204 protein-coding genes, 4 pseudogenes and 3 riboswitches (2 of these 211 cut by a window edge) are annotated in these 230,686 nt (G+C 34.4%); of the genes and pseudogenes, 68 read left to right on the forward strand and 140 right to left on the reverse strand.

Annotated features, from left to right (window positions below; genetic code table 11):
- The 3 genes and pseudogenes from AC5LWL_RS12985 to AC5LWL_RS12995 form a co-directional block, all read right to left on the reverse strand.
- Positions 1-849: the 5' portion of an MFS transporter gene (locus AC5LWL_RS12985; RefSeq protein WP_493434692.1), read on the reverse strand. The gene continues 372 nt to the left of window position 1, outside the view; the window shows 849 of its 1,221 coding nt (coding positions 1-849); it begins with the start codon at positions 847-849; the stop codon falls past the left edge of the window.
- A 346-nt stretch (positions 850-1,195) separates the two neighbouring features.
- Positions 1,196-2,253 (reverse strand): annotated as a pseudogene (locus AC5LWL_RS12990) (tetratricopeptide repeat-containing glycosyltransferase family 2 protein).
- 470 nt (positions 2,254-2,723) lie between these two features.
- Positions 2,724-4,040: a collagen-like domain-containing protein gene (locus tag AC5LWL_RS12995; protein WP_493436605.1), complete on the reverse strand. Its 1,317-nt coding sequence runs from the start codon at positions 4,038-4,040 to the stop codon at positions 2,724-2,726.
- A 1,065-nt stretch (positions 4,041-5,105) separates the two neighbouring features.
- On the opposite strand from AC5LWL_RS12995, the gene AC5LWL_RS13000 reads away from it, so the two are divergent.
- Positions 5,106-5,588: a ribonuclease H-like YkuK family protein gene (locus AC5LWL_RS13000; RefSeq protein ID WP_493436606.1), complete on the forward strand. Its 483-nt coding sequence runs from the start codon at positions 5,106-5,108 to the stop codon at positions 5,586-5,588.
- Positions 5,589-5,631: 43 nt separating this feature from the next.
- Here the strand turns inward: AC5LWL_RS13000 and AC5LWL_RS13005 are convergent, their stop codons facing one another.
- The 8 genes from AC5LWL_RS13005 to AC5LWL_RS13040 all read right to left on the reverse strand — a co-directional run bounded on the left by AC5LWL_RS13005 (position 5,632) and on the right by AC5LWL_RS13040 (position 13,726).
- A complete protein-coding gene (locus AC5LWL_RS13005; RefSeq protein ID WP_493434693.1) occupies positions 5,632-6,402 on the reverse strand; it encodes a TerC family protein in 771 nt (256 codons plus the stop codon).
- Between the two features lie 147 nt (positions 6,403-6,549).
- A complete protein-coding gene (locus AC5LWL_RS13010) occupies positions 6,550-7,296 on the reverse strand; it encodes a glucose 1-dehydrogenase (protein ID WP_493434694.1) in 747 nt (248 codons plus the stop codon).
- A 167-nt stretch (positions 7,297-7,463) separates the two neighbouring features.
- A complete protein-coding gene (locus tag AC5LWL_RS13015) occupies positions 7,464-7,898 on the reverse strand; it encodes a peptidylprolyl isomerase (RefSeq protein ID WP_493434695.1) in 435 nt (144 codons plus the stop codon).
- 74 nt (positions 7,899-7,972) lie between these two features.
- Positions 7,973-8,623 carry a peptidylprolyl isomerase gene (locus AC5LWL_RS13020; RefSeq protein ID WP_493434696.1) on the reverse strand — a complete coding sequence of 217 codons (651 nt, stop codon included), beginning with the start codon at positions 8,621-8,623 and terminating at the stop codon, positions 7,973-7,975.
- A 590-nt stretch (positions 8,624-9,213) separates the two neighbouring features.
- Positions 9,214-9,420 (reverse strand): hypothetical protein, encoded by a 207-nt coding sequence (locus AC5LWL_RS13025; protein ID WP_493434697.1) that lies wholly within the window; start codon positions 9,418-9,420, stop codon positions 9,214-9,216.
- A gap of 91 nt (positions 9,421-9,511) precedes the next feature.
- Entirely contained in the window at positions 9,512-11,758 is a 2,247-nt protein-coding gene (locus AC5LWL_RS13030) for an AAA domain-containing protein (RefSeq protein ID WP_493434698.1), read from the reverse strand.
- A 132-nt stretch (positions 11,759-11,890) separates the two neighbouring features.
- Positions 11,891-12,421 carry an HD domain-containing protein gene (locus tag AC5LWL_RS13035; RefSeq protein WP_493434699.1) on the reverse strand — a complete coding sequence of 177 codons (531 nt, stop codon included), beginning with the start codon at positions 12,419-12,421 and terminating at the stop codon, positions 11,891-11,893.
- Between the two features lie 633 nt (positions 12,422-13,054).
- Complete coding sequence (locus AC5LWL_RS13040) at positions 13,055-13,726, reverse strand: Type 1 glutamine amidotransferase-like domain-containing protein (protein ID WP_493434700.1); 672 nt, start codon at positions 13,724-13,726, stop codon at positions 13,055-13,057.
- Between the two features lie 233 nt (positions 13,727-13,959).
- On the opposite strand from AC5LWL_RS13040, the gene AC5LWL_RS13045 reads away from it, so the two are divergent.
- Both AC5LWL_RS13045 and bcaP read left to right on the forward strand, forming a co-directional pair.
- Positions 13,960-14,463: a GNAT family N-acetyltransferase gene (locus AC5LWL_RS13045; protein WP_493434701.1), complete on the forward strand. Its 504-nt coding sequence runs from the start codon at positions 13,960-13,962 to the stop codon at positions 14,461-14,463.
- A gap of 362 nt (positions 14,464-14,825) precedes the next feature.
- Positions 14,826-16,211, forward strand: a complete 1,386-nt coding sequence (gene bcaP / locus AC5LWL_RS13050; RefSeq protein ID WP_493434702.1) for a branched-chain amino acid transporter BcaP — start codon at positions 14,826-14,828, stop codon at positions 16,209-16,211.
- Positions 16,212-16,263: 52 nt separating this feature from the next.
- Here bcaP and gltD read toward each other — a convergent pair whose 3' ends face one another.
- Both gltD and gltB read right to left on the reverse strand, forming a co-directional pair.
- On the reverse strand, positions 16,264-17,757 hold the full coding sequence (gene gltD, locus AC5LWL_RS13055) for a glutamate synthase small subunit (protein ID WP_493434703.1): 1,494 nt from the start codon (positions 17,755-17,757) through the stop codon (positions 16,264-16,266).
- 16 nt (positions 17,758-17,773) lie between these two features.
- Positions 17,774-22,330: a glutamate synthase large subunit gene (gene gltB, locus AC5LWL_RS13060; protein ID WP_493434704.1), complete on the reverse strand. Its 4,557-nt coding sequence runs from the start codon at positions 22,328-22,330 to the stop codon at positions 17,774-17,776.
- Between the two features lie 138 nt (positions 22,331-22,468).
- On the opposite strand from gltB, the gene gltC reads away from it, so the two are divergent.
- The gene (gltC, locus tag AC5LWL_RS13065) at positions 22,469-23,371 is read left to right on the forward strand and encodes a glutamate biosynthesis transcriptional regulator GltC (RefSeq protein ID WP_493434705.1); all 903 of its coding nucleotides are present in this window, start codon (positions 22,469-22,471) and stop codon (positions 23,369-23,371) included.
- A 462-nt stretch (positions 23,372-23,833) separates the two neighbouring features.
- Here the strand turns inward: gltC and pepF are convergent, their stop codons facing one another.
- From pepF to AC5LWL_RS13080, 3 genes are all read right to left on the reverse strand, one after another.
- The gene (gene pepF, locus AC5LWL_RS13070) at positions 23,834-25,624 is read right to left on the reverse strand and encodes an oligoendopeptidase F (RefSeq protein WP_493434706.1); all 1,791 of its coding nucleotides are present in this window, start codon (positions 25,622-25,624) and stop codon (positions 23,834-23,836) included.
- 73 nt (positions 25,625-25,697) lie between these two features.
- Positions 25,698-26,312 (reverse strand): protein kinase family protein, encoded by a 615-nt coding sequence (locus tag AC5LWL_RS13075; RefSeq protein ID WP_493434707.1) that lies wholly within the window; start codon positions 26,310-26,312, stop codon positions 25,698-25,700.
- A 684-nt stretch (positions 26,313-26,996) separates the two neighbouring features.
- Positions 26,997-27,197, reverse strand: coding sequence for an IDEAL domain-containing protein (locus tag AC5LWL_RS13080; protein ID WP_493434708.1), 201 nt, complete (start codon positions 27,195-27,197; stop codon positions 26,997-26,999).
- A 192-nt stretch (positions 27,198-27,389) separates the two neighbouring features.
- Between AC5LWL_RS13080 and AC5LWL_RS13085 the strand changes: the two genes are divergently transcribed.
- Positions 27,390-28,211: a Cof-type HAD-IIB family hydrolase gene (locus AC5LWL_RS13085; RefSeq protein WP_493434709.1), complete on the forward strand. Its 822-nt coding sequence runs from the start codon at positions 27,390-27,392 to the stop codon at positions 28,209-28,211.
- 75 nt (positions 28,212-28,286) lie between these two features.
- Here the strand turns inward: AC5LWL_RS13085 and AC5LWL_RS13090 are convergent, their stop codons facing one another.
- Both AC5LWL_RS13090 and AC5LWL_RS13095 read right to left on the reverse strand, forming a co-directional pair.
- Complete coding sequence (locus tag AC5LWL_RS13090; RefSeq protein WP_493434710.1) at positions 28,287-29,357, reverse strand: branched-chain amino acid aminotransferase; 1,071 nt, start codon at positions 29,355-29,357, stop codon at positions 28,287-28,289.
- A gap of 788 nt (positions 29,358-30,145) precedes the next feature.
- A complete protein-coding gene (locus tag AC5LWL_RS13095) occupies positions 30,146-30,277 on the reverse strand; it encodes a hypothetical protein (RefSeq protein ID WP_493434711.1) in 132 nt (43 codons plus the stop codon).
- Positions 30,278-30,651: 374 nt separating this feature from the next.
- On the opposite strand from AC5LWL_RS13095, the gene AC5LWL_RS13100 reads away from it, so the two are divergent.
- Positions 30,652-31,782: a CAP domain-containing protein gene (locus AC5LWL_RS13100; RefSeq protein WP_493434712.1), complete on the forward strand. Its 1,131-nt coding sequence runs from the start codon at positions 30,652-30,654 to the stop codon at positions 31,780-31,782.
- 223 nt (positions 31,783-32,005) lie between these two features.
- On the opposite strand, the gene AC5LWL_RS13105 is transcribed toward AC5LWL_RS13100, so the two are convergent.
- From AC5LWL_RS13105 to AC5LWL_RS13170, 14 genes and pseudogenes are all read right to left on the reverse strand, one after another.
- On the reverse strand, positions 32,006-32,917 hold the full coding sequence (locus tag AC5LWL_RS13105) for an AEC family transporter (RefSeq protein WP_493434713.1): 912 nt from the start codon (positions 32,915-32,917) through the stop codon (positions 32,006-32,008).
- An 87-nt stretch (positions 32,918-33,004) separates the two neighbouring features.
- Positions 33,005-34,267 carry an L-lactate MFS transporter gene (locus AC5LWL_RS13110; protein WP_493434714.1) on the reverse strand — a complete coding sequence of 421 codons (1,263 nt, stop codon included), beginning with the start codon at positions 34,265-34,267 and terminating at the stop codon, positions 33,005-33,007.
- A 96-nt stretch (positions 34,268-34,363) separates the two neighbouring features.
- Entirely contained in the window at positions 34,364-35,542 is a 1,179-nt protein-coding gene (gene purT / locus AC5LWL_RS13115) for a formate-dependent phosphoribosylglycinamide formyltransferase (protein WP_493436607.1), read from the reverse strand.
- 214 nt (positions 35,543-35,756) lie between these two features.
- Positions 35,757-37,073, reverse strand: a pseudogene (locus AC5LWL_RS13120) (allantoinase); the annotation flags it as partial.
- Positions 37,074-37,109: 36 nt separating this feature from the next.
- The gene (gene uraH, locus AC5LWL_RS13125) at positions 37,110-37,475 is read right to left on the reverse strand and encodes a hydroxyisourate hydrolase (protein WP_493434715.1); all 366 of its coding nucleotides are present in this window, start codon (positions 37,473-37,475) and stop codon (positions 37,110-37,112) included.
- Positions 37,476-37,537: 62 nt separating this feature from the next.
- Positions 37,538-38,038 (reverse strand): 2-oxo-4-hydroxy-4-carboxy-5-ureidoimidazoline decarboxylase, encoded by a 501-nt coding sequence (uraD, locus tag AC5LWL_RS13130; RefSeq protein WP_493434716.1) that lies wholly within the window; start codon positions 38,036-38,038, stop codon positions 37,538-37,540.
- A 37-nt stretch (positions 38,039-38,075) separates the two neighbouring features.
- On the reverse strand, positions 38,076-38,531 hold the full coding sequence (locus AC5LWL_RS13135; protein WP_493436608.1) for a (2Fe-2S)-binding protein: 456 nt from the start codon (positions 38,529-38,531) through the stop codon (positions 38,076-38,078).
- 86 nt (positions 38,532-38,617) lie between these two features.
- Positions 38,618-38,962, reverse strand: a pseudogene (locus AC5LWL_RS13140) (molybdopterin cofactor-binding domain-containing protein); the annotation flags it as partial.
- Positions 38,944-39,270, reverse strand: coding sequence for an FAD binding domain-containing protein (locus AC5LWL_RS13145; RefSeq protein ID WP_493434717.1), 327 nt, complete (start codon positions 39,268-39,270; stop codon positions 38,944-38,946). The gene AC5LWL_RS13145 and the pseudogene AC5LWL_RS13140, both read right to left, overlap by 19 nt.
- Before the next feature lie 17 nt (positions 39,271-39,287).
- On the reverse strand, positions 39,288-39,410 hold the full coding sequence (locus AC5LWL_RS13150) for a hypothetical protein (RefSeq protein ID WP_493434718.1): 123 nt from the start codon (positions 39,408-39,410) through the stop codon (positions 39,288-39,290).
- Positions 39,410-39,904 (reverse strand): NTP transferase domain-containing protein, encoded by a 495-nt coding sequence (locus AC5LWL_RS13155; RefSeq protein WP_493434719.1) that lies wholly within the window; start codon positions 39,902-39,904, stop codon positions 39,410-39,412. The genes AC5LWL_RS13150 and AC5LWL_RS13155 overlap by 1 nt, the downstream gene beginning before the upstream one ends.
- Complete coding sequence (locus AC5LWL_RS13160; RefSeq protein WP_493436609.1) at positions 39,901-40,851, reverse strand: XdhC family protein; 951 nt, start codon at positions 40,849-40,851, stop codon at positions 39,901-39,903. The genes AC5LWL_RS13155 and AC5LWL_RS13160 overlap by 4 nt, the downstream gene beginning before the upstream one ends.
- Before the next feature lie 519 nt (positions 40,852-41,370).
- Complete coding sequence (locus AC5LWL_RS13165) at positions 41,371-42,984, reverse strand: aminotransferase class V-fold PLP-dependent enzyme (RefSeq protein ID WP_493434720.1); 1,614 nt, start codon at positions 42,982-42,984, stop codon at positions 41,371-41,373.
- Positions 42,985-43,065: 81 nt separating this feature from the next.
- Positions 43,066-43,638, reverse strand: coding sequence for a glycerol-3-phosphate acyltransferase (locus AC5LWL_RS13170; protein WP_493434721.1), 573 nt, complete (start codon positions 43,636-43,638; stop codon positions 43,066-43,068).
- Between the two features lie 388 nt (positions 43,639-44,026).
- On the opposite strand from AC5LWL_RS13170, the gene AC5LWL_RS13175 reads away from it, so the two are divergent.
- From AC5LWL_RS13175 to AC5LWL_RS13185, 3 genes are all read left to right on the forward strand, one after another.
- Complete coding sequence (locus AC5LWL_RS13175; RefSeq protein ID WP_493434722.1) at positions 44,027-44,263, forward strand: helix-turn-helix transcriptional regulator; 237 nt, start codon at positions 44,027-44,029, stop codon at positions 44,261-44,263.
- 414 nt (positions 44,264-44,677) lie between these two features.
- Positions 44,678-45,580, forward strand: a complete 903-nt coding sequence (locus tag AC5LWL_RS13180) for an aldo/keto reductase (RefSeq protein ID WP_493434723.1) — start codon at positions 44,678-44,680, stop codon at positions 45,578-45,580.
- A 74-nt stretch (positions 45,581-45,654) separates the two neighbouring features.
- The gene (locus AC5LWL_RS13185; RefSeq protein WP_493434724.1) at positions 45,655-46,392 is read left to right on the forward strand and encodes a hypothetical protein; all 738 of its coding nucleotides are present in this window, start codon (positions 45,655-45,657) and stop codon (positions 46,390-46,392) included.
- A 317-nt stretch (positions 46,393-46,709) separates the two neighbouring features.
- Here the strand turns inward: AC5LWL_RS13185 and AC5LWL_RS13190 are convergent, their stop codons facing one another.
- Both AC5LWL_RS13190 and AC5LWL_RS13195 read right to left on the reverse strand, forming a co-directional pair.
- Positions 46,710-47,468, reverse strand: a complete 759-nt coding sequence (locus AC5LWL_RS13190; protein WP_493434725.1) for a 3D domain-containing protein — start codon at positions 47,466-47,468, stop codon at positions 46,710-46,712.
- A 212-nt stretch (positions 47,469-47,680) separates the two neighbouring features.
- Positions 47,681-49,810 (reverse strand): PAS domain-containing protein, encoded by a 2,130-nt coding sequence (locus AC5LWL_RS13195; RefSeq protein ID WP_493434726.1) that lies wholly within the window; start codon positions 49,808-49,810, stop codon positions 47,681-47,683.
- Positions 49,811-50,211: 401 nt separating this feature from the next.
- Between AC5LWL_RS13195 and AC5LWL_RS13200 the strand changes: the two genes are divergently transcribed.
- Both AC5LWL_RS13200 and AC5LWL_RS13205 read left to right on the forward strand, forming a co-directional pair.
- On the forward strand, positions 50,212-50,358 hold the full coding sequence (locus tag AC5LWL_RS13200) for a hypothetical protein (RefSeq protein WP_493434727.1): 147 nt from the start codon (positions 50,212-50,214) through the stop codon (positions 50,356-50,358).
- 17 nt (positions 50,359-50,375) lie between these two features.
- Positions 50,376-50,630 carry a transcriptional regulator SplA domain-containing protein gene (locus tag AC5LWL_RS13205; protein WP_493434728.1) on the forward strand — a complete coding sequence of 85 codons (255 nt, stop codon included), beginning with the start codon at positions 50,376-50,378 and terminating at the stop codon, positions 50,628-50,630.
- Between the two features lie 166 nt (positions 50,631-50,796).
- Here AC5LWL_RS13205 and AC5LWL_RS13210 read toward each other — a convergent pair whose 3' ends face one another.
- Entirely contained in the window at positions 50,797-50,988 is a 192-nt protein-coding gene (locus AC5LWL_RS13210) for a cold-inducible protein YdjO-related protein (RefSeq protein WP_493436610.1), read from the reverse strand.
- Between the two features lie 175 nt (positions 50,989-51,163).
- On the opposite strand from AC5LWL_RS13210, the gene AC5LWL_RS13215 reads away from it, so the two are divergent.
- Entirely contained in the window at positions 51,164-52,342 is a 1,179-nt protein-coding gene (locus AC5LWL_RS13215; RefSeq protein ID WP_493434729.1) for an alanyl-tRNA editing protein, read from the forward strand.
- A gap of 673 nt (positions 52,343-53,015) precedes the next feature.
- Here the strand turns inward: AC5LWL_RS13215 and recQ are convergent.
- The 5 genes from recQ to AC5LWL_RS13240 form a co-directional block, all read right to left on the reverse strand.
- The gene (gene recQ, locus AC5LWL_RS13220; protein ID WP_493434730.1) at positions 53,016-55,196 is read right to left on the reverse strand and encodes a DNA helicase RecQ; all 2,181 of its coding nucleotides are present in this window, start codon (positions 55,194-55,196) and stop codon (positions 53,016-53,018) included.
- A gap of 155 nt (positions 55,197-55,351) precedes the next feature.
- The gene (locus AC5LWL_RS13225; RefSeq protein WP_493434731.1) at positions 55,352-55,513 is read right to left on the reverse strand and encodes a YjcZ family sporulation protein; all 162 of its coding nucleotides are present in this window, start codon (positions 55,511-55,513) and stop codon (positions 55,352-55,354) included.
- Positions 55,514-55,547: 34 nt separating this feature from the next.
- A complete protein-coding gene (locus AC5LWL_RS13230; RefSeq protein WP_493434732.1) occupies positions 55,548-55,655 on the reverse strand; it encodes a YjcZ family sporulation protein in 108 nt (35 codons plus the stop codon).
- 320 nt (positions 55,656-55,975) lie between these two features.
- On the reverse strand, positions 55,976-56,245 hold the full coding sequence (locus tag AC5LWL_RS13235; protein WP_493434733.1) for a hypothetical protein: 270 nt from the start codon (positions 56,243-56,245) through the stop codon (positions 55,976-55,978).
- Positions 56,246-56,423: 178 nt separating this feature from the next.
- On the reverse strand, positions 56,424-57,617 hold the full coding sequence (locus AC5LWL_RS13240) for an MFS transporter (RefSeq protein WP_493434734.1): 1,194 nt from the start codon (positions 57,615-57,617) through the stop codon (positions 56,424-56,426).
- 178 nt (positions 57,618-57,795) lie between these two features.
- Here AC5LWL_RS13240 and AC5LWL_RS13245 point away from each other — a divergent pair, with 178 nt between their 5' ends.
- A complete protein-coding gene (locus AC5LWL_RS13245; protein WP_493434735.1) occupies positions 57,796-58,521 on the forward strand; it encodes a ZIP family metal transporter in 726 nt (241 codons plus the stop codon).
- Positions 58,522-59,511: 990 nt separating this feature from the next.
- Here the strand turns inward: AC5LWL_RS13245 and AC5LWL_RS13250 are convergent.
- Together AC5LWL_RS13250 and AC5LWL_RS13255 are read right to left on the reverse strand one after the other, a co-directional pair.
- Complete coding sequence (locus AC5LWL_RS13250) at positions 59,512-60,336, reverse strand: formate/nitrite transporter family protein (RefSeq protein ID WP_493434736.1); 825 nt, start codon at positions 60,334-60,336, stop codon at positions 59,512-59,514.
- A 343-nt stretch (positions 60,337-60,679) separates the two neighbouring features.
- Complete coding sequence (locus tag AC5LWL_RS13255; protein ID WP_493434737.1) at positions 60,680-60,817, reverse strand: hypothetical protein; 138 nt, start codon at positions 60,815-60,817, stop codon at positions 60,680-60,682.
- Positions 60,818-61,124: 307 nt separating this feature from the next.
- Here AC5LWL_RS13255 and AC5LWL_RS13260 point away from each other — a divergent pair, with 307 nt between their 5' ends.
- Positions 61,125-62,744, forward strand: coding sequence for an ABC-F family ATP-binding cassette domain-containing protein (locus AC5LWL_RS13260; RefSeq protein WP_493434738.1), 1,620 nt, complete (start codon positions 61,125-61,127; stop codon positions 62,742-62,744).
- A 206-nt stretch (positions 62,745-62,950) separates the two neighbouring features.
- On the opposite strand, the gene AC5LWL_RS13265 is transcribed toward AC5LWL_RS13260, so the two are convergent.
- Both AC5LWL_RS13265 and mprF read right to left on the reverse strand, forming a co-directional pair.
- Positions 62,951-64,117, reverse strand: coding sequence for a D-alanyl-D-alanine carboxypeptidase family protein (locus AC5LWL_RS13265; protein ID WP_493434739.1), 1,167 nt, complete (start codon positions 64,115-64,117; stop codon positions 62,951-62,953).
- Between the two features lie 248 nt (positions 64,118-64,365).
- A complete protein-coding gene (gene mprF, locus AC5LWL_RS13270) occupies positions 64,366-66,894 on the reverse strand; it encodes a bifunctional lysylphosphatidylglycerol flippase/synthetase MprF (protein WP_493434740.1) in 2,529 nt (842 codons plus the stop codon).
- Positions 66,895-67,564: 670 nt separating this feature from the next.
- Between mprF and pflB the strand changes: the two genes are divergently transcribed.
- Both pflB and pflA read left to right on the forward strand, forming a co-directional pair.
- A complete protein-coding gene (gene pflB / locus AC5LWL_RS13275; RefSeq protein ID WP_493434741.1) occupies positions 67,565-69,805 on the forward strand; it encodes a formate C-acetyltransferase in 2,241 nt (746 codons plus the stop codon).
- 552 nt (positions 69,806-70,357) lie between these two features.
- Positions 70,358-71,101, forward strand: coding sequence for a pyruvate formate-lyase-activating protein (pflA, locus tag AC5LWL_RS13280; protein WP_493434742.1), 744 nt, complete (start codon positions 70,358-70,360; stop codon positions 71,099-71,101).
- A gap of 47 nt (positions 71,102-71,148) precedes the next feature.
- On the opposite strand, the gene nadE is transcribed toward pflA, so the two are convergent.
- Genes nadE through AC5LWL_RS13295 form a run of 3 tightly spaced genes read right to left on the reverse strand, consistent with a single transcriptional unit; the run spans position 71,149 to position 74,018 of the window.
- Complete coding sequence (gene nadE / locus AC5LWL_RS13285) at positions 71,149-71,970, reverse strand: NAD(+) synthase (protein WP_493434743.1); 822 nt, start codon at positions 71,968-71,970, stop codon at positions 71,149-71,151.
- Positions 71,971-71,989: 19 nt separating this feature from the next.
- On the reverse strand, positions 71,990-73,447 hold the full coding sequence (locus AC5LWL_RS13290; RefSeq protein WP_493434744.1) for a nicotinate phosphoribosyltransferase: 1,458 nt from the start codon (positions 73,445-73,447) through the stop codon (positions 71,990-71,992).
- Between the two features lie 31 nt (positions 73,448-73,478).
- Positions 73,479-74,018 carry a cysteine hydrolase family protein gene (locus AC5LWL_RS13295; protein WP_493434745.1) on the reverse strand — a complete coding sequence of 180 codons (540 nt, stop codon included), beginning with the start codon at positions 74,016-74,018 and terminating at the stop codon, positions 73,479-73,481.
- A gap of 1,048 nt (positions 74,019-75,066) precedes the next feature.
- On the opposite strand from AC5LWL_RS13295, the gene AC5LWL_RS13300 reads away from it, so the two are divergent.
- On the forward strand, positions 75,067-75,375 hold the full coding sequence (locus tag AC5LWL_RS13300) for a hypothetical protein (RefSeq protein WP_493434746.1): 309 nt from the start codon (positions 75,067-75,069) through the stop codon (positions 75,373-75,375).
- An 18-nt stretch (positions 75,376-75,393) separates the two neighbouring features.
- Positions 75,394-76,185 carry a membrane protein insertase YidC gene (gene yidC, locus AC5LWL_RS13305; RefSeq protein ID WP_493434747.1) on the forward strand — a complete coding sequence of 264 codons (792 nt, stop codon included), beginning with the start codon at positions 75,394-75,396 and terminating at the stop codon, positions 76,183-76,185.
- Positions 76,186-76,225: 40 nt separating this feature from the next.
- Here the strand turns inward: yidC and AC5LWL_RS13310 are convergent, their stop codons facing one another.
- Positions 76,226-76,429: a DUF6501 family protein gene (locus AC5LWL_RS13310; protein WP_493434748.1), complete on the reverse strand. Its 204-nt coding sequence runs from the start codon at positions 76,427-76,429 to the stop codon at positions 76,226-76,228.
- A gap of 73 nt (positions 76,430-76,502) precedes the next feature.
- The gene (locus AC5LWL_RS13315) at positions 76,503-76,703 is read right to left on the reverse strand and encodes a hypothetical protein (protein WP_493434749.1); all 201 of its coding nucleotides are present in this window, start codon (positions 76,701-76,703) and stop codon (positions 76,503-76,505) included.
- 430 nt (positions 76,704-77,133) lie between these two features.
- On the opposite strand from AC5LWL_RS13315, the gene sda reads away from it, so the two are divergent.
- Both sda and AC5LWL_RS13325 read left to right on the forward strand, forming a co-directional pair.
- Positions 77,134-77,265 carry a sporulation histidine kinase inhibitor Sda gene (gene sda / locus AC5LWL_RS13320; protein WP_493434750.1) on the forward strand — a complete coding sequence of 44 codons (132 nt, stop codon included), beginning with the start codon at positions 77,134-77,136 and terminating at the stop codon, positions 77,263-77,265.
- A 338-nt stretch (positions 77,266-77,603) separates the two neighbouring features.
- Positions 77,604-78,746, forward strand: a complete 1,143-nt coding sequence (locus tag AC5LWL_RS13325; protein ID WP_493432573.1) for an IS110 family RNA-guided transposase — start codon at positions 77,604-77,606, stop codon at positions 78,744-78,746.
- A 430-nt stretch (positions 78,747-79,176) separates the two neighbouring features.
- Here AC5LWL_RS13325 and odhB read toward each other — a convergent pair whose 3' ends face one another.
- From odhB to AC5LWL_RS13345, 4 genes are all read right to left on the reverse strand, one after another.
- Entirely contained in the window at positions 79,177-80,418 is a 1,242-nt protein-coding gene (gene odhB / locus AC5LWL_RS13330; RefSeq protein ID WP_493434751.1) for a 2-oxoglutarate dehydrogenase complex dihydrolipoyllysine-residue succinyltransferase, read from the reverse strand.
- 13 nt (positions 80,419-80,431) lie between these two features.
- On the reverse strand, positions 80,432-83,254 hold the full coding sequence (locus AC5LWL_RS13335; protein ID WP_493434752.1) for a 2-oxoglutarate dehydrogenase E1 component: 2,823 nt from the start codon (positions 83,252-83,254) through the stop codon (positions 80,432-80,434).
- A gap of 349 nt (positions 83,255-83,603) precedes the next feature.
- Positions 83,604-84,995 carry a HAMP domain-containing sensor histidine kinase gene (locus tag AC5LWL_RS13340; protein WP_493434753.1) on the reverse strand — a complete coding sequence of 464 codons (1,392 nt, stop codon included), beginning with the start codon at positions 84,993-84,995 and terminating at the stop codon, positions 83,604-83,606.
- Positions 84,992-85,672, reverse strand: coding sequence for a response regulator transcription factor (locus AC5LWL_RS13345; RefSeq protein WP_493434754.1), 681 nt, complete (start codon positions 85,670-85,672; stop codon positions 84,992-84,994). The genes AC5LWL_RS13340 and AC5LWL_RS13345 overlap by 4 nt, the downstream gene beginning before the upstream one ends.
- 543 nt (positions 85,673-86,215) lie before the next feature.
- Between AC5LWL_RS13345 and AC5LWL_RS13350 the strand changes: the two genes are divergently transcribed.
- From AC5LWL_RS13350 to AC5LWL_RS13370, 5 genes are all read left to right on the forward strand, one after another.
- Positions 86,216-86,395: an H-type small acid-soluble spore protein gene (locus tag AC5LWL_RS13350; protein WP_493434755.1), complete on the forward strand. Its 180-nt coding sequence runs from the start codon at positions 86,216-86,218 to the stop codon at positions 86,393-86,395.
- Positions 86,396-86,572: 177 nt separating this feature from the next.
- A riboswitch (SAM riboswitch) is annotated at positions 86,573-86,687 on the forward strand.
- A gap of 206 nt (positions 86,688-86,893) precedes the next feature.
- A complete protein-coding gene (locus tag AC5LWL_RS13355) occupies positions 86,894-88,012 on the forward strand; it encodes a methionine biosynthesis PLP-dependent protein (protein WP_493434756.1) in 1,119 nt (372 codons plus the stop codon).
- A gap of 182 nt (positions 88,013-88,194) precedes the next feature.
- A complete protein-coding gene (locus AC5LWL_RS13360; RefSeq protein WP_493434757.1) occupies positions 88,195-90,060 on the forward strand; it encodes a bifunctional homocysteine S-methyltransferase/methylenetetrahydrofolate reductase in 1,866 nt (621 codons plus the stop codon).
- Positions 90,035-93,496 (forward strand): methionine synthase, encoded by a 3,462-nt coding sequence (gene metH, locus AC5LWL_RS13365; protein ID WP_493434758.1) that lies wholly within the window; start codon positions 90,035-90,037, stop codon positions 93,494-93,496. Before AC5LWL_RS13360 ends, metH begins: the two co-directional genes overlap by 26 nt.
- A gap of 147 nt (positions 93,497-93,643) precedes the next feature.
- On the forward strand, positions 93,644-94,432 hold the full coding sequence (locus AC5LWL_RS13370; RefSeq protein ID WP_493434759.1) for a GNAT family N-acetyltransferase: 789 nt from the start codon (positions 93,644-93,646) through the stop codon (positions 94,430-94,432).
- Between the two features lie 147 nt (positions 94,433-94,579).
- Here AC5LWL_RS13370 and AC5LWL_RS13375 read toward each other — a convergent pair whose 3' ends face one another.
- The 4 genes from AC5LWL_RS13375 to AC5LWL_RS13390 form a co-directional block, all read right to left on the reverse strand.
- On the reverse strand, positions 94,580-95,152 hold the full coding sequence (locus AC5LWL_RS13375) for a hypothetical protein (RefSeq protein ID WP_493434760.1): 573 nt from the start codon (positions 95,150-95,152) through the stop codon (positions 94,580-94,582).
- Positions 95,153-95,368: 216 nt separating this feature from the next.
- The gene (locus tag AC5LWL_RS13380; RefSeq protein ID WP_493434761.1) at positions 95,369-96,070 is read right to left on the reverse strand and encodes an SGNH/GDSL hydrolase family protein; all 702 of its coding nucleotides are present in this window, start codon (positions 96,068-96,070) and stop codon (positions 95,369-95,371) included.
- Positions 96,071-96,172: 102 nt separating this feature from the next.
- Positions 96,173-96,667, reverse strand: a complete 495-nt coding sequence (locus tag AC5LWL_RS13385; RefSeq protein ID WP_493434762.1) for a GNAT family N-acetyltransferase — start codon at positions 96,665-96,667, stop codon at positions 96,173-96,175.
- A 14-nt stretch (positions 96,668-96,681) separates the two neighbouring features.
- Positions 96,682-96,966: a winged helix-turn-helix transcriptional regulator gene (locus tag AC5LWL_RS13390; RefSeq protein WP_493436611.1), complete on the reverse strand. Its 285-nt coding sequence runs from the start codon at positions 96,964-96,966 to the stop codon at positions 96,682-96,684.
- Positions 96,967-97,324: 358 nt separating this feature from the next.
- On the opposite strand from AC5LWL_RS13390, the gene AC5LWL_RS13395 reads away from it, so the two are divergent.
- Positions 97,325-97,486 (forward strand): hypothetical protein, encoded by a 162-nt coding sequence (locus tag AC5LWL_RS13395; protein WP_493434763.1) that lies wholly within the window; start codon positions 97,325-97,327, stop codon positions 97,484-97,486.
- An 877-nt stretch (positions 97,487-98,363) separates the two neighbouring features.
- Here AC5LWL_RS13395 and AC5LWL_RS13400 read toward each other — a convergent pair.
- From AC5LWL_RS13400 to AC5LWL_RS13415, 4 genes are all read right to left on the reverse strand, one after another.
- Positions 98,364-99,515, reverse strand: a complete 1,152-nt coding sequence (locus tag AC5LWL_RS13400; protein WP_493434764.1) for an acyl-CoA dehydrogenase family protein — start codon at positions 99,513-99,515, stop codon at positions 98,364-98,366.
- A gap of 284 nt (positions 99,516-99,799) precedes the next feature.
- Positions 99,800-100,270 (reverse strand): GNAT family N-acetyltransferase, encoded by a 471-nt coding sequence (locus tag AC5LWL_RS13405; RefSeq protein ID WP_493434765.1) that lies wholly within the window; start codon positions 100,268-100,270, stop codon positions 99,800-99,802.
- A 150-nt stretch (positions 100,271-100,420) separates the two neighbouring features.
- Positions 100,421-101,851: a phospholipase D family protein gene (locus tag AC5LWL_RS13410; RefSeq protein WP_493434766.1), complete on the reverse strand. Its 1,431-nt coding sequence runs from the start codon at positions 101,849-101,851 to the stop codon at positions 100,421-100,423.
- Between the two features lie 540 nt (positions 101,852-102,391).
- A complete protein-coding gene (locus AC5LWL_RS13415) occupies positions 102,392-102,637 on the reverse strand; it encodes a type B 50S ribosomal protein L31 (protein WP_493434767.1) in 246 nt (81 codons plus the stop codon).
- A 279-nt stretch (positions 102,638-102,916) separates the two neighbouring features.
- Here AC5LWL_RS13415 and plsY point away from each other — a divergent pair, with 279 nt between their 5' ends.
- The 4 genes from plsY (at position 102,917) to AC5LWL_RS13435 (ending at position 106,868) form a co-directional block, all read left to right on the forward strand.
- Entirely contained in the window at positions 102,917-103,504 is a 588-nt protein-coding gene (gene plsY / locus AC5LWL_RS13420; RefSeq protein WP_493434768.1) for a glycerol-3-phosphate 1-O-acyltransferase PlsY, read from the forward strand.
- Between the two features lie 358 nt (positions 103,505-103,862).
- Complete coding sequence (locus AC5LWL_RS13425) at positions 103,863-104,960, forward strand: ATP-binding protein (protein WP_493434769.1); 1,098 nt, start codon at positions 103,863-103,865, stop codon at positions 104,958-104,960.
- Positions 104,961-105,228: 268 nt separating this feature from the next.
- The gene (locus AC5LWL_RS13430) at positions 105,229-106,371 is read left to right on the forward strand and encodes a CapA family protein (RefSeq protein ID WP_493434770.1); all 1,143 of its coding nucleotides are present in this window, start codon (positions 105,229-105,231) and stop codon (positions 106,369-106,371) included.
- A gap of 200 nt (positions 106,372-106,571) precedes the next feature.
- A complete protein-coding gene (locus AC5LWL_RS13435) occupies positions 106,572-106,868 on the forward strand; it encodes a HesB/YadR/YfhF family protein (RefSeq protein WP_493434771.1) in 297 nt (98 codons plus the stop codon).
- 96 nt (positions 106,869-106,964) lie between these two features.
- Here AC5LWL_RS13435 and AC5LWL_RS13440 read toward each other — a convergent pair whose 3' ends face one another.
- From AC5LWL_RS13440 to glnA (AC5LWL_RS13495), 12 genes are all read right to left on the reverse strand, one after another.
- Positions 106,965-107,252, reverse strand: coding sequence for a hypothetical protein (locus tag AC5LWL_RS13440; protein WP_493434772.1), 288 nt, complete (start codon positions 107,250-107,252; stop codon positions 106,965-106,967).
- Between the two features lie 41 nt (positions 107,253-107,293).
- A complete protein-coding gene (locus tag AC5LWL_RS13445) occupies positions 107,294-107,722 on the reverse strand; it encodes an acyl-CoA thioesterase (protein ID WP_493434773.1) in 429 nt (142 codons plus the stop codon).
- Positions 107,723-107,774: 52 nt separating this feature from the next.
- Positions 107,775-110,105: an AAA family ATPase gene (locus AC5LWL_RS13450; RefSeq protein ID WP_493434774.1), complete on the reverse strand. Its 2,331-nt coding sequence runs from the start codon at positions 110,103-110,105 to the stop codon at positions 107,775-107,777.
- 149 nt (positions 110,106-110,254) lie between these two features.
- Complete coding sequence (locus AC5LWL_RS13455; protein ID WP_493434775.1) at positions 110,255-110,398, reverse strand: acid-soluble spore protein N; 144 nt, start codon at positions 110,396-110,398, stop codon at positions 110,255-110,257.
- A gap of 67 nt (positions 110,399-110,465) precedes the next feature.
- Complete coding sequence (locus AC5LWL_RS13460; protein WP_493436612.1) at positions 110,466-110,609, reverse strand: FbpB family small basic protein; 144 nt, start codon at positions 110,607-110,609, stop codon at positions 110,466-110,468.
- A gap of 201 nt (positions 110,610-110,810) precedes the next feature.
- Positions 110,811-111,293, reverse strand: coding sequence for a peroxiredoxin family protein (locus AC5LWL_RS13465; RefSeq protein ID WP_493434776.1), 483 nt, complete (start codon positions 111,291-111,293; stop codon positions 110,811-110,813).
- Positions 111,294-112,142: 849 nt separating this feature from the next.
- Complete coding sequence (locus tag AC5LWL_RS13470; protein ID WP_493434777.1) at positions 112,143-112,658, reverse strand: PepSY domain-containing protein; 516 nt, start codon at positions 112,656-112,658, stop codon at positions 112,143-112,145.
- Positions 112,659-112,750: 92 nt separating this feature from the next.
- On the reverse strand, positions 112,751-113,422 hold the full coding sequence (locus AC5LWL_RS13475) for a PepSY domain-containing protein (protein ID WP_493434778.1): 672 nt from the start codon (positions 113,420-113,422) through the stop codon (positions 112,751-112,753).
- Positions 113,419-114,804 carry a HAMP domain-containing sensor histidine kinase gene (locus AC5LWL_RS13480; RefSeq protein WP_493434779.1) on the reverse strand — a complete coding sequence of 462 codons (1,386 nt, stop codon included), beginning with the start codon at positions 114,802-114,804 and terminating at the stop codon, positions 113,419-113,421. The genes AC5LWL_RS13475 and AC5LWL_RS13480 overlap by 4 nt, the downstream gene beginning before the upstream one ends.
- Entirely contained in the window at positions 114,801-115,499 is a 699-nt protein-coding gene (locus AC5LWL_RS13485) for a response regulator transcription factor (protein WP_493434780.1), read from the reverse strand. Before AC5LWL_RS13485 ends, AC5LWL_RS13480 begins: the two co-directional genes overlap by 4 nt.
- Positions 115,500-115,667: 168 nt before the next feature.
- The gene (locus AC5LWL_RS13490; RefSeq protein ID WP_493434781.1) at positions 115,668-116,600 is read right to left on the reverse strand and encodes a manganese-dependent inorganic pyrophosphatase; all 933 of its coding nucleotides are present in this window, start codon (positions 116,598-116,600) and stop codon (positions 115,668-115,670) included.
- Between the two features lie 330 nt (positions 116,601-116,930).
- Positions 116,931-118,265, reverse strand: coding sequence for a type I glutamate--ammonia ligase (gene glnA, locus AC5LWL_RS13495; protein ID WP_493434782.1), 1,335 nt, complete (start codon positions 118,263-118,265; stop codon positions 116,931-116,933).
- 662 nt (positions 118,266-118,927) lie between these two features.
- On the opposite strand from glnA (AC5LWL_RS13495), the gene AC5LWL_RS13500 reads away from it, so the two are divergent.
- Together AC5LWL_RS13500 and AC5LWL_RS13505 are read left to right on the forward strand one after the other, a co-directional pair.
- Positions 118,928-120,145, forward strand: coding sequence for an aminotransferase-like domain-containing protein (locus AC5LWL_RS13500; protein WP_493434783.1), 1,218 nt, complete (start codon positions 118,928-118,930; stop codon positions 120,143-120,145).
- Positions 120,145-121,131 carry a D-2-hydroxyacid dehydrogenase gene (locus AC5LWL_RS13505; RefSeq protein WP_493434784.1) on the forward strand — a complete coding sequence of 329 codons (987 nt, stop codon included), beginning with the start codon at positions 120,145-120,147 and terminating at the stop codon, positions 121,129-121,131. Before AC5LWL_RS13500 ends, AC5LWL_RS13505 begins: the two co-directional genes overlap by 1 nt.
- A gap of 351 nt (positions 121,132-121,482) precedes the next feature.
- On the opposite strand, the gene AC5LWL_RS13510 is transcribed toward AC5LWL_RS13505, so the two are convergent.
- From AC5LWL_RS13510 to AC5LWL_RS13520, 3 genes are all read right to left on the reverse strand, one after another.
- Complete coding sequence (locus AC5LWL_RS13510; protein WP_493434785.1) at positions 121,483-121,872, reverse strand: rhodanese-like domain-containing protein; 390 nt, start codon at positions 121,870-121,872, stop codon at positions 121,483-121,485.
- Between the two features lie 384 nt (positions 121,873-122,256).
- On the reverse strand, positions 122,257-124,962 hold the full coding sequence (acnA, locus tag AC5LWL_RS13515; protein WP_493434786.1) for an aconitate hydratase AcnA: 2,706 nt from the start codon (positions 124,960-124,962) through the stop codon (positions 122,257-122,259).
- A 329-nt stretch (positions 124,963-125,291) separates the two neighbouring features.
- On the reverse strand, positions 125,292-125,549 hold the full coding sequence (locus tag AC5LWL_RS13520; protein WP_493434787.1) for a hypothetical protein: 258 nt from the start codon (positions 125,547-125,549) through the stop codon (positions 125,292-125,294).
- A 245-nt stretch (positions 125,550-125,794) separates the two neighbouring features.
- On the opposite strand from AC5LWL_RS13520, the gene AC5LWL_RS13525 reads away from it, so the two are divergent.
- Complete coding sequence (locus AC5LWL_RS13525) at positions 125,795-125,938, forward strand: small acid-soluble spore protein P (protein WP_493434788.1); 144 nt, start codon at positions 125,795-125,797, stop codon at positions 125,936-125,938.
- Between the two features lie 153 nt (positions 125,939-126,091).
- Entirely contained in the window at positions 126,092-126,478 is a 387-nt protein-coding gene (locus tag AC5LWL_RS13530) for an Hsp20/alpha crystallin family protein (RefSeq protein ID WP_493434789.1), read from the forward strand.
- Between the two features lie 5 nt (positions 126,479-126,483).
- Here the strand turns inward: AC5LWL_RS13530 and AC5LWL_RS13535 are convergent, their stop codons facing one another.
- Positions 126,484-127,110, reverse strand: coding sequence for a hypothetical protein (locus tag AC5LWL_RS13535; RefSeq protein ID WP_493434790.1), 627 nt, complete (start codon positions 127,108-127,110; stop codon positions 126,484-126,486).
- Positions 127,107-128,516, reverse strand: a complete 1,410-nt coding sequence (gene pdxR / locus AC5LWL_RS13540; protein ID WP_493434791.1) for a MocR-like pyridoxine biosynthesis transcription factor PdxR — start codon at positions 128,514-128,516, stop codon at positions 127,107-127,109. Before pdxR ends, AC5LWL_RS13535 begins: the two co-directional genes overlap by 4 nt.
- 108 nt (positions 128,517-128,624) lie before the next feature.
- On the opposite strand from pdxR, the gene AC5LWL_RS13545 reads away from it, so the two are divergent.
- The 4 genes from AC5LWL_RS13545 (at position 128,625) to srtD (ending at position 133,181) form a co-directional block, all read left to right on the forward strand.
- A complete protein-coding gene (locus tag AC5LWL_RS13545; protein WP_493434792.1) occupies positions 128,625-129,170 on the forward strand; it encodes a pyridoxamine 5'-phosphate oxidase family protein in 546 nt (181 codons plus the stop codon).
- Positions 129,171-129,575: 405 nt separating this feature from the next.
- On the forward strand, positions 129,576-131,132 hold the full coding sequence (locus AC5LWL_RS13550) for an ABC-F family ATP-binding cassette domain-containing protein (protein WP_493434793.1): 1,557 nt from the start codon (positions 129,576-129,578) through the stop codon (positions 131,130-131,132).
- A 503-nt stretch (positions 131,133-131,635) separates the two neighbouring features.
- Complete coding sequence (locus tag AC5LWL_RS13555) at positions 131,636-132,598, forward strand: processed acidic surface protein (RefSeq protein WP_493434794.1); 963 nt, start codon at positions 131,636-131,638, stop codon at positions 132,596-132,598.
- Positions 132,591-133,181: a class D sortase, LPxTATN-specific gene (srtD, locus tag AC5LWL_RS13560; RefSeq protein ID WP_493436613.1), complete on the forward strand. Its 591-nt coding sequence runs from the start codon at positions 132,591-132,593 to the stop codon at positions 133,179-133,181. The genes AC5LWL_RS13555 and srtD overlap by 8 nt, the downstream gene beginning before the upstream one ends.
- 92 nt (positions 133,182-133,273) lie before the next feature.
- Here srtD and AC5LWL_RS13565 read toward each other — a convergent pair whose 3' ends face one another.
- From AC5LWL_RS13565 to ltaS, 4 genes are all read right to left on the reverse strand, one after another.
- The gene (locus AC5LWL_RS13565) at positions 133,274-136,636 is read right to left on the reverse strand and encodes a hypothetical protein (protein WP_493434795.1); all 3,363 of its coding nucleotides are present in this window, start codon (positions 136,634-136,636) and stop codon (positions 133,274-133,276) included.
- 1,697 nt (positions 136,637-138,333) lie between these two features.
- Complete coding sequence (helD, locus tag AC5LWL_RS13570) at positions 138,334-140,661, reverse strand: RNA polymerase recycling motor HelD (protein ID WP_493434796.1); 2,328 nt, start codon at positions 140,659-140,661, stop codon at positions 138,334-138,336.
- Positions 140,662-140,842: 181 nt separating this feature from the next.
- Positions 140,843-142,093 (reverse strand): MFS transporter, encoded by a 1,251-nt coding sequence (locus AC5LWL_RS13575; RefSeq protein WP_493434797.1) that lies wholly within the window; start codon positions 142,091-142,093, stop codon positions 140,843-140,845.
- Between the two features lie 330 nt (positions 142,094-142,423).
- Positions 142,424-144,370, reverse strand: a complete 1,947-nt coding sequence (gene ltaS, locus AC5LWL_RS13580; RefSeq protein ID WP_493434798.1) for a lipoteichoic acid synthase — start codon at positions 144,368-144,370, stop codon at positions 142,424-142,426.
- 477 nt (positions 144,371-144,847) lie between these two features.
- Here ltaS and AC5LWL_RS13585 point away from each other — a divergent pair, with 477 nt between their 5' ends.
- Positions 144,848-145,918 carry a M42 family metallopeptidase gene (locus AC5LWL_RS13585; RefSeq protein WP_493434799.1) on the forward strand — a complete coding sequence of 357 codons (1,071 nt, stop codon included), beginning with the start codon at positions 144,848-144,850 and terminating at the stop codon, positions 145,916-145,918.
- 184 nt (positions 145,919-146,102) lie between these two features.
- Here the strand turns inward: AC5LWL_RS13585 and AC5LWL_RS13590 are convergent, their stop codons facing one another.
- From AC5LWL_RS13590 to AC5LWL_RS13645, 12 genes are all read right to left on the reverse strand, one after another.
- Entirely contained in the window at positions 146,103-146,648 is a 546-nt protein-coding gene (locus AC5LWL_RS13590) for a M15 family metallopeptidase (RefSeq protein WP_493434800.1), read from the reverse strand.
- A 3-nt stretch (positions 146,649-146,651) separates the two neighbouring features.
- The gene (locus tag AC5LWL_RS13595; protein WP_493434801.1) at positions 146,652-147,599 is read right to left on the reverse strand and encodes a response regulator; all 948 of its coding nucleotides are present in this window, start codon (positions 147,597-147,599) and stop codon (positions 146,652-146,654) included.
- 2 nt (positions 147,600-147,601) lie between these two features.
- Entirely contained in the window at positions 147,602-148,909 is a 1,308-nt protein-coding gene (locus AC5LWL_RS13600; RefSeq protein ID WP_493434802.1) for a sensor histidine kinase, read from the reverse strand.
- A gap of 896 nt (positions 148,910-149,805) precedes the next feature.
- The gene (locus AC5LWL_RS13605) at positions 149,806-150,918 is read right to left on the reverse strand and encodes an IS110 family RNA-guided transposase (RefSeq protein WP_493432749.1); all 1,113 of its coding nucleotides are present in this window, start codon (positions 150,916-150,918) and stop codon (positions 149,806-149,808) included.
- Positions 150,919-151,734: 816 nt separating this feature from the next.
- A complete protein-coding gene (locus AC5LWL_RS13610) occupies positions 151,735-153,009 on the reverse strand; it encodes a cation:dicarboxylate symporter family transporter (protein ID WP_493434803.1) in 1,275 nt (424 codons plus the stop codon).
- Positions 153,010-153,240: 231 nt separating this feature from the next.
- Positions 153,241-156,378 carry an SbcC/MukB-like Walker B domain-containing protein gene (locus tag AC5LWL_RS13615; protein ID WP_493434804.1) on the reverse strand — a complete coding sequence of 1,046 codons (3,138 nt, stop codon included), beginning with the start codon at positions 156,376-156,378 and terminating at the stop codon, positions 153,241-153,243.
- A complete protein-coding gene (locus AC5LWL_RS13620; RefSeq protein ID WP_493434805.1) occupies positions 156,375-157,520 on the reverse strand; it encodes an exonuclease SbcCD subunit D in 1,146 nt (381 codons plus the stop codon). Before AC5LWL_RS13620 ends, AC5LWL_RS13615 begins: the two co-directional genes overlap by 4 nt.
- A gap of 227 nt (positions 157,521-157,747) precedes the next feature.
- Positions 157,748-159,037: a group II intron reverse transcriptase/maturase gene (gene ltrA, locus AC5LWL_RS13625; RefSeq protein WP_493433353.1), complete on the reverse strand. Its 1,290-nt coding sequence runs from the start codon at positions 159,035-159,037 to the stop codon at positions 157,748-157,750.
- Between the two features lie 663 nt (positions 159,038-159,700).
- Positions 159,701-159,907, reverse strand: coding sequence for a cold-shock protein (locus AC5LWL_RS13630; RefSeq protein WP_493434806.1), 207 nt, complete (start codon positions 159,905-159,907; stop codon positions 159,701-159,703).
- Between the two features lie 306 nt (positions 159,908-160,213).
- Complete coding sequence (locus tag AC5LWL_RS13635; protein ID WP_493434807.1) at positions 160,214-160,351, reverse strand: YvrJ family protein; 138 nt, start codon at positions 160,349-160,351, stop codon at positions 160,214-160,216.
- A 72-nt stretch (positions 160,352-160,423) separates the two neighbouring features.
- On the reverse strand, positions 160,424-160,639 hold the full coding sequence (locus AC5LWL_RS13640; protein ID WP_493434808.1) for a DUF2922 domain-containing protein: 216 nt from the start codon (positions 160,637-160,639) through the stop codon (positions 160,424-160,426).
- Between the two features lie 168 nt (positions 160,640-160,807).
- Entirely contained in the window at positions 160,808-161,026 is a 219-nt protein-coding gene (locus tag AC5LWL_RS13645) for a DUF1659 domain-containing protein (RefSeq protein ID WP_493434809.1), read from the reverse strand.
- A 284-nt stretch (positions 161,027-161,310) separates the two neighbouring features.
- Between AC5LWL_RS13645 and AC5LWL_RS13650 the strand changes: the two genes are divergently transcribed.
- Positions 161,311-161,580 carry a phage holin family protein gene (locus tag AC5LWL_RS13650; RefSeq protein WP_493434810.1) on the forward strand — a complete coding sequence of 90 codons (270 nt, stop codon included), beginning with the start codon at positions 161,311-161,313 and terminating at the stop codon, positions 161,578-161,580.
- Between the two features lie 155 nt (positions 161,581-161,735).
- Here the strand turns inward: AC5LWL_RS13650 and AC5LWL_RS13655 are convergent, their stop codons facing one another.
- The 3 genes from AC5LWL_RS13655 to AC5LWL_RS13665 all read right to left on the reverse strand — a co-directional run bounded on the left by AC5LWL_RS13655 (position 161,736) and on the right by AC5LWL_RS13665 (position 163,849).
- Positions 161,736-162,200: a CcdC family protein gene (locus AC5LWL_RS13655; protein WP_493434811.1), complete on the reverse strand. Its 465-nt coding sequence runs from the start codon at positions 162,198-162,200 to the stop codon at positions 161,736-161,738.
- A 413-nt stretch (positions 162,201-162,613) separates the two neighbouring features.
- Positions 162,614-162,973: a response regulator gene (locus AC5LWL_RS13660; RefSeq protein ID WP_493434812.1), complete on the reverse strand. Its 360-nt coding sequence runs from the start codon at positions 162,971-162,973 to the stop codon at positions 162,614-162,616.
- A 168-nt stretch (positions 162,974-163,141) separates the two neighbouring features.
- On the reverse strand, positions 163,142-163,849 hold the full coding sequence (locus AC5LWL_RS13665) for a cytochrome c biogenesis CcdA family protein (RefSeq protein ID WP_493434813.1): 708 nt from the start codon (positions 163,847-163,849) through the stop codon (positions 163,142-163,144).
- A 360-nt stretch (positions 163,850-164,209) separates the two neighbouring features.
- Here AC5LWL_RS13665 and AC5LWL_RS13670 point away from each other — a divergent pair, with 360 nt between their 5' ends.
- Positions 164,210-164,422, forward strand: a complete 213-nt coding sequence (locus AC5LWL_RS13670) for a Spo0E family sporulation regulatory protein-aspartic acid phosphatase (protein WP_493434814.1) — start codon at positions 164,210-164,212, stop codon at positions 164,420-164,422.
- A gap of 673 nt (positions 164,423-165,095) precedes the next feature.
- Here AC5LWL_RS13670 and AC5LWL_RS13675 read toward each other — a convergent pair.
- From AC5LWL_RS13675 to yneA, 6 genes are all read right to left on the reverse strand, one after another.
- Complete coding sequence (locus AC5LWL_RS13675) at positions 165,096-165,314, reverse strand: YneF family protein (RefSeq protein WP_445487239.1); 219 nt, start codon at positions 165,312-165,314, stop codon at positions 165,096-165,098.
- 84 nt (positions 165,315-165,398) lie between these two features.
- Positions 165,399-165,839, reverse strand: coding sequence for a sporulation inhibitor of replication protein SirA (gene sirA, locus AC5LWL_RS13680; RefSeq protein ID WP_493434815.1), 441 nt, complete (start codon positions 165,837-165,839; stop codon positions 165,399-165,401).
- A 273-nt stretch (positions 165,840-166,112) separates the two neighbouring features.
- Positions 166,113-168,119, reverse strand: coding sequence for a transketolase (gene tkt / locus AC5LWL_RS13685; RefSeq protein ID WP_493434816.1), 2,007 nt, complete (start codon positions 168,117-168,119; stop codon positions 166,113-166,115).
- Between the two features lie 177 nt (positions 168,120-168,296).
- Positions 168,297-168,533: a DUF896 domain-containing protein gene (locus AC5LWL_RS13690; RefSeq protein WP_493434817.1), complete on the reverse strand. Its 237-nt coding sequence runs from the start codon at positions 168,531-168,533 to the stop codon at positions 168,297-168,299.
- Between the two features lie 248 nt (positions 168,534-168,781).
- Positions 168,782-169,438, reverse strand: a complete 657-nt coding sequence (locus tag AC5LWL_RS13695) for a YneB family resolvase-like protein (protein WP_493434818.1) — start codon at positions 169,436-169,438, stop codon at positions 168,782-168,784.
- Between the two features lie 81 nt (positions 169,439-169,519).
- Positions 169,520-169,834, reverse strand: coding sequence for a cell division suppressor protein YneA (gene yneA, locus AC5LWL_RS13700; RefSeq protein WP_493434819.1), 315 nt, complete (start codon positions 169,832-169,834; stop codon positions 169,520-169,522).
- Positions 169,835-169,989: 155 nt separating this feature from the next.
- Between yneA and lexA the strand changes: the two genes are divergently transcribed.
- Together lexA and AC5LWL_RS13710 are read left to right on the forward strand one after the other, a co-directional pair.
- Positions 169,990-170,610 carry a transcriptional repressor LexA gene (gene lexA / locus AC5LWL_RS13705; RefSeq protein WP_493434820.1) on the forward strand — a complete coding sequence of 207 codons (621 nt, stop codon included), beginning with the start codon at positions 169,990-169,992 and terminating at the stop codon, positions 170,608-170,610.
- Between the two features lie 935 nt (positions 170,611-171,545).
- Positions 171,546-171,929 carry an AbrB/MazE/SpoVT family DNA-binding domain-containing protein gene (locus AC5LWL_RS13710; RefSeq protein WP_493434821.1) on the forward strand — a complete coding sequence of 128 codons (384 nt, stop codon included), beginning with the start codon at positions 171,546-171,548 and terminating at the stop codon, positions 171,927-171,929.
- 878 nt (positions 171,930-172,807) lie between these two features.
- Here the strand turns inward: AC5LWL_RS13710 and AC5LWL_RS13715 are convergent.
- The 4 genes from AC5LWL_RS13715 to AC5LWL_RS13730 form a co-directional block, all read right to left on the reverse strand.
- On the reverse strand, positions 172,808-173,578 hold the full coding sequence (locus AC5LWL_RS13715) for a nucleotidyltransferase domain-containing protein (RefSeq protein WP_493434822.1): 771 nt from the start codon (positions 173,576-173,578) through the stop codon (positions 172,808-172,810).
- Positions 173,571-174,053 (reverse strand): YbaK/EbsC family protein, encoded by a 483-nt coding sequence (locus AC5LWL_RS13720; protein WP_493434823.1) that lies wholly within the window; start codon positions 174,051-174,053, stop codon positions 173,571-173,573. The genes AC5LWL_RS13715 and AC5LWL_RS13720 overlap by 8 nt, the downstream gene beginning before the upstream one ends.
- 257 nt (positions 174,054-174,310) lie before the next feature.
- On the reverse strand, positions 174,311-174,793 hold the full coding sequence (tnpA, locus tag AC5LWL_RS13725) for an IS200/IS605 family transposase (RefSeq protein WP_493434490.1): 483 nt from the start codon (positions 174,791-174,793) through the stop codon (positions 174,311-174,313).
- A gap of 186 nt (positions 174,794-174,979) precedes the next feature.
- A complete protein-coding gene (locus AC5LWL_RS13730) occupies positions 174,980-175,408 on the reverse strand; it encodes a cell wall hydrolase (protein ID WP_493434824.1) in 429 nt (142 codons plus the stop codon).
- A gap of 574 nt (positions 175,409-175,982) precedes the next feature.
- Here AC5LWL_RS13730 and AC5LWL_RS13735 point away from each other — a divergent pair.
- Both AC5LWL_RS13735 and AC5LWL_RS13740 read left to right on the forward strand, forming a co-directional pair.
- Positions 175,983-176,549, forward strand: a complete 567-nt coding sequence (locus AC5LWL_RS13735) for a CBO0543 family protein (RefSeq protein WP_493434825.1) — start codon at positions 175,983-175,985, stop codon at positions 176,547-176,549.
- Between the two features lie 212 nt (positions 176,550-176,761).
- Positions 176,762-176,905: a DUF4021 domain-containing protein gene (locus AC5LWL_RS13740; protein ID WP_493434826.1), complete on the forward strand. Its 144-nt coding sequence runs from the start codon at positions 176,762-176,764 to the stop codon at positions 176,903-176,905.
- 116 nt (positions 176,906-177,021) lie between these two features.
- On the opposite strand, the gene AC5LWL_RS13745 is transcribed toward AC5LWL_RS13740, so the two are convergent.
- Positions 177,022-177,642: an NUDIX hydrolase gene (locus AC5LWL_RS13745; protein ID WP_493434827.1), complete on the reverse strand. Its 621-nt coding sequence runs from the start codon at positions 177,640-177,642 to the stop codon at positions 177,022-177,024.
- Positions 177,643-178,406: 764 nt separating this feature from the next.
- On the opposite strand from AC5LWL_RS13745, the gene lepB reads away from it, so the two are divergent.
- From lepB to queF, 4 genes and pseudogenes are all read left to right on the forward strand, one after another.
- On the forward strand, positions 178,407-178,952 hold the full coding sequence (gene lepB / locus AC5LWL_RS13750; RefSeq protein WP_493434828.1) for a signal peptidase I: 546 nt from the start codon (positions 178,407-178,409) through the stop codon (positions 178,950-178,952).
- A 348-nt stretch (positions 178,953-179,300) separates the two neighbouring features.
- A complete protein-coding gene (locus tag AC5LWL_RS13755) occupies positions 179,301-180,290 on the forward strand; it encodes a bile acid:sodium symporter family protein (protein WP_493434829.1) in 990 nt (329 codons plus the stop codon).
- A gap of 148 nt (positions 180,291-180,438) precedes the next feature.
- Positions 180,439-180,482, forward strand: a riboswitch (PreQ1 riboswitch).
- 119 nt (positions 180,483-180,601) lie between these two features.
- Positions 180,602-180,778: a hypothetical protein gene (locus AC5LWL_RS13760; RefSeq protein WP_493434830.1), complete on the forward strand. Its 177-nt coding sequence runs from the start codon at positions 180,602-180,604 to the stop codon at positions 180,776-180,778.
- 284 nt (positions 180,779-181,062) lie between these two features.
- A pseudogene (queF, locus tag AC5LWL_RS13765) lies at positions 181,063-181,398 on the forward strand (preQ(1) synthase); the annotation flags it as partial.
- A 93-nt stretch (positions 181,399-181,491) separates the two neighbouring features.
- Here the strand turns inward: queF and AC5LWL_RS13770 are convergent.
- The 4 genes from AC5LWL_RS13770 to AC5LWL_RS13785 form a co-directional block, all read right to left on the reverse strand.
- A complete protein-coding gene (locus tag AC5LWL_RS13770; protein WP_493434831.1) occupies positions 181,492-181,998 on the reverse strand; it encodes a YfiT family bacillithiol transferase in 507 nt (168 codons plus the stop codon).
- Positions 181,999-182,116: 118 nt separating this feature from the next.
- On the reverse strand, positions 182,117-183,784 hold the full coding sequence (locus tag AC5LWL_RS13775) for an ATP-binding protein (RefSeq protein WP_493434832.1): 1,668 nt from the start codon (positions 183,782-183,784) through the stop codon (positions 182,117-182,119).
- A gap of 425 nt (positions 183,785-184,209) precedes the next feature.
- Positions 184,210-184,791 (reverse strand): LOG family protein, encoded by a 582-nt coding sequence (locus tag AC5LWL_RS13780; protein ID WP_493434833.1) that lies wholly within the window; start codon positions 184,789-184,791, stop codon positions 184,210-184,212.
- 319 nt (positions 184,792-185,110) lie between these two features.
- Positions 185,111-185,950 carry a helix-turn-helix transcriptional regulator gene (locus tag AC5LWL_RS13785; RefSeq protein ID WP_493434834.1) on the reverse strand — a complete coding sequence of 280 codons (840 nt, stop codon included), beginning with the start codon at positions 185,948-185,950 and terminating at the stop codon, positions 185,111-185,113.
- 119 nt (positions 185,951-186,069) lie between these two features.
- Between AC5LWL_RS13785 and fabF the strand changes: the two genes are divergently transcribed.
- Positions 186,070-187,311: a beta-ketoacyl-ACP synthase II gene (gene fabF, locus AC5LWL_RS13790; RefSeq protein WP_493434835.1), complete on the forward strand. Its 1,242-nt coding sequence runs from the start codon at positions 186,070-186,072 to the stop codon at positions 187,309-187,311.
- 180 nt (positions 187,312-187,491) lie between these two features.
- On the opposite strand, the gene AC5LWL_RS13795 is transcribed toward fabF, so the two are convergent.
- The gene (locus AC5LWL_RS13795; RefSeq protein WP_493434836.1) at positions 187,492-188,148 is read right to left on the reverse strand and encodes a TetR/AcrR family transcriptional regulator; all 657 of its coding nucleotides are present in this window, start codon (positions 188,146-188,148) and stop codon (positions 187,492-187,494) included.
- Positions 188,149-188,267: 119 nt separating this feature from the next.
- On the opposite strand from AC5LWL_RS13795, the gene AC5LWL_RS13800 reads away from it, so the two are divergent.
- The 5 genes from AC5LWL_RS13800 (at position 188,268) to AC5LWL_RS13820 (ending at position 192,708) form a co-directional block, all read left to right on the forward strand.
- Positions 188,268-189,758, forward strand: coding sequence for an MDR family MFS transporter (locus tag AC5LWL_RS13800; RefSeq protein WP_493434837.1), 1,491 nt, complete (start codon positions 188,268-188,270; stop codon positions 189,756-189,758).
- A gap of 170 nt (positions 189,759-189,928) precedes the next feature.
- On the forward strand, positions 189,929-190,036 hold the full coding sequence (locus AC5LWL_RS13805) for a YjcZ family sporulation protein (RefSeq protein WP_493434838.1): 108 nt from the start codon (positions 189,929-189,931) through the stop codon (positions 190,034-190,036).
- A 621-nt stretch (positions 190,037-190,657) separates the two neighbouring features.
- The gene (locus AC5LWL_RS13810; protein ID WP_493434839.1) at positions 190,658-191,512 is read left to right on the forward strand and encodes a manganese catalase family protein; all 855 of its coding nucleotides are present in this window, start codon (positions 190,658-190,660) and stop codon (positions 191,510-191,512) included.
- A gap of 95 nt (positions 191,513-191,607) precedes the next feature.
- Positions 191,608-192,150, forward strand: a complete 543-nt coding sequence (locus AC5LWL_RS13815) for a CBO0543 family protein (RefSeq protein WP_493434840.1) — start codon at positions 191,608-191,610, stop codon at positions 192,148-192,150.
- 102 nt (positions 192,151-192,252) lie between these two features.
- On the forward strand, positions 192,253-192,708 hold the full coding sequence (locus tag AC5LWL_RS13820; RefSeq protein ID WP_493434841.1) for a hypothetical protein: 456 nt from the start codon (positions 192,253-192,255) through the stop codon (positions 192,706-192,708).
- 333 nt (positions 192,709-193,041) lie between these two features.
- Here AC5LWL_RS13820 and glnA (AC5LWL_RS13825) read toward each other — a convergent pair whose 3' ends face one another.
- The 7 genes from glnA (AC5LWL_RS13825) to miaA form a co-directional block, all read right to left on the reverse strand.
- The gene (glnA, locus tag AC5LWL_RS13825; RefSeq protein ID WP_493434842.1) at positions 193,042-194,379 is read right to left on the reverse strand and encodes a type I glutamate--ammonia ligase; all 1,338 of its coding nucleotides are present in this window, start codon (positions 194,377-194,379) and stop codon (positions 193,042-193,044) included.
- A gap of 34 nt (positions 194,380-194,413) precedes the next feature.
- Positions 194,414-194,833 (reverse strand): MerR family transcriptional regulator, encoded by a 420-nt coding sequence (locus AC5LWL_RS13830; RefSeq protein WP_493434843.1) that lies wholly within the window; start codon positions 194,831-194,833, stop codon positions 194,414-194,416.
- A 121-nt stretch (positions 194,834-194,954) separates the two neighbouring features.
- Positions 194,955-196,229 carry a methionine gamma-lyase family protein gene (locus AC5LWL_RS13835; RefSeq protein WP_493434844.1) on the reverse strand — a complete coding sequence of 425 codons (1,275 nt, stop codon included), beginning with the start codon at positions 196,227-196,229 and terminating at the stop codon, positions 194,955-194,957.
- Positions 196,229-197,494 (reverse strand): GTPase HflX, encoded by a 1,266-nt coding sequence (gene hflX / locus AC5LWL_RS13840; protein ID WP_493434845.1) that lies wholly within the window; start codon positions 197,492-197,494, stop codon positions 196,229-196,231. The genes AC5LWL_RS13835 and hflX overlap by 1 nt, the downstream gene beginning before the upstream one ends.
- Before the next feature lie 918 nt (positions 197,495-198,412).
- Entirely contained in the window at positions 198,413-199,372 is a 960-nt protein-coding gene (gene spoVK, locus AC5LWL_RS13845; RefSeq protein WP_493434846.1) for a stage V sporulation protein K, read from the reverse strand.
- Between the two features lie 188 nt (positions 199,373-199,560).
- Complete coding sequence (gene hfq, locus AC5LWL_RS13850) at positions 199,561-199,806, reverse strand: RNA chaperone Hfq (protein WP_493434847.1); 246 nt, start codon at positions 199,804-199,806, stop codon at positions 199,561-199,563.
- 46 nt (positions 199,807-199,852) lie between these two features.
- A complete protein-coding gene (miaA, locus tag AC5LWL_RS13855; protein ID WP_493434848.1) occupies positions 199,853-200,797 on the reverse strand; it encodes a tRNA (adenosine(37)-N6)-dimethylallyltransferase MiaA in 945 nt (314 codons plus the stop codon).
- 649 nt (positions 200,798-201,446) lie between these two features.
- Here miaA and AC5LWL_RS13860 point away from each other — a divergent pair.
- Complete coding sequence (locus AC5LWL_RS13860) at positions 201,447-201,581, forward strand: hypothetical protein (protein ID WP_493434849.1); 135 nt, start codon at positions 201,447-201,449, stop codon at positions 201,579-201,581.
- A gap of 113 nt (positions 201,582-201,694) precedes the next feature.
- Here AC5LWL_RS13860 and AC5LWL_RS13865 read toward each other — a convergent pair whose 3' ends face one another.
- The 5 genes from AC5LWL_RS13865 to nadB form a co-directional block, all read right to left on the reverse strand.
- Entirely contained in the window at positions 201,695-203,128 is a 1,434-nt protein-coding gene (locus AC5LWL_RS13865; protein ID WP_493434850.1) for a hypothetical protein, read from the reverse strand.
- Positions 203,129-203,388: 260 nt separating this feature from the next.
- On the reverse strand, positions 203,389-203,808 hold the full coding sequence (locus AC5LWL_RS13870; protein WP_493434851.1) for a hypothetical protein: 420 nt from the start codon (positions 203,806-203,808) through the stop codon (positions 203,389-203,391).
- 191 nt (positions 203,809-203,999) lie between these two features.
- Entirely contained in the window at positions 204,000-205,106 is a 1,107-nt protein-coding gene (nadA, locus tag AC5LWL_RS13875; RefSeq protein ID WP_493434852.1) for a quinolinate synthase NadA, read from the reverse strand.
- Positions 205,107-205,130: 24 nt separating this feature from the next.
- Positions 205,131-205,967, reverse strand: coding sequence for a carboxylating nicotinate-nucleotide diphosphorylase (gene nadC / locus AC5LWL_RS13880; protein ID WP_493434853.1), 837 nt, complete (start codon positions 205,965-205,967; stop codon positions 205,131-205,133).
- Positions 205,936-207,507 (reverse strand): L-aspartate oxidase, encoded by a 1,572-nt coding sequence (gene nadB / locus AC5LWL_RS13885; RefSeq protein ID WP_493434854.1) that lies wholly within the window; start codon positions 207,505-207,507, stop codon positions 205,936-205,938. Before nadB ends, nadC begins: the two co-directional genes overlap by 32 nt.
- Before the next feature lie 323 nt (positions 207,508-207,830).
- Between nadB and AC5LWL_RS13890 the strand changes: the two genes are divergently transcribed.
- Positions 207,831-208,958: an IscS subfamily cysteine desulfurase gene (locus AC5LWL_RS13890; RefSeq protein ID WP_493434855.1), complete on the forward strand. Its 1,128-nt coding sequence runs from the start codon at positions 207,831-207,833 to the stop codon at positions 208,956-208,958.
- Between the two features lie 60 nt (positions 208,959-209,018).
- Here AC5LWL_RS13890 and AC5LWL_RS13895 read toward each other — a convergent pair whose 3' ends face one another.
- From AC5LWL_RS13895 to AC5LWL_RS13905, 3 genes are read right to left on the reverse strand one after another with little or no spacing between them, the layout of a single operon-like run.
- Positions 209,019-209,600 carry a TetR/AcrR family transcriptional regulator gene (locus tag AC5LWL_RS13895; RefSeq protein WP_493434856.1) on the reverse strand — a complete coding sequence of 194 codons (582 nt, stop codon included), beginning with the start codon at positions 209,598-209,600 and terminating at the stop codon, positions 209,019-209,021.
- A 26-nt stretch (positions 209,601-209,626) separates the two neighbouring features.
- A complete protein-coding gene (locus tag AC5LWL_RS13900; RefSeq protein ID WP_493434857.1) occupies positions 209,627-209,938 on the reverse strand; it encodes a DMT family transporter in 312 nt (103 codons plus the stop codon).
- A gap of 6 nt (positions 209,939-209,944) precedes the next feature.
- A complete protein-coding gene (locus AC5LWL_RS13905) occupies positions 209,945-210,280 on the reverse strand; it encodes a DMT family transporter (protein WP_493434858.1) in 336 nt (111 codons plus the stop codon).
- A gap of 190 nt (positions 210,281-210,470) precedes the next feature.
- On the opposite strand from AC5LWL_RS13905, the gene AC5LWL_RS13910 reads away from it, so the two are divergent.
- Positions 210,471-210,941 (forward strand): YrvL family regulatory protein, encoded by a 471-nt coding sequence (locus AC5LWL_RS13910; protein WP_493434859.1) that lies wholly within the window; start codon positions 210,471-210,473, stop codon positions 210,939-210,941.
- A 538-nt stretch (positions 210,942-211,479) separates the two neighbouring features.
- Positions 211,480-212,049, forward strand: coding sequence for a dihydrofolate reductase family protein (locus AC5LWL_RS13915; RefSeq protein WP_493434860.1), 570 nt, complete (start codon positions 211,480-211,482; stop codon positions 212,047-212,049).
- A 237-nt stretch (positions 212,050-212,286) separates the two neighbouring features.
- On the opposite strand, the gene AC5LWL_RS13920 is transcribed toward AC5LWL_RS13915, so the two are convergent.
- From AC5LWL_RS13920 to AC5LWL_RS13930, 3 genes are all read right to left on the reverse strand, one after another.
- A complete protein-coding gene (locus AC5LWL_RS13920) occupies positions 212,287-213,195 on the reverse strand; it encodes a PhzF family phenazine biosynthesis isomerase (protein WP_493434861.1) in 909 nt (302 codons plus the stop codon).
- Between the two features lie 80 nt (positions 213,196-213,275).
- Positions 213,276-213,596, reverse strand: coding sequence for an iron-sulfur cluster biosynthesis family protein (locus AC5LWL_RS13925; RefSeq protein ID WP_493434862.1), 321 nt, complete (start codon positions 213,594-213,596; stop codon positions 213,276-213,278).
- A 168-nt stretch (positions 213,597-213,764) separates the two neighbouring features.
- Positions 213,765-214,412, reverse strand: coding sequence for a YcnI family copper-binding membrane protein (locus AC5LWL_RS13930; protein WP_493434863.1), 648 nt, complete (start codon positions 214,410-214,412; stop codon positions 213,765-213,767).
- Between the two features lie 328 nt (positions 214,413-214,740).
- Here AC5LWL_RS13930 and AC5LWL_RS13935 point away from each other — a divergent pair, with 328 nt between their 5' ends.
- Positions 214,741-215,013 (forward strand): hypothetical protein, encoded by a 273-nt coding sequence (locus tag AC5LWL_RS13935; RefSeq protein ID WP_493434864.1) that lies wholly within the window; start codon positions 214,741-214,743, stop codon positions 215,011-215,013.
- 281 nt (positions 215,014-215,294) lie between these two features.
- A complete protein-coding gene (locus tag AC5LWL_RS13940) occupies positions 215,295-215,615 on the forward strand; it encodes a hypothetical protein (RefSeq protein WP_493434865.1) in 321 nt (106 codons plus the stop codon).
- A 21-nt stretch (positions 215,616-215,636) separates the two neighbouring features.
- On the opposite strand, the gene AC5LWL_RS13945 is transcribed toward AC5LWL_RS13940, so the two are convergent.
- On the reverse strand, positions 215,637-216,194 hold the full coding sequence (locus AC5LWL_RS13945) for a maltose acetyltransferase domain-containing protein (protein WP_493434866.1): 558 nt from the start codon (positions 216,192-216,194) through the stop codon (positions 215,637-215,639).
- Between the two features lie 201 nt (positions 216,195-216,395).
- Here AC5LWL_RS13945 and AC5LWL_RS13950 point away from each other — a divergent pair, with 201 nt between their 5' ends.
- On the forward strand, positions 216,396-216,893 hold the full coding sequence (locus AC5LWL_RS13950; RefSeq protein ID WP_493434867.1) for a GNAT family N-acetyltransferase: 498 nt from the start codon (positions 216,396-216,398) through the stop codon (positions 216,891-216,893).
- 131 nt (positions 216,894-217,024) lie between these two features.
- Here AC5LWL_RS13950 and AC5LWL_RS13955 read toward each other — a convergent pair whose 3' ends face one another.
- The 4 genes from AC5LWL_RS13955 to AC5LWL_RS13970 form a co-directional block, all read right to left on the reverse strand.
- On the reverse strand, positions 217,025-217,417 hold the full coding sequence (locus AC5LWL_RS13955; RefSeq protein ID WP_493434868.1) for a hypothetical protein: 393 nt from the start codon (positions 217,415-217,417) through the stop codon (positions 217,025-217,027).
- Between the two features lie 160 nt (positions 217,418-217,577).
- Positions 217,578-218,054 carry a GyrI-like domain-containing protein gene (locus AC5LWL_RS13960; protein WP_493434869.1) on the reverse strand — a complete coding sequence of 159 codons (477 nt, stop codon included), beginning with the start codon at positions 218,052-218,054 and terminating at the stop codon, positions 217,578-217,580.
- Positions 218,055-218,306: 252 nt separating this feature from the next.
- Complete coding sequence (locus AC5LWL_RS13965; RefSeq protein ID WP_493434870.1) at positions 218,307-218,531, reverse strand: hypothetical protein; 225 nt, start codon at positions 218,529-218,531, stop codon at positions 218,307-218,309.
- A gap of 143 nt (positions 218,532-218,674) precedes the next feature.
- A complete protein-coding gene (locus tag AC5LWL_RS13970) occupies positions 218,675-219,328 on the reverse strand; it encodes a TVP38/TMEM64 family protein (RefSeq protein ID WP_493434871.1) in 654 nt (217 codons plus the stop codon).
- A 340-nt stretch (positions 219,329-219,668) separates the two neighbouring features.
- Here AC5LWL_RS13970 and AC5LWL_RS13975 point away from each other — a divergent pair, with 340 nt between their 5' ends.
- Positions 219,669-219,929, forward strand: a complete 261-nt coding sequence (locus tag AC5LWL_RS13975; protein WP_493434872.1) for a YueH family protein — start codon at positions 219,669-219,671, stop codon at positions 219,927-219,929.
- A gap of 772 nt (positions 219,930-220,701) precedes the next feature.
- Here the strand turns inward: AC5LWL_RS13975 and AC5LWL_RS13980 are convergent.
- The 3 genes from AC5LWL_RS13980 to AC5LWL_RS13990 form a co-directional block, all read right to left on the reverse strand.
- Positions 220,702-221,682 carry an HD-GYP domain-containing protein gene (locus tag AC5LWL_RS13980; RefSeq protein ID WP_493434873.1) on the reverse strand — a complete coding sequence of 327 codons (981 nt, stop codon included), beginning with the start codon at positions 221,680-221,682 and terminating at the stop codon, positions 220,702-220,704.
- 178 nt (positions 221,683-221,860) lie between these two features.
- Complete coding sequence (locus AC5LWL_RS13985; RefSeq protein ID WP_493434874.1) at positions 221,861-222,781, reverse strand: ketopantoate reductase family protein; 921 nt, start codon at positions 222,779-222,781, stop codon at positions 221,861-221,863.
- A 214-nt stretch (positions 222,782-222,995) separates the two neighbouring features.
- Positions 222,996-223,976: a magnesium transporter CorA family protein gene (locus AC5LWL_RS13990; RefSeq protein ID WP_493434875.1), complete on the reverse strand. Its 981-nt coding sequence runs from the start codon at positions 223,974-223,976 to the stop codon at positions 222,996-222,998.
- A gap of 401 nt (positions 223,977-224,377) precedes the next feature.
- Positions 224,378-224,541: riboswitch (M-box (ykoK) riboswitch) on the reverse strand.
- A 384-nt stretch (positions 224,542-224,925) separates the two neighbouring features.
- On the opposite strand from AC5LWL_RS13990, the gene AC5LWL_RS13995 reads away from it, so the two are divergent.
- Positions 224,926-225,423 carry a hypothetical protein gene (locus tag AC5LWL_RS13995; RefSeq protein ID WP_493434876.1) on the forward strand — a complete coding sequence of 166 codons (498 nt, stop codon included), beginning with the start codon at positions 224,926-224,928 and terminating at the stop codon, positions 225,421-225,423.
- Between the two features lie 168 nt (positions 225,424-225,591).
- On the opposite strand, the gene AC5LWL_RS14000 is transcribed toward AC5LWL_RS13995, so the two are convergent.
- Positions 225,592-226,572, reverse strand: coding sequence for a ketoacyl-ACP synthase III (locus tag AC5LWL_RS14000; protein WP_493434877.1), 981 nt, complete (start codon positions 226,570-226,572; stop codon positions 225,592-225,594).
- A gap of 185 nt (positions 226,573-226,757) precedes the next feature.
- Between AC5LWL_RS14000 and AC5LWL_RS14005 the strand changes: the two genes are divergently transcribed.
- The 4 genes from AC5LWL_RS14005 to AC5LWL_RS14020 all read left to right on the forward strand — a co-directional run.
- Positions 226,758-227,450, forward strand: a complete 693-nt coding sequence (locus AC5LWL_RS14005; protein ID WP_493434878.1) for a response regulator transcription factor — start codon at positions 226,758-226,760, stop codon at positions 227,448-227,450.
- Positions 227,447-228,460, forward strand: coding sequence for a sensor histidine kinase (locus AC5LWL_RS14010; RefSeq protein WP_493434879.1), 1,014 nt, complete (start codon positions 227,447-227,449; stop codon positions 228,458-228,460). The genes AC5LWL_RS14005 and AC5LWL_RS14010 overlap by 4 nt, the downstream gene beginning before the upstream one ends.
- A gap of 116 nt (positions 228,461-228,576) precedes the next feature.
- A complete protein-coding gene (locus AC5LWL_RS14015) occupies positions 228,577-229,338 on the forward strand; it encodes an ABC transporter ATP-binding protein (RefSeq protein ID WP_493434880.1) in 762 nt (253 codons plus the stop codon).
- Positions 229,328-230,686: the 5' portion of an FtsX-like permease family protein gene (locus AC5LWL_RS14020; RefSeq protein WP_493434881.1), read on the forward strand. 588 nt of this gene lie beyond the right edge of the window; 1,359 of the gene's 1,947 nt are visible here — the first part of the coding sequence; it begins with the start codon at positions 229,328-229,330; its stop codon lies off the right edge, out of view. Before AC5LWL_RS14015 ends, AC5LWL_RS14020 begins: the two co-directional genes overlap by 11 nt.

The raw sequence follows: 230,686 nt of genomic DNA on the forward strand, positions 1-230,686 counted from the left end.
TCGTAAGTTTTTTTCGATAAAAGAAGCAAGTTTTATGCAAAGGAATCCACCTATAAGCAAGCCGATAAAAAAGACCGTATTCATATAACCCCACCACGCTTCTGTAACATGGAGAATTTCTTTTACGAACACATATAGAATGGCTGCTGTCCAAATAACATTAGCTATCGATTCTATTATATATACAATATGAATATTTCTGAACATTGGGTTCTTCCAAATAATCATCCAGCCTTCTTTTAATTCTTCCTTTACATTCCTTTTCATTGTTATTGGTTGAAACGGTGTATGATCAACAATGCCTATCATCATAGCGGTTGAGATGCCATATAAAACAATGGTGAACCAAATTAGGCTTTGACCATTTAATAAAGAAACAAGCATACCCCCAATTGCCCAGCCACCTAATTGGGTTGATTCATATAAAACGGAAACAAAACTATTTGCTTTTAGTAATTCATTTTTCTGAACGACCCTTGGCAAAATAGCATTTGTTGCAGGCATTGCCCAGCCATCAAATATAGCCAATAAGAAGATGAATACAAAGATGCAATTTATATTGGAAGCAGTCAGAATGCTGAGAAAACAAACAAGAAACAATAAAAACAATGTTTTAAGCGCTTGAGAGTATACTAACAAATCTTTTAATTCATATCGATTAAATAATAATGGTGAAAAAGCTCCGCTAATAAATCGTCCAATTGTATTCAAAAATGGCAGCATGGCTAAATACAATGTATACTTGGTAGCTGTATATAATAAAGAAATTAAAGCAACGATATAAAGTACATCACCAAGATTGGCAATTGTTTGTCCTATCCACAATAAACGAAAATTTTTACTTTTCATGAACTCTACCCTTTTAATCTTTTTTCATTGTTTTATTAACAGGGGTTTTTACAAAGGATGATCCCTCCTATACTATTCATTTTCACTAAATCAGATACTAGAAAAAAAGTAAGCGTTTAATAAGTTGTTAAAAATACTTAAATATTGGGGTAGTAATCATAAAAGGATATAGTTTTTTCGTTTATTTTCATAATTAACTTTATTATACCTTTATTGGGTTAATTTGTTAAACAAAAATCATCTTTCCGTTTAAAATGGAAAGATGATTTTATCATGAATAAAATATTTTTTTATTGCCGAAGGAGTAATGACTTCCGATTTTTTTTTACTTCTAAAGAAGGATTTATTAACTGTTTTTTTGTAAGGTGGATTCTAGAAAACTTTTATTATGCAAAATACTAGGATGATCCGGTTTATATTTTCTAGCAATTTCGTTGTGCTTATTAGCTAAAACATGTTCTCCTAATTGTGAATAACAAACACATAATTGTAAATGTGGAAGCCATGTCCAGCAAGCATGATTAATTAACCCTAAATTATCTGTTGGCATGTCAAGCTGTGTAGCAAGTTCATACCAAAAGATTGCCTGTTGAGTTTGATTATTATGAAGGAATCGATAACCTAATCTGCAGCAAAACTCTCCTCGAGGATTGTCATACTCAAAGGATTTTAATAGGAAGTACATTTCATTTTCTCTGTCCTCCATTTTATCAAAACAATCTGCTAGTTTTCCACATGCAGATATATAGTCTTCTACCCATCCATTTGTCGTCGCTAAGAATTGTTTGTAAAACTCGATGGCACGTTCTATTTTTTGATGCTCGAGCAATTCATTTGCAAAATAATACAAATCTCTTGGAGAAAATTGTTCTCCTTCCTTCAGACGATTTTCATAAATTTTTATATTACGGTCTGAGTCATGGTGAATGCTGCTATGAGTAACAGCAATATTACTATGATGAATATTTCCCCAAACCTCTAGATACTCATGTACTGGTCCTATCCACTGGAAGTTGTTTTGCCTTTTTACAAGGCGATTACGCCGCAAACTAGAAACGACGTTTTCATTTTCATCGAGCAAAAGATGATAATGCATCGTCACTGAATCAACAGACAAATTTAGGGTTTCCTTTAGTGTTAAGAAATTTTTGCGATCTTGTTCTTTTAAAACATCATCTGCATCTAACCAAAAAATATAACCTTCGTCGCAAAACTAAATGCAAAATTACGTGCTGCAGCAAAGTTATCTATCCAAATAAAGTCGATTATTCGATCCGTATATTGAGAAACGACTTCTTTGGTTTTATCGGTAGAACCTGTATCAACAATAATAATTTCATCAACAAGTCCTTTTACCGTTTCTAAACATCTTGCAATGGTTTCTTCTTCATTTTTTACAATCATGCAAAGGCTAACGGTAATCAATATGGTTTGCTCCTTTACCTTTAGTATATCAGTCTTATTTTAAGGTATGAAAAATGTCTATTTATGGTGTGTAGATAAATTCGTAGTTGATTACCGTGTAGTGTAACCTAATAAAGTTGCATGATCTATTGCTTGTTTCGCTTTAAAGTTCGTTGCGTTCTTTCACAGCATATACTATGTAATATTTATTTGTCTTATTAAGGATTTAGTACATGTTTAAGGTGGATAATTCCTTTTAATCTAGCTTTTTAAACAATAAAATAAATTTCACAAAAAATGTCTAAAGTAACTTTTCGAAGTAATGACTACATTATTCTAAAAATTACTTTAGTCATATTTACATTTAGTAACGCTGAAATGTGGATTGTACTTTAAGTTATAGTGATCCTTTGAACAACTAAAGTTGAATACTTTTCAATATTAATTTATAAGGATTTTTTTATAGACTACTAATCTAATTTTTTTAGTACAATTGAAGCATTGACATTTGTTTGCGTTCCTCCAGCGAGAGTTTGTAGCGTAACGGCAGAGGCTGAGGAATGATTGCGAAGAGTAAGAACATCATTAGCTGAAACGGTAAATACTACCTGACCCTTGTTTTGTTGAGTTCCAGCTCCTGAACCATGAACAGTTCCTGGAATCTCTGCTCCATTTAAAAAGAGAGCGAATTGATTTGGTTCTACACCGGAAACAAAGAAAATAGCTTCATAAATTCCTGCAGTAGTGATTACTATTTCGTCATCTCCAGGTGCATGTGTAATACCCGGTGTAAGCAAGCCGTTCGTATCAAAGGTAACATCTGCTTCTATTGGTACAGTTTGAGCTATCAGATTATAAATATAAGCAAATTCTGCTAATCCTCCTGCACCCGTGGCTCCAGTAGCTCCAGCAGGTCCAGCAACTCCTGTAGCACCCGTGGCTCCGGCAGGTCCGGCAACTCCTGTAGCACCCGTGGCTCCGGCAGGTCCGGCAACCCCTGTAGCACCCGTGGCTCCAGCAGGTCCAGCAACTCCTGTAGCACCCGTGGCTCCGGCAGGTCCGGCAACTCCTGTAGCACCCGTGGCTCCAGTAGCTCCGGCAGGTCCGGCAACCCCTGTAGCGCCAGTAGCTCCGGCAGGTCCGGCAACTCCTGTAGCACCCGTGGCTCCGGCAGGTCCGGCAACTCCTGTAGCACCCGTGGCTCCAGTAGCTCCGGCAGGTCCGGCAACCCCTGTAGCGCCAGTAGCTCCGGCAGGTCCGGCAACTCCTGTAGCACCTGTAGCTCCGGCAGGTCCAGCAACTCCTGTAGCACCCGTGGCTCCAGTAGCTCCGGCAGGTCCGGCAACCCCTGTAGCGCCAGTAGCTCCGGCAGGTCCGGCAACTCCTGTAGCACCTGTAGCTCCGGCAGGTCCAGCAACTCCTGTAGCACCCGTGGCTCCGGCAGGTCCGGCAACTCCTGTAGCACCCGTGGCTCCGGCAGGTCCGGCAACCCCTGTAGCACCCGTGGCTCCAGCAGGTCCAGCAACTCCTGTAGCACCCGTGGCTCCGGCAGGTCCGGCAACTCCTGTAGCACCCGTGGCTCCGGCAGGTCCGGCAACCCCTGTAGCGCCAGTAGCTCCGGCAGGTCCGGCAACTCCTGTAGCACCTGTAGCTCCGGCAGGTCCAGCAACTCCTGTAGCACCCGTGGCTCCAGTAGCTCCGGCAATTCCAGTAACCCCCGTGGCTCCAGCAGGACCAGCAATTCCAGTAGCCCCTGTGGCTCCAGTAGCTCCAGTAGGTACATTCACATATACCTTTACTTTGCATTGACAATTACTATGCCCACATTCAGAGCATTTTTTGTCTCTGCATTTGTTATTCTTATGTTGACATTCATTACATTTATTGTGTTTATATCCACATTTTGAGCAATGATGATTACTTAGCAATCTTTTTCAACTCCTTTTCATAAATTACTGTAGCATATGACTCAAAAACAAAAGAGTGTGGACAAACAACCATTAGACAAGCTCATTCTATAAAAAATGTAAATAAAAGGTATAGAGATTTTTAGAAAGTATTACACCCCTTATTCTTCAGCGCTTACCCATTCATCATTTTAAATAAACACCAATGTGATAAATTAATTTGTAAATCATAGAATAGTAATAAGATGATAATCAAGGAGTAAAAATGGTATCTTTACTCCATTAGAGAGGAATTTTCTGTGAATCTAGAGGGGGATTTTCATTAGGAACGGTACTAACATTGGTTTTGGTTTCTATTGGAATAACAGAATCTAACGCAGCTAGTTAGAAGAGGTAAAATTAGTTCTTTATGACTGAATAATCGTTGTCAAAGCAGAAAAAGACCATGTATTAACAAAATGGGATTGTGCAGTTGGTTATAATTATAGAATCTTAATTCCAATTTATTTCTCTAACTTTAGGTCTACAAAATAAACAAAATTTATAAGACGGAGGACTTTTAGGAAACAGTTGATAAAGTCACAATCATCCTTGTATTAAAACCAATGATTCCTTTGATATAGTAATTGGTTTTTTTGCAAAGTTTCTCAATGTATGTTTTCTGCGTTTTGCTGGCGGAATTCCATATATGCATATTGCCGTTTTTAAAGCAGGCTTTTGAAGGAATTGAAAATTTCATGTTCCTTTTAATAACTGTCACATTTTAATTCTTATAATCATATTTTATTACAAGCTTAAAAGTGTAAGATTGTGCTAAATTACTTTATAAATCATACAATAACAGTAGAAGTAAGTTTGGCAGTCCAATCTTTTTAGAGGAGGAATTGTTCTGTGTATATAAACGATTTCAATCAAATTACGTTTCAAAACTTACAAGAAAGAGAAATGCCTTTTCCAATTGTTTTTCAACGAATCATTACCTTTATGAAAAGAAACCCTATTGGCCATTATCGATTAATGATCGGAACTGATTCACAAGTGCACCCTAAATACACGACATTTATTACCGGAATTGTTATTCAAAACAAAGGAAAAGGGGCTTGGGCGTGCATTCGTAAAGTAATTGTGCCAAGAAAAATACTGCGTTTACATGAAAAAATATCGTATGAAACAACGTTAACAGAAGAAGTGGTTCATTTATTTACAGAAGAGAAAAAAAACGAGTTAATTAATATTGTGCTGCCATTTATTTATCAAGGAGCAACGTTCTCAATAGAAGGTCATATTGATATTGGAGCAGGAACTCGTAATAAAACAAGTGAGTTTGTAAATGAAATGGTGGCTAGAATTGAATCGGCTGGCATTGAACCAAAGATAAAGCCCAATTCATTTGTTGCCTCCTCGTATGCTAATAAATATACAAAATAAAAAGCCTGTCCATAAAGAAACAGGCGATATCAAATACAAGCAATTATTCTTTTGGTGAAGCAATTTCACTTGGAATATGTTTATCTTTATTTATAAAATGGATAATAAATGTGATGATAAATGCCAGAATTAAAATGGCAAAAAATACATAATGATTTAACTCGTAATGGAAAACACTAGCAAACATTTTTAACGAGATGATTCCAATTAAAACAAAAGCTGTTGTTTCCAGTTCAGGAATTTTTTCAATTAATACTAAAAATAATTTTGCTACTGTTCTCATCATTAATATTCCCAGCATTCCACCAAGTAGTAGAATCCAAACTTCTTCTGACACAGCGAACGATGCTAAAATACTATCTATCGAAAAAGCTAGATCCATTAATTCAACAGAAATAACGGTTGCCCAAAAAATGCCGAAGACTCCAACAGACCAACTGGTTTTTTTCATTCCAGAAGTCTCTTCTTCCGCTTCGCCTTTCCAGAAATGTTGAATAACAAGCCACGCAAGATACAGTGCTCCTAATACTTTTATCCAAGTAAATTTAATTAAAAATACGCCTATTCCAATAAAAAGAAAGCGAAAAAAATAAGCACCAATAAGTCCATATGTTAATGCTTTTTTTTGCTGCTTCCGTGGTAAATGCTTTACCATTATGGCAAGCACCAATGCATTATCCGCTGACAACAACCCTTCTAAAATAACGAGAGAACCGATTAATCCCCAAGAAACAGGATCTGTCAGTACCTTTTCCCACATTTGCCAATCAAAAAAGGATGCGTAAGTAGATAAAACATGATTAAAAAATTCCACTGATAAAGCCTCCATTGTTTGTTAAAATATGACTATAATTATACTCCTACCATAAAACTTTCGCAAACGAATTGCTATTATGGAAAGGGATTTTTTTACTTTCAAGTAGTCAATTTTAAACGCAATAGAATAATGATATATATTCAACTAATCCTCATAAACCATTTTGACTGTCATTCCACCATCAATTGTTAAGTTAGTACCCGTAATAAAGTCACTTTCATTGCTTGTTAAGAATAAACATGCTCTTGCAATATCTTCAGGTTTTCCCACTCTTTTAGACAGATGCTGTTGATGATCAATATCTTTAAGTGTTTGATAATCTCTCGTTTCAATCCATCCTGGTGAAATACTATTAACCGAAATTTTATCAGGTGCCAGACTATTTGCCAAAGCATGTGTAATAGCTATAATACCACCTTTACTAGCACTATAGCTTTCCGTATTTGCTTCAGACATATAAGCTCTTGTAGAAGCCATATTAACAATTGCCCCACCAGCTTTATTCTTTTTCATAAACTTTGCTGCTTCTCGAGAACACAGAAAGACACTTCTTAAATTAGTATTAATTATATCATCCCATTCTTTTATGCTTAGATCATAAAAAGATTTAAAGAATGATTTGCCTGCGTTATTCACTAAAATATCAATCTTGCCTAATTTTTCAATTGTTTTATGCATTAAAGAAACAATGTCTTTTTCTTCTCGTACATCCGTCTTAAGAAATAAAGCATTTTTAGAACAAGGAAGTGATTTCATCAATAGATGTCCACCCTTTTCATCTAAATCTGCTAAAACCACCTTTGCACCAGCCTCTAAATAGCTTTTCGCGATACTTGCGCCTATTCCATTACTAGCTCCCGTTACAATAACTACTTTATTAGTAAACTCCATTTTTACAACCCTTTCTTATTTTTTTTTTTATAAAATGGATCGTTTTTTGTATTATGGCGGTTTGCTTATTTACTTCAATTAAATATTATTTATATATATTTTGGATGCGTAAAATTTATTGAATTAGTTAAAAACAGAACGGCCTTAAAACCGTCCTGCTCTTGTCTTTATTCTGTAATTTCTACTTTTTCCATTACATCGCCATTTTTCATAGCTTTTACAGCTGGAATACCTGAAGTAACTTTACCGAATACAGTATGAACGCCATTCAAATGAGGCTGTGGATCATGTACGATAAAGAATTGGCTTCCTCCAGTATCTTTGCCTGCATGTGCCATGGAAAGAGAACCTTCCACGTGCTTATGAGGATTTCCTACTGTTTCACATTTGATTGTGTAGCCTGGTCCGCCAGTACCATTTCCGTTTGGATCTCCACCTTGGCTAACAAAACCAGGAATAACACGGTGGAACGTTAGACCATTATAGAAACCTTCTTTGATTAATTTTTCGAAGTTAGCAACCGTTCCTGGTGCTTCATTTGGATATAGTTCAAATTCGATTTTTTCACCATTTTGCATTAATATGTATCCGCTTTTTGCCATTATAAACACTCCTTTATCAAAATCAGCTTTTATCATACCATTATTTAAGGAAGAAAGAAAATGTTTCCCCTTGATTACTTAACTTTTTCCGGTTGAGGATATTTCTCCCCTTTTGTATCAATGGTTATTTTTTTCATTACAACATCTACTTTTGGTTTATCGCTTTCATTTCGGTCGACTTGAACGATTTTATCAACTGTATCCATTCCTTTTATCACTTTGCCAAATGCAGCATATTCTCCATCTAAATGTTCAGCATCTGCAACCATAATAAAAAACTGCGATCCAGCAGAATCGGGATCATTTGATCTTGCCATACTAATAATGCCTCTTTCATGTTTCACATCATTTGTTACTCCATTTGAACTAAATTCCCCTTTAATAGAGTAACCAGGATCTCCTGTTCCATTCCCATCTGGATCTCCACCTTGAATCATAAAACCTGGAATGACCCGATGAAAGGTTAAGCCATTGTAAAAACCTTTATTAGCCAATGATATAAAGTTAGCAACAGTATTTGGAGCAACTTTAGGATAAAGCTCTAATTCTATTTCTGCACCATCTGTCATTGTAATTGTAGCAATTGAGTTCTCTTTTACATCCGGATATTTTGTGTTTGATTCCTTTTCCGTACTTTTGCTTGTTCCACATGCAGTTAAAACAAACAGAAAAAGCACAATATAAACGAATGGCATTATTTTTTTCTTTTTACATGCATTTAACATTTAACGTTAACCACTCCCTGTACAATCAGATTCAACCATTTTTATTGTACAAAAAATAAGCAATATAAACAAATTTATTTGAAAGAGATAAATATTCTTTAAACCACGATTTTTAAAATTGTTTTATCAATTGTGTTTAATTTGTTTTTAAAATTATTTTGGATGCGTAAAATTTTTATAATTTACAACAAGGTCCTTTTCCCAATTGCTTAATCAAACAACAGAAAGTACCAAAACAAACGCATCATATAGAAATAGACACTACAGGGTTAAAGAAAGCGTTTATCTATAGTGTATGCAGGATCCGGACTCATTGAGAGCGCTAATACCTTTTTTCAGGGTAGACACTGATGCAACCAAATTCGCACCATGGCTCATGAAAAGAAGCAGATTTCTTAAATTTATAAGCAGAAAGCAGCCGGAATACACGAAGACTCCTATGGGATTTGCGGGACAGGCGAGACCCCCTCGGCGCTCGGCGCCCGCCCCATGGAAAGTGAAGTGTATTCCGGCTGCGGATACATTAAGAGAGAAACACTTTTTTGAGGGTAACCAAAGGCAATACATATGGCATATTAAATCAACTTAACTTACAACTCAATATATAAACGATAAACAGAATCTATAAATTGTGTATCATACACATAAAAATCATTCTCTTCTAATAGTTCTAGCAATTTTTGCTGTCTTTCTTCTGAATCTGTAGGAATATACCCCTCTGCTTCATATACTTTCATCATTTCTTCCAACTCAGATTCATTTACAATAACATTCTTAAGCGTTTCTTTTAAATTCATTTCATTTCCTCCTACTAAGTAACTATTAAACATAATAGCATGTTTTTTATAAAATCAGTAACCCTTTTTTCTTCAAATTAATGAGAGAAATTCACTCTGGTAATTGTTTAAGCATAAATTGAGCAAATGCAACGGAATGGATGCTTACAGCAATGGATGGCGGTACACTATTTTTCACATTTTCTAAAGGATGCCCTAGCCAGCAGATTTGTTGATCAATAATAATACAGGGAAAAATTATTTCCTTAGATTCTACTTGTTCATAAGCTCGTTCTAATGGAAATGGTTCTCCAAAAATTTTCAGCTTAATCGTGCTTTTTGTTATTTCTAATTGTTCTATCCACTCATAAGGCAAGCTGCTTTTTGAGGTTAATGCTATAACAATCGAGGTTTTCGCTTGTTTAATATCTTTCAACACTTTATCTAAACGCTTCGCATGCATCCAATTTAAAGATGGTATTTGATGGTTAATCCATGTTCCTATTTTCTGAGAAGTTACGAGTAAATTGTTTTTCTCCTGATGTTCTAGGAGCTGTCGAATTGTTTTTTGTTTTCCTGCTTTGTTTTTCAAAAAACTGCCATTGGCAATATGAATAAATTTTCCTCTTGTCCGCGTTACCGCTACATTTATTAAACGTTCACTGTCTTTTCCAACTAATAACATTCCTGGTCGTTCATGAGAATAACTATCAACCGAATCAAAAACAATCATATCCTTTTCACTGCCTTGAAAACGATGTACGGTTGCTGCTGTTAGTTTTCCTGAGGCAAGTTCACTTGGAAACAACTCTTCTAGCAGCCCACTCATCAGTTCTGCTTGAGCCCTGTATGGCGTTACATAGCCAATACTTGTTGCTCCACCCTTTAATCCTTCATAAATGACTTGAAGTGCTAATAATAAGTGCAAACTATTCCATCTAGATCTTGATCCTTTTTCTACGGCTCCATATGCGCCAAAATCACTTGTATCTATAAGGACATTCGCTTCCGCTTTAAAAGGATTGTTATCTGCAATGGCCGTTCTTTTTTGAAGAACTGTTCGATGATCCCCTACAAGAGAATGATAAATATATTGATTGGTAAAAGAAGAAATACTTGGGTGCATTCTTCGCTGTTCATTTAAAAGAAGTAAATGAGGATGAAGTTTATTAGAAGAAACACTTTCTGCAACATGTGCTGCATAAAAAATATCTTCTTTTAGCCATTTATTAATGTATTCATTTCTTCCAGCTGCAATCGGAGGCAATTGTTTAAAGTCTCCACAAATTATGAGTCTTTTACCGAGCGTTGCCGCAAATGCTGCCTGTGGTACATACGCCATACTCGCTTCATCTACTAGTACTAAATCAAATTCTTCTTCGTATATGGTAGCATCCATTGCTGCTTTTGCTAAAGTAGTCCCAATAATCATTGCCTTTTCAACAAACTGAAGTTCTCTTTTTCTTATTTTTTCTAATAATTGAGCAAGTTTTTCTTCTAATTTTAATAATGTTGATGAATCCCTCGTGCTGAAAGATCGAGATAAATCCATTTTCAGCTGTCTTTTTTCTTCTGTTAGTTGTTTTTTTTGAAAAGACAAATGCTCATCTTTTTCATCAAGCAATGTGCTTGTAGTCACTTTTTCATTTCCTAATAGCCCGTCCGAAGAATTAGAACCATAACGGAGAATATCCCCGATTTTAAAGCGATTTTTCTCCTTTGCAGTTTCCGTTATTTCTTTAAGAAGCACATCAACAGCCTGATTGCTGTGTGACAAGATAAGAATTCGTTTTCCCTTCCAATATCGCTGCAATGCTACTCTTGCCAAAGTGTATGTTTTGCCTGTTCCTGGCGGCCCCCATAGAAATGTAACAGGATTATACTTGCATCTTAACGCTAGTTCATGTACATGATTTTTAATTCCCTCTACTGGATGTTTGGAATCCATTGTTGGATTCATTAATCGTTTTATTCTTCCTCTTTTCCGCTTATTTTTTTTAATAGAATCAAACCTCGTCATCAGTTGTTCTAATAGCTCCCAAGGGTCATGAAATAAATAGGCTTCTGTAACGCTATCACCTAACGATTTTTCTACTATAACAAGTAAACTCTTTCCATCTGATGATAATATACGGCCATTTACTTTTAATGACCCCCATTGCATCATAATGGAGGAACCGATTGGTATCTTCGTATAAGTACTTGTTTCAAAATAATACGTATATTCTTCTTCTGTATTTAAATATTTACCATTATATAAAGCTATTTTTGTATTCGAAAAGCTTTTCAAATAATTTATTTCTGATTGAAGAGCTTTTTGCCACTCTTTAATATAGGTTGTTGTATTTGTATTTTTCATATTAAAACCTTCTACTACTTTATTTTTCAACAAAAAGACATTTTTTATTATAGCATTGTTTTATTTGAATGGAATATCGTAGAAACGATAAAAAAACAAGATGGATTTTTCCAATCTTGTTTTTTGTAATCCTTATTTTTTTTCTTCTGCTTTTCTCGTAAACTCGTCAATTTTTTCATCTAAATGCTGCAAGCTTTTTAATGCTCTTTCTTTTGAAATGCTGCGATAATGATGATGTCCACCTGGCTCTTCGTCTTTTTCATCCGCCAGTTTAACAATTTTTTGAAGTGGAGTAAGTGTAACGCTTCCTCCTGGTATAAAGCTGTCTGTATGGAATAATACTGCAAGGGCAATTTCCTTCGCCTTAATTGGATTCTCGCCTAAACGAATCAGCAGCTTATGCGCTCTTTCTGCCCCTTTTATTGGATGGATATCATTTTGTTTGTATAATTTATAATCCCATTTTCCATCTTTATACCATGTATAATGGCCCATATCATGTAGAAATCCAGCTTTTGCTGCTATATCAACATCAATATTTTTTTCTTTTGCTAATTCAAATGCATGATAAGCAACTGCTAGAGCATGAGCAAGTCCAGATCTAGTAATATATTTTTTTGCTATATGATGGTTAAAAATATCTGTTAAAGTTACATCTCTCAACTGCTACACTCCTTTTTTATTTATAAAAAAACACCTTTCTTTAGGTGTCTCTGTTTATCTGCCTGTAAATTGTTTCAACTGCTTAAAAGTTTGCCTATCTATTCTTTTTTATGAAGGAGCTGCAAACCTCTAACTTTTTGAAACAAGTTAATCATTCAGATAATGGGAAACTCCTATTTTTACATGATTTTGCTTGAAGTATAAAACGAAATCATGTGTCTTTTTAACGATGCAATGAAAGTATTTTTATTATTATATAATAAAATATCAAAATTGATAATAAAAAAGTCTTGCTTTCTCAATAAGTCCGCAGCCGGAATACACTTCGCTTTCCGCGGGGCGGGCGCCAAGCCCACAGGAGTCTGCGTGTATTCTGGCTGCTCCCTGCTTATAAATTTAAACAACCTGCTCTTGTCATGTGCTATGGTGCAAAATTTGTTGCATGGATATCTAAGTTTTATCTTCTCGATGGGTCCGTGCCTTGCTTCTACTAACAAAAACCTTGCGGAAACTGCTTTTTTTCATAGGCAATGGTGCGAATGGTTATTAGCATCTATTCTACCTCTACCCTGAAAATAGTACTGTGTCCACAGATAGTTCAGGATCTATATATAGTTTTTGTTTTCTGGTTTTCTATCTCTCTTTATACCTTTTAATGCTATTGTAACCTTCTTCCATATAGTAGACTACTCCTTCTGTTTCTGAGAGTGTATCATTTTCAAAGTATACTCCGGCGCCATCATCGATTCCAAAACCGATTGGGGCTTTCAGTTTGGATATAGCTGTCTGTAAATTACTTGCTTCATGCCATTTAGAAAAATGAACAGTAACAACACAATTCTTAAGCAGTCCTAATCCTTTCAGAAATAAGTGTTCCTTTTTCGCAGTGTCTTTTGGAGGAATAATACAGTATGTTGGACAAATTAATGCACCGGCTGAAAATCCAGCAATCGGAATGCCATTTTGATATAACTCCATTAATTTTTCTCCAACCTCAGTTTCCACAATATAGTTGCGGTAAAGCTCTGTTTTTCCTCCACATATAATGATACCTGTACAAGATTCCAGCATTTCAATTATATTTTTTAACGGGGTGTTAATTAAAGATATGTAAACAAAATGGACTAATCCATTTTGTTTCAAAATTTTAGTATATCTCATTTTATGCAGTTTCCAACTGAAACTTTTTAGATATAAAACGACTACTTTTCCTTGATTTTTCATAGCATATGCAGCAAATTTCCCGCCTAATTTTTTACTGAATGGAGGACTTCCACCAAATAAGAATAGATGTTTATTATTCATTGCAACCTCCTTAAAGCTAGCTTTTATATATCCTTTTTCTGCTGATTGTTTGTTATTATTTGCTATTGTACATTTTTAGCTTTCCGTGAACATTCACTTATGACAACTCTTCACTTGCACCTCGGATGCTCTCATGTAAATATAGGTCGTATAAAACCACCTTTTGTTGAGAAAGAACCATAAAAAAAATTATATGTTTATGCTAATATTAAAACATAGAAAGGTGGTAACTAATGCTTTTAAGAAAGATTATATCAAATGAAGCGGACACTGTTTTTCAAATGGGCTACAAAGAATGGGCAAAAGGAAGAACGTATGAACAATATGTAAAAGATAATAAAAAAGAAGATGAATATGGTGTTCGTTATGTATATGTAGATAAAAATAATAACATAATTGGTTCCATGATTGTATTATTTATCAAAATACAGTACCTTAATCAATCTCTTTTAATCCATGGACTAGGGTCTATTGTTATTCACAGAAGCCATCAAGGAAAAAACCATGGAACTAACATGCTAAATGAATTTTTTTCTACTTTTACGGCTGAACAAAAAGATGACATTTTCCTTTTATACAGTGATATAAATCCACAGTATTATCATCGTTTCCATTTTAAAGAGCTTCCGCTCAAACTCCAGCACAAAAAACAATCCATCTGTATGGTACGCTCTAATGCTGAAATGTTTATAAAATTATCACAACTGAAAAAATCACAAATTCCTTCTTATTTTTAGTCTACAAACATAACTTGCTGTTGAATGCCATTTCAACAGCAAGTTATGTTTCCATCGAAAGCACTTAATCGTAAAGATAATTAGTAACCGTTTCTAAGTGAACACAAAATTGTTTAACTTTATTTATTATATGGATAAAATTTTAATTTTTATGTAAAAATACTTGTAAATCAATATGTCATGTTAAAAAAGTGTAAAACTATCTGTTTTTTGAAATCTTTTTTGCAAATTATTGACATTGACTGATTTTATCACCTACCATATAATCGGCTGAGACTATTTTTATGACAAGACATTCTAGTAAAATTATTAGAATATTTCATAAAAAAGCTATTGTATTTCAACTTCTAGGAGGCAACAGAATGAATCAGCTTTTCAGAAAAAAATCAATTAGTTTAATGCTTGCTCAATCAAAGGATAAATCATTTGTTCGTTCTATGAGCGTAATGGACCTTATTTTTTTAGGTGTAGGATGTATAATAGGCACCGGCATTTTTGTCGTCACAGGTGTAGTTGCTGCTAGCAATGCTGGACCTGCAATTATGCTTTCATTCGTCATAGCAGGAATAGCTTGTGCACTTGCTGCATTCTGTTATGCGGAGTTCTCTTCATCCATTCCTTTATCTGGAAGCGTTTATACATACACTTACGCTACATTAGGGGAACTGTTTGCTTTTCTAATTGGCTGGGATCTCATGCTTGAATATGTTTTGGCAGTGTCAGCCGTTGCAACTGGATGGTCTGCTTATTTTCAATCATTATTAGCAGGCTTTAATATTCATATACCCTCCATTGTTTCCAGTGCACCTGGCGTTGGAAAGGGTGGAATAATTGACCTGCCAGCCATTATCATTATTCTTTTAATTACCGGTCTAGTAAGTAAAGGAATAAAAGAAAGTATTAAGTTCAATAATATTATGGTATTTGTTAAACTGACTGTTATTATCTTATTTATCGTAGTAGGAATATGGTATGTAAAACCAGATAATTGGTCACCGTTTATGCCATTCGGGTTTTCAGGAATTTTTACAGGTGCAGCTACTGTCTTCTTTGCTTATATTGGATTTGATGTCGTTGCAACCGCTTCAGAAGAAGTGAAAAACCCTTCTAAAACAATGCCAATTGGAATTATTGGTTCTTTATGTATTTGTACATTTTTATATATTATTGTATCTGCTGTATTAACTGGAATGATTCCTTTTACTGAGCTAAATGTTGGAGCTCCTGTGGCGCTAGCCTTAAATTCAGTTGGTCAAAATAGCATTGCAGGCATTATTTCAGTTGGTGCTGTACTTGGCATTACAACTGTTATATTGGCACTGATTTATGCACAAGTTCGTTTAAGTTATTCTATGAGTCGTGATGGATTATTGCCTAAAGTCCTGTCAAAAGTCAATTCGAAAACAAAAACACCATTTTATAATACATGGATAACTGGAATTATTGCTGCTGGAATTGCTGGATTTATTGATTTATCTACTTTAGCTCATTTAGTAAACATGGGAACACTTGCTGCATTTACACTTATTTCCATTTCTGTAATTGTTTTACGCAAAAAATCTCCTGAGTTAAAAGGCTCTTTCCGTGTACCTTTTGTGCCTGTTCTTCCAATTATTAGTGCCTTATTATGCCTATGTTTAGCAATAAGTTTACCTGGCATTACTTGGTTTGCCTTTCTTATATGGATTACGATCGGTACATTTATTTACTTTTTCTATTCCCAAAAGCATAGCAAACTAAACGATTAAATAGGTCAATAAATAAAAAACCAAGGAATTAGAATATTCCTTGGTTTTTTATTTAGGCATTGACAGTAGGAAGATGAGATACTCCCATTAAATACTCATCCACTTTACACGCTACTTCTCTTCCTTCATTAATAGCCCAAACGATTAAACTTTGGCCTCTTCTAGCATCTCCAGCAGCGAAAACACCATCTAGGTTTGTTTGGAATTCGCCATACTTTGCATCAATTTTTCGAGCTTTTGTTTCTACACCAAAATGTTTAAGAATTGGCTGCTCTGGCCCTTCAAATCCGATTGCAATAAATACTAATTTTGCTGGCCAAACTTTTTCTGTTCCTGGGATTTCATGAAATACAAACGTTCCATCATCCTGTTTTACTTTTTTCATCGAAATGGTATGAAGCTCTTTTAAGTTTCCATTTTCGTCTTTTACCATTTTTTTTGTTTGAATGCTGTATTGCCTTGGATCACTGCCAAATTTCTGTTCTGCTTCTTCATATGCATATTCAATGGAAAATACATGAGGAAAAGCTGGCCACATATTATCATCTAATCGTGCGATTCCTAATCTTGGATGCTTGCCGAATTGTACGACACTTTTGCATTTTTGACGAAGAGCTGTTGCCACACAATCTGCTCCAGTATCCCCGCCGCCAATAACAATAACATCTTTTCCTTCAGCATTTATATAATTGCCATCTTTCAAATTAGAATCAAGCAAGCTCTTCGTACTTAATGTTAAATAGTCCATGGCAAAGTGAACACCGTTTGCTTCTCTGCCTTCCATTACTAAATCACGCTGCTTTTGGGCACCTGTACAAAGAATAACTGCATCGAATTGTGCTCTTAATTCATCTGCTGTAATATCCTTTCCTACTTCTGTGTTTGTCACAAAATCAATGCCTTCTTGCGTTAATAAATTTATACGGCGCTGTACATCTTTTTTCTCTAATTTCATGTTAGGAATACCATACATTAATAAACCACCAGCACGATCTGAACGTTCAAAAACTGTAACAGAATGTCCTGCCTGATTTAATTGATCAGCACTTGCAAGACCTGCAGGACCTGATCCAATAATCGCTACTTTTTTTCCTGTTCTCTTTTGTGGAATTCTCGGTTGGATCCATCCATTTTCAAAGCCTTTATCAATTATTGTTCGTTCAATATTTTTAATAGAGACTGCTGGATCAGAAATAGCAACCGTACAAGATCCTTCACAAGGAGCTGGACACGCACTTCCAGTAAACTCAGGGAAATTATTTGTTTTTACTAATCTCTCTAATGCTTCTTTCCATCTGCCACGATAGACTAAATCATTCCACTCTGGAATTAAATTATGAATAGGACAGCCAGATGTCGTACCGCCAATTTCCATACCAATATGGCAAAATGGTGTAGCACAGTCCATACAGCGTGCTCCTTGTCTACTTAGTACCTCATCAGAGAAAGGAGCAGAATATTTTTTATAATCATTTATCCGGGAAAGCGGAGATCTCTCTTCCGCTTCCTCCCGTTTAAATTCCATGAAACCAGTTGCTTTTCCCATTTCACTCTCCCCTTTCTTACTGAACAGCTACTGTTAACTTAGCAGATTTTTGTTTTTTTTTGCCGTGCTTTGAATTGTTTTCAAATGCATTCATGACAGCTTCCTCTTCTGTTAAACCACTATTTAAGCCATCTTGAATATTTGTCATCATGCGTTTGTAATCTTTTGGAATTACCTTCACAAATTTGCTAACTTGTTTATCCCAGTTTTCCAATGTTTGTCTCGCTACAATACTATTTGTTTGATCCCCATGTTTTTCAATCAATTGTTTCACATTTTTTATTTCTTCTGCATCTTCTAATTCTTCAAATAAAATCATTTCTTGGTTACAAAGACTTTTAAATGTCTCTTTGTCATTTGCCAGCACATATGCTACCCCGCCAGACATACCAGCAGCAAAGTTTTTCCCTACTTCACCGAGGACGATAACTTGACCGCCAGTCATATACTCTAAACCATGATCGCCAATACCCTCTACGACTACATTTGCGCCACTATTACGAACAGCAAATCGTTCACCAGCTTTTCCATTCACAAAGGCTTCACCATCTGTCGCACCAATAAAAGCAACATTTCCTGCAATTACATTATCTTTTGCTGCATAAGAGTCTACAGCAGGTGACGTAATCACAATTTTTCCTCCAGACAATCCTTTCCCCACATAGTCATTTGCATCACCTGTTAAATAAAGACTCATGCCTTTTGGAATAAATGCACCAAAGCTTTGACCAGCAGATCCTTTAAAATGCAAGTTTATTGTATTATCTGCCAATCCTTCTTCTCCATATTTTTTGGAGATTTCACTGCCGACAATTGTACCAACAACACGATTTGTATTTTTAACCGAATAATGCAATTCTACGCTATTGCCTGTTTCAATTGCTTTTTCAACCGCTGGTAAAATCTCTTGGATATCTAAACTTTCATCAATCTTATGATTTTGTGGAGTATTGCAAGTGCGATCTCCTTCTAGTTGATATAATAATTTTGATAAATCCAGATCTTTTGCTTTCCAATGTCCAGCTGCTCGTTCACTTACTGTTAAAACATCTGTTCTTCCAACCATTTCTTCCATTGTTCTAAATCCTAATTGCGCCATTAGTTCACGAACCTCTTCAGCAACAAATCGCATGAAGTTGACAACATGATCAGGATCCCCTGCAAATTTATAACGCAATTCTGGGTTTTGTGTTGCAACACCAACTGGACAAGTATCTAAATGGCAGGCACGCATCATTACACAACCAAGTACAATTAATGGTGCTGTTGCGAAACCAAATTCCTCTGCACCAAGCAGTGCTGCGAGTACGACATCTTTTCCTGTCATTAGCTTTCCGTCAGTTTCTAAAACAACCCTGCTTCGAAGCCCGTTTAGCATTAATGTTTGATGAGCTTCAGCCAAACCAAGCTCCCATGGTAAACCAGTATGTTTGATGCTTGTTTTTGGAGATGCACCTGTTCCTCCATCATAGCCGCTGACTACAATTACATCTGCCGCACCTTTTGCTACACCTGCAGCAATTGTTCCTACTCCGCCTTTAGAAACTAGCTTAACACTGATTCTTGCGCCTCTATTTGCATTCTTCAAATCATGAATTAGCTGAGCTAAATCTTCGATAGAATAAATATCATGATGTGGCGGTGGTGAGATTAACCCAACTCCTGGTGTTGATCCGCGAACATCTGCTACCCATGGATATACTTTGTTTCCTGGCAATTGCCCACCTTCACCTGGTTTTGCTCCTTGTGCCATTTTAATCTGTAATTCATTCGCATTAATTAAATAATGACTTTTTACACCAAAACGACCCGATGCTATTTGCTTAATGGCACTGCGGCGGTTGTCTCCATTTTCATCCAATTCAAAACGCGTTGGGTCTTCTCCGCCTTCTCCACTGTTGCTGCTTCCGCCAATTCGATTCATCGCGATTGCTAAAGTTTCATGCGCTTCTTTACTTAACGAACCAAATGACATAGCACCTGTCTTAAATCGTTTTACAATACTTTCTACAGACTCTACTTCGTTAATATCAATCGCTTGATGATTGGATGTAAAAGAGAATAAGTTTCGTAAAAAGCTTAGTCTTTCATCGTTTGCTGCATGTGAATATTGTTTAAATAATTTGTAATCGCCTTTGCGACACGCCCATTGCAAAGTATGAATTGTTTTCGGATTAAAAGCATGATGTTCTCCACCTTTTCTCCATTGGAAGTCACTTCCTGAATCCAACGCATCATCTAACGAAGGGGCAAATGCTTCTTCATGGCGTTTGGTTGTTTCAGCTGCAATAGTTTCTATTCCGATTCCACCTAATTGAGAAACAGTGCCTTCGAAATATTTATTTATTACTTCTTCTCCAATTCCTACTGCTTCAAAAATTTGTGCACCACGGTAGCTTTGAATCGTTGAAATTCCCATTTTAGACATTACTTTTACAACGCCTTCTGTTACTACTGTATTAAATCGAGAAACAGCTTCTTTATAAGGTAAAGATAAAACCTCATCTTCTATTGACTTTTTGTAGGTTGCATATACAAGATATGGATTGATTGCATCAGCACCAAAACCGATTAAACTTGCAAAATGATGCACTTCTCTTATTTCTCCTGATTCAACAAGAATGCTCGCTTTCGTACGAATTCCTTTTTTAATTAAATATTGATGCAAAGCACTTACTGCTAATAATACTGGAATAGCTTTTTTATCTTTATTCATTCCTTTGTCAGATAGAATAATCAAGCTGATGCCTTTTTCAATAGCAGTTTCTGCTGTTTGCAAAACAAGCTGCAAACTTTCCTCTAAATTCTCTTCAAACAATGCATCAATTGTTTCTGTTAGAAATGCTGAATCTACTGAGCTTCTTAATTGCTCTAACTGAGCATTTGATAGCACTGGCGAATTCAATTGAATCCGATGGCAGTTCGTTTCATTTGGGTGTAGCAGATTTTTTTCTGCTCCAAGCCAAGAAAGCGTAGAGGTTACCAAATGTTCACGAATAGAATCAATTGGCGGATTCGTTACTTGAGCAAATAATTGTTTAAAATAATTAAACAAAGACTGCGGTTTATCAGATAAGACAGCAAGCGGTGTATCATTTCCCATAGAACCGATTGGGTCTTTTCCTTCTAATACCACTGGAATTAGATTTTTTTGAACATCTTCGTATGTGTAGCCAAACGCTTTTTGACGTATTAGTAGATCATCTAATCCTTCTTCTTTTTCATTTACTCCGTCTAATCTCACCACTTCTTCATCTAGCCATTTTTGATATGGCTTTTCTGAAACGATTTGTCCTTTTAATTCTTCATCGGAAATAATGCGTCCTTCTTCTAAATCAATTAACAGCATTTTTCCAGGACTTAAACGATCTTTGTATAAAATATTTTCTTCCTCTACAGGTATAACCCCAACCTCTGAAGAGAAAATAATATAATCATCTTTTGTTACATAATAACGTGCAGGTCTTAGTCCGTTACGATCTAAAATCGCACCAATCTGCTTTCCATCTGTAAAGGAAATGGCCATCGGACCATCCCACGGTTCCATTAAACTACTGTGATACTCGTAAAATGCTCTTTTTTCTTTTGAGATATGTGGATTCTCGGTCCATGGCTCCGGAATTAACATCATTGCTGCATGTGCAGGCTTCCGGCCCGATAGAACAAAAAACTCTAACGCATTATCAAAAACAGACGAATCACTTCCATTTGCATCTAATATAGGCAATACCTTTTGCAAATCTTCACCAAATGCTTCAGAGGCAAATTGCTGCTCTCTCGCTTTCATCCAATTAAGATTGCCGCGCAGTGTATTGATCTCTCCGTTATGAATAATATAACGGTTTGGATGTGCTCTTTCCCAACTCGGGAATGTATTTGTGCTAAAGCGGGAATGCACTAAAGCAAATGCCGAAATAAAGTCTGGACTTTGGACATCCAAATAGAATGTGCCAACCTGTTCTGATGTTAATAAACCTTTGTATACAATAGTTCTACTAGAAAGGCTTGCAAAATAAAAATCTTTATCTTTTGTTTTGCCCCAATTTTCGGATAATTTACGGATAATAAAAAGTTTGCGTTCAAATGCTAAATCGTCCATATTTTCTTTATTTGTTTGAATAAATACTTGACGCACGATTGGACAGCTTTCCTGTGCCACTTTTCCGATTTTTCTGAAATCTGTAGGTACAGTTCTCCAACCGAGGAGCACTTGCCCTTCAGCCTCAATAAATTCATTTATTTTTTCTTCAATTTCTTCTCTGTTTTGATCCTTTTGAGAAAAAAAGATCATTCCAACGCCGTATTGTCCTTTTTCCGGCAATGAAAAATCTGTAATTTCTTTTCGAAAGAAACGATCTGGTATTTGAACCATTAATCCTGCTCCATCACCAGTTAACGGGTCACTTCCCTGCCCGCCACGATGATCTAATTTACAAAGCATACTTAAACCCTTTGTCACGATGTCATGTGTTGCTATGCCTTTAATATGAGCGAATAAACCGATACCACATGCATCATGTTCAAATTCTGGTCTATAAAGACCTTGTGATTTTGCCATTTGGTTGTACGTCATTTCAACCACCCCTGTCAGATTTTCTAACAACTTTTTTAGTTCAGATAACCCAATTATACTATGCAAATTCATATAAACAATATATTATTTGGATAGAAACAATCTAATTATGAGATGAATGGAGGATTCGACAAAAAAATGGAATTGAGACAACTGAAATATTTTATAGAAGTGGCAGAAAGAGAACATGTATCAGAAGCAGCAGAACACTTGCATGTTGCCCAATCTGCAATAAGCAGACAAATTGCAAATCTAGAAGATGAACTTGGTGTTCATTTATTCGAAAGAGAAGGGAGAAACGTTAAATTAACTTCGATTGGAAAGATATTTTTAACGCACACATTAGCTATTATAAAGGCTGTTGATCTTGCAATTGAACAAGTGGACGCTTATCTGGATCCAAACAAAGGTTCTATCAAAATTGGATTTCCAACAAGTCTTGCAAGTCATTTACTGCCAACTGTTTTATCCGCTTTTAAAGAGAAACATCCACAGATTGCGTTTCAATTAAGACAAGGCTCTTATAGCTTTTTAATCGAAGCTGTTAAAAACCGAGACATTGATCTTGCCTTCTTAGGTCCTGTTCCGACAGATGATTTTAATATAAAAGGAAATATTCTCTTTACGGAACAAATACACGCTTTAATACCTAGTAATCATATTTTAGCAGAAAGACACAGTTTGCGCTTGCGAGATTTAAGAAATGATCCTTTTGTTTTGTTTCCAAAAGGCTATATATTACAGAAAATTGCATATGATGCTTGTAAACAAGAGGGCTTTTTACCTACAATAGATTCAGAAGGAGAGGATTTAGATGCCATAAAAGGCTTAGTGTCTGCCGGTATGGGCGTTACCTTGCTTCCCGAGAGTACATTTTATGATACAGTACCTAAATTCACTGTAAAAATCCCAATTGAAAATCCGGTCATTAACCGGACTGTCGGTGTTATTATACCAAAGAACCGGGAACTGCCTCCATCTGTGCAAACATTTTATCATTTTGTAATTGAATTCTTTTCTATATTAGAAAAGTATCAATAAGAAAAGAGCAAGTGCTCTCTTGACTCAGGGGAAATACAATCAAAAAAGGAAACAGAAAATCGAATCAACCGAGAGTTGTTCTATTTTCCGCGGGGCTACAACTGTGCTGCTATTTCGCATAGCTCCCCCTTTCCTTTCGCCTTCTCTATAAATCTAGGCAGTCATGCAAGAGAAAGATGCCTCTCCATGCCAGTAGGACGAGCGTCTTCAAACAACTGCATCCTTTTCAATTTGAATAAAAACAAGTGTTTTCCCTAATATTTATGTAATAAAATATTTTTTCATATGCCTGTTTGCTGCAAATTCCACACTAGACCTAGCAATATAGAATCCAGCAATCGTAAGAGATGTCTAATGATAGACATCTCTTACGATTGCGAAACCTTTGATTAAGCTTAAATTCTCATGTCTGTCTGAATCTATACTAAAAAAGCATTAGCTTCATTTTCAACAATATAACCTTTAATTTTCAATCACTTCTTGCACAAGTGAATGAAAAATAGATAAAGCGTGGTCAATTGTTTCCGGTGCAGTTAAATCAACACCGGTTTTTTTCAATAGCTCTAAAGGAAATTCCGAACTTCCACTTTTGAGAAATTTTAAATATGCAGCAGTATCCTTCTCGTTTCCTGCTAATAATTTATCAGCGATTGTAATGGCAGAAGCAAAACCTGTTGCGTATTTATATACATAAAAAGGTCGATAAAAATGGGGGATTCTTGCCCAGCCATATTTCACTTCTTCTTCCACCACAAGCTGCTCACCATTATATGCCTTAAATAGCTCTTCATATGTTTCATTAAATAAATCAAGTGTTAGCGCTTCTCCCGCTTCCGCTTTTTCATGAACAGTTTTTTCAAATTCACTAAACATTACTTGCGTAAAAAAGGTTCCTTTAAAACTATCGATAAAATGGTTTAATAGATGCTCTTTTTTATCGGGATCCTTTTCCACTTTTAATAAATATCGAATTAATAACACTTCATTTACCGTTGAGGCAACCTCTGCTACAAAAATACTATACCCAGCAGAAATCTGCGGCTGATGTTTGCTACTGTAATAAGAATGCATTGCATGGCCGCATTCATGTGCTAATGTAAATAAACTGTCTAAATCATCACGATGATTTAATAGAATAAATGGATGCACACCATATAAACCTAAATTATATGCACCAGAACGCTTCCCTGGTGTTTCACGCACATCTAAATAACGTTTTTCCTTAAAAGATTTTAATATTTCAATATAATCTTTTCCTAACGGTTTCAACGCTTCTAGCATTATTTCATATGCTTTATCATACGTGATTTTTTCGTCTGCTGCTCCTTTTACTAATGGAACACTTAAGTCATAAGCACGAAGCTCCTCTATTGCCAGCTTTTTTTGGCGGTATTGCATATATTCATTCATATATGGCAAATTTTTTCTTGTTGCTTCTATTAAGTTTTCATACACTTCTTTTGGAACTCTGTCAGCAAATAAACTTTTTTCTAGTGCAGATGGATAATTTCTTATTTTTGAGGTTTTGACATTATTTTTTACTGCTGAAGCAAAGGTTGTAGCAATTGTGTTTTTTAATGTAATATAAGGCTGATAATAGGCTTTATAGGCTTCCTTTCTTTTATTTCTGTCTTCATGTTCAATCAACTTAGCATACATGCCTCTTGTTAATTCTACTTCTTTTCCTTCATCATCGGTTACCGTGCCAAATTTAATATCTGCATTATTAATCATGCCAAAAACTTGACTTGGCACAGATAAAGATTCCCCTAATAATGCAAGTATTTCTTCTTTTTCTTTACTTAGAACATGCTTTTTATAAGAGAATGACTCTAATAAATCTTTTTCAAAATAACGAAGCCCTTTTTCTTCTATTATATATTGCTTTAAAACTTCTTCATCCAGACTTAACAGGAATGGCATAAAAAATGATGTAGCACTGCTCCATTTTTGTCCAAGCTGCCTCGCTTTATCCAATAGCTTTTGAGCATGTGTATTTCTAGTATCTAAGTCTAGTAAAAGCATGCTATAACAATATAATTTTTTATAGATTGTTCCGATTTCTTCTGATTTTGTTAAATAGGAAAGCAAGCAAGCAGCATCCGTGATTTTATCATTATATTTCTCGATTTCCTTTATTTTCACTTCTAGCTTCTTAAAATCCTCTTCCCACAAAGTTTCGTTTTCATATATATGCTGCAAGTTCCATTTTTCTTGATCCGCCACCTCTTGACGGCTTTTATAAATTTTCATCGATAGTTCCTCCTTTTTATGTAAAAAAAATCATTATTTCCTTTTTAATTATAAGGGAAATAATGACGTACAGCTAAACAATTGATTTTAACAATTGCTTTTTATATAGTATTCGAATAGTGTGCAAAATATATTTGCTAACTTTTTTCGGGAAGTAACGCTTTTGATAGATAGAATAAAAAGCCTTTTTTAAATCCATCCACTGAGTACATTTCTTCTCTTGTCTGAACCGTGCTAAATCAATAATTTTGATTTCATTTTCTTTCGTTAAAATGATATTTTTCAAATGAATATCAGAAGGATTTAGTCCTTTTTGATTCGATAATAAAATAGCTGCATCTGTTTCTTTTATATGATCTTCTGTAATAAGAATTCCTTCTATTAAACACTCAAACAATGTTTTTCCTTCAATAAAATCCATTACAATATAATTGTTGCCGATTTCATAAACTTGAGGAAAAAAAGAAATTCCACGTACTGTTTCATAAATTTCCCCTTCCGTTTTTGCTAAATGTTCATATTTTTTGAAAAACACCTTAATGGCTAAGGATGTATTGTTAATCTTAAATACATACGCACTTCTCCCTTTTCCAATAAGCTCCAAATCTTTATGTTTTTTGGCTTCAGAAAACTTTTTATTATAAAAATGATAATGAATACTTTTTGCAAGTTCATCATATTTTTTCAAAGGAGGTCCTCCTTAATAGCTCATTTTATCTTCTAATTCTCTCCATATCTTCATCTGCTTTCTTTATTCTATTCACTCATCCTCATGCAGGTGTTAACGTTCGATTTAGTTATCATCCGATCATTTTACTTCCCTTTTGGACTCCCTTATAGTTTCTAGCTCAATAAAGTTCTCCAGCATTCAACCTCTGTTAAATTGTACTGTCATCTTAGTGGAATCACTTTCATTAGTCAATTAATTCACCTTATTATAATAGAACTAAAAAAATGCATCCTATTTGTAAAAGAACAAGTTTTGCACCAACACTCTTCCGTTTTTCACTTTGATGGATGGGTATTATTGTTTATATCTGTTCATTTATCTGTTAACTTCAACATTATAGCTGAAAAATGATGGGTGTAAATTTCTGCTTTTTCATTACATTTTATTAAAAAGACAAGTAATCACAAAAAAATGATTGTATTCTAATAAATTTTATGTTATATTTATTTTTGCGATGAGCTCTATTGAATAAGTCAATAAACACCTATAGTGCTATGTGGAGCACTGTTTATTGCCTCAATACTTAAAAAAGACACCAATATTGGTGTCTTTTTTTATTTCACTTTACTATTTTTTTGCGGTTAGAATAGATAAATACATGTTTATTTTAAGTATAATAGTTCAGAACTAATTGTGTTTTGTTTAAGCCATTAATTCATTTAACTCATTGGTAAGGCGCATAAATTCTTTTTTATCACCTTTCATAAGTGTTGAATCAATTTGTTTCTCAATAATTGTTTTACGAAACTCATAAAGGGCCTTTTCCAATACCATTTCAGCAAATAAAGAATCTATTACATTTCCTACAGACTGTTTTGGAGCATTTAATAAATACTTTTCCATTTGAATCAACCCCTTTTCTTTTTTATAGTATAACAATAATTATCTGATAATTCAAATACTTTTTTTCGGAAATTTATTCCATATTGATTCGTATTAATTCGTAAATTTCTTTCAATAGTATTTACGTAAGATTGTATATTCTTTATAATGAGGGAGATTTCGAATAGTACGTGATGGTGAGGAGAAAAAGAAATGACTTATAAAATGATTGTGTTAGATATGGACGATACATTATTACAAGATGACCATACAATATCAGATAGAACAAAAAAAGCATTAATGGATGCGCAAGAGTTAGGTGTTAAAGTAGTATTGGCATCCGGACGGCCAACCTTTGCAATGGTTCAAAGCGCTCGTGAATTAGAATTAGCTAAATACGGAAGTTTTATTTTATCTTTTAATGGTGCAAAAATAACGAATTGTAAAACGAATGAGGAATTGTTCAGCAGTACGCTTTCTGCAGAAACAGTCCATGATCTGTTTGAAATTAGCAAACGAGAAAAGGTATGGATCCATACTTACGTTGGTGACAGTATCATTACAGAAGAGAATAATCCATTTACAGAGATTGAATCTAAATTAACAGGCCTTCCTATTACTGAAGTACCTGACTTTGTTGAAAGTGTTCAAGAGCCTGTTGTTAAAGTACTAATGGTAAAAGAAGAAGAACATTTGAAAGCAGTTGAAAGTTTGCTCCAGGTTGAGTTGCAAAACAAATTAAGTGTTATGCGCTCAAAACCATACTTTCTGGAATTTACAGAAAAAGGAGTAACAAAAGGAACGAGTCTTGAATTATTAATCAATAAATTAGGGATTACACGTGACGAAGTAATTGCCATCGGAGACAGCTATAATGACTTGGCCATGATTGAATTTGCTGGACTTGGAGTAGCTATGGGCAATGCTCCAGAAGATATTAAAAGAATTGCAGACCATACAACCGATACGAACAATAATGACGGTGTAGCAAAAGTAGTAGAACAATTTATTTTAAGTGTTAAGTCTTCAAGATAATTTTAAAAAAAGAGGCAGTCTGTTTTATAAAACAAACTGCCTCTTTTTTGTATTTTTTTCAGATAATAAATTCGCTTATACTTCTACTGTCCAGCCGAATGGATCTTCTTCTTTCCCATTTTGGATATTCGTAATAGTATCATATAATTTCTTCGCAAGTTCTCCAGTTTCACCATTGTTTAAAACAATAACTTCTTCATTCCAGAAAAATTCGCCAATTGGAGATATAACGGCTGCAGTTCCTGTTCCAAACGCTTCTTCTAACTCTCCGCTTTTTTGTGCAGCAAAAATTTCCTCAACGGTAATTTTTCTTTCTGTTACAGGTATATTCCAATGTTTTAATAATTCAATAATACTTCTTCTTGTCACACCTTCTAAGATGCTGCCATTTAATACTGGTGTGATAACTTCTCCATTTATTTTAAAGAAAACATTCATCGCTCCAACTTCTTCGATGTATTTTTTCTCCACGCCATCTAACCATAAAACTTGTGAATATCCCTTTTTCGCAGCAATTTGTTGAGCTTTTAAGCTTGCCGCATAGTTGCCAGCTGTTTTTGCTGAACCAGTACCACCAGCAACAGCACGAACAAATTCATTTTCAACAAATATTTTAACTGGTTTAACTCCTTCTTTATAATAAGAACCAACCGGAGATAAAATAATCATAAATTTATAGCTTACTGATGCAGCAACCCCTAAATAAGGCTGAGTAGAAATAATAAATGGTCGTATGTAAAGAGAAGTTCCCTCACCTGTTGGAATCCAGTCTTTATCGATATTAATTAATTGTTTAAGAGCAGTTAAAGCAAATTCTTCATCAATTTCTGGAATGCATAAACGATCATTTGATTTATTTAAACGTTCCATATTTTTGTCTGGTCTAAATAAAAGCACTTTTTCTTCTTTTGTTAAATATGCTTTTAAGCCTTCAAAAACAGTTTGTCCATAGTGGAAAATAACAGAAGCAGGATCTAATGATATAGACTGGTATGGAAGAATTTGTGCATCATGCCATCCTTTTTCTACTGAATAGTCCATCATAAACATATGATCAGTAAAGACTTTACCAAATTCTAATTTAGCGGAATCTGGTTTTGGTTTTTTTTCTGTTGCTAATGTTACTGTAATAGTTTGTTCACTCACGTTGATTTCTCCTTACATTAATATTATTTTTCTACTTATTATAACGCAACTTTTATGATGGGAAAGGAAAATTTGTTTATCTTTTGAAAAAGTTTTAATCATTTTATGATGGTCATTTTAATATGAATACAAATTCTCTCCATAATATTATGTCACAAAATCGAATTATCGATAAAAAAATGATTGGAACTTTTATATTCGAATAAATAAAGTGTTCATCATAAAAAGAATATTAAATTATATTTTTTCACAATAATAGTCATCCTAATTTTTCCATCGTGCTTATTTCGAACTATTATTATCTATCCTTTCCTTACTAGCTATTTCGACATTCGAATCAAAATCCCTTCCTTCTTTTAAAAATAGGTTGATAGAAAAGAGAAAAATTTTTCGTTTTTAATGATAAATAGCTACCTAAATGAATCTACCTACTTCTAGACTAGCCTGAAATAGGTATTCACGCTCAATTAGTCCCCAGCCTGCATACACTTCCCTTTCCTGCCGGTTCTCGTCTTTCTAGCATTCCCACTGGAGTCTTCGTGTATGCAAACTGCTCCCTGCTCCAAACTTAGACCTAAAAAAATAGAATGCTGCTTTTTTTCATGCGCCATGATGCAAATTTTGTTTGCATGGGTGGCTACCTTATGATTAAAAAAGTTAATTATTTTATTCAAAACAGCAGACTTTTAGAAAAGTCCATAAAAAAAGACTCCAAACGTAAAAGTATGGGAATGCAGTAGATTTTCATCTATCTATTTCCCCATTTTTCGGATGAAGTCTTCGGCTATTTAATTCCAGTTTTTTGTGTCTTCTAACAATTTATCTATTTCAATTATGATAATGTTCCAATTGATACGGCTTTTTCCTATCTCCGCTGTGGTTTGTAATACTTCGTCAATATCGGCTGTTACTAAATGCATATGAAGCCTCCTTTAGTGCTTTGTCATGCATAGCAATACCTCTAGAAAAGCAATACCGAGAAGTTCTGAAGTGCGTTAGACATTAGAACGCTAAATGTAGTATGGAAATTTTGTATAAAAACCAACTATAAAGCGCTTTATTTATTATAGTATACCAGCATTTTAATAAAAATGACAACCCTAACAACATTACATATTCCTAACAATTAGATTTCATCATTACAAAAGGAATAAATGATTGTCAGAACTATAAAATTTAAACAAAGTGTATGCATGATTTACCGAATCTATCATGCTATACTAAAATAGAATGAAAGAATTATCTTTCATGGAGAAATTGGTTATGCTTAGAAAGAATGGAGGAGATAAAAACCTTGAGAACCTTGTTAAAATTTTCATTATTTCTTTTAATCATGTATGGAGGTTATCAATATATACATGGTAAAATTGACGCTGCTTCTTTGCCTAAAACAATGGATATGATACATTCAGAAGTGAATCAAGATTCTATAACTTCTTTTTTTCAAAATATAGAGAATGAATGGAATAACTTAAAAACACTTTTCCAACAAACTCAGGATAAATTACCTGAATGGAATGTAGAGAAGGAGCAAAAAAGCCTCGAACAACCAGAATTAGCAACTCCTACTGAACAAACCTTTTCTATTTATAACATTCAAATTGGTGATAAAAAAGAAGAGGTGGAAAAGCATTTAGGTGAAGCGAAACGGCAAACTATAAATGAATATGGTATTCCTTGGTATGTATATCATGAGAATTATCACCATTTCGTAATGGTCGGATATGACAAAAATCAATCTGTAAAAGCGATATATACGAACCAAGACTTGATTGCTTCTAAAAATGGATTAAAAAAAGGGATAGATAAAAATACTGTTCTTAAAACATTAGGTGAACCTTTAACTGAATTAAAAAAAGGATTTGTATATTATAAACTGCCTGCAGATAAAGATTATGAAATGTTTTTATTAGATAAGGAATATGTTACGGTGTTTTTTGATAAGGAAGAGGGAAATACTGTAACGGCTATGCAAATAATTGATGGGGAACTGGAAGAAAATCGAACGGACTTTTACACAAAAAGCTCCCCAGATCTCCAAAAAGGTTTTGAGTACCAATTATTTGATTTAACTAATGCCAGCCGAGTAAACAATGGTTTATCTCCATTAAAATGGAATGATCATGTGAAAGGCACTGCTCGTAAACATAGTAATGATATGGCTGTGAATAATTATTTTGATCATACTAATTTAGAAGGAGAATCTCCTTTTGACCGCATGCTTGAAGATGGAATTCGCTATACAACAGCCGGTGAAAATCTAGCTTATGGACAATACAGCAGCATATTTGCACATGAAGGTTTGATGAATTCATCCGGCCACCGCAAAAATATTTTACAAAAAGACTTTCGGAATTTAGGCATCGGAGTAGCATTTAATGCAAAATCCCAGCCCTATTACACAGAAAATTTCTTTACACCTTAACAGAAATGCGAAAGGCGCTTGATTATCGGCGACATGCAAATGTTCTGGCTGATAAAAAGTTGCTTTTTACTTTTTATTCAGACAGGTTATTTGACTCGAGCCGATAGCGCCTGTAGCTAGACAATGAAATGCGAAAAGCACTTGATTATCGGTGACTTTTAACTAAACAAAAGCCGTGCAGAACATTTTGCACGACTTTTGTTTTTATGTTGAAATCTCGCCATTAAACAAGCATATTGCCGATCACCCATAATAAGAAAAAACTTAAGAGAATAGATAGATTTGCAGCAGTTCCAACAAAACGCTGATTGTATTTAAATTCAATGCTATATGGTAAAACGGCTGAAGCCATTGGCAAGATAAGGGCTATCAATACTGTATAACGAAACATATCTTCAACAGGCAGCAAATAAAAACCTAATATACCTAATGCTAGCCCTACGCCATACCTCAAGCCTAATACCTTTCCAATTCCCTTCCAGTGGCTTTTTTCAAAAGAGAAATTCAGATAAATACCAAGCAATAATAAGGAAAGAGGCATATTTGCTTTAGATAAAATGGTCGTAATTTCAACTGCTGTATCTGGCAAATGAATCCCACATAGATTAATAATAAAAATAATAATATAAGTCATTAAAGGAATTGATTTTGCCATTTTGTTGACAATATGTTTAAAATCTAAAACGACCCCTTCTTTCGAGTAATAGCTGCCGATTAAATAGCTTAATCCAAATGTTATAACTGCATTCCCTACATCAAACATTCCAAAGTATTTAAGGCCTGCTTGTCCCCATATTCCTTCCACTAATGGAAAAGCAAACAAGCCAATATTAAAGCCAGGAATAAGCATGCTCAGCATCCCTTTTTCCATGCGAGCTTCTTTTCTAAATAAAAATAGTCCTAAAACGGCAATGATAATGCCATATAAAAATCCTAATACTACCAACATGATTAATGAGGTTTCAATCACAATATTATGGAAAGTATAGATGATTAAGCAAGGTAATGTAATATTAAAAATCACTCTTGCAATTGCTTCTCCATCCTTCTCTTTTATGATATTCCACCTTTTGAAGAAATAGCCTAAAGCAATAATAATAACCGAATACAAAAACTGCGCATTAAAACTGTCCATCTTGCATAGCTCCCCACAAATAAGAAATAACGCTCTAACACAGAAAAAGTGCAGGAGGAAATAATCCTCCAAGCACAGTTAACAAGATTAATAACTATTATTCTCATTTAAATTTTTGTTCATTAATTTGATTTTTTTTATATCTACTCGAATGATAAAAGAGATAGCCAAGGAGAGAATAAACAAACAAGAAAATACAGTTAATGTTCCTTGATAGCTTCCGGTTGAAACTCGGATCCAAGAAACAAATATAGGTCCTGCAATACCTGCAGCAGCCCATGCAGTCAGCATATAGCCATGAATTGCACCTAATTGACGTGTGCCGAATAAGTCTCCTATATATGCAGGAATAGATGCAAACCCTCCGCCATAACAAGACATAATGATACATACTATTATAGAGAATGCAACCGGCTGCTGTAAATGAGGAAGTGCAAAAAAAGCAATAATTTGAATAGCAAAAAATAATGTATACACATTTGGTCTTCCAATAAAATCAGAAATAGCCGCCCAAACAATTCTTCCTAGTCCATTAAAAATACCCATTATGCCAACTAATGCTGCAGCAGCTCCTACTGACATCCCTGCAAGCTCTTGTCCCATAGGAGATGCAACGGCTAATACGGCAATTCCACAAGTAATATTAATAAAAAACATCATCCATAAAGCCCAGAATCGTTTCGTTTTTACTGCTTCATTTGCTGTTAATTGTGCTAAATCCGTTTTTAGCACAGATTTTCCTTTATTGATTGATTCTTGAATACGTGCAGGCATATAATTTTTTGGTGGTGCAGCTAAATATTGAGAAGAAATAAAAATAATAACAAAATAGACAACTGCCAAAATATAAAAAGTGGAAGAAATCCCAACAGAAGAAATTAACTTATTGATAATTGGACTGCTTACCATTGAAGCGAATCCAAACCCCATAATAGCTAGCCCTGTTGCCAAGCCTCTACGATCTGGAAACCACTTTATTAATGTGGAAACAGGAGTAATATAGCCTACACCAAGACCGATTCCACCTAACATACCATAACATACATATAATAACGGCAATGAAGCAATACTTGTAGCGAACCCGGCTCCTGCCATCCCAATTCCGAAAAAGAAAGCACATAATGTTCCAGAAGCTCTAGGACCGTATTTTTCCACAAAATGTCCTAAAAAAGCTGCTGATAATCCTAAAAATAAAATGGCGATGCTGAATGTCCATGAAATACTACTCAAGCTCCAGTTATAAGCGGCTTCTAAAGGTTTTGTAAATACACTCCAAGCGTATACAGAACCAATAGAAATATGTATTCCTACTGCTGATAACGCAATTAACCATCGATTTTTATTATTCATTTTACACCTCTTCAATTAATTTTTATATTTTGCTTAACGATTTACCCCATTGACTAGAACAAACTCCCCATTTTAAACTTGCCTAAAAAAGACCTTCTATTTATAAGAAAGCGACACTTTAGAAGCTGCTTTTCGAACATTTTGAATAGCCATTTCTACATTTTCATCTGTTTGGAGTACAACTCCCATCCTTCTTCCTTTTAATGAGCGTGGTTTTCCAAACATTCTAATTTGTGTATTCGGAATCGAAAGCGCTTGTTCCACTCCCTCAAATTGATACTCTTCGCTTTCTTCTGTTGCTTTGATTGTTTTACTTGCTCCTGCTGACAATAATTTTACACCTGTTATCGGCAAGCCCAATATTGCGCGTACATGTAAAGCAAATTCAGATAGATCCTGGGTTACAAGGGTAACCATTCCTGTATCGTGAGGACGAGGAGATACTTCACTGAAGTATACGCCGCTTTTTGTTAAAAACAATTCAACACCAAACAATCCATAACCACCTAAAGCATCTGTAATTTTTTTGGCAATATGTTCTGCTTCTTTGATTTGTTTTTCCTCCATAGCGTGCGGCTGCCATGATTCAATATAGTCTCCGTCTTTTTGTGTATGGCCAATTGGCGGACAAAACATTGTGCCATTAACATTACGTACAGTGAGCAGCGTAATTTCTGATTCAAAGTAAATAAACTCTTCCACTATCACTCTTGTTTTTTTGCCTCTTCCACCTTCTAATGCTTCATTCCAAGATGAATCGATATCATGTAAACTCCGACAGATGGTTTGTCCTTTTCCAGAAGAACTCATAATCGGTTTAATCACACATGGAGTACCAATCTTTGCTACTGCTTCCTTTAATTCATCCAGATTATTTGCAAATTCATACTTTGCTGTCGGAAGGTTTAATGTTTCATTTGCCAGCCTTCTAATTCCTTCTCGGTCCATTGTTAAATTGGTAGCCATTGCAGTTGGAATAATGTTAAATCCTTCTTGTTCCAAATCTATTAAAGCTTCCGTTGCGATTGCTTCGATTTCAGGCACAATAAAATCTGGCTGTTCCTTTTGAATCAATTCTTTTATTTCTTTTGATTGAAGCATATTGATAACATACGAACGATGTGCAGCTTGCATAGCAGGTGCATGTTCATATCTATCAACAGCTATTGTTTCTATCCCTAAGCGTTGGGCTTCAATGATCACTTCTTTTCCTAGTTCTCCTGAGCCGAGTATGACAATTTTTTTTGCTTTATTTGAAAATGGTGCACCAAGCATCATGCTTCCCCCTTTAGAATTTGTTCCTTTATTGAGCATAATAACGTACTAGCTATGTTTTTATCAAGGTTTTTTTGTTTTATTTACGAACATTTAATTAAAAAACATATAAATAATTCGTTTTTAAACCCTTTGTATATGAAAAGTATAAAAGACAAAAAAAGCTAGAAAATAGTCTCCTCAACGGAAATTATTTTCTAGCTCTTTTCCTTAATTAGTCTTCGTATACTTTTATACCAGATTTGAATGTTTGTTTTACTTTCCCTCTGAATGTTCTTCCGATATAAGGACTTTGTTTATGACGATAATATAAATCTTCTTTTTTTAATGTAAAAGATTCTTCTAAATCAATCAAAACAAAATCTGCATCTTTATGTAATTCGATGCTGCCTTTTTGTTGTTCCAAACCAAATCTTTTAGCAGGATTTTTGCAGACTACATTCGCTAATTGTGGGAGAGATACTTGTCTTTTCCAATAGCCTTCTTCCAGCAAAACATTCAACATAGACTGACAACCAGAAATGCCACCCCATGCTTCTAATAAATTGCCTTCTTTCATAACGGGAGGCGATGGGGAATGATCTGATCCAATCGTATCTATTTCCCCGTTTTTCACCGCTGTCCACAACGCTTCTATTTCTTGTAAATCCCGTAATGGAGGAGCACATTTAGCAATAGCGCCTAAAGCATCTATATCATCCGTTGTTAAAGATAAATAATGAGGACAAGTTTCAACGGATATGTCTATTCCTTTTTTCTTAGCAGCGATAATGGGTTCTAACACTTTCGTACTAGTAATATGTACAATATGTACTTTGCATTTTGTTGCTTCCGCATATGCAATAATTCGTTGTACAGCCTCTACCTCCGAATAAATCGGTCTCGAGTCACCATAAGCTTTTCCACTATAATTTTTTGCTTGCTTATTTATTTTCCCTAATTGTGATGTAATAATATCACTTTCCGCATGAACTGCTAAAATTCCATCTAATGCTGCAATTTTTTCCATCGCTTTAAATAAAGTTGAATCATCTGATGCTTCAAAATCCTCAATGCCACTTCCTGACATAAATGCTTTAAATCCAATAACACCGGCTTCTTTAAGTTCTTCTAAGTGTTCTGTATTGCCAGGAACTACTCCCCCCCATAAACGATAATCTACTAATGACTTTTCTTTCGCTATTCGATCCTTTAGGTCAAAGGCATATTTTGTCGTTGTCGGTGGATGACTGTTTAATGGCATATCAAAAAATAGTGTAACGCCGCCAGCTGCTAGACTTTTCGTTCCCGTTTCAAATCCTTCCCACTCTGTTCTTCCTGGTTCATTAAAATGAACATGGGAATCAATTAATCCCGGAAAGACATGCAATCCTGTTGCATCAATTATTTGTTCTGCATGAATATCTTCCGGAAGTTGTGATGCAATCTCTTTGATTTTCCCATTTAAAATTGCGATATCTGCTTTCACTACTTCCTTTTCTTTTACAACAAGTCCATTCCGTATTACTAAATCATATTGCCCCATAGTATTTCTCCTTTCTTTTTTCTGCTCATTTTTGTTAACACATTAACTTCCCCGGTATGTTTGATAACCCCAAGGAGATATGAGCAGTGGAATATGGTAATGCTTTTCTTCACTAGCTGCAAAAAATCGAATCGGAATAATTTGCAAAAAAGGTGATTCCTCCCCCTTCTTTGAATTATCTTTAAAATAGTCTTCTATAAAAAAAAGCAATTCATATTCTCCAGTTGCAATTGTTTCCAATAAAATCGAATCTACTCTGCCGTCGTCATTTGTTCTGCCGCTCGCAATAAAGTCTTTTTTGCTTTCTTTTCCTTCTGTCTGAACCCATTTCCATAGCTCCACTTTAATATTGCTTGCTGGTTTTCCATTTGCTAAATCAAGAATATGTGTTGTAATTCCTGTTTTCATTTGAAACTCCTCGTCGATTTATTTTTAGTTAAAAATCATACTTAATTTAATCGTTTATCGTTTTATTCCTCTTCTACTAAATCGTGTAAACGATATAAGACAATCTGATGAATTTCTGATAAAGCCGTTTGAAATTCTTGTTCTGTATCTTGTTGGATTCTTTTTTCCATTTCATTATAAATCGAATCCTTTGTATGTCCCTTTACTGCTAAAATAAATGGAAAACTGAATTTTTCTAAATACTTGGTATTTAATTTCGCGAATTTTTCATATTCTTCTCCTGAAAGCGCGTCTAAGCCTGCACCTTTTTGTTCTTTAACAGAGGAATCCGTCATTTTTATACGACTTCCTAAATCGGGATGCGCTCGAATTAAATCGAGTTGATCTTCTTTCGATGCATCTTTCACAACATGTACCATTGTTTCATATAGCCCATTAAAACTAGTAAATGGTTTGAAATCCCATGATTTTTTTGCAATCCATGGGCTATGTTCATAAACCCAGCCAATTTTCTGAATAAAATTCATTTGATCCATTTTGTTAATTTCCTCTACTGTATACACTCGTCCACTTCCATTCTAAAAAAATAACTGTTTCTTTTTATTTTCCTTCTAAAATATCTACTGCACGAAGAATTCCTTCATATCCAGTACATCGACATAGATTCCCTGATAAGGCTTGTAGCACTTCCTCACGATTTGGCTTGTTATTTTCGTCCATTAATGATTTCAAAGCCATTATCATACCAGGTGTACAATACCCACATTGAAGCGCACCGCCTTGTAAAAAAGCTTCTTGTACTGGATGCAAATTTTTTGATGATACACTTTCAATTGTTTCTATTTCTGCACCTTCAAGCTGATATGCCAATATTAAGCAGCTGTTCACTAATTTTCCATTCATTATAACCGAACATGCTCCACATCTGCCTACTTCACAAGAGATTTTTGTTCCGGTTAATTGTAAGTCATTCCGCAATATATCTACTAGTCTATAAGTTGGCGGAATTTGCAATTCTCTTTGAATTCCATTGATTTTAACACGCAGGTATTGCATGACATTGTTTTTTGCTTCCACCTTTTTCTCTCCATTCAGATAAGTGGAGATTCTACCAATATTTACGGTTACTATGAACGGATCGATTACTGTTTTTCAAATAGGCGACTGGAAATCATATGGAGAAGCTCTTCTGAATGAACAGGAAGCTTCTTGATCCACAATCCTGTCGCATCGTGTATTGCTGCAATAATAGCCGGAGCAACAGCGACTGTTCCTATTTCGCCAACCCCTCTTGGACCATAATCATCTTCCTCAACAAGGGTCTCAACTGCTGTCACATTTGTTTCTTTAGGGATATCTAAAATAGTTGGAACTAAATAGGTATCGAGATTTTCTGTCATATAGCGTCCATTTTCCATCACAGCATCCTCCAATAAAGCAAAACCTAAAGCCATGTTGGCACCACCCTCTATTTGTCCGAGATATCCCCCCTGCAGGCATCTGCTAACAATTTTGCATGTTTTTGCACGAGCCTGTTTGTACAGCATTCTGCCAGAGTTGTAGCTGCACCGATTTCAAGATAAGAAATACTAGCATTTGAAGTTTCTGTAATCCCTGCAAGTTCTGTGATTTTTTCCATGCTGATCATCTGAGCTGGTCGTTTTAATCCTGCTTCCCAATTTAACTGTACGAATGTTCCACCAGAAATAAGGAGGCTGTCTTTTTGGTATATTTTTTTTACCTCCACAAGCGTTTTTGGAATATGAACAACGGTTTGATAAGAATCAAATTCCATTGCAGCCACCTCTTTCACTAACCTTCTTTTTTGGTGTGAAGACGAACATATTTTTTGTACATTTCTTGTGTATCTATATCGACAAAACAGCTTTCATCAGAAAATTCAATTTTTTTACCTTGTAAAATTCCTTTTGCCATTATTTTTTTGCCCCGTAATCGCCACTTATTTTTAATAGTTCTTGAAAAGTTTTGGCAGTAAAAACAATCGGTGGTTTTATATGGCCATTATGACTGCTAGCAATATAATCATCTTTTGCTGATTTGGATTGTGTTTCCAGCACATGAATCATATCTTCTGTTATAAATGGTTGATCTGCCAAACAGATTATTACCGTTTCTTCTTTCCTTTCTATCGCTTTCTTAATACCGCATCTAAGGGAATGGCTAAGTCCTTTTTCAGCGTCCATACCGACTATTATGTCTCCTCTTCCTTGTTGCAATTGTTTCATCATCCACTTATTTATCCAGTTTAAGTTGTCTTCTTTATTTACAATAACCAGAATATATTTAATGGAAGAAGCCAAAAGCTTTTCTAAGGCGATGCTGCCAAGCGGTTTATTAAAAATCGGCAATACTAGCTTTTTTCCCCCCATTCTGCTGCTTTTTCCTGCAGCTAAATAAATGGCGATCATATACTACCTACCTGTTTGCTGTACCGCTCTTTATTTTTCTCCTGAATTAATTGTGCAACGATGCTGATTGCAATCTCATTAGGTCCTTCCGCTTCTATAGGTAACCCAACAGGAAAATGAAGCCACTCTGGTATGGGGTAACCTCCCAGAATCCGACTTGCTCGTTTTTTTGAACCTAATAAACCTAAAAATCTCAATTTTTTTGGCAATAAATAGTGTAATAATTCTTTATCTTTTATAAAATTATGAGTCATAATAAGCACATAATCTTCATCTGTCGGCTGTATTTGTTTCATCGCCTCAATTGGATTGCCAATCATGATATGGTTAACATACGGGAATTGTTTGACATTGTTTAATCCAGGACGCCAATCAGCTAATGTAATAGAAAAACCAGCTTCCTTTGCATACATTGTCAATGATTTGGCATCTGGTCCAGCTCCATAAATAATCAAATGGGGAGGTGCTTTAAATTCTTGTTTGTAAATATATCTATTAAGCTGCTTGTTATGTACCATTTTATGATTGTCATATAGTGAAAAATTTATCGATTCATTAATATTCGTTCCAAATTTTTCACCTGTTTCACTTATAAAAAAAGAAGCAGTCATCTGAAAATCAGCATCTAATATCTTTATGTGATTAACAGAAATCTTTTTATCAAGCAAAGCTTTCAGTTTTGTATAGTCGTTTTTTATTGAAGTAGAAATATTCTCTACTATTATTTGTACGCTTCCATCACAGCCTACTCCCTGTCCCCAAGAGAAATCATCCTCTGAACGCAGATCATAAACTAAATGGCAGGCAGTTATATGATTTGCTTCGATTCGAGCTAAAATATCCTGTTCAACACAACCACCACTTAACAACCCAGTTTCTTCTCCATTTTCAGCAAAAAACATCATCGTGCCTTCTTTGCGATAAGCAGAACCTTCTACATGGATAATGGTCGCAAATAACTGGACCCATGACTATTTACGATAGATTGAATAACGGAATAACCATCTGAAGACATCTATTAACCTCCCATTAGTTTCTAGATCCAATCAACAGATTTGCCCCTGATTTATCGTTAAAAACGGAAAATTCAAAAAACTGTTCGCGTTCATTCCTTATGTTACAAAACATCACGTAAAATGTTATTTAAATCATCATATATCGTATAGAACAAAATGTCATTGTATTTTTTAACTAATATATATCATATTGATTAGCTAATTTATACATTATTTTAACCATGTATAGTTAAGAGCACGTACCAAGTTCAGTCTTAAAGCGACACATACACTAAAAAATCGATTGTTTGCAACTCTAAAGATGTCCAACAAGAATAGAAGTAGAACAAAGGTACAAGAAGTTTCATCAAATTCCGGAAACATCAGAAGTAAAAACGCGGTTGCATTTATGAGATAGGGGCAGTTCAACCATCAGTGACTGCCCCTTTACAAAGAAATAAACGTATCTTTTTATTTCTGCACTAACACTTCTTGCTTATTTTTTGCATACTGTTTCAAATACTTATAAATACAAGAAAGTACGTGAATCATTTGTTCTGTTTGATTTACGGTAGCAGATCCAATCGCAGCAATTTGAATCCAATTTCGTTTTACTAAATAGCTGCTTTCATATTGGATGCCATACCCCTGATCTTTCATCATGTCCCCAAGCAACACCGATTCTATATCAGCATCAATCTCAATCGTAATAATAGGAAATGCCGCTTTTTCTCTTTCTGTAATTACCGTAAACCCTTCTTCCATTAATGTATGATAAGCACTTAAATAAATGCTTCTTACTTTTTCATATCTTTTCACAAAGTCTTCTTTAAGACTTTCTTCTAATGCAGCTAATAAATGGGAAGAATGAGAATAAGGCACACTGTTTTTCGCCATATATTCTCCTAAATCAAGATAAGAAGGAATACACCTGCTGCTTTTTATCTCATGATGATGAAATACAAAAGACAAACCTGTTATTGCACCAATTCCTTTTCCACTAACGCCTGTAGCAAAGTAAACATTGTTTAAATGAACTGGTATTGCTCCGATTGAACTGATACAATCAACCATTATTTTAACTTTATTTTTCTCACAACAGTATGCTAACTGTTCAATCGAATTTATCATTCCTGTGGAGGTCTCACAGTGTACAAACCAAACCCACTTAATATCCTCCGTAAGTGCATCCAGCAGCTCTTCCTCTGTAAATGCTCGGCCCCATTTCTTTTTTAATGCTTTAAAAGACAGTTGAAATCGTTCTGCTCTATCTATTAATCTTTCTCCAAATTCCCCGTTGCTTAAAATAAGTCCTTTTTCATTTGCTGAAGCGAGCTGGGCGGCTACGCAATCATTGGCTAATGTTCCAGATCCCAATAAGACTTGAACATATTTAGCAGATGTTAGTTGACATAGCTGTTCTTGCACTCTTTTCATTTTGTCAGAAAAAATTGGATCTCGATGTGGTATGACTTCGCTAGCAAATGCTTCCATCACATTCGAGTTCACCGCTACAGGTCCTGGAAGAAAATTAACTTGCTTCGTAAACAACCTGCTTTTTTGTTTGAATTCTTCTATTATGGCATACATTGGCTGGTATGGAGCATCTTCTGTGCCAACTAAATGAGCAAAATCGGTGAATCCCATATGTTTATATAATTTTAACTGTCTTAATGTTCCACTTATTATGGCAACATCATGTTTGTTTTCCAGACAATATTTTAATAAAACTTGCATTAAACCAACAAATACCTTCGTGTTTCTGTATTCTTTTTTTACAGATAATAACCTTACTTCACATAAACTAACTGGTTTTACTGGTAAATAATGATAAACATCCCCTAGTTTTTTATCTAATGAAAAAGGTCTTTTATTATTAATCGCAACCATGCCGACCACCGTATCATGTACTAATGCGATTAAATATGTATTTTCCTTATGATAAGCATCTATCAATGATTTGTCTTCGTTTTTTTTATGCTGGGGGATTTCCTCAACAAATGTTTCATAATTCAATTGGTGAATTTGATCAATTTCATGTTGTAAAGTTGCTTTTTTAAATAGGTATATTGGATTTTTATTCAACCTTTTCACCACCTAATATAATAGAAAAATTTCAGCTTATTTTCTTATAAAACTCTGTGAAAAAATGTATAGTACCAACCCTTAAAGCGGCTTTTGTTCGAAAAGAAATTTTCTCCAAGAAATACGATGCGAAAAATAAATCATCAGCCATGTGACAATCCCAATTACGCTGCATAGCCAATTTTCTTCCGTAAACGAAAGCGCAGTACAAACAATAAATAATGCAATAAAACCTGGAATAGTAAAACCTTTATATAGTGGATAAAAAAGGAGAAATCCACTTATTATGAAAATAATAAAAATAGGTTGTATTGCTATTAGACCACCAATAAAGGTAGATATGCCTTTACCTCCTTTAAAGCAGAATAGCACCGGCTTTATATGACCAAAACATGCAAAAAACAACCCAGCTAGTAAAATCTCACTTGAAAATCCAGCATATTTTCCGACGACTACAACGATCACTCCTTTTGCAGCATCCCCTAAAAAGGTAAATAAAAAAGCTTTCTTCCCAAATAATCTTCCCGCATTCCTTGCACCAACATTTTTACTTCCTACTAAACGTATGTCTTTTCCTGACATTATTTTACCAACAATATATCCAAATAATATATTGCCAATAAAATAGGATATTAAATAATACCAAATAATCACTATCACACCTTATAATCTATTTCTTATTCGCCAACAAACTGATTATACACGAAAAGAATAAATTTACACAAATATATCTCCCTAATCTTAGTGTAAATAAGTGTTTAATTTTACCATACTTTATTAGATGAATATTTGCACTTTTTTTGCTATTTTCATTACAAATTTTTTTATTGAATATTTATTAATCTTTTCTTATGATGTATATAGAACTTATACAATTCTTATAAAAAAGCAAGATGATTACTCCTATATTTGCACAAAGAACATACCGTTTCTCTCGGCTTATATCAGTTTGAACTAGCAGCCATTTACAATTTTTATCTTAAATGGTGATGATGGAGAGCTGTCATCATCTGTTTTTTCATGCAATGGAAGAGGTGAATAAATGGACAAAGACATTATTAAATATATTCGGAAAAACTACGAAATGACGCAAAGAGATTTCGCAAAACTAGTTAATTGCAGTTTTGCATTAATTGCATTAGTAGAAGTCGGAAAAAGAAATGTTAGTAAGAATTTAGAAAATAAAATAAAAACTGCCTTTAATTTAGATGATCAGGATATTCAATCGATTACTTCTATTATTTCGGAATTCAGCAAAGGGATTCCTCCTTTCATGTAATAAAACGGGGGAAAATTTCTTTCAAGTGGATCGAACTTATCTTTTCTTTTTTTCATCAAGTAAATCATTTATCTGTAAACGTCCTTTAAAATGAAGGATGTTTTTTATTTTAGTACTGGTTTCATTCCTTCATTTACTATTACAAAATGGAAACTACTAAATTATATATACTTTTGCTTACTTATCTATTTTCTATTCCCTAATTTGAAAATATTTGTCATACTATTAATAGTGTGTGTTCAAAAAGAGAATAAAAGGGCAAAAGAAGTTCGAGGCAGCTTCACGTTAAGCAACGTTGAAGATCCTCTAGTTAACAAGGGAGAAGCAAATGATGAGCCAACGAAGAACTGCTACGTGTCCTTTTTACAAGAAAGACTTTTTGATCAACCTCTAATAAAAAATGGAGGTATTGAAATGGAAAGAGTAGTACTAACAAAAGATTTAAGTTTTTCAAGATTTATATATGGTTTTTGGCGTCTGGCTGACTGGAAATACAGCAAAGAGAAAACGCTAGAATTGATCGAATTTTGTATAGAAAATGGCATTACAACTTTTGATCATGCAGATATATATGGCGGCTATACTTGCGAGTCATTATTTGGAAATGCTTTGAAGTTGAAACCAAGCTTGCGCGAAAAAATAGAAATAGTTACAAAATGCGGCATTGTCCTTCCTTCTAAGAATCGTTCAAACCACAAAACTCATCACTATAATACAAGTAAAGACCATATTATACGATCTGTTGATCAATCTTTATCTAGTCTACAAACAGAGTATATAGATGCTCTTTTAATTCATCGCCCCGACCCTTTTATGGACCCTGCGGAAGTCGCTGAAGCATTTTATCAAGTAAAGAAACAAGGAAAAGTCCGTAATTTCGGTGTTTCTAACTTTAAAGAACACCAATTTAACATGCTGCAGTCGTATTTAGATGAACCATTAATAACCAATCAAATCGAAGTTTCTGCTTATCAGCTTGAAAACTTTGAAGACGGAACCATTGATAATTGCTTAAAAAACCGCATAAATCCAATGATCTGGTCCCCTCTTGCTGGAGGAAAAATTTTCAATGACACCAGTAGTAAAGCGATTCGATTACGTACAGCACTCGAAAACATTGCAATAGAAATTGGAGCACCATCGATTGATATCGTACTTTACGCATGGCTATTAAAACATCCAGGAAAGTTTATGCCGATAATCGGCTCAGGAAAAATAGAAAGGATTCTACGAGCCATACATTCTTTGGATTATTCTCTTTCCCTAGATCAATGGTTTGAAATATATCAAAGTTCATTAGGCCATGATGTTCCTTAATACGTCTTGTCTTTCCACAAAGTCCCCTTTTTTCTTCTAATTACATAGAATAACAAGAAAAAAGGAGGTGCGTCATGTCAGACAAAAAGAAATCACCACTTGCTTCACCTGTTTATACACCTGAAACATCAAAAACAGACTTTCCTAATCAAAAAATGTATCATCAGAACTTTTTACAAGATCATTTGCAAAATCAGCAAATTGCTTATGATAAGTTAACAGAATTAATACTTGCCATGCAGCAAACGATTAACAAAAATCAGCATGTTCAGCAAGGAAAGTTTGAGAAAATGAATCATAAGCTGCTTACTCAAGAAAGTATTTCGAATGAATTATTAACTTCTATTGCTGATCAGCAATCAACTTCTAAATCTTACGAAAACAAATTGGAGGCACTAGAAGTGTTAGCGGCAGAAAATACGAAAGTATTAGCAAAAGAAGCAACGATCAATCAAGCTATTCTTGATCAAGTATCTTATCAAGAACAAACGGTTAGATCTCTAACATCACAAATACAAGACTTTTCTAATCTATCCAATCAAATGAATGATAAATTAGACAAAGCGGATAAAAATTATCAACATGTTGCAGAAACATTGGAACTCCAAGAAATATTCCATCAAACCTTAGTGGAAAAAATGGATGCAAACGAAGCAAATATGAATAAAATCACTAGAGAATTAGATATGTTAAAAAGTATTATTTTTGAGAGATTCCATTCTTTAACAGATAAATTAGAAACTAATTTCAAATCCATTTCTAAACCGGTTCAGCGTTTTTTTCTGCAAAAAGAAAAGGAACCAAAACAATAAATTTTTCATCTTAAATAAAAAACGCGCAAAGAGAAAATCTTCTTTGCGCGTTTTTTATAAGATGAAAATGTAGTTTAAATTTGAGAGATGCCGAACTCCGACCTAAGGGATGCGAACAAGACGCATCCGCTTTTCTGTTGTCTAGCTTCGACGTACAGGATGTACAAGTGCCGATGTTGCAAAAGGACTTTGCGCACTTAATCGGCCTGCGGCTTGCCCCTGTGAAAGATAACCTTTTGTCTCTAAAAGTAAAGTACACTTTTTGAGTCAAAAGAACATTTTTCTTCGGGGCTTAGCAAGACGCATCCGCTTTTCTATTAATCTAGGATTTTTATTTTTATGGATTTTCTTCCCCAGTCTTTTGCTTCTTGAAGGCTTGGGACAAAGACGTCAATTTTATTTCCTTTGATCGCACCGCCTGTGTCTCCAGCAATAGCTGTTCCATAGCCTTCAACGTAGACTCTTTTACCTAATGGAATAACAGATGGGTCGACTGAAATAACTTTCTCATTCGGATTATCCTTTAAGTTAATTCCTGTAGCAGTAATACCTGAACAACCTTCACAGCTTGCTGTATATGCAGTGGCTGTCACTGTTAACTCCTGCCCACCGCTTTGTTCAGCAACAGCTGGCTTCGCGTTTTCGGTTTTAGCATTACTTATGTCTTGTTTCGATTCCTTTTGTGGTACTGTATTCTTTTTCTCTGTTTCGTCGTTATTATTATTTCCTTTAGCAATAATCAACATATCACCAGCATGAATAGTATCTGATTGTAAATGATTCCACTCTTTTAACTGATCAATCGTTATATTATTTTTTATCCCAATAGCCCATAAGCTATCACCATCTACTACTTTATATGTTTTTTCTTGTTCAATTTCTAATGTATCCGCAGCTTTAATATGGTCCGTTTCTAATTGATTCCAACTTTTGATATCGTCCACCGATACTCCATAGTCTTTCGAAATACTCCAAAGAGTATCACCATCTTTTACTGTAATTTTCTCTGCATGTGCCTCTGTAGCGAAAGTAGTTGCTATTGATGCACAAGCGATAAATGATAAGATTTTTTTCAAATTATTATACCTCCTTGACTAGCTTAACTAAGCTAACGGGTATAATCATAACATGAAAAGCATCTGTGAAAAGAACAGAGAGATATTAATTCGATTACTAATGTAACAATCACTTGACAGTTAGAAGTCTAATTATCAGAAAAATACAAAATAACACCTCTTATTACCTACACAAAATAAAAGAAATGATTTTCTACAGACTTTTCACCTAATCAAGAAACGATAGGGAATACTAGTTGGAAAGATGTTCCTTTATTTTCTTCACTATCTATATATACTTTTCCATGTAAATTTTCAATTATTTTAAAACTTACCATCAGTCCTAATCCGTTACCTTCTTTTTTTGTTGTAAAGAAAGGCTCTCCAATTTTTTTCAATTGTTCTTTCGCCATTCCGATACCGGTATCTTTTATCGTAATTTCAATCTCTTCACGCACTTTTACTTGAACAAAAATATCCCCGCCATGGGGCATGGCTTCAATCGAATTTTTGATAAAATTTAAAAATACTTGCTTTAATTTATTTTCATCGCATTCAATTATCGTTTCTTCTGTGTCATATTCAAAATGGATGTTGCTGTGGCTCTTTCTTAATTGATAATCAAGGATAGAAATGACATTTTGAATGATCGGAATTAGTTTTTTTCTTTCCAATAAAGCAACTGTTGGTTTAGATAACATCATAAATTCTTCCACTATGGAGTTCACTCGTTCAATTTCATCCAGAATAATTTCAAAAAATTCCTGTCTGTTTTGATCCAATTCATCAAGACTCAAAAATTCGGCATAACCTTTAATTGAAGTTAAAGGATTGCGAATTTCGTGAGCAACACCTGCTGCTAGTTGGCCAATCGCAGCCAATTTGTCTTGGCGGTGAAGAATTTCTTCCGTTTTTTTCTTCTCTGTTATATCATTTCGAATAGCTAAATATTGATAAACCTTATTATTTTTATCTTGAAATGGAATAATCGTCGTATCCACCCAATAATAGCTGCCGTCCTTTGCTTTATTGCGGATTTCTCCCTTCCACACTTCTCCACTCGAGATCGTTTTCCATAATAATTGAAAGAATTCTTTAGAATGATATCCAGAATTAACAATTCGATGATCTTTTCCTATTAACTCCTTCTTGCTAAAACCTGAAATAATACAAAACTTATCATTTACACTAATTATTTTTCCCTGACTGTCTGTAAAAGCAATAATGCTTGACTGATCCAGTGCAAATTTGATTTCACTTACTTCCTTAATGCTTTCCTCTAATTTTCCTAAGACATTTTTTTGTTCCGTAATATTTCTTCTAATGGAAACGTATTGGTAGGGAATCCCCTTTTTATTTACAAAGGGGACAATAACTGTATCCACCCAATAGAAGGTGCCGTCTTTTGCCTTGTTTAGTATTTCCCCTTTCCAAATATCACCTTTTTTTATCGTTTTCCACAAATCCTTAAAAAACTCTGGAGGATGATATCCAGAATTAACGATTCGATGATTATGTCCTATTAACTCCGATCGTTGAAATTTCGATACTTCCACAAATTTATCATTTACATATGTAATAATTCCGTTGTTATCCGTAAAAACAACGATGGATGATTCATCAAGAGCATGTTGCATATCACGAACATTTATATCGCTTACAGCGAGCTTTTCCGTTATAAGGCTACTAGTTCCTATTAGCCCTCCTAAGATTAAAATAGTAATAAATAATACTACATATACAATAAAGCTATTATAATAATCTGGTGATATTTCAGTCCATTTAACCGGAGTTGACTTATTCAACATCAAATACTGACTAACAATGGTTACAAGCGTCATAACAAAACAACAAAAGGGTCTAATAAAGGAAGAAGGAATACGGGTTTTTTTGGTTCGATAAAATGAAAACCAAATAGAATAAGAAAAACCAAAAAATAATAAAACAAAACTAATAAATAATGAAAAAAGATTATATTGAATCGTGCTTCCTATAGAATACAATCCGATAATAAGCACCGAAAGCATGGATAAACTAAAAAAGAATGCTCCAATAAAAATGCGGTGTTTATTATGTTCTTTATCTAATAAGGAATAAAAGGCCATTCCGCTAAAACAAATGCCTATAAGCATGGATAAAATAGTGATCGGTATTTCATAAGTTGCGGTTGCATAGATGTTGTTTGCCATCATACCAATAAAACTCATAATCCAAAAACCAAACCCCATCGAAAAAGTGCTTGCCAGAAATAATAATCGACTGTTTTTTTCAGCATTTCTTACTAAATAAAATAAATCAAAGGAAGTATAGCATGCCACATATAATAATAGAATGCTTACAAAAATAAGAATGGAGCTGTACAATATTTATCCTCCTATACATAAAATGAAGATCGTTATCGTTCATAATCAAGTCTCTCTCTATGTTTAGAGGCTATCTTGATTAACATTTCTTAAACGCTATACGATTAAATTTTTATGATTTAAAAAAACTGTTTCAACTATGATTGTAATGGAAATACAATAGGGAGGAAAGTACTTTTTTCACACCAAAAGGATATCTCGATAAATAAAAGCGTATTCCTTTTTTAAAAAAGGTCATCTTACCATTTATATTTTTTCCTTTATATACAAGACTATTCATTTTTATTCCACTGGTTATCACACTTCTTTTGTCTCCTTCACCCTAAACAATATAATACAAATTTTTCAAATTATATTTTTTATAAATAAGAGAAAACTTTAATAAAGGAGTGAACAGCAAAATGAAGAAAAAGAAAGAATTGTTATTAGATAAAAAAAATTTACAGTCCGATATTCGTGGAGATTCAATCGATGATTTAGCAAATATGGAAGCAGCCAATGTAATGCTTAGTGAAAAAGAGATCGGACAGCAACGGGAAAATTTATAATAGAGAGGAAAAAAAGGATGACTACAATTGATCCAAAAAATATACAATTAGGTGATGAGGTTTATGTTATCTATCACAACCCACATACACCAACCGTATCAAATGTGAAACCAGCAGAAATAGTGCCACACCCAAAGAATCCAGAGGCTTTTGCATTATTTCTAAATGATACCTTTCATACGATTGAGGATGATGATGCATTATTCCAAACAGAAAATGATGCACAAATTGCTTATAACGAAATGTATCAAGAAGATAGTGAATATTACTAAAAACGAAAAATAAGCAGCAGCCAGAATACACGTAGACTTCTGCGGGAATGCGAGAAAGGATAGGGTGTATCCGGCGCTCCCACGAAGAGCAAAGTGTATTCAGGCTGCCAATTCCAATTCAACAATCCATTCGGAGAAGCAATCAAGTCTAACTTGCTTCTGAAAATTAATTAATAATTTGCGGTAGTTCTCTCATTTCCATTGAGGTTTCATTTCCACATAGCGGGCATTTTAAGTCCTCTGTCGCAAAATCCTTTCTCATCCATCCATGACAGGAATTGCATGCATACACTTCTAAATTAATTAATACCTCTTCTGGCTTTTCTTCTGATCCTTTTCGATTGAAAAATATTGGAATCGCCCCCTTTTTTAGTTAGTATGAACAATTTTTAAGAAATTAGTAATTTTTTTGTTTTATTCTTGTTTATCTTACAATTAAAAGCACTATTCAGTAGCATTAGCAGCCACTGTTTCTTTTTATGGTATGATAACTTTATTATCATTTCGTACTAACGAAGGAAAGGTGCTTATATATGTCAGAAAAAATATATTATAATTCCCCTTATACTAAAAAATGGTCAACAAAAATAACAGAATTGTGGGAAGATGAAGAAAAAATCTATGTGACATTAGAAAAAACCAACTTCTATCCTGAGGGCGGCGGCCAGCCTTGTGACAAGGGGACCATAGAAGGAATAAAAGTGATAGATGTGCAGCTAATCCAAACCAAAGTTGTTCATCAGCTAGAAAAACCCCCATCTAAAACGGAAGTAGATTGCATAATAGACTGGCAAGTTCGTTTTGATCATATGCAGCAACATACTGGTCAGCATTTACTTTCTGCTGTACTGTATGACCTTTATGCAATTCCAACTACCAGTTTTCATCTTGGCAAAGACCACACTACCATAGATTTAAAAATAGAAGATTTACATAAACATCAATTAGTAGAAATGGAACAAAAATGCAATGCCTTAATAAATGAAAACAAAAAAATCAGCACTTATTTTGTTACGAACAAAGAACTGAAAAATATCCCTTTAAGGAAACTTCCATCTGTATCCGAACCAATTCGTATTGTGGAAATGGAAGAGATAGATTTCTCCGCATGTGCAGGTACTCATGTAAAAAGCACTGGAGAGCTCGGACTATTAAAATTAATAAAAACAGAAAAACACCGTGGTCAAATAAGATTGTTTTTTTTAGTCGGAAACAGAGCAATGAAGGATTATCAACTTTCTCAACAAATCTTAGATCAATTAAGTGATCTATTTCAAACAAATAAACAGCTGCTAATGGATCGTATTCAAAAACAAGAAGAAGAGAAAAAACAGCTTACGAAGGAAATGGACAAATTAAAAGCAGAAAACAGCAAATTTTTATTAGATTCCATTATGTCTAATCAAAACAGCCCGCTTATTAGAAAGAGTTTTACGAATAAACCTTTAAAAGATTTGCAGCAAACAGCGAAAGAAATAGTAAAAGAACAGAAGTACATTGTATTATTTTCCTCTACGCTTGAACGAAAAGCACTGCTGATGCATAGTGGGAATTATAATTTCTCTTGCGGAGATTGTTTTAAACAATTTTTACAAGCATTTAATGGAAAAGGCGGAGGAAATAAAACCCAAGCACAAGCCATTTTCTCATCACAAGAAGATTTGAACGATTTTCTCGAAAAAGTTCAGACTGAGATCAATACTTTTATATAAGTCCGCCTCCTATATATCTCCTAAGAAGACTGTCCACCTTTAAATAAAAGAGGCTGGGACATAACTAAATAGATAATGTGTAAAGACGAACATGCTCTAATTTAGCACTTAAATGCTTACTTCCTTATACTGGTTATTTATGTTTTTTAATATTGTTAAGTAGAAAAACTATGTTGTTCCATTGCGCTACAGACACTCGCTTTCCGCGGGGAGAAAGGAAGCTGATCATCCTCGTTGCTACTTGCGGGGTCTAAAGCCTTTCCTCTACTTCCCGCAGGAGTCGAGTGTCTTCCGCTCCATTCCACTTCGTTTTTAAAGGCTACCTTCTAAAACCTAATTCTTTTACCGAGAAAAAAATGAAATAGATTGGAAAATGAAGCAGCCTGCATACACGTAGACTCCTGTGGGATTAGCGAGACAGCTGAGACCCTGCAGGCCAATGGCCGAAGCGGCTAAAGCCGAGCCCCACGGAAAGCGAAGTGTATGCAGGCTGCGGGTGATGACCACAAACCTTCTTTTTTACATAAATAAAAAACCCGAACCATGATACGAAATATTTTTACATCTTCTGTATCATGGTTCGGGTTTATCTTAGGCTGGAATACTTATGCTCCAGCTTCTTTTTTATGAAAGTAATGAAGCAAATGCCACAGTACCTACACTCTCTTTTCTCTCACTCATCCAACATACGGCTAGTTTCCTCTCCATTGCTCTTCTCCAATCCCATCACTTCCAACACAATTTTAATCATGAAATAGCTAATATGTTCTGAAACTATTTCTTTTATTGGTTTTAATTTCTCCGGGCCAACTTCTGATATCGCTGTTTGAATTTCCGTTTGATCTGTTGGGGTAACGAACATGCTCCAATCATTTATTTTTCCTTCTTTTCCACAACGAAGCAGATGATTTTCAATGGTGATACTGCTTAAATCTCGATTTTCAGCAATTTCTTTTATGCTTTGGCCAGACAGAAATAATTCATAGCTTATTAAATGAGAATTCTCCACAGCTGCTGCTTGTTTCCTTTTTCGCTTATTAGAAGGTATCGGTGGTATTGGCATTGTATGAATGTCCTCTTCCTGATGATTACTTTTAAAATGAGCAATCTCTTCTATAAATGTTTGGCCATATTTTTTCAGTTTAAGCTCTCCTACTCCTTTAATATGAGAAAACTCATTTAAAGTAGCTGGTTCATCTGCTGCTATTAAACGTAAAGTTTCATCAGAAAAAATAACAAATGGAGGGACTTTTTCTTCTGCTGCAATTTGTTTTCTAATTGCACGTAAATGTTGAAATAATGCATTATCCGCTGTCAATTGATGTGCAACAACTTTCTCTTTGCGCAGCACTGTTTTTTTTCCTAATAATACTTCTTTCCCTTTATTGGTAACCTTCAATAATGGCAAAGTGCCTGTTGTCACCTCAATATAATTATCCGAAATTAAAAACTCAATAAAATCACTTACATCTTTAGCAGACTGTTCTTTCATTAGCCCATATGTCTTAATCGTATGCAAAGAAAAGTCGAGAAGTTTTTTATTTTTCGAACCTGTTAGCACTTGAGCAACCATTGTTTTCCCAAATCGCTCTCCCATTCGAATAATGCAGGATAAGACCTTTTGTGCTTCTGTCGTAACTTCTACTGTCAAACGGCTATCTTTGCAATTGCTACATCTTCCGCATTTCTGCTCTGTTTCTTCCCCAAAATAATGAAGAATATATTCTTGTAAGCACTCTTCTGTATGACAATAGTTTATCATCGCCTGCAGCTTATCAAGGTCTTGTTTCTGCTTATCTGGATTTGTTGTGTTTTGATCAATTAAAAACCGTTGAATGCGTATATCTTGTGCAGAATATAAAACAATACATTCACTTGGCAACCCATCCCTGCCAGCACGACCGGCTTCTTGATAATAACTTTCCATATTTTTAGGCAGCTGATAATGAATACAATAGCGAATATTTGATTTATCAATCCCCATTCCAAAGGCTGTTGTTGCAACCATAATGGAGCAATCATCATTAATAAAACGCTGCTGCTCTGTCTCTCTGTCTAGATCTCGCATTCCGCCATGGTATTTTGCTACCTGTAACTTTTTCTTTTTTAAACGTTCATATAATTTCTCGACATCTTGTCTTGTAGCAGCATAGATAATACCTGACTCTTCCTTATTTTTCGATATAAACGCATCTATAAAAGATAATCGGTCCTCTCCCTTCACAACGGAGAAGGAAAGATTCTCTCTTTCAAATCCAGTTATAACAGTCTGTTGTTCATTTATTTGAAGTTGTGTACAAATATCTTTTTGTACTAACGGAGTTGCCGTTGCTGTCAAAGCTGCTATTATTGGTTTTTTATGTAGTTTACGAATCATCTCACCTAAGCGCGAGTAGCTTGGCCGAAAATCATGTCCCCATTGTGAAATACAATGAGCTTCATCGACTGCAATGAATGGAATATCTACTTCATTTAAAATATCAATAAAAAAATCTGCCTCTAACCTTTCTGGTGCTACATACAACAGTTTATACTTTCCAGCTTTTATTGCACGCACTCTTTCCTCTACTTCTGTCGATTGCAAAGAGCTGTTAATAAATGTTGCAGGAATACCAACAGATGTTAATGTATCCACTTGATCCTTCATTAAGGAAATAAGCGGGGAAATAACAACCGTTACACCATCAAAAATCATCGCTGGAACTTGATAACAGATCGACTTTCCTCCACCAGTTGGCATAATACATGCAACATTTTCTCCGCTTAATAGGTATTGAATCACTTTTGCTTGTCCATCTCTAAACTGATCATAACCAAAATAGTCTTTTAAAATGGTTAATGCATTATTAAACATATAGTTACCGATGCCCTCCTAAAACAATAAGAATAAGGTGATTATACTTATCTATTTTATCATGAAAATCTCAAAAAAAAGTCCAAAAGAAAAGCTTTTTAAAAAGGCATGTATATATGCCTAAGTATCGGCTTATATACATGCCCCTTTTTATATTATAACCAAGCTGCTCCAACAATGATTAATAGAATAAACAATACTACTATTAATACAAATCCATTACCATAACCGCACCCAGTAGAAACTGGTGCTACAGGAGCAGCATAACCACATCCACAAGAACTTCCATAACCGTATCCACCATATCCATAAGCCATTTATAAAACACTCCTTATTTTTTTATCTTATTTACTAAAAACCGATATAACTTGATCCTACAATGATTAATAAAATGAATAGCACTACAAGTAGAGCAAAACCTCCACCGAAGCCTACTCCACCTTCTGGATGACCACCCATTTAATCCACCTCCCTCATACACATTAGCATCATATGTAATGACAGCTTGTCAGGAATGGGCGATTTTCACTTTTCCTAAAAAAACATTTTAGTTTTTATTTATCTTGGAGGAATTATGTATACCCGATGGATAGAGGCATTCCGTTTTGATTTCTTCCCACAGGCGTATTTAAATTATTGCTCATACGATGAAGTTAGGCTATTTTCTCAAAGGAGTTGTATTTAACGGATAAAGGGGAGTGTTAATGTACAACCATTCCATTCAAAGACAGCCAGAAGAAATATAGAATGCCTTCTATTCCATCCAATTTATTGGACAATCAGAAAAATGGGATAAATGCTAATGCTGCAATTAAACCGAGTGAAACACCAAAAGCTGCTCCAGCCCAGCCCCAGCCCCAGCCACCACCATAACCGGGATAGCCATAGCCAAACCCGCCGTAATTTCTGCGATTGCCTCCTAGAGGTCGAATATATACTTTATTGCGTGTAACTCTGTCAATAATACCTGTGTGTACATTTCCATCATGTGTTCTAATACGAACACATTTTCCAATTCCATTTGAACATTGATTATAATAATGTGACATGTTTTCCACCTCCAACGTTTACTCTCTACTATCCTATGTACAAGTTGGAAATTCGAATGGACAACCATCACGAGATAACAGCGGAATTTACCAATCCATATCGATTCTTTTCACAAAAAAAGTGACAACCCTTTTAATGAGAGTTATCACTAATATAATTATTACCAAATATAGTTTTTCATTCAACAGAATGAAGAACTCCTCTTTTCTTCGGATATTTTTCCATTTTTTCCTGTTTTAATAAAAAAATATTTAACACAATACCTACTGCTGTTAACATGCTAAAAAATAGATATACGGAAAAGATGCTGTATTGATCAAAGATAAATCCGCCTAAAAAAGTATTAAACCAATTGCCAAGACCATTTCCAATGGCAGAATAGAATGTTATAGCGGTTGCCATCATATGGACAGGGGCAATTTTTTTTACATATTGTAATGCTGCTGGAATAAATAGACCCACTCCAAAACCTTGTAAAAATGCTGTTGTGTATATCAACATAAGATTCGGTTCAAGAAAATAGAAAATCCATCTAACCAATGAGAGAATTCCTGCTAGCAAAGTAATTTCTAACATGCCAAACTTACTAATCCATCTACCAGCAATACTCATAAAAGGTACTTCTGATAGAACCGCAATTAAAAAGGCAATTCCAATACCTGTATATGTTCCCCCACTGTTTTCTACAAATAAACCAAAAAAAGTGTTATTTGCCAAATTAGGACTGAAAATCATAAAGGTAATAGCCAAAAAAAGCATATATTTTTTATGAACAAGTAATTCTTTTATCCCTTTAAAAGGATTTTTATTGGTTGTCGCTTTTGCTTTCGGCATCTTATTAGTCGAAAATGAACAAATAAGCAGCGACATAAAAAAAGCAAAAAATATCACATTAGGCTGTATATCAGATAATTTCCCCATAATAAATACAGCAATTCCAAACCCTAATGCTCCAAACATTCTTATATGCCCATAATCCAAGTTATTTTCACTTGTATATTTAATTGTAATACTGTCAGATATAGGCACAATCGCACTTTGAAAAACAGCTAAAATTATCGCTGTCAATAAGATTAAAACAAATGTGTCAAAAAATAGATAGCCTAGGCTGAATATTCCCGCAAAAAATGTGCATAATTTAAGAATAGTTGAGGGAGAATTGGTTTTGTCAGAAAGCATCCCCCAAATTGGTTGAAAAAAAATCGTGATTACCGGTCCAATTGACATGATAATACCAATCTCAAAACCGGATAAGCCAATTGAATTTTTTAAGTAAACGCTTAACAAAGGCAATAAACTTCCACTGCCGAAAAATGCAAAAAAATAAAAACCTTGTAAAATATAAATTTTTCTGTTGCTGTTTTTCATCATTCTTATGCTCCTTTGCTTGTCTATTATAACGTAAGAGCAACAGACAATAAATGGTTTCTTTTACATAAATGCTTGTATTTATTTCACAATGAAAGAAACTGGACAATCTCATCTGTTAATAGAAAAAAGCCAAAAATTTTTATCACTCAAAAGCGCTAAGGCAAGGAGGCGACTTAACATGTTACAAGCAGCTTTTTGGGGCGCATTTGCAAGTATGTCTTTATTTATCGGTTCTATCATTGGGATTTTTTTTAATCTGCCCCAAAAAATCATTGCTTACTTAATGGCACTAGGGACAGGGGTACTAATTGGTGCCTCTTCATTTGATTTACTAATGGAATCTTTACAGACAAGTGGACTTTGGCCAACCTCCACGGCATTTCTTTTAGGCGCATTGCTCTTTACTATTATCGAAATATTTTTATATAGAAAAGGTGGAACAAACAGAAAGCGTTCCATAAAAAAAAAGGAGAATCATTCTGGACTTGCTATTTATATTGGAACATTAATGGACGCAGTACCTGAATCTTTAATTATCGGCTTAAGTATCCTTACAAATAACAAAGTGGATGCGTTATTTATTATTGCTATATTTATCAGCAACTTTCCTGAAAGCTTATCCTCCACAGTAGGATTAAAAAAAGACGGGTATTCATCTAAAAAAATTCTTTTCCTATGGTCAAGTGTCATTCTCATATCAAGTATTAGCAGTCTAGCCGGTTTTCTCTTCCTTAAGCATTTTTCTGTTACTGCAATAGCAAATATCGAAGCATTTGGTGCTGGTGGATTAATTGCTATGGTATGCTCCACTATGCTTCCAGAAGCCTTTGAAAAAGGCGGTCCAGTTGTTGGGTTTATTACTTGTTTAGGTTTAATGATCTCTTTAGCACTTACTTCTATTTAGACAGTGTGAAACATTCCGTTATTAAAGTTAATTTTCAAAAAAATTGGCGAGACTTCAGCTATACATACAATAAAAAAAACCAAAGAGAGGCTGAGACATAACGAAATAGATAATAGGTAAAGACGAACATGCTCTCATTAGCACGTAAATGGTTACTTCCCTATACTGGTTATTTATGTTTTTTCATCTAGTTAACTCAAACTTCGCACCTTCAAATTCGTTTGCAAGTCTTGATATTACTTGGCTTAAGAACAATAAAATGAGGGCTTGTTTTTTATTGTGGGGGTTGCTTTCCACTACGGGTTGCTTCGCTTTCCGCGGGGTGGGTGCTGAGCCTCCTCGGCGTTGCCTTGCGGGGTCTTTAGCCTTCCCACATTTCCCGCAGGAGTCTTCGCACCCTCCGTTACAAGCAACCTGTTTTAGAATAAGTTCTTGTCTTCGAATTTCATTGCAAGGTATTATTGTTAAACAATGGAGCGATGATTTTTTTAGAAGATAAGAAAGGATAAAATTTTTGAACTTAGATGAGTGTCTAGCTCCAGTACCTAGCCCCGGTGAGTATTGCCCCATGCCTCTAAAAGTAAAAAGCACTTTTTGAGTCATGTAAACATTTTTCTTCGGGTCTAAACAAGGCGCTTGTACTTTTCTTATTCAACGTTGTTCTCCCAAAATGTGCACTTTTAGTCTATTTTTATAAGATGGATGTTTTCACTAGTTCAACGATAGCAACTAACGAATCAAAACGGCTTGATTGGAGTGTAAGGTGCGAGACTCCTGTGGGATTAGCGAGACAGCTGAGACCCTGCAGAACGGCTAAAGCTGAGCCCCACGGAAAGCGAAGTGTATGCAGGCTGCGGGTGATTAACACAAACCTTCTTTTTTACATAAATAAAAAAACCAAACCATGATACGAAATGTTTTTTACATCTTCGTATCATGGTTCGGATTTATCTTCGGCTGGAATACTTATGTCCCAGCTTCTCTTTAACGTCATTTTGCGATTTTCTTTTGTCCTACTACTGTTTGATTAACTTTTAATTTCGTTTTTTTATCGGAGAAAATATAAACATTTAGTGCGCCAACAAAAAATGCTCCACCTACTATATTTCCTAATGATACAGGTAGCAAATTATGCAGAGCAGCAGAAATTGTAACGCTTTCAGGATGAGGAACGATTAAAGCAATGGAAAATAAAGACATGTTTGCAATGCTGTGTTCATACCCTGAAATCATAAAACCAAAAACAACTAAAATAGTAGCAAAAATTTTACCAACATCCCCTTTAATATTCATAGGAAGCCAGATTGCTAAACAAACAAGCCAATTACAAAGAATGCCTTTTACAAATAATTCTGTCGTAGTAGCACTCATTTTTGTATTTGCAACTTCCATTAGCCACGTTGATTTTTCAACATGTTGAAAAAGACCTGTAAAATGAATAAGAACAGCAAAAAATAAAGCACCAACTAAATTGCCAAAATAGGTTGTAACCCAATTATAGAGGGTATCTTTCCATGTTGTTGCACCTTTTAAAGTACTCATCGTAAAAGCCATCGTATTGCCAGTAAACAATTCCCCACCGCAATAACTAATCAATACTAAGGCAATTCCGAAAAACAGACTTGTCATCATATATGTGGCAGGTGAATGAGCATCTGAAAAGGGTTGTGCGAGCTTATAACAAATCATAATGGCGAAACCGATATAAACACCTGCTAAGATTGATTTTGTGAAATAGCGTAAAAAAGATTCATCAATGGTAGTCTTCTTTTTCAATGCATAGTTAAGCGCTTTCTCAATTGGTTGAATGTCCATATATTTTCATCCTTTCTTTGATAGTTGTATTATACTTTACAACTTTCCAAAGAAGATTGTGTAAATTTGAACAATCCTTGACATTTTTAAATTTTTTCGCTTGCCCTCTTTTCCCACATTTTTTAACAAGCTTCTGAATAATTCATTCAACAAAGTCACTAATCTTACCTATTACTAGAAAATGAACATACCACTAGGAAGACTTCCTAATTAAACACCATATTGCTGACTCCGATATAATGAGATTTAACGTTTCACTGATCCATTAAGTCAAATGCTAATACAGGAAATCTTCCTTTTTCCTAGTTTTTGTTTTCATATATTAGAAAATTACCTTTCTTATTTAATGAGACGTAGAAGAAGTCAGTTTATTATTTTGCTGAATTGGAACAATGTATTGTGATTTTGGTTTTGTAAAACTTATTTTAATACCAGATTTTTTCATTTTATTTACTAAATCGACAAGCTGTTTTTTTGCCATAATACCTACTCCTTTACGACTTGTTTTATTTATCATACTGGGTAATTATGAAAAAAGAATGAACGAATTATAAATTTTTATGTATTATTGTTTTTTTGATTCAATAATTAATAGGCATTCCTTCATTTTTAACGCTTACAATAATATATTCTATTTTTAATCTACTTTCCCTTTAAATTATTTTGATTTTTTCCTTCTCTTTTTGCATTCTTCTTATCTTTACGAATAAAAAGTGAAAAGGATTCGCTCTCAAGTATGAAAAATGATATACTTTTATAGATATTGTACCTTGGAGGAAACTAATTACATGATAACAGTAAGCAATGTAAGTCTTCGATATGGCGACAGAAAATTATTTGAAGATGTTAATATTAAATTTACCCCAGGAAATTGTTATGGCTTAATCGGTGCAAATGGTGCCGGAAAATCAACTTTTTTAAAAATTTTATCTAATGAAATTGAGTCTCAAACAGGCAATGTATCTCTTGGTCCTGGAGAAAGATTAGCGATTTTAAAACAAAATCACTTTGAATTTGAAGAATACGAAGTGTTAAAAGTAGTAATAATGGGACACTCTCGTCTTTATGAAGTAATGCAAGAAAAAGATGCCATTTATATGAAAGCAGATTTCACCGATGAAGATGGCATGAAAGCAGCTGAACTGGAAGGAGAGTTCGCTGAATTAAACGGTTGGGAAGCAGAATCTGAGGCAGCCATCCTTCTAAAAGGTCTTGGCATTGGCGAGGATCTACACTCAAAAACAATGGCTGAATTATCTGGTTCTGAAAAGGTAAAAGTTTTGCTTGCACAGGCATTGTTCGGTCAGCCTGATGTACTTTTATTAGATGAACCTACCAACCATCTCGATCTTCATGCGATTCAGTGGCTAGAAGAATTTTTAATTAACTTTGAAAATACCGTTATTGTTGTTTCACATGATAGACATTTCTTAAATAAAGTTTGTACACATATTGCAGATTTGGACTATGGAAAAATACAAGTATATGTTGGGAATTATGATTTCTGGTATGAATCAAGCCAATTAGCTTCAAAAATGGCAAATGATGCTAATAAGAAAAAGGAAGAGAAAATTAAAGAGCTTCAAAACTTTATTGCAAGATTTAGTGCAAATGCATCTAAATCCAAACAAGCAACTTCCCGTAAAAAATTATTAGATAAAATTTCATTAGATGATATTCGACCATCATCAAGAAAATACCCTTATGTTGGCTTTACTCCTGAAAGAGAAATTGGAAATGATTTATTACGTGTTGAAAATTTATCTAAAACAATTGACGGAGTTAAGGTACTGGATAATATTAGCTTTATTATGAATAAAGAAGATAAAATTGCTTTAGTCGGTAAAAATGAATTGGCAAAATCGACTTTATTTAAAATTTTAATGGGTGAAATGGAAGCAGACAGCGGTAATTTCAAATGGGGAATTACGACATCACAGAGTTACTTCCCTGCTGACAACTCAGAGTATTTTAACGAAGATGATGAAACACTTGTTGATTGGCTTCGTCAATATTCACCTAATGATCAAACAGAAAGCTTTTTGCGCGGGTTCTTAGGAAGAATGCTATTCTCTGGAGAAGAGGTATTAAAAAAACCAAGTGTCCTTTCCGGAGGGGAAAAAGTTCGCTGTATGCTATCAAAAATGATGTTAAGCGGAGCAAATGTATTGCTTTTAGATGAACCAACAAACCATTTGGATCTTGAATCAATTACAGCTTTAAACAATGGCTTAATTAGTTTCAAAGGATCTTTAATGTTTGCATCACATGACCACCAGTTTATTTCATCTATTGCCAACAGAATTTTGGAAATTACACCAAACGGCTTAGTTGATAAACAAATGAATTATGATGCATATTTAGAGGATACTGAATTACAAAAGCAAATCGTGCAAATGTACAAATAATATGAAACGCTATCTAGTAGCGTCCTTTCATTAAATAATTCTGTTAGAACAGAGTAGCAAAAAACGCTTGGATTTTATCTCCAAGCGTTTTTTTATTCTTGACACAGACTTATTCAAATAGCACATATGCCAGCTCCATCTGTTTTATAGGCTCTTTCCCCTATAAATATCTTTTGGAACGTTTATGCACCATTCTAATCGATTTATTATGAAAACAAGCGATTATATCTTTTACGCATTTTTATCCAAACGAACAAAATGGATATCCCAGCAGCAACAAAAAGAATGCTAATGGTGAATTTTGATTTATGATTATGTACATTTTCGGTTGTATCAGAATCTGTGCTCTCAGTTGTAAGCACTTGTTTTTCTAACTCTTGTAACGATATATTTTGAATGATTCGATTATCCTCTGCCTTTATCTGCAGAATTCCTTCAGAGGTAACACTCGATTTGCTATCTGTTTTTGGCGTGGTAATCATTTCATTTTTTATCGTTTGATAGGTTTTTCCATCATTAAAATATAGATGGCCTTTTTCTATTTGCTTTAATTGAAATTGAGTAAACCCATACTCCAACAGATTACTTGTATCCTCATATATCTCTTTTTTTACATTCCCTTTCAACACAATGGCAATCAAACCCATATCCTTATTTTTTGCTGCCGTTGCTAATGTTTGTTTCGACTCATTAACAAACCCTGTCTTCCCTCCTATAATATCATGGTTGGGCAATTCTCCTTTTAGCATTAAATGGTGTGTGTAAAGTGTCGTATTCCATGATTCACCATGCCATTCTAATTGTTTTGTGCCGAAAATGACCCTAAATGCATCATTTTTAAGTGCATATTGCGTTATTTTTGCCATATCGTTTGCAGTAGTATAGTGATTTTTATCAAATAAACCATGTGGATTTGTAAAATGCGTAGAAGTAAGATGGATATTTTCTTGTAAATACTTGTTGAAATTTTCTTCAAATTGTTCTTGGCTTCCATCCAAATACTCTGCAACCGCCATTGCTGCATCATTTCCTGAGTTTATAAGCATTCCGTCCAATAAATGCTTCACTGTTACCTTTTCACCTTGTTCTAAATATACCTTTGTTCCTTCTACATCCACTGCTTTTTTACTAACCGTAACGATATCATTAATATTTCCTTTTTCTATTGCATAAATACTTGTTGCAATTTTTGTTAAACTTGCTGGATACATTTTTTTATTGCCATTTTTCTCATACAAAACGGCTCCTGTGTTGCTTTCAAGTAATACCGCAGCCTTACTGTCTACTTTTACTTTTTCCTCCTCTTGCTCTGCCTGTACATGAATCGGGATAAACATCCCTAAAATCAGGCAGACAATCAACATTAACTTCATTTTCCCCCACCTATTTGTTAATTTTTATGCTTTTAAAAATATTTTAGCAAACGATTTATCTATTTTTTAGTTAAAAAGATTAATTGTTATACAATTGAAATTTTTGTGATTATATAGTAATAATTATCTATACATTTTATTCTTAATAGTTCTTTATACACAAAAAAACTGAATCTTCTCATACAATCAGCTTTTTCTCTCTAAGTTTAAAGAGATCTGCTCCATGCAAGGAAGATTTCAGCTTATTTTTAGGAACGCTTTTTTGCTACTAGCATTGTTACTTGGGCTGATGTAAAAGGTAACGAAGATTTCTTTCGATAGGCTAAATATTTCGGTTCCCATATATTACAATATTTATTTTTAAAATTTCTTAGTCCTTGAAAATGGTAAAAAGCATGGCCATGATGAAATATTTGATCAGCTATTTTTTCACTTAAGAAAGAAAATTTTGAAACACCTAGATTAGAAAGTGGGGCCATTCCCAGATTACAATAACCTACATTTCTTTCTTTAAGATACTCAAACATGTGTAAAAATAAAAAATCCATTACTCCAGGAGGTGCCTTTGGCAAACTCCTCATTAAGTCTACTGAATATATTTCTTTGTTATTAGTTGGATCTAAACTTAAAAAAGCATTTATTTTTCCCTCTTCATCCTTCACATACACAATACAAAGTGTATTTAAATAAGCTTGATCGAAAAAACCAAGAGAAAACCCCTTTTCCAATCTTCCTTGCAGCCATTCATCACTAACATACTTTAATTGATTAATGAGATGGTTATCATGCGGAGGTGTGGAAACAAGAACTTGATAGCCTTCCCTTTCAAACTTGTTTTTTAAAGCTCGTTGATTTTTCATCTTTTTTCCTGTTAAAGAAAATTGACTTATATTCACATGCCCTTCCTCACCCAGTTTAAAAAAGTCATATCCATTTCCATGTAAAAATGGGAGCATCGATTTGCTTGTTTGATAAAAAACTGGTGTATATCCATACGTATCTGCTTTTTCATACAATTCCTCAATAGCTTTTAAAAAGTAAGCTTCCTCACCAATCGGATCTCCTAACACAATCAATTTATCAGCATATGTTTGATAGGAAAATAAAACCTTTTTATTCTTACTCCAAATTACATATTTATCATGTAAAAAGATTAAGTGAGACACTGTTGTGCCTTTATACGTATTTAGATGATCAATAATCTCATTTTCCACAGTTTTAGAATGGACTTTCACCCAATTTTTCGGCTTTTTAATAAAATATCCTAGCATTATAATCATAAAGGCAATAAAGAGTCCAATAGCAGCACTAGCAAATAAACTTTCTGCATTTAATAATACATATGGTGCAATAAATGATGGAACTTTATGATGGCTTGAAGGTAAGCTTAAGTACCCTAACCAAAGGTATCCAAATGTAAATAGAGCTATGACACAAATGTCAAAAATAATTTTCCCCCATGTTAAAACAAAACTCTCTCGATAAAATCTCCCCTTCGATAAAACGAGCAAAATAATAACACTGACAAGGACTAATGCCTCTTCGTAATCCAAACCTTTTAAAAAGGTCGATATCGCAGCAATTCCAAGAACGAATAATGTAAGGTGATATGTTCTTTTTTCTCTATACTCTATTCCTCTGGCAAGACCTAAAAGAACAAACCCAGTACCAACGGAAACATGGTGGGTAAAATTCATCACCTCCATACTTAATAATTCTTGCGAAATTTGCAGTCTTGTCAAAATGCCAGGCAATGCAGCTGAAACTAGAAGGATTATTCCTGAAGCAAATACTAAAATAGTTAGAAAAAAATGACTGATATTCTCCGTAATTGTTTTTGGAATATCATTCCAATAAGTATTCCATTTTTTCCACAAGTCTCGAAAAAACAAAAGAATTCCTGCTAAGAATGGCACAAAATAATATCCTATCCGATATAAAAGAAGTACGACAATTAACTTTTCAGTAGAAACTCCTAAATAATCGAATCCCCATAAAAATACTAAATCAAAGCTTCCAATCCCACCTGGAATCATGCTAACAATTCCTGCACTAACAGCTATTAAGAAAATTTTCAAAAAATCCCATGTTGAAACAGGTAATTGCATCAAACAAGCCAATGAATATAAATATAGAAAAACGAACAGCCATTCTGCCAAAGAGGCTGCAATTAACTGAACTGCAAGCTTTGGCGAATTAATCAACGTATGTAATTTCGTCTTTTTAATAAAAAAACCAGCAATTATCATTGGGAATATTAAACTGACAATCACAACTGAAATAAATAAGAAATGATGGTTTTTAATTAAAGGCATGTCCCAGCCGTCAAAATAAACAAGCCACGCAAAAATGCTGATCCCTGATAAATAAAACAAGGTTACAGATGCAATTCCTTTAAGGAGTACTCTTTTATCAGCTTCGTACTTTTTATAAAAAAAGCTTCTTAAAGCAACCCCAATTAAGCCTCCAAAACCAAGTAAATTGGAAAATGAATTACTTATTAAGGAATACTTGCTTAAACTTTTTATCGGGATACTTACTTGTAACTGTTTCCTTAAAATAACATCATAAAATAACATAGGAGATATCGCTATAAATCCACCAACCACTATATATAGGATGGAAACAGGACTTAGCTTGTCTAAATACTTCATTAATAAGTTCGTATCTATTGATAAAAACATTTCTCGCAGTTCTAATGAAACCAATAACAATAAAGTAATTGGAAATAACAGTTTAACTAATAAAAATAACCGATCTTTAGAAAAGAACGACATCTTTTTCACCTCTCATATTGCTTATATCTTCAGTAGTTTTGAAAGAACAGACCTCCCCTATCATAACGTAAAATAGCTATATCGCAAACCCAAAAGGTAAAATTTACAACAGATTTTAAGAATCAACACCAAAACTTATGTTTTAAAAGCACAAAATAGCACTTTTTAAGCATAAGTTTATTTGCTTTTCCGAAACTTTCTGTATGGGAAGCCGATTCAACATTCCCCAGTTATCGGTCACACCATCTGAGCAGAGATCGTAATAGACACCTCTCAAAAGAGCATCCTGTTTGTTTGGAGGTTCATTTGTATTCGAGGATATACACACTTTTTACTCCTTATTATTGCTTAAAATCTTTTAAACTATTCAAATTAAAATAGAGAAAAAACCAAATTAAGTAAACCGCTTACAAATTATTATATAACAGTTATCATTTTTTTCATGAAATTTATATAACAGTTTTCGAAATAACTATTTTTTGTTATAAATACATTTTTATCCATGTCCCGCAAACGCTGTAACAATGGGCAGTTCACATTTCAGACACAGAATATTCGCAAGATGTACATATTTTTGTGAATAATATCACATTAATTCTGTTATAGTTATTTTAGAAAGAAATTAACACTCTGTTATATAGTTTTCTTATAAAATGATGAGGTGATTATAATGGAAAAAGTGGAAGCTAACTACTGGAAAGGTTTTAAAAATGGAGCATGGAATAAAGAAGTAAATGTTCGTGATTTCATCTTAAAAAACTTTAAACCTTATTATGGAGATTCAACTTTTTTATCTGGCCCTACTTTAGAAACTACTGAACTATGGGAACAAGTATTAGCGCTTTCAAAAGAAGAACGCGACAAAGGTGGAGTTTACGACCTAGATACTGATATTGTTTCAACGATTGTTTCACATGGACCTGGATATTTAGATAAAGCAAAAGAAAAAATTGTTGGTGTACAAACGGACGTTCCTTTCAAACGTTCCTTCCAGCCAAATGGCGGAATTAGAATGGCCGTATCAGCTTGTGAATCATACGGTTATAAAGCAAGTGAAGAACTAGAACAATTTTTTTCCGAACATCGCAAAACTCATAATGCTGGAGTATTTGATGCTTATACAGATGAGATGAGACTTGCAAGAAAAGCAGCAATCATCACCGGCCTTCCTGATGCATATGGACGCGGAAGAATTATTGGTGACTACAGACGAGTTGCGCTTTATGGAGTTGACTTCTTAATCCAAGAAAAACAAAACGATAAAAAAGCAACAAGTTCCGTAATGTCTGAGGATAATATCCGTTTAAGAGAAGAAATTTCAGAACAACTTCGTGCTTTAAACGAATTAAAACAATTAGGTGCTAGCTATGGCTTTGATCTTTCTCGTCCTGCGGCGAACACTTTGGAAGCGTTTCAATGGTTATACCTTGGTTACCTTGCTGCAATTAAAGAACAGAATGGCGCTGCAATGAGTTTAGGCCGTGTGTCTACTTTCTTAGATATTTATATTGAAAGAGATTTAGAGAATGGCGTATTAACAGAAAAAGAAGTTCAAGAAATTGTAGATCATTTTATTATGAAACTACGTTTAGTAAAATTTGCACGTACACCTGATTATAATGACTTATTCAGTGGTGACCCTACTTGGGTAACAGAATCTATTGGCGGCATGGCGAATGATGGAAGACCTTTAGTAACAAAGAATTCATTCCGCTTCCTTCATACACTTGATAACCTTGGTCCAGCGCCAGAACCAAACTTAACTGTTTTATGGTCTACACAGCTTCCTGAGGATTTTAAAAAATTCTGTGCGCAAATGTCTATTCAAACTAGTTCTATTCAATACGAAAATGATGATATCATGAAACCTCAATGGGGCGATGATTATGGTATTGCCTGCTGCGTGTCTGCAATGGAAATCGGAAAACAAATGCAGTTCTTCGGAGCACGTGCAAATTTAGCGAAATGTCTATTATATGCTATTAATGGTGGTAAAGATGAAAAATTAAAAATCCAAGTAGGTCCTACCTTTGCTCCTATTACATCTGAATATCTTGAGTACGATGAAGTAATGGAAAAATTCAACAATATGATGGAATGGTTAGCAGGACTTTATATCAACACTTTGAATGTTATTCATTACATGCATGATAAATATAGCTATGAAAGAATTGAAATGGCATTACATGACACAGAAATACTTCGTACAATGGCAACAGGTATTGCTGGTTTAAGCGTTGTTGCTGATTCCTTGAGTGCTATCAAACACGCTAAAGTCAAAGTAATCAGAGATGAAAATGGCATTGCTGTTGACTTTGAAACAGAAGGTGAATACCCTAAATACGGAAACAACGATGATAGAGTAGACGACATTGCTATTGGTCTTGTAGAAAACTTTATGAAAAAATTGCGTAAACATGGAACATATCGTAATTCTCTTCATACAATGTCAATCTTAACCATCACATCCAATGTGGTTTATGGGAAGAAAACAGGTAATACACCGGACGGCCGTCGTGCTGGAGAACCATTTGCACCAGGAGCTAACCCTATGCATGGCCGTGATACAAAAGGTACACTTGCATCTCTTTCTTCTGTTGCTAAGCTGCCATATGAATCTTCATTAGATGGTATTTCTAACACATTCTCTATCGTTCCAAAAGCACTTGGAAAAGAAGAAGATGCTCGTTCAAGCAATTTAGTATCCATTTTAGATGGTTATGCTGCAAAATCAGGACATCATTTAAACGTAAACGTGTTTAATAGAGAAACACTTTTAGATGCAATGGAACACCCAGAATTATATCCACAATTAACCATTCGTGTTTCTGGATATGCAGTTAACTTTATTAAATTAACACGTGAGCAACAAACAGATGTTATTAACCGTACATTCCATGAATCTATGTAATTAATACAAAAAAAGGGAAAAGTGGCACCCTCCCCTCTTCCCTTTTTTTCATCCAAACGGAGTTTCAATTGACCCAATTGAAACTCCGTTAATTAGAAATCCGCACCACCTGTAGCAAACTGCTGCTTTTCCTTTCTATAAACAAAAAGCAGCCAGACACACACAACGCAGGAGCATGCTCCGAGGGGGCTCCTGCGTATCCCAGCTGAAAGAAAAGTATATTCTGACTGCGGACTTACGGAGAGAACCAAAGCTGTTTTCAGGTAGCCACTCATGCAATAAATTTTGCACCATGGCACATGAAAAGAAGCAAATTTCTTAAATTTACAAGCAGGGAGCAGTCAGAATACACGAAGACTCCTATGGGATTTGCGAGACAGGTGAGACCCCGCAGGAGTTTACTCCGAGGAGGCTCACCGCTCGCTCCATGGAAAGCGAAGTGTATTCTGACTGCGGATTATTCGAGAGAGCCAAAGCTGTTTTCAGAGTAGCCACTTTAAAATAATCTAGTAATACCCGCTAGTTGCTTTACAATAAAGGAGGAAATCAATCATGAACGGCAATATTCATTCAATCGAAACTTTCGGCACGGTTGACGGACCCGGTATACGCTATGTTGTTTTTACACAAGGATGCTTACTTCGCTGTCAATTTTGCCATAATGCGGATACATGGGAAATCGGGACAGGAAAGCAAATGTCCGTGAAAGAAATTATGGATGATCTACAATCATACCTTCCTTTTATTGAAGCTTCTGGCGGTGGTATTACGGTTAGCGGCGGCGAACCACTGCTTCAAATACCATTTTTAATTGAATTATTTAAAGAGTGCAAGAAAGTTGGAATTCATACTACAATAGACTCATCCGGCGGCTGCTATTCAACAGCTCCACAGTTTCAACAATCATTGCAGGAATTATTACAATATACCGATTTAATATTATTGGATTTAAAACATATTAATCGAAAAAAACATATCTCGTTAACAGGCATGGGCAATAAACATATTTTATCTTTCGCTAAACTTTTATCAGATAAAAAAATACCCGTATGGATAAGACATGTACTTGTTCCAACGATTAATGACAATGAAGAAGATTTACGCAATCTCGGGGAGTTTATATCTACTCTATCTAATGTGGAAAAAATTGATATTCTTCCATACCATAAACTTGGCGTTTATAAATGGGAAGCACTAGGCTTTGAATACCCATTAAAAAATATTGATCCACCAAGTGAAGCTTCTGTAGATTTTGCTTATACAATGCTGACAAAAAACTCTACACAAAAGCAATAAAAACACAAGAGGTATAATACCTCTTGTGTTTTTATTGCTTTGTCTTATTATTTCCACCAATTATCAAACATAGAAACAGGAACTTGACGTTTATGTTCTGTAATTAAATAACGCGCTTCAATTTTTTCTGAAACTTCAACTGGTACTTCTTTACCTTCTAAATAGTCATCTAATTGATCATATGTAATTCCCAACTCTGTTTCATCAGCTTGTCCTGGATTGCCGTCTAATAAATCTGCAGTTGGAACTTTCATATAAATTCTTTCTTCTGCATTTAATTCTTTTAACAACTGTTTGCCTTGACGTTTGCTTAAACCTGTTAATGGCAAAATGTCTGCTCCACCATCACCATATTTTGTGAAGAATCCTGTTACCGCTTCTGCAGCATGGTCTGTTCCAACTACCAGTAGATTTTCTTGTCCACCAATAGAATATTGAGCAATCATGCGCATTCTAGCTTTTACATTCCCTTTGTGATAATCCGCTAGTGGTTCTCCTGTTGTCATTTTGTCATACACTTCTTTTAACTCATCTACTGGTTCTTTTACATTAAACACATATTCCTTATCAGCTTGAATAAACTGAAGAGCACGTTTTGCATCTTCTTCATCTGCCTGTATACCATATGGCAAGCGAACTGCAATAAAAGTTGCCTCATATCCTTCTTCACGAAGCTGTTCAACAGCTAATTGTGCTAATCTTCCTGCAAGTGAGGAATCTTGTCCACCACTTATTCCAAGTACAAAACCCTTTGCTTTTGCTTTTTTTACATATTCCTTTAAAAAAGTGACACGTTTATTTATTTCCTCTTTTGGATTAATTTCTGCTTGTACATTTAATGCTTCCATTATTTCCTTTTGTACACTCATGTCAAATTCCTCCTTAAATTCACTTGTTTTTTAATGTTTTTTTCACTTTATCCAAATGCTTCATTTTATTTTCCCAGCATAATGGACTTAAATCAACTGGGTATTCTTCCGGATTTAAGGAACGCTTATACTCATCCCATAATATAGCAAGATTTTTTTCTGCGTATTTTTGAATCGTAAATATATCCGGCGTTTCATATACTAATTTACCATTTTTCACTATGTCTTCATGAATGTCTTTTGCTATAAAATTAGTAACAAATTTACTAATATACGTATGGGTGGGATGAAACATTTTTAAACGTTCTTGTTTTTCTGGCTGTTCGGATTCTAAACAAATATAATCCCCTTCTGACTTTTGATTTATACTATTAATAATTCGGTACACTTTTTTCAAACCAGGGGTTGTAACCTTTTCAGGATTCCCACTAATTTTAATCGTATCCTGCATCACTCCAGCTTCATCTTCAATGGATACTAATTTATATACACCACCTAAAGCTGGCTGGTCAAAAGCAGTAATTAACTTTGTTCCTATTCCCCAAACATCAATTCTAGCCCCTTGTGCCTTTAAATTCATAATGGTATATTCATCTAAATCATTGCTTGCCACAATTTTTGTATCATAAAACCCTGCTTCATCCAGCATTTTCCTTGCTTCTTTTGATAAATAAGCAAGATCACCGCTATCAAGTCTTATCCCGATAAAGTTTATGCTGTCTCCTAGTTCCTTTGCTACTTTTATAGCCGTTGGGACCCCAGACCTTAACGTATCGTATGTATCTACTAAAAAGACACAGTCTTTGTGCCGTCTTGCATATTTGTGAAACGCTGTATATTCATCTCGGTAAGCCTGAATCATAGAATGAGCATGTGTACCTGAAATAGGCATACCAAAAAGTTTTCCTGCTCTAACATTGGAAGTAGATCCAAAACCACCTATAAATGCGGCTCTTGTTCCCCAAAGTGCTGCATCCAACTCATGCGCCCTTCTGCTACCGAATTCCATCACTACGCCATCACCGATAACATTTTTTATTCTTGACGCCTTCGTAGCAATCAATGTTTGATAATTCACAATGTTAAGGATAGCTGTTTCAATGATCTGCGCTTGAGCAAGTGGTGCTTCTACTCTAATTAATGGTTCATTGGCAAAAACTATTTCTCCTTCAGCAACAGATCGTAAATTTCCAGTGAAGCGAAGATCCTTTAAGTATTCTAGAAAATCATCTTTAAATCCTTCTTTTTTTAAATAGTGCAGATCGCTTTCTGTAAAACGTAAATTTTGTAAATATTCGATGATTCTTTCTAATCCAGCAAAAACAGCATAGCCATTATTAAATGGCAACTTGCGAAAGTAAGCTTCAAACACAGCATTTTTCTCTGCTATTCCATCTTCCCAATATGTCTCTGCCATATTAATTTGGTACAGATCTGTATGTAACATTAAACTATCATCTTCATATTTGTAACTCATGTTTGTCCTCCCAAAACTCCAATTACATCCTTTATAAAATTGTCGCACCTAAAACATCTTTAAAATGCTGCAATGCCCACTTATGGCCACTCTCATTAAAAGAAGCCACTGCTTTTTCGAAAACATATATCTGATAGCCATTATTAAAAGCATCTATAGCCGTATGAAGCAGACAAATATCTGTACAAACTCCAACCATATATAATTCCGTGATATTTCTCTCCCTCAGCTTTATATGAAGATCTGTACCAGCAAATGCACTATATCTTGTTTTATTCATCCAATAAACGTTGGGCAGCATGCATGCTTCTGTATAAACCTTTTGTAGTGATCCGTATAAATCCCTTCCACTTGTCCCCCTAATATTATGAGGAGGAAATAGTTTAGACTCAGGATGATATGGATCTTCTTCTGTATGTATATCGATGGCAAAGACCGTGAAATCTCCTTGATTGATAAATCTTTTTGTGATGGCAGAAATTTCTTGCTCTATTCTAATGGCAGGTTCTCCACAAGGTAATTTCCCTTCAACAAAATCATATGTGTAATCAATATTAATTAACGCCTTCACCTATTTGCCTCCCGCTGTTTTCATGTTAATAATGCGTTTCAAAAAGGAATAAACTTTTTTAATTCTAGTTGCATAATACATAGAATCTATCATTCCTATCTTATCATACATATTTAGCAAGCAGCTTTGCGGCATCCCTCATTCTGCTTTATAAAAAAACGTTTATCGACAGCCTGATGGAAGTAATTATATCGAAATTTCTTTTATTTTTCCATTCTTTTCATCATTATTCAATCACAATCTATTTCAATAATTAAGTTTCTTTATTTTTCAACTAATTATCTCAAACTTCGCAGTTATAAATTCCTCTTCATGTATTAGCATAACTTGGTTTAGAGCAATAAGAAAAGGATGATTGATTCGTTTTTTTAGGTGTTTTTTGCAAAGATTATCCCTTATAAATTGGGGCTTGCTTTCCGTGGGGCGTGTGATGAGCCCACAGGAGTCTCGCACCTTACACTTCAATCAAGCCGTTTTGATTCATTAGTTGCTGTCGTTGAACTAGTGAAAACATCCATCTTATAGATAGATATAGTCTAAAAGTGCACATTTTGGGAGAACAACGTTGAATAATAAACATAAAAAATTAACGCTACTAGTGTTTAGTCATCATACCTTGTAATGAAATTCGAAGACAAGAACGTATTCTAAAACAAGTTGCTTGTAACGGAGGGTGCGAAGACTCCTGCGGGAAATGTGGGAAGGCTGAGACCCCGCAAGGCAACGCCGAGGAGGCTCAGATCCCACCCCGCGGAAAGCGAAGCAACCCGTAGTGGAAAGCAACCCCCACAATAAAAAACAAACCTCCCATTTTATTGTTCTTAAAAGAGTCCTATCAAGATTTGCAAACGAATTCGAAGGTGCGAAGTTTGAGTAATTATAATTAGTTTAAACAAAACGAATCAAACTATCATGAATTAACTATATGATAACCGTCACAATATTGCCTTGTTTTATAAAATCATCCTTTTATTGTCCACCATGTTCATTGCTTTTCATCGTTTTTTTCGATATAATTTTAATGCTGAATACTAATTGAGGTGTATAAATGTTTGAATTTATAATAGATATAACAAACATACCAAGTTATCAAACCATTTACTTTACTATATTGGTTGGTTTAATGGTTAAATATTTTTGGGATTGGAATTTACAAAATACTGTAAATGATAAATTTTTAGCATCTGAAAGCAGCATCAACTTTCAAGCTAATATTGCAACTATTAATATTAATGTACAAAAATACAACACGCCAATTTTACATTGGATTTGTAAAAATATAAGAAAAAGAATGCAAAGCTCAGTAGATGACCCTGAGAAACCTAATTCCTCCATTTTACCCAATTTAAACTTTTAACAAAACGGAGGAATTTTTATGAAAAAGTCATCTAAACAACTATTTTTAATCTTGCTTGTTACCATTACTACTCTATTATTATCGGCTTGTTCTTCAACTGCACAAACTGGAAAAGGCGATGGTTTTTTTCATAATGTTGTAGTGGAACCATTTGCTTCTTTAATTCATAATACTGCTATGTTATTTAACGGAAGCTTTGGATTAGCGATTATTTTAATCACTTTAATAATCCGATTAATCTTAATGCCGCTTATGTTAAAGCAATATAAAAAGCAGCAAACAATGAAAGAAAAAATGGCTAAATTGAAACCAGAAATGGATAAAATTCAAAAAAAATTAAAAACAACAAAAGATCCAAAAGAACAACAGCAATTACAGCGAGAAACAATGGATCTTTATAAAACACATGGCGTAAATCCGTTAAATATGGGTTGCTTGCCAATGCTTATTCAAATGCCAATACTGATGGGATTTTATTATGCAATACGCGGTTCTGCTGAAATTGCTTCCCATTCATTCCTTTGGTTTAATCTAGGACATTCTGATCTTGTATTAACTGCACTCGCAGGAATTGTTTATTATTTTCAGTTTAAAGTTTCTCAAAATACACTGCCTGAAGAACAGCAGAAACAAATGAAATTTATGGGACTGCTTTCACCTATCATGATTGTAATGGTGTCATTAAATGCCCCGGCAGCTTTGCCACTTTATTGGACAGTCGGAGGAAGTTTTTTAATCCTTCAATCTATGTTAGGCAGAAAATTATATCCACCAACAACAGCTACAAATAAAGTCAGTACAGAAAAATAAAAGAAAAAAGGAGAAAACATGAAAAGTTTTCTCCTTTTTTTTAGATATCCTGAAAATAATCTTTATAGAATCCACCGACTTTGCCAGAATTATCTACAATGAAATAAAATTCCTCTGTTTCATTTTTTACTTCGTATGTTTTGCCTTCTGTTAAGACTCTGTTAACGATATATTTTTTTGCATCTGTATGTATACATTTTACAGTTTTTACGGTTTGTTTATGTTCCCAGTTCAGATGTATCATGATTATTAGAACCCCTTTCCTTTATCTTCTATAGTATAAAGGGAATAGGATAAGCTATGCAACATACTTCTGTTTAAGAAACTAAATTTATCTCTTTTCCAGAAGATAAATAGATTTTATTTTGTTCAAATGTAAACCATTCACTACTTATCGATTGCTGAAAAGTAATATAGCAGACACCATCAATCCAATCCAATCTTCTAAATTGTAAATTCGTATATACCTTATTTTCATGGTAAACATCATAAAATTTATTTTCTAGTTGAATCTTCATTTCTTTCCCTACTTTCTAAGATGCTCGTTCATTCTATACCCTGGATAATAAATGACGTAAACATATTAGAAAGATTTTTATTTTATTACTCAAACTTCGCAGTTATACATTCTTCTTCATGTATTGCCGTAACTTGGTTTAGAGCAATGAGAAAAGGATGATTGATTAATCTTTTGGGTGTTTTTTTTCCTTATAAATAGGGGCTTGCTAAACACTCATCTAAGTTCAAAATTTTATCCTTTCTTCTAAGAAAATCAACGCTCCATTGATTAGCAATAATTTGTTGCATGGGTGTCTACACCATTTAATAATATTCTATTACAAACTACCTATTTTTCTATCATTTTAGGTTATTACTTTTCATAGAGTGAAAAATAGGTTATGATGTAATTGTTAGAAAATTCAATCCATTTTATAGGAGGAATGCAAAATGAAAATTATGAGTAATGAACAGTTAATCTTCTCTTATCGTGATGCATTAAAGGCCGGAAATGAAAAGGACTGGGTTTCTATACTAAAAGATGAAATCAATCGTCGTGGACTAAGACCTCATAAAAGATAAAATGTTTTTCACAAAAAGCTGACTTTTTCAAGTCAGCTTTTTATATCTTTTAGATAAGAAACACACATGATTTCACACTCACACCCCGGCATGAAAATTTTTTCTAAGCCGGGGTTTTACTTTTTTGTCCATTTTTCCATACTGATTAATGCTATGGGAAGTAATCTTTACGTGCGCTTTTGTGGTGGTTCGACCCTGTATAAGAAACTGTTTGGAATTTGCCTTGTGTACACCCCTTTGTTGACTCTTCAATTTTTGAGGATGATCACGTACAGAAAAATGCTGTTTGACCAAGCTTATTCCACTTTCCATAGACACTACTTTGGAGGTTGTTTTATTTGGACATTTTATTAACCCATTGTGCCGGAATGGATGTTCATCAAAAAGAGATTGTAGTTTGTGCCCTAACTGGCACTAATAATGAATCCATTCAAAAAGAAACCAAGACTTTTTCCACTTTAACCAAAAGTTTATTTGATTTATTAAAGTGGTTAGAAGAAAAACAAATTACACACATTGCTCTGGAAAGTACCGGAATCTATTGGAAGCCGGTATACAACATCCTTGAAGGATATTTCGATATTACTGTGGCCAATGCCCAACGTATTAAAAACGTTCCTGGTCGTAAGACCGATGTTTCAGATGCAGAATGGATTGCCAAGCTTCTTCGTCATGGATTGATTGAAAAAAGCTTTGTCCCTTCCCAAGATCTTCGGGAATTAAGAGATTTGAACCGTTTACGCAAGAAATGGGTTGGTAACTTAACAGCTGAAAAAAATAGAATTTCAAAGGTCCTCGAATGTTCAAACATAAAGCTTGGTTCAGTTATTTCTGATATCTTTGGGGTTTCTGGACGTAAACTTTTGAAACAGTTAGTCGATAATGGATACCTTGATAAGGCTGATGTTGATGCCAATATCCATCATTCTCTCCGCAAGAAGGCTGATACCATTTCCGATTCTCTTTTCGGAACATTAAATGAACATCAAATGTTTATGATTAAAAGCTCTTGGAATCATATCATGTATTTGGAAACTTCCATTCAAGAACTTGAAAATAGGATAGATACCCTGCTTCATTCCTATCAAGAAGAAAAAGAAATACTTTTATCTATCCCAGGTATAAAGGAACACACAGCTGCTGTTATTATTGCGGAAATCGGAACAGATATGAGCCAATTCCCTTCATCAAGACATTTAGCTTCTTGGGCTGGTGTATCACCTGGCAATAATGAAAGTGCTGGTAAAAAGAAAAGTTCCAAAAGCGTTCAAGGAAACCCACATATAAAAGCTGCTCTTTGTGAGGTTGCTTGGGCTATATCAAGGTCGAAAAATACCTCAATGTCAAATGTTTTTTGGTCTCTATCTGCAAGAAGAGGAAAGAAAAAAGCTTTACAGGCTATTGCACATAAAGTTTTAAGAATTATATATACCCTATTTATTAATAAGCAACACTTCTCTGAACCACGTCTAGCTGGTTAGACGACCTTCCATTACAATACTCTATTAAGGTTGTGATTTTTTTAAAAAATTGAGGTCACACCCTTTCTTTACTATTGTCTTTTTTCTAGAAGTCCACGCTTCAAGATTTTCTTTACACCAAAATCCTGTACCCGCCCTATCAAATAGAACACGTTACTGTATTATACAGATACCCAGAATAGCCACTCGCCCGTTTTATTTTCACAGAAAAAGCGCAAGCGCCTTGGTAAGCCCCGAAGAAAAATGTTCTCCTGACTCAAAAAGTGCTTTTTACTTTTAGAGTCAGGAGGTTATCTTTCACAGGGGCTAGGCGCTGGAGCTAGACACTCAACTAAGTTGAAAAATTTTATACTTTCTGATCTTAAAATAAAAAAATGCAGTGGTGTAAAACCAATCTGCATTTCCCTAAAAAGATCTGGATTTATACTTTTTAAGCTTCAAACAATAATGATTCAGGATCTTCCAACAAGGTTTTGATTCTTGCTAAAAAGGTTACAGCCTCTTTCCCATCAATAATTCGATGATCATAGGATAAGGCTAAATACATCATCGGCCGGTTTTCCATCTTTTCCTCATCTATTGCAACAGGACGAAGTTGGATTTTATGCATTCCTAAAATACCTACTTGCGGTCCATTTAAGATAGGTGTTGACAAAAGGGAGCCAAATACACCGCCATTTGTAATCGTAAATGTCCCTCCTTGCAGATCATTCAATGATAATTTATTGTTTCTTGCCTTATTGGCAAAATCCATTATATTATTTTCTATCTCTGCAAAGTTTTTGCGATCTGCATCTCTAAGTACAGGAACAACTAACCCTTCGTCCGTTGATACTGCTATGCCGATATCATAGTATTTTTTTAACAGGATCTGATCTCCTTGTATCTCAGCATTTAATAGGGGAGCTTTTTTTAAACAGGCAACAACCGCTTTTGTAAAAAAGGACATAAAACCTAATTTCACATCATTTTCTTTTAGAAATTGATCCTTTCTACGTCCTCTTAATTGCATTATATTTGTCATATCCACTTCATTAAATGTGGTTAGCATCGCAGTGTTTTGCTGCACTTCTAATAGCCTGTTTGCTATTGTTTGTCTTCTTCTTGTCATCCGTATTCGTTCCACTCGTTTGTCTTCTGCTGCTACTGGAGGAACAGTATTTTTAGGATGCTGCAGTTCTGCAGTTGATTTTTTTGCTTCTTTTTCCACTTGTTCATGTTTCACTATATCATGTGCTCTAAGTCTTCCAAGTGGGTCACTAGCAGTTATCTCCGTTAAATCAATCCCTTTGCTTCTAGCCATTTTTCTTGCTGCTGGTGAAGCAATCGGTTTATTTAGTGGAGAAACAACATCAGAAACAACTTCTTGCTTTTTCGCCACTTCTTCTTTATGTAAAGCTTCAGATGATGTTGCAGTCTTTTCTTCTTGCCCATTTGCAGCATCCGAAACGATTGCAATCGTCTCGCCAACCAATACCGTATCGCCTTCTTTTGCCTTTAATTCTTGTAAAATTCCGCTTTCCTCTGAAATAATTTCTACATTTACTTTATCTGTTTCTAACTCTACAAGATATTCCCCTTTTTCCACATACTCGCCTGTTTTTTTTAGCCATTGTGCAATCGTACCTTCTGTAATCGATTCAGCCAGTTCTGGTACTTTAATTTCAGCCATTTAACATCCCCCTCTATTCATTCCATGTTAATGCTTCTTTAATAATCCTTGCTTGGTCTTTACGATGCACATTTGGATCTCCTTCAGCTGGACTAGACCTTCTTCGTCTGCCAATATAATTTATGGAAATAGAATCAGGTACAATTTTTTTTATTCGTGGCTCCAGAAAACTCCATGCTCCCATATTCATCGGTTCTTCCTGCACCCAAGCAACTTCTTTTGCATTCGGATACCGAGAAAAAATAGCTCTTAAATTATTCTCCGGAAAAGGATATATTTCCTCTACCCTTACAATATGAATTTCTTCCATAATAGGCTGCTCTTTTATTGCTTGATGCAAATCAATCGCCATTTTACCTGTCGCTAATAGGATTCGTTTCACAGCATTCACGTTTTTACCCAAGTTTTTTTCTTCGATAACAGATTGGAAGATGCCTTCACTTAATTCTAACCCATTTGATGCTACCTCTGCATTTCTGAGAAGGCTTTTTGGTGTCATAATAATAAGTGGTCTAACTTCTTCTTTGTTTAAAATGGCAGCTTGGCGGCGCAATATATGAAAATATTGTGCAGAGCTCGATAGATTAGCTACTGTCCAGTTATTTTCCGAAGCTAATATTAAAAACCTCTCCAAACGGCCGCTGGAATGCTCTGGACCTTGCCCTTCATACCCATGTGGCAGCAGTATTACTAATCCTGATTTTTGTCCCCATTTTGCTCTTCCTGCTGCAATAAACTGATCAAATATTACTTGTGCAGCATTGGCAAAATCTCCATATTGAGCTTCCCATAAAACTAATGTTTCAGGAGCAAATACATTATAACCATATTCAAACCCTAATACAGACCCTTCTGAAAGCGGACTGTTATGTACAGCAAAGGATGCTTTCGCTGATGATAAAGTGTGCAGGGGCGAATAAGAAGTTCCTGTAACATGATCATGCAAAATAATATTTCGCTGTGCAAAAGTACCTCTTTGTGAATCTTGACCCGATAAACGGATTGGCGTGCCATCTTGTAAAATACTAGCAAACGCTAATGTTTCAGCTAACCCCCAGTCAATCTTCCCGTTTCCTTCTAGTGCATCTTCTCTTCTGTTTAGAATTTTTCCCAGCTTTTCAAAAATTTGAAATGGTGCCGGAAAATGCAGCAATTCCTTGTTTATTTGTTTTAATTTTTCTAAAGGCACTGCCGTTTGTATGATTGGGAGCACTTTCTCTACCGAATTAGGCGGATTCGTAATCGTCGCTTCCTCTTTTTTCTTTGGTACTAATTCATAAGCCTTTTGAAGTTTTGCTAGTACTTCCTCTTTTATCGTCTTTGCTTCTTGTTCTGTTAAAACTGCTTCCATTTGCAGCTTCTGCTGGTATCTTTTTGTTACGGTTGGATGCGCTTGGATCAATTTATACATTAAAGGATTAGTCGTCATCGGCTCATCCATTTCATTATGACCATATCGTCTATAGCCAACCAAATCAATTAAAAAATCCTTTTTAAATGTTGCTCGATATTCACAAGCTAATAATGCAGCTTTTAAACACGCTTCAGGGTCATCTGCATTCACATGTATAATTGGAATTTCAAAGCCTTTTGCTAGATCACTTGCATATCTTGTAGAACGGGAATCCATTGATTCAGTAGTAAAACCAATTGTATTATTTGCAATAATATGAATGGTTCCGCCAGTCCGATATCCTTTTAATCCTGTTAAATTCAATGTTTCTGCTACAATTCCCTGTCCAGGAAATGCAGCATCTCCATGTATCAATATTGCTTGTGAAGAATTGGAATTTTCAACTGGAAAGCCAACAGAACTACGATCATCTTGGGAAGCTCTTGTAAAACCTTCCACAACAGCACCTACAAATTCTAAATGACTCGGATTATTCGCAAGAGACAAGCGAACTTTTGATGTACTGCTGCTTTTTATTTGGCGATTTAAGCCTAAATGATATTTAACATCTCCTGTCCATCCAAAGCTAATCCCTATGGAGCCTTCTGATGGGACAAGCTTTTTGTTCGGTGCGTGCTGAAATTCAGAAAAAATCATTTCATACGGTTTTTCTAGAACATGCGCTAATACATTTAACCTCCCGCGATGAGCCATTCCAATATTGATGCTTTTGGCTCCATTAACAACAGACTGCGAAATGATTTCATCTAGCATTGGCACCATTGTATCTAGACCTTCAATGGAGAAACGCTTTTGTCCAACATATGTCTTATGTAAGAAATTCTCAAATTCTTCTACTTCTATTAGTCTTTTAAATAATTTTTTCTTTAAATGTGTACCACAATCGGATTGAAGACTGCCAGATTCTACTTTTTTCTGCAGCCAGTTTTTCTCATTAAGATCATTGACATGATAAAATTCAAATGCAATCGTATTAGAGTAAACTTCTTTTAAATAATTTATGGCTTCATAGCCAGTTTTTATATTAGGTGGTGCGTCGGGACATATTAATGTGGCAGAAATATTGTCTAAATCTGCTTTTGATAACTGATAACGTGAAAGCTCAAAGATCTCATACTCTCTTTCATGATCCTTTAATGGATAAATATCTGCTGCTAAGTGACCATAAGCTCTTATTTTATTAACTAATGTTACTGCAGCAATAATTTTCTCCATTTGAAGGTGATTAACCAGATTGCTTGATGAAGTCGATGACTCTTGCGTTTCAGAAGGAGCACCCCACTGATCAAAATGAAGACGCATCTCCTCATCCACAGAATCAGGGTTTTCTACATACATTTCGTATAGTTCTATTGCAAGCGCAAGGTTTGGCCCGTAAAATTTGGGTTGGCTTAAGTCCATACCATTATTTTGCTTTCCCATGAAATTCCCTCCACCACTATTAGATTCATTTCTTATTCCCTAATACCCTCTAATTTACACTAACTTTGTGGTAATTCCAAAAATAAAACGTTTACATTTTTTATTTTATCATGCATATTTACACGCTACAAAAGTTTTATACTTATTAATAGTAAAAAAAGTGTTTAATTCATATGAGTAGATATTTTTATCCACACTGTTATGTACTAAATGAATATGCAGCACCCCCTAAATGAATGTCCAATTACGAGAAATAAAGAATCACCTATTTATTCACCTACAGAATGTTAAATAAGAAGCACTCTAGCTGAGTCACCAGAGTGTTTCTTATCTTTTGAAAAAATAGTCGTCAAACTGGGAATAGTACACTTACTTTTGTACCGATTCCTTCTTTGCTTTCAATTCCTATTTCTCCATCATAGTATTCAACTATTTTCTTCGCTATAGCAAGTCCCAGCCCAGAACCACCCTGCTCTCTGCTTCTTGCTTTATCGACCCGATAAAATCGATCAAACACTTTGGTTAATTCTTGTTTCGGTATTCCTATACCATTATCTGAAATCATTAATACAAACTGTTTATCACGCTCTACTGTTTCAATCGTTATTTCTTTATTAACTGTCGAGTATTTTATGGCATTATCCAATAGTATTGTAAGAATTTGTTGAAAATGCTGCTCTGTCACTCCAAATAAATTATTCGATTCTATCTTTTCAATAAACCTAAAGTCTTCATGCAGCATATGAAAATCTTTCACGGTATGGCAAATCATCTCTTCTACTTTTTCAGGTAAAATCATGCTGCCTGTCCGATTATGATCAAGTTTTGATAAATTCAACAAGGAAAGTACTAACTTTTTCAACTTGGCTACCTCTTCTACAGACGCTTGCAAAGACTCTTCTAAAATTTCAGGATTATTTTTTCCCCAACGATTTAGCATCGATAAATGTCCTTCTAATATAGAGATAGGAGTGCGCAGCTCATGTGAAGCATCTTCAATAAATTGCTTTTGCTGGTGAAATGAACCATCAATTCGATCCATCATTTCATTAAATATCGTCGAAAGCTCAGATATTTCATCTTTTTGTGCATATACAGGAATTCTTTCTTTAAAACCAGCGCTTTTAATCTTATTCATTGTTTTTGTAATAATATTTAATGGCTTTAATAGTTTAGAAGCTAGAAAATAACCGATAGCTGCACTAATAAGAATCGTTGCTACAGCAAATAACATCATAGCAAAAGCTAAATGTTTTCTTACTAAATCATACGAATCCAGCAATCGGATAATTTCTACTTTTCCCGAAAAATTTTCACCTTTGATGTTTTGGCTATATACCAATGATTTTTGTTTTCCTATTGTGACATAACTGATTTCCTTATTACCTAGCATTATATTCGGTTCTGTTATAGGAAACTCTCCATTTTGTTGAGCGATAACTACATTACCTTTTTGATCGATAACACGAATAAGCTGATTTTTTGTGTTTATTTTCTCAACAAACAGAAAACCAGAACGAATCTTTTCTTTAGAAAGTGATCCAGAAGCTGAATGAAAGTTCTTTAATACCTCATTCATCGTTTGCTTTACCGAAATTTCTTCTTGTTTCATTAACCAGGAAGAGACAGTATGGTATTCAAAAAATGTAAAAACGCTATATGTTAAAAAAATACTTGTTGACAACCATACTGTCAATTTCCATTTCCATGGCAAATGGGATATTTTTTTAAACAGATTCATCTCATCACATACCCTATTCCGCGAACTGTTTCTATATATATTTCATTTCCTGTCGAATCTAGTTTATTACGTAAATAACGAACATAAACATCAATAACATTTGTTTCTACTTCTGTTTCATATCCCCAAATTTTATTCAACAATACTTCTCTTGTAAGCACAATATTTATATTACTCATAAACATACTCAATAAATCATATTCCCGTTTCGTAAGAGCAAGAATCTGATCTCCTTTTTTGGCAATATGCGACTCCACTTCTAAAGTGATATCCTTATAAACAAGGACAGTCATTTTTGGAGGTTCAGAGCTTATTGTATCTACTCTCCTAAACAAAGCCCTTAGGCGTGCCAACAATTCTTCAATCGCAAATGGCTTTACTAAATAATCATCTGCTCCACTATCAAGACCAGAAACTTTATCCAATACACTATCTCTTGCTGTAATCATAAGAATTGGCGTTTCCTTCACTTGTCTAATTCTTCTGCATACTTCTATACCGTTTAATTCAGGAAGCATTAAATCTAACAGGATAACATCCCAACTTTCTGTCATCGCTTTATTTAAACCAGTTCTTCCATCTGAACAAACGCTTGCTTCATACCCTTCATATACTAGTTCTAATTCAATAAATCTTGCTAAATTTTTTTCGTCTTCAATTATTAAAATTCGTTTCATTTTTCACACTCACATCTTAAAATATAAGATTATTTACTGTCATTTTTTTAAACATATATTCATTATAGCATGGGTAATCGCAACCATTTGATACCCTATTAAAGAAACTGCTGTTATAGAGAAAAAACTAATGACAACAGAACGTAAAATCATCAACATTTTCTACCATCCCCTTTGTTCACCTAAATTTCCTGACACCAGTACCATCCCCTAATAGTACTTTGCATTTTAAGGCATTCCGTTTTATTCTCTTTTTGCTGTACAACACCAATTACTAAATACTACCCCTAGTATTTAAGAAATTGTTCAAAAAGTCCGGTAAAAAAGAGTTGCACTATAAACAAAAAATGTTTAGATTGCATTGTCTTTCTTTAAGCTACTCCCTTTACGGGAAAAACAAATGAAAAGAAGATTAAAAAAAAATGAGAACCTTTTTTGCATGGATAAAATCTTTCCTTTTTACGGATTATATAGGTATAGGAAGATTTGTTATTTCTAAAACTCTTTTTAAAAAACACAATACTACTTTATAAGGAGAAAAAAATGAACACTGGAAGAGCGATTGAGATTATGAACTCCGGAGATATGATAGAAGTCAGCTTTCAAGGGGAGAGTATAATTATTCAAAATGTTGATGAAAAATCAAAAACAGCGACAATCTATACAAAAATAAATCCAGATCAGGAAATGGATGTAGATGTTTACCAATTAATTGAGGAATAATAGTTGTACTAGTTTTATTTTATAGTTAGCCGCCATTCTACTTTTCTATAGATAGAACTTTTAGCTTAAATTATTCTTTAACTGGTGTATTAATAGAACAGAATACAAAGTTATATAAAAATAATATTGCTATTTTTAAAAATATATAGTAAATTTATAGAAAATTACATAGATAATTTCTTATCAAGAGAGGTAGAGGGAATGGCCCGTAGACACCTCAGCAACCTTCAGTTATACGAACTGAAAAGGTGCTAATTCCATCAAGTTTTATAAAAAACTTGAGAGATAAGGAGAATGGCCTTTTAAAACACAAGTCTTCTTCTTAACTTAAGGAAGAGGACTTTTTTATTTAAAAAAATGCGATTTCGAGCCATTTTTGAATGCAGGTATATCTTTTCCTTTCCTCTCTATGATCAGAATTATAATTGTAATCAATAAAAAATGAAATCAAATGTTGAGAATAAGAAAACGAGCAGCATTGATGAAGGAGTGTTTTTCATGTACGGAATAGAAACAAAATTAGCTCAAATTGGAAATAGAAGCGAGAATATTACAGGAACAGTAAACCCACCAGTTTACTTTTCAACAGCATTCCGCCATACTGGCATTGGAGAATCTACCGGCTATGACTATACTCGAACTGGCAACCCGACAAGAGAGATATTAGAAAATGCGATAGCCGAGCTGGAAGAAGGAGATCGGGGATTTGCTTGCAGTTCTGGTATGGCAGCAATTCAAACCATTCTTGCTCTATTTCAAAGCGGGGATGAATGGATTATCTCCAAGGACTTATATGGTGGCACTTATCGTTTATTAGAACAAGGCTTTAAAAAGTGGGGTCTTCGATGTTCGTACGTAGATACTTCTGATATAGATGAAATCCAAACAAAGATAACTGCTAATACAAAAGCATTGTTTATTGAAACACCAACAAATCCTTTAATGCAAACAGCTGATATATCAGCCGCAGCAGCTTTGGCAAAGGAAAATAATATTTTATTGATTGTTGATAATACTTTTTATACACCACTTATTCAACAGCCTATTGTCTTAGGAGCTGATATTGTCATTCATAGTGCAACAAAGTATTTAGGCGGCCATAATGATGTGCTTGCTGGATTAATTGTCGCAAAAGGCACAGAACTGTGTGATGAACTTGCCATGCACCATAATTCAGCTGGAGCAGTCCTAAGTCCCTTTGATTCATGGCTGTTAATGCGCGGTATGAAAACACTCTCCCTAAGAATGGCAAAACACGAGGAGAATGCAAAAACACTTGTTTCTTATTTAAAAGAGCATGATACCGTTCTTGATGTGCTTTATCCTGGCAGAGGCGGGATGCTTTCCTTCCGAATTAGTGAGGAGGAATTAGTTAATCCTTTCCTGCAAAATTTAAAGTTAATTTCATTTGCAGAAAGTTTAGGAGGAATTGAAAGCTTCATCACGTACCCTGCTACACAAACACACGCAGATATTCCAGAAGATATCCGTATTGCTACAGGTGTCTGTAATAAGTTATTACGTTTTTCAGTAGGAATTGAAAATGCAGAAGATTTAATAAAGGATTTAGACAAAGCATTCGCTTTAGCTAAGGGAGTTAAAGTAAGCAGCAATTAACAAAACTGCTACTCCTATGTTCGAACTTGCTGGCTTTTTATAAGCTTGATAAAACACTTCTGTTCTTCCTGAAGCATTTTAGTGAAGATGCAATGATGGCTTCTTCACTAAAATGCAGAAAATTTTGAAGAAGCATAAAAAAAGAAACATTACATTATATATAGATTTTGAGGTGTAAAAGAATGACCTTTCTAAAAAAAATGAAAAACGAAATATTAATTGCTGATGGAGCAATGGGCACCCTTCTATATTCTTACGGCAAAGACAGCTGTCAAGAAGAGCTAAACCTTTCCCACAGTGATAAAATAGAAGAAATTCACCGAGCATATATCGATGCTGGTGCAAATCTAATTCAAACAAACACATATGCAGCCAACTATTTAAAGCTGCAGCGCTACGGATTAGAAGAGTCTGTAAAAGAAATAAATAGTGCAGCAGTACGCATTGCTAAAAAGGCAGCAAATGAAGATACTTCTATTCTTGGAACAATTGGTGGAAACAGAGGAATTAAACCACAAGCCATCACGATGGAAGAAATAAAAAGAAGTTTTCGCGAGCAGCTTTATTGCCTTTTATTAGAAGGAGTTGACGGGATTCTTCTTGAAACTTTTTATGATTTAGAAGAGTTGCAAACAGTTCTTTCTATCGCAAAAAAGGAAACGGATATCCCGATTATCTCTCAAGTTTCTGTTCATGAAATTGGTATTTTGCAAAATCAGCTGTCCATTGCAGACGCATTCCACCAACTGGAAGAATTGGGTTCTGATATTGTTGGTTTAAACTGTCGACTTGGACCGCATCATATGATTGCATCATTAGAAAATGTGCCGTTATTAAAACATGCTTATTTATCCGCCTATCCTAATGCCAGTCTACCGGCTTATAATGACGGAAAATTCGAATACAAAGAAAACGCAGAATACTTTCAAAAATCTGCGCTTGAGTTTCGTAAACAAGGTGTTCGCTTATTAGGCGGATGCTGTGGTACAACACCAGAACATATTCGCGCCTTTTCTAATGCATTAAAAGACTCTCAGCCTATTGCTGAAAAAGTGATAAATACGAAAAAAGCAACCAACCGAATTATCACAGAATCACAAACAAGAGAAACAAAACCGTTAGAACAAATTGTAAAAGAAAGACCTTCTGTTATAGTAGAACTTGATCCACCAAGAAAATTAGATACAGAACGTTTCTTTACTGGTGCACAAAAGTTAAAAGATGCAGGCATTGATGCCCTGACTTTAGCAGACAATAGTTTAGCTTCTCCAAGAATTTGCAATACCGCACTTGGTTCTTTAGTAAAAAACAAAACCGGTGTTCGTCCTTTAGTGCATATTGCATGCCGTGACCGAAATCTAATTGGACTTCAATCCCATTTAATGGGGCTTCATACCCTTGGTCTACAGGATGTTTTAGCTATCACTGGCGACCCAGCGAGAGTTGGCGATTTTCCTGGTGCATCATCAGTATACGACATGTCTTCCTTTGATTTAATTTCGATGATTAAACAATTAAACGAAGGAATGTCACTATCCGGGAAAAATTTAGGGGAGAAAACAAACTTTTCTGTGGCAGCTGCTTTTAACCCGAATGTTCGCCAAGTTGACAAAGCAGTAAAACGTTTAGAAAAGAAAATAGATGCTGGAGCTGATTATTTTATTACACAGCCTGTTTATTCAGAGGAGAAAATAATCGAACTTTATGAAGCGACTAAACATATTAAAGCACCTATTTATGTCGGGCTGATGCCATTAATCAGCAGCAATAATGCAGAATTCTTGCATAATGAAGTACCAGGCATCAAAATCGCTGATTCTATTCGACAAACGATGAATACGTATAAAGACAACCCTATTCAAGCATGCAAGGAAGGGATAAAAATAACCAAATCTTTAATAGATGTTGCCTCACAATATTTTAATGGCATTTATTTGATAACACCTTTTTTACGATATGAATTATCAGTTGAACTCGCACTATACACACATGAATTAACTGCACACTTAAGGAGGACAACAGATGAGAAAAGCATCATTAAAGGATGAGTTAAAAAAACGAATCCTGATCATGGACGGTGCAATGGGGACCATGCTACAGCAAGCAGATTTAACCGCTGAAGATTTTGGTGGAGAGGATTTAGATGGCTGTAATGAAAATTTAAACTTCACTCGCCCTGATGTTATTGCAAGAATACATGAAGAATACTTAGCTGCAGGAGCCGATATTATTGAAACAAATACATTTGGCGCAACGAGCATTGTTCTAGATGAATACAAGCTTGCCGATACTGCATATGAAAATAACGTGGCGGCAGCTAAAATTGCAAAAGAAGCAGTCGACAAATTCTCAACAGCTGAGTGGCCAAGATATGTTGCTGGCTCTATGGGACCAACAACGAAAACACTAAGTGTAACTGGCGGAACTACTTTTGAGGAGCTTATCTCTTCCTATGAAGAACAAGCAAGAGGATTGATTGACGGGGGAGTAGATTTGCTATTGCTTGAGACAAGCCAAGACATGCTGAATGTAAAGGCTGGTTTTATTGGCATAAAAAATGCTTTTGCAAAAACAAATATAGAAATCCCTTTAATGATATCAGGAACCATTGAACCAATGGGAACAACACTTGCTGGCCAGCCGATTGAAGCATTTTATATCTCGGTAGAACATATGAATCCTATTGCAATTGGCTTAAACTGTGCTACCGGCCCAGAATTTATGCAAGATCATATTCGTTCTTTATCCAACTTATCCCAGTTCGCTGTCAGCTGTTACCCAAATGCTGGTTTGCCGGATGAAGAAGGTCAATACCATGAAACCCCTCTCTCCCTTGCTGAGAAATTAGCTGGTTTTGCGAAGGAAGGATGGCTTAATATTGTAGGCGGATGCTGCGGAACTACTCCTGACCATATAAAAGCAATGGCAGATAAAATGAAAGAGTATGCGCCAAGGCAGTCATCTACATTAGACGTTCATATGGTTTCAGGAATTGAACCATTTATTTACGATGATCCTACCCTTCGTCCGATAATGGTCGGCGAAAGAACAAATGTTATTGGATCAAGAAAGTTTAAGCGCCTTATTAGTGAAGGAAAATATGAAGAAGCATCCGAAGTTGCTCGTGCACAAGTTAAAGGCGGAGCGCATGTTATTGATATTTGTTTAGCAGATCCGGACAGAGACGAAATTCAAGATATGGAATCATTTATGAATGAAGTTGGAAAAAAAATAAAAGTTCCTCTTGTTATTGACTCAACCGATGAAAAAGTTATTGAAAAAGCCCTCTCCTATTCTCAAGGGAAAGCTATCATTAACAGTATTAACTTAGAAGACGGTGAAGAACGATTTGAAGCAATCCTGCCGATTGTCCACCAATATGGAGCAGCAGTAGTAGTCGGGACGATTGATGAAAAAGGAATGGGTGTTACCGCCGAGAAAAAACTAGAAATTGCTAAACGTTCTTATGATTTATTAACCAAAAAATATAATCTAAAAGGCAGTGACATCATTTTTGACCCTCTTGTTTTCCCTGTGGGTACTGGTGATGAACAATATATTGGTTCAGCTAAAGCTACGGTTGAAGGAATTAAGTTAATTAAGGAAGCTTGCCCAGATGTTCAAACAATACTCGGTATAAGCAATGTATCCTTTGGACTGCCTCCTGTCGGCAGAGAAGTGCTAAACAGTGTCTTTTTGTATCATTGTACACAAGCAGGTTTGGATTATGCGATCGTAAATACAGAAAAGCTTGAAAGATTCGCTTCTATTAACAAAGACGAAGTACAGCTTGCCGAAACATTATTATTTGAAACAACGGATAAATCTCTAGCAGAATTTACTAACTTTTATCGCGGAAAGAAAAAAGAACAAAAAAACACCTTGCCTGATATGACATTAGATGAAAGATTGGCATATTATATCGTGGAAGGCACAAAAGAAGGTCTTGCAGCTGATTTAGAACTTGCTTTAATTAATTACAGCGCGCCCCTCGATATTATAAACGGTCCTCTAATGGACGGTATGAAAGAAGTAGGCAAACTATTTAATGATAACCAATTAATTGTAGCGGAAGTGTTGCAAAGTGCTGAAGTCATGAAAGCAGCCGTTTCCCACTTAGAACCACATATGGAAAAAAACGAGACAAGTTCAACGAAAGGAAAAATCATCTTAGCTACCGTTAAGGGAGACGTACATGATATCGGCAAAAATTTAGTAGATATCATATTAAGCAATAATGGTTTTGACGTAGTCGACCTTGGGATTAAAGTCCCTCCTGCTGAACTTGTTGCTGCAATCAAAAAAGAAAAACCAGACATGGTCGGACTATCAGGTTTATTAGTTAAATCTGCACAGCAGATGGTCATTACAGCATCTGATATGAAGCAGGCAGGAATCGACATTCCTATTTTAGTAGGCGGTGCTGCTTTATCAAGAAAGTTTACTGATACAAAAATTTCAAATGAATACAACGGAATTGTCCTTTATGCAAAAGATGCGATGAATGGTTTGTCTATTGCCAATCAATTATCAGATCCTGCTGAACATGGTCAGCTAAAAAAAGAGCATGAAGAGAGATTGGAAAAAATCAAGGCGAATGCAGCAAGTGTCGCTGTAAAAACAATTAAAAAGCCAACTAAAATCACCAAAACTGTTGACCAAAACGTTCCTGTTCTCATTCCACAGGATACAAAAAGACATATATTAACAAGTTATTCTTTAGCACATATAAAACCATATATTAATAAACAAATGCTTTTAGGCCATCATTTAGGCGTAAAAGGAAAAATAGACAGACTTCTTGCAGAAAAAGATGAAAAAATCGTCAAACTTAATGAAACGGTAGAAAATCTCCTGCTGCAAGCAGAAAAAAATGATTGGATAAATCCACAAGGTGTTTATCAGTTCTTCCCTGCTCAGTCTGAAGGGAATAAAGTCCTTATCTATCATCCAGAAAATCAAAAAGATGTACTGCAAGTTTTTGATTTTCCTAGACAAGAAAAGGCACCATTCTTATGTCTTGCTGATTATGTTAAACCGGTAGAAAGTGGAATAATGGATTATGTGGCATTTTTTGCTGTAACATCAGGCAATAAAATTAGAGCTGCTTCCGAATTACTAAAAGCTGACGGCAAGTTTTTAGAATCTCATGCTCTTCAATCACTTGGGTTAGAGGTTGCAGAGGGATTTGCAGAATTAATTCACCGTCAAATAAGAGATCGCTGGGGATTCCCTGATCCAACTGATTTTACGATGAAGGATCGTTTTTCTGCTAAATACCAAGGACAACGCTATTCCTTTGGCTACCCTGCTTGCCCTGAGTTGGAGGATCAAAGAAAATTATTTGATTTGATTGCCCCAGACAATATTGGCATTCATTTAACTGAAGAATGTATGATGGAACCAGAAGCATCTGTTTCTGCGATGGTGTTTTCACATCCAGAAGCTAGATACTTTAATGTTCTGACAAGCCCATTATTATAATGTCGCAGGAAAAAATCCTATTAGTCCGCAAATAAAGAAGTTTATTTTTTATTTTGCGACATAGGATTTTTTCCTTATTTTTATGTCTAATACTGTTTTTTATGGTATGATATATTCCAAAAATTACATCTTTAAAGAGGGATAAACATGATTAATCAATTAACAGCAAAAGATCATTCTATTGTTCTGTCTTTTTTACAAAAGGAACCGTCTATCAATCTTTTTATTCTTGGTGATATTGAGGCATTTGGATATGAGACATCTTTTCAAAAACTTTGGGGAGAATGGAAAAACAACAACCTAAAAGCTGTCCTTCTTCAATATTATGACAGCTTTATTTTTTATGCAGAGGAAGCAAGCAGTTTTGATGTACACGGGTTTGCTCGTATCTTACAATCTACTACAATGCCTGTTAAATTATCAGGAAGGTCAGAGCTAGTAGAACAATTTGAACATATCCCTGGTTTGATTCTTTCTAGCAAATCTGTCACTTTTTTTTCAGAATGCAGCAGTATGGATTCTCTGCCTTCTTCCGATAAAACCATTAAGGAAGCAGCCATTCAAGATGTTGATCGTATCATCTCCTTACGAAAAACCATTAAAGAATTTAAGTTAAGTCCCAATAGTCATGACATGTTAAAAAAAGCTATACAAACTAAAACCGGAAGAACGTATTATATCGAAAATCAACAGCAAGAAATCATAGCCTGTGTATCTACTACTGCTGAAACTAGCCTTTCCGCTATGATTGTAGGTGTGTGCACTCGACCTGATTCCCGCAACCATGGATTGGCCAGCAGTCTTCTCACATTATTAGTTGATACACTACTACAGGAAAAACAAACAGTTTGCTTGTTTTATGATAATCCCATAGCAGGAAAATTATATAAAAAACTTGGGTTTATTGATATAGGAAACTGGACAATGTACCGTTAATAAAAACATTTGGAAGCCTAATGTAATGATCCTCTAGCAAAAATAAGCCAAACACGGCAGGCTTTGCTTCCTGCCATGTTTGGCTTATTACTTATAACTACTGTTTGCACAAAAAGGAAATCCTCTAATTGAAGATTAGCAGAAAACTTAACGAATAATGGAGGTAATATCCATAAAAGGCGATATCACCTTCTCTATTCTCTTCCAATTCTTTTCTTTTTCGTCAATCCCTATTATTTTATATTCTTTTTCGACTGTTTTTAATGTAACTGTCCACTTATTTAACGGTTCATCTAGCTCATTTGAAGTTAAATCCCATATTTTTAATTTATAGATTTCTTTTTTTAAGGATAAAAAATCGTTCCCTATCACTATATTTCCACCAGATGAAGATTTTTGTTTTGGAGCACGATGCCATTCCTGAAAAATATACGTCTCTTGTATAAAATCAATAATAAATTTATACCAGTTATTTGTCTGCTCTTGAAACTCAATTACTAATTGTGTTATTTGTTTTTCAGGAAGAATGGAAACTACATTGTTTTCTACAAGGAATAAATCTTTTTTTCTTGATATGGCTGATTTAATGGATGAAAGCTGTACATATGCATTTTCGTTAAAACCATCACTACAATCGTTGTTTAATTCATCATAAATAGAAGAAATAGTTGCTGGCCCTTTTCTTTCTAATATGTCTAATATCTTTTCATACATGCTCATCAGAGAACCCCCGTCATCGTCAATCTTTTCTAGCTTCATCTATTTATACCTTATACATTAATATATCAAAATAATCCTATATTTCATAGAATAATAGGATTGGGAAAGTTCTTTATCCATTTTCACAAAAACTCCATAAAAAGGGAAGATGGAACTCCTTTTTTTATGGAGTTGCTCTTTTCTTCAGTAATGATTTGTTTTCTCAAAAATGGTGCTTTACTGCTGTGCTTTTATATTGGTTAGTAACAGTAATTCTTGATAAATAATCTTACTCATTTCTTGATAGCCATTGGAATTTAAATGAATTCCATCATCACTTATAAAATCTGTCCATTCACCAGCCTTTTTCAGTGCTGATCGAACATCAATCGACGGAATATTTAATTGCTGAATTAACTTTTTTAATTGTAGATTATACAAACCATGCCAGTGTTCAATCCCACCGCAACTGCTGACCCAATGACCTATCGTATTCCCATATCTGCTTGCGATAAATTGATAATATCGAACAGGATCTAATGGCGGCAGAGTCAATAAAATGGGCTTGATATTCGATTCTTTCACTTGTAATATAATGTTCTTTATATTATCAATATAATCAGCAATTGGTACAATTGGTTCATGATTTTCCTCAGGGAACTTGGCAACCTCGTCCCATTTAAAGTTACAATCATTCCCACCAATTCCGATTAGTACATAATTTGGTTTTTCAGAAATAACATCTTTATTTAATCGTTCCACTAATAAAGCAGAATTGTCATTAAATACGCCTCTATTAATAATTTCCATTTCCTCTATTTTATTTGCGGAAAAAAACTTTTGTAAAAAGGCTGGATAATTATCCTTTAGAATTCTTACCCTTCCCTTCATAAAGGAAACTCCCCGTGTTAAACTATCTCCAAAACAAACAATTTTCATTTTACCCCTTCTTTTTAAAAATCTCGTTTTTTATAATTTAACTATTTATTCCTTTTATTATACCAGTATTATGCAGTAAACAGAACAAATCTGATTTCCCTTCTATTTATTGACAATTTCCTTCCATTCTAATGTTGTTTCTTGAAAACCAAACTTCTTATATACATAATGTGCAGCATAATTATCATTTGTGACAACTAAATAGAGTTCTTTATAGCCCTTTTTATAAAGTGAGTGCATACTATGAGCAAGAAGCTGAGAGAATATACCTTGTCGTTTATATTCCGGCAATGTAACCGCATAAATTAATAGAGGAATATTTTGATACAATGTAATTAAGGAAGCAGACAGCATTTTCTTTTTATCCAAATAAACATACGAACTGTCAAATAAAAAAGGACCATATAGTCCTCTTAATAGCGCTTTTATTTCCTTACGATACATACATAATGTTTCATCCCGATAATCCACACTATCTTTATAGCCATGATAAAAAAGAGTGCTTAGCGGTGTAAGATCATTTTCTCTAACTTTTCTAATTTTCACAGATTCCTTTAATGAGGGATAATAACTAAGTGGACGTAATCTAATCTTCATTTTTGTTCTACTCATTATATTCCTTTCTTGCTATCTCCCCATTTATCTGCCCATACTGCAATAGAATGTATTACTTTTTCCAGCTCTTGTCCCTTTTGGGTTAAAATATATTCAATTCTTACAGGAACCTCTGGATAAACCTTTCTTTCTACAATCTCTAATTCCTCTAATTCTTTTAATCTTTCGGAAAGCAGCCGGCCACTAATCGGTAAAGAATTCTCTATATCTGTAAATCTTTTTTTCCCAGACAGCAATTGTGTAATAACCAAACCAACCCATCTTTTCCCTAACAGGTTCATTGCAGCTTCAAATTTAGGACACAGATTTTTTGCTGTTTTGTCCTTTTTTTGCTGTGTATTTTCCACGAAAACACCTCTTCACTAAATAGTCTTGCCATTATTTTAATATGTGATGATTATACATAAATGATTATTTAATATCAATGAAAATCTGCGTTTATTCATTGCTGCTAGTAAATTTATCATCACAAAAATACTTTGCTTCCTGCATGAAGTTGTTCTCTTCATCAACTGATAAACTAAATAGGTTCTGATCAATTTTTTTTTTACATATATTACATTATTCGTTTTAAATAAATTAAAAAGTGGAATAAAAGGAAATACCATCAAGAGTAAAAGAAGAAGGGGGTAAAGGAAAATGATCGTAGTATACGGATTTTTACTTCTACTATTAATAGAAGAATTAGTAGTATTAACAATCAACCGCATTATTAATGGCCCATTTAAATGGGAAACCACCATAAAAAAACTATTTATCTATTACAAAAACAAATTCAAAAAAGAGACAAAAGCTGCTTAGTATAATGATAAGAGGCTAAAGACATAACGAAATAGATAATAGGTAAAGACGAACATGCTCTAATTTAGCACGTAAATGGTTACTTCTCTATACTGGTTATTTATGTTTTTTAATAGAGTTAACTCAAACTTCGCAGTTATAAATTCTTCTTCATGTATTGCTATAACTTGGTTTAGAGCAATTAGAAAAGGATGATTGATTAATCTTTTGGGTGTTTTTGTGCAAACATTTTTCCTTATAAATAGGGGCAATATTCTCGTTTCAGGATGCTCGCTTTCCGTGGGGCTCGCGCTGATCCCACAGGAGTCTCGCATATCCGCTCCAACCAAGCCGTTTTGCTCCATTAGTTGCTGTCGTTGAACTGGTGAAAACAACCATCTTATAGAAATAGACTAAAAGTGCACATTTCGGGAGAACAATGTTGAATAATAACAAAAAAAACACTCCTATGGTTTAGCAATCCTACCTTGTAATAAAATTCGAAGACCAGAACTTATTCTAAAACAGGTTGCTTGTAACGAAGGGTGCGAAGACTCCTGCGGGAAATGTGGGAAGGCTGAGACCCCGCAAGGCAACGCCGAGGAGGCTCAGATCCCACCCCGCGGAAAGCGAAGTGTATTCAAGCTGCGGATAATTATGAATAAAAAACCCAAAACATGATACGGAATAATTTTTACATCTTCGTATCATGGTTCGGGTTTATCTTCGGCTGGTATACTTATGTCCCAGTTACTTTAAAAAGATTATTTAAAAGTTCGGTAAAAATAACACATCGAATTTCATCGTTTGCCTATCTTTCGCTTCGCACGTATCTAACTAGAGGAAACTCAACTAAAAACATTCACATCCTGTGGAGGCAATACTCAAAATGAAGCAATCAATCAAAACTATTTAATGAATGAACAGCTAATAGTTGTATGGTCATATCATCCATGGGGGGATTATGTAAACCTGCACGCACATCACGATATAATCGTTGGAGCGGATTTTTAGCAGACAAGCTTTGAGCTCCAACAATCCTCATTGCAAGATCTACTACTTCTATTGCCGTATTGGTTATTGATAATTTTACTGCATTTAATTCTGGCAGCATAAACTCTTTTTCCTCTTCGTCTGCATCATCAGATTTTTTGCTTACAGAATATAAGAAATGTTTTGCTTGCTGCATTTTCAACTCCATTTCACCAATTTTCGTGCGGACATTTGGCAAATCACTAATGGTTCCTGTAATACTATTAGGTGAATATTTTTTTGCAAATAATACAGCTTCTTTTTGAGCTGCCCCTGCAATGCCAAGATAGCATGCTGGAATATGTAATAACCATGGATTTATTTTCTTATTTTTCTTGATATCTTCTACATAAAAGGATTCTTCTATTATTACGTTTTCAAAATAAACATGGTTGCTGCCAGTTCCTTTAAGTGCGATGCTATCCCATGTTTCTTCTACTCTTATGCCTTTCGTTTCTTTTGGTATTAAAAAGTTTCCAATCTCTTCTGTATTTTTTATAGATGCTGACACAATAAAATAGTCTAACACAGGCGACATAGTAGTAAATGATTTAAGCCCATTAATAACCCAATTTTCGCCTTTTTTTTCAGCCGTTGTTTGTGGTTTTCCTCCTCTTGTTGGGCTGCCTGTTTGTGGTTCAGATGCTGCTGCATTTATTAACGCACCATTAGTAAGGCGATCATATAATGATTTTAATAAATTAGGATCCCAATGACGCTCCTCCATATTTCTAGCAGTCCCCATATGCCAACCGATCGATAAGGCTGTAGCACCATCATATTGAGCGATTTTTTCTTGCAATCTTACTAGTTCATAAACAGAAATTTCCTGTCCACCATATTTTTTAGGAATCGTTAAGGCAGTATAACCAGTATTTTGCAAATCTGCTATATTGTCGTAAACAAATAGCCCTTTTTCGTCTATTTCAGCAGCTCTTTCTTTAAATGGTGCTGCTACGGTCGCTATTGCTTCTAAACGTTCATCTAATGATGACAATTCTACTAAATTTACATTCATTCTTTCCTCTACCTTTCTTAATTAAAAATAGCTGTTTTTGTACAAGTAAGTTGATTTCCGTACCAGCATGCTCGCTTTCCGCAGGGCTTTTCTCGTAGCTTCCTCGGCCAAAAGACTTGCGGAACCTCAACAGCTGCCCAGATGCTTTAAGCAGATGTCCCGCATCTTTGACTCCAATCAACTAGGTTTTACAATGATTTTTACTAAACAAACTATTAAAAAAGAACAATTATCCATAAAATAGATTTATAAATCTAGGTTACTTTTTCTGTTAGCTGTAATTTTTATTGTGATTCGATGGAATAGTCAAAGTAAACCATATCTTTAGCAAGTATGCCATTCTCAACAATGCTATTTGGATACTGTAAAAAATAATTTCTCACTATTTTGTAAAACCGAAATTGACATTTTTGATAAAATAATATATTTTCCAGACTGGAATTTGCTGTTCCTACAATTACTTTTTGCATCCCTTCTTCTTTTGCTTTTTTTAAAATTTGTTCAATACTTAGTTTTCCATACCCTTTATGCCTGTACGATTCCTGGATAGCAAAATTTTTTATTTCTAAACAGCTGCCATCCATAAGAAGCACTTGCATAATTCCAATTGTATCATTTTTTTCATTCAAAATTGTAAACAAGCTCCCCTTATGTATATATTGCAATACTATTTCTTCGCATTCATCAGCCATTAAAAAGAATGGCATATACTTTAATCTATTTTCTTCTGCTACTTCTAGTAGTTGAACAATCATGTATTTCTCCTCCAAACATAAATGCGCGTTATACCCTATAAATAGATATAATACAAGTATCTGTATCTCTTACTGTAAATAGTTCGTTATACAAGCCATACTTCCCTCTAATATTTCCAATTAAATCTGCTTTTGATCATAATTCAATAATCAATACGTTGTAAACCAAAAAATACGTTGCAATCGGTAAATTATATATCGTAAAACAGGAAGCTTATCCTCCGTATCGTAATCTTTTGTAAACTGACCTCCGTTATTTTCCCATAAATCGGTAAAATACCGCTTAACATCTTTTATAACTGGCGATTGCTGTGACCCAATAATTTTAATATCTGTTTCCAAATTAAGATCATATAAATTTCTTCTTGTGAAATTTGCTGACCCACTTATTATACTTGTTTCTTTCTCTCCTTCTATCATTATCATTTTTGTATGAAATTGTTCTTTTCCGGTGTTATACCATTTGATTTGTAAATGTGGATTACCCTGCCTCATGAGTTCAGCAGCTACCGGTACATTAGGTAATCCCGCTTTTTTGTTGCCAAATGCGTTTTGATTAGGATCTAAAATTATCCGAATATTCACATTTCGTTCCGCTGCTTCTTTTAAGGCATTCACCACTTTTCTATCAGCTAAATACAGCATAGCAATCCAAATAGTATCATTTTCCTTTGTGTTTTTTATATCTGTTAATAGATGCTGAGCTATCTTTCCTTCTGTGAGTAATTGAACACGCTCTTCTTTCTTATTCTCTTGTTTATCCGTATAGGAAGGAAAAGCGACAACATTGCCAGAAAATTTGTTTACACTGTTTTCACTTTTCAAAAGGTCGCCAATAATCTTTCCTTCCACTAAAAAAGCGGTATTCGAATGATAGCCACTGGCATCATGAATATTGCCAGAGGATATAATCGCTGCATTATCTGTAATGACTACTTTGCGATGGTTTGCTTTCACATTTAATAATTCTAAATAGGAACGAACCGTCACATCTGGAGCACTTCCTGCCAGCATATTTGGCAATGTTCCTTTCCCTGTTTGACCAAACCATTGGATTAGCATCCGCCATAAACTTGAATACAATGGATTAGAATCCCGTAGAACATCCAGTTCAGTAATAATGATATCGATTCCACTGTCTTTCATTTTTTTAAATTCAGGAGGAAAATAAGAACTGTAGGCGGTATTCACTTTATCTGTAATAAAGATAATTTTAATGGAAGGATTTTGTTCTTTCTTTTTTAACAAGGCTTTAGTTATTGTTTCCGTAATTGCAGGATACGGTTGATCTTTATCATTATCTTTATTAAATAAAAACATGTCCATCACGATAAATTCTTCTGCACGTTCAATTTCTGCCAATATACTAGTTACTATTTCCTGATGAAGTACTCTGTCTCCATTTTTATTTTTATACGTTAAATCTTGTAAAAATTCAACTCTTTCCACTTTTCTAATGTCCCCTTCAAAAGAAAGTCCTTTCGGAAGTGGTTTCATTGTATGATAAATAATAGTGCTCGTATAAATAGAGACAAACAAAATAAAAATGATTCCTGCTATTTTTTTTCTTTTTTTTGACATGTATGTTCCCCCAAATACTTCTTTCAAACTTCAAATCTTTTACCAATACCCTTATTCTTTTTCAACCAAACAGACAAAATGAAACATCGTTCAGAAGAATGTTATTTTCTTCTTTCTTATAGAAATAACTCTCTCTACCCATATATCCTTTTACTTCTTTTTGCTATTTTATTACTATTCCCCGTTTATATCATTGCATGAGCACGTATAGATTTATTAGATAATTCAAACTTGGCAGTTATAAATTTTTCTTCTTGTATTGTCATAGCTTGGTTTAAAGCAATTAGAAAAGAGTGGTTGATTCGTCTTTTAGGGTGTTTATTTGCAAAGATTGTCTTTCTAAATAGCGGCTCGCTTTCCGTGGCTCAAGCGTAGCCTCACGGAAAGCGAAGTGTATTCAGGCTGCGGGTGATTGCCACAAACCTTCTTTTTTACATAATAAAAAACCCAAATCATGATACGAAATAATTTTTCATCTTCGTATCATGGTTCGGGCTTATCTTCGGCTGGAATACTTATGTCCAGCTGCTTTTTTTCTATTTATTTCATTTTATATTTTTTCATAAACTTCTCTGCACGTCCGCCTGTTTCGCCGAATTTTTGACGACCAGTGTAAAATGGATGTGTATCTGAGCTTACTTCCATTTTAATAACTGGATATTCCTTCCCATCATTCCACTTCATTGTTTCTGATGATTTTTTTGTTGATCCACTTAAAAAAGAGAAGCCACTGACCGTATCTAAAAATATTACTTTATGGTAGCCAGGATGGATATTTGCTTTCATTTTTTATCACCTCATAACCATTTTAAACGTAATGATTACGTTTTTCAACAATTTTGTTTTATTTCAGAAAAAAATGAGGAGATTTTCTAAATACATGGTACAATAAGGTGAAACTAACCGTTACGGTGGCATTCTTTTATTCCCACTAATCGTTAGTCCCACTAGTCGTACCTTTACGGGAGTTTTCTCCATTTTCTCGACATTTTTTAAGAGAGTGCTTATTGTTCTTAAGTTTTTTGGGGAAACTAGCATAATACATAGAATGAAGGAGAGTTTGTTTTGACTATTGCATTATTATTTATTTTAGCCTATTTGATTGGGTCGATTCCTTCTGGCTTAATAATAGGAAAAGTTTTCTATGGCATCGACATACGAGAACATGGAAGTGGAAATTTAGGGGGGACAAATACCTTTCGAACACTTGGAAAAAAAGCAGGTTTTGCTGTTACTATTTCCGATATTTTAAAAGGGACATTGGCAACTTTACTTCCTTTTATGTTTCATGATATTTCCGTTAATCCTTTGATTTTTGGAGTCTTTGCTGTAATTGGACATATGTACCCGATTTTTGCAAGCTTTAAAGGTGGAAAAGCTGTCGCCACGTCTGCTGGTATTTTATTAGGTCATGAGCCGTTGCTGTTTGTATTTATTATGTTGGTATTTTTTATAACATTATATCTTTCTAAATATGTGTCTTTATCTTCTATGATGGCAGGAGCTTTTGGATTCATTTATTCTATTTTCTTATGGGATGATAAGCTGCTAATTATCATATTAGCTATTCTAACTATATTTGTTGTCTATAGACACAGAGCCAATATTAAACGCATATTGAACAAAACAGAACCGAAAATAACATGGCTGTAGAACTTATATTTTTTTTAAGGGTTGTCTCAAAAATGATTGGGACAACCCTTTTTTCATCCACTGACTAACTCTATTCCTTTTTAAGCCACTGTAAAAATAAGAAATTTTTGCGAAATATAAGGAAAAGATTGAAATAATAGAGGAATATTTTGTATGATAAATTTATTAATAACAATACGAGCTTTCTCATTATCACTTTCTTGGAAAATGATTGTACCGTAATGATCCGCAAATTTTTTATAAAAATGACATATCCTGATTTTTTTCGTCATAGAATCTATAAAAAACAATCACTTGATGACAAAGCAATCCTAATAGAAAGAAAAAAATCTTATATTTTTAAAGGATGGTATCATTTATGAACTTATTAACGAATACCGTAGGAAAGCTTCCTTTTCCATACTTTTTAATAAATCATGAGCTTAAAATTATCAACACATCAATTTCTAATTCCTTTCCTATGCAAACTTCGTCTTTTTCTGAGTACCTTCATTCAGAAGTAGATGAATTCTATTTTTTTCTAGAAAGCGATCTTACTGAGATGGAATTAGCCGTTCATTTACCTATTGAAAATACTTCATTATATCGCATTTATAAAGTGAAAGAAGATCATTTATTCCATTTATTTTGTTTTCCATTAAAAAGACAGGATCATGAAGTAGAAAGATTATCAGAACAAATAAAAAGTCAATTATTTGAATTTCATCACCATATGAATGAACAAAAAAATTTTTTCCGTCATACAATTAATACATTTAGAGAACTGGCGCTTTCTAATGACTACAGCAAAAATATTGGGAAGCTGGCTGCAGGTATTGCACATGAAATTCGCAACCCTTTAACAACTGTCAAAGGATTTATCCAACTGATTAAACCACATTTAAAAGAAATAAAAAAAGAACGTTATGCTGAAATTGCTTTAGAAGAAATTGACCGCGCAAATGACATTATTTTTGACTTTTTAAATGCTTCTAAACCAAAAGAAAATAATTGGGAAGATATTTCTATTAATAGACTCATTTCAGATATTTGCACATTATTTGAAAGTGAATCCGCAATGAAAAATATTTCTATTAAAATAGAATTGACTAATCATTTTCCTTTTGTTTATTTTAATGAAAAACAATTAAAACAAGTTTTAGTCAATATTATCAAAAATGCATTTGAAGCGATTGAAGAAAGTGCCAATAAAAATGCTGGTATTATTAAAATCCGCACATTGCTAGATCAAACTAACGTACTTATTACTGTATCCGACAACGGCTGCGGCATAAGCAAGGAAGGAATCGAAAAATTATTTAATCCTTTCTATACTACAAAGGGAGAAGGAACCGGTATAGGTTTAAGCGTCTGCAAAAAAATTATCGAAGATTTTGGCGGAAAATTATTTGCGAAAAGCAAAGTAAACAGAGGCACTACATTTTATGTAGAACTGCCGCATTCAATGAAATTTTAAAAGGTAAGAATCAACCAACATAGATAATATAAGATATTGCTTTTAATACCTCACCTATTTCCTCGTTTATGAACCTACTCGTCATAAGTGAGGAAACCTCTTTGAAGCCAGAAGTAATTTTTTGGCTCCTAGCCTGTTTTATTCTCATCCATATGTACATTGTGCAAATAAAGTCGAATTAACAACTAATTTTTGTTATGCTATAAAGAAGCGTTTCCCTTTTATTGTACTGGAAGCTCTTCTTTATTATTTTCACAAGGAGTAAAAAATGAAAAAACGTCTATTTATATTTATCAGCTTTGTTTTTATCTTATTATTATATTTTGTTTTAAAAAGTACTTTATTGCAAAATGAAATAAATACAGAAGAATCTACTATCCATCAACCGACGAAATCTATTAGCCTCTCTGCCAAAAAATATGAGAAGAGTATTTCTATTGCTGCCGTTGGGGATATCCTTATCCATGATCGTGTATATAATGATGCTGTTAACAATCAACATGAATATGATTTTAAACCAATGTTAGCAAAAGTCAAAAAACAAATGCAGGAACCAGATTTCTTGCTTGCAAATCAAGAAACAATTGTTGCAGGCAAAAGCATTGGTTTATCAGGCTATCCCTCTTTTAATAGTCCCCATGAAATTGCTGATTCATTAGTCGATGCAGGGGTGGATATAGTAACAACAGCAAATAACCATGCTTTGGATCGGGGAACGAATGCACAAATGAAATCTTTGGCTTATTTAAGAAAAATCAAATTGCCTTATGTAGGTACCTATACAAGTCAAAAAGATCAGCAAACGATCAGAATACTGGAAAAAAACCAAATAAAAGTTGCTTTTTTATCCTATACATACGGAACTAATGGGATAACGGTTCCAAAAGACAAACAATATATGATAAATCTTATTGATAAACAAAAAATGAAAAAGGAAATTGCTACTGCCAAAAAGAGAGCAGATGTGATTGTAATGGGGATTCATTGGGGCATTGAATATGAAAGGTTTCCAAATGAAGAACAAAAAGAATTGGCTCAGTTTTTAGTAGATCAAGGAGTTAATATTGTCTTTGGAGGACATCCCCATGTGCTTCAGCCAATGGAATGGCTAAAAAATAAACAAGGAGATAAAGCCCTCGTTGTCTATTCCTTAGGGAATTTTTTATCAGGGCAAGATGAAGCATATCGTAATATTGGTGGTATTGCCACGGTTAAGGTGAAAAAAACAAAGAGCAATGGAGAAACAACGATCCATTTAGAAAAACCAAGTTTTTTCCCTACTTATGCTTACAGTCATCAGGAAAAGGATTATCAGCTGCTGCCTCTAAATGAAGCAAATCAATATGGTCTTTCAAACGCATCTAGTGTGTATAAAGTAACAATGGATCATATGATGCATAAACTGGATTAACTAAGGTAATACATTTTTCTATTGTGGTTACCCTCTTTATTAGTCGCAAAAAATAAAGCTTTGTTTTATAATAGGCGTATGGCTAATTTTAATTGAATTCATGATTACGAAATAAAAATGAAGTGTTTTCATTTTTCGTTTCGACTGTATATTCCTATAACTAGGCCAAATATTAAGAAGAAACTGAGGTGTATCACTTTATGAAGATTTTTATTAGTGATAAAGCAGCATCCTGGTATAAAGATGAAATGTTGTTAAAAAGCGGAGACTATGTTCGATTTTTTGCTCGTTATGGTGGATGCAGCACCGTTCAACAAGGTTTTTCTCTTGGAATCTCCAACGAAGAGCCGATAAACATTGGTGTAAGCACACAGAAAAACGGAATTAACTATTATATTGAAGACAAAGATCTATGGTACTTTGATGGAAATGATTTACTTGCAGAATTTAATGCAGATGCCAATGAACCGGAATATCACTACGCAGAAAAACATTGATAAAATTAAATACAATCCCCCTTATGTACTTATTACGATATTGATTCACTAATAAGTACAAAAGGGGGATTTTCCTCTTATTCTATTCCCGTTTACTTAAAGAAGGACAGTGATTTTTTCTTTTTTTAAAATTTCTTTTTGAGTATCTCCTACTAAATCGAAATGAGAATAACCATCTTTTCTTTGATGAATCCATTCTTTTTTTAATCCATATTTTTTTCCCCAATTTATTAATTTTTCCAAGTCCGAACATCCTACCTTTGTCACCGTTTTACTTTTCGGAAAACGATTGTCCAACCAATAATGGGTTAAAAATGAGATTTCCCCTTTGTCTACTTGCTTTTTCCATCTCAATAACTCTTTCCTATTGATACCGAATGCCATTTAAAACGCTCCTTTCTATTCTTTCCTTCATCGTCTTCTTCCTAGTAAATTGCACCCTTCTTTATTTCTTCATATTTAGAAAACCATTTAGGAAAGCTTTTTTTAAAGGATCTTGGCTTAAACGTATCTTTACTTACAATAATATGTGTAGAGGAACCAATCACACATACCTCTCCATTTCCATTTTCGACTTTATAACCATATGTTGTTTTTAAGCCATCGTTTGTTTCCACCCATGTGTTTACAAATGCTTTATCTCCATACCGCAAAGGTTTTTTATACGTCGCTTGAATATCATAAACTGGCGCAAAAAAACCTTGTTTTTCCATCTCCACATAACTAAATCCTATATCTTCAATTAAGCCTCCACGACCTAATTCAAAGAACTTCAAATAATTGGCATGATAAATAACACCCATCATATCGGTGTCTGCGTAGTACAATTGTATTTCCCGTGTTGAAATAAACATAGGTCATCATAACCTCCGTTTCTTAAAAATTAATAATTTATTCTTTTATATTTTAATGCTTATTTGAGAAGATGGAGAGTGCATTATATATATCTAATTTTGAAAGAACATTATACGCCTCTTTCGCTTGTTCCTTATCTTCTAAAATACGCAGAGCCTGCAATTGAACTGTTTCGTCTATTAGATTAGTCGCAAAACGTCCATTTCCTGTTGTTGCAATTACATTTAACTCCTGATTTAAATAGACAATTGCTTCATCTGCTAAAATATAATCGTAGTTAGAAGCATATACTTTCATTATCTCTATTAGCTGCTGAGCGTTATAATCTTCAAAATGGATAAATTTCTTAAATCTTGATTTTAAACCAGGATTGCTTAGTAGTAATTTTTCTGTTTCATTTGGATAACCAGCTAAAATCACCACTACATTTTCATTATGTTTTGTCATTTCCATTACTAATGTATCTATTACTTCTTTCCCAAAATCATGATTAGAACCATTTAATAAGGCATATGCTTCATCAATAAATAAAACACCACCAAGGGCTTCTTTTATTTTCCTTTTTGTCTTGATAGCAGACTGGCCAACATATCCTGCTACAAGGTCCGCTCTACTTGCTACGATTAAATGCCCTCTTTTTAGCATGCCGCAATCCTTTAGAAATTGCGCATAAAGCTTAGCTACTGTAGTTTTCCCAGTACCAGGATCTCCTGTAAAAACAGCATGGACTTGAATAGGAAGCATCATTTGTCCCTTTGCACTTCTTAATTGCTGCATTTTCACAAAAGCAATAATTTTTTTTATTTCTGCTTTCACTTCTTCTAAACCAATTAGTGCCTCAAATTCTTCAGCAGGATTTTCAGAAGCATTTTCATCATCCATTGCAAAATCAATCGCTTCTAAGAGAGTATAACTTAAAATATGCTTGTCATTTGATGATTGCGAGCCTTTTTTAAATATAGCATCAAGTACGATATTTTTTACAGCTCTAGCATTTCCAAACGTTTCATCTACTTCTTCTTTCTCCAGCCTTTTTAATAATTCATTTTTTCCGCTGTCCGTTATAACATAATCATTATCTCTTGCTATTTTTGCACCAATTTGTAAAAGTTCTTTTTTTGCGTAATTAGGAATATGGATAAAATTAGAAGATGGGAAACGACTTCTTAGTCCGTGGTTGCTATCTAAAAATTGTCTCATTTCTTCAGGGTAACCTGCTAAAATCACAGCAAATTTCCCGCCAAATTCAGCACTTGTCATTAAAGAAACTAATGTATCAATTGCAGCTTGTCCATAATCATTACCAGATTGCCCTTCCCTTTTTAAGCTATATGCTTCATCAATAAAAAGCACTCCTCCTAAAGCCTTCTGTACAACAGACCGTACATTTTCTTCTGTTTGTCCCATAAAGCCGCCAATTAATTGAGAACGGTCGACCTCTACCACTTCCTCACTTGGAAGAACGCCTAACTCATGATAAATACCAGCTAATAAGCGCGCCAATGTTGTTTTTCCAGTACCTGGATTACCAGTAAAAATCATATTTAAGCTTAATTCATCTTGAATGGTAAAACCTAAACTTTTACGTGACTTTTGATATTTTAAAAACCGATAATAATCTTGGACTCTTTTTTTTACGTTATCTAATCCGATCATTTGCTGTAATTTATCTAAAGAAGAAAGCGAACTTGTCTTATTTTCGTCAACTAAAAATAACTGATCCCATTCTTGCTTTAATTCATTTAGCTCTTCCATTCTTTGTTTTACACCTTCATAATAAATAGATGTATGAAATACACCGCTAATAGATTCTTCATAATCTTCTGCTGATTTTAGTAATTGCGAGGCTTTTATGATGATTTGTTGTAAAAGATTAATAATTTCTTTATATTTTGTCATAGAAAAATTATTATTAAAGCTTTTTGCTGCAGTTAAATGGGATTCTAACTTCTCTTGCTCATCTTCCATATCACTTAGAAATTTTCTGCATATATGAATATATTGATCAGCAGCTTTTTGTTTTGCTGTTCGATTATCCGTTTCTCTAATAGAGGGGAAAACTAATTCTTGCAAAAGATTGCGATAATTTTGCCATTCGTTTTGAGATAAAAAGTTTACCGCCTTTTGATTTGTTGGATCTAACTGCTGCGCCTTGTTTAACCAGGCTATCGCAATCGTATCTTGATCATTCTCCTGAACTCGTGACAACGCGGCTATCGTTAATAAAGTGGATATTGCTTTGCCATCATCCTTTTCATCTAACGTTTGTATATGCTGCAGCACTTCTTCTTCTTCTATCTTTATTCCTTTTTCAAAATAATTTTGTTCTATTGTTCTAATTTTTGAATATATCCCAGTATCTTTTCGATTTTCTATGTTCATTCTTTTCACATCACTCTATAAAATATTCTTGTGCAAATCTCATCACCTTATACTATCATATTCCTATTCTTTCGTTAATTAATAAGAGGGTATCGGTGTTTTGTTCACAAAAAAACAGCTCTCATCACTTGTAATGAGAGCTGTTTTTATTATTCCCCTTTTGTTTGAATTACTTGTGGATGTTGACCAGACTTATCTTGCATTTGCTTCCCTTTATTCCCACCAAAACTTTTTGACTGTGTTCCAATATGATTTGGCACAAAATGTTTACTGTCTTTTTTCGGATTACCCATTTTATCATCTCCTTCATCTTTATTGTGCACAAGATGAGAGAGGTTAATAATTGGTAATAACTGTTGTCTATCGAACTTCTTTTAAATGTCGTTTCCCTAACCGTTCTTCTAAGCGGACTTCTAATTTTTCAATTGCTTCCCTATCTCTTAATAACTGTAGTTTATTTTCAGCAACTAATTCTTGAAATGAACGTTTTCTCGGTTTTCTCATCATTTTAACTCCTTCATTAATAGATTTGTTTATCTTTTCCAATAATAAGCTTAATTATTACAAAGTTTAGAAAATTTATTTACTAAATATTTTTCGAACTATAAGTTTTTTCTGAAAATTAAAATAAGTAATCGGATACATTATTCTTTCTTTTTTATTATAACTTATTCATTACCTAATAGCAAACGCTTTCATATTTGTTTATTTTGTAAATTCCTCCATAATTGCAAGTGGCATTGCTGAATAAAATTTATGCTGGATAATTCCATTTTCATCAATAAAAAAAGTAGTAGGTATCGTTATAATTTGATAAAGTTCATTCACTTTATCTTTTTCATCTAATAATATTGGAAACGTTATGTTCATACTATGAACATAATCAAAAACATCTTCTTGTCCATCAATATTTACTGCCAGAATAACAACCTTGTCTTTATTTTCCTCATAAAATTTTTGAATGGTTGGCATTTCTTTTTTACAAGGTGGACACCATGTTGCCCAAAAATTCAACATTACTTTTTTACCACGATAATCGGATAACTTAATGGTCTCACCAGCAAGGTTTTTTAATACAAAATTTGGTGCTGCTTTCCCTATTTCTATTTCTTCGTTTGGTGCTGCTATTGCATTATTGCTGAATACCAACATGAAGAAAGTGAATAAATAAATTATTTTCTTTTCCATTTTATTGCTCCTTCCCTTTGTCTTTACTAGTAGAATAACCAAAATGTATTATTTTCACTTGTTCTTAAAGATACTGGTTATTTTTACATATTTTTGGATGCGTAAAATTTTTTTAGAAAAAGAGGGCTGAGACATAACTAAATAAATAATAGATAAAGACGAACATGCTTTAATTTAGCACGTAAATCGTTACTTCCCTGTACTGGTTTTTTATTTTTTTTCATCTAGTTAACTTAAACTTCGCAGTTATAAATTCTTCTTCATGTATTGCTATAACTTGGTTTAGAGAAATGAGAAAGGATGATTGATTCATCTTGCTTATAAACAGGGGCAAGATTCTCGTTTCAGGATGCTCGCTTTCCGTGGGGCTCGCGCTGAGCCCACAGGAGTCTCGCACCTTCCACTCCAATCAAGCAGTTTTTGCTCCATTAGTTGCTGTTGTTGAACTGGTAAAAACATCCATCTTATAGAAATAGACTAACAGTGAACATTTCGGGAGAACAACGTTGAATAATAACATAAAAAAACAACGCTACTATGGTTTAGCAATACTACCTTGTAATGAAATTCGAAGACAAGAACTTATTCTAAAACAGGTTGCTTGTAACGGAGGGTGCGAAGACTCCTGCGGGAAATGTGGGAAGGCTAAAGACCCCGCAAGGCAACGCCGAGGAGGCTCAGAGCTCCCACCCCACGGAAAGCGAAGTGTATTAAGGCTGCGGGTGATTACCACAAACCTTCTTTTTTACATAAATAAAAAACCCAAACCATGATACGAAATATTTTTCACCTCTTCGTATCATGGTTCGGGTTTATCTTAGGCTAAAATACTTATGTCTCAGCCTCTTTTTACTCATTATCCACTTTTATAATTTTTCCTGTTTCTGCAGAAATTTCTATATCTACTTCTTTACCATCTTTTTGTAAAACTTCCATATCATAATAATATATCCCAGCTTCATCATCCAGCTCGATTTCCTTCAGTGTTCCAGGTATTGTTTTTAAAGCTGCTTCTTTAGCTTGGTCTGCTGTTATTTTAATGTTTTTTTCCATAATTTTTCCTGTTTGAGCATTAATATATACATCTTCTTCTTCCTGTATCAAGTTATTATCCTGCAGTTCCACTTGATACACTTTTTCACCATTAGCATTTATTTCTAATTCCACTTCTTTTACTGCTTTATTTGTTTGTTCTGCTGCTAGCTTTTTTGCTTGTGCTTCTGAAATATTCGATTGTTCTGCTGCTTTTACGTTAAGATTTAATGCTGCAGTAGTTGTATGATCTTTTACCATATAATAAGCAGCTATACTGATCGTAATAGCAATTGCCATTCCAATGCTGATTTTTTTAATTTTTTGTTTCATATTTAATTCCTCCTTTTTTGCTATAATCCTATCTTACCTTGATAAAATGATAAGACAGAACAAGAAAAATGAGAAATTGCTGAGAACTGTTGTTAATCTTCGTCCCAATTAATTGAAGTAATATCTCCACTGTATGCATTAATATAAATCGTTACTTCTTTCTTCTGAGGAGTTATCATGTTAATTTCGTAAACCAGTTGATTGTCCTCTTCCTCTACATCAATATCATCTATCGTACCTTCTACTTGTTCTCTTGCTATTTCTTCGGCAGTTTCTTCTTCTATCATCCCAGTCTTATGTTGATTTATTACGCTGATTTCTCCCGATTGACGATTCACAAAAAAGCTGTTTACTTCTTTATTTTCTTCTAATTCAACCTGAAAGTAACGAACTCCGTTTTCCACTACCTCTTTAACAGACTTCAATTCCCCTTTGTATGCTGATTGCACATATTTAACAGCCGCTTCTTCTGTTACTGGATGTTGTCTTTCATTTTTCGATAAAATTTTTATATCCAAGATTTTTCCTGTCATTGCTTGAACGGAAATAAGATAGTTTCCTTTATTATTTTCAAGGTTTGCTTTAAACACATCTTTCCCTTCTTGGATGCTAGTCACTTCACCATCATATTTACTTGTTACGATTTTTTTTACTTCCTCTTCTGATAAATATTCTTTTTTCATAAAAAAAGAAATGGACATAAAAAGAATCGCAGCAGCCAACAGGATTAGAAATAATATATACACCCATTTTCGCTTCTTCATTGATTATCTATCTCCCTTTTTGCTGCTGCCGGTTCTCCCACTAGTGGAAATTGACATACAAACGTAGTTCCTTCCCCAACAGTACTTTTTACTTCAATTATCCCTTTATGTGCTTCTACTATTTTTTTTGCAATGGATAAACCTAAGCCAGTGCCGCCACTATCACGGTTTCTTGATTTATCAACTCGATAAAAGCGCTCAAAAATAAAGGCTTGTTCCTCTTCTGAAATACCAAGGCCTCTATCAACTACTTCTATTATGATAAATGTTTTTTTCTTTTTCACGACAATAAATATAGCATTCGTGCTATATTTAACCGCATTATCTAATAAGATAAATAATAATTGTTTCAACTGCTTTCGATCACCATACAACAGAACTTCATTCCAATCACTTTTCACATAAATTTTTCTATGATGGGCTATCTCCATATTTCTCGCACTTTCTTCACAAATCTTTAGAAGATCTAGGGTATCCAGCTCAAGCTTCCAATGTCCATCAACATCTGCTAATTCCAGCATTTGATTGGTCATTTCCTTCATACGTATCGCCTCTGAATGGATTGCCTCTATTGCTTCTTGCAGTACATTCTCCCTTTTCATTCCCCATCGTTTTAACATATTGGCATAACTTTCGATCACAGTTAAAGGCGTTTTAAGTTCATGGGATGCATCAGAGACAAACTGTTTTTGTTGGTCAAACTGTTTTTTCAATAACGTAATCATGTTATTAAAAGTTGCTCCAAGTTGATATAATTCATCTTTTTTTTCTTCTGTTAATGTAATTTTTTTAAAATCCTTATTAGATTGAATTTCTTCCATTGTCATAATCATGGATTGAATCGGGTTTAATATAATATTCGATAATATTTTCCCTCCTAAAAAGGTGGGAATAATAACAATAATAGATGCAATAATTAAAATAATTCGCAATAGATGCAAGATGGTTAAGGTGCTTTGAATATTTTCTGTCAGTTCTAATGTTACAATGTCTCCATTGTTCCAAATAACTGGCAGGGTAGTTACAGCGAACGCTTTGTTTTTATGTTCAACTATTTTCTCTGTTTGTTTTCCTATAAAACGTGGGGATACTTCTGTATAATTTGTATCCTTTGTGGAAGTAAATAGAACAGCATTTTTATTATTTATTATGCGAATCATCCCATCTGATGGAACATAAGCTCGCAGTAAACTTTCTGTAGTAACAGAATCAGAAAGAGGACGTAAACTTTCTGTGATTTGTTCCAACTGTGACGTTGTTTTATTCAAATTATCTGTTAAAATTAATTTTTGAAATAAAAAATAAATAAGACTATTCACTACAAGTATGATAAGAAATAGAAAAATAGTGGAAAATAATTGGATTTTTGATCTAACTTTCATGATTTTATATCCTTTATAATATAACCGACGCCACGAATGGTATGGATAATTGGATTGGTAAAATCATAATCGATTTTTTTCCTCACATAACGTATATAAACATCCACTACATTCGTGTCCCCCATATATTCATATCCCCATACATTGTTCAGAATCTGTTCTCTAGTTAGTACGATATTTTTATTTTCCAACAAATAGACTAATAACTCAAATTCACGAGGAGTTAAGTCTATTTCTTTTTTTGCTCGTATAACACGATAGGATTTTACAAATACTTGTAAATCATCTACTTCTAACACTTTTTCCTGTTCTTGTTTAATTTGATATCGGCTTATTCGAAGAGATGCTCGAATTCTTGCTAATAGCTCTTCGATTTGAAAAGGTTTTGTCACATAATCATTTGCTCCTAAATCAAGTCCAGTCACTTTATCAGGAATAGATCCTCTTGCTGTTAAAAGAATAACAGGGACAGCATTCCCACTATTTCTAATTCTTCTTAATACTTCTAATCCACTTAATTCCGGTAGCATTACATCCAGCAAAATTAGATTCCATTCTTCTTGCCTTACTCTTTCTAAACCAGTAGTGCCATTGTGCTCAATTGCAGTATCGTATCCTTCAAATTCTAATTCCATCGAAATAACTCTTGCAATTTTTTTTTCATCTTCAATAATAAGAATTTTATCTTTTTTCAACAATAATCACCCTGTCTTTTTCAAACAATAATTTCGTTATCTACTTCAGAAAACTTTTACTTTAAAAAAGACTACAGAAAATAACTTTATTTTGCAAATAAAAATACCCTAAAAGCAAGCACTCTTAGGGTATTTTTATACAGATTATTCAATTAAGTCATAATAAAATTAAAGTTTGTTAAAAGACTCTGTTAAAACTGGTACAATCTGCTTTTTACGTGATACGACTCCTTTTAATAGAGCTTTATTATCTTCTAATTTAACATCAAAAGCTTCTTCAACAATATTGGCCTTATTTCCTAATGCTAATGCTACGGAATCATTGTTTAAAATATCTGTCACTACTAATAAAAATAAATCAAGATTTTTATTTGTAATTGTATTATTTAAAGCTGCTTCTAATTCAGCCTGTTTTGCTAACACATCATTCGTATCAACAGCATTAACTTGTGCTACTTCAACTTTATATGTACCCATTGGAAATTCTTTTGCATCAAGTGATATTAATTGTTCTACTGTTTTATCACTTAAATCAGCCCCAGCTTTTAACATTTCAAGACCATAGACATCAGCATCTACACCAGCAATTTCAGCTAACTCTCGTGCTGCTGCCACATCCTGCTCCGTGCATGTAGGTGATTTAAATAATAAAGAATCAGAAATAATCGCAGAAAGCATTAATCCTGCTATTTCTTTTTTGATTGTTACTCCGTTTTCTTTGTAGAGCTTATTTAAAATGGTTGCAGTACAACCTACTGGCTCACAACGGTAGAATAATGGATCACTTGTTTCAAAATTGGCAATTCTATGATGATCGATAACTTCTAGAATATGAACTTCTTTAATATCTTCCACACTTTGCTGAAACTCATTGTGATCGACTAAAATAACTGATTCTGCTTCAGTAGCTGCTTTTTCAATATATCTTGGTGCCTCCGTTTTAAAATAAGCTAATGCAAATTCAGTTTCCCCATTCACTTCCCCTAACCGAACAGGCTCAGCGTCCATTCCTAAGCTCTTTTTTAAATCTGCATAGGCGATTGCTGAACAAACTGTATCCGTATCTGGATTTTTATGACCGAATATTAATACTTTTCCCATATTATAAATTCTCCTTGTGACAATAATAATGATGGTTAATAAGTAACTTCAATAAACTAGTATTTATTAATCCACCTATAACTATTTTAACATATCCCACTAAAATTAAAAGAATAGAACAAAAAAATCTACTAATCATATGCAGTAACTTTTATTTAATTCTAGCTAAAAGAGTGTAAGTTTTTCTATCACTTTATAGAAAGCGTATTCTTATAAAAAAACAACCACCAAGTTCTTTCTAACGGAATAGGTTAATGCTGACTTAGTGATGTTTCCAAAAAAAAAGGAGAAGAGCAATTTAAATCGCTCTTCCCCTTTTTAATCTAACAATTAGAATTTGAATTTATAGTTTTCAATTTCCCAAGCATGAATAGAAGTACGGTAATTATCCCACTCTTCTTTTTTAGCAGCTAAATATTCATTGAATACATGCTCTCCAAGTGTTTTAAGACCAATTTCACCAGCTTCTAACTCTGCAACTGCAGCTTCTAATCCTCCTGGTAAACTATCAATACCAAGCTCTTCACGACGAGCATCAGTCATATGGAAAATATCCTCATTGATTGGTGCAGGTGCTTTCAATCCTTTTTCTACTCCATCTAAACCTGCAGTAGCAATTACTGCGAATGTTAAGTATGGGTTAGCTGATGGATCTGGACAACGAAGTTCAACACGAGTAGCCATTCCACGTTTAGCTGGAATACGAATTAAAGCTGAACGGTTTGATGCAGACCAAGCAAGGTAGCAAGGTGCTTCATAACCAGGTACTAAACGTTTATATGAGTTTACTAGAGGGTTTGTTACCGCAACAAAACTCTTCACGTTTTCTAATACTCCAGCAATAAATGAATATGCTTCTGATGAAAGTTGTAATTCATCAGACTCTTCAAAGAAAATATTCTCTCCATCTTTAAAGAAAGACATGTTTACGTGCATACCTGAACCATTGATTCCAAATACTGGTTTCGGCATAAATGTCGCATGTAATCCATATTGAGCTGCAATTGTTTTTACAACCCATTTATATGTAGTAGATAAATCTGCTGCACCTAGTGCATCAGCATATTTAAAGTTAATTTCATGTTGACCTTCTGCCACTTCATGGTGAAGTGCTTCAATTGTAAAGCCCATTGCTTTTAACGTTTTGAAAATTTCAACGCGGACTTTTTCACCTAAATCTTTTGGTGATGGCTCAAAATATCCACCTAAATCTCCTAATTCTTCTGTAGGAAATCCTTTACTATCTGTCTCGAATAAGAAAAACTCTAATTCTGGACCTACTGAGATTGTGTAGCCTTTTTCAGCCGCACGAGCAACAGTTTTCTTCAGAACGTTACGAGTATCACCTTCAAATAAAGTTCCATCTGGATTTGTAACAGAACATAGGAAACGTGCTTCTGAATATCCTTCTGTTTCAGTCCAAGGCAATACTACAAACGTGTTTAAATCTGGTGCTAAGTATGAATCTGATTTATTAATAGGTGAAAAACCTTTAATAGATGAACCATCAATCATGATTTTACCTTCTACAGCGTCATCTAATTGAGCTGCTGTAATAGTAATGTTTTTTAAGATTCCTTCAATGTCAACAAATTGTAAATGTAATAATTCTACGCTTTTTTCTTTAATTGTACTTTGAATTTGTTCTAATGTAATCTGTGCCATGTCAATTTACCTCACAATTCATGTTCTATTATCTAACTTGAATCCATTATAAGTAATCTTTTATTTTTACACAATGCTTTTTTTAAAAGTTTTTTTGTATTTTTCTAAAATTTTAAAAGATAACGCTTCCATCATTGTAATAACGCTTTTTTAAAATTTCGACAATTTTTTTAAAAAATTCATTAAAATCGCAAAAGTTAACAATACCAATGCTTTTTCTCCTACTAACTAGCAATCTATCGATATTAATTAATAGGATATTTCCCATATTTTTAATTAAATAGATTTCATTTTAGAAAGGATCGATTTTTCAGCGTAAAAGCTTATTACAGGCTCTCTTGAAGATAGACGCTTTTAATTAATCCGCCGCCGGAAAAGCTTCTCTTTTCAAAGTAGACGCCCTTCCTAATAGAGATAAATCGCACAATAGCTCTTGGAAAGAATTAATTTTCTCCAATTATAAGCAGGGAGCAGCCACTTTTTAAAAAGAAACAAAACAATCCTCCTTTTTCATCCTTTTATTAATAATTTTAGCCAACATCATAATATTTTTTCGAAATAACACTAATTTTCAAACAATTATGATGGAAAAAATTTTAGAATAATGTTAAGTTTTCAAATAAGTATTATTTTATCTAAGTTATAGGAAGGTGTGTTACATAATGAAAGCTTTAAAACAATTTACATTCAGCAAAAGATTCCCTGATATGCAAATAATAGGTTCTTCCTTTGCCGGCAGTTTCGATCATGTCATACCATTATCATATGGTTTTCCCGCTCCAGAATCGTTTCCGATTGAAACAATCATATCAGCAACGGAAACGGCAATGAAAACACAAGGAACTAGCGCCTTATCCTACACTGGCGGCACTGGACCAAGCAATATTGTCAAATGGATTAAATCTCGTTCAAAGTTACGTAATGTTTATGCGGAGGATAACGAAATACTAGTTACCTCTGGGAGTATGCAAGCAATTGATCTAGTTACAAGAACACTAACTGACCCAGGAGATGATTTATGGATTGAGGCTCCCTGTTTTTTTGGCGCAATCCGTACATTTAATCTAGCAGAAGTAAAACTAACCTCTTTTCCGATAGATGAAAATGGAATACAAGTGGATTTGGTCGAACAAGCATTAATAGAAGCAAAAGCAAATAATAAACCACTTCCTAAAATTCTTTATGTTATGCCAAATTATCATAACCCAGGTGGTGTTAATCTTTCATTAGAAAGAAGAAAAAAACTGGCTAAGCTTGCTTATGAGTATAATTTCTTTATTTTAGAAGATGATGCATATGTTGAACTTTCTTTTGATGGACATTATGTACCTTCCATTCATTCCTTTGGACCAGAAAGAGTAATTTATTTAAGTACTTTTTCCAAAGTCATTGCACCAGGTATTCGTATGGGCTGGGCTATCGGAAATAAGCAAGTAATGGATAAAATGAGGATTTTAAAAACGGATGGTTTAACTAGTGTTTACGTACAGGAAGTGATATATAATGTCCTGCAGCAGCTAGATATAGAAAAACATATTCAGTATTTAAGCACGATCTATAAGTCTAGAAAAGAAGCAATGGTCGATGCTATAAAAGAGTATTTTGGTGAAGACGTCTCATTCGTTTCACCTGAGGGCGGTTTTTTTCTTTGGTTAACCTTTCCGCTCGGTGTGAATACAAGTGTATTTGTTGAAGATGCAATGCAAGCAGGTGTCTCCTACTTAGATGGACAGCATTTCTTTTTAAATGATGATGGATTTAATACAATGAGATTATGTTTTACTTATTGTGATGAGCAAAAAATTAAACAAGCAATTAAGCGCCTAGCTGAAACATATTATGCTTATGTAAAAAGATTATCAGTAAAGGAAGCATATTAATGAACGGTACGGAGCAAAAAGAATTAATAATCTATATTCGAAATAATATACCAGAAAAATATATAAATAAATTAACCGAGTTAGGTGCTACCGTTTTATTAGAACCTTGGACATACGGAGAAAACGAACCCTCTGTAAAACATGATTTATCAGCATGTACTATTGTATTAACATTAGGATTAAATGATCCACTAACTATTATGAAAGTTGCTCCAAACATTCAATGGGTACAATCCATTAGTGTCGGCACAGATAGTCTTCTTAATGAGAATACAATTAATAGTAATATTGTTATTACAAATACAAAAGGCTGTACATCTATTCCTATTGCTGAGCATACCATTGCGATGATGTCTAGTTTTGCTAGATGCATCCCTACCTTGTTACATAATCAGCAATCTAGACGTTGGGAAAATACTTCTATTACTGATTTAGAAGGTTCAACGGTTGGTATTATCGGTTATGGAGAGATTGGGAAAGAAATTGCTAAGCGCTGCAAAGCATTTGATATGACTGTTATCGGCTGCAGAAAAAGACCAAATCGAACAGGAGAAGATGATCCTGCCGATAAAGTTGTTGGTCTAGAAGAAATGGATATGGTAATAAAAGCATCCGATTTTCTTGTTTTGGCGCTACCCTCTACCTCTGAGACCTATCATTCTATTAATAAAGACAAATTAAGTTTAATGAAATCAACAAGCTTCCTAATTAATATTGGCCGTGGAAATACAATTGCAGAGCAAGATTTATTGAAGGTATTACAAGCGAAAAAAATTGCAGGAGCAGCTTTGGATGTTTTTGATATAGAGCCATTGCGAAAGAACCATCCTTTTTGGGAATTGGATAATGTGATTATTTCTCCACATAATGCCTATTTTTCACCAAAGAGCATGGAACGTTATATGAATATATTTTTTAAAAATATTCAACGCTTCCAAAATGACCAGCCTCTTATTAATATAGTAGATAAAAATTTAGGATATTAAGAAAGAATGAGCGTCTTAAACAAACTACGCCTTCTGAAACTATCACTTGCAAAAATTTCAAACTTGAAGAATCCAAATCAATCGACGTTGGACACAGGCTCGAAAGATGCGAGTCAATCGACGTTGACACAGGACGTGGCGTACTTAGTCGATTTTCCTTAATCACATAAGTAGTCGATTTTCCTTAATCAGGTACTACTTAGCAGATTTCCCTTGATATCGCACTTAGTCCTCTCTTTAAATGCTGTTGGTTAATGAACTCCACCAAAATGGAGGGATAAAGAGAGGGAACGTAACGTTTTTAGGGGATCTTTAGGGATATTCCATAACAGGAATATCCCTTTTTTCACCTTATACGGTTTCAAAACCTGAATCCTTCCAAGCTGTTGTACCACCTTCAATAAAAGCAACATCAGTAAAACCCATTTGCTTTAGTAAATAAGCACCTAGAGCTGCTTGACCGCCTAAACCGCAAGTAACAAGTATAGGACGATTTCGATTTGCTAACTCAGGATTTCGAAAATCTTCCGGCAATTCTAAATCTGCTCGAATTGGGAGCATACCTAGTGATATATTTACACTACTTGGAATTAAGCCGCATGCACCAGCATCTTCTGCATCCTGTACGTCAATTACATATGTATTTGGATTATCTTCTAGCTTTTTTTTCGCTTCAATAGAAGATAGACTTGCAACATTCTTACGAGCTTCTTCTACTAATTTACCGAAAGTTAATGTCATTTTTCTTCCTCCTTTTTATTGGATACATTCCTATCGTAGCAAATTATTCCAAGAATTCCTATAATAATGCTTCTATTGGCAGAATAAGCAAATAGGGCTAGTCAGCTAGGCTGACTGCCCTTGTTTTTTTGTATGAGTGAACAATTCTTATTAGATCAGCTCCCCTGAAAAAAAGCTGTTGCTCTCTCGATAGGTCCGCAGCCAGAATAACTTCGCTTTCCATGAGGCTCATCTACGAGCCTCCTCAGAGCTTTGCTCCTACAGGTCTACTTGTCCCGCTAATCCCATAGGAGTCTTCGTATATTCCAGCTGCTTTCTGCTTATTAATTTAAGAAAGCAGCTTCTTTTCACCGTGGTGCAAATCTGGCTGTATAGGTGTCTAATTTATTTTTTTAGTTTGTCTCTTAATACCATTGGTAATATGCCACCATGGCGATAGTAGTCAATTTCTACTTCTGAATCAAAACGAACTAATACCTCGAACGTTGTTTTCTTGCCGTCTTCAGAAGTTGCTGTTACTTCTACAAAATCTCTCGGCTTTACTGTTTCATCGATATAAACATTAAAAGTCTCTTTCCCTGTTAAACCTAATGAATCTGCATTTTCACCATCTTTAAACTGTAATGGTAAAACACCCATTAAGACAAGGTTGGATCGATGAATACGTTCAAAGCTTTCTGCAATAACTGTTTTTATTCCTAATAAATTGGTACCTTTTGCAGCCCAGTCACGTGAAGATCCCATTCCGTAATCTTTTCCTGCAACAACCATTAAACCAGTACCGTCTTGTTTATACTTCATACATGCATCATAAATAGAAATAACTTCTCCAGTTGGCCAGTATGTTGTATACCCTCCTTCTGTTCCAGGTGCAATTTTATTGCGAATACGGATATTGGCAAATGTACCTCTCATCATCACTTCATGGTTTCCTCGACGAGAACCATAAGAGTTAAAGTCACGAGGCTCAACTCCATTTTCTTTCAAATATTTTCCTGCAGGTGTATTAATACCAATAGCTCCAGCTGGAGAAATATGATCAGTTGTTACAGAATCGCTAAATTTTCCAACCATTTTTAACCCTTTTAACGGAAGAACCTGTTCTGGGTCTGGTTTTAGTCCTTCAAAGAATGGCGGATTTTGAATATAGGTGGATGTTTCATCAAATGTATATAATGGATCACTATTTGTTTGAATATCGTTCCATCGTTTATTATCATCAAATACTCGCTCATATTCTTTATTAAATAATTCAGGAGTAACCGTACGGTGAACAACTTTATTCACTTCTTCGGTTGATGGCCAAATATCTTGGAAGAATACATCCTTTCCATCTTTATCTTTCCCTATTGCTTCTTTTTGCAAGTCAATGTTTACTGTTCCTGCAAGAGCATATGCCACAACTAAAGGTGGTGAAGCAAGGTAATTTGCTTTGACAAGCGGATGAATACGCCCTTCAAAATTACGATTACCTGATAATACACTTGTTACAAGCAAATCTGAATCTGCTACTGCCTTTTCAATTTCCTCACGTAGCGGTCCAGAATTCCCAATACATGTTGTACAGCCATAACCAACAAGATTAAAGCCGATTTGTTCTAGATAAGGCAAAAGGCCGGAATCTCGTAAATATCCAGTTACTACTTTTGAACCTGGAGCTAACGATGTTTTTACAAATTTCGGTACTTCCATTCCTAATTCTACAGCTTTTTTTGCAACTAACCCAGCTCCAACAAGTACATATGGATTGGATGTGTTTGTACAACTCGTAATTGCCGCTATTGCTACGGATCCAGTTTTCATCGTAGTAGAATCCCCGTTCGCAAAATCAACAACCACTTGTTTATTGAATTCATCCTTTTTCAAACCAAAACCTTGATTTCCTTCTGGAGCAGTTACTGAATGAACAAAAGTATCTTGCATATTGGATAATGGAATCAGATCCTGTGGTCTTTTTGGTCCAGAAAGATTCGCTTCAATTTCAGAAAGATTTATCTCCACTACATCTGTGTAGACTGGCTCTACTTGAGGATCGAAAAACAATCCGTTTTCTTTACAATATGTTTCGACGATTTTTATTTGATCTTCTGAACGTCCTGTTAAGCGCATATACGCAATAGATTCGTCGTCGATCGGGAAAAATCCGCAAGTTGCTCCATATTCCGGTGCCATATTTGCAATCGTTGCACGATCTGCTAGCGGCAATTGAGTAACACCAGATCCAAAGAATTCAACAAATTTGCCTACTACTCCTTTGCTTCTTAACACTTGTGTTACTTTTAAAGCAAGATCCGTTGCTGTAGTACCATTTGGCATATCCCCAACAAGTTTAACTCCAACTACTTCTGGCACTGGAAAATAAGAAGGCTGCCCTAACATTCCGGCTTCTGCTTCAATTCCCCCAACTCCCCATCCTAGTACACCAATTCCATTAATCATCGTTGTATGTGAATCCGTTCCAACTAATGTATCTGGGAATGTTTCAAATTCACCATTTTCATTTTCATTAACATGAACCACACTTGCTAAATATTCTAAATTCACTTGATGAACGATACCTGTTGCAGGCGGAACTGCACGATAATTATCAAATGCTTTTCTAGCCCAGCTTAAAAATTGATAACGTTCAGCATTTCGTTCAAATTCTAAATCCATATTCGCTTTTAATGCATCAGGTGTACCAAATTTATCAACTTGTACACTGTGGTCAATAACTAAATCTACTGGTTTTTCTGGATTGATTTTATCCGGATCTCCACCCAAATCTGCCATTGCTTTACGCAAAGAAGCTAAGTCTACTACTGCTGGAACTCCAGTAAAGTCTTGCAGAATTACCCTAGATGGTTTAAATGGAACATCTATCTCTTCTACTTCGTCTGTTCCCCATTTTGCTAGGTTTTCAACATGCTCTTGTTTAATTACAAAACCATCCATTTGTCTTAACACAGATTCTAATAAAACTTTAATAGAATACGGTAACTTGGAAACTTTACCGATTCCAGCTTTTTCTAAAGCAGCTAATTGATAGTAATGATAACGCTTTCCATCTAATTCAAATGATTTGCGTGCATTAAAAATATCTTTTGCCATATGTATTACCCCCTCTTTGTAATCATATACCAAAAATAGAATAATAGTCGAATAATTCACACTTTCCATCCGCTCTATTCCCTATTTACCGCTTTTAATATTAATACAATTATATTCATAAGTAAATAATAAGAAAGTTATCAATTATCATAAGATAAACTTATGACACTGATAACTTTCTAAATAACTGCTAGCAAATTGTTCATGATCAAGGGTTTAAATTTATTGATAATATAAAGAAAAAACACCGACGATAAAATGTTCTAAAAATAGCATCCTTCAGGCTGTGGTGATCTTAGTAGGTCAGTGCTTCTCCACATTTCAGTAGCTTATATTTCATTCACTTCATCAACAATTGTTTTTAAATCGTGTTGAAAAGTCGCCAATTGCTCTCTTTGATGCTCTGAAGCAACTTCTAATGCATTTTCTATTTGTTCATATGTCTCGTTAATTTCTTGTTTTAAATGTTTTAATTGATGCCCATAACTTGCTGAATCTTTTACGATGTCTTCATATAAAGTTTGTGTTTCGATCAAACCGCGTTGAGCGGCTTGAAAAGCTTCTTGTTTATTTTTATGATATAACATAAAATTACCTCCTATTTAAGCTAACTATTTGTCAAACATCTAAAGAGTTTCTTAATTATAAAGCTGTTTTTGCAAAATTTATTGCCCAGGGAACTTTGGGCTTTTCCCTCTACATTCCTAAAAGCGGGAGTCATCTATCTGGAAATGCTAAAAAAACTCTACCGTTAAAATGTGCAACAGTTCATGAAAATATTCGGTATAATCTTTTGCTATTTCTCAAATTCTAAGACAAGGAGGGATGTTAAATGAATAAGAATGACGGGAAAGACATGCGCAAAAATGCTCCTAAAGGTCATCAAACAGGACAACCAGAACCATTAAGCGGCAGTAAAAAAGTGAAAAATAAAAATCACAGTCGACAAAAGCACAATAGCAGTCATGATATGTAAACAATTAACGGAGAAGAAGGTTTCACTTCTTCTCCGCTACATGATATAATTTCATCTTCATTTTTTACCAACTTTTCATTTTCTGCTACTCCTATTATGTTTCACATCTTAAAAATAATGGAATAAGATGTATAATATTAAGGAGGATAAATCATGAAAAATGACAAGAAGTCTTTAAAATGGAATGGTGAAATGGAGGAGTGGTTAAAAGATTTTTTTCTTGACCCGCTCACTACCTACCTAGATGAAACGGAATTTCGCATGGACGTTTTTGAAACCGAAAATGACTATATTGTGGAAGCTTTATTGCCAAATTTTCATAAAAAAAATATTTCTGTCATTGCTGAACATGATTATATAACGATACATGCTTCTACAACTATTAATTCGTTAGTAGAGAAAAAACAACGTACAATCTTTTTTCCATTTTTTATTGATATAAAAGAAATTACGGCTGCATTCAATAATGATATTCTTGAAATATTTGTTAGCAAGCATAGCCTAAGTACAAGAAAAACGAATACTATTTCTATTCAATAAATGCCTTATAACTTATATTTTCTTGCATAATACTTTTTTAATAAATAATACCGATATCCTCTTGATGCAAGCAGCGCCTGCTTTGCATATGTTCTAGCTTGATTCCTATTCCCTTGTATTTCTGCTTGTTCAGCTAAAATGACTGCCTTCATCCATTTCCTTTTTATATTGATTAGCTGATTATCGCAAAAAAATGATTGGTCTTGTTTCATTCTATATAAAACTTGATAGTACAAACGAACGTTAAATGAGTGTATTTTATTTATTTCCTGTGCAATTCCTTTTGTATGATTAAAATAAAAGGAAAATACAACGGTAAAATAAGGATAAAATTGTTTGTTGATTTTTTTGGTTACAAGCTTACGATAGGATTTGATAACTCCTCGGTCATCACAATTAGCAATCGAGTATACAAAACAATAATATGGATTACTTTTTCTTTTCCTAAAAAAAATATCAATCGCCTGGTCATTTTTACTAAAAAATACATTTATTACGGTATTTCTCAGCATTATAGAAAAAAACAAAGCACATAAAATAAAAACTAACCCTGTAAAATGGAAATACCTTGTCCATTCTACGAAAGAAAAACGAAAAAAATTGCTAAGGAATGGGTCTAAAAATGACATCATTCTATCTCCTCCGTTTGTTCGAACCATATATGTGCCAATAAAGAGATCCCTTCTTTTATTTCTTCAATCGTTAATCCACCGAACCCAAGGATAATTGGATAAGTTTCTCCTTTTGTTTCTTTCCAATAATACTTTTCAGCTGAATACACATTTATTTTGTTTCTCTTTGCTATTTCGCATAATTTATCCGTATTTCCCCCTTTTATTACGATCAATAAATGCAAACCAGCATTTTCTCCGATAATCTCTACTTTTCTGCCCATCCGTTTTTGAATACTTTGTACCAATATTGTTCGTTTTTCTTCATATAGTTTACGCATTTTACGAAGATGGCGCTCAAACTCTCCTTTTCCAATAAATAAAGAAAGTGCTTTTTGCATGATGGGTGAAGCTGCTTGGGATTCAAGCTGTTCCTTGTTCGTATTTCTTACTAAACGTTCTGGCATAACCATATAACTCACTCTTACAGAAGGCAGAAATGCTTTTGAAAAAGTTCCTAAATAAATAACACGATCATTTAGATCTAATCCTTTTAAGCTCGGAATCGGTGCTCCTTCGTATCGAAATTCACTATCATAATCATCTTCTATAATATAGGTTTGGTTAGCGTCTGCCCATTGCAGCAATTGCATGCGTTTGACAATAGGCATAATTTTTCCTAATGGGAATTGGTGGGAAGGAGTGACATAGGCTAAATCACTGTTACTCTTTTTTAGGCTTTCCATACTATACCCCGCTTCTACAGTAACTGGTATATCAACTAAAGTGCATCCTTCTTTCTCAAATATTCTTCTCACACCATCATATCCAGGATTCTCCATCGCAATCTTTTTAGCAGATGCACCTAATAACGGAAGAATTTGTTTTATCGCGTATTGTGTCCCAGCCTTAATCACTATTTGATAAGGGCTGCAATTAATGCCTCTTGCTTCGTATAAATACTTGCTAATTTCTGCTCGTAACGGAAAATAGCCCATTTTATCTCCATATAACATGACTTCTTTTTCTAAAGAATCTATGCTATCTGTCATATTTTTCTTCCAAGCCTTTAATGGAAAATGGCATAAATCAATATCACCATACTGAAAATCAATCACCTTTTCCTCATTCTTCTCCGCTATTACTGGATAATGAAATGACAGCTTTTTTTTATCCGGGAAAATGATTTTCTCTTCTAGTTTTACTACCCAATACCCCTTTTTCTGTTTACTTTCTATATAGCCTTCTGCCAACAATTGCTGATATGCCTCGTTAACCGTATTTTTACTAACGTTTAACCTATTTGTCAGCTCTCTTATGGAAGGAAGCTTCGTTCCCTGTTCTATATTTCCAGTTCCTATTTCATGACGGTAATATTCATATATCTGCATGTATAGCGGCAATTTCGTGTCCTTTTGTAAAAACATTTGCTATCCTCCCATCTGTACCTGTTAAAAAATTGAGTTCTGTCTCTTTTTTATAGGACATCCATTTTTTACAATAAGTGTAACACATTTAGAAAGGAAGAAGAATAGATGAATAAGATGAGACTATCTAGCAGGGAAATAACAGATCAAGCAATAATGGAGGATTTTTTAGAGGCTATGCATGTCGGCTATTTAGGATTAACTGATGGTCTGGAACCATATGTTATTCCATTAAACTATGTTTGGCATCAAAAGAATATCTATTTCCATGGAGCAAGCTCTGGCAGAAAAATAGAAATTCTTGAAAAAAATAATCAAGCTTGTTTTACAGTAAGTGAAGAATTAGGAACAATGAGCAATCCTATTCCTGCCAAAACAGATACTGCTTATAAAAGTGTCATCCTTTTCGGGAAGGTAGAAAGAGTCGAAAAAATAACGGAATGTACAGCTGTTATGCAAAGCTTGCTGAATAAATATGTACCAGGTTATTATGATAAGCCATTAGCTTCTTCTCATTTAGAAAGATATGTCTCCTCCTTAGGAAGCAAAACGGTCGTCTTTAAATTAACCCCTGAAAAAATAACAGGCAAAGAAAATAATTTGATCGAGAAAATGAAATTTACACCTGGCAGAACGATTCATATGGACCTTTAGAACCTATTTACATAGAGCAACTGTAAAAAATGCATGTTAGAAAATATAAATAGTGATGCTCGAAGCAACAGGGAGTTCGTTCACTTGTCCGACGCTTAACTGTTTGCTTCGATGTTACGTTCTCACACATCTTGCATGTCTTGCAAATCTGCAGACGCCTCTTTCCCTCCACTTTTTATCGGGTTTATTAAGCACTCCATATCCTTTTTTTATTCTGCAAGATTCAAGTATTCTATTTATCCTTTTTTATCGCTCTCGCTAGTGAGAAGTGTATGAATACTACACCCTGTATCTCTGTATGGAAAGAACAATGAAAAAAACAGAAACGAGTCTAGTTTTCTTCGTCCACTTCTAGTATGATGAAAATGATGAATTACTTTTTAAATAAAGCGAGGATAACAATAAATGAGTTTATTAAATGTTGAAAATTTAAGTCATACATTTGGCGATCGAACATTATTTAAAGATGTTTCTTTTCGCCTTTTAGCAGAAGATCATATTGGTTTAGTAGGAGCAAATGGTGTCGGAAAATCGACTCTAATGAATATTATTACAGGACAGCTTATCCATGATACTGGTAAAGTGGAATGGATTCCAAGTGTGCATTATGGATATTTAGATCAGCATACTGTCTTAACACCAGGAAAAACAATTAGAGACGCTTTAAAAGATGCCTTTTTACCCCTTTTTAAAGAAGAAGAAAAATTAAATGAAGTAACCGCTAAAATGGGGGATGCCACTCCAGAAGAATTAGAAGCTTTATTAGAAGAAATGGGAAAAATCCAAGATAAATTGGATGCTGGCGGATTTTATACACTTGATATCAAAATCGAAGAAGCAGCACGTGGTCTAGGCTTAGACGCCATTGGATTAGATCGTGACGTTTCTGCGCTAAGTGGTGGACAAAGAACAAAAGTATTGCTTGCTAAACTTTTATTAGAACAGCCAGAAGTATTATTATTGGATGAACCTACCAACTATTTAGATGTTGAACATATCAAATGGCTAGCTTCTTATTTAAAAGAATATCCATATGCTTTTTTGCTTATCTCCCATGATACTGAATTTATGAATCAAGTATCCAATGTTATTTTTCACCTGGAATTTTCTAAACTATCCAGATATACAGCAAGTTACGATAAGTTTTTAGAGCTTGCAGAAATCAATAAAAATCAACATATTAATGCATATGAAAAACAACAGGATTTTATAAAAAAACAAGAAGATTTTATTAGTAAAAATAAAGCGCGCTATTCAACCACTGGCCGTGCTAAAAGTAGACAAAAACAATTAGATCGTATGGAACGCATTGATCGTCCGGAAACTGCTGTGAAGCCTACTTTTGAATTTAAAGAATCAAGAGGAAGCAGCCGTTATGTTTTTGAAGGGAATGACTTTGAGATTGGCTACACTCATGCTCTTTTGCCGAAAATGTCGATTACAATTGAACGAGGCGAAAAGATTGCTGTGGTCGGCTGCAATGGTGTTGGGAAATCTACCTTGTTAAAAACGATGCTCGGAAAAATTGAACCAATCAACGGAAAAATTGAGCGTGGCGATTTTCTTTACCCTTCTTACTTTGAACAAGAAGTAAAAGCAGGAAACATTACGCCAATTGACGATGTTTGGAATGCTTTCCCAATCATGGATCAGCATCAAGTTCGTGCTGCACTTGCTCGCTGCGGCCTAAAAAATGAACATATTTCAAGACCATTAAATCAATTAAGCGGTGGCGAGCAAGCAAAAGTCCGCTTATGCAAGCTCTTAATGGAAGAAAGCAACTGGTTATTATTTGATGAGCCAACAAATCATTTAGATGTTGTTGCTAAGGAAGAATTAAAAAGAGCATTAAAAGCATACAAAGGAACGATTGTTCTAGTATGTCACGAACCTGATTTTTATGAAGATTGGGTAACAAAAGTGTGGGATGTAGAATCTTGGTCTAATCAAGATGTTGAATAAACAACGATTAAAAGAAGCTGGGACATAAGTATTCCAGCTGAAGATAAACCCGAACAATGATACGAAGATGTATTATTGTTTGGGTTTTTTATTTATGTAAAAAAGAAGATTTGCGGTAATCACCCGCAGCCTGAATACACTTCGGCGTGCGATGATCCTCCTCGGCGATTGTGTTCATCTAACCCGCAAATCCCACAGGAGTCTCGCATATCCGCTTCAATCAAGCCGTCAAGACTTGCAAACGAATTTGAAGGTGCGAAGTTTGAGTTAACTCTATTAAAAAAACATAAATAACCCGTATAGGGAAGTAAGCATTTAAGTGCTAAGTTAGAAAATGTTCGTCTTTACCCATTATCTATCTAGTTATGTCTCAGCCTCTTTTTTGTATCTCCCCCTTGCTTTTAACCAGAAGCCGCTTCTCTAAAAATGTTATTTTTTTCGTATTTTTTTCATGCATTAGCAAACACTACCAATAATGATATTTCTTTTTGGGGGTTTGTTTGATGAATAAAAAATTGATTATGTCAATCTTACTTGTTCTTTTGTCTTTTTCCTCTTCTATTCCTGTTTTCGCTGCTCCATCAAAAGCAGAAATAGAACAGCTTTCCAATTCATTAGGCTGGACAGAGCATGATTTAGAAAACTACTTGTCTTTTAAAGAAATGAAGCTGACAGATTTTGATAATATAAAGGAACTAAAAGAGTGTTTAGGAACTCCGATTACGCCGAACTCTCTTGAACATCTCTTACATTCTTATCATATGACAAGAGAAGAGCTGGATATTTTGTTAGCCGGTTTTAATGAAAAAGTACAGGATTTCTGGTTTATAGAAGATTTAGATGTTGCCATTGATTTTTATCAAAATCATGAAACCATCATGACAAATCTAGAACAGTTTCTTATTAGTGTTGGCATAAATGAAACGGAAAAAAAACAATTATACAATCATTTTAAACAGCTTGATCAAGAAGTATTAAACAATAAAGTTTATGAATGGAAAAAAGCATTAGGAAATTTTGATACACTTGATCAAGACGAAACATTAACAAAAATACAGCAGAAAAACTTAGTTTCCCTTTGGAAAGATGTAATTAATACACTTGCATTACAACCTATCTTTTATACAGTAGACGATAATGGAAAACGGACCGAATTATCGATACAAACCTTCTTAAAAGATAAATCCTATGATACTTTGACGTTGGAACTGCAAGACAAGCAGAATAATGTATTAATCGATACGGTTATTTCACCAGAGAAATTATCTAGTCGTTTTGCTGTGGATGCTGCGGACAAAGTAATTCAACTTTCCGAGCTCAGCGGAGAATTATCAACACTCTACCAATCACAACTGCCAAACACGGCCACTTTTCATCCTTTATTTCTTTTTCTTGGATATATGTTGATTTTATTAGGAATTCTATTTGTATTCCGAAAGAGAAAAAAAAATATTCATGATGAATAAACGATTTTTTTCTAAAAGCTGGATAGGGTGCTTCTGTCTGTGTATTGGATTTTTACTCGTTTTTTATCATGGGAGCTATCTTGTAAAAACTCATATTCAAACAAGTTTTCCAAATGAAAGACTACGCAAAATAGAAACGAACAAACCTCTGAAGATACGGAGATTGTATCAAAATGGGGATCTCATTGGCTCTATCTATTTACCATCTGTTCAGAAATCGATGAATATCTATGAAGGAACAGATCATGATATTTTAGAAAAAGGAATTGGACATTTTTCACAAAGCGCTTTGCCTGGACAACAAAATAACAGTATTTTATCTGGACATAGAGATACCTTTTTCCGAGTTTTAAAAGATATCCAACAAAATGATTCTATTTATATTCAATTAGATAATCGAGAATTCCAATACAAAGTCAGAAAAATGGAGATTGTATCGGCAGAAAATCAAACAGTTTTAACAGCAAAGTCAAGACCCATATTAACATTAACTACATGCTACCCTTTTTATTTTTTAGGAAATGCTCCACAGCGTTATATTGTTACAGCAGATCTAATCAAAACAATCACTCTTTCATCATAAATAAAAAAAGAAGAGGTAAAAAAGCAGACAAACTCCTGCTTTTCTACCTCCCGAAATTTTTTTCTTTCAAGCTAATATTTTTCACAGCTGAATTATTGCCATTTTGCTAAAGTATTTTTTATATGATTTTTCCATTTCACTATTTTTAAAACCATTTTTTTATCGCTTTTTTGTTTTTGCATCTCATAGAAGCTCGCTACTAAAATGAGAATACTTCCAGCGATAAGAAGATATGCCCACCACGGAAAGCTTCCCCAATATGACTTTGTTTGCAGCATAACATTTAGCAAAAGAACAGTAACTCCAACAAAAAAATATGATTTATATTTAAAGTAAAATCCACTAATAACGGATAGTACAGACAAGCTGCCGATGATCAATGCATCCATAATCGTAGATGTTTGCAGTGCATCCATTATTAATAAGGAAGCAACAAGTATTAATACCCCCCACTCTATCCGATTTATAATTGGCATATATGTTTTGGCTACGATCTTTTTACTGATAATAACAAGTAGTAACCAAGGTAAAACGATACTTTCTTTTGAGAAATACAAAGGAATCGGCAACTGATCTATTACGGAATAGTATGGCTGCAGCAAATAAATGACTGCTCCCAGAACAGGTAACCATGCTATTTTTTGCGGTACTCTTCTTTTTTGAATAAATAAAGTGACTGCTATAAAGATACCTGGCAGAACCTTTGCCCATACACTATCTAAATGAATTGCATATAAATAGGCAAAAACAAGAATTCCTGTCAAACTATAAAAATCAAGATAACTTCCTTCTATTTTTCCAGCAAAATAATAAATAGTGTTATATGCAAAGGAACCGATAAACACAAGAAGAACACCTATCACACTATATAATAAGAACTGATCGATCTCCATTATATTCGTTGAATAAATGAATAGCTCTGTGCTTGCTACTAATTGAATAAGACCAGCTATGCTAAAGTAGTGCATTTTAGATACATAAGTAAAGATGAAATAGATAGCAAGATAAATCAACAACACGATATACGTACTCGTAGAAAAAACAGAAGTGATCATCCAACAGCTAATGCCTATTAGAGAAAAAGGGATAAAGAAATAGATTATCGCTTTTTTAGCCACTTTGTGAAGCAGAATATAAACAAGAAATAAAAGGATACTTGTGAATAAAAACGCTTGAGAAAATGAATCACCACCTGCAAACTCTGCTGATAACGTATTGGCAATAAATAAAAAGAAGCTACTATAACTAGCATATTGAAAAACAATAATTCCCCATTTATTTTTCACAATAATTACACTAATGATATACATACAGAGTGCATATAAGAAATGAAGATGCATCTCTCTCCCATTTACCGTATAATCAATGGAAATGGAAAGTAATAAATAAAGATGCCCTAGAATAAAAAATGTACGTTTAAAATCATGTTCTTTCAACACCCATTGCAATGCGAATAAAACTAACCAGCCATATAGGTGAAATTTCCATTGAATGATTGAAGAATAAGCAAATAAGTCTGAAATCAAGGCTAAATATGTCATAACAGCTACTATACTGATTAACCAAACAATCAGCTCTTTCTTCCTAACCTTGTAAAATTGGATAAAGACAAAGAGTCCTACCGCATAAATTCCTGTTCTCGTCCATTCACCAAACAATGGAAAGATTATAGAAAGAAAAATAGCTAAAATATATATACCTTGACCAATATAAAAACTAGTTTGCTTTAATACAACGTCCTTTTTAAAAAAGAATGTAGATGCAAGCAATAGAACACTTGAAATAGCCAGATTAAAGGAAATCCCTTTACTTTCAAAGAAAATAATAGATTGACTGAAAGCCAAATAAGCAGCTGCCAAACAGAATGGAATCAAATATCGCAATGCTGCTAAATAAAATACTGGCCATCTTGCTTTTTTCACTAGTATAAAGCTAGCTGTTAATAAGAGAAATAAGCAGCCTACAAACCAATCACCAAAATAGAATATTCCCGAATAATAAGCAACAACCATCATTATTGCCAAGCCAAATGTCGCAGAACTATATTTTATTTTTTTTAATACAGGGAGTTGATTACAGAATCCTAAAAGAAACAGCAGTATGATTCCAATACTATAAATGGTGATAAGCGCTAATTTTATTGAATCCACAATATTCATTTTTAAAGCAAACTGCCAAAAAGAAAGCCCAATAAATACTGCTGGCAAGTATGTATAAATACGATACGTTGATCTATTCGCTAAATAGATAAATTGACAGGCAATCAACAGATAGGTGATAGGCAGCATAACAGAACCTTTAAAAATCAATTCCGTATTATATAGCTGGCTGTAAAGGAATGTTAAAGCAATAACGACTATACTTGTAATCTCCCAAACCCGCCCCCATTCTATCACTTTCGAAATAACTGAACCAAAGACCATTATACATAGTGCTACCACCGCCAAAAGAACCGGGCTCCAATTATAAAAAAGGTCTGTTGTAAAAATTCGATAACTTCCTATAACAACCATTAATGTTACAAAAACATGATACTGCTTGTATTTCGTTTCAAATAAGATGCCAATATATAATGCACTCAACAATAAAAAATTTATGCCTTGAAATACAGCTCCATTATAAAAAAATAGTAAACAGATAGTAGTAAGAATAAGATGAATCTGCGTATATATTGGCATTTCCTTGTTAAATTTCTTTACTAAATACTTTTCTTTCCATTTAGACAAAATAAGAAGGAGACAACAATTATAAGCAATAAAGCAGAAGAAAAATAGATCCTTCGTGAAATGGAAGCTTAATAATAAGAAGGCAGTCATACAAGAAATCGTTACTAATGTGACTACACGAAAAAAACGGGAATGCAATAAATTTGCCAAGTAGTAGTAAATCGGTATTAAAAGGAGTGAACCTAACACACCTAGGAGAAAATTTCCTTCTCCTCTAAAAGATAAAAAGTGACCTAATAATTCAAACCAACTTACAGATAAGATACCAATTGGCAAAAAGAAGCTTCCTAGAACAAAAAATGCAAATGCTGTTTTTTCTATTTTCACTATTCTTTTAGCAAAAACAGCAAATCCATAAAAAAGAAAGGAAACAAAAAAGGTTGAACATGCTTTCATCCACCCTGCCATGGTATCCCAATTGCTTGTAGCAACAAACAATCCACCTATCAGCAGGAGCAATACTCCTATATATAATAAAAAACCAATATTTCTTTCTCGCAGCTGTTCTGCAGTGTGGATTTTTTTTGGCTTTGTTTGCTTTTGGAGTATTTCTTTCCACTCTGCATGTTTTTTTCTTTCTATTGTTTTTTTGTATATTTTCTTCTCTTCATAAAACCGATCATATGCTTTTAATATATGATTATATTCTCCTGTTGTTATGTATTCATTTACTTGTAGTTGTTCTAATTCTGATTGAAAGATATCTTTTTTACTTTGATGAACAGACATTATATTCCCCTCTTTTCTATTAAGGATTTTGAATTACTTTTCCACTTTAAGTGTAATATTACAACATTTGATTCTATTAATCAAATAGTTTTTTTATGACAAAGGAAATCAATGATTGGTTTTTCTTATGTAGACTGTGTAATTGCAACTCAAATGTTAAGAGCCCTAAATGTGCATTTAGGGCTTTTCTGCGGTTCTATAAGTAAATTTTGATTACTGCACTTATACCTAGCTTGTGACATGGTGCAAAATTTGTTACTTGGATTGGATGTCTAACCTAAAAAGTGGATTACACGCTCAACTAGTCCGCAGCCGGAATACACTTCGCTTTCCATGGGGCTGGCGCCGAGCCTCCTCGTTGCACTGCGGGGTCTCGCCTGTCCCGCAATTCCCATAGGAGTCTTCGTGTATTTCGGCTGCTCCCTGCTTCAATATAACAACAAACTTAATCATGCTCTAATTTAGCACGTAAATGGTTATTTCCCTATACTGGTTATTTATGTTTTTTCATAGAGTTAACTCAAACTTCGCAGTTATAAATCCTTCTTCATGTATTGACTTAACCTGATTTAGAGCAATTAGAAAAGGATGATTGATTCGTCTTTTTGAGTGTTTGTTTGCAAACATTATTCCTTATAAATAGGGGCAAGATTCTCGTTTCAGGATGCTCGCTTTCCGTGGGGCGTGCGATGAGCCTCCTCGGCGCAAGCGCCTGAGCTACTTAGGTCTATCTAACCCGCTAATCCCACAGGATTCTCGCATCTTCCACTCCAATCAAGCCGTTTGATCAATTAGTTGCTGTCGTTGAACGGGTAAAAACACCCACCTTATAGAAATAGACTAAAAGTGGAATATTTCGGTAAAACATCGTTGGATAATAACATAAAAATCAACGCTACTAGTGTTTAGCAATCATTCCTTGTCATGATATTCGAAGACAAGAACTTATTCTAAAACAGGTTGCTTGTAACGGAGGGTGCGAAGACTCCTGCGGGAATGTGGGAAGGCTAAAGACCCCGCAAGGCAACGCCGAGGAGGCTCAGAGCTCCCACTCCGCGGAAAGCGAAGCAACCCGTAGTGGAAAGCAACCCCATAGAAAAACGCAAGCGCCTTGTTTAGCCCCGAAGAAAAATGTTCTCCAGACTCAAAAAGTGTTTTTTACTTTTAGAGGCTGGAGGTTATACTCACTGGGGATAGGGCACTGACCGGCTAAATACGCCACGTCCTTATGTCTTGGCCGGCACTTGTACATCCTGTACGGCGAAGCTAGACAGCCTTCACATTTCAAAAAATATATACTTTCTCACCTTTTAAAAAACAAGCCTCCCATTTTATTGTTCTAAACCGAGTAATATCAAGACTTCCAAACGAATTTGATGATGCGAAGTCTGAGTAGTTAAGTATAAAAACTATGTTGTTCCATTACGCTACAAACACTCGCTTTCCGCTGGGAGGAAGCCGAGACCCTGCGAAGCGGCTAAAGTCGAGCCCCACGGAAAGCGAAGCGTATGCAGGCTGCGGCTGATTACCAAAAACCTTCTTTTTTACATAAATAAAAAACCCAAACCATGATACGAGATATTTTTCATCTTCGTATCATGGTTCGGATTTATCTTCGGCTGGAATACTTATGTCCCAGCTTCTTTTTTTATTTAATCCTAAAGTAAACCCTTTAAAATTTAACTGAGCTTTTTAAATTAAAGGGGAATACTTTCGTTTTCTTTCATTAATTGATATGCTGCTTGATTGATTGTTTTCAAAAAAGTATTTAGGCGGTTTTTTTCCGTAAAAAGAATTAGTTCATGCATCGCTCTTGTGCATGCCGTATAGAAGAGTTCTTTCTCCAATTCGTTATTATATACCGAACTATTATAAATAATGACTCCATCAAATTCTATTCCTTTTGCTAAATAGGCTGGAATAACAGAAATCCCTTTTTCATAAACGATGGTGCCTTTTTCGATTAATCGGACTGCTATTTTCCCTTTCAGCCATTCATACACTTTTTCGCTTTCTTTTTTTGTTTTACAAATGACAGCTATCGTTTCATGGCCTTTATTTTTTAATTGCTGCAATGCAGTCAACACTTCACTTAAAAGCATCTCCTGATTTGCTACTTCTTTTAGGCATGGCTTTGCTCCATGACGATTAAATGGTTCGATCATTTCGCCATTTTTAGCTATTTCTTTTGTAAACTCCACAATTTCTTGAGTGGATCGATAACTCTTTGTTAATACAATTCGTTCTACTTCTTTTGTGGCATCTGTTTCCATTAACTCATTATTACTATGAGCATAGATGGCTTGGTTAATATCTCCTAATAAAGTTAATTTGCTGTGTGGATACAGCTCCTTTATATATTCCATTTGAAAGGGAGAATAATCCTGTGCCTCATCAATAAACACATGCTTCATGCTTATAACGGATTTTTTTCCTTCTATCTTATCTTTTAAATAAGCAAAGGGTGTAGCATCTTCATTCCATAACTGCTTCTTTTTTAGCGTTTGCTTTATATGAAGTTGCATAAGCTGCCAATCTTTTTCCGTTAGTGAACCTGGACATTCTTCTTGAAATACTGCTTGATATATACCTGCATAATTAATAAACCGCAAATTTTTGATGGCCATGTATATTCGTTTGAACCTCTTATTTACGATTTGTTTCCGCAATAATTGTTCTTCCTTGTCATAATAAGAAAACTCATCTACCTTTTTCTGTGTCTCCTTATATGCTTCTAAATATTCTTCTTTATCTAGGAGCTGTATCTCTTCTTCAACCCACCTTTGCTTTCTTTCTTGTTTTGCATGAAGTTTCATTTCTTTTTGAGCCCATTCCTTTAATAATTGCAGTCTATTTGCCACAGTAAAAGAAGCATCCAATTCATAAAATTTCCGTGTCATCTCTTCTTTCGAAAGTAGCACTTTATCTTGAAAAGTAATATTTTTAAACATCATTCCCTCTGTAGACAGTTTTTCCAACTTCTTATCTACTATATCTTTAAATTCCATGCTGCTCTTGAATTGAATACTTTTTAACCTCATTGCATGTGATTCCTGATTATCCTCTGTTAAAAGAACTTCTAGCTGAGAGAATGGATCTTCCACCTCCCAATCAGCTCCGATTCTATTCACTAAATATTCCTGAAAGGTTGACTGCTGCATATTTTCTTCTCCAAGTTCAGGAAGTACAGTAGAAACATAACTATTAAATAATGGATTTGGTGAAAACAGCATAATATTATCAGAATTTAAGGTTTTTCTATGACGATACAATAAATAAGCAACTCTTTGCAGCGCAGCAGATGTCTTCCCGCTTCCTGCTACCCCTTGAACAATTAATACCTTGCTTGAATCATTACGGATGATTTTATTCTGTTCTGTCTGTATGGTTGCAACAATACTTTTCATTAATGTGTTAGCATTATTGCCTAACACCTCTAATAATAGAGCATCCCCTATCGTGACACCTGTATCAAATAAACTGGTTATTTTGCCATCTCGAATGATAAACTGTCTCTTTAGCAATAACTCCCCATCTATTCTTCCTTCTGGGGTATCATAACTTGCCTTTCCTTTGGAATAATCATAATAAATACTAGATATTGGCGCTCTCCAATCGTAAATATAAAAATTTTGTTCTTCTTTATCCATAAAAGATGCGATGCCAATATAGATTTCTTCAATTCCTTCTTGACCGGCTTCTTTAAAATCAATTCTGCCAAAATAAGGGGAAGACTTTAACTTTGTTAATGTCTTCAACTGTTTATGTAACTGTCCATAGCTTCTTTCCCTTTCTCCTAATAGCTCAGCTTGCTGCTTAATGCTAGTATGAGTTTCTAAAACATCATCAGGTTCATCTAAATTGACTGTAACATCCTGCCAAAAAGTTTTGCGAATTTGACCTACATCTCCACCGATTTTCATGCTAGCTTTTTCAAATTGATCGATCTTTCCCTCTATTTCTTTAATGACATTTTCTGCCCTTTTTTGCTCTATAATCATGTCTTTGTCTTTTGATTCTGTCATATAAGCACTCCTCTAATCTTTCTATTTGACAAGCAAGTTATTTCGTGGTATTATTATAATAGATAAAAGTATATATAAATATATACATCGATACTGCATCTTTTTATTTTAACATGCATTCGCCAATAATTCTACTCTTATATTATAAATCCCATGCCCTACAAAAGAGCATGGGATTTTCTTATGCTTTTGCCGTTTTTCGAATAATAAAAAGTTGTTTTCTTTTTAAGTATACGTAAAAGAAAAAGAAACATGCACCACTTGACGCTCGAATGATCGATGAAACAAACATTGCAGTTACTATATCCGTTACTTCCAACAGATAGACACCAAACTGCGGTGCCACGAAAGCAACTAAGGCTAATAAGATATTATAATTAGCAATACTTTGACTGCGGTTTTTCTCTTCTATCGTCTCCAAAAGCTGGTTAAATAGCAATAAAACCGTCCCTGACACAAATAAACCAGCAAATATATTCACTAACACGAGATAAACTAAATTTGTAGATAAAACAGTTAAAAACGGCGCACTTCCCATACCAATCGATACATAGATTAGCATTTTAGCAGTTGAATGTTTATCCGCCATCTTCCCCCACCATTTAAAACTGATTACTTGACCAACTGAATTTGCAACTGCAAATAAGCTAATCCATAAACCAGTTGCATCCGCATATTTAATTTGATAAATACTAAAAAGGGACCAGCACATTTGCCAACCAAAATTAAAAAATAGACTGCATAATAAAAAATAAAAAAATGGTTTATGTTTAAAAACAGCAAAACCAAACAGTGCTTTTTTTTCTGATTTTTGCAGCATTACCTTTTTCTTTTCCTTATGTTTCTTTAAATAGTATATCTCTATCAATCCACAGATAAATGCTGCCAAATAAAGCAGTTGGTATGGAATTGCATTATCTTTATCAAATAACTGTAGGAAAAAACCAATAGTAAATGTTGAAATCATGCCAACTAGAGTCATGATTCGGTTCCGACTACTAAAAAAAGTATTTCGGCGCTGTTCAGGAATGATTTCTGCAATAAACGACTGCCACCCCAATGTTGCAAATGAAAAGGGAAAATTCATACAACCAACTAATAAGATGAAAACAAAGCATTGATATTGCTTTGGCAAATAAACAACAAAAGCCATACCAATTAAAAATACTCTGGAGAAGAAAAAAGAATAAACAGTAAACATTTTTTTCTCCTGCAGCCTATTCAGAATAATAGAACCAATAATCATCGCAAACATTCCAATAAATGGAGGCAATGAACTAATTAATCCTACTTGGTAATTGCTTGCTCCTAACACACTAATGGCAAAAAGAGGAAAATAGTTATTAGAAATATTCAAAACTAAAGTAGTGTAAATACCATTTTGCATACTCCATTTTTCATTCCCGCTATTTTTGGGGCTACACTCTTTCATTTAAAAATCATCCTTCTTTATCAACATATACCACGCATTTTTCCGTTGATTTTGGTTATTAATCTATAAAGTATTTCGTGAATTGAATTATTCCATTGCTTATCATACTCCCGAATCCTTCTACCTGCAAGACCTTTTCAGCAAATATTTTTTATTATTTTCCCTTTTGAAAACTTTCTGATTTCGAGGTAATTCCTCTATTGTAACCACCCTATTTTAAAGGCTATTTTCATCTATATATTGCTTCGTTTGAGCTCACCGCTTACTTTTTGCTAAATACAAAAAACCTCTTATCTAGTCAATTAGATAAGAGGTTTTTCTCCTGCTTTTTTATTTAGTTGATGTAGTATCCGTCTCTTTTACATAGTTGTAGTCTTCACGGTTAATAGGTGTAAAACCTTCTGGAGTATAAAAGCGTAATAAATCTTTACTAACAATGCTGTCAGAAGTCTTTAATTCTGCCGCAGCACTTTCTGCTTGTTTTTCACTGTCTTTTCCAGTTAACAATTCACCAGTTTTGGTATCGTACGTATTATCCCCAATTTTAGTAACGGTTGGTGATACAAAATCACCATTTCTAAAAGGAATTGTTTCACGATGCTGTTTGGATAATAAATCGGAACCAACCTGTAAATAGTCTTTCGTATTAACCCCTAATAAGTGTAAAACAGTTGGCATAACATCTACATCGCCGCCATAGTTACTTACTTGTTTTCCTTGTACTCCAGGTACATGGATAAATAGTGGCACACGTTGCAATTGAGCATTCTCTAACGGCGTTATTTCATCTACGCCCATCACTTTCGCCATCGCGGTATTATGATTTTCTGAAATACCATAATGATCTCCATACATGACGATCATTGTGTTGTCATAAAGACCTGATTCTTTCAGCATATCGAAGAACTCTTTAATCGATTCATCCAAATAATGTGCTGATTGAAAATAATCATTTACAACGCTATCTCCAAAATCTCCTGGAGGAAAATCCGTATCTCCTTCATCCATTTCAAAAGGATGATGATTAGACAAAGTAATAAATTTTGTATAAAAAGGTTCTTTTAACCCTTTTAATAACGGCATGCTCTCTTTAAAGAAAGGAATATCTTTCATTCCATAGTTTTTCGTATTTTCTTCGGACATATCATAATACTCTGCATCAAAAAATTGATCATATCCAATCGATTTATACATTTCATTTCTGTTCCAAAATGTTTTATAGTTTCCATGGAATGCTGCTGAAGTATATCCTTTTGTTTTTAAAATAGCTGGAGCTGACTGCAAAGTATTTTGTGCTTTATTAACAAAAACAGAACCTTGAGACATTCCGTATAACGAATTATCCATCATAAATTCAGCATCAGATGTTTTACCTTGACCAGTTTGATGGTAAAAGTTTTTGAAATAAAACGTATTCGAATCTTTTGTTAAAGAATTTAAGAATGGTGTTACTTCCTGTCCATCTAATTTGTAGTCAATAATAAAGGATTGTAATGATTCTAATGAAATATAGACAACATTCATTCCTTCTGCTTTTTTAAAATAAACAGAGTTAGGTGCAGCAAAATTTGCATTAATATAATTTTGAACCTCCGTTATATCACTGCTGTCCGCTAAAGCTCTTTGGCTTTCAGAACGTGCATTTTGCACAATATCATAGATGGTGAAATTATAAGCACCTAAATATTTCACTAAATAATTACGGTCAAATGATCGACTTAAAAGCTCAGGACGATCCACTTCCGCTAAACCAAGATTAATAATAAAGGTTAAAATAGCTAATGCAAAAATTGATTTTGCTTTTCTTCTATTTTTTTGCACAACAGGTTTATATACCTTCGTAGCAAGCAATACTATCAGTATGATTACATCCAAAAAATAAAGAATATCGTATCCGTTAATTAAGGAGAAAATACTATCGCTCAATTGCCCGCCATTCACTTTCACCTGCATCATAACGGGAACCGTAATGAAATCAGTAAAGAAACGGTAGTAAACAATATTGGCATAAAGCAATGCTGACATTACCCCTGTTATGACCGTAATCATAATAGGCTGTGCCTTTCCCTTAATAAAAAGTGCAAGTCCTATAAAAAATAATGCAGAGCTGATTGGGTTTATCAATAAAAGGAATTGTTGAAAAGCTCCTGTAACCCCTAAACTAAACTCAATTTTATAGGCAGCGTATGTTTTAATCCAAAATAAAATAATGGCGATTAAAAAGAAAGAAGAATGTTTAGCAATAAACTTATTAAATAATTCTACTGTACCTTTCAATCATGTTCACCTCAATTCAAAATATAATAAAAAAGATCCTAACTGTTTCTTTTTTATTGTAATTAACGACATGCTCTCAAATCTTTTCGTTTTTAACTTTTTTATAAGAAGTACTTCGTCTCTTACCAATTTACCTTTAATTTTCAATTATCAAGAAAAATTTACATGATATTTACAAAACAACGTAGTCCATTATAACATATGCTTTATAAAATCAAAATAATTAATTTTACCCGTTTTTCCAATTTATTCTAAAAATATTCTTCCCATCTTTCCTGCCATCGGTGAGGAATCAAATTAAAATTATCTTACATGAATTTTTTATAAATTTCTAGTAAAAACCTTTTCGTATTAATTAATAATAATATTCAGTAAAGTTAATTATGTTATTTTTTTAAATTTCCACTTCGCTTTCAGGTACTCTCCACTATTTGATCCACATTTACTGCTCGCAATATCTTTTTCAAGTATAATAAAATGGAATCAATAAAGGAGGAATTTTCATTGGTGCAATTGGAGCAAAAAGAATACATAACATTATTAGAAAAACTATTAACTACAAGCAGCCCTTCTGGAAACACAGGGAAAATCATTGATTTTATCGAGTCATATCTTCGAGACCTGCAAATCGAAACCAAAAGAAATAATAAAGGTGGAATAATTGCAACACTAGAAGGCGAGTCCCATCTTAAACAAAGAATGCTAACAGCACATGTTGATACACTTGGAGCAATGGTGAAGGAAATAAAGGAAAATGGCAGACTCCGTCTCGATTTAATCGGAGGCTTTACTTATAACAGTATTGAGGGTGAAAACTGTTTAATTGAAACAGTAAGCGGCAAAACGTATAGCGGCACTATATTACTGCATCAAGCATCTGTTCATGTATATAAAGATGCTGCCAAGCAAGAACGCAGTCAAACCAATATGGAAGTTCGAATAGATGAAAAAGTTCAAACAAAAAAAGATGTCGAAAATTTAGGTATTTCAGTCGGTGACTTTGTCTCTTTCTATCCCAGGGTTGAAATAACTCCGTCCGGTTTTATAAAATCAAGACATCTTGATGATAAAGCAAGTGTCGCTATTCTGTTATTACTTCTTAAACAATTCAAAACAGCAAATATTACACTTCCATACACAACTAATTTCTTAATCTCTAATAATGAAGAAATTGGGTATGGAGGAAACTCGAATATTCCAGCAGAAACAGTTGAATACTTAGCGGTGGATATGGGGGCGATGGGTGATGGTCAGTCAACGGATGAATATTCCGTTTCCATTTGTGTAAAAGATGCGAGCGGTCCTTATCATTATGCTCTAAGGAAAAAACTCGCACAACTAGCGGTGAGTCATCAAATACCTTACCAATTGGACATTTATCCATATTATGGTTCAGATGCATCTGCAGCCATTCGTTCAGGACATGATATCGTACATGGATTAATTGGTCCTGGCATCGATTCTTCTCATGCATATGAACGTACGCATTTCTCTTCAGTGGAAGCAACAAGTCAACTGATTTATTATTATTTGTTATCTACTATGTAATGACAAGAAAATCACGAGCATAACCGGCTAATTGCACAGCAAAAAACGACGAAATTCGCAGCAACTACGTTAGCAGACATTGATTGACCCAACATCCTGTCTGTCAAAAGCTTGGCATGTCTCTAATTTGAATAAATAAATTTTGATACGACAAAAGGACAGCTCCTTCAGTCGAATAACGACTTTAAGGATCTGTCCTTTTCCCTTTTTGAAGGTCTCCAATAGAAAGTCCGAAGTTCATTTGTAAATGAGGATAATCTTTAAAACTTTTCCAATCTCCTCCCCATTCAAATCCTAAGGACTTTGCAATGCCTACTACTTCCATCCAATCACTTTTTCCGTTTCCATTCCCATCATATTTCATATCCCAAATAACTTGGCCATTTACATCTAATAGGGCAAAATCAATCGCTAATCCATAATTATGATAGGATTCTCCCCCTTGTGCATTGGTGACAATGGTTCCTTCTTCCGTTCTTCCTTTAGCATATAATTTATTTTGTTCAGAGAAGCTTCGAAAATCCGCTGTAATCACAATCAGAATACCTTTATCTGCTGCTTTATCAACTAAAATATCTCGATTTTGTGCAACAGTTTCGTTTAATTTTGTCGGCAGAGGTGTCTTTTCGAGGTTTTTCTCGTACCTAGCTTTCCATTGATAGAGAGAAGCAAAACTGATAATCAAGATAAGCAGAAAGAAAAAAAAGCATCCCATCCTTTTTTTCTTCATGCTCTACCCATTTTCATGTCTATTTGTTTGAACAAGTTTTTTCGCTTCGAAGTATAATACTTGAATAAATTTCTTCGTATGAATTTTCACTTGTTTCGAATGAGCTGCTTTTTCACTTTTCAACTCCGTCATCTTGCTTCTTACAATCGAAAAATCAAAAAACTTTAATGCATAATTTTCAAATTTAGGGTTGGAAAAATCAGTTAAGCCAATACTTGCCAAGTGAGTGATCGATTGATTGATTGCTCTTCTAACACGTTGTTCACTTGCTTTTGTTTCTCTCAACACATCAAGGGTCGGAGCATTATCACCAACACGCTGTCTTGCGATTCCTTCAAATAATTCTTTCAAAGAAGGAAAATTCATTTCAAATGTATCGTTTACTTCATGCTGATATAAAAATTGAATAATTTCTAGTAAATCTTTGCTGCCATTCTCCCCGATTATTCCTAACTCAGATAAAAGAAATTCTCCTGCTTCAATTAGGGTATAATCTTTAATAAAAGGCTTTTTTTTATGATCATTATTTGTAATTTCCAATACTCCATTCAATGTACGTCTAATGTCCCCTACGGTCTTCTCTAAAAGAATTTTTTGAATGACCTTTTTTGTAACAGATAAAAACTCATTGCTGTTAATTGGTTTTGTTACGTAATATTCAATTCCAAGTGAATAGGCTTCACCGATCAGTTCCTTTGATTCAACTTGTGAAAGCATAATCGTTTTTCCTTTATATTCTTCGTTCCATGAGCGAATTGTTTCAATGCCATCTCGGACCGGCATCAATAAATCGACAATTACGATATCTACTTTTTTAAAATTTAATAATTGACTTGTTACCGTTTCTCCGTTATCTGCTTCACCTACAACCTCGCCAATATCTTCATCTTCAATAATATGTGTTAGCAATGAGCGAATTACTTCGTCATCATCAACTAAAAAAAATCGCATAATTAGTTCTCCTTTATTAATCTTGCCTTTGGTAATTCTACCATAAATTTAGTTCCCGTTCCGGGAATAGCCACATGTGTAATATTTCCTCCATAATTAGTAATAATTTCTTTACTGTATGAAAGACCTATTCCAGTAGACGACATCCCTACACCGTCAAATTTAAGGGAAAAACCAGGTTTATATATTAGCTTATCATATTTTTTTTCGATGCCTATGCCAGTATCAGAAACTTCAATAAATAATCTGTCTTCCTTTTCATATGCATAAATAGCAATAGAGCCTGTTTTCTTAATTGCTTCAATACTATTAGAGACAAGATTATTAATGATAGACAATAATAAATATACTTCAAATTGATCCTGAGAAACATCTAATTCAGTTGAAAAATGAATTTTTTTTCCTATCGACTGAGCATACTTGTCATTACTTTTCACGATTATTTGCAGCAATTCATTTAGCTGCATGTATTCTGAAAAATTCTCAGTTGCAATTAATTTTGATATTCCAGCATATATTCGTTGATTATCTTTCTTAATATCATGTATATTACCAGCAATTTTTAAGGCTTGTTGACTTAATTGCTGTGTTTCTGCTCTTGTTAAACTATTATTTTTTAAAGAACGGTACAATTCATAAGACTCTTTTGTTATTATTTCTACATTTTTTAATGTTTTTTTCACATGAATATTTTCTTCATAAAGGCTTGATAACAGCAATAATAAGTGTTCATTTTTACTTGTTATCTCCTCTTCTCTTATTTTAGCCTCATAAATTACAATCATACTATAGAAAGAAACAACAAAAAAACTTCTGAAAATGGCAATCGTTCCTATCTGCAAAATATCATTCATACTATGTATGTCTACCATTCCACCTAAAATAGAAGATTGAATGGTCAATTCAATAATTTGCGAAATCCATTCTAGGGCAATACCAAAAATACCGATCTTCCAAACTTGATTTTGAATTTTTTTCACTCTTAACACAGCAAAAAAGAAGGCATAGCTTATGTAGTAAAAACAAGCAGGCAATCGCATATATAAAGAGTGTTCAAACGTATAAGAATCTACTAACAAAAAATCGACGATCATACGGAAAATACCAACAGCCACTCCTGTTATAATACCTGCCGATATAATTTTTTTTTGCGGCAAAAACAGAAGCAGAAAAAAGAAAACTGTCGGTGCAAAGCTTACTCTAAACTGATCATTCAAAGGAAAAAACTTAAATTCTCCCGCTATAGGTACCATAAAAATCATCATAAATAAAATGGAAGAATTAGATTTAAGCAATTGATGTATTTTCATTTTTCTCCTCCACTGCAATCATTCGTATTGCAAATAAGTATATCTTTAGTTGTCCAGTATTTCAATTTCTTCTTATTTTTCAAATAAAGTGAGGCTGAGACATAACTAAATAGATAATAGGTAAAGACGGACATTCTCTAATTTAGCACGTAAATGGTTACTTCCCTATACTGGTTATTTATGTTTTTCATCTAGTTAACTCAAACTTCGCAGTTATAAATTCTTCTTCATGTATTGCTATAATTTGGTTTAGAGCAATAAGAAAAGGGGGATTGATTAATCTTGCAAACATTATTCCTTATAAATAGGGGCAAGATTCTCGTTTCAGGATGCTCGCTTTCCGTGGGGCGTGCGATGAGCCTCCTGATATGAACGAAACTGTCAAGTCTCCCACTCTCCACTACTAGATAGGTTATTTTTGGGTAACTTTAAGAAGAGAAGCGATTTTAGGCTTCTTGACTGTTCGTGTATCGATGAGCCTTAGTGGCTACAAGTTTCCTTTTTTAGCTTACCAACCGAACTTCCTATCTTAGAATGGCTGTCAAGTGCTTTCCTTGACTGCCATTCTAAGATAGGAGATACTTTTTTAAGCTAAAGAAGAAATCGTGATATACTTATACTTCCTCCTTTCTGATTGATTAGAATAGATAGTAAGGACACGGCACGAAGGCAAAAATTTCATCCTGCGGTTAGCATTCTGATATTCGTGGGTTTTCACATTTTATCTTTCCGTATAAAGGTCTTTCCACTAACTCGGGACGTGCGTTAATCAACGAATGATATAGCACAGAGGAGGCACGTGGGTTATCCTTTCCGGTATTTCTCTTTGCCTTCGAGCCCTATTCTCATGTATCTATTTTTCTTTCTCTTCCTCTACTTTCTTTCGTTTGGTAACATTAATGTTTTGGAATTTCTTCTACTTCTTGCGTAATAGCCCAGATAAAGCCAGCTAATTCTCTAGCAACGGCAACAATTGCTTTATTACTTTCTTTTCCTCTAGATACTAATCGATAATATTTTTTATGCAGACGATTTTGCGCTTTCCAGGATATTGCTTGAATAGACGGTGATAAAGGTTCTAGTCGTTTTTTTAAATTTCCTTTTACGGCCGGCTGACGAAGATAACTCCAAGCCGACTCGATTAACAATCGGCGAACGTGACGATTTCCTGATTTGGTAATAGCTCCTTGTCGACGTCTTTCTCCACTTGAGAATTCACTTGGAATCAATCCTACATAAGCCATCATTTGCTTAGGATTTGGGAAACGTTTAAACGATCCAATTTCCGCCGCAAGACTTGTCGCTGTAACCAGTGCAACGCCTCTTAGTCCTTGTAAAGTTTGAATAATAGGGGCATGAACTCCTTCCAATGCCTGTATTTGCATTTCCTCTTCGAATCTTTTTACCCGCTGTTCCAACTCCTTTAATTGATGATAATATTCTTGAAAAACTAATTGTAAATTGGAATTGGAAAACTTTAACGTATCTAGCCAATCTCGATATTTTCTTGTCCATTTATTCACTCCAACAGGTGGATAAATATTATTCCGTAATAAAAACTTACTTAAACGATGCTTGGTTCTCAGCTCGTCTTCTTTCGCATCTTCTCGTGCTCGCACTAGATCTCGAAGTGCTTCATCTTCTGGAGTCGGAACATAAACAGAAGTTAATTCTCCTGCACGATATAACTGGGCAAGACGAATAGAGTCTCTACGGTCTGTTTTAATACGTTCTCCCGGTCTTTGTGGTATTAAAGATGGAGCAATCACTTCACAATGAATACCTAAAGCAGTTAGTAATCGATATAATGGATATCCCGTTGGACCCGCTTCATAACAAACTCTTAAAGTACTTGGCTCTCCTAGTTTTTTCATTAACTTTTTAATCGCTTCAGGTGTATGAACAATCATTCCATAATATCTTGGTTCTTCTCTACCTTCTTCTGCAATAGCAACGGCAATTTTTTCTTTTGATACGTCTAAACCTACAAATTTTGTGGTATCCTTCATAATAGAACTAGCTCCTTCCGTAATGTAGCACTGATTTGGTTTTTTTGTTTTTAGTTCATAAACATTATTGCCAAATTAACCTACGAAATTACGAGTATGGGGCTAGTTTCGTTCATTATAACTCGGCGCTTCGCCTGCTTAGGTCTCATCTAACCCGCTAATCCCACAGGAGTCTCGCACCTTACACTCCAATCAAGCCGTTTTGATTCGTTAGTTGCTATCGTTGAACTAGTGAAAACATCCATCTTATAAAAATAGACTAAAAGTGCACATTTTGGGAGAACAACGTTGAATAAGAAAAGTACAAGCGCCTTGTTTAGTCCCGAAGAAAAATGTTCACATGACTCAAAAAGTGCTTTTTACTTTTAGAGGCATGGGGCAATACTCACCGGGGCTAGGCACTGGAGCTAGACACTCATCTAAGTTCAAAAATTTTATCCTTTCTTATCTTCTAAAAAAATCATCGCTCCATTGTTTAACAATAATACCTTGCAATGAAATTCGAAGACAAGAACTTATTCTAAAACAGGTTGCTTGTAACGGAGAGTGCGAAGACTCCTGCGGGAAATGTGGGAAGGCTAAAGACCCAGCAAGGCAACACCGAGGAGGCTCAAGCCTAGCCCCACGGAAAGCGAAGTGTATGCAGGCTGCGGGTGATTCCCACCAACCTTCTTTTTTTCATAAATAAAAAACCCAAACAATGATACGAAATATTTTTTACATTTTCGTATCATTATTCGGGTTTATCTTCGGCTGGGATACTTATGTCCCAGCTTCTTGTATAGAATACGAAAGAACTATTTGGAATTATCCATTTTACGCAGCATCTGATTGTTTTACGCTAGAAATATACTCATTTGATTTTTGTTCATCAAACTCGCCTTCCCATTTACTCATTACAATCGTCGCAAGTGCATTCCCGACTACATTAACAACTGTGCGCAACATATCCATAATACGATCTACTCCTAAAATTACAGCAATTCCTGCTACCGGAATATTCATCGAACTTAATGTTGAGACGATAACAACAAAAGATGCACCAGGTATCCCTGCGATTCCTTTTGAAGTTAACATCAACACAACTACTAATGTAAACTGTTGAGCGATAGAAAGGTCTATCCCTGCCATTTGAGCAATGAATAAACACGCAATACTTTGATAAATCGTTGAACCATCAAGGTTAAATGTATACCCTGTCGGAATAACAAATGATGTAATAGATTTTGGACAACCGAATTTTTCCATTTTATCCATTAATCTTGGCAGAACTGCTTCTGAACTAGCTGTACTGTAAGCTAAAATTAATTCATCTTTTAATATTTTAAGAAGGGTGAAAATATTAACTTTCGCAAATTTTGCAACAATTCCTAAAACAACAACCACAAAAACCACCATAGTTGCATAAACTAATAGGACAAGCTTTGCTAGTGGGTACAATGTTTCTAATCCGAATTTTGATACGGTGATTCCAATCATTGCAAATACTCCAAATGGAGCAAATTTCATAACCAAGTTCGTTACCCAGAACATACTCTCTAGAATACCTTCGGATACAGCTAACACTGGTTTTCCTTTTTCTCCAATTGCAGCTACCCCTAATCCAAATAAAACACAGAAGAAAATAATTGGTAATAAATCACCATTTGCCATACTGCCAATCACATTTGTTGGTACCATATGGACAAGTATTGATCCTATCCCTTGACTATCTTTTGTTGCTTCAGAGGATTTTTCATATTGAGAAATATCTGTCTGTGTTAGTCCTTCTTGGTTTACACCAACTCCTGGTTGGAAGATATTCGCTACGAGCAATCCGAATAGAATGGCAATCGTCGTGATCACTTCAAAATAAAGAATTGTTTTCCCACCAAGTTTACCTAGCTTCTTTATATCTCCGACTCCAGCAATGGAAACAACGAGAGCTGCAACTACAATTGGCACAACAATCATTTTTATTAGATGTAGGAAAATATCCCCTATCGGTGTTAAAATACTAATTAGTACATCATTTCCATGAAATATTGCTCCAACGGCTATTCCTAAAACAAGTGCTATTAAAATTTGAATTGCTAATCCATATTTTTTCATTCATTTTCCTCCTTTTATAAAATACCTGTGCTTCAGTAAATACACTTAGGTGTACTATATATCAACCCCTACTAAAAACGACAAAAGACGACAAGAACTTATTTTTTCATCGAATTCTCTTATATGAGCACGAATGACTCATGCAAAAAAAGCATACTTAATTCAGTATGCCTAAAAAATTAAACCACCTTATTTAGTTGTTAATATGGCGCAAAATTTATTGCAATCCTACTAATGAAGAGAGTGAAATTCTGTCGTACTTCCTGTTTGACCAGCAATTACCTCTAATCGAATTTCCATTCTTTCTTTAATTTCAGGTACATGCGATATTATTCCTACTAATCTTCCAGAACTTTGAATTTCCATCAATGTTTCGATTGCTTGATCTAAAGACTCTGGATCCAATGTTCCAAATCCCTCATCTATAAACATCGTTTCAAGCGATACTCCTCCAGCATATTGTTGAACAACATCGGCTAGACCAAGTGCTAATGATAATGCAGCTTTAAAACTTTCGCCTCCAGATAATGTTTTAACATGTCTTTCTTGTCCAGTATATTGATCAAATACTAATAGCTCTAGTCCACTTTGAACATTTCCTTTAGAGCGATCCGACTTTCTTAATAATTGATAGCGTCCACTAGTCATTTTTATTAAGCGTTTATTTGCTTCTTCTAAAATTTCATCTAAAAAAGCGGCGAGAACATATCTTTCAAATGTAATCCGATATGTATTTTGACCTCTAGATATATCATACAAATGACCTAATAATTTATATTCTTCTTCTAACTGTTTTATTTCCATATTGATTGCTAAGACTTTGTTGTATGCTTCTTCATTATCCCGCTTTTTTACGATTAAATTGGTTTGTTTCTGCTGGATATGCTCAATTTCCAACTCTATTTCTGCTAAGTTTGCTTTAAGCAAGGAAATATCAGGTTCCTGAATGTCTTGTAAACTATCTACCAAATCTTGATAACGATCCTGAACTGAACGGTATTCTTCTCGGTATTTCTGAATGTTTAACTGTCTTTCTTTCATTTCATCTTCTGTTTGCTTGGCTTGCATATAAGAAGAATAGTTCGAAAAGCCTTGTTCTTTCATATTTTCAAGAAAAATCGTCCGTTCCTCTTTCATCGTTTCATTTAATTCTGTTATTCTTTTTTCGATGTCTTCTTTTTTTATAGTAACTGTATGTAAAGAATCTTTTGATTCTTGTAAATTAGTCTGTGCTCTGTTATAAGCTTCTTCTAATTTTTGCAACTGGAAACTAGCAGTTTCACATGCCTGTTTATACAACGCTTCATCCCTTAATTCTTCAGGGATTAGAGTCTTTATACTGTTTAACGTGGTTGTTTGCTCGGCTAATTGTATCGACATAGATTGAATATCCGCTGAAATAGATTCCCCTTTTACTTGTAAATCTTGTAGCTGCTGTTCTATTATAACAATTTCCTCATTCGTTTTTGTTCGTTGTTTTTCTGCTTCTACTAAATAAACTTGATGCTTTTTTAATTCTTCCACTTCCATTAATTTTATTCTATTCATTTCTTCCGCATTTTCTGCTGTATAATCAGGAACAAATTTTTTTATTTCCACAAGCAATGCATTTTGATTATCTTGTAAAAAACTTTGTTTTGTTTGCAATTGCATCAAAATCGATTCTTCTTCTATCTTTTCCTTTTCTATTTTCACTAAATCTTCCCTGGCACTTTTTACATCTTCTTCATTCATACTATGCACCGCTTTATTATTAGCCAGATGTGGATGCTCCGTGCTGCCGCAAACGGGACACGCCTCCCCTTGCCGGAGCGTTTCAGCGAGTATATATGATTGTGATGATAACCAATCACTTTCCATTTTTTCTATCAGTTTTACTGCATCTTTATAACGTTCTATTATGTTTGTCTTTCTTTTAAGTCTGTCCGCTATTTGAGTATTCAATTGCACTATTTTTTTATTTTCTTCTTTGTATTTCGTTGTTTTTTCTACCATATATTGTAAAGTGATTAATTTTTCTTTGTTTTCTAAATAGGTTATCTTGGCTGTCTCTAGTTGTTGTTTTTCTGCTTTTCGTTTTTGCAATATTTCTTCCGTTTCACCTTTTTTAGAAAATAACCCCTTTTTTTGCGCTTCAGCACAAGTTAATGATCGTTGTGTTTCTGCAGCAATTCTTTCTTTTTTAGAAAAAAGCTTTACATCTTTTTCTATACTTTTTAAAAATGAGAGATGTTCTGATATTTTTTTTCTTTCTGCTTCTTTATTTTCTTCTTTTTTAAAACATTCTTCTGCTTCTTTCCATCTTGCTGATTCCTTCTTCTTCCATTCGTTTAAAGCCGTTTTTTCTTTCTCGCCATTATCTATCTGTTTTTTTAAATGATGGCATATTTCCTCCTGTTGTGTCAGCAATACGGCTTTTTGTGCAAGTTGAACAGCCTGTTCTTGTTGTTTATAATATTCCTGCTTAGCAGATAATGCTTGTTTTTTAGCACCTAATGAATCGCGAAGCTGCATTTGTTTTAAAATCGCTTCTGATTCGAATAGCTGCTGTCTTACTTTATCTCTATTTTTGCTTTTTTCATCCATTGTTCGTTTTAGATTTCCGAGTTCTTTTTCCATTTCCGCTATTTCTTTTTCTAATAATGGCAAGATGACAACATCATTATCACTTTTTTCTTCCATATAAGATTGTAATTCTTCTATATATACACTTTTTATATTCTGCAACGCCGTATGACGCATATATAATTGTTGTTCTACTGACTTTTTCAGTCCTGAAGCATGTACTTTTAATTTCTCTTCAATCCGCTTGTACATCTCTGTATGAAAAAGCCTCTGTAGGATGCTCTCTTTTTCCTTACTGTCTGAAGTTAATAATTTCCGAAACTCTCCCTGTGGAATCATTAATATTTGTCTAAATTGATTACTGTCAATCTGCATGATCTCTTTAATTTTTTCATCTACATCTCGAATGGAAGAAGCAATCACTTTCTTTTCCCCATTTTCATCAAAAGCAAATAACTCCGCTTTTGCGCCGATCGTTGTAAAACCATCTCCTCTTTCTTTCTTTTTTTCTTGTTGAGGAGAACGAATAATTAAGTATCGTTGGTTTCTTAATTTGAACTCAAGCTGCACTTCCGTAAGAAGCGAATTGGAAGCGAATTGACTTCTTAATTCAGGGCCATTGCGATCTTCCCCACTCGCTTTTCCATAAATAGCATAACTTATCCCGTCAAAAATAGTTGTTTTGCCTGAACCTGTTTTTCCTGATATAACAAACATCGTCCGATTTCCTAATATAGTAAAATCAATCATTTCTTTTCCTGCATAAGGACCAAAACCTTGCATCGTTAATTTTAACGGTCTCATTTAACTGACTCCTCCTTTATGCAGTCATCTATTATTTTTCCCATTAATTCACGTTTTTCTAGTGAAAAGGAAGAAGTAGTCATTTCTTCATAAAAAGAAGTAAATAAATCTAACTCTGTTTTTCGTTTTTCTTTATTAACCTTAAATGATGTTTTTTTCTTTAAATCAATATTTTCAATTTTCCTTTCTAGATGAAGTACGTTTGGATAAACTTGTCGTAATTTATTTATAGGGTCTAAAATAGCCCCTTCATCCAAAAGTGTTATTTTTAGATAGTCATCTAGTTTTTGATTTTTATAGAAAGCAGGCTGCAATAACTCCTCCATATATCCTTCCAACTCTCTCATGTCTCTTTTTGGAGTAAATGAATGAAACCGTTCAGTCCATTTTCCGTCTTGCAGTATCTCAATTATAGAAACAGATTTTTTTTGCTTTGCTTCGGAAAAGGAATATTTCATTAAAGAACCAGCATATTTGACAGAATCATGTACCAAAGCATCGGGACTATGCAAATGGCCTAATGCAGTGTAAGTAAAGGAAGAAAATAATTCTGCACCAACACATCCACTTCCTCCAACCGAAAGAACTCGCTCTGAATCCGTTGTTTTTCCACCAAGTACAAAACTATGACCTACTAATATATTAGGTTCTTGAGGATTTAACTGCTCTTCTATTTTTTTAACAATGGCTTCCATCGCATGATGATGATTGACAATAGCATCATCATTAAAAAATTGTCTTACAATAACTGGTTCGCAATACGGCACCAAATAAAAATTCACACCATTTACATGTACTGGTGTAAAACTATTTTCGATTTTTCCATTTAAATAGAATTTATTTCTCTGATACCAGGAACTCCCAAAAGATAATCTTTCCGCACTGTCGTGGTTTCCAGAAATAGCAATAATTGGTGTATCAAGTTCTACATTAATCGTATATAATATTTCATCTAATAAATTTACTGCTTCCGTCGGGGGAATAGAGCGATCATAAAGATCTCCAGCAATAACAACAGCATCTGGTTGTTCTTCTTTTATTAAATCAATAAATTGATTTAAAATATATCTTTGCTCCTCTGTCATATAAAGACCGTGTACAAGCTTCCCTAAATGCCAATCAGCAGTATGAATAAACTTCACAATTGTCACCCTATCTATTTTAATAATAATTAATTATATGTATGGTATTATTATAGCAAACTAATGATCCATATGAAGAAGGAAATATTGGGTAAACCACAAAGATCACTATTAATACATTTTTTGATAGTTTATCATTTACTAGTCAAAATCGAGTAGGAGGCACATTTCCGTGCCGACCTCTCACACCACCGTACGTACCGTTCGGTATACGGCGGTTCGAAAGTTTATGAAATCACCTTCGATAAGGATTTTAAACCTTGATCTTGCCAATATTGATTATTTAATGCAAGATGTAATATAGGGTTGTTTGATAGGCGCCAATATCCCTTACGGGAGTTGGCGTTCTTTTTAGCTTCTTCCTTATATATCCCAAGTTTTACAAGGTTCTTATATTTCGTTTTAACCTTCTTCCACTCTTTCCACCTACACGCTCTTAACCTACGTCTCGTATGACTATCGATTTTATGTGCGTATTGCTTGATATCCGCGATTTTAAAGTAATTTCCCCAACCTTGTATCAGTTGGTTTATTTTCTTCACACGGAATTCCATGCTTACTCCCCAATTTCGGTTGGTCCATTTCTTTAATTTTTCTTCGAACCTTTTCTTCCGCTCTTTTGGCACAAATACTCTAGTTTTCCTTCCTCTTTGGTAGAAGCTTACTCCTAAGAATATCCGTGCTATCGGCTTTCCCACCGCACTTTTCTCCTGATTCACCTTCAACTTCAATTTTCTCTCGATAAATTGAGTGATGCTTTCTTTTATTCGTTCTCCTGCTTTCCTGCTTTTAACGAAAATATTACAATCATCTGCATACCTCACAAATTTGTGCCCACGCTTCTCTAATTCTTTATCTAATTCGTGAAGCATGATGTTGCTCAGTAACGGACTTAATGGGCCACCCTGTGGTGTTCCTTCTGTATTCGGTTTAATTAACCCATTGTCCATCACTCCTGCTTGGAGATATCTTCTGATTAGTTTCAAGGTTGGTTTATCAGTGATCGTTTTCGCGATAAGCGACATGAGTTTGTCATGGTTAACACGGTCGAAGAATTTCTCTAGGTCTATGTCTACGACAAAATTGTAGCCATCTTCGATATATTGTCTTGCTTGTTCTATCGCTTGATGTGCGCTTCTATTTGGTCTAAATCCATAACTATACGAACTAAATTGTTTTTCAAAGATGGGGGTAAGTTTCTGCACAATTGCTTGTTGAATGACTCTGTCTGTCACGGTAGGGATTCCAAGTTTCCTTGTTCCCCCGTTCGGTTTGGGGATATCCACCCTTCTTACTGCTTTTGGTTTATACTTTCCTTCTCTAATAAGTTCTCTAATTTGTTGACCTTCTTCTTTCAAATAAAGGCGAGTAGCTTCTATATCTTTCGCATCGACTCCTGCTGCTCCTTTATTCCTTTCCACCTTCTTGAAAGCATGGTTCAAATTATCTAGTTCTGTTATCTTTATAATTAGACTTACCGTTGATTTCATATTGTTCCCATGCTGTTGAGGTTGCATAAGGCTAACTCCACTCTATCCGAGAAACTCCGGTTTTCCGAACCTTCTTTTCTCGTATAGTCATTTTGTTTCTGTTTCCTCGTTTCCTTATCAATAACTCTAGCACGGTCGCTCCTTTCGTTCCGTCCTTCTCAAATCCTAGATTTGATACTATGACTTCGGCTGACTTCTCTTGATTCAGCTATCTATCACTAGATAGGTTCCCAATAGGATATTCAAGAGACCTCCCGGGGTAAGTTCACTCGCTTTCTCCTCATCTATCTGCCACATTTATTCTCATTTCATCCGGGGATATTTAGGACTTCATTTTGTTTAGCAAACTCGTCCTGAAATGAAAACCTCTAATGTGATTCGTATACCTCAGACCAAGGATTTGTCTAGGGCTTCCTTCAGATTCCGCGTCACCACGGACACCCTTGCCTTCGACTAATGGTTCGCATATCCCAACGCCCATAGCGGACTTGCACCGCCTAGCTAGTGAACATGCCCGGCACACTAAAAAGCTGCCATTCCAAGGAATGACAGCCAAGATTGCACATTTGCCGATACTTCATATAAGTACGTGTTCAAAAAATGGGTAAAAACAACCGAGAAGTTCGAGGCTGCTTAACATGGAGCTCGGAACGTTTCATTTTCAACGTATTTTTTGAACAACTCTATTAGTTAAATTGCTTGTTTAGTTACATTAGCAGCTTGTGGCCCACGAGCACCTTCAATTACTTCAAAAGATACTTCTTGCCCCTCTTCTAATGATTTAAAGCCCTCGACTTGAATTGCTGAATAATGAACAAATACATCGTTTCCATCTTCTGCTTCAATAAATCCAAAACCTTTTTCTGCATTAAACCATTTTACTTTACCGTTTTTCATGTAAAAAAATCCTCCTAAACAAGCCATGTAAGCTTTGTATATAATTTACCATTTTCAGCGCATAAAGCATTTTCTATCATTCTTTCAAATAAATAATATTCGAAAAGTTGACTTAATAAACGCTTAATACGTTTTCATAACGGCAATATAAATTTAACATTTTTAACTATTAATGTCAATAGTAAACCCTTTCATTTATCAGATAATTCCTACGAAACAGACTTTCCTTTAGCTTCTTTCCTACGCTATTTTCAATCTGATCGTTGCTTCTGACATGGAAAAACAGCAATCGTTTAAATAGATTCTTTACCCTCCGTGATCATGAGATAAGCTCTGAATGGATTGGATCATTATATCAAGTTTTGCTTCTATTCGATTTAATAAGTAAAAGCTTACTACAATCGGAAAACCAACTTGACTTATAAATGATATGATTTCATTCACTATTGCCACTCTCCTTTTAATAGGATGGTAGATTATCACAATAGAGACGTCTACCATCCTATTATATTCTAATTAAATTCCAAACTCCGTTACATTGTGTTCTACTAATCGAATGCTTTTAGCCCCAATAAGCTCGCCATTTTCATTAGCAAATATATTAGCGGTAATAATACTCTGCATGGCTGCTAAAACTTGCCCTTGGTTAACAGGTTCAACTGGGCTTTCCAACGAAAGTTTACTCGTTTTTCCATTACTAGTTAAAAAAGTGAGTTCTAATGTTTTAGCCATTTATACTTCCTCCTTCTCGTTCCTCCATGATTTTAATATCTTTCGTAAAAGTGTTGTCATTAGCCGCAGCCTGACAGCGGGCGAAAGTTATGTTTATCTAGGCTGCGGCGTGCTTCCAAAATTGTTTATTACTTTTCTTCCAAAACAATAAACGATTAAAACAAACTCTTATTTAGTTAGATCAAAGCTCGCATTTTTAATAATAGAATGAATTGGCCACTCTACAATGGAAGCAATCGCATCTCCAACTTGCATAATCTCTTCTGGAGTTGCAGTTTCTTTCACATTGCGTAAAGACTTGGAAACAAAATTCGCTTCACCATTTTCCTTCACACCGTTTTGGAATACTAATTTAATCAACGAATTATTAAAAGTCGCTTGCGCCATCCTTTCACCTCCTCCCCTCTCACTCTCTATATAGAACAAAATACCAGAAAAGGATAGGTAAAAATAATAAATATACTTGCTTCAGCATGTTGAGAAATATTTAGTCCACTTGAATCATTCCCTATTTCTTTTTTGCCGACTACCTATTTCTCCTTCCATGTATCCGATTACATTTTAAGCAAAAAGAAAGATTTTTAATATTATATTAAAATTGGTTATCTGAACAAACTTTCTACTTCCGTTTCCATAGTATAAACAAAACAGAAGGAAGGAGGGACATGCAGATGGATTTATTAAAAAGTTATTTAAATGAAAACTATTATGGATTAATACCCGTTTTATGGGTGATTGGTTACGCACTGAAGCAAACACCAAAAATCCCAGACTGGCTCATTATTTGGATATTGCTTGCTATTTCGATTCTTTTAGGAACCTTTGCGTACGGATTTACTTTTGATGCCATTACAAATGGAATTATAGCAGTTGGTGTTGCAGTGTTAGGTCATCAAATGCTCAAACAAAACCCGTTTAATCAGTCACCGAACAAAAAATAAAATAGGGTTTTTTAGCATTATAAATAGAAGAAGAAGTATTGCCCAAGATGATAATGAGATGAACCAAGGAGTTGTGAAAATACATTTTAAAGATGATAAGTTTATTAAAATGCGGGACTTCTTAGAGAAATCCCGCATTTATTGTTGAAACCTTATTAATTTAGCTGTTTTGAAAGTTTCCGATAATGGAAATACATAGAAATACGCCATGGTACAATCATGCTAAAAGCTAAAATCCAAAACATACCACTTAATTGACCAATATCTATCGTACTGCTCAAAATAAATTTTGCTATTATTCTAACTGCTAATAACCCAAATAATATAAATACGAAAGCACGTGATCTTTTTAAATAAACATTATTGTCCTTTATTTCAAAATTAGATGTTTTAATTAATAAAATAGAAAACAACATCCCTACGATAGCCGCTTCTAAAATTTCTTTTCCTGTAACAGTAAACTCTGGAAAGAAAAACATAAAAGCTCCCGTGCTCATAAATATTGGCGGTAATATTATTTTTTTTGCTGATACCGGTTTTTTAGCTGCTTTCATCCGAACAAACATTACAAATACTCCCATAAAAACAGCTATTATTGATGAAAGAATGACTGGTGTCATTTCCATTTCTCCTTTGTTTAACTATAATTTTGATAGAATTATATTCGTCCATATATTCATTAACTAAGAAGATATTATATCACGGATTATTATATAAAAAAATAGGATCAGTTAAACGACAAATTGAAATTAATTCGAAACCTTAAAGTGTGCAGAAAACCGATTAAAAATGCCTTGATTGTTTGGGTTAGTACCATTTTTATTTCATAAGATTTACCTCTTTTAGTGGTCTTCCTTTTCACACCAAAGGTATTTTGGCTACTGCTATTTAAATAACATATTAAAATAGAATAGAAACAAAATGAATAAAAGCTAACGGCGCCAAGTTACCCATCATCCCACTTCGATTATCATTTCCTTGTGAACAATAAAAAAGAATATGATAGATTACTATCATATTCTTAAACTGCTAATTACTTTAAAACTCTATTAATTGCATCTAAGACTCTATTTTCATCAAATGGTTTGACAATAAAATCCTTAGCTCCGGCTTCTATCGCTTCAACAACCATTTTTTGCTGCCCCATTGCAGAACACATAATTACTATCGCATCTGAAAACTCTTTCCGAATTTCCTTAACTGCTTCTAATCCACTCAGTTCAGGCATTGTAATATCCATTGTGACTATATCCGGATCCAACTCACGATACAAACGTATTGCTTCTTTCCCATTCTCTCCTTCTCCAACTACTTCATGGTTAGCTTTTGTTAAAATATTGGAGAGAGTTAATCTCATAAATTTTGCATCATCCACAATTAATATTCTTGCCATCGTTGTTTCCTCCTCAATACATAACAGAAGTTCAAACTAATTCCTTTTTACTATATAAATTATACTCATTCACTATAACGGAACTTTCCATTCATTTCAATTACTAATTTAATTCTATAATTCTTTTATTTGAAATACAATCAATAATTTTTACAGAACTATCAACATTTAAAAGCCATTAAATCCTTTAAATATAGGATTTAGGATAGAAATAAGCCACTTCATACCGTCAAAAAATAAAATGAATCCCATTCCAATCATCAATACTCCACCTAATTTCATAAAAGTTAGACTATGTTTTTGTATAGACTTTATACTTCCAATAAAAAAGGACAGCAGTAAGAATGGCAGGGAAAATCCTACTATATAGGCTCCCATATATAGTAAACTTGCACTAGGATTCATTCCTGCTAATGATAAAACCGCTCCGAATATTGGACCAGTACACGGTGTCCAGGCTGCTGCAAAGCTCATTCCAATAAAGATAGAACCAATTAGCCCAGCTGGACGATTTTTTAAAACAAAACGATGCTCTTTCATAAAAAAGGCTGGATTCAAAACTCCAATAATAATCAAACCAAAAACTACAATTATTATTGCTCCAATTCTTCTTATTAAATCTCGATTTTCATAAAAGAGATGCCCAATAATGGAAGATCCATATCCAAGTGCTATAAATATGATAGAAAATCCTAATAGAAATAATAGAGTGTGAAGCAAGCTTCTCTTTTGCAATAATATTTTTTCGTGTTTAACCGTTCCTAATGACATTCCGGTAATATACGATAGGAAAGCAGGATAAAGTGGCAGGCAGCAAGGCGAAATAAAACTTAAAAAACCAGCTCCCAATGCTAAAAACACATTGATATCAGTCATTATATCCCCCTTTTATTATTCTTGTTTATACAATATATGTTTGCCATGTTATAAAATATGTAGACAACTTATTTTTTGCATTTACTTCCAAATATAGTTATAATTAAATACATCGAAATTATCATCTTAACAAAGTTACCATCATACAAAAACTCTTCAAAAATTCCTAATCACACAGAAACAAATATTCTTGCAAATATGATTAATAAGCAAAAGGAAAATTGCCCGTCAAAACATCACAAACGATAGCGCAAATCCTCCTTTCATTTGTTAATCTTCAAATGAAGTTGTCCATTAGGCTTAAAACATTAAGAGAAACTCTTATTAAATTCTTGCACAGGCTGGAAAGGACTATCAACCATGTCAAAACAGCAGTTACTTTACCTGATTGAAAGAAAAAGGGACGAGCTAGTAGAAGTTGTGAGAAAGCATGGTTTCTCATCGCCTAATGCTATCACGTGTAGCCAAGAGCTTGATCAGCTTTTAAATAAATATAATGATAAAACCAAATTAATTACAGGTTCATTAAACCATACTAAAAGTCATCTGCCTTCTATTAAAAAAATAAAATAAATCCATAGCGTAAATTTTTATTGCTTCTATTAAAGAAAAAACCAAAACCGGATTTTGGCAGTTTACACCGACTTTTGGATTTTTTTCTTTTATTGTTTTTTATCACCCAGTCTTGATTAACCTTTCATGTAATAAACAGTTAATTCAAACCTTCTTTTAGCCGCTACTGCTATCTCTCCAACGTCTTTCAACGAATTTGTAAAAACCTGTATAATACTTGATAAACTGTTTTCTTATCTACTCCTATAACATTTATTTATCCATACTATTTAAAAAAGAGCATGTGATAATAAGATATTGGCCGATTATGGATGTTGTTTTGAACTCGTCTAAGATTGCAACAGACCGTCCTTCCAGCCAGTGTAATACTGATTAAGTTACTTCCTTTCCATATCCTGTGTAAGCCTTTTCTGTTACCACATACTCCTTGCACCCCACCATTCTTTAGCTAGGAAGTGCTGCCAAACCTCTAAGTCACATCAATTGCTTGGACATTAAAAAGCCACTACTTTTGTACGTATGTACAAAATAATAGTGGCCACTTCAAATATTCATTACATTATTACTTACAAAAATCAAATCTATAGATGGATGTACCACAATATTAATAAGTAATAGAAATAATTGCAGTTCATGCAAACACCATCAATAAAACATAAGTGCTTGTCCTATATTATTTAGTTTGTTTGTTCATCGCTGACATCATTTGATTAATTTTCTTTTGGGAAGGTTTCATTCCCATTTGCATCATCATCATTTTTAACATTTGCTCATTGATTGGTGGATTTTTCTTTAAATAACTCATCATGTATTTACGAGCGATAAAAAATCCAATAGCAATACCAGCGAGTAGCGCTACGACAATTAGCACAATAGAAAGCCAAGTAGTCATATTTATTCCTCCTTCTTGTTGTCTACCACTTAGTGTACTAGACCAGATAATATTATACAATATTTGCACTCTAATTTCTCTTTTTCAAACAAAATTTCTTTCTTTTATGGGCTTTAACCATCCATAACGTACATTTTCCATGTCCACAGCTAAAAAAGAAGGTTCATTTTTACGAATAATCTCAAAAAAAATGGACTCAGCATCATAATAGCCTTCTGCTTTTATACTTAAACTATTTTTATTCATAGATAATTCAGCCTTACTTAAATTCCCATTTTCTATATAAAACTTATTATTTTTATGCTGAAAATATTTTTTTGTTTGTAATTCACTATATAACAACTGTTGCAATTTCCATACTGGAATCGGAAGAGTTATGTAATCAATCTGCTTTTGTAGTATTTCTTTTATTTCCTTATCCTTTGCATTAGTATGCTCAAAAAATAAATTGTAAAACATTCTTTCTTTTCCATTATAATGTAAGGCAATAGTATCTTCTATTAAGTACAATTTATATTTTCTCATACTAGCTCCACCTACCTGTATTTTACTCTTTCTATTATTATAAAAAGATACTTGCACAGGTTGTGTCTCAAGGTGTAAAAAAAATGAACTAGTTTTGTCGAATCGCTTAAAATTTTCTAATTTTCTCGATTTTTTCTTTAAAATAATGACAAATCAGCTTTATATCGAACTTTCTAGTATGCAAAAATTTCAGCGCATTTCTTTTCTACACTCAAAAAGAGCGGAATAGTTAATCCCACTCTTTTTGCATTTATAGAGTTGTACGAATACTACTTAATTTTCTAACACTGTTTTTAATCTAGCTACAACGTTCTTTACAGAAAATCCATACTCTTCCATAATTTTATTTCCTGGTGCAGATGCGCCAAATGTATCAATACTTAATACTTCGCCTTCATCTCCAGCGTATCTGTGCCATCCTAATGAGCTTCCCATTTCAAGTGCTAAACGTTTTTTCACTGTTTTAGGAATAACACTGTTTTTATATTCAGCAGATTGTTTTTCGAAACGATCCCATGAAGGCATGCTAACTACAGAAGCATGGATTCCTTCAGATTCTAATTCTTTTTGTGCTTGCACTGCTAAGCCGACTTCTGATCCGGCTGCAATTAACAGAGCATCTGGTGTTTCTTTTGAAGAAGGAGAAATTACGTATGCTCCTTTTGAGACACCATCATATGCATTTTTATCTGTATCTTTAATTGTAGGCAAGTTTTGTCTGGTTAGTACTAACGCAGTTGGGTTATTAGTCGATTCAATCGCTAATTTCCATGCTGCTGCCGTTTCATTTCCATCTGCTGGACGAATGACAGATAAGTTTGGCAATGCACGTAAAGCAGCCAATTGTTCTACAGGCTCATGTGTTGGACCATCTTCACCAACAGCAATACTATCATGCGTAAATACATATGTTACAGGCAAGCCCATAATTGCTGCTAGTCGAATAGCAGGTTTTAAGTAATCAGAGAAAACAAAAAAAGTTCCTCCAAAGATTTTTAAACCGCCATGAAGAGCTATACCATTTAATGCAGCTCCCATTGCAAATTCCCGTACACCAAACCAAATGTTACGTCCTTCATAATCTTCAGGAATTAAATCTTTTTCTTCTTTGATCATCGTATTGTTACTTCCTGCTAAATCTGCAGAACCACCAATTAGAGAAGGAAGATTTTTTGCAATTCCATTCAATACTTGTCCAGATGAAGCACGACTTGCTAAACTACTTCCTTCTTCGTAAACAGGAATATCTTGATCCCATCCTTCTGGAAGAGTATCTGAAATAGCAACTTTAAATTGTTCTGCCAATACTGGGAATTCCGTCTCATATTTAGCAAACAATTCTTCCCATTCTTGTTCTTTTTGTGCACCGCTATCAGCAATTTTTTGTTTAAAATGTGCATATACTTCTTTTGGAACATAGAAATCTTCTTCAAACGTCCATTTATATGCTTCTTTTGTTAATTTCAGTTCATCTGCACCTAATGGAGAACCATGAGACGCTGATTTTCCAGATTTATTTGGAGAGCCATATCCAATAACGGTTTTTACTTCAATTAATGTTGGTCTATTTTCATCTTGTTTAGCTTCTTCTAACGCACTAGTTAAAGCAGCAATATCATTGCCATCTTCTACACGGATATATTGCCATCCATAAGACTTAAATCTTTGTTCTACACTTTCAGAGAAAGATTTATCTAAATCTCCATCTAATGAAATATCATTAGAATCATACATTACAACAAGTCTGCCAAGTTTTAAATGCCCCGCAAATGAAGCTGCTTCTGCAGAAACGCCTTCCATTAAATCTCCATCTCCACAGATACCATATGTATAATGATCTACTACATTATAAGAATCTCTGTTATAAACAGCAGCTAAATGGCGTTCTGCAAGAGCCATTCCAACAGCCATCGCAATTCCTTGTCCAAGTGGACCAGTTGTCGCATCAACACCTGCAGTATGTCCAAATTCAGGATGACCAGGAGTTTTACTGCCCCACTGGCGAAATTGTTTTAAATCATCGATGGATAAGTCGTAGCCTGATAAATGAAGCAAGCTGTATAATAAAGCAGATCCATGTCCTGCTGATAAAACAAAACGATCACGATTAAACCATTTAGGATTTTTTGGATTATGGTTCATAAATGAAGTCCATAATGTATAAGCCATCGGAGCCGCTCCCATCGGCATTCCTGGATGACCAGAATTCGCTTTTTCGATACTGTCAATAGACAAAGTACGAATCGAATTTATTGATAAATTATCAATGTTTACTGTCATGTAAAACATCCTCTCATAAATATTCATTACAGTATTATATTAAATGCCAATGCATGATAAAACAACTAATACAGTTAAGAAAATTGAAATTCCTGATTATTTAATTAAATTTATCTATAAAAAACCCTTCGAAATATTTCAAGGGGCTAAACAAGATAAAACATAGTTATAGCTATATTAATGTAGTTTTTTTCTGTTTTTTTGTTGATTTTTTAGTTTTTGCGGTGTTACATCATCCCCATTTGGATCATAAATCGTTACATTTTCTAAAGTGTTTAACATAGTCGAGCGAAACCCTTTTAAATATTCAGCTCTTAATTTCGTTTGCTCCTTTGATTCTTCTGCTGTTAAACCACTTTCTTTTTTCTTTTTAGCCAGTTCATTTATTCTAGCCAACTTATGATTAGAAATCATACCATTCTCCCTCCATTCATGTTACCTATAATCCTGAGTAAAATCTCAGGATAACAGGAGGCTATCGCCATGCAATATTACTTTATCACTTGGTACATTTAACTTCCATACAGTGTTCCTTTTAAACAACAGAGCATAACATCCATTTAATTATTTAAGAATAAAATTTTCCTCTTAAATCCTACCGCTTTATCAAAGCGATATTATATCATATATAATCTACAAAATAAACGAAATAAAGCTTACTATTATTTTGTCTCTTTTTCCGCTTTTTCACAAAATTCTTGATATCTTCTATGAACCGTTGCCTTTGAAACACTATATCCGAACCCTCGCAATGTTGAGGCAATTTCAGCAAAAGTTAGCCCATTCTCTTTTAATTTAACAATTTCCATTACAGGGACTTCTACTCTGCTTCGTCCCGAGTGCTCTCCAACATTTTTTAAGTTTTTATGTGGTTTATAACCATTTTCAACTGCTTTTTTCATTCCTCTTTTAATTTTAATATTATGAATTTTTCTTTGGTACTCTTCTACTAAGCTAACAATTTGTAGAACCATTGAATCAGCATCTGATAAAATTAACTCTCCTGAATGTGAAATACTATACAGTTTTACATTTTCTCTTAAAATACAATGTAAAATAGCTATTTTTGCATTTCCTCTTCCTAATCTTGTTTCATCCTGAATTAAAATAGCAGAAATATCTTTATCTTTTATATAGGTTAATAAATTTAAGATGCCATCACGTTCTAAATCATAACCACTTGCCTGTTCTCTAATAATATGTGCAATCGTAAAATTATTATCATGAGCAAGCTGTATTAATTCTTCCTCCTGTCTTTTTAGAGAAGATGCTTGTTCTTTTTTATCCGTACTTACTCTGCAATAAATAATCGCATTCATTTTTTACCACCATTATCATGTATTGTCTTTTTATCTTACATTATATTTATATTTAATTTCTCTTCTATTCATTTATAACCATTACTCTGATGCTAACTGGATGTTTACATCTTCTAACCGAACAGGTATTTTAATTTTTTCACCAGCTGCAAGCTGATTTGCTGAAAGGTTATTTTGCTTTTCTACCCAATGAATAAAATCCTTTTTAGACATTTGATATGTCCCTTCATATTTCTCTGAAAGCCGCCAAATAGAATCCCCTTTTTCCACTGTAACACTTATATATTGATCTTTATCATAATAGTCCTGACTTAATAGCACAACTAAACATGTAATAAAACTACAAACAATTAGAATAATAGAGTAAGAATAATTTGTCCATATTTTTTTCAACATTTAATATCACCCTTTTTTAGAATATATGTTCGTCTCTGTATTTACATGTTATACGAACAAATGTTTCGTGTCAACCAAAAATCAGAACTTATGTTTGTATCGTTTGGTAATACATGCTATAATTAGCAAAAGAAAATAAACTTGAGGTGCATAATATGCAAAAATTATCTAAAAGACAACTAGATATATTAGATTATATAAAGGATGAAGTCCGCTCAAAAGGCTATCCTCCTTCTGTAAGAGAAATTGCCGAAGCTGTAGGACTTGCTTCAAGCTCTACTGTACATGGCCATTTAGCTAGATTAGAAAGCAAAGGATTAATTCGAAGAGATCCTACTAAACCTCGTGCTATTGAAATACTTGATTTGGAAGAAAGCTCCGTTCCTAAATATAATATTATTAATGTGCCTGTAGTCGGGAAAGTGACAGCCGGCCTGCCAATAACTGCAATTGAAAATGTTGAAGAATACTTTCCTTTGCCAGAAAGGCTTGCTCCAAGTGATGAACAGATTTTTATGCTTGAAATTATGGGAGAAAGCATGATTGAAGCAGGGATTCTAGATGGAGATTATGTGATCGTTAGGCAACAAAGTGCTGCGAACAATGGTGACATCGTAGTTGCGATGACAGAAGATGATGAAGCGACCGTCAAACGATTTTTCAAAGAAAAAGATTCTATTAGACTACAACCAGAAAACAGTTCAATGGAGCCAATCATTTTACGCAATGTTATTATCCTTGGAAAAGTTATAGGTGTTTATCGCCACATTCAATAATTCTATCTAACTAGAAAATAATCATCTTTTGTTAATTGCTGGTTAAAACCGAAAAGACGTTTTTACAGTTGCCAGCCAAGCAACAAAATTTACTCCAAGACACATAAAAAGAAGTAGGTTTCTTAAATTTATTAGCAGCTAGCAGCCGGAATACACGAAGACTCCCGCGGGAAAGCGAGACAGGCGAGACCCCACAGCGCAGCGAGGAGGCTCGTCGCTCGCCCGCAGGAAAGCGAAGTGCATGTAGGCTGCGGACTTATTGAGAGGGACAAACCCTATTTCTGGTAAGACACCCCTTCAACAAAATTTGCACTAAAACACATGAAAAGAAGCAATACCCTAAGTTTTTTTCGTCGAAGCAGGGAGCAGCCGGAATACACGAAGACTCCCGCGGGAAAGCGAGACAGGCGAGACCCCACAGCGCAGCGAGGAGGCTCGACGCTCGCCCGCAGGAAAGCGAAGTGCATGTAGGCTGCGGACTTATCGAAAGAGCCAAAGACTTTTTACAGGGTAGCCTAAGCTAACGCCTACTAAACAGTAGGCGTTAGCTTCTTTTTATGAGAAGACATATTAAGCAAGAATATATTTTAATTGATTCCTGCTTAATATGTTTAAATAAATCTGCACCTGGGAAAAGAAAACTATAACTAAAAGACATAAGGTGATGACATGCAGAATGAATTAGAATACAAATTATTTAACATTGAATTACAAAGATTAAAGGATGACTATAATAGATGCAAAAATAAGTGTTTAAGACATTTAATCTTACTAGATATATTTTTGTTAATTGCTGCAATGCAAGCTCTTTCCTTCCCTTCTTGATTTTACTTTCCAAAAATCTTTTCATTAATTCTGATTTCTTATCCAGTGCTAATTCCTATTTTTAGAATTTTTTGTTATTATTAAGATTAAATAGAAGGAACTATCAACTGTTGAATAAAGAATATGTTCTTTCCCTTCATGCATATTCTTTAACTACTTCCATCTTTTTATCTTTTCCTACTATTATTTATTTAAGAGAAAGGAAGAAAATAATGAAAAGTACTGGAATTGTAAGAAAAACAGATAGGCTGGGCAGAATTGTCGTACCGAAAGAATTGCGAAAAACACTTAATATTAATTATGATGATCCTTTAGAGATTTTTACAGACGAAGATAAAATTATCTTGCAGAAATACAAAAGAGAAGCACATTGTATAATAACTGGTGAGCTTGTAGATAAACCATTAGCATTGGCAGATGGCAAAGTCGAAGTCAGTGAAAAAGGATTACAGCTTTTGTATGATGAATTAGTCCATATAATAGATCAAAAATAACCTCTTTTTCCTACAAATGAAGAAGCTGGGACATAAGTATTCCAGCCGAAAATAAACCCGAACCATGATACGAAGACGTAAATAATATTTCGTATCATGATTTGGGTTTTTTATTCATGTAAAAAAAAGGTTTGTGGTAATTATCCGTAGCTTGAATACACTTCGCTTTCCGTAGGGCTCGGCTTTAGCCGCTTCGGCCCTTGGTCTGCAGGGTCTAATCCCACAGGAGTTTCGCACCTTACACTCCAATCAAGCCGTTTTGATTCATTAGTTGCTGTCGTTGAACTGGTAAAAAAATCCATATTATAGAAATAGACTAAAAGTGCACATTTTGGGAGAACAACGTTGAATAATAACATAAAAAATCAACGCTACTAGTGTTTACTCATCATACCTTGTCATGAAATTCGAAGACAAGAACTTATTCTAAAACAGGTTGCTTGTAACGGAGGGTGCGAAGACTCCTGCGGGAAATGTGGGAAGGCTGAGACCCCGCAAGGCAACGCCGAGGAGGCTCAAGCATAACCCCGCGGAAAGCGAAGCAACCCGTAGTGGAAAGCAACCCCCACACTAAAAAACAAGCCTCCCATTTTGTTGTTCTTAAACCGAGTAATATCAAGACTTGCAAGCGAATTTAACGGTGCGAAGTTTGAGTTAACTATATGAAAAAACATAAATAACCAGTATAGGGAAGTAACCATTTACGTGCTAAATTAGAGCAAGTTCGTCTTTACCTATTATCTATTTAGTTATGTCTTTAGCCTCTTTCTCATTAGCAAAAAGGTCCTACGTTATTCTGACGAAGAATAACGTAGGACCTTTTGCTTTTTTAACAAGAAGCTTCTATTGGTAAAAACAGAACTTCTTTTGTCATAATCTTATGGAATTAATAATTCTCTAAAAAGATCATCCAAAAATAACGTAAGCTCTCTTTCATTTACTTGGCCGCCTTGAATAATTGGTAAGACATTCTCTAACTCTTCTAACTCTCTCTCTATGTAATCATGGATAATTGGGATTTTCGATAACAACTTCCCTCCATCTCCGCTTCGCTTTTCTTGCAAAAGTTGTCCGATTTCACTTTTTAATCTTCCTGCCGAAAGAAGTTCGTCCATTAAAAAAGCGAAATCATTAGGAGGCATTGTCTGATACTTTTTAATCCAACAGCATGCAAAAATTGGTCTCAAAACATAAAAGTATTTTTTGAGTGTAAATTTATCTTTTTGTAGACTATTTTGGAAATTTTTTTTTGCCGTATTTAGGTAATAATAAAAACATGCTCTTGGATTAAACGCTATTTGGTTTATTTCATGGAGTTTCTTTATAAAATAATCTGATTGGATATAAATTGTGTTTGATTGTAGCCATTCAAATATGGAAGGATTGGATTTCCGAAATAATCGTAATGCCTTCGTTAACTCCCAACCGCTGCAATCAATATTTATCTCTAATGGCATTTCCATACTATCTTTATTTTTATCTAGCGTTAGATACCACTCTTTTTTATGCATATAGATAAAACGAATATCAAAGTCACTGTCTGCTGATGCCCCACCCCAAGATCGGCTTCCTGCTTCACAAGCATATAAAATATTAACTTGATGCTCTTTTTCTATCTTATTTAATTGTTCCTTGATTATTTCATTCATTACTCTCCCAACCTTTACAAATATCTACCCAGTCTTTTCCATTCCCTATTTGAAACAGCTCATCATTTGTCAATTCAATGGCTGAATTGCTGCTTCCACATGCAGGAAATACAGTTGAAAAACGCTTAAGAGAAATATCTAAATAGACATCTAAATCTTCTATTAATCCAAATGGACAAACTCCACCTACTGCATGACCGGTTTTCTCTAACACTTCTTCTGCGGACAACATTCTTGGCTTTTCTCCAAATGTTGTTTTGAATTTTTTATTATCAATCTTTGCGTCTCCAGCAGCAACAATCAATAAAGCATTCTCTCCACCATGTCGAAAGGAAAGCGTTTTTGCAATCCGTTCAGGCTTAACACCTAATGTATTAGCTGCTTCTAATACTGTTGCACTTGAACTCGTGAATTCTTTAATTTCTTGATCCTTCTTCCACTGTTTTAAATGAATTTTCGCATTTGCTAATGACATTTATTAAACTCCTCTAAATATTTTTACTATTTAATAGTTTAAAATATACCATTAGCTTTCTTTTATCTCAAATCGTTTAGCACGAAATTCCTGATTGAAACCGTTTTGTTTCTCGATTTTCACAATCAAAACCACCCGTGATAACGGGTGGTTTGCTCTACGGCTGAAAGCCTTTGTTACTGACCAAACCCTAAAGGGCTACTGAATGGTTCGCCAAGTGTACTACTTCTACTGGCCAGACCTCAAAGGCCTTCTGCTTACTTTCGTCTCTTTTTCTTTACCTCTTCGCCTGTGAATGGATCCATGTATTCCATCATCGTTAATTGTTCTGCGACTATATCATCTTGAATTTGATTTCGTATATATTCTTCTATTACCTTTTTGTTTCTTCCAACTGTATCCACATAATATCCCGTACACCAAAATTTTCGGTTTCCATATTTGTATTTCAAATTTGCGTGACGATCGAATATCATCAAACTACTTTTTCCTTTTAAATATCCTACAAATGCTGACACACTTAACTTCGGTGGAATACTTACTAACATATGCACATGATCTTTACATGCTGTTGCTTCGATAATCTCTACACCTTTTCTTTCACATAACCTACGCAATATTTCCCCGATATCCTTTTTGATTTTCCCATAAATTACTTGTCTTCTATATTTCGGGGCAAACACTATGTGGTACTTACAATTCCATGTTGTGTGTGCTAAACTATTATTGTCTTTTGACATAAAAACTCCTCCGTATGCTGATATTTTGGTTGGCGAACCAAAAATATTTTAGCATCTCGGAAGAGTTTTTTTAATACCACGCTATAAGCTTTTTAGAACCCTAGGCCTAGCCTAGGGTTTTCTTTTCCATAAAAACAAAAAAGACAGATGTTACATCCGTCTTAAAAGTTAGAACTGTTTGGACAATCAAAAAGTATTGTATACATTTTCGCAGGTTTCTGAAGTTGGTTCATAAAAACAATGCAGTTTATATCTCCCAACATGTGGCTGGTTATACCATGTAGGAGGACAGTCCCCCGGTGGTCGAAAATACCATAAACTATACTTAGATGGCCATAGTCTCTCTCCATTCACCGCACGTCTTGCTAACCTTTTCTCACTTTCTCTCGCCCTTTGGTAAAAATAACCTTTTGTAGTTGCTTCAAACGCATGCGGCTGATAAATCATATCCGGTATACTGCGAATCCCTTTAAAATCAGAACAATTTGCTCTCATTCGATTGATCCCTACATTTCCAATCATCAGCATGCCTTGTTCTCCTTCACCTTCTCCCTCTGCCCGAAGAAGTCTTGCTAATAAATCAATATCCGCATTTGTTGCTTTTACCACTGCCATCACATCACCCCCTATTTGTTATCATATTAGAAGAAAACTTATCCCATGACTATTTATTATTCCTCCTAAATAAATCAAAACAAACAGCTTTTCCCATATGAAGGTGGATTCTTTTACACATATTAAAATAAACTGATTATATCCTCCTCTTTGTTATATCCATTTCTAACAGCAATCTTTAAGAAAAAAACCTTTATAATTCAATTATTTTTTTAAACTCTGACCAGCCAATATAATAACTTAGAAAAATCAAGGTACTAATAAATGCCATATAAAATATTCCAACGATGTATACCTTCATATCTTTACTCCTACCTTTTTCAGTATCCTTATTCATATTCCTTACTATTCCATTCAAACCACTTAAAAATTCATATTTATTTCATTTTTGCTCATACTAAGCATGATGTTTTACTACTAGTTCATTTGCTTTTTTGATTTATAGATATTTATCTAAAAGAATAACGACCTTCTTTTCCAAGATAAACTGTTCTAACCATTTTTCCTTTAGGTTAAGGAATATGCCCGCTTTGTCAATGCAATGTTCTTATAAAACACGAAATGGTGAGATAATATGAAATTTGTTCTTCTGCATGAACCTACCTATTTAGAAATTAATCAAGAGAAATCAAAGTTATTAAAACTAATATATTCTCATTGGATCAATCATGATTTATTTTCATTAAATTGGTGGATACTTATTTGCGCAACTATTTTTCCTTATTTTATATGGTGGAGATTTGTGAAAAAAGATCGCTTTTTCGAGATTTTTTGTTATGGGTTATTATGCTCATGTTTTTCCATAATTTTAGACGTAATAGGAACAGAAATGATGTTATGGGGATATCCAGATAAATTAGTTCCTTGGATTCCTCCACTACTCCCTGCAGATTTTGTTATTATTCCTATTACAGCTATGATCGTTTATCAACGTTTTGAAACGTGGAAGTCCTTCTTGTTAGCTAATTTTTGTTGGGCTATTTTATTTTCGTATATTATCGAACCATTTTTTGTTAAATTAGGAATGTTTGCATTAGGGAATCATTGGTGCCATACATATTCTTTCTTCGGCTTTTTTTTACTCGGAATCGTATTGAAGCTATTTATAACACGGCTTAAAAAGAAAGTGGGAATCCCGTAATAGTTGCTGAATCGCTAGACATCCATGCAATAAAGATTCGCCACATCATACAGGAAAGAAGCAGCAGACATTATCTGTAATTATTATTTTAGACAATCGTTTAGTTTGGTTTGTCTTCTATATACAACCCGCGGAACCTTTTTTTGGGTAGATAATTTATTATTTGAATAATATCGATCATGAAATAACATGATAAGAAAGAGGTGATTACTGTGAAAAAAGATTCAATGGAAAAAGAAAATTTTGAGCAAAAAAAAAATGATATCGGGCTAGACCAAGATGAGCAAGAAATGAACGGTTTATATGGAATGGCAGAAACACAAGAAGAAGATGATGCACATAATACTGATCAATAAAATCGTACAGCTAAGTATATTCAAATTGCTTGACTGATATTTTAAAAACAAAAAACATTAAAACCCCGGAAATGTCTTGTTACTTTTCGGGGTTCTTCTTCTTTAGAAAACGTTGTTTAATTTTTCCTTTCTAGTTCTTTTTTTATTAAGTCAGCTACAGCCTTAAAATACGTCTCCTCATGGGGAACAAAATCATTCTTACTTACCATATGTTCAAGTTGTTTATTATCCTCACCTTGAATCACTTGTACGATCATTTCTGTTTGTCTGTCCATACAAAGATTATAAAAATGATCAAATTCTGCTTTTACGATACCTGCCACTTCTTCCTCTTGAAGAGTAAATGATGCTTTTGGCTGCAAATAATGCAAATAGACATAACTAAATTCTTGATCCACCATCTTTTCAGAAAGAATGCAATTTTGCACCATACCTAAACAAACTAATTCTTTATAAGCTACATCTATCCCGATTTCTTCTTTGACTTCTCTTATCCCATCCTCAATAGTCTCTGTAGCTAACAGATGACCCGCAGCAGTTATATCCAGCTTATTAGGATAATCTTTTTTTCTATTGCTTCTTAATTGAAAATAAATGTAGTTGCCATCCTCTTCTTTAGCGACAACCCAACAATGGAACGTTTTATGCCATAATCCCCTTTTATGAACTTCTTGTCTACTAGCCGTTCCAATATGATTCAGATTCTGATCATAAATATTTAGCATCTCCAGTTCCATTTATCCACCTCCTTTCATCCTGTTTGCTTATACTATCTTACCATGCAAGCAAATTTACACCACGGCACATGAAAAGAAGCAGATATCTTAAGTTTATAAGCAGGGAGCAGCCTGTATACACGAAGACTCCCGCGGGATTGCGAGAATGACGAGACCCCGCAGTGTAAACGAGGAGGCTCGACGCTCGCCCGCAGGAAAGCGAAGTGTATGCAGGATGCGGACTATTTGAGAGTCCACTCCTATTTTCGGAGTAGCCAACCATGCAACCAAATCTGCACCACGGCACATGAAAAGAAGCAGATATCTTAAGTTTATAAGCAGGGAGCAGCCTGCATACACGAAGACTCCCGCGGGATTGCGAGAATGACGAGACCCCGCAGTGTAAACGAGGAGGCTCGGCGCTCGCCCGCAGGAAAGCGAAGTGTATGCAGGCTGCGGACTATTTGAGAGTCCACTCCTATTTTCGGAGTAGCCAACCATGCAACCAAATCTGCACCACGGCACATGAAAAGAAGCAGATATCTTAAGTTTATAAGCAGGGAGCAGCCTGCATACACGAAGACTCCCGCGGGATTGCGAGAATGACGAGACCCCGCAGTGTAAAACGAGGAGGCTCGACGCTCGCCCGCAGGAAAGCGAAGTGTATGCAGGCTGCGGACTATTTGAGAGTCCACTCCTATTTTCGGAGTAGCCTTATGTTTTATTTGTATTTTTATAATGATTACTATAAGATTTAAAGTAATCAATCGAATGGAGAGTCAGAAATGAAACATTCTACGAAAAAAGAAATTTATAGCTGGATAAAATCCTTTTTTTTCGCATTCATAATTGTCGTGATATGCAGACATTTCTTCTTTAGTCCGAGCGTTGTCTTAGGACAATCTATGTACCCCACCTTTGAAAATGGCAATAAAATAATTGTAAATAGAACTAGTACAATCAATCATTTTGATATGATCGTATTTCATGCACCTTACGAAAACGAAAACTATATCAAAAGAGTAATCGGTCTTCCTGGTGACCGTATTGTGGTACAAGACGATGTGTTATATATTAATGGGAAATCCTACACAGAACCTTATTTAAAAAAGAATAAACAAATCGCACCTATTAGCAAAATTACCGGTGACTTTACATTAACAGAATTAACTGGTGAAGAAAAAGTTCCAAAAGGACACTTATTCGTACTAGGCGATAATCGTTTATATAGTAAAGACAGCAGAGATTTCGGCTTTATTAAAGAGGATTCTGTAATTGGAAAAGCAGTATTTCGGTTTTACCCGGTTAAGGAAATGAAATTTTTTCAATAGAAGCTGAACGCCAATAAAACTTAAAGTTTATTGGCGCTCAGCTTTTATTATTTTCCTCTCATCTACCTCACTCAGTATATAAGATATCCTCACAAACAACTTTTTCACTATAGCCATAAAAAGAATCGGCTCGTCGCTCGCCCGCAGAAAAGCAAAGTGTATGCTGAATGCGAACTTACTTGATGTAGAAGCAATTACACAGGAAAAAATCTTCTTCATTTTTCTCAAAATAATATAATATTAGAAACATATTGATTTTTTTAAATAATTCCTCTACTATATACAAATAGATTAACTTGTCAGATAATTTGACAAACAAATGGGAAAGTATTATTTGGAGGTTTTTAAATGGGAGTCATCGAAAAAGTCAGCAGCTTTGCTGGGAAAACATTTACGTTATGGGTTTTAATTTTTGCTATTATTTCTTATTTTTCACCAGATCATTTTAAGTGGCTAGGAAATTATATTGTCCCATTATTAGGGATCGTTATGTTTGGAATGGGTCTGACACTCGAATTGTCGGATTTTAAAGAAGTGTTAAAACGACCAAAGGATGTTGCTCTTGGAGTCATCGGACACTTTATTATTATGCCATTGCTTGCCTTTTTATTAGCTATTGGATTGGATTTACCAAATGAAGTAGCAGTTGGCGTAATTTTAGTAGGATGCTGCCCAAGTGGCACAGCTTCTAATGTAATGGTGTTTTTAGCAAAAGGAAATGTTGCATTGGCTGTTGCGATTGCCTCTGTTTCTACAATTCTTGCACCCATTGTAACACCTCTTCTCATCCTTCTTTTTGCAAGTAAATGGGTTGATATTAGTGTTGCATCATTATTCCTTTCTATCGTCCAAGTTGTGATTGTACCATTAGTGCTCGGTGCAATTATTAAAAAATTCTTTAATAAACAAGCAAAAGCTGGTGCTAAAGCAATGCCGCTTGTTTCTGTTCTTGCGATTGTATTAATCGTTTCCGCAGTTGTTGCAGGCAGTGCAGCCAAACTTGCTCAAACTGGTTTACTTATTTTTGGAGTCGTAATTCTTCATAATTTACTTGGCTTTTTGATTGGTTTTTTCTTTGCTCGTTTATGCGGGATGGACCTAGCAAAACAAAAGGCTGTCGCAATGGAAGTCGGCATGCAGAACTCTGGCTTGGGAGTAGCCATTGCTACTGCACATTTTTCTCCGTTAGCAGCAGTTCCAAGTGCTATTTTCAGTGTATGGCATAATTTATCAGGATCTCTTCTTGCTAATATATTCAGCAGAATGAAAGAAAAAAAACAAACAGAACAAATCAGTAACCAAGATACACAAGCTGCAAAACAAGCAAACATACGATAAGTGCATGTTCAAAAAGGACCAAAAAGTGAAGCCAACGAAGAAATTCAGCATGTCATTTTTACCGGACTTTTTGAACAGCCTCTAAAAGGAATTTTATTGACGTTCTAAAGAAATTCCTATATCATTTCTTTTAGTATGATCTTGTGTATAAAAAGAGGTTCATAGCGACCCTCTATAAAAAACTATGGAAACATGACAGAAAAAAGCCATGTCCATAATGGAGCTGGCTTTTTTCTTTGTTCCATGTCACCTTTTTTATTGCTATGAATTCATCTCGATTTTGTACCGATACAATGATGGGAGGTTTTATTATGTCTGGCAGAAAAACAGAAGAAGGCTTAGAGGATTTAACTTTATTAGGGAATCAAGGAACAAACTATCTATATGAATACGATCCAAATATATTAGAATCCGTTGATAACTTGCATGTGAATCGCGATTATTTTGTCAAATTTAATTGTCCGGAGTTTACCAGTCTGTGTCAATAAGGGCACACTTCAGTGGCAACACTGTCGCTTAAACCTCGTGAATTCAGGGAAGGAAAGCATTTTCTAATCCTGAGCCAAGCTCCTATTAGGAGAAGGTGCAGAGACTATCGAAATCATGCAAATAAGAAGCGTTTGACGTATTATTTGTAGAAGAAAGTAGAGTACATCCATTTGGATGGAAGCGCGAGGATTCTTATTTTTTATCGCAAAAAAGTAAGAATATGATATAGTCCACCTACAGATAAAAAAGCAAGTACACTTGTATGATTGCTTACCTTATCCAAGTAGCGCCAATCACTGGTCAACCTGATTTTGCAACAATGTATATTAGTTATATTCCTAATGAAAAAATTGTAGAAAGCAAGTCATTAAAATTGTATTTATTTAGTTTTCGCAATCATGGTGATTTCCATGAAGACTGCGTTAATATTATTATGAATGACTTAATTAAACTATTAGATCCACGTTATATTGAGGTTTGGGGGAAGTTCACACCTCGAGGAGGGTTATCCATTGATCCATACTGCAATTATGGAAAAACTGGAACGAAGTTTGAAGAAGTGGCAACACATCGTTTAATGAATCATGATCTTTATCCTGAAAAAGTAGATAATCGTTAGCTATTAAAAGATGCAGAAAATAGATTTCTGCATCTTTTTAGTTGGTTATCGTTTTTAATCTGCCTGCGTGTCATTAGCAATCTACTATGCTCGTCATTTGCATACAGAACTTATATGGGCAAGATGATGTTTTCCATGCCAAGCATAAATGCCGATATTCTCTTTCAACACCACTGTTCCTGATTCTGGATGAATAAAGGTTTTATTTAATTGCTCCTTAGTCAAATGGCGCAGCAGATTTCCTAAACGAATATGCAATGTCTTTATAAGTGTCAAAGATACATCAATTGGCAGCTGATAATCAGACAATTCCGCCCATTTTGATTCTTCATATGGTTTTATAACGGGAGTTTCTTCTGTTAACGCTAACTTAAATCGCATATACGCATTTAAATGACTATCTGCAATATGATGGACTACTTGTCGTACAGTCCATCCACCTTCACGATAAGGCATGTCTAATTGCGTCTCATTCAAGTTTTTTATAACAGCTTGAAGCAAGGCAGGCAGCTTTTCTATTTCTTCTATCCACCGTTCTACTATTTCTTCTGTTATCTCATTCTCGTATGTAAATTTGCCAATCGGATATTTTTTGTCCATAAAATCCCCCTCTTCCTAATGGTTTGTAAGTATTGTTCATATGCTCTTTGCAATAAGTAGTATGTAAAATAATTTTAACTTGACTTAGAGCATACACTTTATCCTACACAAATAAAAATTATAAAGGAATTCTAACTTCAATTGTTGTTCCGATATTTTCTTTGCTAATAACGGAAACTTCTCCATGATGATTTTCAATAATTTTTTTACTCACCATAAACCCTAAACCGGTTCCCTTTTCTTTCGTTGTGTAAAATGGTTGACCTAATTTAGCTAGAACTTGGCTTGAGATCCCGCATCCTTCATCAATAAATCGGATGATAACCTGTTTACTTTGGTGATTTTTTATTTGAATTATCAACTTTCCTCCATTTCCCATTGCTTCAATTGCATTTTTTATAAAATTTATCGATACTTGTTTTAACTGATTCTTTTCACAATTAATAAAAATATCTTCTGATTCAAAATCCATTTCGATTTGCACATTATTCATTATTGCTTCTGCTTCCAATAACAGGACAACATCTTTGATTAATACATGGATATTCGTAGATTCGACATGAACTGCCTGCGGCTTGGATAGCATTAACAGCTCACTTAAAATTAATTCAATTCTTTCTATTTCCGCTTCCATTATTTCATAATAAACTTTATTATTTTGTTCTTCATGTTCCATAAGCTGCAAAAAACCTTTAATAGCTGTCACAGGGTTTCGAATTTCATGTGCAATTCCGGCTGCCAATTCACCGGCAATCGATAATTTTTCTGTTTTTATTAAAAATTCTTGAGCTTGTTTTTTTTCAGTCATATCTCTAATTATCGCAGCTCTCCCTGTTATTTTATTGTACTCATCTATAAGAGGAAAACTGGATAACATCACGTGGAGTTGAACTCCTTCTTTTGTTATTCTAATGGATTCATATTCTTCTACATTTTCTCCCAAGAGAGTTTTGCATTGATCTTGGTAGACTTTTTCTTTTTCTGATTCTGGGATATGAGGTAATTGTGAAGAATATTTTCCAATAATATCTTGGCTTTTCCAACCGAAAATTTTTTCAAACGCTTTGTTAACTGTTAATATGACATCCTCATTATTAATAATAAATACAGAATCTAAATTATGCATAATAAAGGACTGTAATTGGTGAGTCGTAGCTTTGATAATACTTTCTAATTCTTTTCTTTCTTTATAAACTGTAAAATCTGGGTTATTACCTGGCATATACAATAAAGATTCTATTATTTGGAAATCATTCATGAAGTAGGGATATGTAGTTATTAATTTATTTTGATAGGAGGCCGTTATTTGATCACCGTTTATTGCGACAAGTAAATTATTTTCCAACTTATATTCATCTGTTAAAATTTTGCCAACTTCATGGATATTAATTTTTTCATTGATATCTTCCTTGACCGGAAGATGAATCCAGCAGTTTACTTGCATTTTATGACAATTAATTTTAACAAATATTTCAGTAAAATATTGATAAAGTGAAGAATAACTTGCTTCTGCACTCAATTTTATAAAGCTTTCATCATTCATATAGAAAATACTTGACAGTTCGCTTGGAGATAAAATAGTTTGGAGTTTATCGTTTACATTTTGATAATTTTCTTCTTTTTCGATAATTAATAATTGATAGCCTTGTTTAAGCGAATGCTCAATAAACTGAATCATATTTTCTAGATATATTTTTTTATTTTCATAAACATAGAGAATATGTCCCTTTCGATTTTCGTAATCTATTTTACGGACATATCTATCTTGTATGGTATTTTTATTCATAGAAACCCCCTGAATTAAACTCCTAATATATAGAACAATTATACATGAAATGGATTTTATAATCTTATTTTCACCTAATATTTTATTTTTTTTTTGTAATAAATAGACAAAAAAAAGAAGCTGGAGCATAAGTATTCCAGCCGAAGATAAACCCGAACTATGATACAAAGATGAAAAATATTTCGTATCATGGTTTGGGTTTTTTTATTCATGTAAAAAAGAAGGTTTGTGGTAATCACCCGCAGCCTGCATACACTTCGCTTTCCGTGGGGCTCAGCTGTCTCGCTAATCCCACCGGGGTCTACGTATATGCAGGCTGCTCCATTTTCCAATCTATTCCAATTTTTTCTTGGTAAAAGAATTAGGTCTTAGAAAATATCCTTTAAAAACGACGAGCAATGGAACAACCTAGTTTTTCAATTATCTCATATCTGCTTTTCTGTTAAAAATATTTTAACGGTCGGTGGTGTATATGTATAAAATTGCTCTAGTAAGGACTCAGGATTAGCATCCACTAATGCCATGTCACGAAATTTTTCTTGTAGAAACTCTGCATCAGCCATATGGTGAATTAAACGAATAAGCGGATCATAATAATGATTAATATTAAGAATGCCACATGGTTTTTGATGAAGCCCTAATTGTGCCCAAGTATATATTTCAAAAAACTCCTCTAATGTCCCTGCACCACCAGGAAGCGTAATAAAACCATCTGCCAATTCAGCCATTTTTGCTTTTCGTTCATGCATGGAATCTACTACAATTAAATCTGTTAAATTTTTATGTGCTATTTCTTTTTCTGCTAAAAAATTGGGAAGAACACCTGTTGCCTTTCCACCCTCTTGAAGAATCGTATCCGCTACTGCACCCATCAATCCAATACTTGATCCTCCATATATAAGCTCTATTTCTCTTTTTGCCAATTCCTTCCCTAAAGCTTTAGCTCCTTCTAAATAAATAGGGGATGCTCCATTGCTTGATCCACAAAATACAGCTATTTTTTTCATCCAGTTTTCCTCCTATAATTATTCTATTTGCGTTATTCATTTCCTTTCCTATCCATTCTTTCTATATACTTCTATCCTATGACCACTTGTTCCTTTTCATAACTTTTTTAAATAGACAACCATGCAAACAAAATTGTAGCATTGCGCATGAAAAAAAACAGGTTTTATTAGCAGGGAGCATACAGGAAGACTCCTTCGGGAATTGCGGGACAGGCAAGAACCTCAGTAGCATGCTCCGAGGAGGATCGGCGCCCGCCCGCAGGAAAGAGAAGTATATGCTGCCTACGGACTAATCGATAAAGCAAAATCATGATCCATGTTATTTCTGCTTAACCAACCTCTTTAGCTTACTTTCCGTTGTAGTACCTTCTACAGGGGTATACACACTGCATCTTAAATCGTGATTACCCTGCACTTGAAATGAAGTAAGATCAAACAGCAATTTCCCGAGTTTGGCATGGCGGAACTCAATTAATACCTCAGGTGCAGAACTCACTTCACTCTCATTCCACAATTTACTGAAGTCTTGATAGTCTGCTTCCATTCTTTCAATAAAGCTTGTATACCATTCATCAGCAACATACTGCCCATAGTACGTTCGAAAAATGGCAATAAACCCTTTCACAAAATGCTCCCAGTTTACAGCAAGCGTTCTAAATTCTTTTCTTGAAAAAAGTAATTCAAGAATGTTTCTTTTTTCTAATGGAATTTCCTTAAAATCTACAAAAATATGTGCCGCTGCCTCATTCCATCCAACTATATAGCAACGCCTATCAGAAATAATGGTTGGACAGTATTGAAGCTCTTCCATTATTTTTTTTAAAGAAGGAGTAATGACAGGAGGCTCTTCTTCACTATAAACAGATTTATCTCCTTCTTCTATTGCTAATCCATGTAAATATTTTCGTTCATCTTTGTTTAATTGTAAAGCCTCTGCGATTGCTTCCAGTACCGAAACGGAAACTTGAATATCCCTGCCTTGTTCAAGCCATGTATACCATGTTGTGCTTACACCTGCAAGTTGTGCTACCTCTTCTCTTCTTAAGCCTGGCGTTCTTCTTCTTATGCCAGCAGGAAGACCGACCATTTGCGGCGTAATTTTAGCACGTTTTGTTTTTAGAAATTCGGAAAGAGCATATAATCTTCCTTCTAGATTCATCTTTTTTCTCCTTTAATCACCTATTCTGTTACTCATTATACTAGGATAAACTACAACTTGTAATAGGATAAATAATAGTTAAAAATAAAAGTAATAACAAGTAATGGAGGTAAACGTATATGAAGAGAGTGGTAATTACAGGAATGGGCATTATTTCTCCTTTAGGAAAGAATGTGGAAGATTTTTGGGAGGCATTACGAAAAGGTACATCTGGCATAAAAGAAATCAGCGCATTTGATACATCACAGCTGAAAACAAAAATAGCTGGAATAGTAGAAGATTTTGATGCAACAGCAATATTCGGCTCAAAGGAAGCAAAAAAATTAGACCGATTTACACAATTTGCTTTAGCTGCTGCAGAACAAGCTTTACAAGATTCCCAACTACAACTAGAACAAATAGATCCAGAGCGTATAGGAGTGTATGTCGGGTCAGGCATTGGGGGATTAAATACTTTAATTGATAATGTACAAACCCTAAATCAAAGAGGCCCTAATCGAGTCAGTCCAAATTTAGTACCAATGATGATAACAAATGCTGCTGCGGCACAAATCAGCATTCGCTTAGGTGCACAAGGACCATCGATGTCCCCTGTAACAGCTTGTTCTATCGGTAATACTTCAATTGGAGAAGCATTTCGAGCAATAGGCAACGGGGATGCAGATATTATTTTTAGCGGTGGGGCAGAAGCAGCGATTTCTCCATTAGCGTTAGCAAGCTTTGGAAACGCAAAAGCATTATCTACCAATAACGATACTCCATCACAAGCAAGCCGCCCTTTTGATCAAAAAAGAGATGGGTTTATCATGAGTGAAGGTGCTGGAATTCTTGTATTAGAATCTTACGAACATGCCAAAAGAAGAAATGCACCAATTTATGGAGAAGTGATTGGTTATGGTGCCAGTTCAGATGCTTATCATATGGTAGCCACCCATCCAGAAGGAAGAGGTGCCTACTTAGCAATGAAACAGGCGATTAAAAACGCTAAATTAACAATCAATCAGATTGATATGATTAGTGCTCATGCAACAAGTACTCCAGTTGGCGACCATTCTGAAACATTGGCAATTAAACAATTATTCAAAGAAAAAGCTTATGAAATTCCAGTAACTGCTAATAAATCGATGCTTGGTCATATGCTTGGAGCAGCAGGTAGTGTAGAAGCCATCGCATTAGTAAAGAGCTTACAAAGTGGGCTTATTCCTCCAACCATCAATTTAAAGACACCTGACACTGCATGCGATTTAGACTATGTATCAGAAGGAGCACGTCCACTAACTAATTTAACGATTGGACTTTCCAACTCCTTTGGTTTTGGCGGACATAATTCCGCCATCGTTATAAAAAAATTTAACCATTAGGAAAAAGATTCCCATGTTCACAAATAATAAAGGCACGTTGATTGCGATAGTATCGCAAATCAACGTGCTTTTTCGATTCCTCTAGTTTTCTCCCATCTTTTTATTTTTGTTTCATTACTATATTTACAAAATTATATAACTTTGTGAAACCTTTGTTTCAATTCTTTTATATAAAGATAATCAATCTCTTCTTTCTATCTCCGCTTTTATGCCTTGCAATAAAATACGCAAGCCAACGATAAAATTCTCTTCATTATTAATTATTCCTTTTTGTGATAACATATACTGATACACAAACGGCACTTCTTCTCTTGCTATTCCACTAATAGATTCACTAAACTGCCTCTGAATACTTTCCTCTCCTATTTCATCAAGCATTTTTAATTGTTTTTGCTCGTCTAACACATATGCAGTAACATAATTATTAAAAGAAATGGCACTTTGAAATATAATATCTTCCGGAAAATTTGCTCGATGAAATAATGCTAATGTTTGATTAATAATAACCAATCTTTTTTTGGTAATCGGCAATGTATCCATCATAATCTCCGCTCCATCTGGAATGGATAATAATACTCTTCTCGTTTCTAGAGCTAATAATGTTACTTCTTCTATCCAATCTTTTGACGGATCCGGAAAGGTCATTTGACTAGAAAGATACTCTGCTATCAATTGAAGCAATTCCTGTTTATTTTTTATATACCAATATAATGCTGGTGCTTGTATCTTTAGTTTTGCAGCAACATTTCTCATCGATAAATAGGCAAGCCCTTTTTCCTGTAAAATTTCTAATGCTGCTTCTGTGATTGTTTCCTTATTTATCTTCTTTTTTGCCACTACTGTCACCTCGATATTTACATTGTATATTAGTTGATGCAAAATTGCTTTACTTACTAATTTAACAGTGTTAAACTCAGATTATTATTTCACAAAGCGAAAGAAAAGAGGTACTTTTTATGAAAAATGAAACAAAATTAGTACCCGTAATGTGTGCCCTTATGTTAGGTATTTTTGTTGCTTCTTTAGACAATACAATTGTTGCAACAAGCATGGGTTCCATTATCGGAGATTTAGGTGGCATGGATAAATATGTGTGGGTAACTTCCGCTTATTTAGTAGCTGAAATGGCCGGTATGCCTATTTTCGGCAAATTATCCGATATGTATGGAAGAAAAAAGTTTTTTATGTTCGGAATCATCTTATTTCTTTTTGGTTCTATCCTTTGTGGAACGGCCCAAACAATGATTCAACTTTGCATATTTAGAGCCATTCAAGGAATTGGCGGCAGTGCATTGATGCCAATCGCCTTCACCATTATTTGGGATGTTGTTCCAAGAGAAGTTCGTGGAAAAATGAGTGGAATCTTTGGAGCAGTGTTTGGTTTGTCTAGTATTGCTGGACCATTATTAGGTTCCTTTATAACAGATCATTTTCATTGGAGATGGATATTTTTTATTAATATTCCCCTTGGATTAATTGCATTAGCACTTATTCTCTTTTTCTACAAAGAGTCCAAGTTTCATACCCGTCAAAATATCGACTGGGCTGGTTCCATTTTCCTTATTAGCTTTTCCATTTCGCTTATGTTTGCATTAGAGTTAGGTGGACATACATACAGTTGGGATTCTTGGCAGATTATTTCTTTATTTATGTTGTCCCTTGTATGTTTTATTGTTTTTCTGCTAATTGAAAAAAAGGTCAAAGATCCAATCTTGCCATTCAATTTGTTTAAAGAGCGTTTATATACAACAAGTGTTTTAACAGGAATGTTTTATGGCGCCGTATTTATGGTATCAACTATTTATATTCCTCTCTATATTCAAGGAGTAGAAGGAGGAACCGCAACAAATTCTGGATTATTATTATTGCCAATGATGGTTACATCAAGCGTCGCTGCTGCTTTAGGAGGCGGGCTGGCAAATAAGTTTCCTTATAAAATCATTATGATTTTGTCAGGCATTCTGATGGGGATTGGCACATTTTTATTAACTACCCTGGATCCATCAACCCCTAGATGGTTGGTTACTATCTATATGATGATTATCGGATTAGGAGTAGGTCCTTCCTTCTCTGTTCTTGGCATGGCATCACTGCAAAAAGCAAAGCCTCAAGAAAGAGGAATCGCAAGTTCTACAAGCAATTTCTTACGTTCATTAGGGATGACGTTAGGCATAACAATCTTTGGGATTATTCAACGTAATAGTTTTACTTCTGGTCTCCCAGAAATGGTTAATCAAGGGGATAATGCAAATAGCGGCAGTATTTTATCGCCAGAAGCTCGTGAGAAAATTCCTGCAGAGATATTAAAGCAGATAACGGAAGTATTATCAAACTCGATTACTACAACTTTTATATGGACATTTGTACCGCTTGTAATTTCATTAATCTGCATTATGTTTATGACAAAGGATAAACTTAGTGACTCACAGATTCAACAAAAAAATTGAGAAATTCTAAAAAAACAGCTATTCCCTCAACTTGGAATAGCTGTTTTCCTTTTTTCTTCTTTAGTAAAATCCACCTATTTTAAAAAATTTTTGACAGCTGTATACTTGTCCATTTCATAAGCAGAAATAATTCATACCATATAAAGAAAGTGTTAGAGGGAGGTGTGGTTATGTCTGAATGTCACGATGGCGGTAGCTCAAATAATAACTTTGCATTACTTGTCGTTTTATTTATTCTGCTTGTAATTATTGGCGCTTCTTATTGGGGCGGCAATTAATTCCCTTGTTTTCTTTATGATCCCGAATAATGTTTTCTGTTAACGTTCAGTTTTATAGACTGTCCCTTCAGAGAACCCTAATTCGGGATTTCTTTAATAGTAATCCATTTTTTATCACGAGCCTTTTTCAATTTAACACCAATTTATTCTATATGATAAAAACGGCTTTCCATCATTCTCCATCCATTACATATAAAAGTGGAATATTTTATCCATTGAAAGGGAATAGAATAAATGTATGGAAGTGAATCCTTCTATACACCTTCCGCATTATTTTTATCCGGCAAATGCCGGATATTTTTTTGTTTGCAGTATTATGCTTCTTTTGCTTATTTGTTACAGCTTCATCCTTGTTATACTTCCCTTGCAAGGAGAAGAGCCGAAACTTGCAAAATCAATCCTCTTCAAATCTACACTATGCAGTCTTATTTATTTGTATTTTATTCCTTTTTCTTCTTATTTGAAAATAAATGACTCGAAAGAAGGAAAATACTCCCTCAAAAATTATCGATATCTATTCATTTCTCTCCCTTGACCATTGACTTATTATGAATAAAAAAACCTTTTTTGCAAAAAATGAACCATGTTAAGATTTCATTAACATGCATTGGAGGAAATTACTTGTATTTTTATAAAGAAGACTTAATCAATTTGATTGTGCCAGATAAACCAGATCCAGCAGCTGCAAAAGTTTTACAGGAGGCTTTAGGCGGTCAATTTGGTGAAATGCGCACAATGATGCAATACTCTTTTCAAAGTGCTAATTTCCGCGGCAAATTAAAGCAGTACAAAGATTTAATTAGAGGCGTTTTTCTTGAAGAGTTAAGTCATGTGGAATTAGTTCAAACTACCATTAACCAATTATTAACTGACTCTGGAGAAAACGGTATAGGAAACACTGGAGAGGATTCCACCCCGTTGAGTATCGCTGTAGAGAATGTAAATCCGCATCATTATATTATGGGTGCTCAAGGCTCACTTCCTGTAGATGCTGCTGGTAATCCGTGGACTGGTTCCTATGTATATAGCCATGGCAATCTAGTCAGTGACTTATTAAACAATGTGATACTGGAATCAACTGGTGTATTACAAAAAAGTCGACTTTATGAAATGAGTTCAAATAAAGCGTTTAGGGAAACACTTGCCTTTCTTATTGTTCGTGATAATGCGCATCAAAATGCTTTTGCTAAAGCGCTAGAGACGTTAGGTGTTGATTGGGGAAAAATATTTCCTATTCCAAATTACGATATTAATAAGTATCCTGAATGCAAAAAATATGTTGATATGGGCTTTCATAATGCCCAATTTAATTTCCGATTGGATGCAACAAGAATGGGTGAAATATTCCAAGGTGAATCGCCAAGTAGAAATAAGGGAACGCTTCACGTTACCCCTCCTCCTGTCGGTCATCCTGTACCTGAATCACCAGAAATGCCAAATGAACATAGTCCAGGTTTAACTGATTTATTTAACTAATTATTAGTACAAGGTACTGGCCAAGCAAATACGACTTATGGCTGGTCCCTTGTGTTTGTACATCTATACATTCTTATAGAGGTGAAATCAAATCTGTGAATACACAAACCTTCTCTGAATTTTATAACAAAACGATCAAACTTAATCATCAGATTTTTAACGCTTGGCAAGAGTATACACTTTTTACTTGGCGTTGGTGGGTCGGCATTTTGTTAATCATTATCCCCACCCTTCTTTGGCTTAAATATCGAAAGAAGGAAAGCAAAGATAGATTGCAATTTGCCGGACTATTTGTAGCTTTTATTTCAGCAAACTTAGATTATGTTGGAACTTTTTTTGGATGGTGGAAATACGATTATGAAGTATTTCCTGCTGTTTCTAATTATATTCCATTCAGTTCTTTTGCACTGCCTATAACGGTCATGTTTTTTCTTCAAATAAAACCAAAAACAAGTCGTTTTATTAAAGCACTCTTATTTGCGGTTTACTCTATCATTGCCCTTCCATTCGTACATTGGATTGGCATTTACGATCCAGTCAAATGGCATTATTATTATTCTTTTTTTATACAATTTTTTATTTATTTAATGGCAGACTCTATAAGTCGAATGAAAAATTTCAAGCGCTTGGAAGAGTAATTTTGAATGAATGAATGATTTATTTACTATTGGCTTTTTGTACATGTAATTTTGCTTACTTCTTACTATAAAGTGATAAATAAATATGGAAAGGAATTTAAAATGATTGCACAAGTTATATTATGGGGACTGTTAATTCTTCCGTGGGGACTATTCTTTTTCTTAGATATAAAAAAAGTGAAAAAATTCATTCCTGGTGGATTGTTTAGCGCACTAGTTTTAACGGTTTTTTTTCAGTTTTATGAACGGTATCAATTATTTGAAATTAATAAAACGATTTTCCCTTTAACGAATACAACCCCTTTTATATATGGAATATATATTGTTTTACCTACGATTTTTTTATATTTTACGTTTGGGCATTTTTTCAAATATATTCTTTTGAATATGGTAAGTGATGCTATTTTTGCTTTTGGCATTATGTATTGGTATGAACACTTGGGAATTTATAAACTTGAAGGTTTGCATCATATTATTATTTATACAAACTCTCTTATCTCTGCAGTGCTAATTTACCTTTTCCAGAAATGGCAATATAATGAGCAGGATGAATATTAAGCGTATTATCCATTTGAAATGCGTGTGGTTAAGCCACCTGAAAAAAGGGTTTCGCAGGTGGAATACACTTCGCTTTCCATGTGGCGTGTGTTGGAAAACTATTGCGGGTTCTCGCTTGTCCCACAATCCCATAGGAGCCTTCGTGTTTGCAGGCTGGCTCCTTGCTTCAAGATAAAATCAAATTTCCTCTTTCAATCTTTATGATGCAAATTTATTTGTGCAGGTTTTCTGTAAGTATAATAAAAAGTTGTTCTCAAAAGAGTGGGTTTCTAATCAAATGGTTAGCCCCAAATAAAAAAGCCTCGACGCTTACAGCGCTAAGGCTTTTTCCTCTTAATACATTTCCAAGTATTGATCTCTTTCCCATTGGTGAACTTGTGTGCGGAACATGTCACACTCAATTTCTTTTGCTTCAATAAAGTGTGCTGTAATATGTTCTCCAAGTGCATCGATCATTATTTCATTACGTTTTAGTTCAGTTAATGCTTCGTCTAATGATGCAGGCAGGTCTTCAATTCCTTCTGCTAATCGCTCTTCTTTGCTCATAATGTAGATATTGCGATCTACTGGAGCTGGCGGGAACAAGTCATTTTTAATTCCGTCTAATCCTGCTTTTAAAAGAGTAGCCATTGCTAAATACGGATTTGCTGCTGGGTCTACGCTTCGAACTTCCACACGTGTACTTAATCCGCGTGATGCAGGAATACGCATTAGCGGCGAGCGATTGCGGGCTGACCATGCAACATAACAAGGTGCTTCATACCCAGGAACCAAACGTTTATAAGAGTTTACAGTCGGGTTCGTTACTGCTGTAAAAGCTGTCGCATGTTTAACAACTCCTGCAATAAACTGCAATGCCGTTTCACTTAATTCTAATTCTCTTGTTGGATCATAAAATGCATTTTCGCCATTTTTAAATAACGACAGGTTGCAATGCATTCCAGATCCATTTACTCCAAACAGTGGCTTCGGCATAAAAGTTGCATGAAGACCATGTTTTCGAGCAATAGTTTTCACTACAAGCTTAAATGTTTGAATCTGATCGCAAGCAGTAATAGCATCCTCATATTTAAAGTCGATTTCATGTTGGCCTGGAGCCACTTCATGATGAGAAGCTTCAATCTCAAAGCCCATTTCTTCAAGCTCTAGAACGATATCACGACGGCAATTTTCCCCTAAGTCCGTTGGTGCTAAGTCAAAATATCCACCATTATCATTTAACTCAAGTGAAGGATTCCCTTTTTCATCTAATTTAAATAAAAAGAATTCTGGTTCTGAACCCAAATTGAAATCAGTAAATCCAAGCGCTTCCATTTCTTTAAGGATTCTTCTTAAATTATTGCGTGGATCTCCATCAAATGGTGTACCATCTGGATTATAAATATCACAGATAAGACGTGCTACTTTCCCTTTTTCTGCTGTCCAAGGGAAAACTACCCATGTATCTAAATCAGGATATAAATTCATATCAGACTCTTCAATACGGACAAATCCTTCAATGGATGATCCATCAAACATCATCTTGTTGTCTAATGCTTTATCAAGCTGGCTGATTGGTATTTCCACATTTTTAATTGTCCCTAAAATATCTGTAAATTGTAGACGAATAAATTTAACATCACTTTCTTGTGCAAATCGTTTAATATCGTCTTTCGTATAGTTATTAGCCATCTATTCTCCTCCTAAAGTCTCTCTTATCTATTCTTTATCTAGGAAAAAATCTTGTCATATCTCCTTGACGCATTGATGATCGAGTTGAATTGTTAAAGCGTCCAGCATTTAATAACTCTTTGCGCAATAATTTACGCAAATCCTCATCGGATAATTCTCGACGAGCTTTTTCTGCTTCTTTTTTCACATCATCTGTTAAAACTTGTTTTTCTTTAACAGAGAAAATTTGTTTAATTCCAGCAAGGTTTACTCCTTGATCGATTAAATCCTTAATTTCCAATAATTTATCAATATCAGTTAATGAGAAAAGCCGTCTATTTCCATCCGTTCGTGCTGGAGCCACTAATTCGTGCTCTTCATAGTAGCGAATTTGTCTAGCGGACAGCTCCGTTAACTGCATAACAATACTTATTGGGAATAGAGGCATCGACCGACGAATTTGACTACCTGACATAGTTTTCGGCTCCTTTTAAATAAATTTACCCAATTTCATTATAATTTCGGTGAGAATTGTTGTCAACCTATGTGACACTTTCTGCCTTAAGTTTGTTAACTATTCCCCGAATGCTTGCTGTTTATACTTCAATGGTGATTAATTTTTGTTCTAATAAACGATTAACAGCCATACAAACGGCAATTTTTACATGGGAGTAGGTTAACCCACCTTGTACATATGCCACATATGGAGGGCGTATTGGACCATCTGCCGTTAATTCGATACTTGCTCCTTGAATAAAAGTGCCTGCAGCCATAATAACATCGTCTTCATATCCTGGCATATAGTTTGGATAGGCAGTTACATGGGAATTCACAGGGGATGCAAATTGGATAGCCTGACAAAAGGCAACCATCTTCTCTTTATCATCAAACTGAACAGATTGAATTAAGTCCGTACGCTTGGTGTTCCATTTTGGAGAAGAATTCATGCCAAGCTTTTCAAGCATCGCTGCCGTAAAAACGGCCCCTTTTAAACTTTGTCCTACAATATGTGGAGCAAGAAAAAACCCTTGATACATTTCTTGCAGACTATAAAGAGATGCTCCAGCTTCTGCCCCGATTCCTGGTGACGTCATGCGATATGAGCATGCTGTTACTAGCTCTTCTTTACCAACAATATATCCGCCAGTTTTCGCAAGGCCTCCACCTGGATTTTTTATTAAGGAACCTGCCATTAAATCTGCTCCAACATGACATGGCTCTTGCTGTTCCACAAACTCACCATAACAATTATCAACAAATACAATAACATCCTCTTTTAATTCTTTTACAAATTCAATCATTTCTTTCATTTCCGCAATTGTAAAAGAAGGCCTAGTCGCATAGCCTTTTGAACGCTGAATGCCAATCATTTTTGTATTTGGTTTTATGCTGGCTGCTATAGCTTCAAAATCCGGATTTCCATTTGACAGCAGATCAACGCTGTTATAATCGATTTGAAATTCCTTTAAAGAACCAACACCATTCCCTCGAATACCGACTATTTCCTCTAAAGTATCATATGGTTTTCCAGTAATATATAATAATTCATCACCAGGACGCAAAATGCCAAACAAGGCAATACTAATAGCGTGAGTACCAGAAATAATTTGTGGACGAACTAATCCTGCTTCTCCTCCAAATACTTCTGCGTATATATTTTCCAGCGTATCTCTTCCTAAATCGTCATACCCATAACCAGTTGATGGAATAAAATGAGATTCACTTACTCTATTTTGTTGAAAACTTGCTAATACACGATATTGGTTACTATCAATGTTAGCTTCTATTTGTTTATGAACGTTTGTTATTTGCTGTTCTACTTCTGTAACAAGAGATTGAAGCTTATCTCCGTATGTTAAGTGTTCGTACATTAGCTTCTCCTATCAAATTCCTTTAATTTCATTAATTTTGCTGTAATAGCATGATCTTTTAGTACATAACCTTTACAAACATAATGCTGTTCTTCTTCATCAAAAACTAAACTGCGCATTATCGTTTCATTTTTTAATTGAGAAAGAAGCTTGCCGTTGCTTGCTGATACTTCCACTTCATAATAATCCATATTTTCTATCATGATTTTCTCAATTTTTTGCTTTACTTTATTTCGATCGTCCTTGTCTAAAGCGGTTATGATAATATTTTCATTTTTTGAAGTTGGCACAAATTCTTTATGCATTAAGTCGCGTTTATTATAAACAGTTAATTGAGAAATAGGCGGCATTTCTAAATCTTCTAATAGTTTATGCACCGTCTCTTCCTGTTGGTAATATTCTTCATTAGACATATCAACAACATGCAGCAATAAATCTGCTTCTCTTACTTCTTCTAAAGTTGATCGAAACGCTGCAACTAAAGTAGTTGGCAAATCTTGAATAAAACCTACTGTATCGGTAATTAATGCCGTAAAACCACTTGGTAAAATAACTTTTCTTGTCATCGGATCAAGCGTTGCAAACAAAATATCCTCTTCAAAAGAGTCTGCTTCTGCCAAACGGTTAAACAAAGTGGATTTCCCTGCATTTGTATATCCAACAAGTGCAATTTGAAAGGCTCTATTTTTTTTTCGTCTTTCCCGATAGCGGTCCCGATGCTGGACAATTACTTGCAGCTGCGTTTTAATATCATCTATTCTTCTACGGATATGTCTTCGATCAGATTCCAGTTTTGTTTCTCCAGGTCCTCTCGTTCCAATTCCTGCTCCTAATCTTGAAAGCTGTAAACCCTGTCCACCCAATCTCGGCAATAAATACTGCAGCTGCGCCAGCTCTACTTGCAGCTTCCCTTCTTTTGAACGGGCTCTTTTTGCAAATATATCTAAAATCAATTGTGTGCGATCAATAATTCTGGATTCTATATTTTTCGATAAGTTACGGACTTGACTTGGAGATAATTCATCATTAAAGATAATGATATCTGCCTCCAGCTCTTCTGCAAGTGCTTCTAATTCCTCTACTTTTCCTTTCCCAATATAAGTAGAGGGATGGATGCGGTCTCGATTTTGAATAAGAGAAGCAACTACTTCGCCGTCCGCTGTTCCCGTTAGAGAAGACAGCTCTTCCATCGAGTACTCATATCTTGCAGTATCTTCCGTTGTTTGACACCCTACGAGTATTACTTTTTCTTTTGCCTGTTTCAATAAGCAGACCTTCCTTCAACATTATTCTTGCAGTATATAAGAAAAGCGCAAGCGCCCTTGCTCAGCCCCGAAGAAAAATGTTCTCCTGCCTCAAAAAGTGTTCTTTACTTTTAGAGGCAGGAGGTTATCTTTCACAGGGGCTAGGCGCTGGAGCTAGACACTAATCTAGTTTGAAAAACTTTATACTTTCTTACCTTTTTAAGAAAGCGCAAGCGCCTTGTTTAACCCCGAAAAAAATGTTCTCCTGACTCAATTTCTAGACACAGGAGACAGTACTCGCCGGGGTTAGGAAATGTGCCACGTCCTGTAGCAATGCCGGCACTTGTACATCCTGTATGGCGAATCTAGACTATTATCTAATGTAAGTATATTGATTCTCATATTATAACAAAAAAACGTTTTCTTTCCTAACATATACCTTATTATTGCCGATATATTATTTTTATCATTATAAATCAAATTTCTTCTTTGTTTCCGAAAAGAACATTTCTCGTTCACCCATCTATGTTAATATACAGTAGCATACTCTATACATGAAAAACAGCTTTTTTTCTTACATTAAGTTACTTCTAAAAAAAGTGACAATATGCAACAAAAAACTATATTATTCCCTAAAAAAAACACTAACCAAGTTGTTAGTGTTCAATAATACAAGTGAATTTTTTAACCTTTATTTCTAACAAAGAAACGAAAGAACGAACATTGATCAATGTATACACCCATGGACCCAAAGTTTGCACCATGGCACATGGTATAAAGCAGATTTTCTTACGTTTACAGGCAGGCAGCAGTCAGAATACACGAAGACTCCTATGGGATTTGCAAGTCAGGCTCGCCGCTCGCCCCATGGAAAGCCAAGTGTATTATTACTGCGGACTATTCGAGTGAACCCAAAAGCCCTTTTCAGAGTACTATATGTTAGTATCCTTTTTCCTTTTCCTCCAAAACTAAATCATTGCTTCGTAACGTCATTAATTCATGACGATCATAACGACTTAACATTAACAGCCTCATCGATTGAGCCCTTATTGATTTTTCAATTATATTCCGAACATACCTGCCATTTGAAAAGGTTTTCGGAAGGTGAATTGTTCGAATAGAGGTTAAATGTTCCTTCAAAACCTTTTCGGCTTCATGACTTAAGGTATACTCTCTCTCCTCTAACATTCGATTGCCAATTTCCATTAATTGATCTGTTGTATAATCAGGAAAGTCAATAACAAGAGGAAATCTAGAATGAAGCCCAGGATTTAATGACAAGAAAAAGTCCATTTCCCTTGAATAACCTGCAAGAATTAATATAAATTCATGCTGTTTATCCTCCATATGCTTGACAAGTGTATCAATTGCTTCCTTGCCAAAATCTTTTTCCCCACCTCTTCCTAACGAATAGGCTTCGTCAATAAATAAAATTCCGCCAAGTGCCTTTTTCACTAAATCCCTTGTCTTTTGTGCCGTATGCCCAATATATTCACCAACTAAATCAGCACGTTCCGCTTCTATTAAATGGCCTTTTGACAGGACATTCATTTTTTGAAATAACTTGCCGATTAATCTAGCAACCGTTGTCTTCCCTGTACCTGGATTTCCTTTAAACATCATGTGAAGTGCTTGCTTTCCAGTTTTCAAACCATTTTCTTCTCTTTTTTTATTCACATAAATCCAAGCGTATATCTCTTTAATCATTTTTTTCATTTCATCCATGCCAACAAGGCTTCCTAATTCTTCTTCAATTTCCCTAAGTGCAGCATGTTCACTAGGTATTTTTTTGGGGATTATATTTGCTTCCGGCAGGTCTCTTGGGAGAACCTTCTTCTTCTGCGAGTTAATAACAACGCTAATCTGTCCATTATTTTTCATCCTTATTGGATGTTCCAAAAGCCACACCTCCTCAGGGACAGAAGCCCACGGCTACTAATTATCTCTCCTCCATTGCCCCATATATGTATATTTACACGTTAGCTTATTCATTAGAAATAGTAAAAAAAAGACCTACTTTTTAAACCACTTCGCTTTTTTCCATAAAAAAAACTTCACGTATAATGCTTACGTGAAGTTTCTCAAATTTATGCTTGATTGGCTTGATTTCCCTCTAAATCAATTTGAACATTTTTTAATGGAGAAAATGTTGAAATGGCATGTTTGTATACTAATTGTTGTTTTCCTTCTGATTCAAATAGAACAGTAAAATTATCAAAACCTTTTATAATTCCGCGAATTTGAAATCCATTTAATAAAAAAACTGTAACACTTGTACCATCTTTTCGTAGTTGATTTAGAAATTGATCTTGAATATTAACCGATTGTTTCATGAAAATCCTCCTCTTTTCTCTCTAATAGTATGTATTCTATTTTTAATTAAAGCTTTCCTTCCAGATATGTCGAAATTTCCATTATTTTTTTTCTAATGTCACGGTTTCTTACACTATCTGTCATATCAAACCATTTTACACTCATTTTATTGCGAAACCAAGTTAATTGCCTTTTGGCGTAACGCCTTGAGTTTTGTTTTAATTCGTCAATTGCTTCATCCAATGAAAGAAAACCATCAAAATATTTATACAATTCCTTATAGCCTATCGCTTGAATCGCTTGACAATCTCTTAAATCTAACTGATAAAAATAGTTCACTTCTTCTATAAGTCCCTCTGTTACCATTATTTCTACTCGTTCATTAATCCGGCTGTATAATAGTTCTCTTTCCATTGTTAAACCTATTATCGCTGCATCGTATAATAGTTCTTTCTTCTGTTCCTTCTGCCACTCTGAAGCTTTTTTTCCTGTTACATGAAACACTTCTAGTGCTCGGATAACCCGCCGAACATTTTGATGTGGAATTTTGCTTGCAGCCTCGCTGTCTACCTTTTCTAATAAAACATGAATTGCTTTCGATCCTTCTTGTTCTGCTAGAGATTCCAGCTCTTTTCGATAATGATGATCTGTTGGTGTTTCTTGGAATTGATAATCATACAAAACAGATTGAATATACAAGCCTGTTCCCCCAACAATAAATGGAGTTTTTCCTCGATTCGTAATTTCGGAAATTTTTTCTCTGACTAATGTTTGAAATTCAGCAACAGAGAAACTATCATCTGGATTTATAATATCAATAAGATGATGTGGGATTCCTTCCATTTCTTCTTGTTTAATTTTTGCTGTTCCTATATTCATCCCTTTATATATCTGCATGGAATCACCGCTAATGATTTCACCATTAAAACGTTTCGCTAATTCAATGCTTAATTTCGTCTTACCAACAGCTGTTGGACCTATCAACACAACAACCTTTTCTCTTCTTGTCAATCCACTCCACTGCCTTCACCTTCATTTAGTCTATAAAGCCTGACTATTGAATATATTTTACCATAAGAAAAGCGCAAGCGCCTTGTTTAGCCTCGAAGAAAAATGTTCTCCAGACTCAAAAAGTGTTTCTTACTTTTAGAGGCTGGAGGCAATACTCACAGGGGCTAGGCGCTGGAGCTAGACAATAGAAAAGCGCAAGCGCCTTGTTTAGCCTCGAAGAAAAATGTTCTCTTGACTTAAAAAGAGTTCTTTACTTTTAGAGATAAGAGACAATATTCACAATGGCTGGCTGCTGGCGCTAGCCACTAATCTAAGTGGAAAACTTTTATACTTTCTTATTTTAAAAAAACGTTGGTTAACATCTATGCATTATTGCCGCTATTATAACCATTTATACAAAAACATATATAGTTTCGTTCTTTCAAAAGAAAGTTTTTCCTATAAACCGTTTCTATTGTAAGCTCATCCCATTCTTAGCTATTACTATAACTCCTGATTTCCTCTCAGCATTAGAAATCTTAATGTACCAATATTTTTCCAAATGGACATTCGCTACAAATCCCTCGCATTATTCCCTTTTTTTTCGTATAAGAACTAGCACTGACGGACATCCTAATTGTTATAAAAACATAAAATATAAAGGTGATTAATGATGATCAAACAATTATTTAACTTTTTTCAAATCACTCAAGAAGATGATGAATTCTCCTCTGCTGATGAATATCTAGAATTAGATGATGAACTTGGAGAATTTTTAGAAGAAAAGAATGCTTCACATAAATAGATAGATCTTCCCTGTAGACAAAGTGTTTATGAATACTTTGTCTACTCTCTATTGATTTTTTTTCTGCTTAAAATGAGAAGAATCCTCAAGTTTCCAGCTGTTAACTAGTTCATTTACTCTTCTTTTAATTTATTTCCAGAAGCAGCAAGGATATTTATCTCATACTTATCCTCATTAATGATTTCCTTTATTTCCTTAGCTTGTAGAAAAGCATTTATTCCCCTTTTTATTTCACGAACAATTGGTTCGTTCCCTTTATCTTCAAAAAAATAGTTTGTATTAATATTCACTTGGATAACTCCATTTATGTAATCTAACTCCAGCGATTTAAATAGATATTGAGGATTTTTCGCTATCCCTTCTGTTATATACTCGAATAGCTGATACCATCTTTGCTCTGCTTCCAATTCTTTTTTATTATAATAATGAAAAGAAATTTTTTCATTTTCTCCATACTTTTTTATAATGGTTTTCAACGTATTTCTATTCTTATCTAACTTTGCATCACTTATATCATCAGGTACCCATGCCCCCCATTTTTCCCCATCGAAATAAAAAGAAGTAAACTGAGAATCAAAATCCATTCTTTCACTTGCTTCTTTCTCGATTTTTCTGTGAACCTCCTCTAATTTTTTTGCCTCAGAATCTATTGATGTTTCATCTTCTTCATATGGTTCATAATATTCAAATTGCACCGTATAATCAAAATGCTGTTCTTGTAAAACTGAAGCTACTATAGAAGTAATTTGCTCCTTTTCTTCGTTCACTTTTTTATTTGAAGTATTAATTGAAAACGAGCGTTCCATATAGTTTGCATATACATTGTAATCAGAAAAGCCGATTTTTTTTAATTTTTCGTCAACAATTTGTGGTAATGTACCTTCTTTATAAATCTTTAAGATATCTGGTCCTTCACTTGCTCTTGTTTTATAAAGTAAAGCATTATCCATGGAGCCTCCGAAAAAAAGAAATAAGGCAATACATGCACTGCAATAATATAACTTCTTTTTGGAAACGCCTTTAGGTTGATCAATTATGAATTGTTTATTTATTTTTTCAATTGGCTTATGATTCAATTGCAGCGCATCTATTTCTGCTTGAAATAAATTAGAAAGCTGCTCTAAAACAATCAAAGGGTTGTTTTCAATCCAAATTGGAATAGCATGAAGTAAATGACCTCTTATTTTTCTTGGTGATAAAAAAAAGATTTTGGCCATTTTTTTTATGGAATATTTTTTATGATAACGAAGAATAACCATCATTCGTTCCATTTCTGAAAGCTTTGAAAGGTTAGTTAACAATGGGTACTTATGGTTGGACAACGATACAAACGAATCCGTTTTCGGCTGTTTTTTATATTGTTTCCATAAATTATGTAATAATAGTTCTTCATTTGTTCTAAATAATGAATAATTTAATGAAGTAAAGCTAGTTTCTACTAATTGATGTGCGTATTGAAGATTTCCAGTTAAAACATACGCTATTTCATATAATTCGCTTCCATTATATTTATTCACTGTATTCAGACTTTTTTTATAAAAAAACAATTTTCTTTCTTCCCCTCTTTCAATTGGCTGCGATCTTTCTCTTTATCACACTCCAATATTTCCCTCTTTTTACACCTATCTTATAATATTCCTGTTTATTTGTCATTATTCGATCTGTGTTGCCAAGCGTCCATTTTGCCCAAGTGGTCCATTAAGAGCAAGCCTATTCATTTATCGAATAAAAGAGGTTTTATCGTTATAAAACAGATATATTTTATAACGATAAAACCTCCTCGGCCTTCCTACTATTTAATTACGTTTTAAGGTGTTGCTGTTTTTTTTACCGTTTTATGCAGCAAAATATTTTTCAGTTTTTTTGCCTTTTCTCCATCTAATTTTACGTATGTATGCTCTATTGGATTAATAATTTCAGTACTGCCATTAACAGAAAACCATATTTTATAATTTTCAATATTTTCAGGAAAATCTGTTTTATATTCATAAAAAAGCTGAATATCAACATCTTCTACTCTAGCCATATTCCTTTTGGATTGCTCCCATAGAACATTTTCCCAAACCTTTTGCAATTCAATCAAAGCATTATCGTCGACAATCATTTTATTTTCAAGATCTGTTTGATTCGCAATATCCACCCTCGTTAATCGCGGCTCCTTTGGATGGGTTATATTTCGGTATTGTCCGATGGAAAAGAGCAGCAGCAAAAATATTGTAATCCACATTTTCTTCTCACATCTCCTTTAGCAGTTTCCAAATATGTTTTTTAAAAATTTGCATCTATATATATGAACGAATGAAAGAAGAAAAAGTTACAAAAAAACGGAAAAAAATGAAAAAAACTGTCGATAAATATGCTTATCAACAGTTTTTTTACTAAAAATCATTTCATTCTAATCATTCTTACCTCTATAAATTAAGAAATAGTCAGCATCCTTTCTAATGCTAAGCGTGCATTGCTTGCTACAGGTTCTTCTACAATAATCTGATTCGTTTCAAATCCTGCTTCCAGAGATTCTAAACACCAGACAAAATGGGGCAAATCAATTCGATTCATGGTTAAACATGGGCACATATTTTGATTTAAAGAAATGATATGTTTATCTTTATGTTCTTTTATGATCCGTTTTACTAAATTCATTTCTGTTCCTATCGCAAAAGAAGTATGAGGTGCAGCATTTTGAATGCATTCTATTATATAATTGGTAGATCCAGCATAATCGGATAATTCTACAACTTCTCGTCTACATTCTGGATGAACGATAATTTTCATTTCAGGGAATTGTGCTCTAACTTCTGCAATATTCTTCACAGTAAAATTTTCATGGACAGAACAATGTCCTTTCCATAAAATAACTTGAATAGTATCCAATGGACCATCATACTCGAGCTCATTTGTAATCGGATTCCATACTGCCATATTTTCCAATGGTATGCCTAAACGAAAGGCAGTATTTCTTCCTAAATGTTGATCTGGTAAAAATAGCAGTCTTTCTTTTTGCGTAAATGCCCAAGTAACCATTTTTTCTGCATTTGATGAAGTAACAGTAGCTCCTCCATTTATCCCAACAAACGCTTTAATAGCTGCGGTTGAATTTACATATGTGAGCGGAATAATTGTGTCGCCAAAAAGCTGCTGCAATTTTCCCCATGCACGATCCGTTTGATAAATATCGGCCATATCGGCCATCGAACAGCCTGCTCTCATATCAGGAAGATACACTTTTTGTTGGTTTGTTGTTAAGATATCAGCAGTTTCTGCCATAAAATGCACACCGCAAAAAACAATATATTCTGCTTCCTTGTTTTCAGCAGCTACTTGAGCAAGTTTTAAACTGTCTCCGGTTGTATCAGAAAACTGAATAACCTCGTCCTTTTGATAATGATGACCAGGGACAAATAGCCGCTTTCCCATTGTCCTTTTTACTTTCTCTGCTCTATCTTCTAATTCTTTCGTTGACATCTTTAAATATTTGTCTGGAATTTGTTTTTTATCCATTTGCAATTGTTCCAAAATATTCATCGTTCCCCATCCCCCACATTTCGATTATGACATGCTGACCTTTACACTAATATCTAATGAACAAACAGAATGAGTCAAAAAGCCGAGAGAGAGATAATCAACGCCACAATCCTTATAGGAGGCAATGTTGTCTAAAGTAATGCCTCCAGATGCCTCCGTTGTGACAGTTTCAGGAATATCCCTTATCCATTCTTTAATTTCATCTGGATGTCGATTATCAAACATAATCACATCGGCTCCTGCTTGCAAGGCTTCTAGCATTTGTGCCTTTGTTTCTGTCTCTACTTCCACCTTCACCATATGACCAATTGATTGTTTAATCGTTTTCACCGCATTGCTAATCGATCCAGCAAACGAAATATGATTATCCTTAATCATGACCGCATCATACAAACCATAGCGATGATTAAAGCCTCCACCGACTGTTACAGCATATTTTTCAAGCATTCGCAAGCCGGGAGTCGTTTTTCGCGTATCACAAATTTTTGTATAGGGACTATTCAATATGTCCGCTGCCTCTTTTGTTTTTGTTGCGATGCCGCTCATTCTTTGTATCAGATTAAGGACAACCCGCTCTCCTTTTAAAAGATTTCTAATAGTGCCTTTAACTGTTGCAATTTCTTGCCCTACCTCTATTTTTTCTCCATCCTTGATATGCAAGGTTATCTCCATGGATGGTTCAAGTACATGAAAACCTAATTCAATAACGGTTTCTCCACAAAAAATCCCATTGCTTTTGGCTAAAAAAACAATTTTCCCGAGTGCTTCAACTGGAAAAATCGTATCTGTTGTAACATCTCTTTCTCCAATATCTTCAATAAAAAAAGATTCAAGTTGTTTTCGCAATTTTATTATATTCATAGATTCCTGCCTCTTCTAATTTATGGATAATCTTCCTTTTAAACCATTCTTCTTTTTCTTCGGGAAAATCTTCACGAAAATGACCTCCTCTGCTTTCTGTTCTTGCCAAAGCAGATTTTGTTATAAACCAGGAAGTCATTAACATAAAAATGATTTCCTTATCCTTTGAAGAAAATACATCTAGATTATAAGGAATAGAGTCCTTTATACCGCAGCTCTCCAGCCACTGAAGATGGTTTTGTAAGCCCCTTTCATTTCTGACAATCCCAACACATTCCATCATCCTTGCTTTAATTGTATTTTGATCAGGTAGAATAGGCTTATTACCATGATCTATTTCTCTTCTCTTATGAACAAAATAAGAAGCAGGACGATAATCTGTTGTATGGATATATTCAGCAAGCTGCTTGCCCATAAATAAGCCTTCTAATAAAGAATTACTAGCTAATCGGTTTGCTCCATGAAAACCAGTACATGCCGCTTCCCCGATTGCATATAAACCTTTAACCGTTGTTCTTCCAAACAAATCAGCTTCAATTCCCCCCATTAAAAAATGGCAGCCAGGTGCAACTGGAATTTTTTTCTCTGCTAAATCAACGCCATTTCGCCTACATATTTTTGTAATAGAAGGAAAATGTTGTTCGAAGTCACTGATACTACTAATATCTAAATAAACTTTTTCACCTTTCTTCAAATAGCTGTAAATCGTTTGGGAGACTATATGCCTTGGAGCTAAATCTTTAAAAGGATGCACATTCTCCATAATATAAACACCCTGCTCCGTTACAAGCCTAGCACCTTCTCCTCTCACAGCTTCAGAAATAAGTCCTTTCGTTTTTCCCTCAATCGAAAGCAATGTTGGATGAAATTGCACAAATTCCATGTCTGTTATAGCAGCGCCACTCAAATAAGCAAGTGCTATCCCATCACCTGTGATTGTTTTTTCACTGGAGCTAAAGGAATAAATTTGTCCGCATCCACCTGTAGCAATCACCGTATGTGTTGCAAAAAAACAATCTTGTTGACCACTTATATATTCCCCTTTTGCTCCAATACACTCTTTTTGATTGTTTTGTAATAATTCATCAACAAAAAAGTCCTCTATTATCGTTACATTGTTTCCTAGCGAATCTGTTAAAAATTCTACCACCCTTTTACCAGTTGCATCTCCACCGCCATGCACAATTCGTTTTTCGCTATGCGCTCCTTCCATGCCAAGCAGTAACTCCCCGTTCTTATCCCTGTCAAAAGCACAGCCGTCTCTCACTAATTCCTGAATTAAGTCAGGGGCTTTTTTCGTGATTGTCTTTACTACATCTGTATTATTATGAAATCTTCCTGCTTCGATTGTATCAAGTCCGTGTTTTTTGAAGTCATCTTGTTTGCTGACGGTAGCTGCAATTCCTCCTTGTGCTAGATAAGAATTGCTGTGCACTATTTTTGATTTTGTGAGAATAATCACATTTAAATGATTAGAAATCAACTTTGCCAATTGCAAACTTGCAATTCCACTTCCAATAATTAAAACATCAGCTTGCATATTTTCTCCCTCTCTCTTAACAGGTGTCTTGACACTTATATTTACATAGATTTAAACTTATGACAAGTATTTTCTTTTTAAATTTCATTCTTAGGATGAAATGAATACCAGTAAAGCAAGTGCGATCAAATTACAAGAAATTAGAAAAATGATTTTTACGGAAGTTTTACTTTTTAAGTGCGTGTTCAAAAAGGAAGATAAAAAGGACCCAGAAGTTCAAGGCGGCTTCACTTTGAAAGTGACGCCAACGAAGAAATTCGACGTGTCATTTTTACCGGACTTTTTGAACAACCTCTTTAAGCCACTGATTTGGAGGAACTACAATGATTTATTTAGATTATGCTGCAACCAGTCCATTAGATAAGGATGCAGCCGCAGCATATGTAGAAGTTGCGGCGAACTATTTTGCCAATTCAAATAGTCTTCATGATATGGGAGGAACCGTTTCATCTATAATTGCACAATGCCGCAGTGATTTTTCTATCTTATTAGGGGTGGAGAAAAACGGACTGTATTTTACAAGTGGAGGATCAGAAAGTAATTTTTTAACGATTCATGCACTGCTTTCTAAACAGCCGAAGCATAAAAAACATATCGTTACTACAATGGCAGAGCACTCTTCTATTCACAGCACCATGAGAATATTAGAAAAACAAGGATACGAAATTTCTTATCTTCCTTCCACAACTGGTGGATTAATAGACTTAAAACTTTTAGAGAAAAAGCTAACAGCAAATACTGCACTTGTCTCCATTCATCATGTCAATGCTGAAACAGGTGCTATTCAGCCTATTAAAGAAATTGGCTCTCTTTGCAAAAAATATTCGATTCTTTTTCATAGTGATTTAGTCCAAAGTTTCGGCAAACTTCCTGTTGATTCTTTCGCTAAAAAACTAGATGGTTTTTCTATTTCCAGTCATAAATTTTATGGTCCAAAAGGAGTTGGTGTTGCTTATATTCATCCAAAACATAGCTGGGATGGTTTTTATCCAGGAACCACACATGAAGGGGGATTTCGTCCTGGAACATTAAATACGGCAGGAATTGTGGCAATGACCATTGCTGGCCAAAAGGCGATAAAGCAGTTGGAACAAAATCATCTTCATTATAAACAACTCCATAACGCCTTTATTAATAAAATAAAAAAACTTCCTGCTGTTCATCCAATCATCTGCAATTCGCAGCTTCCTTCTATTATTGGATTGCGAATAAATCGCATGGAAGGTCAATGGGTGATGTTGGAAAGCAATCGAAGAGGGTATGCTATATCTACTGGAAGCGCCTGTCAAGTTGGACTGCAAACTCCATCAAAATCAATGAAGGCAATGGGACTATCAGATGAACAAGCGAAGGAGTTTATTCGAATCTCATTTGGAAAAGAAACAACGATACAAGAGGTAGAACAATATGCAGAGACATTAGAAGAGATTATGAAAGAAGCACTTGTTTAGTTAAAAGCTTTCGGTGTTAAAAAAAGTGCGAGATTACTGCTATCTCTGCACTTTTTTCCATTAAATAGTTATTCCCCGCCAAAACACCTTCCATAAAGCGTCCAGTTTTTTGTCCACTTGATCGGATGTATTAAAATAAGCGAGCTCTACCATGATCGCCATCACCATTCCAGTAAAAGCAACTGTGATCGTTTCTGCATTTTCTTCAGATGTTATCGCATTTTTGTCCATCCATTGTTGAAAAGTTTTTTTCAGCAGCCTTTCTTGAAATGCTTCCACCTCTACTACCTCTTGCTGTACTTCTTTATATAGATGTACTGGAGGAAGAAATCCCATTCGCAGCCAAAACTTTAAGCTTTCATATTGCTGAAACATTTCTACTATATTTACTAAATAACCATGTAAAAATGCTGCCACATTGCTCGTATCATTTTGTTGAAAATAGGTTTCCTTTAATCTTATTTCTACGTCCTTTGCTTCACGAAGCACTTCTAAAAACAACTCATCTTTCCCCTTAAAATGTGCATAAATGGAAGATTTCTTAATACCTGCTTCTTCTGCAATTTGGTTTAGGGAAGTACCCTCATATCCATTTTCGGTAAAATATTTTAATGCAGCCTGTTTTAATTCTTCTCGTTTCATGGAGCTGCCTCCTCCTATAAGACTTTTTAGGAAATCAATTTCAATCCGATTGTCGCTGCTAAAATCATGCCAATAAACAACAGTCTTTTCCATTCTTTCGGTTCATCATATAAAAACATGCCGATGCACGCCGAACCAATTGTGCCAATTCCGGTCCAAATTCCATATGCTGTTCCCATCGGAATGGTTTTTAAAGCGTAAGTCAACATCGCAAAACTTACTATAAATCCTAACACAAGATAGATGGCAGCATCCCACTTCTTTAAAGTTAGTCTCTTTATATTAAGAACACCTGCTACTTCACATAATCCTGCTACAAACAAGGCAATCCATGCCATTCATCATCAGCTCTCTTTCCCTGGTTCTTTATCTGTTACCATCTTTAATCCAATTACACCTATCAGCAATATCCCGATAAATAAGATCTTTAATGGCTCTATTGGCTCACCAAAGAAAACAATTTCTCCAATTACCGTTCCGATTGTGCCAAGCCCTGTAAAAACAGCATATACCGTTCCAATTGGTAAAAAATTTGTTGTATATATTAACAGGAAAAAACTAAATACAATGGCTAATCCTGTTCCAATCCACTCTAATGGTGTTGCTGCATATTTTAATCCAGCTACCCAAAGCACTTCTATTAGACCTGCTCCAAATACCATCATCCAATAACGATTCATCTATTTCCCTCCAATTGAAGAAATCAGCCATATTACCTACCGACCGTTCGGTAGTTATTTTCTCACCATTTATTATAGATGTCAAATTCTTTGCTGCCGAAACTTTTTTAGCGTTTTAATCGTATAAATTAAAAACACCTTTTGAAAAATAAGTAACAATATTTATCTATTTTATTTAGGAGTGTTCGTTTTGAAGCTTAAACCGTCATTTCAAAAAGAATCTTTTCAATCAAAAATTTTGATAGTCAGCGTGATTCTTTTTCTTGTTTTAGTTGCTTTTGCGTTTATCTTTGCTGTTTATTATTTTGGATTATTAGGATTTTTTAAACTTCTAGATGTACAATTTGATTCCTTGTATACCCTTTTTTTGTTTGTTCTTTTTTATTTATTACTTGGCGTTATTGGTGATTCCCTTATTAAATTGGTAACAATATGTATCTATCTATTAGTTCCCAGTAAGCTAATCCGTTTTTTTATGAGGTTTCTGCTTGTTTATTTTATTAATTGGATTATTATTCATTTTCTAGATAATGCAATGGATTCTATTCAACTTGGCGGTTACATACAAATGCTTGCTGCTGTTTTAATCAGTGTAATCGAATTAGCATTTGATGAAGGGCCGAAAAAAGAACAAAATCGCAAATGCCCTGAACAGCACTAAAGAAAAATGGATACAAGTACTAAGCATTGGCCTTGCCAATTAGAGGTATCAAAGTGGGAAATTGACTAGAAAAATACGCAACGTCCTTTGTAACGTCGATTAATTCGTATCCTGCAAGCCTTGTGGCAACATCGGCTCTCTAGTATTTCCTATACTCGAAGCCTGGATGCGGATACGACCACTAAGGTATCCAGCATCTCATTTTGTTTCATATTCTCCTCTAGAAGATAAGAAAAGCCACATAATTCACCTTTCATAAAGTGTAAATTATGTGGCTCTTTTTAGATTAGCTCTGCTAAAGATACTTATTGTTATTTGATGCCACCCCAAATACTTGTTATGATTAAAATAAGAACAAACATTCTCTTTATGAAGTTATAGCTACCAACTGTCTTTTTAATTATCCGGTTTAGTTCTTATTTATCGATAGGCGAAGTAACGTCATACTTAATTTCCAGTGATTGTCTAAATTTGTTGTGCATTTCCTATTAAATGAGGCAGAAGAAAGAATACCTGAATAATAAACGGAGGAAAAGTTATGTCAAATAACAGAAAACAGAGAAGAATAATTTTAGATTTAGCAGTTACTTTAGATGGTTTTATTGAAGGAAAGAATGGAGAAGTTGATTGGTGCATTATGGAACCTGATATGGGATTCACCAATTTCTTAAATCAAATTGATACTATTTTATATGGTAGAAAAAGCTACGATTTATGGGGACAATATACTCCAAAGACGGAAGATCCTGATTCCGAAAAAGAACTTTGGAGATTGATTCATGCTAAAGAAAAATATGTTTTCTCTAGAACACAAATAGAAACTGATAAACAAGCAATATGGATAAATGAAAATATTCTTGAAACAGCAAAGGAAATGAAGAATAAGCCTGGTAAAAACATCTGGCTATATGGCGGAGCAAGTCTCATTACAACATTTATTAATTTAGGACTTGTGGATGAATTTAGATTATCCATTCATCCTGTTATTTTAGGAGAAGGAAAACCGATGTTTATTGATATAAAAAAGCGGTTAAATATGAAAATGGTTGACACAAGAACATTCTCTTCTGGCGTTGTGCAACTAATCTATCATTGGAATGGTAATTAATAATATCGTTCATTATATGTTAAATTATAATGAATATTATATAGCAATATTCGATTACCAGATGCCACTTACTCTACTGATGAATAGAATTCTTATAAAAAGAATGGAAAGCCCTGAGAAAAGGAGTTTCCATTCTTTTTATTAATTGAAATTAAAATTAAACAGAACCTTCGATTAAATCAACAAACTTACACATAGAGCCAAAAGAAAAGAATAACTTACTTAACAAAACAACGATTAGTCGTATTCAAACATCCATTCTTTCACATATACTGCACTTCCTGTTATTTGAACCTCGATTTCATTTTCCAATTGACAAACTTCCACCAAAACTTTCCCATCTTTATTTATTTCCTGTCCTTGTTCTACAATTAACCTTATTGTTTCCTTTTCTTTCAACCCTTTGTTTATGTATTTAGCATAATACGCTCCCATTACTCCAGAAGCAGTGCCTGTAACTGGATCTTCAACCGTTCCAGAATAAGGGGAAGAAAAATGCCTACCATGCATCATGGCATCTGCATGATATGTTTCTAAACAAAATGGATGCAGCGATGCACGTGGTCTTTCTTGTAACAAGTTAGGAAATAGTTGATTCTGTGGAGTCATTTTCTGGAAGGTTTCTAAATTTTTTATTGGAATTAATAGTGTCCATACCCCTGTACTTCCGTAAACAATAGGAAAATTCAAATCGATGTCCTCTTTTAAAATGCCAATGGATTCTGCAAGCTCTTTTATCGACCCGTCAAACACTTCAAATTCTGGAGCTGTCTGCTTCATCGTTATTTCAAATTTTCCTTCTTTTATACCTTTAACGAATACCTTTAATATTCCTGCTTTAGTCTCAATCGTTAAGTCCTCTTTACTCCACTTACCATGTGACAAAAGGGCATAAATCATTGCCATTGTTCCATGTCCACATAAATCCATTTCATGGCCAGGTGTAAAATAACGAAGCTTTATATCCGCTATTTCTGATTTAACAGAAAATGCTGTTTCATTAAAACCAACCAGGCTAGCGATTGTCTGCATTTCTTCATCTGTTAAATCATCTGCATCTATAACGGAACCTGCTGGATTCCCTTTATTAGGTAATGAACTAAATGCATCATAATGGTAAACCTTTATCTTGTTCCCCAAAAACATCCCTTCTTTCCATTTTTTATAGTATATCATCCACAAGTATGTTTTAAAAAAACTTTCCATTTCTGGAAAGTTTTTTTGGCTTAAACTGTTATTTTTCGCTTCACATCTAAATGAAAGGAATAAATTTGACTTGGTCCTACTAAGCGAAATCCTTTTCCTTCCACATAATCCAATTTTAAGTCTTCATTAATATGTTTTAACGTCATTTGATCCAAATAAAGGACAATTCCATTATCTTCAAATTTAGTATCTTCAGCATTTATATGATCTAATGAGAAATCGTAATTATACGTGTAGCTGCAGCCCCCACTGAAGATGGAGCTAATTTTAAAGCTGGCTCCTTCTGGGACTTCATATGTTTGCAGCTTGCTTTTCGCACCATCAGTAATCGTGAACTTCATCTTTACTCCACTCCTTTTTTATAAGAAAAGATCCTCTCTACGGTTTATTCCATTCCAAAGAAAAAATTAAACCTATTCATTTGATCATTATATGATAGAAGCACTTATTTTGAAGACCATCTGCTCTACTATCATACAAAAAATGTCAAATAAATGAAATTTTTATTATTATTTTCTTTTTACAAAGGTCAAGATGATAGCTGCTAAAGAAATAATAATTGCGATTATAGACAATATAGTGCTTAGTGATGTACCTTCTTCATGATTATGTTCTGATTTATCTGCTGTTTCATTTGCTTTCGTATCATGACTATGTCCATGACTGTCTGTTGTCGATTCAGACTTCACAATATCTGTAATAGAATGGGGAAGTTCTGAATTTTCGTCTCCAGTCCATTCTACAATACTGCCATCGTTATAATATTGAAAGGCATCCCATATAACAGTTCCAGCTTCTGTCGGGTTCTTTGCTGTAAAAGAAAAAATTCGATACTGTCCTACCTGAATAGCGGAAGCATCGTTTGCTGCTTCCCATGCAACAGTTGTCACTTTATCTTTCGCATCTTTTTCTGTTGTTGTTTTCCACCCATCTACTGGTTCGTACATTTTAAATTCTAAATTTGCTGGAATTTTTAAAACTACTTTTGTTGTTGGAATATTTTTTTCAACAGGAATCTTTATATAATATGTTTCCCAAGCTTCAGTTGTAGAGGAAGCTGGTTTTACCGTTACATGCGCACTTGCTGGTAATGCTAGAAAAAACAGCGCAGCAAACACGGTCAGAAATGATAATAGCATTTTTTTAGTATGTAGCATTGCAAAATCTCCTTTTTCTCTATCTGTTTCCTTTTTCACAAAGTTAACATCTTATAAGCAGTGTTAACCTTTCCTATCATAACAAATCTCTATGCTTTATCAAATAGTAAAGACTTGCTTTAATGAGACTTTTTTGTGAACTGCCTTTATTATGAATCAATTATATTTGTCATTTTATCCATCTATTTATGAATATAGACAGATGATGGATGCGGAGAAATCGAGGCCGGATTGGTGCAGGATCAAAAAAACTCACTGACGGGAGGTTCATTTATCCAAAAGTACCATTATCCCTTTTAATACATATAATAAATCAGAGGTGAAAAAAATGTTTCCTACACGAATGAAGAACCGTGTACATGTCGCTCCTATTATTGGAGCCGCTCCTATTGCTCCTCCGATTGTCCATGGTGCAATTGGCGCTCCTGGTATTTTGCATGGTTCTGTTCCTTCTTCAGCCGGTTTTATATCTGGGAATCCAGTCGTTATCTATCCATATAAGTATTTCTCGCCAATGCATTCCAACTATCCAAATAATCCATCTATTTATCCTTCTTCTTTTTACAATCCGTATGCAAACTATTTCCCACCGTATTATTAATACCAAAACTTTGCAGTTACAAATCCCTCTTCATGTATTAGCATAACTTGGTTTAGAGCAATGAGAAAAGGGTGATTGATTCGTCTTTTAGGATGTTTTTTTGCAAATATTATTCCTTATAAATAGGGGCAAAATTCTCGTTTCAGGATGCTCGCTTTCCGTGGGGCTCGCACCTTCCACTCCAATCAAGCCGTTTTGCTCCATTAGTTGCTGTCGTTGAACGGGTGAAAACATCCATCTTATAGAAATAGACTAACAGTGCATATTTTGGGAGAACAACGTTGAATAGAAAAGCACAAGCGCCTTATTCAGATCCGAAGAAAAATGTTCACATGACTCAAAAAGTGCTTTTTACTTTTAGAAGCATGGGGCAATACTCACAGGGGCTAGGCGCTAGAGCTAGACAGCCTTCACATTTCAAAAAGTATATACTTTTTCACCTTTTAAAAAACAAGCCTCCCATTTTATTGTTCTTAAACCGAGTAATTTCAAAACTTGCAAACGAATTTGATGGTGCGAAGTTTGAGTTAATATTACTTTTCCAACAAAAAACATGCTTGTTTCAGAACAGATTAAGTATTCTAAAGCAAGCATGTTTGTAATGGTTGAAAAAGCTTCGTCGTTCATTCAATTTTTTTGATGATTTTTGCTGGATTTCCCCCAACAATTACATTGTCTGGAATATCTTTCGTGACAACAGAACCGGACGCAATTACTACATTATTGCCAATTGTAATACCTGGATTAATAACCGATTTTCCACCAATCCATGCGTTATCTCCAATTGTCACAGGCTTTCCATATTCTCTTCCTGAATTTCTTTCTTCTGCATCAACAGGATGGGTTGCTGTATATATATGAACTCCTGGTGCTAAAAAACAATTATCTCCTATTTTGATTGGACATACATCTAAGAAGACACAATCAAAATTAGCAAAAAAATTCTCGCCTACATGAATATTATAACCATAGTCACAACGAAAAGGAGGCTCAATCTTTATTTTCTTGCCAATGGTACCAAAATATGTTTTTAAAAGTTCATGTCTTTTCTCCGTTTCGGTTTCTAATGTATGATTAAATAACCTCGCAAAAGCACGTGCATTTTTGCTTTCCTTTACTAAGATTGCATCTGCAGGTCTATATAATTCTCCACTTATCATTTTTTCTTTTTCAGTTTTCATTTGTCATCTCCTTGCTGTTAGTATAAAAAGCATTATTCTATTATACATAATTTCTCTTTATTTTCACTTATAAAACCTTATTAATTAATTTTTTTCTTAAAAGCTGATAAAATAATTAAGATTGTACAGGTTATGTGTATTTTTCATGTTGTTATGATAATAAATAAAGGGAAGGAGCAGATAGTATGAGGCATTATTTTCTTGAAACCAATCGTATCGGTTTTTCTATATGGGAAAAAAACCGATTTGGAATTAGCCAAATCTCTTTGGGGAGACTCCACTGTTACCAAGCTTATTTCTGCTAATGGTTCTTTTAATGAAAACGAAATAAAAGAAAGATGGAGTAAAGAAATGATAGGTCAAAAAATCGATAATGTTCAATACTGGCCAATTTTCGAACTCCAAACAAACGAACATATTGGTTGCTGCGGCTTGCGGCCATATGATTTAGATAAAAAAATTTTTGAAATCGGTATACATCTAAAAAGCTTATATTGGGGAAAAGGGTATGCTTCTGAGGCGGTTGAAGCGGTGATAAACTATGCATTTGATGAACTGAAGGCCACTAATTTATTTGCTGGACATCATCCAGATAATAATGGCTCCAAGCATTTATTAACCAAATTAGGTTTTAAGTATTCCCATAATGAATATTATTCTCCTACGGGACTATATCATCCCTCTTATTTTTATCATTGATTTAAACTTCTTCCCATTTCAAATGGAAAATGCCATAAAAATTGTGGAATAACTTTGTGGGAGTGACGAAGAGAGCGAACATTTTTCAGGCAGCTTGGGCAGTTCGGCACTGCTTTTTTCTTCCTCCTCCATTATTCCAAATATTCATCCATGTATTCCTTTAATTCTTGTTCTATTTCTTCTCCTGTTTCATCAAGAAGTTCTCCAATGACTTTGCTTCCTGGGAATTTACTTACTATCGGAACCCCTAAGAAAATCCGTTCGCATTCCCAAATTTTAATACGATGTAAATCACAAAGTTCACCTCTTTCATCTATGACACCAATTGTAAGAGAAGATAGATAGCCCGGTTGAAAATACTCCTCCCCGTTTTTATCAAATGCCGCATCAAGAACCAAACGCTTCTCTGCAAAAATAGGTTTATATTCTTTTAACACCTTTTCAATTAACTCTTTCATTATTGTTTCTTTTTGTTCGATTTTTGTCTTTAAATCCAACGTAAGCTCTTTTTGCAAGTATTTCATTTATGCACCTCCTACTTTTCTTACATGTTACCTTCAACTTATAGAAATTATTAGAAAAACACATCAAGCTGAATAAAAACGATTGAAAACAGCCTGATGTGTTTTCCATACTATGTGATTTATTCTCTTTTTCTATGGCTCGTTTAGCAACTGCTATATTTTATTTAACTGGTATCCAAATTTCTGAATAATAGTTTAAGTCTGCTGGATTTCCCTCTCCATATACTTCTAATGAAACCGTACCAGCTTGTATATATCCACTGCTTGGAAACCATTCCGTATATATTTGCTTCCACACTTTTTGTATACTAGCAGGCATTGGTCCATGTACTTCAAATACTGCCCAATTTGCTGCTGGAATAGTTAAAGCCTCATATCCATGAGTTTCTTTCTGTTTAGTGGATACGGCAATCCAATAATCCATTTTATGTTCTGTGTTTGCTGCTTCTGCACAAACACCTAATATTCCTTTTATTAGCCCATCATTTCTACTTGCCAAATCATCGGTTGTTCCATTACTATTCACTTCTTTCCACAATAAAGGAATCTCTCGTAAATTTTCATCAGAGTTCAATGAATAGGATCGTTTAATTCCGATTATTTGAAACGCATCTTTTGCTATTACTTTAACATTCATCTGTTCTGTTCCTTTCAAACTTATATAGTTTTCAATTCCCTTTTTATTCGATAATAGCTTGTACAAAAAATCTAAAACAATTAATAAGCATAATTCTTCTCAAGAAAAACGCTTTCATATTTTACAAGGAAACAAAAGACAATTGTTTCCCGCCGTTTATAAGAAAGTGCAATTACCTTGTTTAGCCCCGAAAAAATTTTATTCTTTCTTACTTTTTAAAAAAGGCTGGTGGAAAATTTAGCCGATCCACAATTAATCTCCACCGCCACCGCCACAGCTTCCTCCGTCACTTCCTCCAAAAGAAGAACCACAATCATTGCTGCTACTGCCCGTATAACCAATCTCATTCATATGAGTGTGTGTTGTGTGCTGATGATGAAAATGTGAATGTTGATTATCCATACTTGCATTTTTCTTTTTTGTTAAAAGCGTACGAACAACTACTAGACCTATAATTACGATTACAATATACATCATTATTTCCTCCTAATTTATATATTCACAAAAGCTGTCTATTTAATTTACGAAAGAAATTAGATAAAGTTTCAATTTTTTTAATATTCTTAAAAAAACAAAAAAAAGACGAATCCTATTATTATCCTGATTCTGTCTCTTTTCTATTAAAATCTTTGTCTTATCTTTTTAATGTGATTGATTAAACCTAGTTTCTTTTTTTTAATAGAATATAACAAGGTAATGGCACATAAAATAAGCAGGAAAAGAATAGCTGGATGTATATCACTTGACAAAAATCCTAATGGAATTAAGGCCAGAACAAAAAAATAGAAGAAGTTTCCGATAGCCGTTCCGAGTACAAACGTTTTTAAAGGAACCGTACTAGTTCCCGCCATAATATTTAAAATACTTGTTGGAAAAAACGGGAATATTCTACCATATATAACATAATATATTCCTTTGCTTTCTATTTTCTCTAGTAAATCCGCATATTTTTTTGGTAAAGAAATATCTTTGAGCCAATATCGCACCGCTAAAAATATAACGATTGCTGCAAGTATACTTGATATCCAACTCCAGATAAATCCGTATAAAAATCCAAAAGAATAATAATTTATTGATATCACAACAAGCAGTGGAATAATGGTAAAGCTATTTTGAATGATCATCAGAAATAAACTAAAAATAAGCGCATAATAATAGTTTTCTTTCAAAAAGGACGAAACGGTTTGAATTTCCCCCTTTTGAATAGACTGAAATATCTCTGTATCAAAAAAAAGAAAGCAAATGATGAATACAGAACCAACAAACGTAAACAATCTCCAATATTTTTTAATAAGATATCACCTTTTTCATATATGTATATGGTCTTTTTACAAAAAAAGACACCTCACTTTTCCCTCCATTTTTTCTCCTTTATAATACCCTTTTTTTCACAGAATGAATCTGCTCTATAAGTCATTTTTATTTATAGGCAGTTATCTTTATTCAACGTTCAACAAGGAATAAATCCTTTCTATTTTAGGACTTAAGTAACATACTACATAACTAATCTATTACAAAGTCCTACTTAGCATTACGTTTTGTTTAAATTTTCCTCTAGTACAAATAATTACTTTTTTATAAGGTATAATAATAGTTGTAATCGGAGGTGGAAGGATGATTTCATTATTAGAAGATATTACGCAAACAGGCAATAAAGACACGAAACTTTATATGTTTAAAACCGCAAATGACCGGTTTATTATTGCGATTCCAAAAATCCATTGGTCTACAGAATTTTCTGCTGCTGATGATTTACTAACAAGATTTGAACATATCCAAGCTTCTTTAACCTTTCATATGTATGATGGTGATTCATCCATTCTGGCAAAAAATATTACTGTGTACTCATCCGAATATGATGATATTCGTACATAGTCTGTTACTTCCCCTTAATCGCGCATCTTTCTATAGGAATTTTTTTATCTTCCTGTTTAAATGATGAAAATCTCTACCTCTCGCAGGTTGGTCTAGTCAGGTGGAGGAGAAGCCCCAATTTCGCTTCTGCCAATGTCATCAACTAAGATTCCATAAATTGTAATATATTGAAAATTAATGTTTGGAATGGCGTCTGCTCGACTCCTATGGGAATTGCGAGACAGGTGGGACCCCGCAGGAGCTGCGACGAGGAGGCTCACCGCTCGCCCCATGGAAAGCGAGCAGTAAGCCTCGGAAAACCTAGCGCATACTCCCATTTTCTATTCATTTTCCATTATATTAAAGTTCAACTTACCTGACTTCCCGGTACCTTTAGTTGGCTGAAAGGAATGTGCTTATTGTCATCTATAGTTTACATTTTCCTATATTATGTGTAGGAGTCTTTAATTACCTCATCTTTTTTGCATCAGTACGTTTTAAAATAACGGATATCAGCGAGATTTTTTTAATACAGTTTAAGATTAAATTATTTTAACTTTTGGCTTTTTCTATTGCCATTCTTTAGTCTTGTTCTTTTATCAAAATCCCCAAAGTAATTATTGTTATGTACGGTCATAAGATTTCTATAAGAAGCTAGAAATTTTTAAGAAACATAAAAATCGTTAAAAGGACATAGTAAATTAAACAGCAGTATATAAGAGGTAAACCATTTAACTATAAAGATAGACTGCTTCTTTGCTTCTTTGCTTCTTTAACAATCTATCTTTTGTGTTTAAAACAATTCTATGAAAGCATCTACTAGCATCGGATCAAACTGTTTTCCTCTTTGTGATTTGATAAATGCTAAAGATTGTTCCACCGTCCAAGAATCTTTATATGCCCTTCTTGAGACTAGAGCATCAAATACATCCACAATGGCAACCACTCTTGCCTCAAAGGGAATATTCTCGCCTTCTAAACGATACGGATATCCAGTTCCGTCCCACCTTTCATGATGGTATTTTATAATATTTTCAGCTACTTTTAGACTTTTTATAAATTCAAGATGCAAGCCTGTTGATATTTTGCTTAGTATATCCATTCCTATCAAAGGATGCATTTCGATAATTTTTCTTTCGTACTCTGTTAATGGTCCGGGTCTATATAAAATTCCTTCTGGGATACCCGCTTTTCCTATATCATGGAGAATACTAGCGTGGATGATTTGATATAAATATGGTAAAGAGAGGCACTGGTTGTTTTTAGTAGAAAACGAGGCTACTAATTGTTCCGTTAATCGCTGAACATTTAATAAATGCTGCTCAATCCCTGGATCGCGAATTTCACAAGAAATAGCCAATACTCGCAATAATTCTCTTTCCGTGCTTATTTTTTCACTTTCAGGAATATAAACTCCTTGCTTTAATTGCTCTAATTCTCGAAACGTGCCAATATAATAGATTTCCTCTTTCTCACGCATTGGCGTAATAGTCAATGAAGCATGCCAAAGACCCCCACATTTCTTTTTATTTAAAAGTACTCCTGACCATGGCTTACATTCATTTAATGCGTTTTCTAAAGAAGTATAAGTAGACGAAGGGGTTAGCGATGATTTTAAAAATCCAGCATTTAAACCGATAACAGCATTTCTATCATACCCTGTTATTCTTTCATATTCTTGATTCACTTCTACTATCGTGTGATTACTATCCGTAATCAGTACAGCGTCTGCTAAATGCAAAAAAACCTTTAAGCGCAGAGGCAGTTGTTGCAAATGTTTCAGAAATTCCACCTTCCTTCTTAATAATGTCAATAGAATAATAACATATTTTAGATGTTAGTAACGTTGATTATATTTTCTTTTATTAAAAAATAATTGAATTTTTTATGATTTTCCAACAAAAAAAAGCTTGTACAAACCAATGTACAAAGCTTTTAACTAGCTTGTCCTACTAATAAGCAGCTTCTATCGTCCGAATAATAGAATAAAGTGTTTGATTAATGGGCGTATCAATATGTAGTTGTTTTCCATAGTCTATTACTTTCTCTGAAAACATAGCAACCTCTGTTAATCGTTTAGCTTCTATATCTTGAAGCATGGAAGTTTTCCCATCTTTGCTCACTTTACTTAAAATATGCTCAAAAAAAGCTTCCATGTCTTTTTCTTGTAGATCAATTGATTGTGCTTTTGCAAGATTGATAACCTCTTTCATCGCGTCCATCGCTAAATCCCTTGCATAACCAGACTCTTGAAAAAAACCATAGGGTGCCCTGGTAACCGCAGAAACTTGATTCATCCCAACATTAATCATAAATTTATACCATAATGTTCGTTCCATATCTTCTGGCACTTCTACTGGAATTGCTCCTTGTTCAAAACAAGCTTTTACCTTTTGCACCCTTTCTGTTATATGCTTGTTTTTCTTCTCTCCAAACGATATTTTACCTGGATTGGAACAAAAAATAGAATGTCCGTCTCTTGTAGAATCAATGCCATTGCACATAGCATACAGGATCTTTTCCCTTCCATATGCTGCAGCCAGTTCTTCTTCACTTGTGATTCCGTTAAGTAAAGAGAGAATGATTGTATGCTCCCCTACATGCTGTTTAATGGAAGCAATCGCTTCTCCTAATTGGCCATATTTAACCGCTATAATAATTAAATCTGCCGCTTCCACCTCTTGTTCTGGTGTTATATATGTAAACGAAACTGGCTCATTATTAACATATATGCCGTTTTGTTTATACCGGTTTTTCCTTTGTTCATCGACAATCGCATATACTTGGAAACCTCCTGTTTTCTGAAGCATATCTCCATACACAGAACCAATTGCTCCAAGTCCAACAATAGCTATTCTTTTAATACCTGACATGTATTTTCTCCTCCAATATTCATCTTACTATTTAAAAACAAGTTAATTAAATAATAAACTATTAAACACTTCTTTGCCGAAAAGAGTGGTTTATTCCTTTTAACTGAGGATAAACTGTTCTCTTAAAAAAGCACGGGGGCGCCAGTGCTTTTACTTTTATTCTTTCTTTTGCAAGAATAAAAAAAGAGCCAAGCAAGGCTCTTTTTTCAAGGAATTATAAATAATCTCTTTTCTTTGCTGACTTCCAGCTTAGGATAGGAATTAAAATAAGCAAAACAAGGACAACGATAGTCATAATTGGTTTATCTTGAAATGGCAGCGGAATATTCATGCCAAAAAAACCTGTAATAGCTGCAATAACTGCTGTTAGAACCGTAATCATCGTCAATCGCTGCATCGAAGAATTCGTTCTTGCAGAAACGATGGAAAAATACGTGTCCATCGCACCAGATACTAAATCACGATATACTTCAAGTGAATCGGCAATTCGTTCTAAATGGTCGACCAAATCCATAAAATAAGGGATATTTTCTTCTTGTACTTTAAATAAGTAGCGATTTCCAACAGACGCAAAGATTCTCTTTTTCGGCTGAATAACTCTTCTAAATATAACAATCGTTCGTTTAAGCGCTAGAAATTCTTCCGAAATTTCTTTTGCAGGATTGATATACATTTCGTCTTCTAATTCATCAATTCGTTCTGAAATTCGATTCAAGATAGGAAAATATTCATCCACAATTTCATCTATTATGCAATATAGAAAATAATCGGCGCCTTGGTTCATTTTTGTTTTACTGTGGCGGATGGTATCGACCACTTTCCCTATCGCTTTGATTCGCTTCGGATGAACGGTAACGATATAATTTTCTCCTAAAAAGACATTTAATTCCTGTGTGGTGATTTCCACATCATTTTCTTCATTATAATTAACGGAATTAAAGATAAAAAAAGTATACCCATCATAACGATCAACCTTTGATCGAAGTGTATGCTGCAAACAGTCTTCTATTGCGAGTGGATGAAAATCAAATATTTCTGCGATTTTTTGCAGCTCTTCCTTTGTTGTATCATAAAGATCGATCCACAACAGGTTTTCTTTTTCATTGCCTACTTTCATATGCTCTTTTATATCCGCTAAATCTATTTTATTTTTTACTTCCTCATTTGTTTTTGTATATAAATATGTCTTAATCATGTTCTTCACCTCTCCAGTTCGATTAGAGGCAATAAAGAATACTTTTGACTCCCGTTCTTTTACAATAAATGATAGGTATTAAGAAGAACGGGAGGAATCTTTATTTCCTCATTCCTTTTATCTTTTTGTTTCTGTATCGAATTTGGATCATCCGCTCCCATTCTTTCCCACCTCCATTTTATATAAGCGCAAGCGTCTTGCTCAGTCACGAAGTAAATGTTCTCTTTCCCTTTCTTTCAAAGTATTTTTTACTTTAAGAATCAAAAGATTATACTCACAGGGGCTAGACGCTAAATCTAGACAGTAATCCAACTTTCTATATCTGTTCTTTTCTAAACAAAAAAACCTCTCTCTATTGAAAGAAGCCATTAACAGCAATATCCGTACATCTACATTGCATTCATGTCTTCCCTCGTTTTGTTTTAGCACTGTATAGCATAGGAATATATCCAGCTACATTAAGAAAAACCTTAATCCGATTTTTCCTGTTGACCCATTGGCGTCTTTGGACATTTTTGGGCAGCAGCGTATCTCTATACAGGAGCCTCACTTAACAGAAAACAACTATTTAATTCGACCTATCATCTTTAAGAGGTTGTTCAAAAAGTCCGGTAAAAATGACACGTCGAATTTCTTCGTTGGTTTGCTTTTCCGCTTCTCACGTATTAACACCATACGTTCCGATGCTCAAAGCTAAACCGCCTCGAACTTCTCGGTCCTTTTTATCCTCCTTTTTGAACACGCACTTTAACTACTTACACACTATATACCCTTGAAAACATTTTCGTCAAGCCATTGTAATTATATTTTCCTTTTTGTTGCCAAGATCCGGCCTATTTCTTTTTCACTTGGTTCAGAACGCATCATTTTTTTACAATATATTACTTTAAGCACATTTTCATTAAAAACTAATGTAAAATAATTACTATAGAAAAAAGGGGGAATAATCTTGAAAAAAATCATGCTTGGATTATGTACTATTTTCATTCTGCTAAGCAGTACAGGCTGTTCTAATAAGGAAGCAAATAAAGGAACGAATTACCTTCCAAATCCTATTGATAGCAGTTGGACAGATTCAGATAAAACGTACGAATTAGTAGGAGAATTGAGTGACTTTGGATTACTTGCTGATAAACCTATTTTAACTGGAAAAGAAAATACATATACTTGGTTATTCTGGGTGGGAAAAGAGGATGAAAAAGATCCATTACTAGGAAAAACAGTAGAGTTATATGCCCAAAATGAAAAATCGGAGAAAAAATTATTTTTATCTACTGGGAAAATAAAAGCACTGGATCGTGATGATCCACAGCCGCCAGATAGTGATTCTGTTTTAAAATATAATTCGGCCTTCCGTTTAATGACTGCTGGAAAATGGCAGATTGATTCTTATGTAGACAAAAAATTAATTGGTTCTGTTGTTGTGATGGTAGCAGATAAAAAGTAAGGCTACCCTATAAAGAGGATTTCTTACACTCTCAATTAATCCGCAGTCAGAATACATACACTTCGCTTTCCTGCGAGGTCTCGTCTTTCTCGCATTCCCGCGGGAGTCTTCGTGTATTCTGACTGCTACCTGCTTCAAACTTAGATCAATAAGTCAATCGACAATGCCTCAAATATTCCATCTTATAATTATTCCTAAATGAGTAAGTCCTCCTCCAAATCCGTACAAAAGCAGGTTCTCTCCGTTTCTTACTTTTCCTTCTTCTATCCCTAAATTTAACGCCAATGGAATAGAAGCAGCAGAGGTATTTCCATAATACTCCATGCTTGTTAATGTTTTTTCCACTGCAATCTCTGCTTTTTCACAGATTGATTCCACCATTCGTAAATTGGCACTATGGGGAATAAACCAATCTACTTTCTCTTTATTTAATCCTGCCTTTTTCCATAATTCCTTTATTCCAACTGGAAGTGTGCGAACCGCCCATTTATATACTTCTCTACCATTCTGGACAATTTTTCCGCTAGATGTTAAAGGTGTGTGAAACATCGTATCAGCAAATGTACTTCGATATACATTTATTCCTCCTTGGCCATCTGTTCCCATATGACATGCTAAAAAGCTCGGATTTTTATCGTCATATTCTACTAACATCGCACCAGCACCATCTCCAAATAAGATGCATGTAGAGCGATCCGTATAATCGGTTACTTTGGTTAACGTTTCCGATGCTACAACAAGAATTTTTTTATGGGCACCGGCAGTAATTAAGCTATTTGCCAGATGCAATCCATATGTAAACCCAGCACAAGTTGCATTTAAATCAAAGGCTGCCGTGCTCATGATTTGAAAATATGCTTGAATTTGAGATGCCACCCCCGGAAAACCATAATCAGATGTTGTTGTAGCAACAATAATACAGTCTACATCGTCTACTTTTACATTGTATTTGTCCATCATGCCCTCAATTGCATGAAACGCCAAAGTAGAAGCATATTCCTGTTCCCCTGCTACTCTTCTTTCCTTTATCCCCGTTCTTTGTACAATCCATTCATCATTTGTATCAACCATTTTTTCTAATGTTTCATTGGTTAAGACTGATTCCGGTACATAACTTCCAATCGCAGTAATTCTTGCCTTCGAAATCATACTATTTCAGCTCCTTTGTTTTTTAACATCTAGCATAATAACCTGATATTAACACCAGGTATTAAAAAAGTGCAATAGTTTTGCTTTTCACTAAAAAAACAGCCGTTTTTTTCCATTTATCTAGCATCCTCTTCCTTTTTTCGTTACACTCTTAGTAGATAAACAAAAAAGATGTGGTGGTAATTATGTTTAAACTATTATTAATTGAAGATGATAAAACATTATTCCAAGAGATTAAAGAGCGGTTAAATCAGTGGTCTTATGAAGTATTTGGCATCACAGATTTTCATGCTGTTATGCAGGATTTCACTGAAATAAAACCAGATTTGGTTATTATTGATATACAGCTGCCAAAATATGATGGCTTTCATTGGTGCCGCATGATCCGCAGCCATTCCAAGGTGCCGATTATTTTTTTATCATCAAGGGATCACCCAACAGATATGGTGATGAGCATGCAGCTTGGCGCAGATGATTTTGTGCAAAAACCTTTTCATTTTGAGGTATTAATCGCTAAAATCCAAGCAATTCTGCGCCGAGTTTACAATTATAATATGGAAACAAATGAATTAAAAACATGGTGTGGTGCAACAATCGATTATGAAAAAAATATGGTGATCAGTTACTCAGGTGCTGCGATTGAATTAACCAAAAATGAAATTTTCATTCTAAAACAGCTGATTGATCAAAAAAATAAAATTGTCAGCCGTGATCATTTAATCAACAGTTTATGGAATGACAAACGGTTTATCAGCGATAATACATTAACAGTCAATGTCAACCGTCTCCGAAAAAGACTGGATGAAATCGGTCTTGGCAGATTTATTGAAACTAAAGTCGGTCAAGGCTATATCGCTATAGAAGAGGAAGCATTATGATTAAAACATTTCTTGCCGAAAAAAGAAGCTGGATCTTGTTTATTTTATTTTTACAAATCCTAAGCCTTTTTATTGCAAGCATGGATTCTAGCATTTCTTTTCATTCCATGCTGTATATCTCTTTTTTAGCCTTGCTTTTTTTCATTGTCTTTTTCATTTTCCGCTATCATAAAGAAACCGTCTTTTATAAAAGTCTAGCAGAACGAGAAAATAATCTAGATATAACAAGCATCGCCATTCCAGAAAGTCCTTTTGAAAAAATTGTCGAAGAAAGCATGATGAATCAAACAGAGTTGCTAAAGAAAGAAGCACAACAAAACTCCATCCTATTAGAACAGGAAAAGGATGAACTGCTAGCCTGGATTCATGAAGTGAAAACACCATTAACTGCCATGCATTTAATTATTGACCGTTTGGATAATGAACCAATAAAAGCACAATTGACCTATGAGTGGCTGCGAATTCATTTATTACTCGATCAGCAGCTTTATCAAAAAAGAATTCCTTTTATGCAAAACGACTTATATATAGAAAAAACAAATGTAGAAGAGATTATTTTCGATGAAATTAAAACATTGCAAGCATGGTGCATTCAAAAGGGCTTAGGATTTGATATAGAGTTGAAAACAAAAGAAGCCCTTAGTGACAGCAAGTGGCTCGCCTTTATTATACGTCAGCTTTTATCTAATGCTGTAAAATACAGCGAAGCAGCGGATATTACAATAAGCAGCTATCACAATGGGGAAAACACTATTTTGCAGATAAAGGATAGTGGGGTTGGCATCGATGCAAAGGATTTGCCACGAATTTTTGATAAAAGCTTTACCTCCACAACAAATCATGTAAACAATCATGCAACAGGCATGGGATTATATTTAAGCAAAAAAGTAGCAGACGGTCTTCTTATTACTATTGAAGTTGAATCCATGCTAAATAAGGGAACTGCCTTTCTCTTAACCTTTCCGAAAGAAAATGATTTTGTCTGCCTTAACAGCAAGGCAAACATATAAAATGACAGGCATGTGACAAAAATGTCACATGCTTTCTTTATTTGTTCTCCCAATCGAAGGATGTTTTCTTATTCCTTTTTTATAATATACGTATCAATTAAAGGAGTGTGTCAGAAATGATTATATTAGAAGCTAATAAAATTCATAAAAGCTATGGCAACAAGTTCAATAAACAGGAAGTATTAAAAGGGCTTGATATCAACATAGAAAAGGGGGAATTTGTCAGCATTATGGGTGCGTCTGGTTCAGGAAAAACTACCTTGCTTAATGTGCTCTCCTCGATTGACAAGGTAACAAGCGGTACCATTAAGATTGAGCAACAAGAAATCACGGGGCTTAAAGAAAAGCAGCTTGCTGAATTTCGCAAAAATCATCTAGGTTTTATTTTTCAAGACTATAATTTACTGGATACTTTAACCGTAAAAGAAAATATCCTGCTTCCCTTATCTATAACAAAAACTCCCAAAAAAGAAGCAGAAGAAAGATTTACTGCGTTAGCAAATGATCTTGGCATCAATGAATTAAAGAATAAATACCCAAATGAAATATCTGGTGGCCAAAAACAGCGTACATCTGCAGCAAGAGCATTTATTCATGAACCAAGCATTATTTTTGCTGATGAGCCAACCGGAGCACTTGACAGTAAATCTGCCGCTGATTTATTAAATAAACTAAGCAGCTTAAATAAAAACCGCAAAGCAACGATTGTTATGGTCACCCATGATCCGGCAGCGGCAAGCTTCTCGAGCCGTGTGATTTTTATTAAAGATGGACAAATTTATACCCAGTTAAATAAAGGAGATCAGGAAAGACAACGCTTCTTCCAAGATATTATGAAAACGCAAGGGATATTAAGCGGGGTGCAGTATGAACATTAATCAGCTTATTTTACGAAACTTGCTTAAAAATATAAAAAATTATTATCTTTATCTATTCGCATTGATTTTTAGTGTTGCTTTGTATTTTTCTTTCGTGACCTTACAATATGACCCATCAATGGATGCAACAAAGGGGTCATTAAAAGGAGCCGCTTCTATACGTGCAGCATCGATTTTATTAGTTGCCATTGTTGCTGTATTTTTGTTTTATGCCAATATGATTTTTACGAAGCGCCGCAGCAAGGAAATTGGTTTATTTCAACTAATTGGCATGACCAAAAATCGGATTTTTCGCATTCTTATTACAGAAAATGTACTTTTGTATTTTGGCTCCTTGTTAATTGGGACATTTATTGGTTTTTCTTTTAGCAAATTGGTTATCTTGATTTTATTTAAAATTACAGCTGTTCAAGGGATTGCTACATTACATTTTTCTGGAAAAGCACTTATTCAAACGATTCTTGTGTTCTGTGCCATTTATCTCTTTATCATGCTGATGAACTATATTTTTATCAAAAAACAAACGATTCTATCCTTATTTCACGTCAAATCATCCTCAGAAGGCAGAGTAAAAAAATTATCTGTATGGGAAGTACTGATGGGGATTGTCGGCATCGTCTTCGTAATTGGCGGCTATTATCTTTCCTCCAGACTGTTTAATGGCGATTTCCCAACGATGAATGCTTTATTTGCAGCGATGATTAGTGTACTTGCTTTCGTTATTATTGGAACCTATCTACTGTATAAAGGATCTGTCAGCTTTATCTCCAATATTATTCGAAAAAGCAAAAATGGCTATTTAAACATTAATGAAGTGTTGTCCCTTTCTACTATTATGTTTCGTATGAAATCCAATGCACTTCTTTTAACAATTATTACGACCGTTTCTGCCCTTGCCATTGCGCTATTGTCATTAAGCTATATTACCTTTTATTCTGCAGAGCAAACAGCAAAAAAGAGTGTACCCAACCAGTTTGCTTTCACTGAAACAAAAACAGCCGATACGTTTACACAGGCATTATCAGATAAAAATATTGCCTTTAAAGAAACAATCATACCCGTTATACAGGTAAATGCAGATGTCAAAAATATTCTTGCTGCTGAACCAAAAGGTATGACACAGGATATGAGCCAAATGACGATTTCAGTTGTTAACGAAAACAGTGTAAAAGGAACAGATTTGCAAAAAGACGAAACTATTTTCACAGGCTATAATGATGTCTTGCAGCGGTTTATGAGTTTTAAAGACAAAGGGATTGTTACATTCAAAAGCAAAAGTGGCACGGTTCCCCTTCGCTATATTGGGTTAAACGAAGACAGCGTTGTGTCCTTTACTTTTACAGCTGGC

The sequence above is a fragment of the Niallia sp. WK069_GA_01 genome (assembly GCF_983173855.1).

Coding starts and splice junctions, on each gene's coding strand:
- AC5LWL_RS13000 (WP_493436606.1), top strand. CDS start 5,106: ATGCCTTTTCCAATTGTTTTTCAACGAATCATTACCTTTATGAAAAGA.
- AC5LWL_RS13010 (WP_493434694.1), bottom strand. CDS start 7,296: ATGGAGTTTACTAATAAAGTAGTTATTGTAACGGGAGCTAGTAATGGA.
- AC5LWL_RS13015 (WP_493434695.1), bottom strand. CDS start 7,898: ATGGCAAAAAGCGGATACATATTAATGCAAAATGGTGAAAAAATCGAA.
- AC5LWL_RS13020 (WP_493434696.1), bottom strand. CDS start 8,623: ATGTTAAATGCATGTAAAAAGAAAAAAATAATGCCATTCGTTTATATT.
- AC5LWL_RS13025 (WP_493434697.1), bottom strand. CDS start 9,420: ATGAATTTAAAAGAAACGCTTAAGAATGTTATTGTAAATGAATCTGAG.
- AC5LWL_RS13030 (WP_493434698.1), bottom strand. CDS start 11,758: ATGAAAAATACAAATACAACAACCTATATTAAAGAGTGGCAAAAAGCT.
- AC5LWL_RS13040 (WP_493434700.1), bottom strand. CDS start 13,726: ATGAATAATAAACATCTATTCTTATTTGGTGGAAGTCCTCCATTCAGT.
- AC5LWL_RS13045 (WP_493434701.1), top strand. CDS start 13,960: ATGCTTTTAAGAAAGATTATATCAAATGAAGCGGACACTGTTTTTCAA.
- bcaP (WP_493434702.1), top strand. CDS start 14,826: ATGAATCAGCTTTTCAGAAAAAAATCAATTAGTTTAATGCTTGCTCAA.
- gltD (WP_493434703.1), bottom strand. CDS start 17,757: ATGGGAAAAGCAACTGGTTTCATGGAATTTAAACGGGAGGAAGCGGAA.
- gltB (WP_493434704.1), bottom strand. CDS start 22,330: ATGACGTACAACCAAATGGCAAAATCACAAGGTCTTTATAGACCAGAA.
- gltC (WP_493434705.1), top strand. CDS start 22,469: ATGGAATTGAGACAACTGAAATATTTTATAGAAGTGGCAGAAAGAGAA.
- pepF (WP_493434706.1), bottom strand. CDS start 25,624: ATGAAAATTTATAAAAGCCGTCAAGAGGTGGCGGATCAAGAAAAATGG.
- AC5LWL_RS13080 (WP_493434708.1), bottom strand. CDS start 27,197: ATGGAAAAGTATTTATTAAATGCTCCAAAACAGTCTGTAGGAAATGTA.
- AC5LWL_RS13085 (WP_493434709.1), top strand. CDS start 27,390: ATGACTTATAAAATGATTGTGTTAGATATGGACGATACATTATTACAA.
- AC5LWL_RS13095 (WP_493434711.1), bottom strand. CDS start 30,277: ATGCATTTAGTAACAGCCGATATTGACGAAGTATTACAAACCACAGCG.
- AC5LWL_RS13105 (WP_493434713.1), bottom strand. CDS start 32,917: ATGGACAGTTTTAATGCGCAGTTTTTGTATTCGGTTATTATTATTGCT.
- AC5LWL_RS13110 (WP_493434714.1), bottom strand. CDS start 34,267: ATGAATAATAAAAATCGATGGTTAATTGCGTTATCAGCAGTAGGAATA.
- purT (WP_493436607.1), bottom strand. CDS start 35,542: ATGCTTGGTGCACCATTTTCAAATAAAGCAAAAAAAATTGTCATACTC.
- uraH (WP_493434715.1), bottom strand. CDS start 37,475: ATGAAAACAGGAATTACAACACATATTCTTGATTTAGCAAATGGAAAA.
- AC5LWL_RS13135 (WP_493436608.1), bottom strand. CDS start 38,531: ATGCAATACCTGCGTGTTAAAATCAATGGAATTCAAAGAGAATTGCAA.
- AC5LWL_RS13145 (WP_493434717.1), bottom strand. CDS start 39,270: ATGGAATTTGATTCTTATCAAACCGTTGTTCATATTCCAAAAACGCTT.
- AC5LWL_RS13150 (WP_493434718.1), bottom strand. CDS start 39,410: ATGGCAAAAGGAATTTTACAAGGTAAAAAAATTGAATTTTCTGATGAA.
- AC5LWL_RS13155 (WP_493434719.1), bottom strand. CDS start 39,904: ATGATCGCCATTTATTTAGCTGCAGGAAAAAGCAGCAGAATGGGGGGA.
- AC5LWL_RS13175 (WP_493434722.1), top strand. CDS start 44,027: ATGGACAAAGACATTATTAAATATATTCGGAAAAACTACGAAATGACG.
- AC5LWL_RS13180 (WP_493434723.1), top strand. CDS start 44,678: ATGGAAAGAGTAGTACTAACAAAAGATTTAAGTTTTTCAAGATTTATA.
- AC5LWL_RS13185 (WP_493434724.1), top strand. CDS start 45,655: ATGTCAGACAAAAAGAAATCACCACTTGCTTCACCTGTTTATACACCT.
- AC5LWL_RS13200 (WP_493434727.1), top strand. CDS start 50,212: ATGAAGAAAAAGAAAGAATTGTTATTAGATAAAAAAAATTTACAGTCC.
- AC5LWL_RS13205 (WP_493434728.1), top strand. CDS start 50,376: ATGACTACAATTGATCCAAAAAATATACAATTAGGTGATGAGGTTTAT.
- AC5LWL_RS13215 (WP_493434729.1), top strand. CDS start 51,164: ATGTCAGAAAAAATATATTATAATTCCCCTTATACTAAAAAATGGTCA.
- recQ (WP_493434730.1), bottom strand. CDS start 55,196: ATGTTTAATAATGCATTAACCATTTTAAAAGACTATTTTGGTTATGAT.
- AC5LWL_RS13225 (WP_493434731.1), bottom strand. CDS start 55,513: ATGGCTTATGGATATGGTGGATACGGTTATGGAAGTTCTTGTGGATGT.
- AC5LWL_RS13230 (WP_493434732.1), bottom strand. CDS start 55,655: ATGGGTGGTCATCCAGAAGGTGGAGTAGGCTTCGGTGGAGGTTTTGCT.
- AC5LWL_RS13235 (WP_493434733.1), bottom strand. CDS start 56,245: ATGTCACATTATTATAATCAATGTTCAAATGGAATTGGAAAATGTGTT.
- AC5LWL_RS13240 (WP_493434734.1), bottom strand. CDS start 57,617: ATGATGAAAAACAGCAACAGAAAAATTTATATTTTACAAGGTTTTTAT.
- AC5LWL_RS13245 (WP_493434735.1), top strand. CDS start 57,796: ATGTTACAAGCAGCTTTTTGGGGCGCATTTGCAAGTATGTCTTTATTT.
- AC5LWL_RS13250 (WP_493434736.1), bottom strand. CDS start 60,336: ATGGACATTCAACCAATTGAGAAAGCGCTTAACTATGCATTGAAAAAG.
- AC5LWL_RS13255 (WP_493434737.1), bottom strand. CDS start 60,817: ATGGCAAAAAAACAGCTTGTCGATTTAGTAAATAAAATGAAAAAATCT.
- AC5LWL_RS13260 (WP_493434738.1), top strand. CDS start 61,125: ATGATAACAGTAAGCAATGTAAGTCTTCGATATGGCGACAGAAAATTA.
- AC5LWL_RS13265 (WP_493434739.1), bottom strand. CDS start 64,117: ATGAAGTTAATGTTGATTGTCTGCCTGATTTTAGGGATGTTTATCCCG.
- mprF (WP_493434740.1), bottom strand. CDS start 66,894: ATGTCGTTCTTTTCTAAAGATCGGTTATTTTTATTAGTTAAACTGTTA.
- pflB (WP_493434741.1), top strand. CDS start 67,565: ATGGAAAAAGTGGAAGCTAACTACTGGAAAGGTTTTAAAAATGGAGCA.
- pflA (WP_493434742.1), top strand. CDS start 70,358: ATGAACGGCAATATTCATTCAATCGAAACTTTCGGCACGGTTGACGGA.
- nadE (WP_493434743.1), bottom strand. CDS start 71,970: ATGAGTGTACAAAAGGAAATAATGGAAGCATTAAATGTACAAGCAGAA.
- AC5LWL_RS13290 (WP_493434744.1), bottom strand. CDS start 73,447: ATGAGTTACAAATATGAAGATGATAGTTTAATGTTACATACAGATCTG.
- AC5LWL_RS13300 (WP_493434746.1), top strand. CDS start 75,067: ATGTTTGAATTTATAATAGATATAACAAACATACCAAGTTATCAAACC.
- yidC (WP_493434747.1), top strand. CDS start 75,394: ATGAAAAAGTCATCTAAACAACTATTTTTAATCTTGCTTGTTACCATT.
- AC5LWL_RS13310 (WP_493434748.1), bottom strand. CDS start 76,429: ATGATACATCTGAACTGGGAACATAAACAAACCGTAAAAACTGTAAAA.
- AC5LWL_RS13315 (WP_493434749.1), bottom strand. CDS start 76,703: ATGAAGATTCAACTAGAAAATAAATTTTATGATGTTTACCATGAAAAT.
- sda (WP_493434750.1), top strand. CDS start 77,134: ATGAAAATTATGAGTAATGAACAGTTAATCTTCTCTTATCGTGATGCA.
- odhB (WP_493434751.1), bottom strand. CDS start 80,418: ATGGCTGAAATTAAAGTACCAGAACTGGCTGAATCGATTACAGAAGGT.
- AC5LWL_RS13335 (WP_493434752.1), bottom strand. CDS start 83,254: ATGGGAAAGCAAAATAATGGTATGGACTTAAGCCAACCCAAATTTTAC.
- AC5LWL_RS13340 (WP_493434753.1), bottom strand. CDS start 84,995: ATGAATCTGTTTAAAAAAATATCCCATTTGCCATGGAAATGGAAATTG.
- AC5LWL_RS13345 (WP_493434754.1), bottom strand. CDS start 85,672: ATGAAACGAATTTTAATAATTGAAGACGAAAAAAATTTAGCAAGATTT.
- AC5LWL_RS13350 (WP_493434755.1), top strand. CDS start 86,216: ATGAACACTGGAAGAGCGATTGAGATTATGAACTCCGGAGATATGATA.
- AC5LWL_RS13355 (WP_493434756.1), top strand. CDS start 86,894: ATGTACGGAATAGAAACAAAATTAGCTCAAATTGGAAATAGAAGCGAG.
- AC5LWL_RS13360 (WP_493434757.1), top strand. CDS start 88,195: ATGACCTTTCTAAAAAAAATGAAAAACGAAATATTAATTGCTGATGGA.
- metH (WP_493434758.1), top strand. CDS start 90,035: ATGAGAAAAGCATCATTAAAGGATGAGTTAAAAAAACGAATCCTGATC.
- AC5LWL_RS13370 (WP_493434759.1), top strand. CDS start 93,644: ATGATTAATCAATTAACAGCAAAAGATCATTCTATTGTTCTGTCTTTT.
- AC5LWL_RS13375 (WP_493434760.1), bottom strand. CDS start 95,152: ATGAGCATGTATGAAAAGATATTAGACATATTAGAAAGAAAAGGGCCA.
- AC5LWL_RS13380 (WP_493434761.1), bottom strand. CDS start 96,070: ATGAAAATTGTTTGTTTTGGAGATAGTTTAACACGGGGAGTTTCCTTT.
- AC5LWL_RS13385 (WP_493434762.1), bottom strand. CDS start 96,667: ATGAAGATTAGATTACGTCCACTTAGTTATTATCCCTCATTAAAGGAA.
- AC5LWL_RS13390 (WP_493436611.1), bottom strand. CDS start 96,966: ATGAACCTGTTAGGGAAAAGATGGGTTGGTTTGGTTATTACACAATTG.
- AC5LWL_RS13395 (WP_493434763.1), top strand. CDS start 97,325: ATGATCGTAGTATACGGATTTTTACTTCTACTATTAATAGAAGAATTA.
- AC5LWL_RS13400 (WP_493434764.1), bottom strand. CDS start 99,515: ATGAATGTAAATTTAGTAGAATTGTCATCATTAGATGAACGTTTAGAA.
- AC5LWL_RS13405 (WP_493434765.1), bottom strand. CDS start 100,270: ATGATTGTTCAACTACTAGAAGTAGCAGAAGAAAATAGATTAAAGTAT.
- AC5LWL_RS13410 (WP_493434766.1), bottom strand. CDS start 101,851: ATGTCAAAAAAAAGAAAAAAAATAGCAGGAATCATTTTTATTTTGTTT.
- AC5LWL_RS13415 (WP_493434767.1), bottom strand. CDS start 102,637: ATGAAAGCAAATATCCATCCTGGCTACCATAAAGTAATATTTTTAGAT.
- AC5LWL_RS13425 (WP_493434769.1), top strand. CDS start 103,863: ATGAACTTATTAACGAATACCGTAGGAAAGCTTCCTTTTCCATACTTT.
- AC5LWL_RS13430 (WP_493434770.1), top strand. CDS start 105,229: ATGAAAAAACGTCTATTTATATTTATCAGCTTTGTTTTTATCTTATTA.
- AC5LWL_RS13435 (WP_493434771.1), top strand. CDS start 106,572: ATGAAGATTTTTATTAGTGATAAAGCAGCATCCTGGTATAAAGATGAA.
- AC5LWL_RS13440 (WP_493434772.1), bottom strand. CDS start 107,252: ATGGCATTCGGTATCAATAGGAAAGAGTTATTGAGATGGAAAAAGCAA.
- AC5LWL_RS13445 (WP_493434773.1), bottom strand. CDS start 107,722: ATGTTTATTTCAACACGGGAAATACAATTGTACTACGCAGACACCGAT.
- AC5LWL_RS13450 (WP_493434774.1), bottom strand. CDS start 110,105: ATGAACATAGAAAATCGAAAAGATACTGGGATATATTCAAAAATTAGA.
- AC5LWL_RS13455 (WP_493434775.1), bottom strand. CDS start 110,398: ATGGGTAATCCGAAAAAAGACAGTAAACATTTTGTGCCAAATCATATT.
- AC5LWL_RS13460 (WP_493436612.1), bottom strand. CDS start 110,609: ATGAGAAAACCGAGAAAACGTTCATTTCAAGAATTAGTTGCTGAAAAT.
- AC5LWL_RS13465 (WP_493434776.1), bottom strand. CDS start 111,293: ATGGAAAAGAAAATAATTTATTTATTCACTTTCTTCATGTTGGTATTC.
- AC5LWL_RS13470 (WP_493434777.1), bottom strand. CDS start 112,658: ATGAAACAAAAAATTAAAAAAATCAGCATTGGAATGGCAATTGCTATT.
- AC5LWL_RS13475 (WP_493434778.1), bottom strand. CDS start 113,422: ATGAAGAAGCGAAAATGGGTGTATATATTATTTCTAATCCTGTTGGCT.
- AC5LWL_RS13480 (WP_493434779.1), bottom strand. CDS start 114,804: ATGAAAGTTAGATCAAAAATCCAATTATTTTCCACTATTTTTCTATTT.
- AC5LWL_RS13490 (WP_493434781.1), bottom strand. CDS start 116,600: ATGGGAAAAGTATTAATATTCGGTCATAAAAATCCAGATACGGATACA.
- glnA (WP_493434782.1), bottom strand. CDS start 118,265: ATGGCACAGATTACATTAGAACAAATTCAAAGTACAATTAAAGAAAAA.
- AC5LWL_RS13500 (WP_493434783.1), top strand. CDS start 118,928: ATGAAAGCTTTAAAACAATTTACATTCAGCAAAAGATTCCCTGATATG.
- AC5LWL_RS13505 (WP_493434784.1), top strand. CDS start 120,145: ATGAACGGTACGGAGCAAAAAGAATTAATAATCTATATTCGAAATAAT.
- AC5LWL_RS13510 (WP_493434785.1), bottom strand. CDS start 121,872: ATGACATTAACTTTCGGTAAATTAGTAGAAGAAGCTCGTAAGAATGTT.
- acnA (WP_493434786.1), bottom strand. CDS start 124,962: ATGGCAAAAGATATTTTTAATGCACGCAAATCATTTGAATTAGATGGA.
- AC5LWL_RS13520 (WP_493434787.1), bottom strand. CDS start 125,549: ATGTTATATCATAAAAATAAACAAGAAGCTTTTCAAGCCGCTCAACGC.
- AC5LWL_RS13525 (WP_493434788.1), top strand. CDS start 125,795: ATGAATAAGAATGACGGGAAAGACATGCGCAAAAATGCTCCTAAAGGT.
- AC5LWL_RS13530 (WP_493434789.1), top strand. CDS start 126,092: ATGAAAAATGACAAGAAGTCTTTAAAATGGAATGGTGAAATGGAGGAG.
- AC5LWL_RS13535 (WP_493434790.1), bottom strand. CDS start 127,110: ATGATGTCATTTTTAGACCCATTCCTTAGCAATTTTTTTCGTTTTTCT.
- pdxR (WP_493434791.1), bottom strand. CDS start 128,516: ATGTTTTTACAAAAGGACACGAAATTGCCGCTATACATGCAGATATAT.
- AC5LWL_RS13545 (WP_493434792.1), top strand. CDS start 128,625: ATGAATAAGATGAGACTATCTAGCAGGGAAATAACAGATCAAGCAATA.
- AC5LWL_RS13550 (WP_493434793.1), top strand. CDS start 129,576: ATGAGTTTATTAAATGTTGAAAATTTAAGTCATACATTTGGCGATCGA.
- AC5LWL_RS13555 (WP_493434794.1), top strand. CDS start 131,636: ATGAATAAAAAATTGATTATGTCAATCTTACTTGTTCTTTTGTCTTTT.
- srtD (WP_493436613.1), top strand. CDS start 132,591: ATGAATAAACGATTTTTTTCTAAAAGCTGGATAGGGTGCTTCTGTCTG.
- AC5LWL_RS13565 (WP_493434795.1), bottom strand. CDS start 136,636: ATGTCTGTTCATCAAAGTAAAAAAGATATCTTTCAATCAGAATTAGAA.
- helD (WP_493434796.1), bottom strand. CDS start 140,661: ATGACAGAATCAAAAGACAAAGACATGATTATAGAGCAAAAAAGGGCA.
- AC5LWL_RS13575 (WP_493434797.1), bottom strand. CDS start 142,093: ATGAAAGAGTGTAGCCCCAAAAATAGCGGGAATGAAAAATGGAGTATG.
- AC5LWL_RS13585 (WP_493434799.1), top strand. CDS start 144,848: ATGGAATCAATAAAGGAGGAATTTTCATTGGTGCAATTGGAGCAAAAA.
- AC5LWL_RS13590 (WP_493434800.1), bottom strand. CDS start 146,648: ATGAAGAAAAAAAGGATGGGATGCTTTTTTTTCTTTCTGCTTATCTTG.
- AC5LWL_RS13595 (WP_493434801.1), bottom strand. CDS start 147,599: ATGCGATTTTTTTTAGTTGATGATGACGAAGTAATTCGCTCATTGCTA.
- AC5LWL_RS13600 (WP_493434802.1), bottom strand. CDS start 148,909: ATGAAAATACATCAATTGCTTAAATCTAATTCTTCCATTTTATTTATG.
- AC5LWL_RS13605 (WP_493432749.1), bottom strand. CDS start 150,918: ATGAAGGATACCACAAAATTTGTAGGTTTAGACGTATCAAAAGAAAAA.
- AC5LWL_RS13610 (WP_493434803.1), bottom strand. CDS start 153,009: ATGAAAAAATATGGATTAGCAATTCAAATTTTAATAGCACTTGTTTTA.
- AC5LWL_RS13615 (WP_493434804.1), bottom strand. CDS start 156,378: ATGAGACCGTTAAAATTAACGATGCAAGGTTTTGGTCCTTATGCAGGA.
- ltrA (WP_493433353.1), bottom strand. CDS start 159,037: ATGCAACCTCAACAGCATGGGAACAATATGAAATCAACGGTAAGTCTA.
- AC5LWL_RS13630 (WP_493434806.1), bottom strand. CDS start 159,907: ATGAAAAACGGTAAAGTAAAATGGTTTAATGCAGAAAAAGGTTTTGGA.
- AC5LWL_RS13640 (WP_493434808.1), bottom strand. CDS start 160,639: ATGGCTAAAACATTAGAACTCACTTTTTTAACTAGTAATGGAAAAACG.
- AC5LWL_RS13645 (WP_493434809.1), bottom strand. CDS start 161,026: ATGGCGCAAGCGACTTTTAATAATTCGTTGATTAAATTAGTATTCCAA.
- AC5LWL_RS13650 (WP_493434810.1), top strand. CDS start 161,311: ATGGATTTATTAAAAAGTTATTTAAATGAAAACTATTATGGATTAATA.
- AC5LWL_RS13655 (WP_493434811.1), bottom strand. CDS start 162,200: ATGACACCAGTCATTCTTTCATCAATAATAGCTGTTTTTATGGGAGTA.
- AC5LWL_RS13660 (WP_493434812.1), bottom strand. CDS start 162,973: ATGGCAAGAATATTAATTGTGGATGATGCAAAATTTATGAGATTAACT.
- AC5LWL_RS13665 (WP_493434813.1), bottom strand. CDS start 163,849: ATGACTGATATCAATGTGTTTTTAGCATTGGGAGCTGGTTTTTTAAGT.
- AC5LWL_RS13670 (WP_493434814.1), top strand. CDS start 164,210: ATGTCAAAACAGCAGTTACTTTACCTGATTGAAAGAAAAAGGGACGAG.
- AC5LWL_RS13675 (WP_445487239.1), bottom strand. CDS start 165,314: ATGACTACTTGGCTTTCTATTGTGCTAATTGTCGTAGCGCTACTCGCT.
- sirA (WP_493434815.1), bottom strand. CDS start 165,839: ATGAGAAAATATAAATTGTACTTAATAGAAGATACTATTGCCTTACAT.
- tkt (WP_493434816.1), bottom strand. CDS start 168,119: ATGACAGTAAACATTGATAATTTATCAATAAATTCGATTCGTACTTTG.
- AC5LWL_RS13690 (WP_493434817.1), bottom strand. CDS start 168,533: ATGATTTCTAATCATAAGTTGGCTAGAATAAATGAACTGGCTAAAAAG.
- AC5LWL_RS13695 (WP_493434818.1), bottom strand. CDS start 169,438: ATGAATGCGATTATTTATTGCAGAGTAAGTACGGATAAAAAAGAACAA.
- yneA (WP_493434819.1), bottom strand. CDS start 169,834: ATGTTGAAAAAAATATGGACAAATTATTCTTACTCTATTATTCTAATT.
- lexA (WP_493434820.1), top strand. CDS start 169,990: ATGCAAAAATTATCTAAAAGACAACTAGATATATTAGATTATATAAAG.
- AC5LWL_RS13715 (WP_493434822.1), bottom strand. CDS start 173,578: ATGAATGAAATAATCAAGGAACAATTAAATAAGATAGAAAAAGAGCAT.
- AC5LWL_RS13720 (WP_493434823.1), bottom strand. CDS start 174,053: ATGTCATTAGCAAATGCGAAAATTCATTTAAAACAGTGGAAGAAGGAT.
- tnpA (WP_493434490.1), bottom strand. CDS start 174,793: ATGTCAAAAGACAATAATAGTTTAGCACACACAACATGGAATTGTAAG.
- AC5LWL_RS13730 (WP_493434824.1), bottom strand. CDS start 175,408: ATGGCAGTGGTAAAAGCAACAAATGCGGATATTGATTTATTAGCAAGA.
- AC5LWL_RS13735 (WP_493434825.1), top strand. CDS start 175,983: ATGAAATTTGTTCTTCTGCATGAACCTACCTATTTAGAAATTAATCAA.
- AC5LWL_RS13745 (WP_493434827.1), bottom strand. CDS start 177,642: ATGGAACTGGAGATGCTAAATATTTATGATCAGAATCTGAATCATATT.
- lepB (WP_493434828.1), top strand. CDS start 178,407: ATGAAACATTCTACGAAAAAAGAAATTTATAGCTGGATAAAATCCTTT.
- AC5LWL_RS13755 (WP_493434829.1), top strand. CDS start 179,301: ATGGGAGTCATCGAAAAAGTCAGCAGCTTTGCTGGGAAAACATTTACG.
- AC5LWL_RS13760 (WP_493434830.1), top strand. CDS start 180,602: ATGTCTGGCAGAAAAACAGAAGAAGGCTTAGAGGATTTAACTTTATTA.
- AC5LWL_RS13770 (WP_493434831.1), bottom strand. CDS start 181,998: ATGGACAAAAAATATCCGATTGGCAAATTTACATACGAGAATGAGATA.
- AC5LWL_RS13775 (WP_493434832.1), bottom strand. CDS start 183,784: ATGAATAAAAATACCATACAAGATAGATATGTCCGTAAAATAGATTAC.
- AC5LWL_RS13780 (WP_493434833.1), bottom strand. CDS start 184,791: ATGAAAAAAATAGCTGTATTTTGTGGATCAAGCAATGGAGCATCCCCT.
- AC5LWL_RS13785 (WP_493434834.1), bottom strand. CDS start 185,950: ATGAATCTAGAAGGAAGATTATATGCTCTTTCCGAATTTCTAAAAACA.
- fabF (WP_493434835.1), top strand. CDS start 186,070: ATGAAGAGAGTGGTAATTACAGGAATGGGCATTATTTCTCCTTTAGGA.
- AC5LWL_RS13800 (WP_493434837.1), top strand. CDS start 188,268: ATGAAAAATGAAACAAAATTAGTACCCGTAATGTGTGCCCTTATGTTA.
- AC5LWL_RS13805 (WP_493434838.1), top strand. CDS start 189,929: ATGTCTGAATGTCACGATGGCGGTAGCTCAAATAATAACTTTGCATTA.
- AC5LWL_RS13820 (WP_493434841.1), top strand. CDS start 192,253: ATGATTGCACAAGTTATATTATGGGGACTGTTAATTCTTCCGTGGGGA.
- glnA (WP_493434842.1), bottom strand. CDS start 194,379: ATGGCTAATAACTATACGAAAGACGATATTAAACGATTTGCACAAGAA.
- AC5LWL_RS13830 (WP_493434843.1), bottom strand. CDS start 194,833: ATGTCAGGTAGTCAAATTCGTCGGTCGATGCCTCTATTCCCAATAAGT.
- AC5LWL_RS13835 (WP_493434844.1), bottom strand. CDS start 196,229: ATGTACGAACACTTAACATACGGAGATAAGCTTCAATCTCTTGTTACA.
- hfq (WP_493434847.1), bottom strand. CDS start 199,806: ATGAAACAATCGGTTAATATTCAAGATCAATTTCTAAATCAACTACGA.
- AC5LWL_RS13860 (WP_493434849.1), top strand. CDS start 201,447: ATGATGATCAAACAATTATTTAACTTTTTTCAAATCACTCAAGAAGAT.
- AC5LWL_RS13870 (WP_493434851.1), bottom strand. CDS start 203,808: ATGTGGATTACAATATTTTTGCTGCTGCTCTTTTCCATCGGACAATAC.
- nadA (WP_493434852.1), bottom strand. CDS start 205,106: ATGAATATTTTGGAACAATTGCAAATGGATAAAAAACAAATTCCAGAC.
- nadC (WP_493434853.1), bottom strand. CDS start 205,967: ATGAATATAATAAAATTGCGAAAACAACTTGAATCTTTTTTTATTGAA.
- nadB (WP_493434854.1), bottom strand. CDS start 207,507: ATGCAAGCTGATGTTTTAATTATTGGAAGTGGAATTGCAAGTTTGCAA.
- AC5LWL_RS13890 (WP_493434855.1), top strand. CDS start 207,831: ATGATTTATTTAGATTATGCTGCAACCAGTCCATTAGATAAGGATGCA.
- AC5LWL_RS13895 (WP_493434856.1), bottom strand. CDS start 209,600: ATGAAACGAGAAGAATTAAAACAGGCTGCATTAAAATATTTTACCGAA.
- AC5LWL_RS13900 (WP_493434857.1), bottom strand. CDS start 209,938: ATGGCATGGATTGCCTTGTTTGTAGCAGGATTATGTGAAGTAGCAGGT.
- AC5LWL_RS13905 (WP_493434858.1), bottom strand. CDS start 210,280: ATGAATCGTTATTGGATGATGGTATTTGGAGCAGGTCTAATAGAAGTG.
- AC5LWL_RS13915 (WP_493434860.1), top strand. CDS start 211,480: ATGTCAAATAACAGAAAACAGAGAAGAATAATTTTAGATTTAGCAGTT.
- AC5LWL_RS13920 (WP_493434861.1), bottom strand. CDS start 213,195: ATGTTTTTGGGGAACAAGATAAAGGTTTACCATTATGATGCATTTAGT.
- AC5LWL_RS13925 (WP_493434862.1), bottom strand. CDS start 213,596: ATGAAGTTCACGATTACTGATGGTGCGAAAAGCAAGCTGCAAACATAT.
- AC5LWL_RS13930 (WP_493434863.1), bottom strand. CDS start 214,412: ATGCTACATACTAAAAAAATGCTATTATCATTTCTGACCGTGTTTGCT.
- AC5LWL_RS13935 (WP_493434864.1), top strand. CDS start 214,741: ATGTTTCCTACACGAATGAAGAACCGTGTACATGTCGCTCCTATTATT.
- AC5LWL_RS13945 (WP_493434866.1), bottom strand. CDS start 216,194: ATGAAAACTGAAAAAGAAAAAATGATAAGTGGAGAATTATATAGACCT.
- AC5LWL_RS13955 (WP_493434868.1), bottom strand. CDS start 217,417: ATGAAATACTTGCAAAAAGAGCTTACGTTGGATTTAAAGACAAAAATC.
- AC5LWL_RS13960 (WP_493434869.1), bottom strand. CDS start 218,054: ATGAATGTTAAAGTAATAGCAAAAGATGCGTTTCAAATAATCGGAATT.
- AC5LWL_RS13965 (WP_493434870.1), bottom strand. CDS start 218,531: ATGATGTATATTGTAATCGTAATTATAGGTCTAGTAGTTGTTCGTACG.
- AC5LWL_RS13975 (WP_493434872.1), top strand. CDS start 219,669: ATGATTTCATTATTAGAAGATATTACGCAAACAGGCAATAAAGACACG.
- AC5LWL_RS13985 (WP_493434874.1), bottom strand. CDS start 222,781: ATGTCAGGTATTAAAAGAATAGCTATTGTTGGACTTGGAGCAATTGGT.
- AC5LWL_RS13990 (WP_493434875.1), bottom strand. CDS start 223,976: ATGATTAAGACATATTTATATACAAAAACAAATGAGGAAGTAAAAAAT.
- AC5LWL_RS14000 (WP_493434877.1), bottom strand. CDS start 226,572: ATGATTTCGAAGGCAAGAATTACTGCGATTGGAAGTTATGTACCGGAA.
- AC5LWL_RS14005 (WP_493434878.1), top strand. CDS start 226,758: ATGTTTAAACTATTATTAATTGAAGATGATAAAACATTATTCCAAGAG.
- AC5LWL_RS14010 (WP_493434879.1), top strand. CDS start 227,447: ATGATTAAAACATTTCTTGCCGAAAAAAGAAGCTGGATCTTGTTTATT.
- AC5LWL_RS14015 (WP_493434880.1), top strand. CDS start 228,577: ATGATTATATTAGAAGCTAATAAAATTCATAAAAGCTATGGCAACAAG.